Below are 167,925 nucleotides of genomic sequence, written 5' to 3'. Positions count from 1 at the left end.
CGACGTCTTGCCATGGTCAACGTGACCGATCGTGCCAATGTTGACGTGCGGCTTCGTCCGCTCAAACTTGCTCTTTGCCATGTGAATTGCTTCCTGTGAACGTGAAGTAGTTTCCCCGGCGCACCGGTTTGGTGTCGCCGTTTAAGGCTTTGTAAGCGAATGCGCAAGACTTAATTGTGAAAGCGTCTTCGCGCGCGCCCAAAGCGTGCCTTGAGGCCCGTATATGGTATCTGATCTGCGACATTCAAACCGTCGCGAGGACGGAGCCAGTGCCGGCCCGGCGGCTCCCTTCTACGGAATAGTCGATCACTAAATAAGATATTTCCATCACAACTTCTTTACCTGCACCGGCATGATGGCTTAAGGACATGTCATCGCCGGGGAGAGACGGGCGACTGGAATCCGTCGCGGGCGCGCCATCCACGCCATACCTCGATCCGTCGCCTCCTTCGCGACCTCTGCACCGCCTCAGGACCATCCCATGGAAATCTTCACAGCCGCCGGCTTCACGGCATTCCTACAGGTTATCGCAATCGACCTCGTGCTGGCGGGCGACAACGCCATCGTCATCGGCCTTGCCGCAGCCGGTCTGCCCGCTCACCTTCGCCGCAAGGCGATCCTGGTGGGCATCATCGCCGCCACGGTTCTTCGCATCGGTTTTGCCGCCGTCACCGTGCAGCTTCTCGCCATTGTCGGCCTGCAATTGTTCGGTGGCCTGCTGCTTGCCTGGGTGTGCTGGAAGATGTGGGTCGAACTGCGTGAGGCCGCAGGTTCCATCGAAGACGAGGTGACGGACGAAGAGGCCGACCTGACCAAGGGTCATAAGACTTTTTTCCAGGCCGCGACCCAGATCGTCATCGCCGATGTTTCCATGTCGCTGGACAACGTCCTTGCCGTCGCCGGCGCTGCGCAGGAACATGTGACGGTGCTTATCATCGGCCTCGTCGTTTCAATTGCGCTCATGGGCCTTGCCGCCAACTTCGTCGCCAAGCTGCTGCACCGCTATCGCTGGATTTCCTATCTCGGCCTAATGGTCATCATCTATGTGGCCCTTAACATGCTGTATCACGGTACGCTCGAGGTTCTGCCCCATCTCCAGACCTATCTGAGTTGAAACAGCCACCAGAAACGCTTCTACAGAAGGCCCGGAAACACCCGTTTCCGGGCCTTTTCCATGACTTGCGTCCATGAAGCCGCCTCACTGTCGCGGGACAGGAAGAATCAATCGAAGCACTTGCTGCAACATCGGGAGAGAACAGGAAAATCGTGAATTTTCGCCGATGGATTCTGGCAATTGAGGTCAGGCACGGGCAAGCCTAGGGAGCTAATCAATAAGTCATAATAATAAAAAGAAAGGTAAAGCTGCCAATGGCTTATGACTGGAGCGGCGGACGTACCCGCCGCCTTCGCAGGGTGAGGCTCGGCGTTGTCGCCAGTTCTCTCATCCTGCTGGCGCTTCTTGCGTCGCTCGTTCTTGGCTGAACGCGCCGCGCGCGCACTTCCACGCTGACCGGCGGCATGGCAAGGTTGTCACAAACCGCCCTGCCGCCGCTCCTTTGCGGAAACGAGCAAACGTTTAGGGTTTTTTGGTCTCGATGCAATGAACCGGCTGCTTCATCTGCGGATCGGCCATCAGATCGTAAAGATCCGCCTCATCACCCTTCGACCACCAGACATACATGCCGCCCTGATATTTCGCTCCCGAGCCGGAAATGACATTTGCGGCAACGGTGACGCCATCCTTCAGCCCCAGCCGAACGAGGCTGATCTCACCGGCATTGAAATAGACGGCCTCCACCTTGTCGGCAGCGCATTGGTAGACGGTCTCAACCTTTTCGACCGTCGTGTCTTTCGGAAGAGGAATCACCAGGTCTTCAGCCATGGCGCCGGTCGCAATCGACGTGGAGAAAACTGCAAGGCATGTCGCGGCAACGGATTTTTTCATGATGACCCTTTCCTGATTTCACCGAACCATAGGGGCACGCCAGCAAAGCCGAAATGGGGCGGACGCCTCTCAACACCTCAAATTTTTTGGGAATATCGGCCTCATAGGCGAACCTGGGGCTTTCTCACCAAACAAGCCTTGCGGCAGTTTCATTCAGGCCGGTAAGCCTGGTGGAAACTATCGAAACAGCCAATAAACCACGCCAAGGATCACCGTCCACATCAACAGCGATATGGCCAGCACGGTGAGATAGTTTCGAAATCGTCTGGTCATCAGCCCACATTGCCAGCGAACCGTCATCGGACAGCCGCAGCCGTTGAATTGCTGGCTGCGGATCAACCCGCAGCATCAGATCTTTCTATCAAGAGACTGAATCGCAAGCCATTCGCAGATTTTACCCGCCCGAAAACGGGGTTGCTCCCAGCCACGGATTTCCCACCGTCAAGGAACGGACTGATCCGCGACAAGTCTTGATCGCGGACAAGATGCGATATCCGCATCTGCCCGCCAATGGCGGCAGGGAAAAAGGCCCAAGGGAAACGATCGCGACCCAACGACTAACGCGTTATCCGAAGCCGTGTCGGATAACGCGCCAATGCCGGCGGTACTTGGCCAGCCGCCCGCCTGTCTCAGCTCTTCAGGGCCGTGTTGCACAGGCTCCAGTAGCCGCCGCCCTTCTGGATCCATTTCAGATCGCCGAGCGTGCCGTCATTCTTGTTCTTGTGGTAGGAGTCGGCACAGGTTTTCAGGCGTGCCTTTGCGGGCGTCTCGCTTGAATATTTCTTATCGACAGCACGCGGAAAAGCGACGCCCTTCGGGGCCTTTGTCGTCGCTTTTTCGGGTTCTTTTTCGGTGGTGGCCGCGACCTGCTTGTCGTCGGCCGCATCCTCGGCTGCCGCCTCGCTGCCGCAGAACTTGGCGCGATAGTCGTTCCACTTGACGTCCTTGGCAGACCCGTCGGCTTTCGCCGCCTGATATTTCGCGCTGCACTCCTTCATGGTGAGTGCTGCTGCGGGGGAGACAAACGCCGCCGATGTCAGCAGCGCAAAGGATGAGAGAATGACAACCCTGTTAAACATTGAAGGCTCCCGTTTGCATGATTGCCGGGCGACTATCCGACCGGATTTTGCGCTTGTCAACGAGCCGTGCGGCACGGATACAAAGTCCGGTTGAACGGGCATAAAACGCGCTCATCGCGGACAGCGTTTTCCCGATGAAGCCGACGTCGCAGAATCACGTCTTCGTGTGACGTCAAGCCTCCAGCGGAACGAATTTCCTAAGTTTTCGTTAGCATACCGAACGAATAACGAGGATTTATCGATGTTGAGGATGCCGAAGACCATCTCCGCGCTCGCTCTTGGCGTCGCGATATCTGCCGCTGCGGTCGTTCCCGCCAACGCGCTGAGCCTCATACCGCCGGCCTACAAAGTTCAGGCACAGGCTTCAGATGAGCGAGGCTATCCCGCCTCTGCCTTTGCAGCGGGCAAAGGTGAAGAGGCCGTGTCCAACGGCTACGCCTTGTCGCCAGCCGAGATCAACCATATAAAATGGTGTGCGGCGCGTTACACGTCCTACCACCCCACGGATAACAGCTATATGGCGCCTGCCGGGACACGAACGCAATGCCGCTCGCCCTATTGAAAAGACCGAGGCCTGGGCTGGATCTCCAGCCGGGCCGATGCGGGAAGATAAAATTTACCTTAAATTCTATTGATCTGAACCTTTATCCCTGCAAGCCGTTCATGCAGCTGCCAACGGGGAAAACGCGATGTTATGGAATCTGGAAAAGCTGGAGCAGGAGCGACTTGACCTGATCGAGGTGATTTCCGCCCTGCGCCGTGTTGAGCGCCGTCGCAAACGGACCGGACCTCGGTCTTTGAGGAAATTACGGCCCATATGGGACGGTTGAGCGAGCTGGACGCGGAAAAACTGCGAATCCAGTCTGCCCTTGAGGCATACTGAAGACGATTGAGCATGGCCAAAACCCACAGATGCAGTCAGACCCCATCGCAAAGTGCAGGCGGAACGCCATCCCACAGTTGAAAAGTGTCAACAGTCGAAAAGTGCCCAAAGACGGGCGCATGTTTCCGCCGAAAAAAACGTAAAAGAAGATCGAGTTATGATGGGAAGAGTCGCTGGAGCGGGTAGCGGGAATCGAACCCGCGTATTCAGCTTGGAAGGCTGCTGCTCTACCATTGAGCTATACCCGCGGTGGTGATTTCGATCCGTGCAGAATGGTGGAGGGAGTTGGATTTGAACCAACGTAGGCGTAGCCAACGGATTTACAGTCCGTCCCCTTTAACCACTCGGGCATCCCTCCAGCTTTCTGCTAGGATCGAGCGACCAAGCTCTTCAGATTTCGCTGCGGCGAAGCGCCGTTGCGTCGTCTGTGGCGCGTATATGACGGCCTCGTTCGTTTCTGTCAACACGCCCATTCACGAATTTTCGGGAAAAAATTCAAACCTCTTTACCGCCCTGTGGATTATCGCGGGGGCTGGTGCGCGCCTCGTCCCGGAGATATAAGGCGCCATGAGCAAAGACGATCCCAAGAACAAATCCACCCGCGACACGCACTATGCCAACCTGCGCCGCGCCGTGCGCGACGCCAAGCGCGAGCGCGGCGAAATTCCCACCCCGCAGCAGCCGAAGCGCAAGAACCGCGGCGCAGACGACTGGAAGCCGCCGCAGCTTGCGCCCGACCAGGTGCATCTTTACGGCCTGCATACCGTGCGTGCGGCACTCGCCAATCCCGAACGGCAGATCGTCAAGCTCTCCGTCACCCAGAACGCCTTTGCGCGGCTGGATATCGGCGAGGCGGATGCCCAGCCCTTCCCGGTCGAGATGGTCTCCCCTCAGGATATCGACCGTGTGCTCGGCCCCGAGGCCATCCACCAGGGCGTGATGCTGGAAACCCGGCCGCTGCCGGTCAAGCGTCTCGGCGCGCTGAAGGACAGCCCGCTCATCCTCGTGCTCGATCAGGTCACCGATCCGCACAATGTCGGCGCCATCATGCGCTCGGCGGTCGCCTTCAACGCCGGCGCCGTCATCACTACCATGCGCCACAGCCCGACCGAGTCGGGCGTGCTGGCGAAATCGGCCTCCGGCGCGCTAGAACTCATTCCCTATATCCAGATCACCAATCTGGCCGATGCGCTGGGCGAACTTCACAAGCTCGGCTTCTTCTCCGTCGGCCTGGATTCCGAAGGCCCCGCCCCTATCGAACAGACCTTCAGCGGTGATAAAATCGCGCTGGTGCTGGGCGCCGAGGGCAAGGGCCTGCGCCAGAAAACGCGCGAAACCGTCTCGGCGCTCGCCCGGCTCGATATGCCCGGCGAGATCAAATCGCTCAACGTTTCGAATGCGGCAGCCATCGCCCTTTATGCAACGCAGCAATTTCTGGGCAAAGCGTCGTCCTGACGCTTTGCCTTCCTTGCGAAATCGCAAAGCGCAACGCATGCTGCGCCTTTGTCATTCGCACGGAGCACATCTCAACATGACCGACCAGACCATCAAACCGACCGGCGAGCTGACGCTCAGAACGCTCGCCATGCCGGCCGACGCCAATCCGGCCGGCGATATTTTCGGCGGCTGGGTCATGTCGCAGATGGACTTGGCGAGCGGCATCCGCGCCGCGGAGCGTTCCCGCTGTCGCGTGGTCACAGCGGCGGTCAAGGAAATGGCCTTCGAGCTGCCGGTGAAGATCGGCGATACCCTGTCGATCTATACCGATATCGCCCGCGTTGGCCGCACCTCCATCACGCTGACGGTGGAAGCCTGGGCGCAGCGGTCGCGTTATGACAAGCTGGAAAAAGTCACCGCCGGAACCTTCATCATGGTGGCGATGGACGAGAACGGACAACCCACTCCCATTCCGGCAGCGGAATGATTGGCGGAGCGGCGCTGGGTCCAGCGCCGCTCCGCATGCTCGGCAAGCGCGCCAGCACCCTGCCGTCATTGTGTCGCGGTGACATTTCTCCGCAAATGTGACATTGCGACTGCATGGGATTCATTCGCATGATCATGCAAGACAGAAGTTCGGCTGGCGCCATCGCCATGCTGGCGGTTTTGCTTTTCCTTTTGCAGGGTCTCGCCAACGGTCTGACCAGCGGCAACATGGCGATGGCCGCGCTCGCAGCGGATGAAGTCATCTGCTCCAGCCATATGCCGGAAGGCGGCTCCGGCAAACAGAACCCAGCCGGCAAGATAGCCGACGATTGCTGCGGCACGCTCTGCCGTCTGGCTTCGGCCACGGCCGCCGCTCTTCCGGTTATTCCCATCGAGCGCGCGGACAATATTCTCCCCGCGGTCGAAGTCGCCTTCCTGAACGTCGACGCGGCGTTGCCGCCATCGCCGCCCAATCTGGAATCGCGCCCACGCGCACCTCCCTCCGCTCCGCAGCGCTAGAACACTGTCCGGCCTGCCGGAAAATCAATTCTCTTGCGGAGACATCCATGTCCGTTACGACCTCTTTCGAGGGCGAGCGTGCGCCTGCGCATTCCTCGTCCATAAATCTTTACCGCGCCGTATGGCGCTGGCATTTTTATGCCGGTCTTCTCGTCCTGCCCTTCATGATATCGCTCGCCGTCACCGGTGCGCTTTATCTCTTCCGGGATGAGTTCGATAATCTCATCCATGCGGACCTGAAGCGTGTGGAGGTGGTGCAAAACGCGCCGAAAGCCCTGCCTTCCGAGATCGTGGCCGCAGCGCTTGCGGCCGTTCCCGGCACAGCCGTCAAATATACCACTCCCGCCGATCCGGGCGCGTCGACGGAAATCACCGTCAATACGGCGGATGGAAAGCGGGCCGTCTATGTCAACACCTATACCGGAGAGGTGGCCGGTTCCCTCCCGGATCGCGGCACCGTCATGTGGACGATCCGCTACCTCCACAGCCTGAAATATTTCGGTACCTATGCCCGCTATCTGATCGAAATCGCCGCCGGCTGGTCCATCCTTCTTGTCGCTACCGGCATCTATCTCTGGTGGCCGCGAAAGCAGACCGGCGGTGTCGTGACCGTGCGCGGCACACCGAAAAAAAGGGTATTCTGGCGCGATACCCATGCCGTCACCGGCATTTTCGTCGGTTTTTTCATCGTTTTCCTTGCGGTCACCGGCATGCCCTGGTCGGGCGTCTGGGGCGCCAAGGTCAATGAATGGGCGAATGGTAGCAACTTCGGATATCCGGCGGGCATTCGCACCGATGTTCCGATGTCGGGAGACCATCTCGACCACGTCGCGAAGACGAGCTGGTCGCTGGAGCAGGCGAAAATACCGGAATCCACCCATTCCGCCGCAGGCCAGCCAATCGGGATCGACGAGGCGATAGCACGTTTCGACGCGCTCGGCCTTGCCGCCGGTTACGCTGTCGCCCTGCCAGGAAAACCGACGGGCGTCTATAGCGGCTCCGTCTATCCCGACGATCTGGCGCAGCAACGTGTCATCCATCTCGATCAATATAGCGGCAAACCGCTGATCGATATGAGCTACGCCGATTACGGCCCGCTCGGCAAGGCGCTGGAATGGGGCATCAACGTGCATCTGGGCCAGCAATATGGCCTTGCCAACCAGATCGTACTTCTGGCGGCCTGTATCGGCATTGTGCTGCTTGCCGTGTCTGCCGGCGTCATGTGGTGGAAACGCCGTCCGAAAGGGTCACTCGGCGTGCCGCCTTTGCCGCAGGAAAAACGCGTCCTGTACGGTCTGCTCGCCATACTCGCCATCGGCGGCGTCATTTTCCCGCTGGTGGGCGCGAGCCTGCTGGCCATGCTGGTGCTGGATTTGATCGTACAGTCGCGCCAGAAACGACGTGCAATCTGAAAATGAAAACAGCCGGGCGAAAATCCCGGCTGTTCCCCTGCTATTGGCAATGCGACGGCGACGGCCCTCAGAACATCGTATTATTGTTCGCCGCTGTTTCCGGAACAGGCTGGATCACGTCCCAATGCTCGGTGATCTTGCCATCGGTGACGCGGAAGATATCGACGATGGCCCTGCCGCGATCGCCTTCATTTTCCGTCGAATGGATGTGCAGATAGACCAGATCGCCATCCGTGGCGCTACGCACGATCCGCGCTTTCGACTGCGGGTTTTCCTTGAAGAAGCCGGTAAAATAATTAACGAACGGCGCCTTGCCATCCGGCACCATCGGGTTGTGCTGCTTGTAGCTGTCGACAAGGACGGCAGCTCCCTTCTCCACTTCATGCTTGTTGAAGACCGTGTCGTAAAACTCGATCACCAGCTTGCGGTTGGCCTCTTCCTGCGCGAAATCCCGCGTTGCGGTTTGCGCCAGAACCGGTGCGGCCAGCAGCGCGGGTGCAAGGGCAAGGGTGGCGACGGCAAGACGACGTGTCACAAAATTCATGGGCGATACCTCTCAATAACCGACGGTGAAACGCTGGCGGGAATGCTGCGGCTTCTCGATTTCATCGACAAGCGCGATGGCGTAGTCTTCGAAGGAAATGCGGCTGCCCTCATCGTTGCTGAGGAGACTATCCCTGCCGATGCGGAATTTGCCGGTTCTTTCGCCCGGCACGAATTCGGCGGAGGGCGACAGGAAGGTCCAGTCGAGCTGCTTTTCCTGTTTCAGGCGGTCCAGGAACTCCGCCCCCTTTGTCGCTTCGGCCTTATAGGCAGCCGGGAAATCCGGCAGATCGACCACACGCTTTCCCGGTGCGATTTCAAGGCTGCCGGCGCCGCCGACGACGAGATAGCGCCGAACGCCGGAGGCGCGCACGGCCTCGATCAGCGTTGCCGGATCGCTGGCGGTGAAATGCACCGAACTGATCACGGCATCGTGACCTTTGAGCAGTCCCGAAAGCCCTGCCTGATCGAAAACATCGCCCTTCTTTGCCACCACATTCGGCAGGCTGGCGATCTTTTCTGGATTGCGGGCGATTGCCGTCACCTGATGTCCCCGGTCGGAAAGTTCCTTCAGGATACGGGACCCGGCATTGCCGGAAGCGCCGATGAGCGCGATTTTAGCCATGGCTTGTTTCCTCTGCTGTTATCGTCATTAGTCTAAATAATAGACCGTTGAGCAAAGCTATGGTATAGCGAAGTTTGCCGCAAGAAGTCAGCCGCCGGTGATCTGGTCACACGGCGATGACCTTGAAGGCACAAAAAACGGGCAAGGGGTAAGGACAATGCCGGATACGCAGACCAGGGAAATCTTCACTTTCGAGCAGCCCTGCCCCATCCGCGACGTGCTGGACCGCATCGGCGATCAATGGAGTCTGCTGGTTCTCGAAGCCCTCCAGGGCGGCGTTCTGCGCTTCAACGAGCTGAACCGGAGGATCAACGATATTTCCAAGCAGATGCTGTCACGCACGCTGAAGCGGCTGGAGGAAGACGGCTTCATTCGCCGCACGCTCTATGCGCAGGTACCGCCGCGCGTGGAATATGAGCTGACCAATCTCGGCCGCTCGTTTCTGGTGCCTATGCAATTGCTGGTGCAATGGGCCGATGAGAACCATGTCCGCATCTGCAAGGCGCGTTTGGAATATTCGGAAAACGACAATGGCGGCTGAGGCACGTCTCCAGCCGCCCCGCAACGCATCCATCCGAATTTCGTTCCGCCGCTTCGTTTCCTTTTTGTACTCATTTTTTCATCGCCTCCCCTTCACTTTGCGAAGGACTCCCTCCATATTTCGCCCATGGCCAGATCACCGAAAAACACCACCTCCTCGCCCTCCGGCTTCGAGGAAGCTCCGCAATCGTCATTCGAAGGTGCGCCGCTCAGCGGCAGCGTCGCCGATTGGGTGAAGCAGCTCGAGGCTGAAGCCGAGGCCGGCTCGGTGGAAACCCAGCGCGAAATCGCTTCGAAGGCGGGCAAGCACCGCAAGAAGATCGAGGTCGAGGCGCGCAAGGAAGCGCAGAAAGCCGCGTCGAAGACGGCCAAAAACACCACGGCCTCCAAGACATCTCGCGGCGTATCGATCGGCGCATCGAGCGATCCGAAAACCCGCGCCGCCGCCGGCCTCAATCCGGTCGCCGGCATGGACGTATCGCTGGAGGACGCGGCCAACCTCGCGCCGGGCGCCGTCACCGCAACCGTGGATGCCTTGTCCAAGCTGATCGAGAGCGGCAATCCGCTGTTCAAGGACGGCAAGCTGTGGACGCCGCATCGGCCGGCCCGCCCGCCGAAATCCGAAGGCGGCGTCGCCATCCGCATGGCCTCGGACTACCAGCCCGCCGGCGACCAGCCGACCGCCATTGCCGACCTCGTGGAAGGCATCAATTCGGGCGAACGCAGCCAGGTCCTGCTCGGCGTTACCGGCTCGGGCAAGACCTTCACCATGGCCAAGGTGATCGAGGCCACACAGCGCCCGGCTGTCATCCTTGCCCCCAACAAGACGCTGGCCGCACAGCTCTATTCGGAGTTCAAGAATTTCTTCCCCGACAATGCGGTGGAATATTTCGTCTCCTATTACGATTATTATCAGCCGGAAGCCTATGTGCCGCGCTCCGACACCTTCATCGAGAAGGAATCCTCGATCAACGAACAGATCGACCGGATGCGCCACTCCGCCACCCGCTCGCTGCTGGAGCGCGATGACTGCATCATCGTCGCTTCCGTTTCCTGCATCTACGGTATCGGCTCGGTGGAAACCTACACCGCCATGACCTTCCAGATGCAGGTGGGCGACCGGCTGGACCAGCGCCAGCTTCTGGCCGACCTTGTGGCCCAGCAATACAAGCGCCGCGACATGGATTTCCAGCGCGGCTCCTTCCGCGTGCGCGGCGATACCATCGAAATCTTTCCCGCCCACCTAGAGGATGCCGCATGGCGCATCTCGATGTTTGGCGACGAGATCGATTCCATCACCGAATTCGACCCGCTGACCGGCCAGAAGACCGGCGATCTGCAATCGGTCAAGATTTACGCCAATTCGCACTATGTCACGCCCCGCCCGACGCTGAATGGCGCGATCAAGTCGATCAAGGAAGAGTTGAAGGGCCGTCTCGCCGAGCTTGAGAAGGCCGGACGCCTGCTGGAAGCCCAGCGGCTGGAGCAGCGCACGCGCTACGACATCGAGATGCTGGAGGCCACCGGCTCCTGCGCCGGCATCGAGAATTATTCGCGTTATCTCACCGGCCGCAACCCCGGCGAGCCGCCGCCGACTTTGTTCGAATATATCCCTGACAACGCGCTCCTCTTCATCGACGAAAGCCATGTCTCCGTCAGCCAGATCGGCGGCATGTATCGCGGCGACTTCAGACGCAAGGCGACGCTGGCCGAATATGGCTTCCGCCTGCCCTCCTGCATGGACAACCGCCCGCTACGTTTCGAGGAATGGGACGCGATGCGCCCGCTCACCGTCGCGGTTTCTGCCACCCCCGGCTCATGGGAGATGGAGCAGTCCGGCGGCGTCTTTGCCGAACAGGTCATCCGCCCGACCGGCCTGATCGACCCGCCGGTGGAGGTGCGCTCCGCCCGCAGCCAGGTGGACGATGTTCTCGGCGAAATCCGCGAGACCGCCGCCAAGGGCTACCGCACGCTCTGCACCGTGCTGACCAAACGCATGGCCGAGGATTTGACCGAATATCTACACGAGCAGGGCGTCCGCGTCCGTTACATGCACTCGGATATCGACACGCTGGAGCGCATCGAGATCATCCGCGACCTGCGCCTTGGCGCTTTCGACGTGCTTGTCGGTATCAACCTCTTGCGCGAGGGTCTCGATATCCCGGAATGCGGTTTCGTGGCCATCCTCGATGCCGACAAGGAAGGTTTCCTGCGCTCGGAAACCTCGCTGATCCAGACCATCGGCCGCGCCGCCCGCAACGTCGACGGCAAGGTCATCCTTTATGCCGACAACATCACCGGCTCGATGAAGCGGGCGATGGAGGAAACCGCCCGCCGCCGCGAGAAGCAGATGGCCTATAACGCCGAACACGGCATCACGCCGGAATCGGTGAAGGCGAAGATTTCCGATATTCTTGATTCTGTTTATGAGCGCGACCACGTAAGGGCCGATATTTCTGGCGTTTCCGGCAAGGGCTTCGCCGATGGCGGCCATCTGGTCGGCAACAATCTGCAGGCCCATCTCAACGCGCTGGAAAAATCCATGCGCGACGCCGCCGCCGATCTCGACTTCGAAAAAGCCGCCCGCCTGCGCGACGAAATCAAACGCCTCAAGGCCGCCGAACTCGCCACCATGGACGATCCCATGGCCAAGGAGGAGGCCAAATCGCTCGAGGGTGGCGGCAAGTCCCGGAAAAGCGGAACGAGCGCCCGCCACGAGTCGATCTCCCCCCTTGAGGGGGAGATGTCCGGCAGGACAGAGGGGGGTAACGCCGCGAACGAAAGCAGCAACTCCCTCTTCGCCAAACCCTCTCTTGACGAAATGGGCCCTGGCTCGGATGCGGGAAAACCGCTGTTCCGCAGGAACACGCTGGACGAGATGACGGTGGGAAGAACCGAAAAGCCCGTGCGCGGCGCGGTGCCCGACAAGCCCGCGACCGAAGCCGGCAAACGGTTCTCACCGTTGCTGGAGGGCCAGCCGGAACGGACCACGGACGATCCAAGACCGCTGGTCCGCGGCAAGATCGGTGCGGGTTCCTATGAGGATGCCGGGGAGCAGAAGCGCAAGAGCCGAACCAAGGGCAAGACGGGCCGGCCGGGGCGGTAAGGTGTATGCGAAGGTTGCAAGGATGCAGTTAACGACGCTGGAAGTGGGAAGGAATATGCATCGACATTACCTTGCCGCATCGTTCCTTCTCCTGTTCGGTAACTCAGCGCTTGCCGGCCAGATCGAAGACGCCACCTTCCACAGCGCGGCCCTGAACGCGCCGCTTCCCGTCAATATCTACCGCCCGGATGGTGTACCGCCCGAAAACGGCTGGCCGGTGCTCTATCTGCTGCACGGCCATGATGGCGACCAGAACAGCTGGCGTGATCTCGGCAATATTGAAAAGACCCTCGACACGCTCATCGCAGCAGGCGCCATTCGCCCGCTGGTAGTCGTCATGCCCGGTGTCAAGAACAGCTGGTACGTCGATTCCGCCGCTGTCGGCGGCCCCGGTGACTACGAAGCCGCGCTGACGGGTAACCTGCGCCACCAGATCGAAAGAACCCTGCCCGTGCGCAAGGACCGTGAAGGCCGCGCCATTGCCGGTCTCTCCATGGGCGGTTTCGGCGCCCTGCATCTGGCCTATGGCCATGAGGACCTCTATGGCGCCGTCGCCAGCCTGTCCGGCGCCATCTGGCAGAACGTCCCCGTCTCCGATCTCGACAAGACGCCCACCGAATTGAAGCTCATTCAGGACAGCGCCTTTTTCCATCAGGTCGACCGCACCACAATCACCAGCGGCATCGTGCTGCCGTCCACCGGCGACCATTTCTCCGGGGCCTTCGGCACGCCTTTCGATGCGAGGCTCTTTAACGAGAAAAACGTCTTCACCCTCGTCGCCCAGCATGTCGCCGAAAACGAGGATCTGCCCGCCACCTATTTGACCGTCGGCGATGATGACGGCTTCTTCCTCTGGCGCGGCGCCATCGCCCTGCACGAGACTCTGCAGGCCGACAAGCGCAAATCCGAGCTGCGGGTGACCGATGGCGATCACGTCTGGTCGGTGTGGAAGGTTTCGATCATCGATGCACTGAAGTTTATCGATGGGGAGTGGGACAAGGCTGCGGATATCGCCGGGGATTGAGGCGCGACCCACCCTTTCAAAAGAGACAGACCGATCATCTCATGGGCCGCTTCTTCCCGCTCTTTTCCGCAAGGTTCAACGCCACCGCAGCCCGTATCAACCCCGCCAACGCCTCCTCATTCACGACATCCCCGTCGTGAAAATCAATCGCCCGCCGCGTATTGCCTTCCAGGCTGGAATTGAACAGGCTGGCCGGGTCTTCAAGCGAAGCGCCCTTCATAAATGTCATCTTCACGGCGCTCTTGTAAGTTTCACCCGTGCAGAGGATTCCGGCATGTGACCAGACCGGCACGCCGCGCCATTTCACTTCCTCAATCACCCCTGGATCGGCCTTCAGGATCACCGCACGGATGCGTGAGAGTAGATCGCCGCGCCAGTCGGCCAGTTCCGCAATTTTTCGGTCGATGAGGTCGGAGGCCGCGATCTCCTCCGCGTCTTTTTCCGTAACCTTTTTTGCCATGATGCCCTCCTGATTTCGCCGCGAGGCCACTCCCGACCTGCTGTGCCTCTGTTCCGGCTTCCAACATAGACGAAATTTTCCTGTCCTCCCATGAGGAACCAAATCCGCCTCCCATCGTTTCCTCCCCGAACGCAACGTTCAGCATACAAAGGGAAGAAACATCATGAAAATCAATGTCATCGCTCTCGCTGCGGCAGCAGCGCTCTCCTCTTCCGTGGCTTTTGCCCAGACGGCCACGACTGCTCCTGCTGCCGGCGCGGACGCCGCTTTGTCCGGCCCCGGTATTACCATGGGCACCAAGGCCAGCGCCCCGCTGAAGTTCGTCAACGTTCAGAAGACCGACCTTACCGCCTCCCAGCTCGATGGCATGGACATCTATAACGCCCAGAACGAAAACATCGGTGAAATCGAAGATGTCGTCATCGGCGACGGCAAGTCGGTGATCGGCCTTGTGGCCAGCGTCGGCGGCTTCCTCGGCATCGACAAGAGCTATGTGGTGCTCGACCCGGCTTCCGTCGCTGTTCACAACGACAACGGCACTTGGAAGGCCTATGTCGACACCACAAAGGAATCGCTTCAGAACGCTCCGAAGCTCGATTACGACAAGCTGGACGACTGATTACCCCTGCAGTCCGCAAGCTTGTCCCCCCGCGCACTGTCGCGGGGGTTTTCATATGTGGCGAGTTATCGGAAAACCTGGCACTCCCCGCCGGACGGCACTTGCCTGACGGCGCGCCTCTCGCCTATCTTCAGCGCGCCAATCACCAAGGATCGTTGCGTGCCCGCCAATAGCGTCTTTTCCTTTGCCATCAGCACCACCATCGCGCTCTGCGCCCTGCCGCTGTCAGCGCAGGCGGCCGACTGGAAACCGGCCGAGCAGATAAAAACCTATGCCATCAGCGGCAATACGGGCGGTGCGCTTTATCAGTCGATCGGCGAGCGCGGTCCGACCGCCGGCGTGCAGGCCATTGCCCACACGACCTTCAAGCTGACATGGCGGCGGGACTATCGTCCGCAGCCGGATGGCGCCTGCGTGCTGGCCACCGCGAGGCCCAATCTAACCATCATCTACACCTGGCCGAAAGCGCCCGCCAATCTGCCGCCCGCCGTCGCCGCCAGCTGGAGGACCTTCATTTCGGGCGTGGAGACCCACGAGCGCGTCCATGGTGACCACATTCTCGACATGGTGAAAAAGATCGAAGCCTTCAGCATCGGGCTGCGGGCGGAGAACGATCCAAAATGCCAGAAGGTGCGCGCCGTTCTGCAACAACGCCTGGGCGAGCTTTCCAACGAGCAGCGCCAGCGCGGCCGCGATTTCGACCGGGACGAGCTTTCTCCCGGCGGGCGGGTGCATCAACTCATCCTCGCCCTCGTCAACGGCCCCTGAACGGTCGTCTATTCGGCCGCCTCGCCTTTCAGCAAGGGCTCGGCCAGCGTCACGCTTTCCAGCTCGTAGGAATAACCTTCAAGCATCGTATAGGCCTGCTCGATCGCCTCGATCTGGATTTCGGCATTGCGGATGGCTTCGGCGATGGACTGGCTGCGGGCACGCAGCATGGAACTCAGCACATCGGTTTCCGGCTTGCGGCCCAGACGGTCCATATGTTTGCGAACCCGGGTACGATGCCGTTCCAGCTCGAGAATATGGAAACGGCTTTTCAGAATATCGTCGGTCAGCTTGCGGCGCATGGCGGCCACGGGGTCGAAACTGCCGGGTTCGCGCTCATCCAGAATGAATTCATTCACCAGCGTTTCCAGCATCAGCAGGCCCTTGAGGTCCTTGGCGTCGGCAAGCTGCGGATCGTAGCCAGTATCGTCGAATACCTTGCGGCGCACCGGATCCTTCAGCAGCTCATAGGCCGTCTGCAGGCGCGCGAATTGCTCGCCATCGCCACCGCTGTCGGGATGCGCGGCCTTGGCCACCTTGCGGTAGGCCGACTTGATCGCCGCCTCGTCGGCATCGCGCTCCACGCCAAGCAAAACATAGGGATCAATCACAAAAACACCTTCAAACGCAAACTGTTACCCGCACGCCAACACCGCTCCCGTCTGGCACGCGGGCGGATCATAGGCCAATTCCGCCCGGCGCGGCACCCCGCCCCTGCGGTTAAACCGGCAAAGCCCACACAAAGCCTCGCGGCGCGCCGCATCGCAACGGACGGAAAAGCCCTTGATGCCGAAATTCGTCCGACCCAAGGCGACTATAATGACAGGCGGGACAAAATTGTGGAAAGCCGTGCAAAACATGCCGCACGGTTTTGCACAGCGCCTGCCGCAACCGGCCGGAAAACACCACCGGGAGAAGCGTAACAGGCGCGTTTTCAGGGGGTTATGGTGGAAAGACGCCAACGGGTGTAAGCTTGGCTTTTGGATTGGGAGGGAGGACGATCCGATGCCGCAAACGATTACCGAGACCGTCACGGACTATGTCCATGCCATGGCCTATGCGGATGAGAGCCTGATGCGCGACGTTTTCGATCCGCGCGCCAGCATCGTCGGAACCTTCGAAGGCGAAATCGAATGGTTGTCCCTGGAGGATTTTGTCGACCAGTTGCGCAAAAGCGAACGCGGCCTGCCCGATCACGATCCCGCTTTTGAAATCATGGGCATCGACAAGGAAGGCGACAGCGCTTCTGTGAAGCTGACGACCCGTTTCGACGGTATGGATTTTTACGAATATCTCTCCCTGCTGGAACGCGACGGCAACTGGTTTATCGTGCACAAGCTCTATCACATAAAGCCGTAGGCCTCGTCGAAACCGCCACCCCGCATTGTGCGCTTGCGCATTCTACTTGCAGCCGCGGCTCGCGATCCGGTTATTCTGCCGCTGAATGAACTAGAACAGGTCGCTGTAGATCGCCGTTATCCAGAGGGCGTTAAAGAAGAGCCAGATAACACCGAGCCACATGATTTTGCGGCTGCTATCGGTTCTCATCGCCACGACAGCAATCAGCAGACCGCCGACTATCCTTGCCAGATACCATGGCCCAAGCTGTTCGAAATGCTCCCTGCCCTTGATGTAGGTGTCCACCAGATCGAAGACGAACGAGGCGGCAAACAGAGCAAAGAACGCATGTCGCCTGCGCACGAAAAAACTTTCCCGTTCGGACAATTCCTGAATGTGATCGGGATAAAGCAGCGTGGACATCAAAAAGAAAAGCGACGTGTAGACCAGAACGAAGATATAAATCCAGAAATTCCAGTTCTGGATGAGCCGCAGGGCAAACTCCCACCACCAGAAATGGACAGCTCCAAGAAGAAGGGCAATCGACCATACGATCTGCGCATGCATACGGTCGGTTTTCTGCGGCTCTTGCAGCCTTCTGGAAAGTCCGGACAACACCCTGGTAATGGCCAGACCGAGGATGAGGCTTACCAATATCCGCAAATGACCATATGCATCCATTGAAAGCGCCCGCTGTTGCTCAACTTATCCGCCGAACAATATGCTTAAACCTTCGGGCTTTACAACTCTGGCGGACGCCCCGCCCTTGCCGATCTCGCCTTATAGTGGGAAGGACCGGCCTCCTGAAGCGAAAGTCCCGCGGGACTGGCAGGACGGAAGCCGCAAATTTCAATTTCATCAGGGCTCAACCACCATCAACGACAGACGCAAAGCCCGCCCGTCACGCGGCGCGTTCAAGCAAATAGATTTCAAGATTAAGGGATTGATTTTACTGGTGCCCCCGGCAGGGTTCGAACCCGCGACCCCCTGATTACAAATCAGGTGCTCTACCAACTGAGCTACAAGGGCAAGCCAGTGCCTTGCCAACTATCAGATTCTGACTTGGTGTAAAGCAAAAACTGACGCCATGGCATCGACAGACCGCTTTTCCACACCGTTGCCAGCCGGTCTGTGTGCATGATCGCGATTGTAGCAAAGGGCCCGGAAAATAAGCGAAGTATTTACGCAGCGTCACTAGAATGGCGATGAAACATGACCATTCCAGTGAGAACAACGCATCATATGCGCGCGAGCATACAGAAAATCCAGCTGACAGGCACGATCATCATCGCCGTAAGCTCAATCCTGCTGGCAACCCTTGCCGCGCTGCCCAGCGTCTACAATTATATACGTTATCGCACCAATGCCGCGCAGCTCACCCGCTTTGAAACCGCTCTCCAGTCCGCATGGCTGGTATCGGCAGAGCGAGGCCCCGCCAATAATCTGATGGGCGCATCCGTGCCGGATGAGGGGCTGATCGAAGGGCTTGCGACCGCGCGCAAGGCAACGGACGACAAGCTGTCGGAGCTGGAGAAATCTTTCACCGAAGATATCAGAACGCAGCCCGAACTGGCGAAGTCACTTGCTGAAACCCGCCAGGCTCTCGAACAATCGCGAGAACTGGTCGATCAGGTCGCCGCGCTCTCCCCTGACATACGCAACCACGGCGCGATGTCCAACGCGATTTCATCGATGTTCAGGGCGGCGGACAGCGTCAACCTGCTGCGCGGCAGGGCCGCACGCGCCATCATCAAGGCAACGCCCGACGTGGCGATCGACATCGCACTGACGGGTACGGCGGGCGTGATGCGGGACCGGATCGGCCGCCTCGGCTCTTATGTCATCATGAGTCTCAAGGCGAACAGGCAGGAAAAGCTCCGTTATCGCGCCAAGTTCGACACCGAGATGCAGAGCCTGCTGTCGCTGAAAGCATCGCTGACCAATTATACCGCCGCCTATCTGTCGACGCCGCGACTGGACGCGGCATTGCGCGATCTTGAAACCCAATATTTCAGTCAGGCTTTGCTTTACGCGCAGAATACGATCGTGATGGCCGTGCCATCCGCCCAGCCAAGCGCTCTTGAATTCTCCAGAAACTATATTGCAGGCATGCGGTCGTCCGACACGTTGCGCGACCTCATTCTGTCCGAAACGCGCGCGCGGATCGAAAGGAAAAAGCACGAGGCCCTGATCTACGGCGGAACGTCGCTCTTTCTCGCCGGCATTGCTGTGCTGGTGCTGTTGCGGCTGACATCGGTTTACAAAACCGCGCTGTTCCGGCCGATGCAATCCGTTCAGGCGCAGATCGCCGCCATCGCCGGCGGTGATCTTTCCGAGGGCAATCATGAGGACAGGGTTGCTCCGGAAGTGAAGAAGATGTTCGAGGAACTGGATTTCCTGCGCGAACAGCTTCGCCAGAAGGGCGAAATGGAAAACCAGCAGCGTGCGCTGGCCGAACAGTTGCGCACCCTTTCCGAAACCGATGCGCTGACGGGCGTTTTTAACCGCCGCGCACTCGAAAAGGCGGTTCGCTCCATATTGACGGGCGAGGAGCAATGTCAGTCGCTCGGCGTGATGATTGTCGATATCGACCATTTCAAATCGATCAACGACCGTTACGGCCATGCCATGGGTGACATCGCGCTTCAGAAGACCGCGAGCCTGTTGCGCAGCGCCTTGCGCAATGATGATATTCTTGCCCGATATGGCGGCGAGGAATTCGTCGTCGTGTTGCAGAATGTCAGCCACGCCACGGCGACGGCGACGGCCGACCGTCTTCGCCGCCTGATCGAATCCCAGACTATCGACGCGCAAAGCGGCCTGTCACTGACGGCAAGTTTCGGCGTGGTCTGGCAGGAAGCACGCGCGATCAACAGTTGGGACGAGTTGATCGCCATCGCCGACGACCGGCTTTACGAAGCCAAGCGTGCGGGCCGCAACCGGGTCTGGGCAACCTATTTTCCAAAGGTCGCGAACGGCTAGGAGCATCGCCTAGATCAAATCCAGCGTCATGACCACGGGGCAATGATCGGAAGCCTTCGGGCGATCCCAGCCGGTGCGGGGATAACGTTCGACCTCTTGTCCCGGCGGGAATATCGTCCGGAAAGGCTGTCCATTGCGAATGATGTCGGGAACATGTGTGGCGTTCGTCTCCGCTAAACGCGGGGACAGCCAGATATAGTCGAGCTGGCACAGATGCTGTTCCTGCGGCCCGCGTGAATGGTAGAGCGTCCAGCGATCCATGACGTCACGGCGCGTCATCGGATTGACCACGAAACCATCGGCGGTGAAGATATCGAGCGCGCTGCGCTCCTCCTCGACGGGCTCGAAGCTGTAGCCACTGCGCCTGTCGCCGGAAATCGCGACACGCTCTTGATAATCATTCATATCGCCGCAGATCGCGAAATTCTTGTTGCGGGTACTGCCCACGCCCCAGCGGTTTTCAATGATGCGGCGCACGGCCATGGCCTCCGCCTCGCGGATGGGCATGGTGGCGATGCGGGCGTCGACCGCATCGCGGGCATTGGTCATGGATTTGAAATGCGTGACGTAAAGCGTCAGCGGCTTGCCGCCGATCCGCAGATCGATTTCCAGGCAATCCCGTTTGAAAATCTTGTCGTCGATCTGGTTTGTGGCGGCAAGCGCGGGATTGAAGAGATCGAGATTGCGATAGGTGAGCGCGGCATGGCTCTTGATATCGACCACCTCGATCCTGTCGCCGTCGCGCGTCTCTTCGCGCATGACGACGGCCACATCGATGCCGCGGCCGTCATTGCCCTCAACCAGATATTTCTGCAGGTAGCCATTGCCGACCATACGATAGAGATAACCATATTCGAAGGCCTGCAACGCGGCCATGTTGTCCACTTCCTGCAGACAGAGAATATCCGCATCCGCATCCGCAATGGCGAGCGCCGAAAGCTGGCGCGTATCGTCGGTGGAAGCCACCATCCGCGCGCTTTCCAGCGCCTGATAGGTCGCCTCATCCCTGATATCGAAGAGCTGGATCGCCCTGTCGCGCCGCGTCTGGTTGCGAAAACCGGTGAAATCGAAACGGGTGAGGAGATTTTCGATGTTGAAAGTGGCAAGCCGAAGCGACATGTTTCATTCCTATTGCTGGACGGAAAGCTTAGCCGCTCCCGTTCGACCTCGCCAGTGATTTGGGGCATGGCGCGCTTTACCGGATTAGCCAAAGCGCGACGTCGGTTTTGGTGAGCCGCGTGCCGATGCTCCCCCACGTCATTCCTGTGCTTGTCACAGGAATCCAGTCGACGCGCGTCTGCGCGGCGGGAGAGTCTTTTCAGCACAAGGACTTGGGCTGGCTGGATCCCTGTGACAAGCACAGGGATGAGGAAGGCATCCTTTTTAGTTAAAGCCGCCAGCCCACACGAATGGCAACCGGAAGGCTATCACCGACAGCAACCGCCTCGCGCGAATAGGCCCGGAGCGCCTGCCCATCCGGCAGATCGAGACGAAGGGCATACCGCTCCCCCTCGTAGAGAACCGAGGTGACGGTGCAATCGATACCCTCGGCATCCCGCAACACATCCTGCGGCCGCACGAGAATATCCGCCAGCGGTAATTGCGCGCCGCTCTCCATCGCGGCCCGAAGCCCGGCCCAGTCGAGATTGCGCGATGCTCCGTCCGGCACCGGCAGGCGGAGGATAGCACCCTGCCCCACCAGCGAGCCGACGAGCCTGCCTTCAGGCCGCGCATAAAGCTCCGCCGGCGGCGCAATCTGCAGCAGCTTGCCCTGCGACATGACGGCGACATCGGTCGCCAGCGCCATGGCTTCCGCCTGATCGTGGGTGACGTAAATCATGGTTGCGCCGGAGCGGGCATGGAATTCCCGAAACGTCTCCTCCATCTCCTGCCTGAGATGCCGGTCGAGATTGGCGAGCGGCTCATCGAGCAGCACCACGTCAGGCTCGGTAACGAGGCAGCGGGCAAGCGCCACACGCTGCCGCTGGCCGCCGGACAATTCGGCGGGACGGCGCTCCGCAAAACTCTCGAGGCGGACAGCGGCCAGCGCCTGGCGCACCTTCTCGCGATATTTCTCGCCCGAAATACCGCGCACCTTCAGGGGATAACCGGCATTGTCGGCAACCGACATATGCGGCCACAGCGCATAGGACTGGAACACCATCGCCATATTGCGACGCTCCGGCGGTACCATGCTGCCGGCATCGGCCAGCACCCGCTCGCCGAGCAGGATGGAACCGTCGGTCGGTTGTTCGAAACCGGCGATCATGCGCAGCACGGTCGTCTTGCCGCAGCCGGAAGGCCCGAGCAGAGCGAGAAAACCGCCTTCCCGCACGGTAAGCGAAACATCGTTGACGGCTGGCTTTGAACCGGCATCGAAACTTTTCGACAGGCGGTTGAGGATCAGTTTCGCCAAGGGACCACTCCTTTCGGCAGATAGCGCCCCAGAATTTCCAGCAGAGCCATGAGGAAAATCACCATGATGACGACGAGCACCGAAAGTGCGGAGGCAAGATCGAAGCTGCCGCTGTCATCGAGATTGTAGATGAGCACGCCGAGCGTCTGCGTGCCGGCGGACCACAGCAGCGCCGACACCGTCAACTCGTTGCAGGCGATCAGGAAGACGAGAATGACCGAAGCGCCCGCCGCAGGCCCGACCAGCGGCAGGATGATATCCTTCAACCGCCGCCAGAAACCGGCGCCGGAGAGCCTTGCTGCCTCTTCCAGCGATGGATCGAATTGCAGGAAGGCGCTGACCATGGGTTTCAGGCTGACGGCGAAGAAGGAGGAGAAATAGGCGAGCAGAATGATCCAGATCGTGCCGTAGAGCGTGATGCCGACAAGCGGGATGGGAGCGGCGAAAAGCAGCACGAAGGAGACGGAAATCACCACCCCCGGCAACGCATAGGGAATATCCACCAGCGCCGAGAGCAGGAACATGAAACGGCTTTTGCCACGCACCAGGAAATAAGCCGTCAGCACCGTCACCGCAAGGAGACATAAGGATGTCGCCGTCGCCAGAAACAGCGAATTGCGGAACGCCGTGCGGGTCACGCTCTGCCGATAGAGCAACTCCTCATAGGCATGCAGCGTCGCCGTCTTGAGGCTGAGCGGCACGCCATAGGCGGGCGCGAGCGAGCTTGCCACCAACGCCGTCAGCGGCGCCACCAGCATGAAGAACAGCACAAGCCACAGGGCAAGCTCCGCTGGCAACCGCCACAGCCCAAGCCGGAATGTCGCCGCCTTGCCGGAAAGACCGATGATGCGATAGTCCCTGCCCTTCATCGCCCGTTCCTGAAGCGCAAGCCCGGCGACGGAGATGATGGCGATCATGGTGGAGAGAATGGCGATATCGCCGAATGTGCTGGTGCCGAAACTGGCAAAACGGCTGTAAATCAAGGTCGGCAAAGTGAAGATCGAGGCGGGGATGCCAAGGATCGCCGGAATGCCGAAATTGCCGACATTGGAGACGAAGGAGATCGCCGCCCCGGCGATCAATCCCGGCGTCGACAGCGGCAGGATAATATCGAACAGCACCCGGTACGGCGAAGCGCCGGAAAGCTTGGCAGCCTCGATGCCGTCCTGCGGCAAAGCCAGCAGACCGGCGCGCAGCGACAGATAGACGAGCGGCGCATGCTGCACACCGAGCAGAAGCGCGATGCCCGTAACCGAATAAAGCGGCTGCGGCGAACCCAGTGCCGGCGCAAGACCGATCGCCTTCAACAGCGTGCTCGACGGGCCGGTCATGCCGATCCACGACAGCGCCGTCACCTGCGGCGGGATCATCATCGGCAGCATGAACAGGAAACTTAAGATCGACTTGCCGCGGATGTCGCAGAGCGTCAGCGCAAGCGCAAAGGCGCCGCCGATGGCAAGTGAAATCAGCATGCCGAAAAACGAGGTGGAGAGCGTATTCAGCGACGCGCCCCAAAGAGCGGGATCGGCCAGAAGCCGCCATATATCACCATTCAGCGACGAGATAACGCCGGTATAGGCGAGCCGCCCGAGCGGCAGGGCGCTCAGCGCGAAAACGACACTCACTACAAAAGGAAACAGCCAGCGCGGCTGGCTGCTTCCATAGGCATTGGAACGGGTCATTCCGCTATATCAGCCCTTGGAGCCGAAAATATCGGAGAAAGTCTTCAGGTCCTGTTCGGAGTTCTTCAGCGCGTCAGCGGCGTTGAGCGGCAGAACCTTGATCTTGTCGCGAGCCGGAAAGCCTTCCGGCATGCCGGCATCGGCGCGCACCGGGATATAGCCGAGCTTGACGAAGCCCTGCTGGCCCTTTTCGGACAGCACGTAATCAACGAATTTCTTGGCGGCTTCTTCGTGTTTGGTGCCCTTGATGATCGCGACCGGCTCGGTGACAGCCGAAACGCCCTCTTCCGGGAAGACGAACTCGACGGGCGCGCCCTTGGCCTTTTCGCGGATCGGCATGTAATCGACCACCACGCCATAGGCCTTTTCGCCTGACGCAACGGACTTCAGAACCGCGCCATTGCCGCCGCCGGCAATGGCTTCATTGGCCTTAAGCTGCTTGTAATAATCCCAGCCGAGACCGTTTGCGGCGGCAAGCGTCTGCGCATGGATCAGCGCCGCACCTGAGGTGAGCGGGCTCGGCATGGTGACGAGACCCTTGGCTTCCGCCTTGGCCAGATCCTTCCAGCTCGTCGGTTTCATCGCGGCCGCGGTGTTGTACATGATGCCGGTCGTAATAAGCTTGGTGGAATAATAGAAGCCGTCCGCATCGTACAGCGAAGCATCGATATTCTTGGCTTCGGGAGACTTGTGGGCCAGAAGCTGGCCGGCCTGCTTCATGCGCTCCAGCGTCACGGTGTCGGCGATCAACAGCACGTCGGCAACCGGATTGCCGGCATTGATCTCGGCCATCAGCTTGGCCATGATCTTCGGCGTTCCGTCACGCACCCATTCGACGTCGAGACCGGGGTTGGCAGCCTTGAAACCATCAACGGTCGCCTGCGCGTCCTCGTTGGGCTGGCTGGTGTAGAGCACCAGATCGGCGGCATTGGCGGCGGTGGCGATGAAGCCGAGCGATACGATGGCGGTGAAAGCGGAAAGCAGCGTTTTCATGGGTCCAGTCCCTGTTGTTTCGTGGGACCGCTAAAACATGATTGCATAACATGTATGTGACAGGCAGGATTTTTGGGGTGTGATCTCTTGGGGCCGTCAGGATTGAGAGTAACATTGCCCCTCAACACTCGCGGTTTACCCCCCTCTGCCCTGCCGGGCATCTCCCCCTCAAGGGGGGAGATCGATCTGTGGCTAGGCCTCGCCCATCTCGACGCTTGAGAGGGGAGTAACGGTAGAGCGTCTTGCTGATCTCCCCCCTTGAGGGGGAGATGCCCGGCAGGGCAGAGGGGGGTAAGCCACACCCTCCACCTTTCAAGGCCTCATCGCCAGCCCCCTCAAATTGCCGCAAGCACCTCACCCGTCTCCGCCTGAGCCGTCGCGATCAACCGCCCGAGCCGCTTCATGCCTTCCTCGATCATCGCCTCATTGGCGCAGGAGAAGCTGATGCGCAGCGTGTTCGTGCCGGAGCCATCCGCAAAGAAGGCGCGACCGGGAACGAAGGCGACCTTTTCCGTGGCGATGGATTTTGCCAGCAGTGCGGCGCCATCCATGCCCTCAGGCAACGTCACCCAGATGAACATGCCGCCTTCCGGCTTGGTCCAGCTGGTCGTCTTCGGCATGTACTTCTCGAGTGCTGCCAGCATCGCATCACGCCGTGCGCTGTAAGCAGCCTTGATCTTAGCGACCTGGTTGTCGAAGCCGCGCGAGGCGACGCGTTCGATGGCGATCTGGTTGATGGTCGAGGAATGCAGGTCGGCGGCCTGCTTCATCAGCACCAGCTTGCGGATGACAGGCGCGGAAGCGACGATGTAACCGACGCGAAGGCCAGGCGCCAACGTCTTTGAGAAGCTGCCGCAATAGATGGTGCGGGTGTTCTCGATGCCGCCAGAGCGGGCAATGTCGAGCGCCATGATCGGCGGAACAGCCTCGCCATCGTAACGCAGCGACTGATAGGCGGCGTCTTCGATGACGGCGATATCCAACTCGTCAGCCAGTGCCAGAACCTTTTCGCGGCCCGCGAGATCGACGGTTTCGCCGGTCGGATTGGAGAAATCGGCCGAGAGATAGGCGAATTTCACCGCGCCGCCGAGCTTGGCCGCCGTTTCGCGGTAAGCCTCAGGCGTACGGTTACCGCCGGGGTTCAGCTGGTCGTAATTAGGCTCATAGGCGTTGAAGGCGGAAAGCGCGCCGAGATAGGTCGGCCAGGTCACCAGCGCCGTATCCTTCGGCGACAGGAACAACTTGCCGAGATAATCGAGACCCTGCTGCGAACCGGAAACGATAAAGACGTTGTCGGCGGTGCATTCGATGCCGATCTTGTCCATCTCGCCCGCCAGCCACTCGCGCAGCGGCTTGTAACCCTCGCTTACCGAATATTGCAGCGCCGAGTTGACCTGCGAACCGGAAAAAATTTCCGCGTAAGCCTGCTGAAACTCCTCTGCGGGGAAAAGGGCCGGGTCCGGAATGCCGCCGGCAAAGGAGATGATATCAGGCTGTTCGAGCAGCTTCAGCAGCTCACGGATTTCAGACGCTTTCATGCGCGAAGAGCGCGTGGCGAAAATTTGTTCCCAGTCAAGCATGGGTACGTTTCCTCTTGTGTCGTTTTTATGCGTGCATCTTTACAGAAATGTCGATATGTCAGCAATACTGACTTATCAGTTTTTCGAATTATTTCTGCCTCCCTGCACATTGCCCGCAACCGACCTGCATCGACGCCCAGATTTGCGGACAAAGCCAAATACACCCTTGCGCAAAGCTTCACAATCACACCTTTGCGATTGACGCGGCATGGTTTTCCGGCTGGATTGCGCGCGCGCCGTAACACGGGCGAAAGCATCATGGGAGTTTGACGACATGCTGAAAAATATCGACCCCGCGCTGAACGCCGATGTTCTGCACGCGCTGCGCGCCATGGGCCATGGCGATACGCTGGTGATCTCGGACACTAACTTCCCTTCCGATTCGGTGGCCCGCCAGACCACCGTCGGCAAGGTGCTGCATATCGACAACGTCTCGGCCGCCCGCGCCATGAAGGCTATCCTGTCCGTTCTACCGCTCGACACGCCGCTACAGCCCTCGGTCGGGCGCATGGAGGTGATGGGCGCGCCCGATCAGCTGGAACCGGTACAGGCCGAAGTGCAGAAGGAAATCGACGCGGCGGAAGGAAAACCCGCCCCCATGTACGGGATCGAACGTTTTGCCTTCTACGAAAAAGCCAAGCAGGCCTATTGCGTCATCACCACTGGCGAGACCCGGTTCTATGGCTGCTTCCTGCTGACGAAGGGTGTCATCCCGCCGGCAAAATAAGCCGGAGGCAGGAAATTTCGCTAGCCGCCGACCTTCATGACAATTTCAAGTTGTTGTGGCAAAAACTTCCACTAGGCTTGAAAACCCAACCGGAGGTGTGCGGATCATGACCCAATATGTCCTGGCGTTCTGGAATGTCGAAAACCTGTTTGCGCCGGAGGGTTATCCGGCGCGCGAGCCGTGGATTGCCGAGCGGCTGAAGAACGATCTGAAAGGCTGGACCGAGGATCTGTTCAAGACCAAGGTCAAACAGCTCGGCATCATCATCCGGCAGATCGGCGGTGCCGGGCCAGATCTGCTCGGCGTCTGCGAGGTCGAGAACCGTTTCGTCCTGGAGACGCTGGCAGAACATCTCAACGATCTCATGCCTGAGCGCGCCTATCGCGTCGTGCACGCCGATTCCAGCAAGGACCAGCGCGGCATCGACACCGCCTTCATCTATGACAGCAAAAAGCTGCTGATCAACGAAAACGAGATTTTCAGCCATTTCGTGATGCGCCGCACGGGCACGCGCGACATTACCCAATGCACCTTCATCACCAAGGGCGGACGCCAACTCATTGCGCTTTCCAATCACTGGCCGTCGCGCTCGGGTGGCGCGGTCGAAAGCGCCGGTTTTCGAATGACCGCCGGCGAAACGCTCGGCTACTGGCATCAGCGTATTCGCGAGGAAAAAGGAAACGACATCGCCGTTATCGCTTTCGGCGACTTCAACGACGACCCGTCCGATGCCTCGCTGCGCTATCACGCCAATTCCACCCGCGAGCGCGACGATGTCGAAAATTCGCAATCGGCCATGTTCTACAATCTTGCCTGGAACTATTTGCGCCAGCCCGTGGTGGATTCAGTCGGCACGGCAAGGACGATCTATGGCACGCTCTATTTCAATGGCGACGCCAATATCTTCGACCAGATCCTCGTTTCCCGATCACTTCTGAGCGGCAGCAGCGGCTTCAGCGTGCGTGAGGAAACCGCGAAAGTCGAAGCCATCGCCGCCATGGTCAGCCATAGCAAGAACGAGGGGCCTATCCGCTTCGGCCTGTCGAAGGGCGATGCGGTCAAAAACGTCAATCTCGGCGGATTTTCCGATCACTTTCCCGTTTCCGTTATCGTCGAGGAAGACGACGCCATCATGTGAGAGCACATCGAAAACAAAAGGCCGGAGCTTTCGCCCCGGCCTCCATATCTTCCACCAAGCGATGGAGCTTAGTTGACGGCCTTGTCCACCAGCTTGTTCTTGCCGATCCAGGGCATCATGCCGCGCAGCTTTGCGCCGACTTCTTCGATCTGGTGAACGTCGTTCATGCGGCGGATACCCTTGAAGCGGGCCGCACCCGAGCGGTATTCCTGCATCCAGTCCGAGGTGAACTTGCCGGTCTGGATGTCGTGCAGAACGCGCTTCATTTCAGCCTTGGTTTCAGCGGTGATGATGCGCGGACCGGTGACGTATTCGCCCCACTCGGCTGTGTTGGAGATCGAGTAGTTCATGTTGGCGATGCCGCCTTCATAGATCAGGTCGACGATCAGCTTCACTTCGTGCAGGCACTCGAAATAGGCCATTTCCGGTGCGTAACCGGCTTCGACCAGGGTTTCGAAACCGGCGCGGATGAGCTCTACGAGACCGCCGCACAGAACAACCTGTTCGCCGAAGAGGTCGGTTTCGCACTCTTCCTTGAAGTTGGTTTCGATGATGCCCGAACGGCCACCGCCAACGCCGCAGGCATAGGAGAGAGCGAGTTCAAGCGCGTTGCCGGAAGCGTTCTGGTGAACGGCAACGAGGCAGGGAACGCCGCCGCCCTTCTGGTATTCGCCGCGAACCGTGTGGCCGGGGCCCTTCGGTGCGATCATGACGACGTCGAGCGATGCCTTCGGCTCGATGAGGCCAAAGTGAACGTTAAGGCCGTGTGCGAAAGCAATCGCCGCGCCATCACGGATGTTGCCGGCAATGTCGGCCTTGTAGATGTCAGCCTGCAATTCGTCAGGCGTTGCCATCATCAGGAGGTCGCCCCACTTGGCGGCTTCGGCAACGGTCATGACCTTGAAGCCGTCGGCTTCGGCCTTCTTGACGGTCGGCGAACCGGCCTTCAGAGCGATGACGACGTTCTTGGCGCCGGAATCCTTGAGGTTCAGCGCATGTGCACGGCCCTGGGAGCCGTAACCGACGATGACGACATTCTTGGACTTGATGAGATTGAGATCGGCATCACGATCATAATAAACGCGCATTTGATGGTCCTTCCCTAATGCTTGTCTCTCAGTTGTCTGAACCGGAACCTCAGGCGAGTTTGCCGCTGAGTTCCGAATGTACCTTTTCCGTCCCGTAAAGCGTCAGAAAGGCGACGACCGCCTTTTTTGCCCGGGCAGAAAAATCCTTGTCCGGCGCCTCGCCCAGCAGCATGCGCACATGCAGATCCGAGACGATGAGGCCGTAAAAACTGCGATATGCCTCCTCGGCATCATCAAAACGCAGATAGCCGGAACGGCGACCCGCTTCGATCAGTCCACGCGCCCGCCGGTCGATCTGGCGACGGCCGCGTTCGAGCAGCAGATCGCCGAGCTTGGAGCCGTCACGGCTCGCCTGGCCAACGGCGAGGCGGTTCAGCGCCAGCGACACGTCGCCCGCCAGAACGTCGAGCAGATCATGCGCGAATACCTCGAGGTGATCGGCAAGCTGCGGCGCGGAGACGCGGTCGCCCGCCTTCTCGAAGGTCCGAACCTTGCTCTGCTGGAAGGTGATCATCGCTGCCAGCAGGCCATCGCGATCGCCGAACCACTTGTAGAGGCTTTCCTTGGAACAGTTGGCCGCACGCGCCAGCCCGGATGTGGTGAGCGCTTTCTCGCCGCCCTCGACCAATAGACGCAATGCCTGGTCCAGAACGGCGTTCTGGCGCGGCGAAAATTCCTGCGCTGTGATCGGGTCGGAAGCCAAGTCTTTTCATCTCCAGGGGCTAGATTGATGTACCGTACGGTACGGTTCGAGCGTCATTTAAGCGGAGGCTGCGTTGGGGTCAAGCGGATTCTTCAGGGGAGGACGAGAATTGACGCGGTGCGGCGGAGTGTGAAAGGGAGCTTGCGGGGAACTTCAGGGGGTTATACGTTGGCTAGCAGATAGACGGCGCGTGGAGCTTTACCCCCCTCTGCCCTGCCGGGCATCTCCCCCTCAAGGGGGGAGATCGGCAAGGGTCCCTTTTGTCGCTTCATTCCCAAGCTTCGAGATGGGCGAGACCTTGCCGCAGATCGATCTCCCCCCTTGAGGGGGAGATGCCCGGCAGGGCAGAGGGGGGTAACGCCGCGCTCCGTAGGCAATGGAAAACCTTCCCAAAGAACCAATCTACCCGGCCGCGCTGATCTCCCGCGATGCATCAATATCGCGCGACGGCGACAGCCCGTAAAAGCGGCTATATTCCCGGCTGAACTGCGACGGGCTCTGGTAGCCGACGCGATGGCCGGCGGTGCCGGCATCCAGCCGCTCCAGCAGCATCAGCCGCCGCGCCTCATGCAGGCGAAGCTGCTTCTGATACTGAACCGGCGTCATGGCCGTGATCGTCTTGAAGTGATGGTGGAAGGACGAGACGCTCATGCCGACCTGTTCGGCCAGTTCTTCGATCCGTAACTGGCGCGCGAAATTTTCGCGCAGCCAGGCGATGGCGCGGGCGATGCGATTGCCATGGCTGCCGGACGCGATGACGTTCATCAGCTGCCCGCCGGCCGGTCCGGTCAGGATGCGATAAAGTATCTCCTGTTCGATCAGCGGCGCCATGGCGGCGATGTCGGCCGGACGATCAAGCAAACGCAGGAGCCGTATGGCGGCATCGAGAAGCTCCGGTGTTGCCCTGTTGACGACGATGCCGCGCTGCGCATTCGTCGGCTCCACCGCAGGATCGATCGGTACACGCCGCATGAGATCGACCAGCTTCTCACTATCGACGGCAAGCGAGATGCAGAAATGCGGCACTTCCCTGCTCGCCTCCACCACCCGCCATGCAACGGGCAGATCAAGCGAGGTCAGAAGATAATCCCCCGCGCCGTAGTTGATGGTGTCCGTTCCGAGTTGAACGCTTTTCGACCCCTGGATCACCATGGCGAGACAGGGACGATAGCTGCCGTGGCAGGGAGCGCTCGGCGTCGTGCGCCGGCTGATGCCCAGCGATTCTATCGCCGTGCGCACCTCGCCGTCCTCCGTGACGTGCCGCGCGGCGATGGAGGCGATCTCCCGATAGACATTGAACGGCAAGGACATGGGAAAATCCCTTAACTGAAGGAAGAGATATATTGGATGTTGCTTATCTAGAAAGCCACCCGACATCCGCAAAGAGCACACGGGGCATTTTTTGCAGGATCGTGCAAAAAGCTCGGAGGATCGCTCTAACGCCGCCTCACGCTTCCATCGCATATTCCGCCGTCCCCAACCCCTCGATAAGGATATTCAGATGGCCATTGCTAGAGGTTATGCTGCGACCGACGCGTCGAAGCCGCTTACCCCGTTCACCTTCGAACGCCGCGAGCCAAACGATGACGACGTCGTCATCGATATCAAATATGCCGGCATCTGCCACTCGGACATCCACACCGTCCGCAACGAATGGAAAAACGCCGTCTATCCGATCGTTCCCGGCCACGAAATCGCCGGCGTCGTCCGCGCCGTCGGTTCCAAGGTCACGAAGTTCAAGGTCGGCGACCATGTCGGCGTCGGATGTTTCGTCGATTCCTGCGTCGGCTGCGCCACGCGCGATCTCGACAACGAGCAATATATGCCCGGTCTCGTCGGAACCTATAACTCCGTCGATAGAGACGGCAAGACCGCGACCCAGGGCGGCTATTCCGACCATATCGTCGTCCGGGAAGACTACGTCCTTTCCATCCCGGAAAACCTTCCGCTGGATGCCTCTGCGCCGCTTCTCTGCGCCGGCATCACGCTCTATTCGCCGCTGCATCACTGGAATGCCGGCCCCGGCAAAAAGGTCGCCATCGTCGGCATGGGTGGTCTTGGCCATATGGGCGTGAAGATCGGTTCGGCTATGGGCGCGGATATCACCGTTCTCTCCCAGTCCCTGTCGAAGAAGGAAGACGGCCTGAAGCTCGGCGCGAAGGAATATTACGCCACCAGCGATGCCTCGACCTTCGAGAAGCTCGCCGGCACCTTCGACCTGATTCTCTGCACCGTTTCCGCCGAAATCGACTGGAACGCCTACCTCAACCTGCTGAAGGTCAACGGCACGATGGTTCTGCTCGGCGTGCCGGAACATGCGATCCCGGTCCACGCATTCTCGGTCATTCCTGGCCGTCGTTCGCTCGCCGGTTCGATGATCGGCTCGATCAAGGAAACCCAGGAAATGCTGGATTTCTGCGGCAAGCACAACATCGTCTCCGAGATCGAAAAGATCGACATCAAGGACGTCAATGAAGCCTATGAGCGCGTGCTGAAGAGCGACGTGCGTTACCGCTTCGTCATCGATATGGCCTCGCTCGACGCGTGATACGCCTAGAGACGACCAAATGAACAAGGGCGGGAAGTCATGCTTCCCGCCCTTGTTGTTTTCAGGCGTCAGGCCTCGTCCTTCAGCGTCTCTTTCTGGGTAATCAGCCGCGCACTGTGTTGGCCGCTCAGGTAAATCCACAGCCAGCTCCAGGCCACGGCCAGCCGCGAGCGCGTTCCGATCAGGAAGTAGATGTGGGCAAGCCCCCATATCCACCAGGCCAGCACGCCCTTCAGCTTGAACCGGCCAAAATCGATCACCGCCGCGCGTTTGCCGATGGTGGCGAGATTACCCTGATGGCTGTAGCGGAAGGGCGATGGCGACGGCTTGCCCTCCAGCCGCGCCTTGATGACCTTTGCCACATAGGCGCCCTGCTGCTTTGCCGCGGGCGCGATGCCCGGCACCGGCTTGCCGTTTTCCTGATTGACGGCGGCGGTATCGCCGATGACGAAGATATCGGCATCGTCTTCGAGATGAAGCTGCGGCCCGACGATGACACGCCCTGCCCTGTCGCCGGCGGCATTCAGCCACTTGGCGGCCGGAGATGCCTGCACACCGGCGGCCCAGACGACGGTGCGGCACGGATAATGGGTCTCGCCCACCGTCACGCCCTCATCCGTGCAGGCCGTCACCGGCGTGCCGAGCAGAACCTCGACGCCAAGCCTCTCAAGCGCTTGCCTCGCATAGGTCGAAAGATCCTCGGTAAAGACCGGCAGAACGCGCGGTCCCGCCTCCACAAGCAGAACACGGGCCTTTGTCGTATCGACATTGCGGAATTCCGCCGGCAGCGCCCTGTGGGCGAGTTCGGCGATCATGCCCGCCATTTCCACGCCGGTCGGGCCGGCCCCGATGATGACGAAGGTCAGAAGCGCCTGCCGCTCCTCTTCACTGGTGGCAAGTTCGGCCCTTTCGAAGGCCAGAAGCAGTCGGCGGCGGATTGTCGTTGCATCTTCCAGCGTCTTGAGGCCGGGGGCCGAACGTTCCCACTCGTCACGGCCGAAATAGGCGTGACGTGCGCCGGTGGCCAACACCAGCGTATCGAAGCCGATTACCTGGCCGGAATTCAATTGCACGGTCCGCGCCGCCCGGTCCACGCCGGTCACCTCCGCAAGCAGGGTCGTCACCTCCTTGCGGTCGCGGTAAAGATGGCGGATCGGCCAGGCGATTTCGGATGTCGCCAGCGCCGTCGTCGCAACCTGATACAGCAGGGGCTGGAACAGGTGGTGATTGCGACGGTCGATCAATGTGATGCGGACAGGGAGCCCCTCCAGCCCGTGCACCAGTTGTAACCCGCCGAAGCCTCCACCCACGACGACAACATGATGTTCTTGCATATGTCTCTGCCTTCCAAAATCTGCGCACGGAGCATGCGCAAGGCAAAGCATAGGCGAAAAAATTGACTTTGGTTATGAATTAGGCTGACCGCAGGCCTGACAAAAACGCCGGACAGTTTCAGCCATGCCATATTCCATGGCATCTGCCGTCAGCCCGTGGCCGATCGAAACCTCGGCGAGATAAGGGATACGTTCCATCAGCTTGGGCAGGTTTGCCACGGTGAGGTCATGGCCGGCATTGACAGCAAGTCCGAGCGCTCTGGCATGATCCGCCGTCTGCCCGAGTTTTTCAAGAAGCGCATCGCCCTTTTGCGGATCGTCAAAGCAGCCGCCATATGGGCCGGTGTAAAGTTCGATACGCGCCGCCCCCGTCTCGGCCGCCAGTTCCACCGGCTCGCGCTCACCATCGCCATCGGCAAAAAGCGAGACGCGCATGCCGCCGGACTTCAGGCGTCCCACCACGTCTTTCAGGAAAACGCCGTGCTTGCGGAAATCCCAGCCGTGGTCGGACGTCGCCTGCGACGGGTCGTCAGGCACAAGCGTCACCTGTTCCGGCTGGGTTTCCTCGCAAAGAACGAGGAAATCCTCGGTCGGATAACCTTCGATGTTGAATTCCGCGCCGGGAAAACTGTCGTCGATCAGGGCGCGCAGCACCGGCAGATCGGAAAAGCGGATATGGCGCTGATCCGGTCGCGGGTGTACAGTCAGCCCGCTTGCCCCCGCCGCCAGTGCAATATGCCCGAAATGCGCGACATCCGGCCATGGAAGATCGCGACGGTTGCGTAACATCGCAATTGCGTTCAGATTGACAGAAAGTTTTGCGGGCATGGCATCGAGGCTCCGGTTCGGAATTGACATCCTGTTTCACGCAGGTCGAGGCCAATCGCAAGCAGGCCGGCAAAATTTTTATTACTGCGGGAACGAAAACAGACAATACACGTTACGGTTCTGATGTAGCGTTTGGCATGAGGTTTTGATCGAAAAACATGCCCGTCTTGGGGGAACAAGTAACGGGCACCTTAAAAAGGCAGGCACGCTGTCAAAGAGCGCGAAGGGGGAGACAATGCAGGATGGCCGGATGCCGTTCGAAAGTCACGGCGACGAGGACAAACCCAATCTAAGGATCAGCAGCTTTCTACCGGATATAAGCCTGCCCTCCTCCCTGCCCGCAGAACCCGTGCCCATCGCCGACATGGCCAACATCTTCGGGGTGACCCACCGAACGCTGCATTTTTACGAAGAAAAGGCGCTGCTGACCTCGAAGCGCATCGGCCAGATGCGGGTCTATACCCACCGCAACGTCCAGCGCATGGCCGTCATTAACGTCTGTCGCGAAGTCGGCATATCGGTCGCAGCGATTACCGAGATCATGGAAAAACTCGTCCGTTCGCTCTCGCAGGAAGAGGCCGACGACATATTTCACGCCGCGTTGCGGCAGCGGAAGAGGGAATTGACCGCCGAGCTTTCCACCCTTCAGCGCCAGGCCCAGCAGATCGAGGAACTGCTGGTCGCCGACACGGACGCGGACGGCATGGACGGCGCGGAACGGGCGCCGGCAAAGGACATCGCACTCACCGACACCGAACGAAAATGCCTGGAACTGATGGCGGAGGGTTACGCCCCGGTGAGGCTCGCCCGCGCTCTTGGTCTTTCGGGCAGCGATCTCCATGTTCTCGAGGCGACGATCATCGGCAAGTTCAATGCCAGCAACCGCTTTCAGGCGGTCGCCAAGGCGGTTCTGCTCGGCGTCATCCGCGCCTGATCAACGAACAATCGTCAGGGTCTCCGCCGCGCGCGTGATGGCGGTATAGAGCCACCTTTCGCGCGAGTCCCGGAACGCATAGCTCTCGTCGAAGAGAACCACATTGTTCCACTGCGAACCCTGCGCCTTGTGCACGGTCAGCGCATAGCCGAAATCGAATTCATCATAACGCTTGCGCGTGGACCACGGAATTTCCGTCTCCACATCCTCGAAGGCCGCCTTCAGCAATTTGATCTTGGCAGCACCACGATCCATATCGTCGTCTTCGGGCCGGATCATCAGGTTGATGCCGGGTTTCACCGTCTCGCGCGAAGAGCTCATTACCTGCCATAGCGAGCCGTTGAGCAGCCCCTTGGCGGGATCGTTCCGGAGGCAGACCAGCTTGTCGCCGGATTGCGGATAATCGGCGGTAAAGCCCTTCAGCTCGCGAAGCCGCTGATTGTAGCGACGGCGGGTGCGGTTGGTTCCGACCAGCACCTGATCGGCATCGAGCACCAGCGACTGCGTCACCTCTGACTTGGAGATCACCTGCGCGGAACCATAGTCACCGCGCATGATCTCCCGGCCTTCCCGCACATCCATGGCAAGATGGATGATGGGATTGTCCTTGGCCTGACGATGGATTTCCGACAGCAGATAATCTGGCTCCTGCTCGGTAAAGAAGCCGCCGCCCGAAACCGGCGGCAACTGGCCGGGATCGCCGAGCACGAGGATCGGCGTGCCGAAACTCATCAGATCCCTGCCGAGCTGCTCGTCCACCATCGAACATTCGTCGATGATGATCAGCGCCGCCTTGGCGAGCGGGCTTTGCCGGTTGATGGAGAACATCGGCGCAATCGAGGTCTTGCCGGTTTCCTCGTCTTCGACAGTTTCTTCGCCGCGCGGGCGATAGATCAGCGAATGGATAGTGCGGGCGTTGGTGGCGCCACGCGAACGCAGCACCTGCGCGGCTTTGCCAGTGAAGGCCGCAAACAGCACCTCGCCATCGACATTTTCCGCAAAATGCTTGGCAAGCGTCGTCTTGCCCGTTCCGGCATAACCGAACAGCCGGAAAACCGGCGTCCGGCCTTCCTTCAGCCAGCGGGAAACAGCCTTCAGCGCTTCGTCCTGTTGCGGTGAAAATAACATGCGCCCTCATCGCAGGATTCGAGCCTGATGCGCAACAGAAAAAGAACGAAAGATGAATCGCCGTGTGAGAATGCGGCAATAAAACACGACTGGTTTTTAAGCCGCGGTCGCTAGTATCCCTCGTATGAAGATATTGATTCTCGGCGCAACAGGTTTCATCGGTTCGGAGGTTCTCAAAAGCCTGCACCTCCGCGGGCATGCCGTGACGGGGCTGGCGCGTTCGGTCACCCGCGCCCGCGACAAATGGCCTTTCGCCAACTGGGTGTCAGCCGATCTTTCCAGGATGACGCACGCGACAGATTGGTCATCGCTCGTCCATGACCAGGACGTCATTGTCAATTGTGCGGGCGCGCTGCAGGACGGCCTGTCGGATGACCTTGCCGCGACGCAGGAAAAGGCGATGCTGGCGCTCTATGAAGCAGCGGCGCAGGCGGGCGGCAGACGGATAATCCAGATATCGGCCCGCACGGCGGGGGCCGCATCCGGCCTGCCCTTCCTCGCCACTAAACGCCGCGCCGATGAGGCGCTCGCTGCCAGCGGTCTACCTCACGTCATTCTGCGCCCCGCGCTGGTGGTTGGGCGAAACGCGCACGGCGGCACGGCACTCGTGCGCGCGCTTGCAGGCTTTCCCTTCGTGGTGCCGCTCGTCAATGGACAAATCGCCGTCCGGACGGTCGCGGTGGAGGATGTGGCAACCGTGGTATGCGCGGCGATCGACAGCGAAATTGCGCAGGACAGCGATCTCGAACTCGCCGCGAAGGAAACGCTGACATTGCAGGACGTGGTCGCCAGACACCGGCAATGGCTGGGTCTGCCCCATGCTCAGGTCATAAATCTTCCCGCCGCCTTCATGCGCCCCGTCGGCCTCGTGGCGGATGCCGCAGGCAGACTCGGCTGGCGGTCGCCGCTGCGTTCGACCGCCATGACGGTCATGTCGGAAGGCGTCGTGACGGAGAATGAGGCAGGACCGGCGACGGTGTCACTCAAGAACCTGGAACAGACGCTGGCCGGCCACCCTTCCGGCGTGCAGGACCTGTGGTTTGCCAGATTATATCTGCTGAAACCCCTGATCGTTCTCTGCCTTTCTTTATTCTGGCTGCTATCCGGCCTCATGCCGCTGCTGAATATCACCGGAGCAGCGGCGCATTTCCTGCCCTTTATGCCGCAGACACCGGCTGTCATCCTCACGCTCGCCACCTGCCTCATCGATATAGGCCTCGGCATCGCCGTCCTGCTTCGACCGCTCACCAGAAAGGCGCTTGTCGCCATGCTGCTGGTCACCGCCGCTTATCTGGCCGGCGGCAGCCTGCTGGAACCGACGCTTTGGCTCGATCCGCTCGGTCCTCTGGTCAAGGTTCTGCCTTCCATCGCCCTGACACTCGTTGCCCTCGCCACGCTGGATGAACGCTGATGACGCTTGAGGAACTGCTGCGGCTTGCCCATGTCATCGGCGCAACGGTGCTGTTCGGCACCGGTGCAGGCATCGCCTTTTTTATGGTGATGGCACGGCGGACGGCCAGCCCGGTGCTGATCGCCCATGTCTCAGGCACCGTCGTCATTGCCGATACGATCTTCACCGCCACCGCCGCGATCATCCAGCCGGCGACCGGCTATTTTCTCGCCCGCGTCATCGGCTGGCCGCTCACCGAAGGCTGGATCGCCCTTTCGCTTGGCCTCTACGTCTTCACCGGTATTTTCTGGTTGCCGGTGGTATGGATCCAGATCAGGCTGCGCAATATCGCCCGAGACTGCGCCGCAACGGGACAGGCCCTGCCGGCGCAATGGTTCCGCCTCTACCGCATCTGGTTCGCCTGCGGTTTCCCCGCCTTCTTCGCCGTTCTCGGTATCATCTGGCTGATGCTCACCAAGCCGGATATTCCCCTGTTCGGTTGATGCGGCTCAATGCGCGGCCTGCTTCTCGACAAGCTGCGCCAGTTGCTCCGCAACCGTGTTCCAGCCATCGAAGAACCCCATCTGCACATGCCTGTCGCGGTCGGCAAGATTGTTATGCATGGCATAGGCCACATATTCCATGCCATCAGGATGATCGCGAAATGTCATCACGGCGGTGAGGAACGGCTGGGCGGAGGGGCGAAAACCTGCGGTCAGCGCATCGGTGAAGATGAGACGCTGCTCATGATCCACCGCCAGAAAACAGCCGCTGACATGCTGGCCAAATTCCTTGCCGTCTTCGCTGTAGCGCGTCTCGAAAGCGCCGCCGGGATAAAGCTCCATACGGTCGACACGGCATTGGCCGGGATGCGGCACCCACCATTGTTCGAGGCTGGCCTTGTCCGTCCAGGCATTCCAGACCAGCCCGCGTGGCGCCCTGATGATGCGTGAAATCTTCAGGTCAAGATCGGGATTGAAAGTCTCGGTCATTGCTCATTCTCCCCTTTGCTGGACACCCTGTCCTGTTGCGCCATGACGAATTGTTCGAGCCGGTCGGTGCGGCCTTCCCAGATGGCGCGTTGTTGCGACAACCAGCCATCGAGCATGGAAAACCTCTGTTTCTCCAGCGAGCAGAACCGGACACGCCCCTGCTTGCGCGTCACGATCAGTCCTGCCTCCTCCAGCTGCCGAATATGTTTCATGAAGGAAGGCAGGGCCATATCGAAGGGTTCGGCCAGCGTTCCGATACTCGCCTCCCCGCCGCCCAGCCTCAGGATCACCGCCCTGCGGGTCGGATCGGCAAGAGACTGGAAGATATCGTTGAGCGCGCCTGAATAGTTTTCCATAAGGCTAACTATCATATCGAAATAGTTAGCTCAATGGATAAGTTTAAAAATCGCAAAAATTCGTTGCCGCAGGGAATAATCCGTGGGGCTGCGGTGTCTCTTGATGTGCTGGCGGCTTCAGCCCGCCCGAACCCAGGAGGATATATCCATGAAGATCCGCTTTATCGTTCCCGCCCTCGTTCTGGCTTTTGCCGGAACGGCCTATGCCGCCCCTATGGTCGAAACCGTCAAGACCGCCAAGGGCGATGTGCTGGCGGGCGAAAAAGGCATGACGCTCTACACTTTCAAGAACGACAAGAAGGGCGTATCCAATTGTTATGACAAATGCGCGGTGAACTGGCCGCCATTTTTCGCAGCCGCCAGCGACAAGGCCGAGGGCGCCTATTCCCTCGTGAAGCGCAAGGACGGCAAAATGCAATGGGCGAAGGATGGCATGCCGCTTTATTACTGGGTCAAGGACATGAAAAAAGGCGACGCCACCGGCGACGGTGTGAACGGTGTATGGGATGCCGCAAAACCCTGACGGCATGAAGGACGAAAAGCGGGGGAGTAATTCCCCCGCAGCCGGTAGCTTCGAAACGGAGATGCTGGCGCTGATACCCATGCTGCGCCGTTATTCCCGCAGCCTTTCCCGTTCCGATGCCGATGGTGAGGACCTCTTGCAGGACTGCGTGGAAAAGGCGCTGGCCAATAAAAGGCAATGGCGTGGAACGGCTTTGAAAACATGGGCTTACACGATAATGACGAATCTTTATCGCAACCGCCACCGCGCCGAGAAACGCCACCCGTCCGAAAGCCTGGACGGCCATGAGAGCATCGCTGGCGCGGAGACGTTCTCCGACACGCTGGAGAACGACCGGCTGCACGGCGCACTCGCCCTTCTTTCGCCGGACATGCGCGCCGTGCTGATGCTGGTGACGGTGGAAGGCTACAGCTATCAGGAGGCGGCAGAGACATTGTCGATCCCGCTCGGCACCGTCATGTCCAGACTGTCCCGCGCCCGCGAAACCCTTCGCCAGCATCTGGCGGCGGATAACATCATACCCCTGCGGAGACCACGATGAAACGGCCGGACGCCATAACCGAAGACGATCTGCACGCCTATGTCGACGGACTTCTTTCCGACGACGAACGCGCGGCTGTCGAGGCCTGGCTGGCTGAAAGACCGGAGGAGCAGACCCGCGTGGAGGCATGGAAAAAACAGGCCGACATTTTGCGCAATGCCTTCGCCTCCTATGCCGCCGCACATCCGCATGACGCCTCGATGCTCGGCCCGCAAAAGCGGGATCGCACATGGCAGCCGAAACCGGCCCTCCTGCGGACGGCAGCGGCCCTGCTGATCTTCGTTGCGGGCGCTGCAGCCGGCAGGCTGCTGCCCTCCTCGTTTTCGACGCCGCAGGACGTGACCCTGGCATCGCTGACGACGGATATTCCGGCACAGGCGAAATCCGCCTATCTCATCTACGCGAGCGAGGTGCGTCACCCCGTCGAGGTCGGCGCCGGCGAACAGCAGCATCTTGCGACTTGGCTTGGCAAGCGGCTCGGCTACCCCTTCACCATCCCCGATCTCTCGAAGATCGGATACGACCTCGTCGGCGGGCGTCTCATCCCCGTCAGCGGCAAGCCGGGCGCGATGCTGATGTATCAGGACAAGACCGGCCGCCGGGTGACCGTGCTGATCGGCCACAACGAGGAAAACCGCACCACCAGCTTCCGCATGGCCAGCGCCGATGGCGTTGAGACCTTCTACTGGATCGACAATGAGCTGGGTTATGCCGTTTCCGCCGAACTGACGCGCGACGAGGTGCAGGCAATCGCCGAGGAATGTTACCGGCAGTTTCCGACGTGAGGTCTGTTATTTCAGCATTGGCCAGAGGCTGATGACAAGCAGGACAGCCATGGTGATGTTGAACCATTTAAGCCGAACCGGAACCGACAGCCAGTCGCGCAGCACAGAGCCGAAACCGGCCCAGGTGGATACGCTGGGAAGATTGACTGCGGCGAAAGCCACGCCAACTAGAAGCACGGTAAGGAAATATTGCCGCTCATCCGTATAGGTCGCCATCGCCGCAACCGCCATTACCCAGGCTTTAGGGTTGACCCATTGAAAGACGGCAGCGGCAAGGAAACTCATCGGCTCGGAAGCGGCCGAACCTTCGCTGAGGCTGCGCGACATCGCGATCTTCCACGCAATCCAGACGAGATAGAGCCCGCCCGCGAATTTCAGCCCCGTGTACAACGCGGGCACGGAATGCAGCAACGCGCCGAGACCGAAGCCGACCCCGATCAACAGCGAAAGAAACCCGGCGCCAATGCCCAGCATATGCGGGATGGTTCGGCGGAAACCGAAATTCACACCCGACGCAAACAGCATCATATTGTTGGGGCCGGGCGTGATGGAGGTGGTGAAGGCAAACAGCACCAGCGCGGCGAAAGTTTCTATGGTCATGATCTCTCCTTGAGCCAAAACCCTATCCGCCGCCCTGCCGTCAAACCATCCCGACGCGTCGATGGGCGAGGTCAAATTTTTTGATGGATCAATCACTTCCACCATGGGTTTGAGAAGTCGACACAAAGGACTATTGTCCAATTGGCAACCGCTGGAGCAAAACCATGCATGAGGATATTCCTTCCGTCACCCTGCCCTCTGGAAGAGAGGTTCCAGCCCTCGGCCTCGGCACCTGGAACATGGGCGAGACGAGGTCATCGGCAGACCAGGAGGTTGAAAGCATCCGCAAAGCACTCGATCTCGGCATGACGCTGGTCGATACCGCGGAAATGTATGCGGACGGCCGGTCGGAAGAAGTGGTCGGGACGGCAATCGCCGGCCGCCGCGACGAGGTCTTTCTCGTCACCAAGATCTATCCGTGGAACGCCAGCGCCAGAGGCACGGCGGAGGCCTGCGAGCGCAGCCTCGCAAGGCTCGGCACCGATCACATCGACCTCTACCTGCTGCACTGGCGCGGCGAACACCCGCTTGCAGAAACCGTGGCGGCTTTCGAAAGGCTGAAAAGCGACGGCAAGATCGGCAATTGGGGGGTCTCCAATTTCGACACCGACGATATGGAGGAGCTTTTCGCGGTTCCCGAGGGCAAAAACTGCGCCGCCAATCAGGTGCTCTACAACCTCTCCCGGCGCGGGCCGGAATTTTCCCTACTACCATGGTGCCAGCAGCACGGCGTGCCGCTAATGGCCTATTCCCCCATCGAGCAGGGTCGTATCCTGAAGAACCACGAACTCATCCGCATCGCCAAAGCCTATCAGGCGACACCGGCGCAACTGGCTCTGGCCTTTCTTTTGGACAGGGACGGTGTCATTGCCATTCCCAAATCCGCCAGCGTGTCCCGTGTCGTGGAAAATCGCGGCGCCACCGATCTTGAACTAACCGAGGAAGACTGGACCGCCCTCGACGCCGCCTTCCCGCCGCCGACGCGCAAGACGGCGCTGGAAATGCTGTGACGCAACAGGGCCTTAGCAGGCATTTCGGAATCAGGCTCTGAAGCGGTTGAATCGGAATGTGAGAACCGGGAACCGCCAGCTTTCGAAACCGCAATAACGGCGCGGCAAGCCGCGCCGTCGGTCAAATAGTACCCGGGGCTTTATGACGGTATGCGGGGTTCGTATTCCTCTTTCAACGCCAGCCACGTATCCCAGAAAGGTGCCGGTTCCTTTTCCTGAAGACGGGCGGCGAGAATATCGAGATGCACATGCCAGCCGGCGCTGACATCGAGCTTGGTCTTCCTGCCAACCAGCCGGCGATGAGTAAGCGTCAGAAGCACATCCTTGCCCAGAGCCTGAAGCTCGATTGACACCTCTCCGCCCTCGCCCCAACTGAAGACAAGGCGATGCGGTGGAACGACGGTAATGATGCGGGACGCCATCTTTTCCTCTTCGGAAAAGCCTTCCGGGCGATGGCCCGGCGGGTCGGAAAGCTCATCGTTACGCCAGACGAGTTCGAACGGCGCATCTGGCGCAAGCCGCATTTCACCGGAAGCCAGCCAGCGGCGGCGAAGCTCGCTTTGTGTCAGATAGGCCCATACCCGCTCGATCGGCCCCGGTAGCAGCCGTTCGATCTTTAAGGTGGTCGGCTCGACGAGACGGCCATAGGTTTCAGGCATTGCAATATCAGCCATTGTCATTTCCTCCATCTGCAGGGATTTTTCCCTGATCTTCCTCCCTGAGCATCTGCTCAAGAATATCGAGGCGGCTGCCCCAGAACTGCCGGTAGAAATCCAGCCATTCATACGCTTCTTCCAGCCGTTCCGGCGCAAGGCGGCAGACATGGATACGCCCCCTCACCTCGCGGCGGATGAGACCCGCGTTTTCCAGCGCCTTGATGTGCTTTGAAGCCGCAGCGAGCGATATCTCGAACGGCTGAGCCAACTGGCTCACCGTTCGCTCGCCACGCGAAAGATCGCGCAACATCGTGCGTCGCGTTGCGTCGCCAAGGGCGTGAAAAACAGTGTCGAGATGTGAAGCGGATAATTCAACCATGTTGTTGAATATAGCGTCCCAGCCGAGAAAGTCAACCATATGGTTGAATATCAATCCGCGAAGCGAATTCCATAAAAAACCCGCGGCGAACCGCGGGTCAGACTGCTGACAAAGGTTGAATATCTCTCATCCGTCATCCTCACCCTTGAGGCGAGGATCCACAGCCGTTGAAGGCATGGATCCTCGGGTCAAGCCCGAGGATGACGTCGGTTTAGCGAGAAGCCTGTCGCAAGCTTGCGTCGCTCACATCCCCTGCGAACCGCGGTTCATCGCGGCAATACCCGTGCGGCAAATCTCGATCAGGCCGAGCGGCTTGATGATGGCCACGAACTGATCGATCTTCGAAGACTTGCCGGTGATCTCGAAGATGAAATGCTCCACCGTCGCATCCACCACCTTGGCCTGAAACGCATCGGCAAGCCGCAGCGCTTCGGCGCGGACTTCGCCCGTGCCGGCAACCTTGATCAGCGCCACTTCGCGCTCGATCGGCCGTTCCTGCCCGAGTTCGCGGGCACGGACGGTGAGATCGAGAACCCGGTGCACCGGAACGATGCGTTCCAGCTGCGCCTTGATCTGCTCCAGCACGATGGGCGTGCCGCGCGTGACGATGGTGATGCGCGACAGATGTGCCTCATGTTCCGTTTCCGAAACCGTCAGGCTTTCGATATTGTAGCCGCGGCCTGAAAACAGGCCGATGACCCGGGCGAGGACACCCGGCTCGTTGCTGACGAGAACCGACAGCGTGTGATTTTCGACGGCGGCCGTTTCCTTCTGGATGAAATAGGCCGAGCCGGTGGGTTGTAGGTGTGCGTTCATGTCCTTTTCCTCTCCCGGCTCAGACTAGCTGACGGCCCTTGGCATCAATGGCGTTGGCAACGGCTTCATCCGTCGCCTCATCCGGCAACAGCATCTCGTTATGGGCTTTACCAGACGGGATCATCGGGAAGCAATTGGCAAGATTGGCGACGCGGCAATCGAAGATGACAGGCTTGTTGACCGCAATCATCTCGGCAATCTTGTCGTCCAGTTCCTTCGGATCGTCGCAATACATGCCAACCGCGCCATAGGCTTCCGCCAGCTTGACGAAGTCAGGCATGGCTTCGGTATAGGAGTTGGACAGGCGGTTGCCGTGCAGCAGCTGCTGCCATTGCCGCACCATGCCCATATACTGGTTGTTGAGAATGAAGATCTTCACCGGCAGACCATACTGGATGGCGCAGGACATTTCCTGAATGCACATCTGGATCGAGGCGTCACCGGCAATGTCGATGACCAATGCTTCGGGATGCGCGACCTGCACGCCGATGGCCGCCGGCAGGCCATAACCCATCGTGCCGAGGCCGCCCGAAGTCATCCAGTGGTTCGGCTCCTCGAAGCCGAAGAACTGCGCGGCCCACATCTGGTGCTGGCCAACTTCTGTCGTGATGTAAGTGTCGCGACCCTTCGACGCTTCGTAAAGCCGCTGCAAGGCATATTGCGGCATGATGACATCGTTGGAATTCTTATAGGCGAAGGAGTTGCGGGCACGCCAGCGCTCGATTTGTGACCACCACTCTGCGGTCTGCGTCTTCTCCGGCTTCTTCGGCAGAGCACGCCACAGGCGCACCATATCTTCCAGGACATGGCCGACATCGCCGATAACAGGCACATCGACACGAACGGTCTTGTTGATCGAAGACGGATCGATATCGATATGGATCTTCTTGGAATTCGGCGAAAACGCATTGATGCGTCCGGTAATACGGTCGTCGAAACGCGCGCCGATGCAGACCATGACATCGCAATCATGCATCGTCATATTGGCTTCGTAGGAACCGTGCATGCCCAGCATGCCGAGCCAGTTCTTGCCGGACGCCGGATAGGCGCCAAGGCCCATCAGCGTCGACGTGATCGGGAAACCGGTCAGCTCGACCAGTTCGCGCAGCAGGCGGGTTGCCTCCGGACCGGAATTGATGACGCCACCGCCGGTATAGAAAACCGGCTTCTTTGCCTTGGACATCAACTCGATGGCGGCATGGATGGCGTTGAGGTCGCCCTGAACCTTCGGCTTGTAGCTCTTCTGCTGAACGGCGGCGGAAGGCGGCGTATAGGTGCCGGTGGCGAACTGGATGTCCTTCGGAATATCGACAACGACAGGACCCGGGCGGCCAGTCTGCGCAATGCGGAAAGCCTCATGGATGATGCCGGCCAGCTCGTTGACGTCCTTGACCAGCCAGTTGTGCTTGGTGCAGGGGCGCGTGATGCCGACGGTATCGCATTCCTGGAACGCGTCCGAGCCTATGAGCGTGGTGGGAACCTGGCCGGACAGGCAGACGAGCGGGATGGAATCCATCAGCGCATCCTGAAGCGGGGTGACCGCATTCGTCGCGCCAGGGCCGGAGGTGACCAGCATGACGCCGACCTTGCCGGTGGAGCGGGCATACCCTTCGGCCGCGTGGCCGGCACCCTGCTCATGACGCACGAGAATGTGCTGAATGTCTTCCTGCTGGAAAATCTCGTCATAAATCGGAAGAACGGCACCGCCGGGATAACCGAAGATGTGCTCGACGCCGTTGTCCTTCAGCGCCTGCAGAACGATCTCCGCACCTGTCATGCGATTGCTGTTTTCCGTATTGTCCTTATCCGTCATTGCCTGTTTCCATCCCGCTTTGGCTTTGGATATCGAGGAGCCCGAGGGCCTGTTTGAAGACATAAAAAAAGGCCCCTAGAGGAGCCTCGTTCAGCGCATGGGTGCTTTCGCCGGATGGTTACACCATCCTGCCCATGCGCCGTCCCACCACGATAAGTACGTTAAGATTTTTCATGGGCCGGAGTGTTAGCCACAAACGCCCCAGCCGTCAACGCATATTGCGGGAAAAAATCACCGCCGCCTTCTTTTATTGCCCGAAAGCGGACTTTGGCGAAATTTTCGAACGCGGCCAATACACCTGTTGTTAAGCATAATCTTTTAGTCTCGAGAGCGCAGATGCTGCCCGAACCAACGCGATCATCCGCATGTACCGGGAAAAAATGTGAATAACGACACGTCTCATAACGCGTCCCGCATGGACGAAAACGAACGGCGATCCGGCGAGCAGCCGGCAAACCGCATGCTCGGCCGCGTCATCGCCTGCAACGGTGCGCAGGCCACAATTGCGGCCGAAACCGAACCGGGCACCACCGATGCGTCGCAGCTCTGGTCTGTCGGCCGCCTGATATCCATCGAAATGGGAACGAGCCGTGTCGCGGCCCTCGTCTTTGCCATGCGCACCGGTGAAGAATACTGGGCGGCGGACAGGCCGAACAGGCTGCTGATCGACGTTGAGCTGGTGGGCGAGGTCTATCGCACCGAGGACGGCAGCGAGCGCTTTTCCACCGGCATCTCCCGTTACCCTTATCTCGGCGCGGTGGCGCATCGCATCCGCACCAGCGATCTTGCCAAGATTTACGACAGCGGCAAGCGTGATGGCTGCGTCATCGGCAGGCTGACTCAGGACGATACGATCAACGCCACCATCAGCATTCCGCAGATGCTCGCCAAACATTTCGCCGTCGTCGGATCGACGGGCGTGGGCAAGACCACCGCCGTTTCGCTGCTTCTGAACAAGGCAATCGAGACCGACCCGAAACTACGCGTTCTCATTCTCGATCCGCATAATGAATTCGCGGCCGCTTTTCCCGATCATGCCGTCGTCATCGATACCGACACGCTGGACCTTCCCTTCTGGCTGATGCGCCTTGAAGAATTTGCGGAAGTAATTTTCCGCGGACGTAAACCCATGCCGGAAGAAATGGATGTCCTTCGCGACCTCGTTCCGGAAGCGAAAAAAGCGTTTCGCGGCACCGAGGGTTCCGCCGTGCGCCGCACATCTGACAAGAGCGCGATCACACCGGATACGCCGGTGCCCTACCGCATCGCCGATCTTCTCGCCCTCATCGACGAGCGTATCGGTCGACTGGAAGGGCGCAGCGAAAAACCCGCGCTGCGCTCTCTGAAAGGCCGTATCCTCTCGGCCATCAACGACACACGCTATAATTTCATGTTCTCCAGCAATACGATCAGCGACACCATTCTGGAGACGGTGGCGCATATTTTCCGTATTCCCGGGGAAGGCAAGCCGATTTCAGTATTCCAGCTTTCCGGCATCCCCTCCGAAGTGGTGAATTCGGTGGTCTCCGTCCTCTGCCGCATGTCCTTCGAACTGGCGGTGCTGGCGCGCGGCTCGCTGCATATGCTTGTCGTCTGCGAGGAAGCGCACCGTTATGTGCCCGCCGACCCCGAGCGCGGCTTTTTCCCTACCCGGCAATCCATCGCTCAGATCGCCAAGGAAGGCCGCAAATACGGCATTTCGCTCGGCGTCATCAGCCAGCGGCCAAGCGAGCTGGACCAGACCATCCTGTCGCAATGCTCGACCGTGTTCGCCATGCGGCTGTCGAACGAGATCGACCAGAAGATCATTCTCTCCGCCGTGCCGAACGCCTCGACCTCGACCACCAGCTTTCTGTCTTCCATCGGCAATGGCGAGGCCATCGCCTTCGGCGAGGCCGTCAATGTGCCGATGCGCATGCGTTTCGACCGCGTGGCCACCGCGAAATTGCCGAAAGCGAGCGGCACCATCAACCATACGAACCATGAAACCCCTGACACGGTCGATCTGAACAATATCGTCACCCGCATGCGCGCCACGCCGAAACCCGTCATCACCGGTTTCCAGCAAAGCGTCGAAGCGGCTTTCTCCGATCTCCCCGAACCGGCCCCGCCAAGCCGGGCAACGGACGAGATCGACAGCTGGAAGCGTGAACTGGGAACGCCCGCAGCTGAGGGGTATGAGCCCTATCGCCCGGACATGCTGCCCGGGCGGGCGCTGTCTGCGCCGCCCTCAAACGCTTCGACGGACCCCACTTCCGGCGCAGTCAACGAGTTGCGCAAGGCCGGTTTCCAGATGCAGGCCCAGAATGGCCCGTCGCCCGGCGAGACGCGCCCTTCGCTGCGCGAAAGCCTGTTGAAGAAGCCGCTCGGCAGCCTCTACCGCAAGGACTAGGCCCGTTTCAGGGCTGGATTCGCGTCCAGTCGTCGCCCATCTGGTTACGGAACCAGGTCATCTGCCGTTTGGCATATTGCCGGGTCGCGGCCGCCGATTTTTCGATCACCTCCGCCTGGCTCATGCGTCCCGCCAGCATATCGGCTATCTGAGAAACGCCGATCGCCTTCATCGCCGTTGCATCCGGTGCAAGATCAAGCGCGAGAAGCGCCTGCACCTCCTCCACCGCACCGCTGTCCATCATCGCCTCGAAACGGCGGTTGATGCGCTCATGCAGCACCGGCCTCTCCGGCAGAACGACGAATTTCTGCGCCCGGTCGGGATCGACGATCATCGGGCCGCTGGCGCGCTGGAAATCGCGGATCGATTTTCCCGTCGCCTCGAGCACCTCCAGTGCCCGGACGATACGCTGACCGTCTCCCGGCTGCAGCATCTCCGCCATGGCCGGATCGCGGCTTACCAATTCGGCGTGAAGCTTTGCCGCTCCCTCTTCGATCAATCGAGAGCGCAGCCCCTCGCGAATGTCGTCGGGAATGGCCGGCATCTCGGAGAGGCCGCCGGTCAGCGCCTTGAAATAGAGCCCCGTGCCGCCGACGATGACGGGAAAACGCCCCTCACCCCGCAAATTCGCAAGAAGGCCGGAAATATCGCGCAGCCATTCACCGGTTGAATAGGGGCTACTAGCAGGCACATGGCCATAGAGACAGTGTGGCACGCCCTCCATTTCGTCGTCGGAAGGCCGGGCGGTCAGCACCCGCAACGTGTCGTAAACCTGCATGCTGTCGGCATTGATGACAACGCCGTCCCGCTCCCGGGCCAGACGAAGCGCAAGCGCGGACTTGCCGCTTGCCGTCGGGCCGGTTATCAGGATCGCATCAAAATTCTGATCAAGGTTTTTCATCATGGCTCTGGTTGCCACGCTTATCGCCAATCCGTCAAATCCTGTTCTGACACCAGCCCTCGGCGAAGCGGCCGCGAAGGCCGTCAACGCATCGGGCCTCTACTGGCTAGCCGATGGCATTGCCTGCGATATCGCCCTGCCCTCCGGCACCGCAGCCGAACAGGCGCGCAGCGCTCTTGCCGCCGCGCTTGCCGGAAAACCGATCGATATCGCCATCCAGGAACAGGACCAGCGGCGCAAGAAGCTGCTGATCGCCGACATGGATTCGACCATGATCGGCCAGGAATGCATTGACGAGCTGGCCGCCGAAGTCGGGCTGAAGGAAAAAGTTTCCGCTATTACCGCCCGCGCCATGAATGGCGAGATCGCCTTCGAACCCGCATTGCGGGAACGTGTGGCGCTGCTGAAGGGCCTGCCTGTCTCGGTTATCGATGACGTCATCGAAAAGCGCATCACGCTGACACCGGGCGGCAGGGAACTGATCGCCACCATGAAGGCGAAAGGTTATTATACCGCCCTCGTTTCCGGCGGCTTCACCGTTTTCACCGGTCGCGTCGCCGCCATGCTCGGTTTTGACGAGAACCGCGCCAATCTGCTGGGCGAAGCCAATGGCGAGCTTGATGGCACTGTTGCCGAACCCATTCTCGGCAAACAGGCCAAGGTGGATGCGCTGAACGACATTGCCGCAAAGCTTGGCATTTCCCCTGATGAGGCGATGGCGGTCGGCGATGGCGCCAACGATCTCGGCATGCTGCATGTGGCGGGTTCAGGCGTTGCCCTCCACGCCAAGCCGGCCGTCGCCGCCGAAGCGCAGATGCGTATCGACCATGGCGACCTGACAGCGCTCCTCTACATCCAGGGCTATCGCAAGACGGATTTTGTCATTCCATGATCATTCGTGAGACACAAAGGCTCATTCTGCGCGAGTGGAAGGAGAGCGACCGCGACCTGTTCCGCGAAATCAATGCGGATGAAAAGGTCATGGAATTTTTCCCCTTCCGCCGCAGCCATGCGGAAGCCGACGCGGTACTGGAAACCATCAACGGCATGATCCGCGGCAGCGGCTATGGTTTTTATGCGATGGAACTGCGCGAAACCGGCGAGGTCATGGGCTTCTGTGGCATATCGCCCGTCATGAACCTCGATCCGCCCTTCCCGCTCGGCACCATGGAAATCGGCTGGCGGCTCGCCACCCGCTTCTGGGGGCACGGTTATGTCACCGAAGCCGCGCAATCGCTGCTCGTCATGGCATTCGATGAAAAGGAGACGCCGGAAATCGTCTCCTTTGCCGTGCACGATAATCACCGTTCGACGGCAGTGATGGAGCGCATTGGCCTGAAGCGCGACCCATCGCGCGATTTCGACCATCCGCGCGTGCCGGAAGATACCCACCCACATCTGCGGCCGCACGTCACCTATGCGCTGACGCTGGAGGAATGGCGGGCGCGATAGGACGCCTGCCCGCCAGTTCCGAAGGTCACTTCACCGCCGCATTGCCGCCATCGGCAAACAGCGCCGCTCCGGCGACGAAGCTTGCCATCGGGCTTGCGAGGAAAAGAGCGGCCTGCGCGATTTCCTCCGGCTCGGCAATGCGCTTCATCGCATGCAGCCCGGCGGCCCAGTCCTTTTGCGCCTGATCACCGGCCATGGGCGTGTCGACACCGCCGGGCAACAGCGCATTGGCGCGAATGCCGCTCACGGCATAATCGGCGGTAATGCCTTTCACCAGACCCATCAGACCCGCCTTCGCAGCGCCATAGGCGGACATGCCGGGGATGCCGACGCTGGTGCCGACGAAGCTCGAGGTGAAGACGATGGATCCGCCGCCTCGCTGCAACATCGCGGGAATCTGATAGCGCGCCCCCAGAAAGGCAGACGTCAGGTTGACGTTGAGGACATAGGCCCATTCGTCAGGCGAAATCTCCGCCATCGGCTTCGCCGCACCAACGCCGCCCGCATTGTTGACGGCGATATCGACCCCGCCGAACACGCTTGTAGCCGCATCTGTCAGCCGCGCATGGGTTTCCGCAACACCGGCGTCACCGGCAACTGCGTGCACACGGCCACCGGCTCCACTGATCTCGCCAGCAACCTCATCCAGCGCCTTCTCGCCACGCGCATTGATGACGACGGCAGCGCCGTGAGCGGCAAACAGCGTCGCCGTCGCGCGACCGATGCCGGATGACGCGCCGATGATGATGGCAACTTTATTGTCGAGTAGTTTCATATCCTTGGCCTCCGTTGAATGGAGGCCAAGGGATAGGGAGATGACGAGGTTGCAGCCACCCGATTCCTGCCGGAGCGGGTGAAAAAGCGGCTTATTCCAGCGGCAGCGCCACGACACGCAGATTGCCCTGCGCATCCGCCACCATCATATGCGCATTTTTGCGGCCTTCGGATTTCAGCCCGTTGACACGGACCAGCACATCGCCCGGAACTTCCATGAAATCCTGACCGACTTCAACGATCACGTCGCCGGCCTTCATGCCCTTCTGTTCGGCCGGGGAACCGGGATCGACGCTGGCCACCAGCACGCCTTCCACGCTTTCGGCAATGCCCTTTTCGGTACGCAACTCATTGCTCAGCACCACGAGGTTCATGCCGAGCACGCTCTGCGGCGCTTCACGCACTTCCGGCGTCTGGTCCTGTGCCTGATCGTCGCCACCGTCATTGTCTTCGGGCACAACCATGCCACCATCGCCGTCTTCACTTTGCTGCTCGTCGGTCGAGGCCTTTTCGTCGGCCGTATCCTGCAATTGACCAAGCTTGACCTTCACGGTCTCTTCCTTGCCGTCGCGATAGACAACAACATCGACTTCCTTGCCAACCGGGCTTTCTGCCACGATGCGGAGGAGATCACGCATCTCATTGATGTCCTTGCCGTCGAATTTCAGGACGACATCGCCAGCCTGGATTGGGCCGTTCTCCACCGGTCCGCCCTTGGCTAGGCCTGAAATAAGCGCACCCTTGGCGCTATCCATGCCAAGGCTCGCGGCCACATCATCAGTGACCGGCTGAACGCGAACGCCGAGCCAGCCGCGGCGGGTCTCGCCGAATTCGATGAGCTGCTGCACGATATTCTGCGCAAGCTCCGTCGGCACGGCAAAACCGATACCGATCGAACCACCACTCGGTGAAATGATCGCCGTATTGATGCCGATGACCTCGCCCTTCATGTTGAAAAGCGGACCGCCGGAATTGCCCTTGTTGATCGCCGCATCCGTCTGGATGAAATTGTCATAGGGGCCGGCATTGATGTTGCGGCCGCGTGCGGAAATGACGCCCACCGTCAATGAGCCGCCAAGCCCGAAGGGGTTGCCGACGGCCATCACCCAGTCGCCGATGCGCATGCTGCGCGAATCACCGAACTTGACGGCTTTCAAAGGCGCTTTCGGCTCCACTTTCAACACGGAAAGGTCGGTCTTGGTGTCTGTGCCAACAAGCGTCGCCTTGAGTTTCGAACCATTCGGGAAAATCACCTCGATGGCGTCGGCACCCTCGATGACGTGGTTGTTGGTGACAACGTAGCCCGCCGGATCGATGACGAAACCCGAACCCAGCGAACTCACCTTTTCACCGCCCTCGGGCTTCTGGCTGTCGAAATAGTCCTTGAAGAATTCCTGGAAGGGCGAGCCCTCCGGCAGACGCGGCGGAACCGGGCCTTTGCCCGTGGTCTTGACGTTCTGCGATGTGGAAATATTCACCACCGCATCGAGCAGCGGCTCGGCGAGATCGGCCACCGATTCCGGCCCGTGGCTCTGCGCTCTTGCCGCAACCGGCGCCGAAAGGCTGCCCGCCACAAGCGCGATGCCCGCAACGGCGGCGATGCTGCTGCGAAAAGGCGAAAGAAGGGTCACGGCCATAAGCGTCCTCGCGTTTCAAATAGTCTTGCCCTGCATATATCGTCAAAGCATAAGGCGGAATGATGAAGTGTAAAAATACCTTTTCGTGAACAGGCAATTGATTCCGGAACCTCTTCGCGCGCCTCAAAGCCGTACAGAAAAGCGTGAGCGAGGCAAACACCTATTGTCAATTGTGATCATTTCCAGGAGAGAACACTGAAAATATGGGAACACTATCGCTCGGACGACGCCTTCCGGCTCGCCATCACCCCAACAACACCACTTGCGAGAACAAGAACGTAACCCAGCCACAACACCAGTGTCGGCTGCGCGGAGAAGAATAGGTAGCCGAATAATAAACTCCAGAACAGTTGGGTATATTGAACCGGCGCGATGAAAGAGGACTGCGCCATTCGAATCGAAAGCGTCAGGCATAGTCTTCCCACTGCAAGCAAAGCACCTGCCCCAACATAGAACAGCCACTCAATCGGTGTCGGTGCAATAAAGCGTTCGGGTAAAAGGGCTCCGGTGATGAGAACCAGGGTGACGACAGGCAGCATGGTATCTGCCAGCGGCGTTGACTGGGCCCTCCACCGCCTCACCATAACTGTCGATGCGGATTGCGCCAAAGCGGCAGCAAAGGCCATGATAACGGCCAGGCTGTCCATCACGCCACTCGGCTGAAGAACGATCAGGACACCTGCAAGACCCAGAAAAGCAGAAAACCATTGAAGGCTGATGGGACGCTCTCTCAAAAACACCAAAGCCAGCAATATCGTGATGATAGGGCTCGTAAAGCGGATCGAATAAACGTCCGCAATCGACATACGCGAAATCGCATATAGTGTCAGCCATATCATGCCAGCGGACATGACACCCCGCGTGGACACCACTGCCCATCCCTTTGCCGAGTGAATCTTAAAGCCTCCCAACGGCTTGGAAAGCAACAAGCTGAAAATGACGGCAAAAACACCGGAGAAAAAAAGCACTTGAGGAAGAGAGTGTGAACTGCTGAGAGTTTTGGAAACAGCGTCCATCAATGAAAAGGCTGCGAAGCCAAGTACGGCGAAAACAAGGGCGACTGAGTAACTGTCTATATCATGCTGAAGCGCGCGCAGCATCTTCCGTTCTTCCAGATTGTGAAAACCGAAGATTAGTGTCGTTGACCCACAATTTTATGAATTTCAGAGTGCACACGCTCAAAAAGAAAGGGCCGGTAAAAACCGGCCCCTCCAAAATCAGTTGATCCGTTATCAGTTCGCCGGCGCTGGCGCAGGCGCGGCGGGAGCGGCAGGTGCCGCACCGTCGATATTGTTGAAATAACGGAAGAAGGTCGAATCCGGGGACAGGACCAGCGTCGTGCCGGTGCCGTTCAACGCATTGGCGTAGGCAGACATGGAGCGATAGAACTCGAAGAAGCTGGGATCGCGCTGGAAAGCCTCGCCGAACACCTTGTTGCGTTCGGCATCGCCTTCACCGCGCAGCACTTCGGACTGACGGCGGGCGTCCGACTCGAATTCGACGACCTGACGGTCGGCGATGGCACGGCGGCGCTGTGCTTCTTCGTTACCGCGGGCACGGATCAGTTCGGCTTCAGCCAAACGTTCCGATTTCATGCGCTCGAAGGTCTGCTGCGAGACTTCCTGCGTGAGGTCCGTGCGACGGATGCGGACATCGACGATGCTGATGCCGAGCGATTCCGCATCGGGACGCAGATCGTCACGCACTTCCTGCATCATCGACGCACGCGCATCCGAAAGCGCCGATTCGAAGCCGCGCAGACCGTAGACCCGGCGCAGCGACGCATCGAGACGGGTGCGCAGGCGCGATTCCGCCGACATCTGGTCACCCGAGACCGTCTGCCGGAAGCGGCGTGCATCCGTGATGCGATAGACCACAAAGGCATCGACCTCGTAGAATTTGCCGCCGGAAACCTGAACACGGATATTGTCGTGATCGAAGCGCAGCGCCCGGTTCTCGACATATTGCACCCGGTCGGCATCCATGAAGGCGAAGGGCAGCTTGAAATACAGGCCAGGTGATGTTTTCACGTCCTGGATTTGACCGAAGCGGACGACAATGGCCTGCTGGCGCTCGTTGACCACGAAGATCGACGAATAACCGAGGAAAAGCAGGACGGCGAGACCGACAAGAACGGCCGTAAGACGGTTACCCATATCAGTTGCCTCCCTGCTGTGCTGCGCCCGGATTGTTGCGCATGATCTCGTTCAGAGGCAGATAAGGCACCACGCCCTGTTTCTCGTCGATGATGATCTTGTTGGAGCCCTTCAGAACCTGCTCCATCGTTTCCAGGAACATACGCTGACGGGTCACGTCAGGCGCCGTGCGATACTGGTCGTAGATGGAAATGAAGCGCTGCGCCTCACCCTGTGCCTCGTTGACGACGCGCGATTTGTAAGCGTTCGCCTCTTCGAGGATCTGCGCGGCCTGACCGCGGGCGGCACCAAGCTTCTGGTTGGCGTATTGGTTGGCTTCCTGAACGAAACGGTCTTCGTCCTGTTCGGCACGCTGCACTTCGTCGAAGGCATCGGCCACTTCGCGCGGCGGCGCCGCATCTTCAATGGCCACGGCATTGATGGAGATGCCGGCACCATAACCGTCCATGGTGGACTGGATGATGCTGCGCACGTCAGAAGCGATTGCCTGGCGGTTGTCGCGGAAAATGTCCTGTGCCGGACGACGACCGACGACTTCACGCATGGCGCTCTCGGAAACCTGCTGCAGCGTTTCGGCCGGGCTGTCGACGTTGAAGAGATAGGATTTCGGATCTGAAACCGTATAGAGCACTGAGAACTGCACGTTGACGATGTTCTGGTCGCCCGTCAGCATCACGCCGCTCGACGAAGACGACGAGGCGCGCGAGCCGATATTCTGCTGCTGTTCCGTGACCTTGACGATTTCCACCGTCTCGATCGGCCACAGATGGAAATGCAGGCCGGGCATCGAGATTTCGTCCTTGGGACGTCCGAAACGCAGTTCCACACCGCGCTCATCCGGCTGGACGGTATAGATGGACTGGATGCCGAGAAAAACCAGCACGACGAGAACCACAATGGCGATTGCGCCGCCGTTGAAGCCGCCGGGCAACACATTCTTGAAACGGTCTTGGCTGCGCCGGATGATCTCTTCGAGATCGGGCGGGCCGCCATTGCCACCGCCGCCGCCGCGAGGCCGGTTAGGCCCCTGCCCCCAAGGGCCGCCGCCGCCGCCCTGGTTGTTTCCTCCACCGCCGCCGCCCCAAGGGCCACCGCCGCCATTCTGATTGCTCCAGGGCATCAATACCTCTTTATAAAAGCCTCTCCCGGTTCCGTTCGAAAGCGATTGCTCGCGTGCGGCGGGAATATGGACCCGTTATAGGAAGGAGAAGCGTCCGTTTCAACGCAGAGGTGGTAACTAAATACCCGATCCGGGTAAATAGTTCACTTTGCCGCGGCTCTTCGCACATAAGTGATAAACAGAACCGGATAATTGTCCTTTTCCCCCGCAGGAGCGGGGATTTCCTCGGTTTTCTCAAAAACGGCGGGATCGATTTCCGGAAAAAAAGTGTCGCCATCGAGTTTTACCGCCACATGGGTGACGGAAAGTTGATCGGCAAAGGGCATGGCCTGACGGTAAATCTCACCGCCGCCGGCGACAAAAACCTCGTCCACGCCCAGTTCCGAAGCCTTCGTCTTTGCAAGCCTGATGGCCTCATCCAGCGACGAGACGACATCGACACCTTGTGGTCGGTAATCGGCATTGCGGCTGACGATGATATGCGGGCGACCCGGCAATGGACGCTCGCCGACGGATAAAAACGTCTTGCGCCCCATGATGAGCGGCTTGCCCATCGTCGTCGCCTTGAAGCGCTTGAGGTCGGTGGAGAGTTTCCACGGCATGTCGAGGTCGCGGCCAATGACGCCGTTTTCGGATACCGCGACGATGATGGTGACGCGCGGCTCGCTCATACCGCGATCGGCGCCTTTATGCTTGAATCGGCCTCGTAGTTTTCCAGCGTAAAGTCTTCGAACTTAAAGGCGAAAAGGTCCTTCACATCCGGATTGAGTCGCATCGTCGGCAGCGCCTTGGGCGTACGCGTCATCTGCAGCCTCGCCTGTTCGAAATGATTGGCATAGATATGCGCATCGCCGAGCGTATGGACGAAATCGCCCGGCTTCAGGCCGGTGACCTGCGCCACCATCAGCGTCAGCAGCGCATAGGACGCGATGTTGAACGGCACGCCGAGAAAAATGTCGGCCGAACGCTGATAAAGCTGGCAGGACAGCTTTCCATCGGAAACATAGAACTGGAACAGGCAATGGCAGGGCGGCAGCGCCATGTCGTCCACCAACGCCGGGTTCCAGGCCGAAACGATGTGACGGCGGGAGTTCGGATTGGTTTTCAGAGCCTCGATCAGAAGCGCGATCTGGTCGATATGGCGCCCGTCAGGCGCCGGCCAGGAGCGCCACTGCGCGCCATAGACCGGACCGAGATCGCCGTTTTCGTCAGCCCATTCATCCCAGATGGAAACGCCGTTTTCCTTGAGATAGGCGATATTGGTGTCGCCCTTCAGGAACCACAGCAGTTCATGAATGATGGAGCGCAGATGCAGTTTCTTGGTGGTGAGAACCGGAAAACCTTGCGCAAGATCAAAACGCATCTGGTAACCGAACACCGAGCGCGTGCCCGTGCCGGTGCGGTCTCCACGGTCGGAGCCCGTTTCCATGACGTGCCGGAGAAGATCGAGATATTGTTTCATGCGTTCTGCCGCCGATTCCCTGATATCGAGGGAATATAATAGCACAGGGCGGCAGAACCAATCATCGGGGAAACGCTTATCCCCGCCTTTCACGAAAAATCAGAGGGATTGCAGTTTCCCGAGTTCCTTGGCGACCAGATAATAAAAGGTCACGCGCGACTTGGAGCGGTCCGCAGCCATGGCCTTGGCGACAGCATCGATTGCCTGATCGGCCGTACCGTCGGTCACGCCGAGCTTCTTGCCGCACCAGCTCGCCTTCACCCGTGCAAGCTCTTCCGGATCGGAAGCGGACACCAGCGAGGAATCCCGATTGCGCAGGGCAATGCCGAGATGCTTGACGATCTTGCCGACCACGGCTTCGTCGGCTGCTGCGTCGTATTTCTTCACATCTGCGAGATAGTCAGTCATGTCCACTCCTTCGTGTGTCCCCGGCGCCACGTTGCTTCTGCTGACCGGTTGCATGGAGAATGGGACAGCAATCTCTCGTCGTCAAGAATTGTCTAAAGTGCGGGCGGCAATCACGAAACCTTTTCATGGAATTGTCATCACCCCCCCTTTTCTCAGGCGGTCGAAACGCCTATATGAGCCTTGCCGGGGCAACCCGGCTATGGCGATAAACGGTCGGTGTAATAAACCTATTGGACCCGGGGGCGGTACCCGGCGCCTCCACCAAAAACCGGCGGACTTTCATGAAATGAAGGCCGGCTTTTGATGGGGGCGAAATAGGATCGACAAGGGCGTAAAGATCGAACTTTTGCTCGGCATGATACCGCCGTTATCGGGTCACAAGTGTAGTTGCAAACGACAACAACGCTAAGGAATATGCTCTCGCTGCCTAATGGCGGTGCGGGAATTCCGCTCTAAAGTCCTTACGGTTAGCCCCGTAAGGCGGGGTTCGGAGGTACCTGGCAACAGAAACCTCCACCTTCTCCATTTTGCCTGAATTGGTTATATGATAGCTGACTTGCGAACGGCGTCGGCTTTTCCGTTGCTGCCGTTCGGGACATTGCGTATACTTGGGCAACGCGTAAGCGTCAGGATCGGAAATGGTCCCGACTCAATGATTACGCGAAGATTCAAAGTGTTACAGCGTCCTTGGCGCGCAGGCCGCGCCGCACATGAAAAGACGTTCGAATAAGGGAAAGACAGGACCGCATGGGGCAGGATCATATCCGTTACGACATTCTCGCACAGGATGCCCTTCGCGGCGTTATTCGTAAGGTTTTGGGTGAAGTGGCCGCAACCGGCCGTCTGCCCGGCGACCACCACTTCTTCATCACCTTTCTGACCGGTGCGCCGGGGGTGCGGATTTCCCAGCACCTCAAGGCGAAATATGCCGAGCAGATGACTATCGTTATCCAGCATCAGTTCTGGGACCTGAAAGTCACCGAAACCGGCTTCGAAATCGGCCTGTCCTTCTCGGATACGCCGGAAAAACTGGTCGTTCCCTATAACGCCATTCGCGGTTTCTACGATCCTTCCGTCAATTTCGAGCTCGAATTCGACGTGCCTCTGGCCGAAGAGGCGGAAATCGAAGACGCGGAGATCACCGCTTATCCCGTTTCCCATGAAGCAAAGCCCGCTGCCGCTTCCGAGACGCCCAAATCCGGCGAGGAAAAGAAGGAAGGCTCGGTCGTTTCGCTGGATGCCTTCCGCAAAAAGCAATAACGGCTTTTACGCCGAGCTTACGAAACCCGAGGAGACATATCCCCATGGCGGCCGATATCGTCAATCTGCGACAGTTTCGGAAACAGAAAGCCCGTAGCGAAAAAGAAAAGCAGGCGGAACAGAACCGCCTGTCCTTCGGCCGCACCAAGACCGAAAAAAATCTCACCTCGGCCCTGAACGAAAAGGCCGAAAGGGCGCTCGATCAGGGGCGGCTCGAAAAAAACGATGACGGGACCGGCAAAGACTGACAGGTCGGCCGACCGTCGCGGATTTCGGGACTATCGGACAAGAATCGAAAAACAGGGACTTGCCGGGGAGACATGATTGAGACCTCCAACCGGTTTCACCGGAGACCGATCTGATGATCCGCAAGCACTCCGCGACGTTGCACGGTCACCGCACCAGCATTTCACTCGAGGACGCCTTCTGGGACGAGCTGAAAACCATTGCGGAAAGACGCAAGATCAGTTTCGCGGCGCTGCTCGCCGAAATAGACGACAACCGCTCCGCCGACAGCAATTTGTCCTCGTCACTGCGGGTTTATGTGCTGAACTGGCTGAAAACCCGCTGAGGTTTTCCGGCGTGAGTAAAGACACGCAATCGATCACGACCTGTGGATGCCTCTATCCGGATTTGTCCCCCGGGACTACAAAAATTACTGCCAAAAACTCGTAACGCCGTGAAAGCATTCATTAAACATTGGCGGCCTAGTGTGCGCTGCAAGGCATTTCCCGTATTGCGTAGCCTTGCATTCAAATACCGTTTTTCCAGACCTTTCTCATCCACCACGAAGCCTTCCCGGGTTCCCGCCGTAAGGGAGCGAGTTTGTCGTGAAATTCTCGACTCATGCTCGAGGATGATGCAACGTTCCGGGATCGGTTTCCCCACTTTCTCAATGTGAAGGCAGATAGCCTTCCCCTGCCCACAAGCTTACGGCGTGGCGGGAGCGTTTTCAGGCGCCAGTTGCCAGATCGCGTTTTCCGTCGGAGGCACCACCAGAACCGGCGCGGATTGCCGCTCGGGCGTCGGCTGTGGCTCCTGTTCCTGCTGCTGCTGTTGCAACCGCTCCTGCTGCTCCTTTTCCTGACGCAGACGTTCTTCGGCCGCAGCCTTCAAACGTGCCTCTTCTTCGGCCTTGGCCCTGGCCTCCGCCTCGGCCCGTTCTTTCTCGGCCTGCCGCTCGGCCGCCTGAGAGCGATAAAGCGCCACTTCGCGGCGCAGGCGCTGCTTTTCGAGAACGCTGGCCTGCATGGCCTCCACCCGGCGGCGCTCCTTTTCGAAAGCCCGGAGAGAAAGATAATTGCTGAGCGCCGCAACATCGGTCGTCAAAGCAGGGGCTGCAAGCGGACCGTTATAATTCAAGCGCACCGAAGGCTCGGCCCCCGCAACCGTTTCTGTGCCGGGATTGAACAGGAGATCGAGGTCGCCGTTCACCGTCGAAGCCGCAAGATCGACGGTCGCATCGGCCGTCAGCGTTACCGGATCGATCCCCGCACGCAAATTCTTGAAATGAAGCGCGCCGCCATTCAGCGAGAACGGCAAGGCCACATCGCCAAGCCCGATTTCACCCTGCCACAGGTTTTGGTCCACCAGCGGCCGCACCTTGGGCGCGTCGATCGGCTGCTGCAAACTATCGGCCGCCTGCAGGATCGGCGGCAAGGCTCCGGGATTAAGCCCCTTCACCACGAGCCCGCTGGCCCTGATTTCACCCGAGCCACCCGCCGATCTCAGCATTTCACCGACGCTTTTGCCGGTCGATTCGGCTGTGAGATCAATAGCAACCCGGCCTGTCGCAACAGGACCGTTGGCATTGGCCCACAGGATCGGCTCCGGATTGGCGTCGGTCACCGCGATCTTCGTGCGGAAAATGCCCCCACCCTCACCCGTCGACATCGCGAGCCGCCCGGTCAGCTTGCCGCCCATGAAGGTGCCGGCAACATCGTCGAGCGAGAGGCTGCCCGCATCATGCGTGACCTTGGCCGAAACACCCGTGATCGTGCCGAAAGGGCCGGCCTCGAAGCTTTCCGCTTTCAAGGCAAGCGAAGCCTTGAGCTGCGGGAAAGCGGCCATGGCCAGCGGTTTGGCGTTGAGCGCCCCGGTTTCCGGATCGATCACCGGCCCATAGATCGCGTCACCCAGCCAGGCGAGATCGGCCGTTCTGACCGCAAGATCGCCGGTGACGGGATAGGGCGCGGCGCGCTGGAAAGAGAGGTTGCCCGAGAACGGATTTCCGCCGGCCTGCCCGCCTATAGAGGAAAGCACGATCTTTTGCCCATCCACCGCCACTTTGGCATTTGCCTTCAACGCCAAGCCGCCACCAAGCTGCGGCAGACCGACGGCGTTCATGATGAGATAGGGCTCGATGTCAGCGCTTTCGAGCGCCACGTCGGCGCTGCCCTCACCGAAATTGGCGGACGAAACGGCAAATGAACCGTTCATCGAAAAATGCGTGCGCTCCGTCGAGAAGCGCAGTTCCGTCTGGGCGGGCGAGCCGAGCGTACCGTTGAGCTTGATGGATAGAAGGCCCTCGCCATCCGCATCGAAGGGCAGCGGATCGAGCCCCGCCTGGCCGAACAGGATAGCCGTCGACTGGTTCTTCAGAACCGCTTCCAGCGACATGGCGGTATCATCGGTGATCGACAGGAAATCCGGCATCTTGGCCACAGCCGACAGCCGGCTGCCATTGACGGTGCCGGAAACGGCGACATTGGCGCCGCCTTTTTCGCTATTGACCGAAACATCCATTGAGAGATCGGAATTGGCGTACCAAGCCGCGCTCGCCGCCAGACGGCTGAGGAATGGATGGTTCGGCAATTTCTGCCGCAGCATGGTGAAGAACGGCTGCATATCCGCCGCATGCAGGTTCACCGTGCCCTTGCCCGCATATTTCAGCAGCGAGCCCTGCAGCTCGCCCTCTGCCCTGACCTCCGCACCGGCGATGTCTCCGGCCGTCATGTTTTCCAGCGAGAGAACGCCCCCCGCCATGGTGAAGGCGGTCTCGACATGATTGGCGGTCACACCAGCCATGTTGAACCGGTCAGCCTTGAATTTCGCGGTAATGCGGTGGTCGAGAACGGAACTGCCGACCTGATCGCCAAGCGCCAGACTGCCGAGCGCCTTCAGCGCATCGAGATCGATTTCGTTGCCGGCAAGATCAATGGAAAGATTGGAGGTCTTGCCGTCGGAGCGCCGCTCCAGCGCGCCCCTCAGCGACGCATCGCCGACTGCAAGCTCCAGATTGTCGAAACGCTGGTTGAGCGTGGTCAGCGAGACATCGGCGGAAAAGCCGGCGGCATTGAGCTGGCGGATCGCCGGATCGACGGAACCGGAAAGCCAGTTCGCCAGACCCGAAGGCTGGTTGGAGGCAAGCAGCAGATTGCCGTTGAAAGCGGGGCCGCCGAGAAGCGTCAACGATCCCTTGGCCTCGAGCTGCGTCCGGCCCGGCAGGGTTGCCACGGCATTCACAACCTGCCAGCCGCTGCCGTCCGGGCGCACATCCAGCCTGATGTCGCGAATGGTTGTGTCATCGGAAACCAGCGCCGGAAGGCTGATGCTGGCCTTGCCCGGCACCGGCGGCACCGGAATGCGGGCCACCATGGCCGCAAAGGCCTCAATGCGCTGTCGCACCGAGACGGTGGGCTGGCGTGAGGTCTTGCCCGTCTGCAAGACCGGCGGCGCGAAACGGGCGACATCGATCTGCTGGCCATCGGCCGTCAGCAGGAATTCCGGCTTGGCGCCGGTATCGAGCATCGCCTCACCGGTCACCACATAGGGATTCTCGCTGCCGCCGAGTTCCATACGGTAGCTCGGTATGCGCACGCTTTCATTGGTCAGTTCGAAATTGCCGCGGGTGCGCGGCGAGGAAAACAGCGATTGTCCGGCCTGCTGCTTCTGCTTTTCGTCCTCGCGGAAACTGAAGGAGAAAGAGCCGCTATAGGCTGGTTTTCCCGCCGTTGCGGCAATCGCGCCGTCGAGATCGACCTCGACCGGATGTTCGTCTGGCGACAGCCTTACCCTGAGCCCCATTCGGCCGGCGGCATAATCCGGCTCGCTGCTGGAGAGCGAGAAAGAACCCGGATGCCCGTCGACGGCGGCGCGTCCCTCCGCCTTCCACGGCCCGGCCAGCGAATTGGCGGACATATCGGCGTTGAGGCCGGTCACGACACGGTTGCGGCCGGATTGCTCGTCGATGAATTCTATCTGCCCGCCTTCGATCTGTACGCTTTCCAGAACCACGGTGCGGGCGGGAATTTCCGCCCGGCTGCCACGCATCCAGTCCAGCGTGCCGTCTTTCAACAGCCTTATCTTGGCCTTGGGTTCCTCGATCCGCATATCGAAGATACGCGCCTCGCCGGAAAGGAAAGGCGCAAGCTCCGCATCCATGGAAAAACGGGCCACCTGAATGAGCGGCGATCCATCCGCATCCGTTCCGGCGCGCACATCATGCAATGTTACCGAAGGGAAAGGCAGGATACGGGCTTCGACGCGCCCATGGACCACCACCTTCTTGCCGAGAATACGGCTTGCCTGGTCCTCGAAATCGCGGCGGAAATCCGTCCAGTCGACGAAATAGGGAATAAGCAGCGCCGAAAAAAGCACCACGGCCAGCAGTCCGCCCAGAAAAACCAGAATACGTCCGAGCACTGACCTGCATCTCCCTTCGCGAACGCTGCAAACCTATCCTTTTTTGCCTTAACGGCAAGCAGCCATTTGTACCAATCAAATATGAGAATGATCAGACTAGACGGAACAACTTGCCCGGATTGAAGATATTATCGGGATCGAGCGACGTTTTGATGGCACGCATCAGATTCAGTGCATTTCCCGCTTCTTCGGCCAGAAAACTCATCTTGCCCTGGCCGATGCCGTGTTCTCCGGTGCAGGTGCCGTCCATGGCGATGGCGCGGCGGTTGAGGCGGGCGACAAAGGCCTCGGTTTTCGCCACGCTTTCCGCGTCCTTGCCATCAAAGAGGATGAGGACGTGGAAGTTCCCGTCGCCCGCATGGCCGACGATCGGTGCGAGAAAACCGTTTTCCTTGATATCCTGCTGCGTTTCTACCACGCAATCGGCGAGCCGCGAAATCGGCACGCAGACATCGGTGGACAGCCCATCGAGCTGCGGCGCAAGCGCGCGGGAAGCCCAGTATGCATCGTGCCGCGCCTTCCAGAGCTTGTTGCGCTCGGCCGCATCGCTGGTCCAGCGGAAATCGACGCCACCGCATTCCGCCGCGATCTCTGCAAATTGCTGCGATTGCAGGGCCGCCGTCTCTTCGGTGCCGTGGAACTCCACGAACAGCGTCGGTTTTTCCGCGTAGTTCAGGCCGGAATAGGCATTGCAGGCCCGCACCTGCACTTCATCAAGCAATTCGATGCGCGCAACCGGAACACCCATCTGGATCGTCATGATAACGGCGTCACAGGCCGCCTGAATACTGTCGAAGGTGCAGACGCCACCCGCGATCTTTTCCGGGATGCCCTGCAACCGCAGCGTAACCGAGGTCAGAACCCCAAGCGTGCCCTCGGCGCCGACGAAAAGCCGCGTCAGATCGTAACCGGCCGACGACTTGCGGGCGCGCCGTGCCGTGCGGATTTCCTCGCCATTGGCAACAACGGCGGTAACGGCCAGCACATTGTCCTTCATCGTGCCGTAACGCACCGCATTGGTGCCCGACGCCCGCGTCGAGGCCATGCCGCCGATAGAGGCATTGGCACCCGGATCGATCGGAAAGAACAGGCCGGTATCACGCAGATAGACATTCAGGTCCTCGCGCGTCACGCCCGGTTCCACCGTCACGTCAAGATCTTCGGCGTTTACCTCAATGATGCGATTCATCCGGCTGAAATCGATGCATATTCCGCCATCAGGCGCATTGACCTGCCCTTCCAGCGACGACCCCGTACCGAAAGGAATGACCGGCACCTTATAGAGCGCGCAGGCTTTCACCACGGCCTTCACGTCATCGGCGTTCTCGGCAAAAACGACACCATCAGGCGCCTGCAAGGTCAGATAGGTGGTGGTATGGCCATGCTGCTCGCGAAACGCCTGCCCGGTCTGGAGCTTGTCACCCAGTTGCTGTTTCAGTACCGCCAGTGCCAGGGCAATGCCCTCGTCGTTGCGTTTTCCCGCCACCACATCTTTCAGCGCCATCGTCCATCTCCACCGCAAGATACCGCCGTAACGGACTCGATCCGTTACGAAATTCCGTTGGGTGGTATGGGATAAGGTTAAGGCTTTGTCCAGCATCGCAATTGCGCCGGACGGTAATTGGCGGCACCCATTTACTCCGCAGCAAGCAGCGGCTTGTCCTCTTCCAGCGCCTTCCGACGTGCTGCAAGTTCCAGTTCACGGTGGAGGCGGATTTCCTCATCCGCCTGCGGTTTGGCGAAACGTGCAATCAGCAGGTAGGATACCGGGGTGATGTAAAGCGTCACCAGCGTCGCAAAACCCAGACCGCCGACGATGACCCAGCCGAGTGCGATGCGCGCTTCCGCCCCCGCACCCTGCGCCAGCACCAGCGGCACGCCACCCAAAATGGTCGCGATCATTGTCATCATGACCGGGCGCAGGCGGATGCTGGTGGCTTTTTCGATGGCTTCGCGCACGGTGGCGCCCTGGTCACGCAGATGGTTGGCGAATTCGACGATGAGAATGCCGTTCTTGGCCATGACGCCGACGAGCAGCACGAGACCGATCTGACTATAGACGTTGAGGCTCGATCCGGTGACCAGCAGCGCGATGACAGCGCAGGCAAGACCCAGCGGCACCGTGGACATGATGATGATCGAACTCAGCACACTTTCGAACTGCGCGGCCAGTACGAGGAAGATGATGGCGATAGCGAAACCGAAGGTCAGCAGCATGCCGCTCGAATTTTCCTCCAGCGTCGCCGCCTCACCGAGCGGCAGCAGACGCGCGCCTGGCGGCATCACGGATTGCGCAAGTTCGTTGACTTTTTGCAGCGCCTCGCCAAGCGAAACGCCGTCCTTCAGGTTGGCGGTAAAGCCGACGGAAGGAAGCTGCTGCTCGCGGTTGAGCTGCGGCGCAACCGCATTTTCCTTCAGCGTGGCGATCACCGACATCGGCACGATCTTGCCGTCGCCGGTTTTCAGAAAGACGTTTTCGAGATCGGTAGGGTCGTTGATCGGCCGCGTGGAAGACAGGAGGCGCACGGGGATCGCGTCGCCATCCACGAAGACATCCACAATCGAACGGCCTTCCAGCAGAGATTGCATCGCCCGTGACAGGCCGGTGATGTCGATGCCGAGATCGGACGCGCGCTCGCGGTCGATGGAGACGGATATCTGCGCCTGATTGGGCTCATTATCGAAACGCGGCGTTACGAAAAGGCCGCTCTCTTCCATCGAAAGCAACAGCTTCTGCGTCGCCTCTGTCAGCGCTGCGTAATTGCTGCCGACCATCGCCATTTGCAGGCCGTTGCCGGCACCACGAATGCGCAGGCTGTTCGGCTGCATGGCATTGCCGCGCAAAGCCGGAACCCCGTTGGCGGCGGAGGTCACGTCAGCGGCAATCTGGTTCTGCGTACGCTCACGATCGGCCCAGGGCGCCAGCGTCAACACCATGAAACCGGTATTGGAGGAACCGTTCATGCCGGTGATCGAATAGATATTGCGGATTTCCCCACTATCGCGCAGCGGCTGCAGATTTTCCTCGATCCGCTGCAACTGGTCGCGTGTATATTCGAGACTGACGCCCTGCGGCGCCGTGACCCGCATCATGATCGAAGAGCGGTCCTCGCGCGGCGTCAATTCGTTCTGGATCATGCCGAAGGCGATCCACGACAGGGCGGAAAAACCAAGCGCCACGACGATGACGATCAGCGGATTGTTGAGGCAGGCCGCAAGGGTCATCCGGTAGGTGGAGGCAAAGACATTGCCGAACCATGCCAAAGGCCCCGTCGGTTCCTTCAACCCCTCTTTCAGCATGCGTGAGGCGAGCATCGGACAGAGCGTCAGCGCCACGATGGAGGAAAGGCCGACGGCGAAGGCCAGGACAAAACCGAATTCGCGGAAAAGGCCGCCAAGCTGACCGGGCAGAAACGACAGCGGAATGAAGACGGCGGCAAGCGTCGCCGTCGTTGCCAGAACGGCAAAGAACACCTCCTGCGTGCCCAGAACGGCGGCGGCACGCGGCCCCATGCCTTCCGTCCGGCGGCGCACGATATTTTCCAGCACCACAATGGCATCGTCCACCACCAGACCCGTCGCCAGAACGATGGCGAGAAGCGTCAGGATATTGACCGAGAAACCAACCATATAGATGGCGACGATAGTGCCGATCAGCGCCACCGGCATGGTGATCGCGGGAATGAGCGTTGCGCGCCAGTCACGCAGGAAGAGATAAAGCACCACCACGACAATGATCGCCGAGAGCCCGAGCGCCAGCTCGACTTCATGCAAGGCGCCCTGGATGAAAACGGCGTCATCGCTGGTGACGACGATGTGCGTGCCTTCAGGCAGATTAGGCGTCATGGCGTCGACGGCCGCCTTGACACCGGATGAAATATTGAGCGTGTTGGACTGCGCCTGGCGGATGACGCCGAGGCCGACGCCCTGCACGCCGTTGGAACGCAAAGAGGTGGACTGGTCGTCCGCCCCCAGCATAACGGTTGCGACATCCCTGAGGCGGATATTGTTCTTGATGAGAAGATTGGAGAAGTCTTCAGGCGTCGTCAGGCTGGCCGTGGCGCGCACGACGATGTCCTGCGTCGTGCTTTTCAGCGATCCCGCCGGCACATCGAGGGCGGCGCTGGCAAGCGCGTTGGAAACATCCGTCACAGTCAGACCCCGGCTCGCCAATGCCGCCTGATTGAGATCCACCCGGAAAACCTTTTCCTGATCGCCGTAAAGCTCCACATCCGCCACGCCATCGACAGCGGCCAGACGGTCGATGATCTCGTCATCCACCAGCTTGGTCAGGTCTTCCATGCTGAGCGTGGACGAGGTGACGGCGAGACGCATGATCGGCTGGCTGTCGGAATCGGCCTTGATGATCTGCGGTTCGTCGGCATCGTCCGGCAACTGGTTGGTGACGCGGCCGATGGCGTCGCGCACATCGTTGGCGGCGACGGCCAGATCGACATTGTCGCCGAATTCCATCGTCACCCGGCTGGTGCCGAATTGCGAATTGGAAGAGATGGACTTCACGCCACTGACCCGCGCCACCGCACCTTCAATGGTCTGCGTCACTTCCTGATCGATAGTCTCGGGCGCCGCCCCCTCATAGGTGGTCCTGACACTGATGATTGGCCGGTCGACATCCGGCAATTCGCGGACTTCGACGCCAACCAGAGCTGCGAGACCGGCAACGACCAGCAGCGTGTTGAGAACCGCTGCCAGGATCGGCCGGCGCACGAACAATGCCGTGAAGGTGAGCTTGGAATCCTTAACCGGGGGCGGCTGGGTCGTCATTGGCTGGCAACCTCCTCGGGCTTGGGCTGATTACCGACGCGGACCGCGCCCCCTTCGCGCACACGCTGCAGGCCCTCAATCACGACAGGCTCACCATCCGCCAGCTCCGCCTTGACCAGAACGGCATCAGGATTGCGCTGCACGATCTGCACCCGCACCTTGTTCGATTTATTATCGGCCACACGCCAGACATAGGAGCCTTGCGCATCCCACTGCACGGCCAGCGGGTCGACCGAGGCATAGGTTTCCCCGGCAAACCGCATGGTGACGCCGAAGGACATGCCTGCCCTCAGCTCGTCCTTCTCATTGCCGAACTTCGCCCGGATGCGGATTGTGCGGCTCGCCTCGTCGACGCGGTTGTCGACGGCCTCGACCTCACCCTTGAAGGTCTCACCCGGCCGGGAAATCGACGTCGCCTCTACCGGCATGCCGACCTCGATCGCGGTTGCGAACCGCTCAGGAGCCCAGAAATTGACGAGAATTTCGGACCGGTCGTCGATGCTGACGATGGTTGACTGCGTGGTGACGTTATCGCCTATATTGGCGGCGACGATACCCGCCACACCCTCTATCGGCGCAACGATGTCGCGGCGCTTGAGATTGAGTTCGGCAGTGCTCAAGGCAAGCTTGGCGGCTTCCTCGGCAATCTGCGCATCCAGTACATCGAGGCGGGAAACGGATTTCAGGTTCTTGTAGGAATTGGATTTTTCAACGGCGCTGCGCAGTGCCACCTGCGCCTTGTCGCGCTCGATCACCTGCTCTTCATCGTCGAGCCTTGCCAGCACCTGCCCTTTCACGACACGCGCGCCGGACGATGTGCGAATTTCGGAAAGCGTGCCGGAAGCCTGCGGCATGACGACAACCGACTGGATCGCCTCGCCATTGCCGATGGCGTTCAAACGGTCATTGACCGTGCCTTTCTTCACCGGGGCCGTCACCACCAGTGTGGCGCTGCCGTTGCGGCGCGCACCGCCGGCATTCTGCCCTGTGGACGCACCGGCCGCCGGGCCGCCGGTTGCGGCGACTTCAATCGCCCCGGCAGGCGTTTTGCCAAGCCCCATGCTGGCGAGCAGATTGCGGGCTTCGGGCGAATAGAAGCCCCAGAGACAGAGCCCCGCTCCGACCACGGCAACACTGACACCCACCTGTTTCCACACCCGCATATACTTCTCCGGTTGATCCACGCAGCATAAAGCATTCCCGCGAACACTCGTTCCGGGACAGAAACACTATTCCCGCTTGGCTAAGGCAAGGCAACGCACAAATCCGTTCCTTACGTAATTGTAATTTGGGCGCAAATGCCGCCCGGAGCAGCCAATCCGCAATCCATCCGTGCATTCCTGTCGCAAATATCCACCATTGGGCTAATCTGCCCCCCGAGACGCCATAACCGGAGTAAGCGATGAGCACCGTGACGAAGACCGAAAACCCGGAAACCGATCCTCGCGTCAAAGCGGTGTTCGATGACATCCGCGCCACCCGCAAATCGGATTTCATCAACAATATGTGGCTCTACCTCGCCTTCGATGCCGATCTGCTTGAAAAGACATGGGGTGAGGTCAAGGCGGTGATGGCGACACCTTCGGCGCTCGATCCCGTCGTGAAGGAAATGCTTTACATTGCCGTTTCCGTCACCAATGGCTGTTCCTATTGCGCCCATTCCCACACGGCCGCCGCCAAAGCCAGGGGCATGACGACAGATCAGCATGCCGATTTACTGCGCGTCATCGCGCTTGCCGCCAAGACCAACCAGCTTGCGGTCGCGCTGCAAGTGCCCGTTGACGCCGCTTTCGACGCCGACAGACAGGCGTGATGCGAAAAAATGCCTTGGAATGGGCGTTTTGACTGATGATACCGGAATAAAAGCAGAACACGGTTCTGGCCTTTATATCCCGAATCACTACATTGGGCCGCATGAGCAACAGTTTTGACGATATGCCGTTCTTCGATGAGGAACCCGCCGCACCGCGCAGGGCAACGAACAACGCCGGTGCGGAAAGCGGCGGCGGGCTTGGCATTGCCGCCCGCGCCATGGCGGCGCGCGATCAGACGCGTGCTGCACCCGACTATCTTTCCGGCCTCAACCCGGAACAGCGCGATGCCGTGGAAACGCTGGACGGACCCGTTCTCGTCCTCGCCGGCGCCGGCACCGGCAAGACCCGCGTTCTGACCACCCGCATCGCCCATATTCTCGCGACCGGCCGGGCCTATCCGAGCCAGATTCTTGCCGTGACCTTTACCAACAAGGCTGCCCGCGAGATGAAGGAACGTATCGGCGTTCTCGTCGGTGGCGCGGTCGAGGGCATGCCCTGGCTCGGCACCTTCCACTCCATCGGAGTCAAGCTGTTGCGGCGTCACGCCGAACTCGTCGGCCTGAAATCGGATTTCACCATCCTCGATACGGACGACGTGGTGCGGCTGATCAAGCAGCTCATTCAGGCCGAAGGTCTTGATGACAAGCGCTGGCCGGCAAAACAGTTCGCCGGCATGATCGACGGCTGGAAGAACAAGGGCCTGACGCCGCCGGATATTCCTGAAGGGGACAGCCGCGCCTTCGCAAATGGCAAAGGTCGTGAACTTTACACCGCCTATCAGAACCGCCTGAAAACGCTGAACGCCTGCGACTTCGGCGACCTTCTGATGCACCCGATCAGTATCTTCCGCCGCCACACGGATATTCTGAAGGAGTATCACCAGAAATTCCGTTACATTCTGGTGGACGAATATCAGGACACCAATACGGCGCAATATATGTGGCTCAGGCTTCTCGCCCAGCGCGCCAAGGGCGAGCCGCAGAATGTCTGCTGCGTGGGTGACGACGACCAGTCGATCTATGGCTGGCGCGGTGCGGAAGTGGACAATATCCTGCGTTTCGACAAGGATTTTCCCGGCGCCAAGGTGATCAAGCTGGAGCGCAACTACCGTTCCACCGAGCATATTCTCGGCGCTGCCGGCCATCTGATCGCCCACAACGAGGGCCGTCTCGGCAAGACGCTGTTTACTGAGCGCAGCAGCCCTGACGATGAAAAGGTCGTGGTGCACGCAGCCTGGGATTCCGAAGAGGAAGCCCGCGCGGTGGGCGAGGAAATCGAACAGCTACAGCGCAAGAACCACAAGCTGAACGACATGGCGATCCTCGTTCGCGCTTCCTTCCAGATGCGCGAATTCGAAGACCGTTTCGTCACGCTCGGCCTCAATTACCGCGTCATCGGCGGCCCGCGCTTTTATGAGCGTCTCGAAATCCGCGATGCCATGGCCTATTTCCGCCTCGTCTGCCAGCCGGCCGACGATCTGGCCTTCGAGCGGATCGTCAACACGCCGAAACGCGGCCTTGGTGACACGACCATCCGCAACCTGCACGACTATGCCCGCGCCCGCGATATTCCGATGCTGGCGGCCGCGGCCGATATCATCGAAACCGACGAGCTGAAGCCGAAGGCGCGCAAGGCGCTGTTCGATGTGGTGCAGGATTTCCGCCGCTGGCAGGGCCTCTTGGAAAACACCGAACACACCACGCTTGCCGAGCAGATTCTCGACGAAAGCGGCTATACCGCCATGTGGCAGGCCGACAAGACGGCAGAAGCCCCCGGACGCCTTGAGAACCTGAAGGAACTCATCCGCTCGATGGAAGCCTTTGAAAGCATGCGCGGATTCCTCGAGCATGTCGCACTCGTGATGGATGCCGAGCAAAACGAAAATCTCGATGCCGTCTCCATCATGACGCTGCACTCCGCCAAGGGTCTGGAATTCGACACCGTCTTCCTGCCCGGCTGGGAAGAAGGCCTGTTCCCGCACCAGCGGGCGCTGGACGAAGGCGGGCGCTCCGGTCTTGAGGAAGAACGTCGCCTTGCCTATGTCGGTATCACCCGTGCCAAGAAACTCTGCCATATCTGGTTCGTGTCGAACCGGCGCATTCACGGGCTGTGGCAATCCACCCTGCCCTCGCGTTTCCTCGATGAATTGCCGCCCGCCCATGTGGATGTCGCGGCATCCGATAGCAATTACGGCGGTTATGGCGGACGTGGCGGCTACGGCCAGTCGCGCTTCGACAAGGCCGATCCCTTCACTAACAACTACTCCACCCCCGGCTGGAAGCGCGCGCAGCAGAACCGCAGCGACGCCACCCGCGACAATTGGGGCACCCGCTCCGGCCATGCGGTGGAACGGATCGGTTATGGCGAAAGCGGCCCGCGCACCCGCACTATAGATGGCGAACTGGTGGCCAAATCCGTGGCTGACAAGCCCTCGAAATTCTTCGTCGGCGACCGCGTTTTCCACATCAAGTTCGGCAATGGCAATATTTCCGCCATCGAGGGCAACAAGCTGACCATCGACTTCGATCGCGCCGGCCAGAAGCGCGTGCTGGATGGATTTGTGGAAAAGGTTTGATTCGACAACCATGAATGCCCGCGGACCGCTTTTTCCATAGCCCACATCATTCTGTTGCAATAAAGGAGTTGCAATGGAGACATGAAAACCGGGCGAGGACTGCTTTGCATATATTACCAAAAAGCCAGCGCAAGCTTGCGGTTTTCCTGATCAATATGGACAGCGCTACAAAGCGCCTTGCCGACATGAACGCCCGCCTCGACGCCATGGGGCTGAAAGCGGAGCGTGTGCCCGGCGTCAATGGCAGGGAACTGAATTACCCCATCCCGGAATTCAGTGAGCTCTCCTACATGCTGATGCATGGCCGTCGCACCTCGCCGCCGGAAATCGGCTGTTATCTCAGCCATGTCGCCTGCGCCAATAAATTCATGGCGGGCGATGCCGATATCGCGCTCATCCTTGAGGATGACGTGGTCTTCGACGATGATTTTCTCAACGCCATCGACGAGGCGGTGTTGAACGGCGGTGACTGGGATTTGCTACGGCTCACGACGGTCAGCAATGGCCGGAAATTTCCGTTCCGCCCGCTTTCCAACGGTCGCTCTCTCGCCATTGCGCTCACACGGGAAAAAGGATCGGGAGCCTATCTCGTCAACCGCCGCGCCGGAAAATGGATATCGAAGCTGATCCCCATGCGGCTCGCCTATGACATCGCATTCGATCTGGAATATCTAGCGGGGCTGAAGGCGGCCTTCCTCTACCCGCTCTGCGCGACGCAGGATGCGGACGGGGAGAGCCAGATCCAGAATAATCTGCGCATCTACCGCCTGCCGCGCTGGCGCTATTTCACCGTTTTGCCCTATCGCGCCTATCTGGAAACCAGCCGATTCCTGTTGCGCGGCATTCGCTTCGCCGTCGCCAAGGCGCGCGTTGCACTTGAAGGCAGAAAGCGAAAGACCTTACCCGCCGGCCATTGACCCGCCGGATCAGGCCTCTCCGGGCGTGAAGCCGATGAGATAAACCGCCGCGACCACGGCTGCGAGAATAAAAAGCGAAATGACGAAAATCGTCATCCTGTTCAATGGTTTGCGTGTCGTTTTCTTCATGCCGGAATAATGCGGAAGACGAAGGCTGGTTCCATCACAGCTCTTGCCTTTGGCACGGCGAGCCTTAGACGGCCGATTCCGGGTTTGGTAATCTGTGTGACAGGTAGTCATGCATTTGGGCCATCGCCTCCTCTCTCGACAGCCCTCCAGATTGCAGACCAGACCGCAGCCATAGCCCGTCGATCAGCGTGGTGATGCCCAGCGCGACGGGCTCACAGTCCTCTTGCGGCAAGAGATGCCTTAGTGCGGAGAGCAGATTCGAGCGCATGCGCGCATGGATCACCTTCTGGATGCGCGCAAGCTGCGGCTCGCGGGGAATCTCAGCGCACAGTGAAAGCCAGGCATGGCAGATCGATGGCTGGAAAAAGCTCTCGTCGAAATTGCCTTCGATAATCGCGTCAAGTCTTTCACGAGGACTGGAGGCGCGTTTGAGGCGTGCAACGACGACCTCCGCCAACTTCAAATTGGCCTCCCGCATCGCATGTTCGAACAGTTCCTGCTTGCTGGCGAAATAATGCAGCACGATTCCTTTGGAGGCGCCGGCTTGTGCCGCGACCCTCTCGAGCGTCGCCCCCGCCATCCCCTCTTTCTGCAGCACTTCAAACGCCGCGCGTCTCAGTTCGGCGCGGCGAATATCGCTTATTTTAGTGAGTCGCATTTCGATCTCCTTGCAAAAGCACATTGACAAATTTTCCGGAAAGATCAAATATTGTCCCACCGGTCAATTTAGTAACCGCTAAGATAAAAGGTTGCCTCATGAGAAGATGGGTGGAGTTTTTTTCGGCGGCGGCATTTATTGCGGCGGGACAAAGCGCCGCTTTCGCGGCTGATCCGCAAGCCTGCAAAATCGTGCGCATGGCCGAACCAGGGTGGAATGACCTCGCCTTCACGACCGGTATAGCCACTACGCTTTTGAAGGCTTTGGGTTACGAGCCGCAAAGCCAGTTGCTCGGAATTGACGTCATCTACACCAGTCTGAAGACCAGGGACCTCGACGTTTTCCTCGGTTACTGGGATCCGGCGATGGTCAATTATTACAAGCCCTACAAGGAAGATGGATCGGTCGAAAAAGTCCGCACCAACCTCGTGGGCGCCAAGTACACCTTCGCCGTGCCGGCCTATGCCTGGGAGGCCGGCGTCAGGGACTTCACCGACCTGCAGAAATTTGCCGACAAGTTCGACAGAAAACTCTACGGCATCGAACCCGGTTCGAACCAGTTGATGCTGGACGCCGTCAACGATCCGTCGCTCGGCCTCAAAGACTGGGAGGTCGTTGAATCCAGCGAACAGGGCATGCTTTCCCAGGTAGCGCGCTTTAGCCGCAACAGGTCTTTCATCGTCTTCCAGGGCTGGGCGCCGCACCCGATGAACAGCAAATTCGACATGAAATATCTGACGGGCGGCGACAAATTCTATGGACCCAACTTTGGTGCGGCCACCGTCGATACCCAGGTCCGCAAAGGGTATACGCAGGAATGCCCCAATGTAGCCAAGCTGCTCCAAAACCTGGAATTTGATGTCGAATACGAAAATAAGGGCATGGACCTGATCATGAACGGCGGCCTGTCGCCGGAGGACGCGGCGGCACAGACGCTCAAGGCGGAACCGCAACGGCTTGAGACATGGTTGAAAGACGTGTCCACCTTTGACGGTCAGAACGGTCTTGCAGCCATCAAGGCGGATCTCGGCCTATGACGTCGGTTTATCTTGACGATTGGGAAAAGCGCAAACGTTACATAGAGTTGCCGCGCAAGCGCCGACTGTCCTTTATAGACACCGGCGGCCCCGGCCCGGTGCTGTTGATGCTGCACGGGTTTTCCGACACCAGCCGCAGCTTTTCTGTCCTCGAACCGTATTTCCAGGAATACCGGCTGATTGCTCCTGACCTACCCGGCCACGGTGCATCCTCCTTGGGTCACGGTTTTCACGTCTCGGACTTCGCGGAAACGATAGATCACTTCCTGACGCTCATGGGCATCTCGCGCTTCTTTCTGCTTGGCCATTCCATGGGTGCGATGACGTCAATCGAACTGGCCTCCCGGCGGCCCCATTCCATCCGCGCGCTCACTCTGATCTCGGGTACGCTGGAACCCGACTTCGGTGCCGAAAGCAGGCTTTCCAGGGATATTCTTGCGCTGCGCGATCCAATCAAGCCGGCCGACGGTTTCCTAAGTGACTGGTATTCCTGCTGCCATCCCGTTAGCGACGAATTCCTCTCCTTCATGAAGCGGGACGCGGCAAATATGCCCGCATCGACATGGCATGGCGTTTTGAAGGCCTTCGGAGAAACGAACCTGCACCACAGCGCATCCAAAATAAATGCACCGATACTTTGCCTTTCCGGTTCTGAAGACCCTCTGTTCGACGAAACCCATCAGCGGCAACTCACCGAGGCGTTTCCCACCGCGCAAAGCGTGACGCTACCGGGCCATGGCCACAATCCACATTGGGAAGACCCGAAATGTGTTTCCGCATTGATTACAGAGTTCCTCGCCGAAGTGATGACAGACGCCATCCCGGTTCGCAGCGTTGAGGCATCCGCTCGGGGGAGCTGACGCTCTCCGTATGAATTCAGGAAACATGGAGAATTCGATTTCGCTTGCGGCGCCGATGCGATAACGCTTCCGAGCGTGAACAAAATTCGGCCGGCCATGACAAACACGACGCATCCTCGCCTCAACCCGCTACATCTCACCGCCGCCTTCGCAAGCGGCTGTCTTTTGACATTGATGGTGCATTTCAACGGTCAGCTTGCCCATTACGGCAATGCGCTGTTTTCGTCCTGGACAGCGCATGGCACCGGCACGGTGGCAGCGCTGATCTATCTCGCCATCATGCGTCCGAAGAAAGACGCCGGCGTGGCAGAAAAACCGAAAGCGCCGTTATGGGCCTATTGCGGCGGGGTCGTGGGTGCGGCCATCGTCATTCTCACCTCCACCGCCGTCAATTCGCCTTTGGCGCTCTCCGGCACCATTGCGCTCGGGCTTGGCGGACAGGTGATTTTCAGCCTGCTGGCTGATCTCTTCGGCCTGTTCGGCCTGCCCAAAAGAAAGCCGGACCTGCGGGACATGGCGGCGGTAGCGCTCATTCTCTGCGGCAGCGCGCTTATCATCCTTGTCGGGAGAACGACATGATCGCCTGGATCGCCATGGCTTTTACCGGCGGCGTCTTCGTGGCGCTGAGCCGCCAGATCAACGGCCGCCTCAGCCTGTCAAACTCGCCGCTCATCGCGTCGTTCTGGAACCATATCGTCGGTTTCGCCGTGCTGACGGTCATCGGCCTCATCGTCGGCGGCCTCATTCCGCCGGGCGCAGCCGATGCGCCCTGGCTTGCCTTTATCGGCGGGCCTATCGGCGTCGTCTTCATCGCTTCGGGAAGCTGGCTCATTCCGCGCATCGGTGCGGTCAATACCGCCCTTCTGGTCATCAGCGGCCAGATGGTTTCAGGCGTGGTTCTCGATCTTTTCGGCGACCATCCGCCGAAACTCTGGGCAAGCGCACTCGGCATCCTGCTCATCATCGCCGGTATGGTGCTGACACAGCGGCGCGGCCGCTAGAGCATTTCCAACAGAAGTCGCAACGGCTCTACGCCCGGAGAATGCACAGAATCACGAAAGCTCAGGAATTGCTGTCGCGCGAGAACATGCCGAGCAATGTCTTGCCGCCGCTTTTACCGCCGCTGCTCGCAAGTGTCGGGCGGTTGCCGTTCAACTTCGGCACCACGACCATGCGCTTGACTTCGCCACGCTTGAAGGCCGCCAGAAAGCGCGGGTAATCGCGAAATACCACGCAGCCATTCGATTCGCCGCGTTTCGCCAGCATGTAGGTATGCGCCAGAAGACCGTCACGGCCATGCGGGTTAACACCGTTTTCGGGCGTCAGGCGAATGGCTTCAACGCCGTGGAACCGCGCCTCGCGCATCGTCAGACGATAGCTGGAAGGCGGCGTCGAGCCGCGCATCTTCACATGCACGTAATCGGGATTGTCGCGCATTTTGCCAATGCCGGAATGCGCTTCGAGCTTCTCGCCATTCGGCATATGCACGATACCGGAGGAAATATCGTAGATCGCCGTGCCGTTGCCGCGATCCGGCCACGGAACCGCATCCATCTTGCTCGGTTCACGTATCGGATTGTCAGGCTTCGCAAAAGCGAGCATGGCGCCGGTGCTCTGCTTCGGCGGCGCAGGCGCCCTCAGGGGAACCGGCGCATCGAAAGCCGGTGCCGAAGCAACGGCCGGACCATGTTCATCGGTCTTGGACGGTGCCGCGGGACGCGGTGACGGTTCAACGGTCTGAGCCGTCGCAACCTCGGGACGGAAGCTTGGCAGCGGCACATCATCGGGCAGCAGGCTGCTTGCCTCTTCCTCGATCTGCGGCCGCGCCAGCGCCACTTCAAATGCCGGATGCTGCGGAACGGCGCCCTGATAGGCAACCTCGGAGGTGCGACCCAGCGCCGAATCGACGATCGCCGACGGCTTGAGCGCGGCAAGCTGCGTCACCGTCGCCTGCCCTTTTGCATTGGCAGCCGCGCCAAAGCGCTCGCCGAATTCCTTCGCACCGATCTCGGGCAGGATGCCGGCGAGGCGAACCGCCTTCTGCTGGCCATGGCTGTGGTCGCTCAAACGGGAAAACTTGCGCACGTGAATATCCCGCCCGGCCGCGTGGGCAATTGCCGTCTCAGTGGAAGCGAATCGCGTCACCAGCGTCTTTTCAAACTGCCCGACACCATGCGAAGCGGCAGCCATGCTGTGCAGCGAGGCGAAGGCAGCAAAGGCGAAAAGGCTGGCAAAGGCGCCGCCGCCGAGAAGAGCGGACATTCGGCCGAACGAAAAGGATTTGCCTCTTTTGACGGAATACGAACCGGCAAGACCGGCGCCATTATAGGCCGCAGCAGAAAACGCCATGATACTCGTTACTCGAACCGTTCACGCACACCCGGCCGACGCCGGAGGGATTTTTGGACATCCGAAGGGCGGGCAAACACCACGCCGGTTTCGGAACTGACTGGTTCGAAGCATGACCAATTATGGTAACCAAAGTGTTTACGAGTCCCTGCAAAAATATTTCGTTAAGGTCTGCACATTGGAAGGCGAAGGCAAAACAATGACTTGCGCGGGTACTGCGTGCATCCGCACGGCATCGTCCCGGAAAACGCCCCTCAAAAGGGGCGTCATCGGCCCAAAAAATTTCCGCCGCCGCATTTTCAGGTAAGTTCCGACTTGGCCAGAAATTTGCTGCAAATGCGGCAGGACTGCGACAAGGCAAACAGCTGGCCGACGCACTTGTGGCGGCCGGATGGGTCGAAAGGGACTTGATCCGTCAAAGCCGGCTTGGCATCCTGCCCTGAAAAGGGAGGCACATCATGAAGGCGCTGCTGCTCATCGATATCCAGAACGGTTTTTGCCCGGGCGGAAATCTGGCCGTTGCCGATGGCGACAGGGTCGTACCCATCGCCAATGCCCTGATCGACAATGGCGGCTACGATCTCATCGTCGCCTCACAGGACTGGCACCCGGAAAATCACGGCAGCTTCGCGTCTCAGCATCCCGGCAAGAAACCCTTCGACATGGGTGAACTCTCCGGCAAACCGCAGATGATGTGGCCGGACCATTGCGTGCAGGGCACGCCGGATGCAGAATTCCACCCTGACCTCAAAACGGACGCCTTCGATTATATTCAGCAGAAGGGCGAAAACCCCGCCGTCGACAGCTATTCCGCCTTTCGCGACAATGACCAGGGCGCGACGACGGGACTGGCGGACTATCTGAGCCGTCAGGGTGTCACACAACTCGACGTGTGCGGCCTTGCCACCGATTATTGCGTCAGTTTTTCGGTGCTCGATGCCCTCGACATGCTGCCTGGTGTGAATGTCCGTTTTATAGAAGATGCCAGCCGCGGCATCGATCCGCAGGGCATCAAGGCCGCGATTTCGACGATGCGGGAAAAAGGCGCGGCCATTCTCAAAAGCCGCGACATTTTGCGGGACTAGGGCCCGTCGGGTTCAAAAACCGAACGCTACCGGACAGGGCGGATCCCTTACTCCCCCTCCCGCCTGTGACGAGCACAGGGATGAGGAAGGAGAGCGCCATTAGCGCGGCTTCGGCTTCTCCAGCACGTCGATATCGCCTGCCGCATCCTCAAGGCGTCTCAAGATCGCGGCATGTGCATCCCTAAGCCCCTCATTATAAAAAACATGCCCCAGCTCCTCGGCCAGAAAATCCACAAAGATTTCCGCCTGCAGCTGGCCGATCTCGGCTTCGGTCTCCCGGGCGAGATAAGCCCTGATGCGTGCGGCCAGATCGGCCTTGTCCTGCTTTTCCAGCATCGATCTTCCATCGTCTGACTATTGAGGGATACGGCAGGAAGGCGGTGAATCCGTCCGTCCGGCACCGGCCATATCGGGCGTTACCGTACCGGAAGCTTCAAGTTAATCAATCGATCCATTCATGCAATTCGTTTGCCAGCCGGACGGGACGGCGATAGAGCGGCGGCAAGGAGTTTCCAGACATGTTCAATGCAGATTTTCGCGAGGGATTGAAGAGCGGTTTCCCGATCGCCCTCTCCGCCGCCCCTTTCGGTGCGCTGTTTGGCGCGGTCGCAGTCGATAACGGGCTTAGCGTCACCGAAGCCACGATCATGAGCGGCACCGTCTATGCGGGCGCGAGCCAGCTCGTCGGTATCGAATTGTTCGGCCAGAAGGTTGCCCCCTGGCTGATCGTTCTATCTGTCTTCGCCGTCAATTTCCGCCATATCCTCTATTCCGCCGCCATTGCCCGGATGATCTCGAACTGGTCTTTCCTGCAAAAAGCTGCGGGCTTCTTCGTGCTGGTCGATCCGCAATTCGCCGAATCGGTCAGAAAATACGAAAATACCGGCACGGTCGGCTTTTCCTGGTACATGGGCTTTGCAGCGCCGGTCTATGTGCTGTGGCTGGCCATGACCATTCTCGGCGCATCGCTCGGCAATATGGTCGGCGATCCGAAAGCCATCGGGCTTGATGTGCTTTTGCCGATCTATTTCATGGGCATGGTCTTAAGCTTCCGCCAACGGGAGAATTTCTATCCGGTCATGCTGGCAAGCGCTGCCGGCGCGACGGTCGCCTATCATTTCGTCGGTTCGCCCTGGCATGTCAGCCTCGGCGCGGTTGCCGGAATTGTCGTTGCGGTCCTCTATCCGCCGAAACCAAACGGTGAAGCGGCCAATCCCGAAAGCAAGGCGGACACACCATGAGCGACATGCTGCACGCCGATACGATGATCCTGATCGCGCTCGCCGCCATCGCCACCTATCTCACCCGTATCGGCGGTTATGTGCTGATGACACGGATGAAATCCATCCCGCCGCGCATGGAGGCGGGATTGAACGCAGTTCCCGTGGCGGTTTTGACCACGCTCGTCGCACCCGCCTTTTTCGAAGGCGGATACGAGGTGAAGATCGGCATGGTGGCAGCGCTTCTGGTCTGCCTGCGCTTTCCCGGTCTGACGATGCTCGCCATCGGCTGGGCGATCGTCATCGCGATCAGGCATTTCGGGCTGCTTTAAGCGACCCGCTCCAACGGCTTCGTGGCGGCAACGAGCCAGGCTTTCACCTCCTCATCGGTGATGAGCGGCGAGAGCTTCTCCAGAACCTCGGCGTGGTAGGCGTTCAGCCAGCCGAGTTCCTCGTCAGTCAGTAGGGACACGACGACAAGCCTGTTGTCGATAGGGCACCAGGTCAGCGTCTCGAAGGAGAACATCGGCTGGTCACCGCCGGCCACCTCTTCCGCCTCGCGCACATAGATCAGGTTCTCGATGCGGATGCCGAAAGCACCGGGGCGGTAATAGCCCGGCTCGTTGGACAGGATCATGCCCGGCAGCAGCTCCTGCGTCGAAAGCCTTGCAATGCGCTGCGGCCCCTCATGCACGGAGAGATAGGAGCCGACACCGTGGCCGGTGCCGTGGGCATAATCTACCCCCGCCTTCCAGAGCGCGATGCGCGCCAGCGGATCGAGATCGCAACCGCGCGTTCCCTTCGGAAACCGTGCGGTGCTGATACCGATCATGCCCTTCAGCACCAGTGTGAAGAAACGCTTCTGCTCTTCCGGGACGGCGCCGATTGCAATGGTACGGGTGATGTCCGTAGTGCCGTTGACATATTGGGCGCCAGAATCGACGAGGAACATCTCCCCCTCCGCAAGTGTGCGGTCGGTATCGGTGGTGACGCGGTAATGGATGATGGCGGCATGTTCGCCGGCGCCTGAAATCGTATCGAAAGACACGTCTTTCAGCGGGTTTTGCAGCCCCTGCCCCACCTTGACCCGAGCGGCTTCCAGCGCCTTGACGGCGGCGATTTCGGTGACGCTGCCCGGCTGCTGGCGGTCCAGCCAGCAGAGATATTCGACCATGGCCGCGCCGTCCTGCACGTGGGCGGCTGCCGAGCCGGCCAGCTCCGCCTTGTTCTTGCGCGCGCGCGGCAGGCGAACGGGATCGGCCTCCTCGATCAGAGAGCCGCCCGCCGCCGTGATTGCGCCGGTCAGCGCCACCGGGGTCAGGTCCGCATCCACCATGACGCGGCCCTTGGCGCTTGCAATGGCATGCAGACGGTCAGCGATCTTCGACGGCGCCAATTGTGTCGCGAGTTGCGCCAGATAGGCCTCGGTCTCGATGCCCGTCTTGCGCTTGTCGAGAAAAATATCCGCCCTGCCGTCGGCATAGATGATGGCGCGGGCGAGCGGATGCGGCGTGTGCGGCACGTCGTTGCCGCGAAGATTGAAAATCCAGGCGATGGAGGATGGATCGGTAACCAGCAGGGCGTCCGCGCCCTTTGCCGAGACCGTCTCCGCCAGCGAGGCGATCTTTTCTTTCGCCAGCCTGCCAGTAAAGGCCTCTGGCTGGATAACGACGGGCTCCAGCGGCTCGGAGGGACGGTCCTGCCAAAGGGCATCGAGCGGATTCTTTTCCAGGAGAACGACCGAACCGCCCTTGCCGGCAAGCGCCTTTTCCAGCCGCTTCAACTCCGCGCCGGTGTGCAGCCACGGATCGATGCCGAGCCGGAAACCTTGTGGAGCATGTTCGGCGAGCCAGACGGAGGGCGGCGCGCCAACCAGATCGCCGCCGCTGAAGATCGATTGATCGACCTGCGACTTGAGCTGCGTCGTATAACGGCCATCGACAAAAACCACCGCCTCCGTGCGCGTCACCAGCGCAATGCCGGCGGAACCGGTAAAGCCGGTAAGCCAGGACAGGCGCTCGGCACACTCCGGCACATATTCCCCCTGATATTCATCGGCGCGCGGCACCAGAAAACCGTCGATGCCAAGGGCATCGAAACCGGCGCGCAGCGTCTCGACGCGGGCCTTGCCAAATTGCGGCGCGGATTTGTTTTCGAAGGTCTGGAACATGGGCGTCTTTCGGGAACTGTCATGAGAAAAGCAGCAAGGTTGCGCCGTCAAATCATTGGCGCGCAACGACAATGCCACGCGGACAAAGCCGGTTTCAAGCCATATATGACAGATCGGATTGCGGCGACAAATTGTGCATATTTGGCGAAATAAGTAATACTCTAGACGAAGCGACATGCATCAGACGCATATCTAACCTGACATATCCCCTCTAACTAAACAAAAACACATCGCTTATCTTCAGATCAACACAGCGAGAGAGACACTCTCCTGGCAAACAAGGATTTGAAGCAATGGCAAAATCTTTCCTCCGCACCGCCTTCGATCGCGTTGTTGAAGCACGCGAGCGTCAGGTCAGCCGCCATGTCAACGCCGCCCTTCTGAACCTCGACGACAAGTCGCTGGAAGCGCTCGGCATGAACCGCGCCGATCTGCGTCGCAAGGCAAAGTCCAGCTACGTATTCTGATGACATCAGGCGCGGCGATCCTCCCTCCACCGCGCCGAACAGGAATACGTCGACCCGCTTGAGCAAGCTCCTCCCATGCTCGCGGGTTTCCAGGCGGCGCGAAAGCGCCGCCTTTTCTTTTGCCCGAAAGGATGCTGCTGAAGCTTCAGTCCTTGCGCAGATGCAGCGTCACCCAGCCATTGCGCCAGATGGTGCGGACATGCGAAAGCCTTGCGCCATTATAGGCTGAAAGCACCTTCCAGCGCTGCGAGGCGAGAATGCCCGACAGGATGACGGTGCCGCCGGGCGCCAGATGCGTGACAAGCTGCGGCGCCATCTTGATGAGCGGCCGCGCCAGAATATTGGCAATGATGAGATCGAACGGACCATGCTTGCGGAAGGCATCCGAGTGGAAACCCGGTGCGGTCTCCAGCGCCATCCCGGACACGATGCCGTTCAGCCGCACATTTTCCTTCGCCACCTTCACGGCGATGGGATCGATATCCGTCGCAAGCACGGGAATGGGACGCATCTTGCGCACAGCAATTGCCAGAACGCCGCTGCCAGTGCCGAGATCCAGCGCATTGCGCACGGTCCGCGCCCGCAGAACCTCCTCAATCATCTCAAGGCAACCTGCCGTCGTGCCGTGGTGGCCTGTGCCAAAAGCCTGGCCCGCCTCGATTTCAATCGCCAGATCGTTCGCCTGCACCTTGTCGCGATCATGCGCGCCATGCACGATGAAGCGCCCCGCCCGAACCGGCTTCAGCCCCTCGAGAGACTTGGCGATCCAGTCGACATCGGGAACGGTCTCCTTCTCGATGACGAGACCGGGAAATGCGGGAGCAAGCAGCGCGCTGACGCGCTCGCGGAACTCCTCTTCCTGATCGGCCATCAGATAAACCGAAGCTTCCCAGATATCGCGCTTCTCATCCACCTCGGTGGTGGCGATCGCGACATCCTCCTCGCCGAAATAGTCCGACATGAGATCGAGGATTTCACCCGCCTGGATTTCGGTCGTGGTGACGTAAAGTCGGATTTCGCTCACGGCGGGCTGCTTTCTCTGGCTAATAGTTCTGCGTCTGCCTTTGCCACAAAACCGCAGTCAGTCCAATAAGCTGCGCGTAATTAAACCTTCGTACCCTTCAGAAGATTCTGAAGTTTCTGCTCGGCGACGTCAGGGTTTTCGCCATAAGCGATCGTTCCTGCAAAGCGGCCGTTGGCATCAAGCAGGATCACGGACGCCGTGTGATCCATGGTGTAATCGCCATTCGGATCCTTCTCGTCCACCGGTACCTTCTTGGCATAGATGCGGTAGCCCTTCAGAGTCTCGGCAATCTTGTCGGCCGGGCCGGTGATGCCGGTGATCCGCTTCGAGACATTGGAGACATATTGCTGCATGATCTCAGGTGTATCGCGCTCGGGATCGACGGAGACGAAATAGGCCTGCAGCTTGTCGCCGGCCGGGTCCACCTTCTCCATCCAGCCGTTCAGTTCGAAAAGGGTTGTCGGGCAGACTTCCGGGCAATGGGTGAAGCCGAAGAACAGCGCTGTCGGCTTTCCCTGGAACGCCTTTTCGGTGATCGGCTGGCCATTTTGCGCCGTGAGTTGGAAGGGCACGCCATAGGCCGTCTCGACCATCTGCTCCCGGGTTTTCGTCATTTCGATCGTCAACCAGCTGACGACGCCGGCGAGAACGAGCACGACGGCCCACAATACGATGCGAATATTTCTCATTGTCCAATCCTACCCCGAAAGCCGGCGGCATGTCGCTGGCCCTGACAGACAGATAACGAAAGGCGACCGGGACGGCAAATCAACTGGGCGTATTTGCGGGAACCGCGCTGATTTGTCACAAATCCGCAGCCGGAAAGCACGTCACAGACACCATGCGATGCCGCTCTGCACCGTGGAAAGGAAAATATCCGTGCCGTGCCGCACCCAGCCGTCAAAGGCAAGAAGCACGACGGCAAGCGAGGCCAAAGCGGCAAGACTAGCCAGAATAAACTTCAGCGGCTGGGAAACGAGCGCGTTCATATGCCGATCATAACCTGTTTTCGTGGGCGCGAAAACCGCCAAAATACTGGGTTTTGCCGGCGGGGCAGCCGCAATTGTTAGGGAAAGTTTAAAATCTTGCTGTGCATTATGACCGTAGCGGTTTTCAAGCCTCGACATGATGTCTCCCGGTCAATTCTCCGGCCACCGCATAAAGCTCAATCCTGCGCGGGCCTGTTAGAGAGCCATCAGAGGAAACCTGCCGTCATGTCCAACGCCATAAAGCAATCCGGCGCATATCTCGAAATCGTTTCCTTCCACCTGAGCGATCAGGAATTCTGCATCGACATCATGGCGATCCGCGAAATCCGCGGCTGGGCGCCGGTTACCCCGATGCCGCACACCCCGCCCTATGTTCTCGGCCTCATCAACCTGCGCGGCGCCGTCATTCCCGTCATCGACATGGCCGGCCGCCTCGGCATGAAAATGACCGAACCGTCCGAGCGCTCCGCTATCATCGTCACCGATATCGGCGGCAAGCTGGTCGGCCTTCTGGTGGAACAGGTCTCCGACATGATGACCATCCGCTCCGAAGACCTGCAGCCCGCGCCCGATATCATTCCGGAAGAGCAGCGCAGCTTCTGCCGCGGCATCGTGGCGCTGGAAAAGAGCATGGTCTGCTTCCTCAACCTCGACACAGTGATTGCGGACGAGTTGGCACGCGAAGCAGCCTGATCCAGGCATCTATAGCGCAACTGCGAGGGCGAGCCTTACGGCTTGCCCTTTTGCCATGTGACCTGCTGGTTATAGAGCGGCACCGTGGAAATCGCCATCTTGGCCGAACCGTCGGTCAGCTCCCGCGCATGCACCAGATAGATCAGTGTGTCATTCCCCTTGTCATAGACGCGGCTGACGACGAGCTTCTTCCAAACCAGCGACATGCCCTGCCGGAACACCTCTTCTCCGCCCTTCGACAGATCGATGTCGCCGATCTCAACCGGTCCCGTCTGGCTGCAGGAAATGGCGTTGTTGGAAGGGTCTTCGAACCAGTTTCCGTTCTTCAACCGGTCGATCACACCGCGGTCGAAATAGGTAACGTGGCAGGTCACACCCTTGATCTTCGGATCGGCAATCGCCTCGATGACGATGTCGTTGCCAATCCAGTCGACACCGACCTCACCGACCACCTGCGAATGCGCCGCTGTCACTGGAAGCAACGCCAGAAAGCCCGCAAACAAACCCGACAGAGTTTTCTTCGTCATCGCATCTTCTCCGTTACGCTGCTTCAAACATAGGTGGAAGCCGCCGTTACGCAACCCGGGAGACGGTGCGTTTTTTCATGCTGCAGGGCTGGTAGCCGGTGGCGGTGAGACGCCCCGCGACCATGCCGATCTTTTCCGGAAGGTCGCGAACATGGGCAACGCGAAGCGCCTTGGCGGCGGCAATAGACGCGGCCGCGCAGACGACGGCGTCTTCGGCGGCATTGTGATGCACGAAACGCAGCTGGAGATGGTGGGCGATGACATTCAGCTTGTGCGACGCCAGATTGGGCCAGACATGCCGGGCGATCTTGACGCTGCATAGATAAGAAAGATCGGGATAGGACTGCCGGTATTTATCGAAGGACGCCCGCATGACGCTGAAATCGAAGGCGGCATTATGGGCGATCATGGTGGCGCCGTAGAAGTCGTCGATGAACTCCTCCATCACCTCAGGGAATTCCGGCGCGTCCTCGACATCGTCAGGGCGAATCCCGTGCACGGCAATGTTGAAGGACGAAAACCGCATGTCCTTTGGCCGGATGAGACGCTCCTCGACGCGAACGATCTCGCCGTCCTCTATCCACGCAAGCCCGACGGAGCAGGCACTGCCCCGTTCCTCATTGGCGGTCTCGAAATCGATGGCGATTGTTTTCAAGAGTGATTCCCGTTGTTTCATTCCGGCATAAACCGGATTGACATCAAAGAGAACCGGCCTCGGCTGACCGCGCTTCCAAAAGCATCCAGTCGATGAGCGTCACCAGATCGGGATTATCGAGCATACGCCTGGGATAAACGAGGAAATAGGCAAGCGTACTGGCCATATCCTTGCCGAAGGGCGCGATCAATGCACCTTCCGCAAGCTCGCGGGAAACCAGCGAGCGCCGGGTCAGTGCAATACCATGCCCGGCCTTGGCCGCATCCAGCGCGCCGTTGCTGTCGATGAAGACGGTGCCGCCGGAGGCATCCACATCCGATGCTCCCGCCGCCTCCAGCCAGCGCCGCCATTCATTGCGGTTCTCATCGTGCAGGAGCGGAATGGATTTCAGGTCCCCCGCTTCCTGAAGCGGTCCATATTTTTCCAGAAGTTGCGGCGCACACACCGGCAGGGTGCTGTCATCAATGAAGCGGATGCTCTCCAGCCCTTCATACCGACCAAACCCGTGCCGTACCGCCAGATCGACATCGTCCCTCGAAAAATCCACCAATCGGTTCGTCACGCTGATGCGGACATCCACCTGCGGGTATTGCTGCTGAAAAGCAGGCAGTCGCGGCATCAGCCACTGCACGGCGAAAGTCGGCGTGCAGCTCAGCGTGAGCACCGTGATTTCGGAACGCGCCGTCAGTTCCGCCGTCGCCTCGCGCATCATCCGGAAGGCGGTGCGAAGCGCGCCGTAATAACGCTCCCCCTCACGCGTCAGCTGAATGCTGCGCGGCTTGCGGAAAAACAATTGCACGCCAAGCCGCGCCTCCAGCTCCCGGATTTGCAGGCTGACCGCGCCGGGTGTGACGTTCAGCTCGTTGGAGGCGAGCGTGACACTGCGATACCGCGCTGCGGCCTCGAAGGCCTGCAACCCTTTCAAAGAAGGAAGTTCGGCTACCATGGTTTAGGTCACCTCAATTATCACACGAGAAACAATCGTTTGAAAAAACCATAAAACAAGGAGTAGATAGACGCAATAAGACCTGAAACGCATTAAAAACCACCCATCTTCGACTTGAGGTAAACTCAATCAATATCGGGTGGATGGCGGCCATCCCGCCTGCGATCATGTCCATATTCAAGCTTCGGGAGACGACGATGGCGATACAGAAACAGATGGATGCCGGTGAATGGGCGATGCTTGTCGCGCTTTCGCTTCTGTGGGGCGGATCGTTCTTTTTCATCGGTGTTGCGGTCAAGGAATTGCCGCCCGTCACCATCGTCACGCTGCGTGTCAGCCTGGCGGCGATCGCGCTTCTGATCGTCTGCCGCATCATGGGCCTTCACCTGCCGCGTGAATGGGCGGTGTGGCGTGCCTTTTTCGGCATGGGCCTGCTCAACAACATCATCCCCTTCTGCCTGATCGTCTGGGGCCAGACCCAGATCGCCAGCGGACTTGCCTCGATCCTCAACGCCACGACGCCGCTCTTCACCGTCATCGTCGCCCATTTTTTGACCGCCGACGAGAAGATGACCGGCAACAAGCTGACCGGGGTCGTGATCGGCTTTGCCGGCGTGGCGACCATGATCGGCCCGGCCGCCTTCACCGGCTCATCCGGCCTCTGGGGCCAGATCGCCATTCTCGGCGCCGCCGTCTCCTATTCCTTCGCGGGCATCTTCGGTCGCCGTTTCAAGGCCATGGGCGTACCGCCGCTGATGACCGCCACCGGCCAGATCTCCTCCTCAACACTGATGCTCATCCCGGCCGCCCTCCTTATCGATAAACCATGGATGCTGGCCATGCCGGGCCTCGGAACGTGGGGCGCGCTTGTCGGCATCGCCCTCCTGTCGACAGCGCTCGCTTACCTGATCTTCTTCCGCATCCTCGCCAGCGCCGGCGCCACCAACCTCGCTCTCGTCACCTTCCTCATTCCCGTCAGCGCCATCCTGCTCGGCTCGCTCCTCCTCGGCGAGCAACTGGAAATAAAGCACTTCGCTGGCATGGCGATGATCGCCGCCGGTCTTGCGGCGATCGACGGCAGGCTGCCGGCAAAACTCCGAAGACTGTTGCGCAACGCGCCCGCTTGACAGGAACACGGGGCAAAAGCATTCTGCACGCATGATCGCAACGAAGCAGAATACCACCCCTCGCCATACCATCACCGGCCATTCGGCAGGGAAAGGTGTGTCGTCGCGTTAAGCGATCCATTTTTACCCTGCCAAGAGAGCAGGGTTCGCAAACCTGCTCCCCACACGCCCCAATACGCCCAAGGAGACAGGCATGCAGAACTTGAAATTTGCCGATAATGAAGATTCGCAATTCAGCTTGAACGAAGTCGTCCTGCGTGCGGCGCGCCTGGACGATGCCGAAGCCTTGACCGAAATGTTCAACCTGCCTGGCGTCCGTCACGGCACGCTTCGACAGCCGTTTCAGTCCGTTGAAAAGACACGGAAATCGATGGAAAACCGCGGCCCGAACGATATCGCCATCGTTGCCGAATGGCGAGGAAAGATCGTTGCCAATTCTGGACTGTTTCGCAGGGCGGGAAGGCAGTCCCACATTGCCGATCTTGTGATCAGTGTTCACGACGATTTTGCCGGTAAAGGAGTGGGATCACACCTTCTCGCAGCGCTGATAGATACCGCCGACAATTGGCACGACATCAAGCGGATCGAACTCAATGTTTTCACCGACAATCTCCCGGCAATCAGGCTTTACGAGAAATTCGGTTTCGAACGCGAAGGCACCCTTCGCAACGACGCCTACCGCGATGGAAAATACGTCGATGCTCACGTGATGGCACGTCTTAGATAGGAAACGTCAGTTTTCAAGGTGATCCGCGAACACTTCCCGAATGGTCCTTCGTGACCATTCGGCCATTTTTTTGTTACGTCCACGTTCGGCATCCAGAACGATCAAAGCCTTCCACAGCGCCCAGCCACGCCCCCGCTGCCATGTGGCGTCGTCCAAAGGCAGGGCGGCGCGGAAGGCCGCGCGGCTATCCCCTTCGAACAGGTTCCATGCAAGGACAAGGTCTGACGACGGATCACCAATGCAGCAACTGCCGAAATCGATGACGGCCGACAGGCGTCCGTCGCGGAATAGCAGGTTGCCGTCCGAAACATCGCCATGCACCCAGACCGGGAGCAGATGCCAGCGGCTGGACAATGCGCACTGCCAGATTTCCATTGCCAGCCCGGCATCGACCTCGCCGGCAAGCGTCTGCATGGACGCCCTCGCCTCTTCGTCATAGACGTGCAATGCGCCGCCACGATGGAAATTATGTATGCCGGCCGGCGGTCCGTCGGAAGTATCGAGGGCGTGCAGGGCATTCAGGAAGGAAGCGACATCGGCCGCGACTTGGGAAAGATCAACCGAGGCCAGATGATTGATGAGCGGCTCTCCTTCCAGCCAGCCATAGACCGACCAGGGCCAGGGGTAATCCGCGCCGGGCTTTCCGCAGGCAAGAGGCGCTGGAACCGGCATCGGCAAATGGCTGGCGAAAAAGGGTAGCCAGCGATGCTCCTTTTCCACCTGCGCCACATAGCGCTCGGCACTCGGCAGCCGCACCAGCATGGCCTCGCCCAGCCGGAAACTGCGATTGGACCAGCCAGCATGATCGACAGGACGGACATCGAGCGCCGCCCAGTGCGGAAACTGGCAGGCGATCAGCGCCCGGACCTGCTCTTCGGACACAACGATACGGTCATCCAATGGCTCATCTCCTGATCAGAACCGGCCATGTAATCGCTAAAAACAACATTACCATGACGGAACCTCAACCGCCGATCAATGCCAGCCACTCATCCTCGTCCATGGTCTGCACGCCCAGTTCCGTCGCCTTGGCAAGCTTGGAACCGGCCCCCGGCCCCGCCACCAGAATATCGGTCTTTTTCGACACCGACCCCGCGACTTTCGCACCAAGACTTTCAGCGCGGGCCTTCGCCTCGTCACGGGTGAATTTTTCGAGCGAGCCGGTGAAGACCACAGTCTTGCCCGCCACCGGGCTGCCATCGGTCGAGGGCTTTTCGGCCTCCTTCGGGCGAAGCTCCCGTATCAGCCTGTCGATGACATCGAGATTGCGCGGCTCTTTGTAGAACTCGATGATGGCGCGCGCCACCACCTCGCCGATGCCATCGATGCTGTTGAGTTCAGCCCAGGCGTCACTTGCAGGATCAGCCGCCGCCTTCATCGCCTCCTCGAAATGCTCATAAGTGCTGTAAGAGCGCGCCAGAAGCTTCGCCGTGGTCTCGCCCACATGACGGATGCCGAGAGCGAAAATCAGCCGGTGCAGATCGATCTCGCGGCGGGCATCGATGGCGTCGAACAGCTTCTTGACGCTGACCTTGCCGAAGCCGTCGATATTTTCGAGCTTGGTCAGATGAGACGCCTCCTGTCGCGCCTTCAGCGTGAAAATGTCAGGCGCTGTCTTGATCGAGAGCGCAGGATCGTCGCTTTCGAAGAAGAAATCGATCTGCTTCGTGCCAAGCCCCTCAATGTCGAAGGCATTGCGCGAAACGAAATGTTTGAGATGCTCCACCGCCTGCGCCCGGCAGACGAAACCGCCGGTGCAGCGCGTGACCGAATCGAGCTTGCCGGTCTTTTCATTGCGCTCCCGCACCGCATGGCTGCCACAGACGGGGCATTTCTCCGGGAAGGCATATTTCACCGACTCAGCCGGACGCTTTTCCAGAAGCACATCCAGCACCTGCGGAATGACATCGCCGGCGCGCTGCACAATGACCGTGTCTCCGATGCGGATATCGTGGTCTTCCGGGCGGATGCGCTCGCCGCTATTGCCGATACCTTCGATATAATCGGCATTGTGCAACGTCGCATTGGTAACGACGACACCGCCAACGGTGATCGGTGTGAGCCGCGCCACCGGCGTCAAGGCGCCAGTGCGCCCCACCTGTATCTCGATATTCTCAACGGTGGTGAAGGCCTGCTCGGCCGGGAACTTATGCGCGGTGGCCCAGCGCGGGCTGCGCGAGCGGAAACCAAGCCGTTCCTGCAGATCGAGTCGGTCGACCTTATAGACGACGCCGTCGATATCGTAATCGAGATCGGGCCGCGCGACGCCGATTTCGTTATAATGTTCAAGCAATTGCTGGGCCGAGGTGAATCGCTTCATCAACGGATTGACCGGGAAACCCCACTCGCGGAACTTCTCAACAATGCCGTATTGCGTATCGGCGAGCCGCGCCGGCTGGCCGCCATTCGAAACCTCGCCCAGCGCATAGGCGAAGAACCGCAGCTTGCGTTTCGCCGTGACATTGGCGTCGAGCTGGCGCAGCGAACCGGATGCCGTGTTGCGCGGGTTCACATAGGTCTGCTTGCCTTCGGCCTCCATCTGGGCATTGAGCGCCAGAAAGTCGCTCTTGGCCATATAGACCTCGCCGCGTACTTCCACCACATCGGGCGCATCGGCGGGCAGTTCGTCCGGAATTTCCTTGATGGTCCTGATATTGGCGGTGACATTTTCACCGGTCGTGCCGTCTCCTCGCGTCGCCGCGGTCTTCAGCCTGCGGTTCTCGTAGCGGATCGACATGGAAAGCCCGTCGATCTTCGGCTCGGCGGTAAAGGCGATGGAATCGTCCGGCAGATGCCCGAGGAAGCGATAGACGGAACTGACGAAATCCCGCAGATCCTCTTCCGAAAAGGTATTGTCGAGCGACAGCATCGGCCGCGCATGCACGATGGGCGCAAAGGTCGGAAGCGGCGCGAAGCCGACTTTTCTCGACGGGCTGTCGGCCCGCACCAGCGCCGGGAAAGCCGCTTCGATGGCGTCATTACGACGCTTCAGCGCATCATATTCGGCGTCCGTAATCTCCGGCGCATCCTTGCCGTGGTAAAGCGCATCATGCCGCGCAAGCTCGGCCGCCAGAAATGCAAGCTCGGAAGAGGCTTCAAGCTCGGTGAGGTTTTCGACGGATTTCTGGTCTTGCGACATGACGGCCTCTTTTCGGAATTACCGAACGCTTTTAGCCGAAATAACAAACATTAAAAACAGTTTTGCCGTTGGACTCACAGGCCGCATCCGCTTGCGCAAGGCAACGGGTAGCCGTCAGTCCTTGGCCGCCAGCAGGCGAGCCGCCGCAGCCCTAGCCTCGTCCGTCACCGATGCGCCGGCCAGCATGCGGGCGATCTCCTCGGTGCGGTGCTTCGGCTCCATGGTGGCCACGCGCGTCGCGATACGCTCGCTGCCGTCGCCGGATGGCCCCTTGGAAATGAGAAGATGAGTGGCCGCCCGCGCCGCCACCTGCGGCGCATGGGTGACGGACAGGACCTGCACGGTTTTCGACAGGCGGCGCAGCCGCTGGCCGATGGCATCCGCCACCGCGCCGCCAACGCCCGTATCGATTTCGTCGAACACCAGGGTCGGCGCCGAACCACGATCCGCCAGTGCCACTTTCAGCGCCAGCAGGAAGCGGGACAATTCGCCGCCCGAGGCCACTTTCATGATCGGGCCGGGGCGTGTGCCCGGATTGGTCTGGACGTGGAATTCCACCGTGTCGATACCGTCCGCCGTCGCTTGTTCGGGATCAGAGGTCACCTCGACGGTAAACCGCGCCCGTTCCAGCTTCAGCGCCGGCAGTTCTGCCATCACCGCGTTGGAAAGCGCTTCCGCCGCGTGGCGGCGTTTGTCGGAAAGCGATTGCGCGGCACGGTCGAAATCGGCCTTCACCACGCCGAGATTGGCCTCAAGCTTGCCGAGCTTTTCTTCGCCGGCATCGAGATCGGCGAGATCGGCCACCATTTTTTCGGCGAGAGCCGGCAGATCGGGTACGGCGACATTGTATTTGCGCCCGGCAGCACGCAGCGCGAACAGCCGCTCCTCCACCCGCTCCAGCTCACGCGGATCGAATTCGGTGCGGCGCAGGGCCGCCTCCACTTCCATCTGCGCGTTGGAGAGGCTGTCCAGCGCGGCATCCAGCAATTGTACGGTGTCTTCCAGCAATCCCGGCGCTTCGTGGCTCTTGCGCTCCAGACGCCGCATCATCGACGCGATGACAGGCACAGGCGACGCATTGCCGTTCAGGAACTCGCTGGCCTCCGCGATGTCGCCGGCAATGCGTTCGGATTTCTGCATCACCGCCCGGCGCTCGGCCAGCTCCTCCTCTTCGCCGTCGCGCGGCGAGAGCGTCTCCAGTTCCTCGACGGACGAGCGAAGGTAATCCGCCTCGCGCGCCGCCGCCTCCACCTTGGCGCGGTGCGTCTTCAGCGCACGTTCGGCGTCCTTAAAGGTGCGGTATAGGCCCTGAACAGCGCGAGCCTCATCGCTCAGCCCAGCAAAGGCGTCCAGCAGCGTGCGGTGCGCATCGGTATCGACAAGCGCGCGATCATCATGCTGACCATGAATTTCGACCAGCAATTGCCCGAGCTGGCGCATCATTTGCACGCTCACGGCCTGATCGTTGACATAGGCCTTGGTTCGCCCGTCGGCAGATTGCACACGACGAAAAATAAGGTCACCATCGTCGTCGAGACCGTTCTCGCGCAGGAGAAGCCGTGTCGGGTGATCGTTCGGGACTTCGAAGGTGGCCGTCACCTGCCCCTTGTCCTCGCCGTGCCGCACAAGGCCGCCATCGCCGCGGCCACCAAGCGCCAGCGAAAGACTATCGAGAAGAATGGATTTTCCCGCACCCGTCTCGCCCGTCAACACGGAAAGGCCCGCCTCGAAACCGAGGTCGAGCCTTTCGATGAGAACGATATCGCGAATCGAGAGCTGGACCAGCATGGCCTATGCCCCGTCTCAAGCGCCGATGAGCTTCTTGCCGGCGCGCGAAATCCAGGACCCCTTGTTTTCACGCGGCTCCAGCCCCTGACCCTTCAGCAGCTTGTAGGAATCCGCATACCATTGGCTGTCAGGATAGTTGTTACCAAGAACGGCAGCCGCGGTCTGCGCTTCGTCCACCAGGCCCATGGCGTAATAGGCTTCGGTCAGACGCGCCAGCGCTTCCTCGATCTGGTTGGTGTTCTGGTATTGCTCGACGACGATGCGGAAACGCGAAACGGCAGCGAGATATTCCTTGCGCTCAAGATAATAACGGCCGACCTGCATTTCGCGGCCGGCGAGCTGGTCGCGGGCAAAACGGATCTTGGCCTGTGCATCGGCGACATATTCCGAATCGGGATAGTCGTTGACGACCTTGTTCATCGCCTCGACGGTGCGCTGTGCTGCGCGCTGGTCCTGTGTGACATCGGAAATCTGCTTCGAATAGGCAAGGCCGATCATGTACTGAACATAAGCGGCATCTTTCGCGCGCGGATATTGCCGCAGGAACCGGCTGCCAGTGGTAATCGCCACATCATTCTTGTTGGTGCGTGTGGCGATAAAAGTCTGCATCACCAGCGCCTTCTGGCCCCATTCGGTGAACGGATATTGCTTGTCGATCGCCTCGAACTTGCGTGAGGCTTCTGTCATGTTGCCGGCGTTCATGTTGGCAAGCCCCTGCTTGTACAGAACGTCAGGCGGATCGGTCTCGACGCCGAGCTTGGTGATGTCGATATCCGGATCGGACTGGCAGGCCGTGATGGCGACACTCGCGCCGACCAACATCAACGAAACGGCGATCCCCCGCATCGTACCCTTCATTGCACCAGACCCTACATGCTTCATTCGACAGTTCCCACTTCCCGCGCAAATACATAAGCATCGGCTTTGCAATGGCGTTCTAGCCATAAAAGCATCCGCAGGGCAACGCAATGATGACGCATTAACGCATTTTTATGGCATCCACCCATGCAATCGCATGAATATCAGACGATATAACGCAACTTCTTGTTCGCATCACGAAAAAGCCGCCCCAAAGGGAGCGGCTTTTTCTGTCAATTGATAGCCTGCGAAGGAACTCAAGCAGACCAGGGTGCGAATTCCGGCATGTTGACAGCAACGAATTCGCGGGCGCGAACCATCTGGTTGCGGGCTGCCGGCGCTTCGACGATCTCATAGGCCGTGCGGTCGCTCAAAAGCGCCTTCAGCGCATTCGCATTGACCTTGTGGCCGCCGCGGTAGGAGCGGTAGCAGCCGATGAACTGCGCCCCGGCAAGCGCCAGATCGCCCACGGCGTCCAGCGTCTTGTGACGGACGAATTCGTCCTTGGCGTAACGCAGGCCTTCCATGTTGATGACGCTGTTGTCATCGGAAATGACGACCGAGTTCTCAAGCGAAGAGCCGAGCGCATAACCGGCGGCCCACAGGCGCTCCACGTCACGCATGAAACCGAAGGTACGGGCACGCGACAGTTCGTTCTTGAAGGTTTCCGCCGTCAGGTCGCCCTTCCAGGACTGCTTGCCGATCAGCGGCGTGTCGAAATCGATATCCACCTCGAAGCGCGTACCGTCGTAAGGACGGAATTCCGCCCAGGAAGCGCCCGAATCAATACGCACCGGCTTCGTGACGCGGATATAGCGGCGCTTCACGCCGAGGTTCTTGATGCCGACGGATTCGATCGCCTCGATGAAAGGCGCCGAGCTGCCGTCCATGATCGGAACTTCCGGACCGTCGACCTCGATGATGAGGTTGTCGAGGCCCATGGCGTAAATGGCGGCCATGACATGCTCGATCGTCGCGACAGACTGCGTCAGCGAGCGGCCGAGCACCGTGCAAAGATCGGTGTTACCGACATTGGCGGACACCGCCTTCAGTTCGGTAACGCTGCCATTGTCATGAAGGCGATTGAAAACGATGCCCGTTCCAGCTTCTGCGGGCTGGAACGTCATCGAGACCGGATTGCCGGAATGCACGCCAATGCCTTTAAGCTGAACAGCATGTGCGATAGTTGTCTGAAATCCGAGCAGTCCGATGGTCATGCGAATATGCCTTGTTTTGCGAACCGCGCCGCTTGGGCCAGCGCCGTTCAAAGTTTTCAAGCCGGCTTTTAACGACCGGCAAAGTCAATCTGTTCCTTTACCCAGCCTCATACATACGCACATGTAGGTGCCACGACAAATCACTGTTCGTTTCGGATTGTTACATGCACAAGCCGTTGAAAATACGAATTAATTTAGTGTTAACAACGTGAAATAAACAAAACGCCCGGATCGTGTGATCCGGGCGTTTCAAGGGGATTATGGAATCGCCTTTAGTTGGACTGGCGACGCAGGAAGGCCGGGATTTCCAGCTGATCGTCATCGTGATGGCTGGAGGAGGCAGGCGTTGTGCGGCCGTGGTCGTCAAGCTGGCCACGACGCGGTGCGTAGAGGCTTGCTTCCGGCGAAAGCGGCGCGCGGCGCTGCTGCGGAGCCATGCTCGGTGCGTCCATCATGTCGGAGGGAACTTCTTCTTCTTCGCGGCGACCAAGCGAGTTGGTGATGCGCTTCAGAAGACCCATCGGGCCACGCTCTTCCTGGGCGGCAGGAGCGGCATGGGTGCGATGTTCCATCTCGGCCTTGACGACCGGCGGGAAGTCTTCGACCTTCGGCATGCGAACCGGCTCGGGCTGGCGCGCAACCGGTGCGGGCTCCTGATAGACGGGCGCCTGCGGCTGCTGCATGCGCGGCGCCGGAGCGGAAACCTGTTCCGGAGCATGATAGGCCGGAGCCTGGGCTACCGGAGCCGGAGCCGCCTGCTGAACCGGACGGAGAGCCGCCGGCGCTTCAGCCGGAGAAGATGCGAACAGCTTGCTCTGCGGACGGAAGTCCTGTGCCGGCTGCTGGTGTGCGGCGAAACCGAGTTCACGTTCCATTTCGGCTTCTGCCGAACGGATGGTCTGCGCGATCGGGTCTACGGCCTTCGGTGCCTGCGAGACTGCGGCAGGCTGGACTGCGGCCGGAGCGGGAGCAACGGCCGCGGAAGGACGGATAAGCGGCTTTGCAGCGGCGGCTGCGGCGCGCATTTCGGCAACGTTCTGCTCGCCGACGCCTGCAACGCGGTCAATGCCGGTTGCAACGACGGAGACGCGGATGAGACCTTCCAGCGCTTCGTCGAATGTTGCGCCGAGGATGATGTTCGCATCCGGATCGACTTCTTCGCGGATACGGGTCGCCGCTTCGTCGACTTCGAACAGGGTAAGATCGCGACCACCGGTGATGGAGATCAAGAGGCCCTGTGCGCCCTTCATCGAGGTTTCGTCCAGCAGCGGGTTGGCGATGGCCGCTTCCGCAGCCTGCATCGCACGGCCCGGACCGGAAGCCTCGCCGGTGCCCATCATCGCGCGGCCCATCTCGCGCATGACCGAACGGACGTCGGCGAAGTCGAGGTTGATGAGACCTTCCTTCACCATCAGGTCGGTAATGCAGGCAACGCCGGAATAGAGAACCTGGTCGGCCATGGCGAAGGCGTCCGCAAAGGTCGTCTTGTCATTGGCAATACGGAAGAGGTTCTGGTTCGGAATGACGATCAGCGTATCGACGGACTTCTGCAGTTCCTCGATGCCCTGTTCGGCAAGACGCATGCGGCGGCCGCCTTCGAAGTGGAAAGGCTTGGTAACGACGCCGACCGTCAGGATGCCCTTGTTGCGGGCAGCCTGTGCGACGACGGGAGCAGCGCCCGTGCCGGTGCCGCCGCCCATGCCGGCGGTGACGAAGCACATATGGGTGCCGTTCAGGTGATCGATGATCTCGTCGATGCATTCTTCAGCGGCAGCGCGACCGACTTCCGGCTGCGAACCGGCGCCGAGACCCTCGGTGACGTTGACGCCGAGCTGAATGACCCGATCTGCCTTCGTCATGGTCAGCGCCTGCGCATCCGTGTTGGCGACGACGAAGTCGACGCCCTGGAGGCCGGCCGTGATCATGTTGTTGACAGCGTTACCACCGCCACCGCCGACACCGAAGACGGTGATGCGTGGCTTCAGCTCTGTGATATCAGGCTTCTGCAGCTGTATCGTCATTTTAACATTCCTTCTTTCTCTGGCCGCATCGCCCCGCTGGCCGATTCTTGAAACTCAACTCTGAAACCTCCGGCTTGCGCCACGAGGCCACTCAAAAACTCTCTTTCAGCCATTGCCCCACCCGGGCTATCCGGCCGCTACCGTTGCCGAACGGCGAGAACATTCCGCCTTGCGCCGCATGAATTTCGATATCCGCCACCTGCGGATAGATCATCAGTCCGCACGCCGTCGAAAAGGCAGGGCCCTTTGCCGCGACCGGAAGACCGGCCACACCCATGGGGCGGCCGATACGAACGTTGCGGGCGAGGATGCGCCGCGCCGTTTCCGGCAGACCCGTCAGCTGGCTTGCGCCGCCGGTCAGGACGACGCGCTTGCCGACAATCGGGCTGAAGCCGGACTTCTGGATACGATCACGGATCAATTCCAGCGTCTCTTCGATACGTGCCCGCACGATGCGGGTAACAAGTGCTCTTGAAACTTGCGATGGTTGATCGCGATCGTCTTCGCCAATCGGCGGGATCGAAATCATGTCGCGCTCATCCGCGCCATTCAGCAAAGCCGAACCATGCACCACCTTCAGTCTCTCCGCATCTTCGATTCGTGTCGAGAGGCCTCGTGCAAGATCTGTCGTAACGTGATGGCCGCCAAGCCCGATTGCGTCGGTATGAATGAGCCGGCCTTCGGCGAAAACCGAGATCGTCGTGGTGCCGCCGCCCATGTCGATGGCCGCACAGCCGAGTTCAACTTCGTCATCCACCAGTGCCGCAAGACCGCTGGCATAGGGTGTCGCCACCATGCCCTCGACCGAAAGATGCGCGCGATTGACGCAAAGCTCGAGGTTCTTCAGCGCCGTGCGTTCGACAGTCACCACATGCATATCGACACCTAGAAGATCGCCATACATGGAGAGCGGATCACGAATGCCGCGCTCGCCATCCAGAGAATAACCTGTTGGCAGCGAATGCAGGATGGCCCGGTCCTGGCGCATGGATTGCTGGCTTGCCGCCACCAGAACCTTGCGCAGATCGCTTGCTTCCACTTCCTGACCGCCGAGATCGATGCTCGCGGTGTAGATATCGCTCGCCAGCCGGCCAGCCGACACATTGACGATCAGGCTGTCGACGGTAAGCCCCGCCATGCGCTCGGCCGCATCGACCGAAAGACGGATCACGCCTTCGAGCGCGTCAAGATCGGCGATCACGCCGGACTTTACGCCGCGCGAGCGCTGATGGCCGATACCGATGATTTCGACCTTATGGGTGCGACCCGGCAGGATTTCGCTTTCCTGGCGCGGCGTAAGCCGGCCGATCATGCACACGACCTTGGTCGAGCCGATGTCGAGCACCGAAACGATGTGGCTGCGCTTGGAAGACAATGGCTTCAGGCGAGGCAGGCCGAAATGGGAAGAACCGAAAAAGCTCATGTGTTCTTCTCCGCCTTCTTGAGAGCCTTGGTGCGCGCGTCGACAGCGGCCTGACGGCGCTCGGCGGCGCCCTCGGTCAGCTGGATCGTGGTGCGGTCCGACAGCCGCAGATCGACGGCGGCGACATCGCGCGACAGCACCTTTTCCTCGAGATCGAGCCGCGCCAGCAATTGCAGCGCCTGCGGCAGGTTTTCTTCCGGCAGCTTAACGACGATGCCGTTATCGAGATGCAGATCCCAGCGGCGGCCGGCAATGCGGACATAGGCGCGAACGCGGTTGCGGATTTCCGGCCAGTCGGCCAGTTGCGCGACAAAACCGGCAGCACCGGTTTCCGCGTCGCGGCCGACGAAGAGCGGCAGGGAGGCGAATTTATTATCCCGCAACGGCGCAATCACGCTGCCATTTTTTTCGATCAACGACAGTTCTGTTCCGTGCTGCCAGATGCCGAAGGCCTGACGCTCCTTCAGCCGGACTTCCACGGTCTTGGGATACACCTTGCGGATATCGACATCTTCCACCCAGGGAAGCTGCACCAGCTTGCGGCGCGCCGCATCGATATCAAGCGCAATCAGCGAGGTGCTGCCGTCGAGGCCGAGAAGCTGGAATACATCGATTTCGGAGGTCTGCCGGTTGCCCGAGACCTTCACATCCTCGACTGCGAAACCGGCAGCCGAGGTCGTCGTCTGGGTGACGATATTGGTGTGGCCACCGAGCGACATACCGTAAAGCCCGATCACCGCGTAAAAGGCGAAAGCCGAAATCGTGCCGGTATGGGCGGGAATGTGAATGCGTCCGGTCGCAAGGCTGACACCGAAACGCACGAAGCGGCGCAGCGGACGCGGCAGCACCCTGCGATCGTCGGCATTGGCCGCCGCCGCATATTGCTCGCGCTGTTTTGCCGTCGACTTTTTGCCGGTCACCGCAAACACGAAGCGTCCTCCACCATCCAGCTGACAAGGTTACCAAAGGAGCGGCCAGCATGGGCCGCCATTTCCGGCACCAGGGAGGTCGGCGTCATGCCCGGCTGCGTATTCACTTCAAGCCAGATAACTTCGCCATCTTCTGAGAAACGGTCGTCGTAACGAAAGTCTGAACGGCTTACGCCACGGCATCCGATCGCCCGATGCGCCATAACCGCCAGTGTTTGAATTTTTTGGTAAATTTTCGGTGAAATTTCTGCGGGAATGACATGTTTCGAGCCACCAGCCGCATATTTCGCATCATAATCATAGAAATTGTGACCGAGCGGCACCACTTCGGTGACGCCCAGCGCCTCGCCGTCGAGTACACCGCAGGTCAATTCCCGGCCGTGAATATAGCGCTCGACCATGACCTGATCGCCGTAACGCCATTCCGACGAGGTGAGGATTTGCGGCGGGTGCGACTGGTCTTCCTTGACGATCACCACGCCGAAGCTCGAACCTTCACGCACCGGCTTCACGACGTAGGGCGGCGCAAGCGGATGTTCGCTGTTGAAATCGAAGCGGTTCATGACGCGCTCGGCAGCCACCGGGATGCCGGCAGCCGCGGCAACTTTCTTGGCCTGCGCCTTGTCCATGGCGAGCGCGGAAGCCAGCACGCCGGAATGCGTATAGGGAATCGCGAGATATTCGAGGATACCCTGAATGGTGCCGTCTTCGCCGAAGGGACCGTGCAGTGCATTGAAGGCGACGTCCGGGCGCAGCTCGTCGAGTACGGCGGCGATATCGCGCCCCACATCGACCCGGGTGACCTTGTAGCCCTCGTCTTCCAGAGCCTGCGCGCAAGCGTTGCCCGACGACAGGCTGACCGGCCGCTCCGACGAAAATCCACCCAAAAGAACAGCTACGTGCTTGCCGCTCATCGAACCCTCTGACACCAACTCTCCGTTACGAACCACGCCCCGAACCGACCGGATTTGACGAACGGTGATTCTGGCACATGATCCTTGAGATCAGTTAAACGCCATTAAGGTTAATGAATCGTTTACTTTCGTTAACCGCCGCGTCCAACGTGCCGAGTTTCGTTAAAGAATCAGCACCGATCCGGATTCCCTCCTTGGAATCAGAGAGTTGCACGGATTGCAACATACAGGTTTTCAATGATCGAAAATAAAACGGCAGCCGCACGGCGCCTGCTCTGCAATAAAGGCAAGGTCGAAACGTTAACAGACGGGATTATTCCCTAGGGAAAATTATCTGGCGTTTCAGCGTTTTAAAACCGCGGCCTGAATCAGTCTCTCAATCGCCAAAGCATCGTCGAGAGGTATAACCACACGTGTCGCGCTGATAGATCACAATATCTGCATTATTTCTTTTTTAGCATTCCCTGAGCACAAAAATTACGTTAACGCAGTCATCGCCTCCCAAGGCATGACATTGAAATCATTCAAAATGGAACCAATACCATGACCGACGCGATATCTACGGTATCGCCGACGGCTGACAATTCGAACGTTGTAAAGACAAATTCGCCTGCACGAGTTCTCACTGCCAGTCTGGTCGGCACGACCATCGAGTTTTTCGACTTCTACGTTTACGCCACGGCCGCAGTGCTCGTGTTCCCCACCTTGTTCTTCCCGAACAGTGACCCGATGACGGCGCTTCTGGCGTCCTTCGCCACCTTCTCCATCGCCTTTTTCGCCCGCCCGCTGGGCGCAGTGGTCTTCGGCCACTATGGCGACCGTGTCGGCCGCAAGACCACCCTTGTCGCCGCTCTACTCACGATGGGCGTCTCCACCGTCGTGATCGGCCTCCTGCCATCCTATGAAACCGCCGGCGTTCTGGCCCCGCTGCTGCTCGCGCTTTGCCGCTTCGGCCAGGGTTTCGGCCTCGGTGGCGAATGGGGCGGCGCCGTCCTGCTCGCCACGGAAAACGCACCTCCGGGTAAGCGTAGCTGGTACGGCATGTTCCCGCAGCTCGGCGCACCGGTTGGCCTGTTCCTTTCGTCCGGCGTGTTCTGGATCCTGCTGCACTTCATGTCTCAGGAAGCGCTTTTGAGCTGGGGCTGGCGCATTCCCTTCGTCGCCTCGATCATCCTGATCGCGGTCGGCATGTGGGTTCGCCTGTCGATCACCGAAACGCCCGACTTCCAGAAGGCAATCGAAAAGGAAGAGCGCGTGGCCGTGCCGGTTGCGGAACTGTTCCGCAACCACAAGCGCAGCCTCGTGCTCGGCACCTTCGTGGCGCTGGCCACCTTCGTGCTCTTCTACATCGGCACCGCCTATCTGCTGTCCTACAACGTCAAGGTTCTGAAAATCCCGTTCCTCGACGCGCTGGAAGTGCAGATCCTCGGTTCCATCGTTTTCGGCATCTTCATTCCGATCGCCGGCAAGCTCGCCGAAAAATTCGGTCGTCGTGAAATCCTGATCATCACGACGGTGCTGATCGGCCTGTTCTCCTTCCTGCTGCCCGGCCTGATGTCCGGTGGCGAAGGCTCGATCTTCGTCTTTGCTGCTCTGGCGATGATGCTGATGGGCATGACCTACGGCCTGATTGGAACAGCGCTTGCCGCGCCCTTCCCGACCCGGGTGCGCTACACCGGCTCGTCCATCACCTTCAACATGGCCGGCATTTTCGGTGCATCGCTGGCGCCTTACATCGCCACATGGCTGCAGGTGAATTACGGCATGGGTTATGTCGGTTACTATCTCTGTGTATCGGCGCTCATCACGCTCGCCTGCATCCTTATGTCCCGCAAGGACGAAGTCTGATCTGAGATGCTCAACGACAAAAGCCCGCGAAACCTTCGTTTCGCGGGCTTTTGTCTGTCAATTTCTGCTTAAGCCACCGACTGACGCCGCTCGACATGGCCCACCATGCAGACGCGATTGCGTCCGCCATCCTTTGCCCGATAAAGCGCAAGATCGGCATTGTGCATGACCTTGTCGAAAATTTCGGCGTCGCCGCGAAAAGCGACACCAATCGAAATCGTCACCGTGATCCGAAGGCCTTGATGCTCCACCGGCGTCGCCGCGACGGCTGCGCGCACCCTCTCGCACATCTGCAGGAAGGCCAGCCGGTTGGTCTCCTGGACGACCACAAATTCCTCGCCGCCCAGGCGCGCGACATGCGCTGGAGGATCGAAATGCTCCCTTATCCGGCGCGCAACACTTGAAATGACGAGATCGCCGACGAGATGGCTGTGCCTGTCATTCACCGATTTGAAATGATCGATATCGAGAAAGGCGACGCAGTAGTCGCTGCCGAGTTTATCACATGCCGCATAAAGGCCGAGCCGGTTGCTGAGGCCAGTCAGGGCGTCCGTATGGCTCAGATGCAGAAAGCGCTCGTGGGATTGCACGAGAATTTGCACTTCCCTCGCATTCAGCCAGCAGACCAGCAATGTCACCGTAAACGCCACAGCCCCGCCAAGTGTCACAGCCAACATGATCCCGTTGAAGAGATCGGTCACGAGCCCGAACTGCGCAAGAAGCGTCAGGCCACCCGTGCACATCAGAATAACAATGAGCGTGACGAGACACGCAATACGAATGGAGAATTCCATCGGCTGGAGCCGCCGCCGACCCTCGAGCGTCGCGACCGAAAAACTCATCATCTCGATCGTTTTTTTCCAAAGATCCAACATCATGCTCAAGGGCACCTAGATCACATATTTCCGTTAGCATTACCTAATAAAAAAAACAATATAAAATTCAAAACCGAGACCTCGCCCAGGCCGATCAAGTATTTAACCCAAAAGATAGAGTAAAAAACATTGATCGACCGTTACGATACACGCAACAGTCGATCAAAAGCAAATTTTCTTGTAATATGCAGTATTCACCGAGGTTTATGCCCCGAGGAACGGCTCCACTTCACGACCCGGCATGAAGAGGCCGAGGCGCTTGATTTCCCATTCCAGCCGGATGCCAGACTTCTCGAACACGCGCCTGCGGATGGTTTCGCCGAGATATTCCAGATCGTAACCGGTCGCATGGCCGGTATTGATCATGAAATTGCAATGCAGCGACGACATCTGCGCGCCGCCGATGACCAGACCGCGACCGCCCGCCTCATCGATCAGTTCCCACGCGGAATGACCTTCGGGATTCTTGAAGGTGGAACCACCGGTCTGTTCGCGGATCGGCTGCACTGTTTCGCGGTGGTGGCGCACGGCATCCATATCGGCGCGGATTTTCGCCTTGTCTTCCGGATAACCCTCAAACAGCGCGCCGGTAAAGATCAGGTCCTTGTCGGCGTCGGAATGGCGATAGCTATAGCCCATATCCGCGTTGGAAAGCACATGCTGGTTTCCCTGACGGTCGACCGCATAGACCTCCACAACACGCTCGCGCGTCTCGCCGCCGTTTGCGCCCGCATTCATCCGTAGCGCACCGCCGATGGAGCCGGGAATGCCGTAATAGAAGTGAAAACCGCCGATGCCATTATCCATGGCCATGGCCGCAATATGCTTGTCCGGGCAAATCGCGCCCGCCTTGATGCGGTTTTCACCGGCAAGCTCCACCTGGCCGAACCCCTTGGCCGACAGACGGACGACAACGCCCGGAATGCCGCCATCACGCACCAGAAGGTTCGAGCCGACGCCGACCACGGTCAAGGGCACGTCTTCCGGCAGAATTTTCAGGAAGGCGATCAGATCGTCCGTATCGTGCGGCTGGAACATGACTTCAGCAAGACCGCCGGCTCTGAACCACGTCACGCGGTCCATGGGCGCATCCGGTGTCAGACGTCCCCGCAATTCCTTTACCCCGTCGCCGAGCCTCCCCAGCAATTTAACCCCATCGACCTGTCTCATTCAGACTTTCCTGATATGCTCTTCAATTCCGAAGGCAGTACTGCTGCCCATTGCGTGATATTTCCAGCCCCCAAGAGAACCACGAAATCACCCGGATTCGCAATGCCTGTAACCACTGAGGCGAGATCTTCCCGTTTCTCGAGAAAACGGGCGTCCCGGTGGCCGGCGGCCTTGATGGCCGAAACCAGCGCTTCCGAGCTTGCGCCCTCGATCGGATCTTCGCCCGCGGCATAGACCGGAGCAAGGATAATCGTGTCGGCATCGTTAAAACAATGCGCGAAATCGTCGAAAAGGCTGGAAAGGCGGCTGTATCGGTGCGGCTGGTGCACGGCGATGATACGGCCCTTGCACGCCTCCCGCGCCGCCTTCAGCACAGCTTTGATCTCCACCGGATGGTGACCGTAGTCGTCAAAAACCTGCACCCCATTGGCTTCGCCCGTCAGCGTGAAGCGCCGCTTGACGCCGCCGAAGGAGGCAAGGCCCTTCTTGATGTCGGCTTCCGAAATGCCGAGACGATTGGCAACGGCAATCGCCGCCGTCGCATTCGACACATTATGGCGGCCGGGCATCGGCAGGACGAGGTCCTTGAAGGAGAAAATCTTACCGGTGCGGCGACGGCGGATTTCCACATCGAACACCGAGCGCGTGCCGTCGATGCGCACATTCGAAAAACGCACGTCAGCCTGCGGGTTTTCGCCGTAGGTGATGACCTTACGGTCCTCGATCCGGCCGACCAGCGCCTGCACTTCAGGATGATCGAGGCACATGACACCGAAACCGTAGAACGGCACGTTCTCGACGAACTGTCGGAAAGCCGCGCGCACGGCATCGAAATTTCCATAATGATCCAGATGTTCCGGATCGATATTGGTGATGACGGCCACATCGGCGGGAAGTTTCAGGAAGGTGCCGTCGGATTCGTCCGCTTCCACCACCATCCACTCACCCTCGCCCATGCGGGCATTGGTGCCGTAAGCATTGATGATGCCGCCATTGATGACTGTCGGGTCGAGATTGCCGGCTTCCAGCAGCGTCGCGACCATGGAGGTGGTCGTGGTCTTGCCATGGGTGCCGCCAATGGCGATGGCATTACGGAAACGCATCAGCTCGGCCAGCATTTCGGCTCGGCGAACGATCGGCAGATGCTTTTCACGCGCCGCGATCAGTTCCGGATTGTTCTTCTTGATGGCGGTGGAAACGACCACCACCTCGGCATCGCCGATATTGTCAGCCGTGTGACCGACAAAAACCTCGATGCCCTTGTCGCGCAGGCGCTGCACATTGGCGCTTTCGGCCTGATCCGACCCTTGCACGCGATGGCCGAGATTGTGAAGCACTTCGGCAATGCCGCTCATGCCGATCCCGCCTATGCCGATGAAATGCACAAGGCCTATGGCTTTCGGCATCTTCATGCCCCAACTCCTTCATTCTTCTTCTTGAATTCCTGTACGGACCGGCCTTCGGCAATCGCCTCCACCAGATCGGCCAGCACATCCGCCGCATGCGGTTTACCCGTTGCCTTGGCCGCTGCTGCCGTTGCCGAAAGACGATCCGGTTCCGAAAGCGCCGACGACAACAGGCTGGAAAGCTTCTGCGGCGACAATTCCGCCTGCTTGATGACACTTGCCCCGCCCGCCGCCGAAAGTGCGGCCGCATTCGCCGCCTGATCATGGTCCAGCGCATGGGGATAGGGCACTAGGATCGATGGTCGGCCGATCACCGAAAGCTCCGATACCGTCGAGGCGCCCGAGCGACTGATGACGAGATCGGCCTCACCGATACGCGAGGCCATGTCGCCGAAGAAGGGCGAAACGTCAGCCTTCACACCAAGCTTCTGATAGGAGGCGATGACGCTGTCCTTGTCTTCGGGGCGCGCCTGCTGGGTCACGACGATACGTTTGCGCTGCTCATCCTTCATCAGGCAGATCGCGGCCGGAACGGCGCTGGAAAAGAACTGCGCGCCCTGGCTGCCGCCGAAAACCACAAGCTGGAAGGTCTCGCCCGTCTGTGAGGGCGTATAGGGTATCTCCGATGCCGCCAGCACCGCCGGGCGCACCGGATTGCCTGTTGCCACCGTCTTGTCGGAATATTGGCCGTTGGCGGGCGGCAGGAAACCGCCGGCAATCGCCTTCACGCGTCCGGCGAGCGCCTTGTTGGCGCGGCCCATCACCGCATTCTGCTCGTGAATGATCGAGGGAACGCCAAGTCCGGTGGAGGCCAGAAGCGGCGGCACGGTGGGATAACCGCCGAAACCGACAACCGCGACCGGCTTCAGTTTCGTCACCAGCCGGCGGGCGGCACGCAGGCCCACCCACAGCTTCCAGAGCGAACGCACGACCGAAATCGGGTTCTTCGAGCCGATGGTGGCCGATGGCACAACGTGAATTTCATCCGCCGGAAACTTGCCGGCATAACGCTCTGCGCGGCTGTCAGTGACGAGATGCACCTGATAACCGCGCGCCTTCAGCGTATGCGCTAAGGCCTCTGCCGGAAACACATGGCCGCCGGTTCCCCCGGCGGCAAGCAGAACAATACCCTTGCTCATGATCGTTTACTCCGCAGGAACGCCGGAACCGACACGGAAGAAGCTGCGCTCCTGCGCCCGCTTTTCAGGTCTGTGGCGTGTCAGCGCCAGAAGGAAACCGGCGGTCACGCAGATCGCCATCATCGACGAACCGCCATAGGAAATTAGCGGCAGCGTCATGCCCTTGGCGGGCATCAGTTCCAGATTGACGCCGATATTGATCATCGACTGCATGCCGATTTGAAGCACCAGACCGGCCACGGCAAAACGGCAGAAATCGTCCTTCTCCTTGAAGGCGTGCGACAGGCCACGCAGCACGATGAAGGCAAAGATGGCGACGAGGAACATGCAGAAAACGATGCCGAACTCTTCCGCCGCCACCGAGAAGATGAAGTCGGTATGGCTATCGGGAATGATGCGCTTGACGATACCTTCGCCCGGTCCGCGACCGAACCAGTCACCGCGGATGATCGCTTCGCGCGCCGTGTCCACCTGGAACGTGTCGCCCTCTCCCGTCCAGAATCGGTCGATACGGCCCGCGACGTGCGGCAACATGAGATAGGCTGTAATAATGCCGCCGACGCCGAGGCCGCCGAGCATGATGATCCAGAACCACGGCACGCCCGCCATGAAGAACATGCCGCCCCAGACCACCGATGTCAGGATCGTCTGACCGAAGTCCGGCTGGGCGATCAGAAGTGCAGCTACGATGCCGAATGTGATGATGGCGAAGAGATTGCCTGGAATTTCCGGGTGGCGTGCCCGCTCCGCAAAGAGCCAGGCGCAGACGATGACGAAGGCCGGCTTCATGAATTCCGAAGGCTGGATCGAGAATGTGCCGATGGAAATCCAGCGCCGCGCGCCCTTGACCTCGATGCCGAAGAACAGCGCGAAGATCATCATCAGCAGCGACGCGATCAGCATGATGACCGCCACACGGCGCACCTGGCGCGGTGACAGGAAGGAAAGGCCGACCATGATCGCCAGCGACGGCACCATGAACATCGCCTGACGCTCAACGAAGAAGAAGCTGTTGAGACCGATGCGCTCGGCAACCGCAGGCGACGCCGCAAAGGATAGCATCAGCCCGATGCCCATCAGCGCGATGAACGCCGCCAGAAAGAAACGGTCGATGGTCCAGAACCATTCCGCGACCGGACCGCGATCAACTCGGCTTACCATGGCCTCAGCCCCCTTTTCCAGAGTGAACGAGCATCGTCATGCCATCGAGCGCCGCAACCTGCGCGACAAACGAATCACCTCTGATTTCAAAGTTCTTATATTGATCGAAGCTTGCGCAAGCCGGGGACAACATCACGATATTGCCGGCTGTCGCATCTTTTTCCGCATCCGCCGCCGCATGCTGCACGGCTTTGTCCAGCGTGCCGGATATTTCGTACGGCACCGCTTCGCCGAGCGTCGCTGCAAATTCCGCCGCCGCCTCGCCGATCAGATAGGCCTTGGCGATGCGCGGGAAGAGCGGCGCAAGGCTGGCAATACCGCCGGCCTTCGGCAGACCGCCCGCAATCCAGTAGATGCGTTCATAGCTCGACAAGGCCGGTGCTGCCGCATCGGCATTGGTGGCTTTGCTGTCATTGACGAAGGTCACATTGCCACGCCGGCCAACCGGTTGCATGCGGTGCTTGAGGCCGGGGAAGGACTTGAGACCGGCGCGAACGTCTTCTTCGGAAACGCCGACCGCGAGGCAGGCGGCAATCGCTGCCGCTGCATTCTGGGCATTGTGGCTGCCGCGCAGGGTCTGGATACCATCAAGATCGACCAGCAACGAAGACGTGCCGCCATGCGCCCTGAATATCCGGCTGCCTTCGGCATAGAGACCTTCGGAAACGACATTGCGCTTGGAGATGCGCTCCACCTTGACGCCGGCGCGTTCGATACGGTCGGCAATCAGCGTCGAATAGCTGTCGTCAACACCGACGATGGCAGTGCCACTGCCGGCAACCAGCCGTTCCTTGACGTCGGCATAGTGCTGCATCGTACCGTGCCGGTCGAGATGATCAGGCGTCAGATTGAGCAGGATACCGACGGTCGGATTGATCGTCGGCGCCAGATCGATCTGGTAGGACGAGCATTCCACCACGTAGAAACGTTGTGCCTTCGGCGGATCGAGGCTCAGCACCGCGGTGCCGATATTGCCGCCGAGCTGCGTATCGCGGCCCGAAGCCTTGAGAATATGGGCAATCAGCGCCGTCGTCGTCGATTTTCCGTTGGTGCCGGTAATCGCGATGAAAGGGCAATCCGGCGCATGCGTGCGCCGCTCACGGATGAAAAGCTCGATATCGCCAATGATCTCGACGCCGGCAGCCTTCGCCAGGTCTACCGACCAGTGCGGCTTCGGATGCGTCAGGGGCACGCCCGGCGCCAGTACGAAGGAGGAAACGGAAGACCAGTCGATCGCGTGGAGGTCAGCAGTCGCAATACCCTCAGCCTCGGCCTTGGCGACGCTGTCGGGATTGTCGTCGAAAGCCACGACATCAGCACCGCCGGCTACCAGCGCCCGCGCGGTGACGAGACCGGAACCGCCAAGCCCGAAGAGAGCGACCTTCTTACCCCTAAACGACGTGACCGGGATCATCGCTCACCTCAGCTTCAGGGTGGCGAGGCCGAGCAGCGCAAGGCCCACGGAGATGATCCAGAAACGGATGACCACCTGGCTTTCCGTCCAGCCTTTTTTCTCGAAATGGTGATGGATCGGCGCCATCAGGAAAACGCGCCTGCCGGTGCGCTTGAACCAAAAGACCTGGATGATGACCGACAGCGTTTCCATGACGAACAGACCACCGACGATGACCATGACGATCTCGTGTTTGGTGGCGACGGCGATGGAGCCGATGAGACCGCCAAGCGCCAAAGAACCCGTATCACCCATGAAAATGGCGGCGGGCGGCGCGTTGAACCACAGGAAGCCAAGGCCGGCGCCAATGACCGCGCCGACGATGACGGCCAGTTCACCCGTGCCAGGCACGAAATTGATCTGCAGGTAATTGGCAAAAACCGCGTTACCGGCGAGATAGGCGATCACGCCGAAGGTGGCGGCGGCGATCATGACCGGCACGATGGCAAGACCATCGAGACCATCGGTCAGGTTCACCGCATTGCCCGCCCCGACGATGACAAAAGCGCCGAACAGCACGAAGAAATAACCGAGATTGATCACGAATTCCTTGAAGAAAGGAAAGGCGATGGAGCTGCCGAGCGTGCCGCCATGCGGTGCGGAGGCCAGCGCCATTTTCATCATGAAGAACACGGCAATCGCCGCGATCAGGAATTCGATGCCGAGACGGGCCTTGCCTGAGAAACCCTTGTCGCTCTGCTTCGTCACTTTCAGATAATCGTCGTAAAAGCCGATGGCGCCGAAACCGAGCGTCACCATCAGAACGGCAACGACATAGACATTCGACAGGTCACCCCAGAGCAGCGAACCGCCGAGAATGCCGGCGAGGATCATCAAGCCACCCATGGTCGGCGTGCCGGCCTTCTTGAAATGCGTCTGCGGTCCGTCGGCGCGGATCGGCTGGCCCTTACCCTGGCGCACGCGCAGCGAGTTGATGATCGCCGGTCCGAACAGGAAGACGATCAACGCAGAGGTGAACATTGCAGCACCCGCCCGGAAGGTGATGTACCGGAACAGGTTGAAGATTTGAATTTTATCCGACAGTTCGACGAGCCAGATCAGCATAATTGCCCTTTCAAAAGGCTATTTCAGACTTGGCGTTCCGTCTCGGGGAATGCCGGATACTTGTCAAGCAGAGCGGCGACAATCTTGCCGAAACCAAGCCCAAGTGACGATTTTACCATCAGCGCGTCTCCCGGTTGCACCCATTGCAGGGCGAAATCGGTGAGCTCGGCCGTCGTCGGGAACCAGATGACGGTGACGCTGTCCGGCAACGCGTCGCGCAATGCGGCCATCGCCTCTCCCGCAAGCCAGACATGTTCGATGCCGGCCGCGAGCAATGGTCCGGCCAGTTCCTCATGCAGCTGCGCGGAAAACTCGCCCATCTCCAGCATGTCGCCTAAAACGGCAACGCGACGGCCATGGCCCTGCGTCGGCGTTTCCGCCAGCACGGCAATCGACGCCCGCATGGAGGCGGGATTGGCGTTGTAGCTTTCATCGATCAGCAGGAAGGAGCCGCCGTTGATCTGAAGGTGGTGACGCTGGCCGCGCCCCTTCACCGCCTCAAGCGATCCAAGCACCTCGAAGGCGCGATCAAGATTGGCGCCCGTGATCGCCACGGCGCCGAGCACCGCCATCGCATTGTCTGCAATATGCCGGCCGGGAATGTTGAGATGCAGCTCGCTGGTTTCGCCATTGAGGATCGCCCAGATCGTCGAACCGGTCGTTGTGCTCTCAAAATCGGCCAAGCGGAAATCGGCCTTGGCGTGCTGGCCGAAGGTGAGGATATGTTCGATACCCTGTTCCTGCGCCGCCTCTTCCAGCTGTTCGAACTGGGCGTTATCTCGGTTGAGGATGACCGAACCACCTTCTTCCACGCCTTCGAAAATCTCCGCCTTGGCGGCGGCGATCTCTTCGATATTCTTGAAATTGCCGAGATGGGCTGCCGCGATGGTGGTGATGATCGCCACATGCGGGCGCACCATCTTCACCAGCGGCCGGATTTCGCCGGAATGGTTCATGCCGATTTCGAACACGCCGAATTCCGTATCGGCAGGCATCCGTGCGAGCGTCAGCGGCACGCCCCAATGGTTGTTGAAGGACGCCACCGCCGCATGCACCCGGCCCGAAGGGGCCAGAGCCTGCCGCAGCATTTCCTTGGTCGTTGTCTTGCCCACCGAACCGGTCACCGCGATGATGCGCGCCGACGTTCTTTCGCGCGCGGCAAGGGCAAGCTTGCCAAGGGCTGCGAGCACATCTTCCACCACGATCATCGGCACGGTCAGACGACCGAGCGCCGGCAGCTTGGCTTCGGCAACGACCAGAAGTCCTGCCCCATTCGCAACCGCGAAACTCGTATAGTCGTGACCGTCCACCCGATCACCCTTGATGGCGAAGAACGCTTCGCCCGATTTGACCGTCCGGCTGTCGATGGAAATGCCGGTGATTCCGGTCGGCAGGTTGCCCACGGGGCGGCCTGCCGTGATGGCGATCATGTCGGCGACTGTCCATAACCAGCTCAAATCTTCGATCCTTCCAGCCCTGCCAGTGCAGCGCGCACCTGTTCATGATCGGAAAAAGGCAGTGTCACGGAACCGACGATCTGCCCTTCTTCATGGCCCTTGCCTGCGACAATCAGCGTATCGCCATGCGAAAGCAGCGACACCGCATGGCGGATAGCGTCCGCCCTGTCGCCGATTTCCAATGCGCCGGGTGCTGCCGCCATGACTTCGGAACGGATCGTTGCAGCATCTTCCGAACGCGGATTGTCGTCGGTGACGATGACGATGTCGGAAAGCCGCGTCGCCACCTCGCCCATGATCGGGCGTTTGCCCTTGTCGCGGTCACCGCCGCAGCCGAAAACGGTGATGATGCGGCCGGAGGTGAAGGGCCGCACCGAGGTCAGCACGTTCTCCAGCGCATCGGGCTTATGAGCGTAATCCACATAGGCAAGCGCGCCGTTCTTCGTCTGGCCCACGAGTTCCAAACGACCGGCGGCGCCGATCAGCTTTTCAAGCGCCTTCAGCGCCGTTGCCGCGGGAACACCCGTGGACATGGCGAGACCGGCGGCGACCAACGCGTTGGCCACCTGGAAATCACCCGCGAGCGGGATGTCGACTTCATGGATGACACCGTCATGATGCACTTCGACCATCTGCTTGTGGCGGAAATGCTCGACGCGCTTCAAAGTGAGATACTGGCCGTTGCGACCGACGGTGCGGACATCGAGACCTGCTTCCTGCGCTGCCCGGATCGCCTTGTCCGACCATGGGTCGTCGGCGAAGATCACGGCGGGAGCCCCTTTTTCCATCAGCGTATCGAAAAGCCGCATCTTCGCGGCCATGTAATCCTCGACGGTCGGATGGTAATCCATGTGATCGCGGCCAAGATTGGTGAAGCCGGCGGCAGACAGGTGGACGCCATCAAGGCGGCGCTGGTCAAGACCGTGGCTGGACGCTTCCATCGCAGCATGGGTGACGCCCTCGTCCGCAAGCTCGGCCAGAAGCGCATGCAGCGTCACCGGATCGGGCGTCGTCAGCGCGCCGTAATCCTCGCGGCCAGGAGCAATGATGCCGGTCGTGCCGATCTGGGCTGCGGCATGGCCGGCGAAAGCCCAGATTTGCCGTACAAAGGAAGCAACCGAGGTCTTTCCTGCGGTACCGGTAACGGCGACCATTATTTCCGGTTGTTTTCCATAAAAGCGGGAAGCGGCATGGGAGAGATAAAGGCGTGGATCGGTGACGACCAGAACCGGCACGTCGGCTTCCACCGCGTGCCCGGAAACAACGGCAACGGCCCCCTTGGCAACCGCGTCCTTCACATAGGTCGTACCATCGGCCTTGGTGCCAGAAACCGCAACGAACAGGCTGCCCGGCGCAGCCTTGCGGCTGTCTGCGGTGATCCCCCCGATTTCAATCGCCCCGATCTCAGACAGGAGCAATTCCTTCAATTCCGGAAACGCATTTCCGGATATATCTCGCAAATTCATCGACTGTGTCCGTCTTGTCCCCCCGGCGCGAATCGCCGGAACATCATAAGCTAACAATCAATAAGACACGAGCAAGGCCGAGCCATCCTTGCCGAACTTCGGCTTCACGCCCAGTACGGCCGCCGTGCGACTGATGATATCGTGCACCATCGGGGCTGCAGACGTGCCGGCGAGCGCCGCGCCATTGCCCTTGTCCGTCTTCGGCTCGTCGATGAACGACAGCACGACATATTGCGGATCGTCCATTGGAAAGGCCGACAGGAAGGCGTTGAAGTTCTTGTCGTGCACGTAGCGGCCGTTGACGACCTTGTCGGCCGTACCGGTCTTGCCGCCGACGTTGAAACCATCGACACGCGCATTGCGGCCGGAACCGTTGACGCCGTTCCATTCGAAGAGGAAGCGCATATCCTTGCTGGCGCCAGGCTTCAACACCTGCTTTGCCACCTGATCCGCCTGTTCACGGGTGCGCGGCAGGAAGGTCGGTTCGATCAGTTTACCGCCATTGACGAGTGCCGCACCGGCAACCGCCGTCTGCAACGGCGTCGTGGAAACGCCATGGCCGAAGGAAATGGTGATGGAATTGATCTTCTTCCATTCGCGCGGCTGCGATGGCATCGCCACTTCTGGCAGTTCGGTGTGCATGCGGGTGAGAAGACCAAGCCGCGTCAGGAATTCCTTGTGGCCTTCGGTGCCAACAGTGTCGGCGATTTTCGCCGTACCGATGTTGGACGAATACTGAAAGATTTCCGGCACCGAGAGCATGCGGCCCTTGCCGTGGAAGTCCTTGATGGTGAAGCCGCCGATGCGGATCGGATAACGCGCATCGAAAGTGTCACCGAGATGGACACGGCCCGAATCGAGGCCCATGGCAATGGTGAAGGACTTGAAGGTGGAACCCATCTCGAACGTGCCGTTCGACATGCGGTTGAGCCAGCCTTCCTTGGCGCCTTCGGCCGGGTTGTTCGGATCGTAATCCGGCACGGAGGCCATGGCGAGAACCTCGCCAGTATGCACATCCAGAACCACAGCGCCTGCGCCGATCGCACGAAATTTGGCAATGGCGGCGGTTACAACTTCACGCACGATGGACTGCACGCGCAGATCTATCGAAAGCTTCACCGGCTCCAGCGGCTGGTCGCTGGTCATGCCGAGCGCCGTCAGATCGGCCAGGCCCTGGCTATCGACGTAACGTTCCATGCCGGCAACGCCGCGATTGTCGATATTGACGTGGCCGACGACATGGGCGGCAGTCGGCCCGCCGGGATAAAAACGGCGCTTTTCCGGGCGGAAGCCGATGCCGGGAATGCCGAGCGCCAGGATCTGGCTCTGCTGCTTCGGCGTCAATTGGCGGCGCAGCCACTGGAAACGCGAGTTGGAGGTAAGCTTCTGATAGGTGCTGCGCTGGTCGAGATCCGGCAGGACGGTGCGCAGCTTCTCGATGGCCTCGTCGATATCGACAATGCGATGCGGCTCGGCAAACAGCGAGACGGTGCGAATATCGGTGGCCAACACCTCGCCGTTGCGGTCGAGAAGATCGGGACGCGACGCCATCAGCCGGTCTGCGGGCGCGATGCTCGATACCGTTTCCTGTTCCGCCATGCCATATTGCACGAGACGACCGCCGACGACGGCGTAAAATGCGACGAAGCCAAAAATGAGAAGGCCGACGCGGCTTTTTGCCTGCGCCGCGCGCTTCTTGCGCGCGCCTTCAAACGCCGCATGGTCGGTATGGATACCGGTGGTGCTGGCTGAAAAATGAGCCTTGCTCTTCAAAACCATGACGCGGGAGAGAAAAGACATCAGCGGTTCACCGATCCTGTTATGGTTTCATCCATATCGCCGGATTCATCGCCGGCGGCGGAAGCGACCGGCACAGGCGCCGGCGCCGGACGTGAAACGCGCGCACGGGGCGTGGGCACTGGAACGCCGTTTACGGCAATCTGGCCCGCGGGCGGCGATTTGGGCTTGGAAGCGCCACCCAGCGTGGCCCCCGGCTTCGAGCCATTGACAGCGGCGGCGATGACATCCTCGACGCTCATTCCTTCAGGCTCGGGCGGCTGAGGCAATTGCGAGCGCAGCATCGGCAGTTCACGCGGCTGTGCCAATTGCGTCGGCAGGGTCGGCGAAAGACCAAGTTCGTCCTGATAGGCATTCACGAGCCGGTGCAAACGGTTCGGCTGCGTCAGCAGCGCCCAGTCGGCCCGCAGGAGATCAATCGTATCTTTCTCAAGCTTGATCTCGGCCTCCAGCTTGCGGACCTCTTCAAGCTTCAGATCGGCCTTGTGCTTGATCGAATAGGTCACGACCGCCGCAGCGACCATGACCCCCATCAAGATGACATCGAAAGTGCGCAGCATATCAGCCTCCCATCTTTTCAAGGCTGGCGAGATCGGGAAGCTCGAAAATCGAGAAATCTGCAGCACGCGCCGGTGCCGTGGTGCGCAGGCCCGCACGAAGCTTGGCCGAACGGGCCCGCGGATTAAGCTCCGCCTCCTCGTCGCTGGCGGCGATCATCGGCTTGCCGATATTCTCGAAAATGGCGGGCTTGTCCTCCACCATCGGCAGATGCCTCGAACCGGCGGCCTTGCCCGAACGGTCGGAGAAGAATTTTTTGACGATACGGTCTTCCAAAGAATGGAAGGTAACGACGACCAGCCGGCCGCCGGGCTTCAGAACTTGCTCGGCGGCAAACAAGGCCTGCGCCAGTTCGCCCAGCTCGTCATTGACGAAAACACGCAGCGCCTGGAACACCCGCGTTGCCGGATGAATCTTGTCTTTGGCTTTTCGCGGCGTGACGATCTCGATCAGGCCCGCCAGATCGCGGGTGGTGCGGAAAGGCTCTTCCGCCCGCTTTTTCTCGATGGCGCGGGCGATGCGACCCGGCTGCTTTTCTTCACCGAGAAAACCGAAAATGCGAATGAGATCGCCGACCTTCGCACGATTGACGACATCGGCGGCAGAAACGCCGGAACCCGACATGCGCATGTCGAGAGGGCCGTTCTTCTGAAAGGAGAAACCGCGTTCGGCCTCATCGATCTGCATGGAGGACACGCCAATATCGAGAACGACGCCATCGAGGCCGCTTTCGGGCGCATGTTTTGCGAGATCGGAAAATTGCGATTGAATAAGCGAAAGCCTGCCGCCATTGGCCGCAACCATCGCCTGGCCACCGGCGATCGCGGTGGGATCACGGTCCAGCGCGATGACATTTGCGCCCTGATCGAGAATGGCCTGGGTGTAGCCGCCGGCACCGAAAGTGCCATCCAGAATGACCTTGCCGGGGGCGGGTTCAAGCGCGGTGATGACTTCCCGAAGCAGCACAGGAATATGGCGCTGAGGTCCGCCATCGGCATCAGAAGATCGTCCGCCAGAATTCGCCGCCATTGACTGTCCCCGTCCTAGGCGGGGCGAGCAGCCGAAAAACCGCGCCCCGCTCTTGCTTCCGCCTGCGCCGCCAAAAACGCATCCGGTTGCCAAAGCTGAAAATGATCCGCCCGCCCGACGAAGGTGACCTCGGTGGAGATGCCGGTAAATTCCCGCACAAAATCCGTCACCATCAATCGACCTTCCTGGTCGAGCTTCATGAAAACACCGCCGCCGTGAACCAGCAGCGACATTGCGTTTGCCTGCGGCGAGAAGGCATCCATGGACGCAATCTGCCGCTCGTAGCGCTCCAGCAGATCCGGACCGCCGACGCTGATTGCCGGAAACGCAAAATCCTGGAGACAATAAAGCTCCTGAATGCCGCGCTTCACCAGCACCGAACGAAACGGAGACGGAACCGAAACGCGCCCCTTGGCGTCGATCCTGTTCGTCACGTTCGATAAAAAGCGGTCCATTACTCAACTCGCCAAAACCGCATGCCCCAAAGCGATTCATCCGCTCCGCAGCCGACACCGGTACGCACGACACATCGCCAAGCGCCAGGGCGACATGCCCTGCAGCAGCCCCTTGCAGGCTCCTCGAACGTTTCAGCGATTGCGGGTCAAAAACACGACCCAATGTGGTGTGCATTTGGGATACCATGGGACACTATGGGCGTCAATGGGATGAAGCCGGCACGATACCGACTTCGCATCGGAAATTCATAAGCCGTTAAGTTTAACGAATGGTTTACTTTGTGCGCGAAGACGGCGGTTTACCGGCACAAAAATTGTCTTAAACCGATAATTTTCCGGTTTAAAAACAATATGATGATGAGATTTTTTAGAAGTTTCACGTCGAAGACGGAAAAGGAAAATTCGCCAGTTGGCCTGTAAGCCGGGTTCTGTATGGCTCCGGTTTGACCCGGAACGTGGCAGCCATTCATCTGGGACGGCATTTGCATGCCGCCTCGCGCAACCCACCCGGATGACGGGCCTGGAAACCGGCTGTGAACGGGCTTTCGCCCATCCCGTGTCATCCCTATTCGGTCTTGCTCCCGGTGGGGTTTACCTTGCCGCCGCTGTTACCAGAAGCGCGGTGGGCTCTTACCCCACCCTTTCACCCTTACCATGCGGGTGCATGGCGGTTTGCTCTCTGTGGCACTTTCCCTGGGGTCGCCCCCGCCGGACGTTATCCGGCACCGTATTTCCGTGGAGCCCGGACTTTCCTCACCTTACCGTCTTTCGACATTGGTAAAGCGCGGCTGCCCGGCCAACTGGCTTGGGCTGCATAACCATGTTCCGCAGCGAAAGCCACCGAAAAGCGACGGCCAAGATCAAAGAAATGCGGGTTTGAAATCCGTCGAGAAGGCACCGTCGGCGATTTGCCCGTCCCGCAGCAGCAGGGCACCCAGCCGCCCGATCTCATCGGAACTCTTGGCCGCCGTGCCGTTACCGCCGGTCAGAACCGCAATCTTCGGCGAGGCGGTGAAGCCGATGGCCGGATAGCCGCTCTGCGTTTTGGAGACGACGCAGGCGGCCATCGAGATGCGCGAGCGATCAATGGAAGGCACCAGCCTGCCCACGATCTCCGAAAGATGGTCACGCACGCTTTCGCGTCCGCCGGAGCGGAACCATTCGCGGATTTCCGGGTCACTGCTGACCCTCTTGTCGTCGGGATCGCCGCCGATCTTCAGGTAAAATTTGCCGTCGGGATACCGCACCGGCGGCAGGAGATAGATATGTTTCGTGGTATCACGCGGCTCATAGATGAGAGACGGCATGTCTGCATATTGAGCGAGATCGCCCTCATCTATCTCGAAGAAAGCGACGGTGCGGGCATAAACATCAAGCCCGACAGGCTGCGGCAGCAAATCCCTGGTGATGGAGAAGCCACCGGCCGCCACCAGCACCCGGTCTGCGGTATAAACCGCGCCAGAAACCGTCTGCACCGAGGCCCGGCCACGCTCTTCCCGCGTCGAGACGACGATATCGTCGATCAGCGTAACGCCAGCCTTTTCCGCGAGGATAGCCTGCGCTTTCACCAGCGCGCGCGGGTTGACGTAACCGGCATTGTCCTTTTCGAATACACCTTCGCAACCCTGTTCGAAGGAGAAATAGGGAAAGCGGCTTTTCAGGCTCTGGTCATCAAGCAGTTCCGTGGAAACGCCGAGCCGAGCCGCTGCCTTGAGGACATCATCGACAAAAGGATTCGCACCGCCCCGCTGCGGCCCCACCATCAGGCAGCCGACCGGCGCATAAAACTCGACACCGCTGCGTGCGGCAATATCGGCATAACGCGCGATCGAACGGTTGGCGAGCAACGCCCAGTCGGCATCGCCATCGATGGTGCGGGTAATCCGCGCCTCGTCATAGTGACTGGCGAAAACGCCCTTATGTGAGTTGATGTCGGCAGGTTCGCCGGGACCGATGAGCGCGACGCCATTCACCGTTTCGGCCAAATGGCGGGCGGCGGCGGCACCCATCATGCCGCGACCCACGACGATATAGTTGAAATGTCCCGACATGCCGGCCTCTTCACCCGCTCATTTTCGTCGCAACCTTGTAGCTGCTTCGTTGCTGATTGTCAGACGAAAACCGGCGCCATTTCGGCGGCGAATTCATCCTCGCTCAGCTGGCCGTTCAAAAGCAGCGCAGCACCAAGCCGTCCGATCTCGTCCGAAGACTTGGCGGAGACGAAATTGCCGCCGGTCAGAACCGCGATATTGGAGGACTGCGTATAGCCGATATAGGGGTAGCCGCTACGGGTGATGGAGGCGATACAGGAGCCTGACGTGACGGGGCAGCCGGCAAGTTCCGGCATCAAGGATAAAGCCCGCTTTCTCAGAAACTCCACCTCATCAGGCGTCCCGTCCGAATGGAACCAGTCCATCGCGTCAGTGAGCGTTTCAAGCCTGCCCTTCTCGCTCTCCCCGCCAATCTTCAGATAGACCTTGCCATCGGGATAACGCACCGGCGGCAGGATATAGACGATGTCGTCCTCTGTTTCCGCGAGCACGATGGTGGAGGGCATCGCCCCAAACAACGCCTGATGCGCCTCATCCAGCTCGAAAAAGACGATGGTGCGGCCCGTGGCCGCCATATCGACGGGAGAAGGCAGAAGTTCCGCCATGTTGGTGAAACCGCCGGCCGCCACGATGACCTTTTCAGCGGTATGGACGGCCCCGTCGCGGGTCGAAACCTCTACGCCATGGGAGGTGTCGCGAATATGCGCCGCCGTCTCGCGCAGCAGTTTCGCACCCTGCACCTCGGCAATGGCGCACTGCGCCTTCACCAGGGCGCGTGGATTGACGTGGCCGGCATTCTGCGCCTCGAAATAACCGTCGTGATCCGCCGGCAGGGAGAACATCGGAAACCGGTCAACGAGCGCATCGCTGCCGAGTGTCTCTACACCAAGACCGAGACGGTCCGCCGATGAAAGGGCGCGCGAGACATAATCTCCCGCAAGACCCTTACCGTTGCCGGTGAACAGACAGCCTGCTTCGGTAAAAAAGCGAATGCCGCTTTTGGCCTCGATCTCCGCATAACGGCGGATGGAGCGTTGCGCCAGCTCCGCCCAGACCGGATCGCCGTCAAACCCGCGGGTGATGCGCGCCTCATCGTAATGACTTGAAAATACACCCTGATGCGTCTTGCGATCGGCGGGTTCGCCCGGCCCGATCAGCGCCACGCCATCCGTTTGTACGGAGAGATGTCGAGCCGCAGCCGCTCCCATCATTCCGGCCCCGACGACGATATATTTGAAATCCGGCATGCCATGCTCCGTATCAGCTTTGCTTCTGACTACAGCATGCCGGGCCGAACCGGAATCGCTTTTCGCAATTTAACAAGCAATGCAAACCGGCCTCAGCCGGCCAGCAACGCCTGCACCTTGCCACAATAGCGCTTGGAGACTGGGTTCATGCGGGTGGCGCCATGGCCGGCATTGTAACGCAGGATCGTGCCGCACACCTGACCGCCGCCCAGCTGATGCGCCGTCGCCAGATATTGCATGCCCCAGCGGATATTGGTCTCGGGATCGTAAAGCGCCTTGGTCGTGCCGCGATAGCCCATCATCCGCGCCGTAGCCGGCTTGATCTGCATCAGCCCGACCTCGCCCGCGCTGCCGCGGGCCTTGGGGTTGAACTTGCTTTCCACCGAAACGACGGCATGCGCCAGGTTGGTGGGAACGCCGTAACGCTTGGCATATTTGACGATCAGATCGGAATAGCCGTTCTTGAGAGTGGAAGGCAGGTTTTTTTCCGGAATGGGATAACCGGGCTTGCGGAAGAAGGTCTCCAGCGTCACGGTTTTGGTCTTGACGTCCTCGTCTTTGGCAAAAGCAATCCCCGCCTGCGAAGCGAGCATAATAACACTCGCCACGACAGCAACAACAACCCTGTTCATATGTAGAAAAAGTCTCCAGATCGGATGACCGGAACAATGAAGCGACACAAATAGTCTGCGCCCGGAAAGTCGATCGCGACCTTCCGCTGTCCGGTCTCCTTGATTGATATTGACGGCAGGCTCCCCTGAAGAACGACACCGCATGCAGTGACGTTCTTAAACTTCCTCAATGCGGATTAACTGTGGCACAAGAAAAAAAGCGACTTGAACTCGCGGAAAAAGCGGGAATGCTTTTCCAGAATTGGCGATTAAGCGCCCGAAAATCTCGGCAGGCTGGCGATCAGCCGGTGCAGCGTATCGATGGTGGAGAAATCCGCGATACCATCCACCAAAGCGGGGCGGAAATGCCGCTGGAAAGCGGCCACGGCGCCTTCGGTTTTTTCGCAATAAGCGCCTGTAATTTCAACGCCATAACCATAAATAGACAGCATCGACTGCAGCGCTTCGACCGGTTGGCCATGGTCGCCGCGCTGAAAAAAGCGGCCGCCACGGATCGGAGCAGGCTCCACCCAATGGCCGACACCGTGCTTCGACAGGATGTCCCACGGAAATTTTTCACCCGGATCGACCTTGCGGATCGGTGCAACATCCGAATGCGCCAGCACCCTTTCTGGGGCGATAGACCAGCGCTGGCCGCAATCGCGACACAATTCGATGACGGCAGCCACCTGCTCTTTCGGAAATTCCGGCAGGCCGCCGGGATGGCCCTGATTGGCGATCTCGATACCGATGGAGCGGGAATTGATGTCCTGATCCCCCGCCCATATGCTTTTGCCCGCATGCCAGGCACGGCGGGTTTCCGGCACGAGCTGGATGACGCGCCCGTCCTCGAAGACGAAATAATGGCTTGAGACCTGGCTTTCGAGATTGCAGAGCCACGACAGTGCGCCGTCGGCCGTCGTCATGCCGGTATAATGCAACAGGATAATATCGGGGCCGGCTACATCAAGCCTTTCACCATGGTTAGGCGAAGGCGCAACGGTTGCGCCCCCAAAATCCGGGATAAAATCCGGCAGACATTCACTCATGCGACGCGGCGTTCTTTCTCGATGGCCGCATAAGCGGCGTTGAGAGCCGCCATACGCTCATTCGCGGCCGCATGCAATTCCATGGGAACGCCGCGGGCAATGAGCTTGTCAGGATGGTGTTCGGCAACCAGCGTTCGGTACCGCTTGCGGATATCCAGAAAATCGTCCGAAGGCGAAACGCCGAGCACGCGATAAGGGTCGCGCCCGTCCATATGGACATGCCGCGCCATGATCGTTTCGAAGTGATCTTCGGTGATACGGAAGATTTCCGCGATCCGGCCCAGGAAGGCGAGTTCCCGTTCGTGGATCAGCCCATCGGCCTTGGCGATGTGGAACAGGCCGTCGATGACGCTTTCCAGCATCTCGCAATTGGCGTGCCCGGAGCCGCAAAGACCAGCAAGCCGCTCCGCATAGGCCTCGTAACCGGCAACGTCCTGGCGGGCGAGATTATAAAGACGGGCGACGTTCTTGGCTTCTTCTTCCGGAAAATCGAAGATTTGCCGGAAGGCGCGCACTTCCGCGTCGTTGACGACACCGTCGGCCTTCGCCATCTTGGCGGAGAGCGCGATGATGGCCACGGAAAACGAAACCTTGCGGCGGGTTTCCGGGTCACCTTCGAAAAGGGTGCGGATGGCTTCCACCACGCGCCCGAGCGCACCGCCTGCCGCGTCGCCGATTGCGCCGAGCAGCCGTTCCCACAGGGATGAAATTTGCAGACAGGCGAAATCGAACATCATGCAACAAGCATGACGGGATATTGCCGCGAATGCAATATGCCTAGCGGGCCAGCGGCATTAACTTTTATTCATCTTTGCGACAGTTTTGCTTCAGGAACAAGAGTACGGCAGACGACGGAACCATGGTTTTCCACAGAGGGCGGAAAGCCGGCCGCCGGCGATGCCGATTGAAACGATTATATTACGCCACTTTGCTCAAGCCGCTGAAAACCCGCGAGAAATCGGCGTTCTTCTTCATAAATTCACTTTACACCAACACGCGGCTGTCGCATCCATTTGCCAGACATGTCTTTGGGTATATGTGAAAAGGAGAGCCATGATGGCCAAACAGAAAGTCGCAATGCTGACCGCGGGTGGCCTTGCGCCCTGTCTCTCTTCGGCCGTGGGCGGCCTGATCGAGCGTTACAGCGACATCGCGCCCGAGATCGACATCATCGCTTACCGCTCCGGTTACCAGGGCGTGCTTCTGGGTGACCGCATCGAGATCACCAAGGATATGCGGGAAAAGGCACATCTGCTCCACCGCTACGGCGGCTCGCCGATCGGCAACAGCCGTGTGAAGCTCACCAATGCCGCCGATTGCGCCAAGCGCGGTCTGGTCAAGGAAGGCGACAATCCGCTGCGCGTCGCCGCTGACCGGCTGGCGGCTGACGGCGTCACCATTCTCCACACGATCGGTGGCGACGACACCAATACGACAGCGGCCGATCTTGCCGCCTATCTTGGCGCTAACGGCTATGACCTCACCGTTGTCGGCCTGCCGAAGACGGTGGATAACGACGTGGTGCCGATCAAGCAGTCGCTCGGCGCCTGGACGGCCGCTGAAGTCGGCGCTTCCTTCTTCGACAATGTCAGCAACGAGCAGAGCGCTGCACCCAAGACCTTCGTCATCCATGAAGTCATGGGCCGCCATTGCGGCTGGCTGACGGCCGCCACCGCGCGCGCCTATATCCAGAAGACCAGCGGCAATGAATATGTCGAAGGCCTGATGATGAACACGCAGATGAAGAACATCGACGGCATCTACCTGCCGGAAATGGCCTTCGACATCGAGGCGGAAGCCAAGCGCCTGAAGGAAATCATGGACAAAAACGGCTATGTCACGCTGTTCGTGTCGGAAGGCGCCGGGCTTGATTCGATCGTTGCCGAACGCGAAGCCTCCGGCGAGGCTGTCAAGCGCGACGCTTTCGGCCATGTGAAGATCGACACCATCAATGTCGGCGGCTGGTTCCAGAAGCAGTTCGCCAGCCTCATCGGTGCGGAACGCTCCATGGTGCAGAAATCTGGCTATTTCGCCCGCTCCGCCGCCGCCAATGGCGACGACCTGCGCCTCATCCAGGGCATGGTCGATCTCGCCGTCGAAAGCGCGCTCAACAAGGTCTCCGGCGTCACCGGCCATGACGAAGACCATAATGGCAAATTGCGGACCATCGAGTTTCCGCGTATCAAGGGCGGAAAGCATTTCGACCTCTCTGCAAAATGGTTTACCGAAGTGATGGAACACGTCGGTCAGCCGTTCACAGCGGCCTGATTTTACGATAGGCTAAAATAATACTGCGACAGGGAGGGCAAGGAGGAAGAGAATGTCTGGACAGGCCTGGCTGATTTTTTGTGCAGCATGTGCCGTTGTGTTCGCACTCCCCTCTCCCCTTGTATTCTCTGTCGCCTCCTATGCCGCCATTCGCGGCAAAAAGACGATCTTCGCGTCCGTCAGCGGCGGCGCGCTCGGCATCGTCACGGCCATGACGATTTCCGCCATTCCGGTGGCCGGTCTCGTCTATCTGCCGCAATCCTTCGTGGAAATCGTGCAATGGGCCGGCATCGGCTGGCTGATGCTGTTTCTCCTGTGGACCTTCGCCACGCCTGCCGCCCAGGCCGCCAATGCCGATAATGACAATCTGCCCGGCAAATCCTGGAGCGGCATTTTCCGCGATTGTTACGCCATTGCCGCCCTGCGCCCGCGCTACTTCGCTTTATTTCTGGCGCTGTTGCCGCAATTCGTGTCCACCTCCGGCAATGCAATTGAAACGTTCGCCATGGCGCAGGCCGCCATTCTTCTTCAGGCGTTGATGATTCTGACCGCGCAGGCGCTGTTTGCCGGGCCTACTCTGGCGATGGTGCGCCGCATGTCGGGCGATAAGAAAATCCGGCCGAAATACCGCACCCACTTTATTTCCGGCCGCGCCGTCAGTGCCGGATACAGGCGCATCGCGGCCTGAAAAACCGCCCGAAAGCCGGGGAGAAACGCACCGGCTTGCCGCTATCCTTACAATAGGTTAATGAAGGCTCGACGGGACACTGCCTGCTTCGCTCGACGCGGGGGTATCGAAAGACAGGCATAACGAAGGCGGCAACATGCGAAATTCCGGCAAATTCCGCGGAAGAAGTGCACTTCTTCTGTCTTCCACCGTGGGTCTGGCACTGGCATTGAGCGCATGTACCAGCGTCGAATATACCGCAAAGGAAGGACCGAACGGCCCGACGATCGCGACAGTCAATCCCGCGACCACTTCCGCGGAAACATCGCCGCAGCCGGCGACGGCCGAAGCAGCAACGGGCGTGACCCCGGCAGCAGCAGCAACGGTTAAGACCGCCGAAACCGCAACCTCTTCCCAGCCTGCGGCACTTCCCACCGCCGTCGCCGTCAAGGGCGGACGCGTGGCGCTGCCACCGGCTTCTGAAATTGCTGCGGCCGCAGCCATCGCCGCCCAGATGCAACCGCAGCAGAACGAAGTCGCCCAAGCGAGTGTGACGACATCTGCGCCGACCACGGCCACGGCACTCGCACCGACAAGCGCCACTCCGGCGGCCGCAGCCATCGAAACGGCTGACATGGCGGCCAAGCCGGCTGCCCACAATGCCGCTGCCGATCTGCCGCAGGTGGTTGCCGTCAAGGGCAGCTTCCCGCCCGCGCCGCCGCCGCCCGGTTCGCCCTCCATCGGCACTGAACTGACGGCCGAACGCAAAGTCATTCCGCTGCCAAAGCCGGACAGCACGGTTCTCGCCTATGCCGCCGGCCCGACCAACGCCGCGCTTGCCGCTATCCGTCAGAACGAATCGATGGCGGCCCCGGTCGGACGCGAAAAGCTCAGCGGCCTTATTACCAAATACGCCACCATGTACGATGTGCCGGAAGATCTGGTTCACCGAGTGGTGCGGCGTGAAAGCATGTATAATCCCGGCGCCTATAGCAGCGGCAATTTCGGCCTGATGCAGATCAGGCATGCCACGGCCCGCTCCATGGGCTTCGATGGTCCCGCTTCCGGCCTGTTCGATGCCGAAACCAACCTCAAATACGCCGTCAAATATCTGCGCGGCGCATGGGTTGTGGCGGGTAACGACCGCGATAACGCGGTCCGGCTTTATGCGCGCGGTTATTACTACGACGCCAAGCGCAAGGGCATGCTGCACGTTCTGCGCAAGTGATGGCCTCCGGCTGCATTGGGAATGCAGTCTGGATTCGTGGCAACTTAGACGCCGATCGTTTCACAGCGTCTTTTCGTCTCATTGTTTTCACCCACAGCCCCTGTCATCAAACTGTAGTATGACGGCTGTAGACGCCTCTCAATCGACTGAGAGGTGAACATATGACGAGTGCGGCACCCAAGACCGGCTTCAGCAAGAACACGAAACTGAAGTCTGCATTGCTCCAGCACAAGGCACTCTCCAAAAGCGGTCTGTCCGAGCGGTTCTTCGGCGTCCTCTTTTCCGGCCTCGTCTATCCGCAGATATGGGAAGACCCGGAAATCGACATGGAGGCGATGGAGCTTGGCGAAGGCCACCGCATCGTCACCATCGGCTCGGGCGGCTGCAACATGCTGGCCTACCTCTCCCGCAATCCGGCCAGCATCGATGTCGTGGACCTCAACCCGCACCACATTGCGCTGAACAAGCTGAAGCTCGCCGCGTTCCGCCATCTGCCCGCCCATCAGGACGTGGTGCGCCACTTCGGCCGCGCCAACCACCGCAGCAACAGCATCGGTTACGACCGTTTCATCGCCGAGCATCTGGATGCCACGACCAAGGCATACTGGTCGAAGCGCACCCTTTCCGGCCGCCGCCGCATCTCTGTCTTCGACAGGAATATATATCGCACCGGCCTGCTCGGCCGCTTCATCGGCGCCGGTCATCTCATGGCCCGGCTGCACGGCGTGAAGCTCACCGAAATGGCCAAGACCCGAACGCTGGACGAACAGCGCCAGTTTTTCGACAGCAAGGTCGCGCCCCTTTTCGACAAGCCGGTGGTGCGCTGGCTGACGAAGCGCAAAAGCTCGCTTTTCGGCCTCGGCATTCCGCCGCGCCAGTATGACGAGCTGGCCAGCCTTTCCGCCGATGGCACGGTTGCGTCCGTGCTCAAGGAGCGGCTGGAAAAGCTCGCCTGCAACTTCCCGCTCAGCGACAATTATTTCGCCTGGCAGGCCTTCGCGCGCCGTTATCCCGAACCGCATGAGGGTGCCCTGCCCGCCTATCTCAAATCGGAATATTACGAAACGATCCGCAACAACACCGCACGCGTTGCCGTGCACCACGCCACCTATACCGAGCTTCTCTCCAAAAAGCCGGCAAGCGCCGTCGACCGCTATATCCTCCTCGATGCGCAGGACTGGATGACGGACACGCAGCTCAACGAATTATGGTCGCAGATCAGCCGCACCGCGGCATCCGGCGCGCGCGTCATCTTCCGCACCGCCGCCGAAAAGAGCGTCATCGAAGGCCGGCTTTCGCCTGACATCCGCAACCAGTGGGTCTATCTCGAAGAGCGCTCCAACGCGCTCAACGCCATGGACCGCTCGGCCATCTACGGCGGCTTCCATATCTACCAGAGGGCTATGGCATGAAAACCATCGGCGAGAATGTAGGCCTTGCAGACAGCGCGCATGCGAGCCTGATGGACCGCATGTATCGCCACCAGCGGCATATCTACGATATCACCCGCAAATATTACCTTCTCGGCCGAGACAGAACCATTTCCGGCCTCGAGGTGCCGAAAGGTGGCACCTTGCTGGAAGTTGGCTGCGGCACCGGCCGCAACCTGCTGCTGGCCAGCCGCAAATTTCCGCAGGCGAAACTGTTCGGCCTCGACATTTCCGCCGAAATGCTGCTGACCGCAGCCGAAAATTTCGCCGGCAAGGCGGAACGCCCCATGCTGCGCGTGGCAGACGCCACTGCCTTCCGCGCCTCGGAATTCGGCCAACCCGAGGGCTTTGACCGCGTCATGATCCCCTATGCGCTGTCGATGATACCGGATTGGGAAAAGGCGATCGAACAGGCGCTCACGGCGCTGAAGCCCGGCGGCTCACTGCATATTGTCGATTTCGGCCAGCAGGAACAATTGCCGAAGTGGTTCCGCACCCTTCTGCAAGCCTGGCTCACCCGTTTCCACGTCACGCCCCGCGCCAATCTTCGCTATGTTCTGGCCAATATGGCCGGCCGTTTTGACGGCAATCTCGAATTCGAGGAAATCGCCCGGGGTTATGCCTGGCGGGCTGTCATCACGCTCCCGGTTGCCGAAGCGCAGCAGCCGAAAAACCACCGCATCTTGGCCGACGCCTGATTCCCGACGGATTGCAAAACCCGCATGCGCGCATTCGACGTCGCCTTCAAGGCTTCGCCGGGCGAGGTTTCAGCAGTAAAAATCGCAAATCGCTGCAAATCCAGCGGCCTGCGAGATGCAAAAAGCACCTAGCCCCTTGCCATAACCGCTTGTTTACCATGTTATGCGTAAATTGAGAGATATGGCGCGCCGTTTTGCGGCCGCGGGATGGGCAACACTTTCATCAGGGTTTCAATGCGGCTGCGTTTATCGGCACTATTGTCGGCTTTGCTGTTGATCGGCGGCTGCACCTCCACCAGTTACGACCTGCTGGAAACCGCATCCGTTTCCAGGCCGAAATTTTCTGATACCGACCCGCAGGATTTCGGCGTCAACAACCCGCACCGCCACGAGGTACACGGCATCGACGTGTCCAAATGGAATGGCGACGTTGACTGGCAAACCGTGCGCAAATCCGGCGTCTCCTTCGTCTTCATCAAGGCGACGGAAGGGTCGGACCGTATCGATCCGAAATTCGGCGACCATTGGCGCAGCGCGGCGGCGGCCGATATTCTGCACGCGCCCTACCATTTCTATTATTTCTGCTCCACAGCGGACGCCCAGGCCGACTGGTTCATTCGCAACGTTCCGAAGGACGCCGTCACCCTGCCCCCGGTTCTCGACGTGGAGTGGAATCCTTCCTCCCCCACCTGCAAGACCCGCCCTGCCCCGGGTATCGTGCGCGCCGAAATGCAACGTTTCCTCGACCGCCTCGAAGCCCACTACGGCAAGCGCCCGATCATCTATACCTCAGTCGACTTTCACCGCGACAATCTCGTCGGCCAGTTCAAGAACTACCATTTCTGGGTGCGTTCCGTTGCCGCCCATCCGGCCAAGATTTACGAAGATCGCAAATGGGCCTTCTGGCAATATACCGCAACCGGCGTCGTGCCCGGCGTGAACGGTCCCACTGACATCAATGTCTTTGCCGGAACGGAGAAAAACTGGCGAAAATGGATTGCTTCCGCCAAATAACACGGCCAAGAAGCAACACTTTTGAAAAATCGGCGTTGTTCAGCCACGTCAGATCGCCCGATCCGTTTTTTTGTCGCAAACATATGGGTAAAGCGGGCTAACAACCTATCGAGGAAATTCCCATGCCCACGTTCCGGTCGCGCAGCATCGTTTTTGCCGCCGCTTTGTCGCTTCTTTCTACCGGCTCCGCACTCGCAACGCCGCCTGTCGCCTCGCCTGACGATCCCAAGCAGGTTGCCTGCGGCGGCGATCTCGGTGCATTTCTCGAAGGCGTTAAAGCCGACGCGCTTGCCAAGGGCATTCCGGCCGACGCAATCCAGAAGGCGCTCTCCGGCGCACAGATCGACCCGAAGGTGCTCTCGCGTGACCGTGCACAGGGCGTCTTCCGCCAGACCTTCCTGGAGTTTTCCCAGCGCACCGTCAGCCAGGCGCGCCTCGATATTGGCCGCAAGAAACTGCAGGAACTCTCCTCCACCTTCGCCCGCGCCGAAAGCGAATACGGTGTACCGGCCGGCGTCATCGCCGCCTTCTGGGCCATGGAAACCGATTTTGGCGCCGTCCAGGGTGATTTCAACACCCGTAACGCGCTGGTGACCCTGTCGCATGATTGCCGCCGCCCGGAACTCTTCCGTCCGCAGCTGCTGGCGCTGATCGAAATGGTTCAGCACGGCGATCTCGACCCAGCCACCAATACGGGCGCATGGGCCGGTGAAATCGGCCAGGTGCAGATGCTGCCCAAGGACATCATCGCTTTCGGCGTCGATGGTGATGGCGACGGCCACATCAACGTCAAGAGCAGCGCGCCCGACGCCATCCTGACGGCGGCCAAATTCATCCAGCATCTCGGTTTCAAGAAGGGCGAACCCTGGATTCAGGAAGTTTCCCTGCCTGAAAACCTGCCCTGGGAAAAATCCGGCCTCGGCGGCACGCTGACCGCCGGTGAGTGGTTCGCGCTCGGCGTCACCCCGCGTGACGGCAACAAGAACTTCGCTTCCCTTCCCGCCGCGCTCATCATGCCGCAGGGGCGCAAGGGTCCGACTTTCATTACCTATCCTAATTTCAACATCTATCTGGAATGGAACCAGTCGTTCATCTACACGACCTCGGCCGCCTATTTCGCCACACGCTTGATGGGCTCCCCCGTCTATAACAAGGGCAACCCGGAGCCCGGTTTCGATGATGCGACCATGAAGCAGCTTCAGACCAAGCTCGAAGCGCGCGGACATAATGTCGGCAAGGTGGACGGCATTCTCGGTTCCGGCACCCGCGTCGCCATCCAGAAAGAGCAGCAGCGTCTCGGACTGCCCGCCGATGGCTGGCCTTCTGCCGCACTTCTGCAGGCGCTTTAATCAATCTTAACGCCGCCTTCCGGCCCTTCATCTGTCGGACGGAATCAAGGCAGAAATCATTAATCTCGACCTGATGACTGGGGATAACACCCCGGTCATTTACTTTTTTTAAACTTATGAAGCACTGCGTGATAGAGAAATAATCTTTTATTTTCAATAAATTACAGAAAACGCTTTTTTACGGCATGCCAGGCCTTGCTGCACTGCATCACAAAAACCGCTTTCCAACCGCCACAAAACGGTCATATTATCAAACCTGTCAACAACAGGAGGCACCCATGGGACTTACAAAATCTCTCAATGCCTTGGCAGTCGGTTTGGCGTTTTTGTTCGTAGCGATGATGCTTTTCATCTGACGAGACGTGAAGACCAAACGCAGATAAAAACCGTAGATGACACGAGTTTAAAAAGCGCAGGCCCTAAGGGACCTGCGCTTTTTTCATATCGGTAATCTGATGTGTAAAATCACGCGGCGCTGCGGCGCAGACGCTCCAGCCCGAGATTTTCAAGCACCGCGTCAACCAGCGGCGCGCGGTTCATGGTGTAGAGATGGAACTCATTGACGCCACGACGCTGAAGATCGGCAATCTGTTCGGCGGCAACCTCCGCGGCCACGCGGGCGCGACCTTCCAGATCGTCGTCATAGCCTTCGAAACGCTCATCCAGAAAACCGGGAATGCTGGTGCCGCAGCGGCCGGCGAAACGCTTGAGCTGGGTGAGATTCTGGATCGGCATAATGCCCGGAACCACCGGAATGGTGATGCCCGCCGCCGTGACCCGCTCCATGTAACGTTCGAACACGTCATTATCGAAGAAGAACTGCGTCAGCGCCCGCGTCGCACCATTGTCGGCCTTGCGCTTCAACATGTCGATATCGATAGCCTCGCTTGCACTTTCCGGATGTTTTTCCGGATAGGCCGAAACGGAAATCTCGAAATCGGCAATTTCACGCAGCCCCTTCACCAGAGCGGCAGCATTCTCATACCCTTCCGGATGCGGCTGGTAAGCCGTGCCGATGCCGGTGGAGGGATCGCCGCGAAGCGCCACGAAATGGCGAACGCCAGCATTGCGGAACTCTTCTACGACCTGATGCACCTCATCCCGGCTCGCATCCACGCACGTCAGATGCGCGGCAGTCGGCAGATGGCCGTCTGCGATCATACGGCGTACCGCGTCCAGCGTCGGCGCTTTTGTGGAGCCACCGGCACCATAGGTGACGGAAACGAAATCCGGATTCCACTTCTTCAGCTCGTCGACCGTTTCCCAAAGCTGGGATTCCATCTCGGCGTTCTTGGGAGGAAAAAATTCGAAAGACAACCGGATGTCGCCATCACGGCGTGCGGTTTCTGACCTCAACATATCATGCCCTCCCGGAGCGAAGTAAAACCGCCTCTTGCGCCACATCGTCTGCCATCAGCAGCCGCTGGTCGCGGGCAACCCATATCGTGACGTCCAAAGCCTCGTCGGACGCTTTTTCAGAATGAAGATCGACGGCGCGCTCCAATGAAAGCCCGGCCTTCTTCAACCATTCTTCCATCAGCGGATGCGAGAAACCGAGCCGCACATGCGCGTGTTCATCACGCAGATATTCGAAGGAATGCGGCGCAAGGTCGATGACGATCAGCCGACCGCCGGGACGCAGCATGCGTGCAGCTTCCGAAAGCGCGATTTCCGGCTGGTCGAGGAAATGCAGGACCTGATGGATAACGATCAGATCGAAATCCTGTCCCTCGAGCGGCAGATTGAGAATGTCGCCATGGCGAACGGAGGCATTGACCACGCCCGCCTTGTCGAGATTGGCGCGCGCCACCGACAGCATGTCGCGGCTGGCATCCACACCGATCGCGCGGCGATAGATACCGCTCAGAAGCTGCAGGATACGGCCGGTGCCGGTGCCAAGATCGAGAAGCGAATCGATCGGCGTGGTGCCCACCAACTTCAGGAGCGCGCCTTCCACGGCCTCGTCGCTGACATGCAGACGGCGCAGCTCGTCCCATGCGGAAGCGTTGCGGCTGAAATAGTCCTGCGCCCGCTCCGCCCGCACCCGCTTGACGGTAGCAAGCCGTTCGCTGTCGCGCTGGAGAACGGCGTCAGACGGCGACGCGGCGCCAAGCAGCTGCCGAACGACGCCCGCAGGCTCACCATCCTGCCGCAGACGGAAATAGGCCCATGCGCCTTCCTGATAACGCTCGATCAGCCCCTCTTCCGTCAAAAGTTTGAGGTGACGGGAGATGCGCGGCTGCGACTGGCCGAGGATTTCGGTAAGGTCGGTAACCGTCAGATCGCCGGCCGAAAGAAGCGCCAGCAAGCGAAAACGCGTCGTCTCACCCGCCGCCTTCAGGAGATCCACCAATTTGTCCAGACCGAACGCCACTCTGCCGCGCCTCGCAAGCTAATCAAGATATAAAGATATCTTTATGTCGATGTGGCGTTCGATGCAAGCGTAAAGTGTCTCGGGACGCGATCATGTCCACTTATTACACGAAAAAAGGCCCGCTTTACGGCGGGCCTTTCTGGAGCGATGCTGAAAAGGATCAGCGCGTCAGGCGCTTGTAGCTCACGCGGCCGGGCTTGATGCTTTCCGGGCCGAGACGGCGGACCTTGTCCTTTTCGTAGTCTTCGAAGTTGCCTTCGAACCATTCCACATGGCTGTCACCCTCGAAAGCGAGGATGTGGGTGGCAAGGCGGTCAAGGAACATGCGGTCGTGGCTGATGATAACGGCGCAGCCGGCGAAGGCTTCCAGCGCTTCTTCAAGCGCCGCCAGCGTTTCGGTGTCAAGATCGTTGGTCGGTTCGTCGAGCAGCAGCACGTTGCCGCCGGCCTTCAGCATCTTGGCGAGGTGAACGCGGTTACGCTGACCGCCCGAAAGATTGCCGACCTTCTGCTGCTGATCGCCGCCCTTGAAGTTGAAGGCGCCGCAATAGGCGCGCGAATTCACTTCGAACTTGCCGAGCTTGATGATGTCGTTGCCGCCGGAGATTTCTTCCCACACGGTCTTGTCACCCGCCAGCGCGTCGCGGCTCTGGTCGACGTAACCGAGCTGAACGGTGTCACCAACGGTCACGGAACCGCTATCAGGCTTCTCCTGACCGGTGATCATCTTGAACAGCGTCGTCTTACCCGCACCGTTCGGACCGATGACACCGACGATGCCACCGGGCGGCAGCTTGAAGGACAGGTTTTCAATCAGCACGCGGTCGCCATAGGACTTGGTGAGGTTGTCGGCTTCGATGACGACGCGACCGAGACGCTCTGCAACCGGAATGACGATCTGCGCATCGCCGGGACGGCGGTTTTCCGCTGCTTCCACCAGTTCGTCATAGGCCTTAATACGCGCCTTGGATTTCGTCTGACGGGCCTTGGGGCTGGATGCGATCCATTCCTGCTCGCGGCTGATGGCCTTCTGACGCGATGCATCTTCGCGAGCTTCCTGCTGCATGCGCTTGGCTTTCGCCTGCAGGTAAGCGGAGTAGTTGCCTTCGTAAGGAATGCCGCGACCACGATCGAGCTCGAGAATCCAGCCCGTGACATTGTCGAGGAAGTAGCGGTCGTGGGTGATCATCATCACGGCGCCGGGATAGTCGCGCAGGTGCTTTTCGAGCCAGGCGATAGTTTCAGCGTCCAGATGGTTCGTCGGTTCGTCGAGCAGCAGCAGGTCCGGCTGCGACAGCAGCAGACGGCACAGTGCCACACGGCGACGCTCACCACCGGAAAGGCCGGTCACGGGCGAATCGCCGGGCGGGCAACGCAGGGCATCCATGGCCATTTCGACCTGATTTTCCAGATCCCAGAGGTTCTGGCTGTCGATCATGTCCTGAAGCTTTGCGCCCTCATCCGCCGTTTCGTCGGAATAGTTCATCATCAATTCGTTGTAGCGGTCGACGATCGCCGTCTTGTGCGCCACGCCTTCCATGACGTTTTCCATCACGGTCTTGTTTTCGTCGAGCTTCGGCTCCTGCTCGAGATAACCGAGGGTCGCACCTTCGGCGAGCCAGGCTTCACCGGTATATTCCTTGTCGAGGCCGGCCATGATTTTCAGAACGGTCGACTTACCGGCACCGTTCGGGCCGAGGATACCGATCTTGGCATCGGGGTAGAAGGAGAGATGGACGTTCTCCAGAACCTTCTTCGCGCCATAGGACTTGTTCAGCCCAGCCATGTGATAGATGAATTGACGTGCCATTGTAGCGAATGCTCCACATCGGATTTTTAAGAGTACGTATCGGGAAATTTGCCGCTATGTAGGGTAAATAGGACCTTGGGGCAACCTCTGGCACGATTATGACCCCATGATTATGACAAGCTGCGTGACGAGGCGATGGGTGCTGCCATGAATGAGACGACCGATAACTTCGCCTTCAGCCAGATTGAGAGGCTGGAAGCCCCTTCCGGCGCATCGATCGCCTTCCGTCATCAACCTTCCGCTCTATCCCCCGCCCGTGGCGTGCTGATGATCTGCCACGGCCTTGTCGAGCACGCCGGCCGCTACCGCCGTTTTGCCGATGTCATGGCGAAACAGGGTTTCGAGGTCTATGCCCATGACCATCGCGGCCATGGCCGCACGAGAGCGGCGGATGCGCCTCTCGGTCGCTTCGCCTGGAAGGACGGCGCGGAAAAGGTGGTTGCCGATGTCATGGCGATGCGCGTGATGATCGGGGAAAGACATCCCGGCCTGCCCGTGATCCTGTTCGGCCACTCCATGGGTGGCCTCGTGGCGCTCAACGCTGCCGTCAGCCACCCCGATGCCTTCGATGGCCTGTCGATCTGGAACTCCAATCTCAATCCCGGCGTCATGGGCCGCATCGCGCAGGTCGTGCTCCGGCTTGAAAAGATGCTGAAGGGATCGGACGTGCCGAGCGCCATCCTGCCCAAGGCGACCTTCCGCGCCTGGAATGCAAAAATGCCGGAAAGGCGCACCCATGCCGACTGGCTGAGCCACGACAAGGCGGCTGTCGATGCCTATGTGGAGGACCCGCTCTGCCAGTTCGAGGCGAGCGTTTCGCTCTGGCAGGATGTTTTCGAACTCTCCTATCGCGCGCCAAAACTCATCGAGCGCCTGCCAAAAACGCTGCCGCTGTTACTGGTAAGCGGCGATCAGGATGCCGCCACGAATGATGGCAGGGAAATTGTGTGGCTAGCCGAGCGTTTCCGCCAGGCGGGCTTCAGTCATGTCGAACACACAATCTACAAGGGAATGCGGCACGAGACATTGAACGAGATCGGCTGGCAGCCCGTCGCGGCGGATTTCGCCGCCTGGTGCGGTCGGGTCGTTAAAGACTGAAGGCGCCTTTGCCGAAACGGAATAAGTCCATGAGATAAAATCACATGCGGCGCGGCAGGCAGCGGTCTATAAACCGGCAAGCAGAAAATCCCGGGGGACAGATGACCGACATGCCGAACAGGAAACCGCCGCTCGCAGGCATCCGTGTCATTGAACTCGCGCGTGTTCTGGCTGGTCCCTGGGCGGGGCAGATGCTGGCCGACATGGGCGCTGACGTCATCAAGGTCGAGAACCCCGAAGGTGGCGACGATACCCGCGCATGGGGACCACCCTTCGTTGAGGGTGCTGACGGAGAGAACCTCTCTGCGGCCTACTACCACGCCACCAATCGCGGCAAACGCTCCATCGTCGCCGATCTGAAGACCCCTGAGGGCTGCGAACTGGTGCGCCGGCTGGTCCGCACCGCCGATGTCGTCATCGAAAACTTCAAGCGCGGCGGGCTCGCCAAATACGGCCTCGATTATGAGAGCCTTAGGGTGCTCAATCCGAAGCTGATCTATTGCTCCATCACCGGCTTCGGCCAGACCGGGCCTTACGCCGATCTCGCCGGATACGACTATATCGTGCAGGGCATGTCCGGTTTCATGTCGATAACAGGTGAAGCTGACGGCCAGCCGATGAAGGCGGGTGTTGCGGTGGCCGATATCTTCACCGGCATTTATTCCGTGACAGCCATTCAGGCCGCCCTCATCCACACCATGCGATCAGGCGAAGGCCAGCATATCGACATGGCGCTTCTGGATGTGCAATCGGCCGTGCTCGCCAACCAGAACATGAATTATCTGATCTCCGGCAAGCCGCCCGTCCGCCTCGGCAACGCCCATCCGAATATTTCCCCCTATGAGGTGGTGCCGACGGCCGATGGTTTCCTGATCCTCGCGGTCGGCAATGACGGCCAGTTCCGCCGCCTCTGCACCATTCTCGGCATTGGCGCGATTGCCGATGACGAACGTTATGCGACAAACAAGGCCCGCGTCGCACATAAGGTCGAAGTCCGGCGGATCGTTTCCACCGAAACGCTGAAATGGAACAAGCGCGATCTTCTGAGCGCCTGCGAGAAAAACGCCGTGCCGGCCGGGCCGATCAACTCCATCGAGGAGATGTTCGCCGATTCGCAAGTTCAGGCACGCGGCCTCCGCGTCGATCTGGAAGCGGAAGACGGCACCGTCATCCCAGGGGTACGCACACCGATTATAATGTCACAGACGCCGCTGCGTTACGAACGCCCGAGCCCGAAGCTCGGCGAACATCAGGCGCAGGTGCTGGCCGAACTGGAAAACATCGAAAGGACCACCACGCCATGAAAAGAACCGGCGGAGAACTGATCGTCGAAGCGCTGAAGGCCAATGGCGTCTCCCGCGTGTCCTGCGTTCCGGGCGAGAGCTATCTGGCAGTGCTGGATGCGCTTTATGAAAGCGGCATTGAAACCGTGGTCTGCCGCCAGGAAGGCGGCGCCGCCATGATGGCCGACACCTGGGGCCGGCTGACCGGCGAACCCGGCGTCTGCATGGTGACGCGCGGTCCGGGTGCAACCAATGCCTCGGCCGGCCTGCACATCGCAAGGCAGGATTCCATTCCGATGATCCTGTTCATCGGCCAGGTCCAGCGCGAAGCGCGCGAGCGCGAGGCCTTTCAGGAAGTGGAATATCGCCGCGCCTTTACAGAATTCGCAAAATGGGTCGGCGAGATCGACGATGCCCGCCGCATCCCTGAATTCGTCACCCGCGCCTTTGCCGTCGCCACCTCCGGCCGCCCCGGCCCCGTGGTGCTGACGCTGCCGGAAGACATGCTGGTGGAAGAAGTCGAAGCGCCCGAGGCAAAGCCCTACATGCCGGTCGAAGCGCATCCCGGCCCTTCGCAGATGACGGCCTTCACAAAAATGCTGGGCGAAGCGAAACGGCCGATCTTCATCGTCGGCGGCACGCGCTGGTCCGAGGAAAGCGTGGCGGCCTTCAGGGCATTTGCCGAAAACCACAAGCTGCCCGTCGGCTGTTCCTTCCGCCGCCAGATGCTGTTCGATCATCTGAGCCCTTCTTATGCTGGCGATGTCGGCATCGGCATCAATCCCGCCCTGGCGAAGGAGATCAAGGAATCCGATCTGGTGGTGCTGCTCGGCGGTCGCCTCTCGGAAATGCCCTCCTCCGGTTATACGCTCATCGACATCCCCTACCCGTCGCAGAAGCTGATCCATATTTATCCCGAAGCCGAAGAACTTGGCCGCGTCTACCGCCCCGATCTGGCGATCTGCGCCGCCCCAGATGATTTCGTCGCCGCCCTCGCCTCGCTCACCCTTTCCGGCAACGCCGCATGGGCCGAGCGCACTACCGCCATGCACGCAGCTTATCTCACCTGGTCGACACCACCGCAGACCGGGCCCGGTCCGGTGCAGATGGGCCCGATCATGGACTGGATCGAGGCCAATGTGGCTGAGGACGCGATCTTCACCAATGGCGCCGGCAATTACGCCACCTGGCTGCACCGCTTCCACCGCTTTCGCCGCTACAACACGCAATCGGCCCCGACATCAGGCTCCATGGGTTACGGCCTGCCGGCGGCGGTGGCCGCCAAGCATCTGTTCCCGGAGCGCGAGGTAATCTGCTTTGCCGGTGATGGCTGCTTCATGATGCACGGGCAGGAATTCATCACTGCCGTGCGTTATGGCCTGCCGATCATCACCGTGCTCGTCAACAATGGCACCTATGGCACGATCCGCATGCATCAGGAACGGGAATATCCTGGCCGTGTCAGCGGCACCGATCTCGTCAACCCGGATTTCAACGCTTTTGCCAAGGCCTATGGTGGCCACGGCGAAACGGTGGAAAGAACGCAAGACTTCGCCGCCGCCTTCGAGCGGGCGCGGGCCAGCGGCAAACCGGCCATCATCGAGGTGAAGCTGGATGCGGAAGCGATCACGCCGACGCGTACCCTGACGCAGATCCGGACCGGAAGCTGATATTACGCATGGACACGGCTCCGGCATGGTGTAAATCCTGACGCTCGCACGACGTCATCCTCGGGCCTGTCCCGAGGATCCAATCACGTATCGTAAAGTTCATCGGTTGCAGATGCTCGGGACAGGCCCGAGCATGACGAAGGAGGGGTCTCACACTTCTTTCAGCAGCCCTTTGGATCAGGAAACGACATGCCGGATGTTGCCCCTCCCGTCATCACCCCGCGCGGCGCAAAAATCGAGCCCTCGGCCGGCGCACCTTTCGAGGCCGTGCGCGTGGCCCGGGATGTGCTGCACACTTCCCGCACGGCAGCACTTGCGACCCTCGATCCGGTCAGCGGTTATCCCTATACAACCGCCACCAATATCGGCGTCGAGCCGGATGGCACGCCATTCTTCTTCGCGGCGGGCCTGACGCTGCACGCCCGCAACATGGAGGCCGACCCACGCATCTCACTGACGCTCGCTCCCTTCGGCAAGGGCGATGCGCTGACATTGCCGCGGCTGACACTGGTGGGCAGGGCGGAGCAAATCAGCCCGGATGAAGTGCCGCTTGCGAGACAGCGCTATATTACCCGTTACCCCAAGGCGAAACTTTATCTGTCCCTTCCCGACACAAGGCTCTACCGGCTGCGGACGGAAGGCGTGCAGATCAATGGCGGCCCGGCGCGAAATGCCAGCACCATCACACCCGGCGATCTGCGCACCGATCTGTCAGGCGCAGAAGAACTGATGGCTGTAGCGGAAAGCGAAGCGATCCGCCTCAACGCCATCAAGGGCGAAGCGGCTCGGCTTGCCGTTCTCGCTGGTGCCAAAACCGGACGATGGAAAATCACCTCCATCGATCCTGACGGCATCGATCTGGCTTCGGCCAGCGATCTGGCCCGGCTTTGGTTTGCGGAGCGGGTGACAACGTTGAAGCAGTTTGAGAAACAATTGACTCAACCCGCAAGCTGAACCCGCCAAGGGCTTCAAAACAAACGAATACAGGCGACTCGTCGCAGGTTCAGCCTCGACCGGCATCATATACATGGTGTCTCGAACGGCCCTGTCACCGCGCCATCGTTTCCATGCGGAAGAAAACGACAAACATGTTGACCTCTTCTTTCATAAATAATATGCATGCACATGCAAATAAATAGTCGGCACGTCGAGACGACCATTTGTGACCCTGGCATGCTCAATCGACCACTCATCGGTCGGGAGACAGGGCCAATACTTCAAACAATCATCCTAACGGAGAATGACAATGCATTGGATGTATCTGGCAATCGCAGTGATCTTTGAAATCGCGGTCGCAATATCGGCAGGAAATGCCAAGGGTTTCTCTCATCCCTGGTGGACTGCCGCGACTTTGGTCAGCGGCGCAATCGCGACAGTTTTCCTTAGTTTTGCGCTTCTCACTTTCGACGTTGGTGTTGGCTACGCCATTTGGACCTCTACAGCAGGCGTCGGCATTGTCGTTCTGGGCGCGATTTTTTTCGAACAAAGATTGGACTGGAGGAAAATCGCTGGGATCGCCCTGGTAATCGGCGGGGTCATCGGACTTCGGCTCAGCGGCGCGGCATAAAAATAGAGCGACAACATCTGACGTCAGAACACCAGATCAGAAAGGATATGGATATGACAACGAACGCGAATACGGGGCGCGCGTGGTTCATGCTGCTGCTCGCCGGTCTCTTCGAAATCGGTTACGCGCTCAGCGTGAGCGGGAGCAGGGCTTTCACGATACCAAGTTGGTCCATCGCCGCCGCAATCTTCTTCCTGCTGACACTTTATTTTCTCAGCGTGTCCCTCAAGACCATCGACGTCGGGCTTGGCTACGCGGTTTGGGCAGGCATAGGCGCGGTCGGGGCGGCCGTCTGCGGTAGTCTCCTACTGGATCAGCCGTTGACTCTCACCCAGTCGTTCTGGCTGGCGATTATCATCGCCGGGGTCGTGTGGCTGAAGCTCGCCGACAGCGTCAAACTCCCCAAGGGAGAGACCGGGCTGTCATAGCGCCGTCCGCTTGAAGATGTTATTGTATGAGCATACATATGGGTTAGTATTTCGTTCCTCCAGGAGCTTGCCCATATGTCCTCCAAACACGATGCGTGGCTGAAACTTGCCCAAGCCGTCGGCAACGTCGAAGTCGACCTCGGAAAAACGATGCAAACCGCCTGCGGACTTGGCTTATCGGAATATCGTGCGCTGGAGGCGCTTTCCCGCTCACCCACCGGTGAATTGCGGATGCAGGATCTTGCCTCGCATCTTTGCCTCAACCAGAGTTCGGTTTCCAGGCTGGTGGAACGTCTGGAACGGACAGGCCTCACGGTCCGGGATCTTTGTCCGGACGACAAGCGCGGTGTGTATACCGTTTTGACCGATAGTGGGCGTACGCGCATCGATAGCGCCCGCACCTTTTATAAAACAGCACTGGATGCTGCAATAAAACAGCATGGCTGCGAAAAGGCGCTTGCAGCGCAATTCACTCCTTCAGCCCAAGCGTAGACGACCACCCGGTTCCGGCATCAAATGACTTTGCTTCCGACAGCATCGCCTCGACAAAAAGGCCGGGCCGCATTCCGCGACCCGGCCTTTCCTTAAAAAATCAAACCATTGCTCAGAGAGCAGCGGTCACGATGAACTCAACCTTGTAGTCCGGCGTCGCCAATGGTGCGCCGCTAGTGGCGCGGGCCGGCGGGTTTGCCGGGTCGATCCAGCCTTCCCATACAGCGTTCATTTCGCCGAAGGTGGACATGTCGGAGAGGTAGATGATGGTCTGCAGGATCTTCGACTTGTCGGAACCGGCAGCGGCCAGCAGGCGGTCGACTTCAGCGAGAGCGGACTTGCTCTGTTCCGTAACGCTCGTGCCTTCGCCAACCTGGCCGGCCAGATAAACGGTGTTGCCGTGAACGACGGCGCCGCTCATGCGCTTGCCCGGCTCGATACGCTTGATGGTCATGGAAAACTCCTGTTGATTGGCATTAAAAATCGAAGATGCGCGGAAAATCAGCCGCGCAGGTGATGGGTCTTTTCGTAAATCGCCGTCGAGCGCGCGCCAGAGCGGCAATAGCCGAGCATCGGGCGCTGCAATTCGTCCAGCGCATCCACCATGCCGGCAACGGCATCGGCGTCGACGCCATAGCGGCCGACCGGCACATGCATGATGGTGAGGCCAAGCTGCTCGGCACGCTCGGCAATATCAGCAAAAAGCGGCTGGCCGTCTTCTTCGCCGTCAGGGCGATGGCAGACGATCGACTTGAAGCCGAGTGCCTTGACCTCGTCGAGATCAGCGACGCTGATCTGTCCCGTTACCGAATATTCGTCGTCAATGCGCCTGATATCCATGTCATGCCTCCGCTGGCCGTCACCCTTGAAATCCGCATCCGATGTAAGCGGTCAAAACCGCGGCGTCAATGACGGGCGATCTTCATTCGGTACGGCTCAGAGGATGGAAAAGCGCAGGCCGAAGGAACGGCTTTCGCCCGGCTGGAGAATATTGAACTCGCCGGCAGCCTCAAGCTCGCTCCGCCCGACCCAGCGATGCGAAACCGGCTCGATGCCGAGCACATTGGCCGGCGCCTGCTGATTGCGCCACATCTGCAGATAGGGCAGCGTTTCCGTACGGAAACGCACGGTCAGCGTCTTCCCGCCGATGGCCGCGACCGGACCGAGCTTCAGTTCCGCCCAGTCATCATTGCCGGCAGAAACGCAGAAAACGCTGCCCGGCTCTTCGCCGAAACGCCAGCCATGGCCGCCGCCATGCAGCATCGCGCCCTCAAGCCGCACGGCATCGTCGAACAGCCGCGCGCCGATATTCATGTGATACATCAGGAACACCGGGATCGGCCGCCCGGAAGTGTTGACGATCCGGTCGTCGAGACTGACTTCACCGCTCTCACCATCGATGCGCCACGTCCGCTCCAAGAGCGCAGTGCAACCATCGGCAAGCTTCACGGGAACCTCGACACGCGCCAGCGCATTGGTCTCATGAACGTCGAAGGCGATGATGGTCGCGGGATGCGAGGAGAAGGAGCCATGCAATGGATACCGGCGTCCTTCGACGTCACCCTCGATAGGCTCGGGATGGCGGATATGGTCGGGACCGCAGGTGAAGAGAAATCCTTCCAGCGAGTGGTCGATGCGCGCATCGCCATCGTCGGGAATGGCGCGGCCCGGTGCTATGTCGATGCCGTCAACGACGCAAGCGCCGATATCGAAAACGGAGGTTTCATCGAGGAAAATACGTGGCGATTTGCCGGCCTGAAATGAACGCAAGACAACCTCCCTGTGGCAGCAAAAACGCATGGTTCACGGAAACGCTACTAACCGTGAAGGAAATTAAGATTGCATTAACCGCGAATTCACCTTTTTCACAATAGGGTCAAGATTGCGGTGTGTTTATCGGTGAACAAGCAAGGGATAGCAGAATCGTGAAACAGTTTCTTAACGCAGCTCTGGGTTTGACGGTCGCCGTGGCGTCGGTTTTCACCCCGCTACAGGCTGGCGCGCAGCAGCGTTATGGTTATGAGCAGCCGGTTCTGGTGACGCCGGACGGTCGCGTGCTCGATTTCGTTCCCGAACGCGGCGATATCGTCATCAGCCGCGACGCGATGGGACGCACGGTGTTTTACGACCAGTATGGCAATCTCCTCGCCACCGAAATGCCCTCCGGCTACCCGCAGCGGCAACAGGCGCGCCAGCGCGACACCACCTATTATCCGCCCGCCCCCGGCGGACGGTATCGTGAGCCGCAACGCGACTACGGCTACCAGGACAATGGCAGCGTGCGCGATTACCGCGAATATCGCGGCGACGGCTCCGACGAGAATTTCTACACCGGCTCCGTTCCCGCACCCGGTGCGGTTGAAAGCGGCCCGCTCGGCCAGCCGATGCCGGGCGAAAGCACCACGGCCGCGGTTCCGCAGCCGGAGCACCTGATCGAGCGCCACACGCCGGTGACAACGCCGGTCAATCGCTCGCGCCAGGAAATCGTTGCGCTCCAGACCTTCCTCGACCGTGAAGGCATCTCGCCCGGCGTTATTGACGGTAAGATGGGCGACAACGTCAACAAGGCGATTGCCGCCTGGCAGGACATGACCGGCGAAAAGCTCGATCCGAACAATTCCGACGATATTCTGGAGCGCCTGCGCGCTTCCGGCGGCATGCCTATCGTCGATTACACCATCACCGCCGCCGACGCCGCTGGCCCCTATGTCGCCTCCATCCCGGACGACTATGCCGAGAAATCGCAGCTGCCTGCCCTCTCCTTCACCTCGACTTCGGAAGCGCTCGCCGAACGCTTCCACATGGATGAGAACTACCTGAAGGAGCTGAACCCCGGCATCGATTTCTCCGTACCCGGCACCATTATCAAGGTCGTCAATCCGGGCGAGACGAAAAAGGGGCAGGTTGCCCGCATCGTTGCCCATAAGGGCATCAAGCAGGTCTTCGCCTATGGTCAGGACGGTAATCTGATCGCCGCCTATCCCGCCACCATCGGCTCCACGGATACGCCTTCGCCAAGCGGTACGCATACGGTCGAGCGCATCGCGCTCAATCCCGGCTACACCTATAATCCGAAGATCAATTTCAAGCAGGGCCAGAACGACAAGATCCTGCAAATTCCGCCGGGTCCGAACGGCCCGGTCGGTACGGTCTGGATTGCCCTGTCGAAGCCGACCTACGGTATTCACGGCACCCCGGAACCGTCCAAGATCGGCAAGACCAACAGCCACGGCTGTATCCGCCTGACCAACTGGGATGCGACCGAGCTGGCGAAAATGGTCCGTCCCGGCGTCGTGGTCGAATTCGCCGAATAATCGAGCGCAAGAAAACAGAAAGCCCGGCGGTGTGATCCGCCGGGCTTTTTTCGTTATGGGTGTTTCAGTCGCGCTTTTCCGTCAGGAAATACAGGAGCGCCGCTACCGGCAAGGCGAAGCCGATCCACGAGGCTGCTTGCCATTCACCGACGGCATAGGCCCAGCCACCCACGGCGGAGCCGATGGCACCACCCATGAAGAACGTCGCCATATAGATGCCGTTCAGGCGGCTGCGGAATTCCGCCCCCAGCGTGAAGATCGCCCGCTGGCCGAGCACCAGATTGGTGGTGACGCCGAAATCGAGAACGATTGCCGCGACGACCAGAATGGCGAGCGCCAGATGTGAGCCTTCCGGTGCAAGATGCGTAACGGCGAAGGAGAGCGCCACCGCCACCAGGGCAAAGAAGGTGGCCGCACGCGTCCAGCCACGATCCGCCATCCGCCCGGCAATCGGCGCGGCCACGGTGCCGGCCGCACCGGCCAGCGCGAAAAGCGCGATCTCACCCTGGCTCAGATTGAAATGCGGTCCGCTCAGATAAAGCGGCGTGGTGGTCCAGAACAGGCTGAAAGCCGCAAACAGGAAGGCGTGATAGATCGCCCGCCGCCGCAGGATCGGTGTGTGCAGCGCCAGCCGGCCCATCGAAGCCATCAATGCGCCGTAGCTCAGGCGCGCATCGGGCATACGGGCAGGCAGAAGCCGGAAAAGCACCACGGCAAGAAGCGCCATGACCGCTGCAGAGGTCAGAAACACACCGCGCCAGGAGACCACTTCCGACAAAAGGCTGGAAACCGGCCGCGCCAGCATGATGCCGGCCATCAGCCCGCTCATGACATTGCCGACCACCCGCCCGCGAATGGCGTGCGGCGCCATATGGGCGGCATAGGGAACGATGACCTGCACCGCCACGGAACTGACGCCGACAAGAAAGGCCGCAATCAGAAACGGGGCCGCATGCGGCGCAAATGCCGCCGCCACAAGGGAAAGCACCGCCATAGCGACAGCGCTGACCACCAGCTTGCGGTTTTCAACGAGATCGCCGAGCGGCACGACAAACAGCAGACCGATACCGTAACCGATCTGGGTCAGGGTCACGATCAGGCCCGTCGCGCCGGCGGAGAGACCAAGTTCCGCCCCGATGATGCCGGCCAGCGGCTGGCCATAATAAAGATTGGCGGCAATCAGTCCGCAGGCTGTCGCCAAGAGGAACGTCAAGGCCGGGGAAATGGATGTTGCCTCGACATCATCCCCTTCAATTACACGCGTCGTCATCATTTTCTCCAATATGGAAACAATCGTTTCCTAAATAGTCACAAAATCAATCGGCAAGCTTCATGGCGATATCCACCACGGCCATCATGTCTTTGAGGCTGCGCCCCGTCTTTCCCACCACGCGCATGCCGTACATCATGCACAGCATCGCCCGGGCGAGATCTTCGGGATCGGCCTTCGAACGCACGGAACCATCCTTCTGCCCTTCGGCAACGAGGCGGGCGACAATTCGCTCCCTCGCCTTCACCGCCCGCTCGACCACGATTGCAATATCGTCATCCAGCGCCGCCAGATCGGCAGCAGCACCAACCACCAGACATCCATCGGAACCGACACCGCCATGCGACCGTTCCGCATAGAACATCAGGCCTGCCCTAACGCGCTCATAACCGGTATCGAAACCGGCCACCGCCGCCTCGAAACGCTCGGTCTGCACGATCCTGTAGCGTTCCATCGTGGCGATGAAGACAGCCTTCTTGTCCTTGAATGCCTTGTAGAGACTGCCCTGCGCCAGTTCCATCGCATCGGTGAGATCACCGACCGAGGTCGCGTGATAGCCGCGCCGCGAGAAGACCCGGATCGCGCCGTCAAGCGCACGATCGAGATCGAACTCGCGCGGCCGGCCGCGATGACGCTGTTCCGGGGAATTGGACTGGCTGAAATTGCTCATGAGCGGAATATAGGAAACGATCATTTCCAAATCAAGCGAAAAACTTCGCGCCATGAGGAGGTCATGGGAAGCGCCTCTTAACGGCGCCTCTCCTCCACATTTTGTGGGAAGCCAATTTCAGCCAAGGTCGCGTTCTCCCTGCAACGAGCGGGGAATCGCAAAACCGAGTCAGGCAGCCCTGCGGGTCACCAAACGCGCCAGATGCGCAACGCGCCTTGGAAGTCTTTTCGGCAGGAGGCTGATGACTTCCTCGGCAAAGGCCGCCGCATTTTCGACCGCCTTGTCGATGTTGCTGACCTTCTTGCCATCCAGACGGAGAAGCGTGCCGCCATAATCGAAAATATCACGATAGGCCGCCCGCTCGACGATCGCCGTGTTGAGCACGGAGACGTTTTTTTCCGCCAGCAGCATCTTGACGAGCAAGAGCGAACGCGTCGCCACCATGGCATTGACCCGCGTCAGCACGATGGAATGGGCGATCTCCTTGCCCATCCTGCGGTTCAGGAATTCGATGTGATCGAGCACTTCCGCAGCACCCCGGGCATCCATGGCCGAGCCCTGAACCGGGATCAGCACATGATCGGAAATACCAAGCGCCATGGTCAGAAGCGGCGTTTTCGCGCCTGGCAAATCGATGATGAAACAGTCGGTATTGGCCCGGTTCTCGCGAATGTGCGCCTCAAGCGAAGCCATCGTCACATGCGAAATCACCGCCAGATTTTCTACCGAACCGGAAAGATCGTACCACCGGGAAATCCACAATTGCGGATCGGCATCCAGAACCGTCACGCGATGGCCGCTGCGGGCCAGTTCGGTTGCCAGAAGCAGCACGGCCGTGGTTTTCCCGGCACCGCCCTTGGTATTGGCAAAAGTGATGACTGACATGATACCCCCTGTTGGTCAGAGCCGTTTCATGCTCATTCACGCACCGACGTCTTCATGGTGCTTTCCATAATCTTAACGAACAGGGTTAATAAAAGGCTAAGAACGGTTATCCGGCGCAACAAAAAGCCCGCGATTGCTATCGCGAGCTTCATGAAATACAGGCAGTATCTTGGCTGTCCTAATGCAGGACACGACATTGCCGCTCATTTCTTCTCCCCGCCGGGGAGAAGGTGGCCCGAAGGGTCGGATGAGGGGGCCGGCTCTCGGTATATCTCTACCCTCGCCCCCTCATCCCGCTGCCGCGACCTTCCTTCTCCCCGGCGGGGAGAAGAAACACGCGGCACCCGCTCGCCCCTTAAAAGCCCGGCGAATGCTAAGTCTTTATTCAGAAGCAGTCCTCGAACAACTTCTTCGTATTCTCCAGCGTCATCGGCACCGGATTGCCACCGCAGCTCGGATCCTTGATTGCTTCCGCCGCCAGTTCGTCGATGCGATCCGGCTTGATGCCCATGGCGGTCAGGTTTTCGGGCACGCCGAGTTCCCTGCGAAGCTCCAGCACATAATCATAAAAACCGTCGAAGCCGCCGGAAATGCCGAGATAGGCGGCCGCGCGGGCAATCTTGTCTTCGATAGCCGGACGGTTGAACCGCAGCACCGCCGGCATGACGACGGCATTGGTCATGCCGTGATGAGTGTTGTAGACAGCGCCGATCGGGTGCGAGAGCGAATGGATGGCGCCGAGACCCTTCTGGAAGGCAACCGCCCCCATCGCCGCCGCCGCCATCATATTGGTGCGGGCTTCGATATCGGTGCCATCCTTATAGGCGCGCGGCAGGAATTCCTTGACGAGCCGCAGGCCCTCCAGTGCCACGCCGGCGCTCATCGGATGGAAGAACGGCGACGAATAAGCTTCGAGGCAATGGGCGAAGGCATCCATGCCGGTGCCTGCCGTGATGACCTTCGGCATGCCGACTGTCAGTTCCGGATCGCAGATGACGACGCCCGGCAACAGCTTCGGATGGAAGATAATCTTCTTCACATGGGTCTGCGAATTGGTGATGACGCTGGCGCGGCCGACTTCCGAACCCGTGCCCGCCGTCGTCGGAACGGCAACGATAGGCGCAATCTTGGAAGCGTCCGCCCGGGTCCACCAGTCACCGATATCCTCGAAATCCCACACCGGGCGCGTCTGCCCGGCCATGAAGGCGATGGTCTTGCCGAGATCGAGGCCCGAGCCGCCGCCGAAAGCCACGACACCGTCGTGACCGCCATCCCGATAGGCCTTCACGCCGGCTTCCATGTTGATTTCGTTCGGGTTTGGATCGACCTCGGCAAAGATCGCCCGGCCGAGACCCGCCTCTTCCAGCACGTCGAGCGCATGCGCGGTGATCGCCATATTGGCAAGGCCGCGATCCGTCACGAGAAGCGGCCTCTTGATACCAAGCGTCTTGCAGGCTTCCGCCAGTTCCTTGATCCGGCCACGGCCAAGCTTGACGGCGGTGGGGTAGCTCCAGTTGGCGACGATATTCATTTCGTGACTTTCTTCAGATGGTAGGATTTCGGGCGGGTCAGGTTCTGGAAACCGAGGACGGAAAGTGAACCGCCACGGCCGGTTTCCTTAACACCGGTCCAGCAAAGGGCGGGATCGAGATAATCGGCGCGGTTCATGAACACGGTGCCGGTTTCGATCTCGCGGCCGATGCGTCCCGCGCGCGCCGCATCCTGCGTCCACAGCGAAGCGGTCAGGCCATATTTGCTGTCATTCATCAGCGCGATGGCTTCATCGTCGTTCTTGACCTTCATGATGCCAAGGGCCGGGCCGAAGGTTTCTTCGGTCATGAACTCCATGGAATGATCGACATTGACGAGGATTTGCGGCGCGACATAAGCGCTCTCGCCGTCATCGGCGGGGAAAAGCTTGGGATCGACCAGCGCTTTGGCGCCCTTGGCAACGGCGTCAGCGATTTGCGCACGCACGACCTTGGCAAAACGCTTGTTGGCCATCGGCCCCAGCGTGGTTTCCTCAACCAGCGGATTGCCGAGCTTGTAGTTGGACACCCACGCCACGGACTTCTCGACAAAGGCGTCATAGAGGTTTTCATTGACGTAGATACGCTCGATACCGCAGCAGCATTGCCCGGAATTATAGGTCGCACCATCCATCAGCGTATCGACGGCGGCATCGAGGTCGGCATCCTCCATGACGTAACCGGGATCCTTGCCGCCGAGTTCAAGCCCGAGACCGGTGAAGGAGCCGGCAGCGGCGCGCTCGATGGCGCGACCGCCTTCCACCGAACCGGTGAAATTGACGAAGTTGAACAGGCCCTCGGAAATCAGTGCAGACGTCGTGCCATGGTCGAGGAAGACATTGATGAAGACATCGTCAGGCACACCGGCCTCGACGAAAGCCCGCACCATGCGCTCGCCGACGAGAAGCGTCTGCGCCGCATGCTTGATGACAACCGTATTGCCGGCCATCAAAGCGGGCGCCACGGTGTTGATCGCCGTCATGTAGGGATAGTTCCACGGCGCGATGACGAAGACAACGCCATGCGCCTCGCGCTCGATACGGCGTTCGAAATTGCCGCTTTCCTCGATGACGAGGGGCGCCAGCGCATCGGCGGCGATGGAGGCGACATAGTTGGAGCGCTCGTTGAACCCCTTGAACTCACCACCATAACGAACCGGACGGCCCATCATATGCGCCAGTTCCGGCACGACGTCATCAACCATTTCGTTGAGTCGCGCGACACCCTTCAGAACCAGCTGAACGCGGTCCTCAAGCGGGCGTCGAGCCCAGTCTTTCTGCGCCTTGCGCGCCTTAGAAACGGCGGCCCGCGCCGCCTCCAGCGACATCGCCTCCCGCTCGGCATAAACCGAGCCGTCGATGGGCGAGATATTCTGGATCATGGTCATGATGTTTTCCCGTAATGATTAGGCTCGTTCGAAACCGCGCGCCACTTCCCAGTCGGTCACGCGGCGGTCGTATTCTTCCTGTTCCCACGCCCCGGCGCGGACGTAATGATCGATCACATCGTCGCCAAAGGCGTTGCGCAGCATTTTCGATCCGTCCAAAAAGGCGGTGGCGTCACGCAATGTCTTGGGTATCTCGCGCACGTCCTTGCCGCCATAGGCGTCGCCGACAAAAGCGGGCTCAAGTTCGAGTTTATTTTCGATGCCGTCAATGCCCGCCGCCAGAAGAGCCGCCATGGCGAGATAGGGATTGAGATCGGAACCGCCGACGCGGCATTCGATGCGGATGCCCTTCGTTCCCTCGCCGCAGAGACGATATCCGGCGGTACGGTTGTCGAGGCTCCAGATCGCCTTGGTGGGCGCAAAGGTGCCGGCCATGAAACGTTTGTAGGAATTGATGTAGGGCGCCAGGAAATAGGTGATCTCGCTGGCATGGGCGAGAAGCCCGGCAACATAGTGCCGCATCAACTGCGACATGCCATGCTCGGCGTCCTTGTCGAGGAAAGCGGGTTTGCCATCCAGGCTCCACAGCGACTGGTGGATATGCGAAGAACTGCCGGCAGCATTGTAGTTCCACTTGGCAAGGAACGTCACCGCCTTGCCCTTCGACCAGGCGATCTCCTTGGTGGCGTTCTTGATGATGGCGTGCCGGTCGGCCATAGTCAGCGCCTCGGCATAACGCACATTGATTTCCGCCTGGCCGGCAGAGGCCTCGCCCTTGGAATTCTCGACCGGAATTCCCGCACCCTGCAGGCCCTTGCGCAACGCCCGCATGACGTCTTCTTCCTTGGTCGTCTGGAAGATATGGTAATCCTCATTATAACCGCTGGCGAGGTTCAGGTCTTTATAACCGCTGGCGCGCGCCGCGTCGAAAGTCTGGTCGAACAGGAAGAATTCCAGTTCCGTCGCCATAAAGGCCTTCAGCCCCATCGCCTCAAGCCGCGCCACCTGCTTTTTCAACAGCGCGCGCGGCGAATGCGGCACTTCCTCATGGGTGTGATGATCGAGCACGTCGCACAGCACCAGCGCCGTGCCTTCCAGCCATGGCACACGCCGCAACGTCGAGAGATCGGGTTTCAGAACGTAGTCGCCGTAACCCTTTTCCCAGCTGGAGGATTTATAGCCGGGAACGGTTTCCATCTCCATATCGGTGGCAAGCACATAGTTGCAGCTATGGGTTTCCTCAAAGGCGCTTTCGACGAAGAACTCGGCCTGAAACCGCTTGCCCATCAGACGCCCCTGCATGTCCACAAGGCAGGCCAGAACCGTGTCGATGCGCCCCTCAGCGACATCCATCTTAAGCGCGTCGAATGTATAGCTCGTCATTTTATCCGTTCCCTTTATTGTCGTGACCGGGCGGCCGTATAAGGCCGCCCGTTTGTTTGAGCATCAGACCTTCGCAGCCGCCGCTGCCATGGCAGCCTGCTTGTGCTCCAGCGCGAATTCCTCCTCCGGCGACAGGATGAGGCGATGACGACCGACGAGGCCGAAATAGGCAATCGCCACAGCAAACCAGACGGCAACCCAGAGCACGCCCTTCGTGAAGTTCGGATCCTGGATCTGGTAAAGCAGCGTGACGATGGCGATGATGATCGTCAGCACCGCACCCGGAATACCGAAGGGCGACCGGAACGGCCGCTCGATATGCGGCAGGTTCTTGCGCAGAAGAATGAAGGAAATCGCCTGCATGATATAGGAGAACATCGCACCGAAAACGGCCATGTTCAGAAGCACGCTGCCGATGATGCTGCCGCCCTGCTCCGCACCCAGCGAGAACCAGATGACCAGCATGACCGCGAGCCCGACTATGGCGCCGGTGATATTGGCCACGTATGGCGTGCGGTATTTCGAGTGGGTGATGGACAGCACGGTCGGGAAATAACCCGCACGCGACAACGAATAAATCTGGCGGCCCTGCGCATAAAGGATCGTATGGAAGCTGGCGATAAGGCCCGTCAGAGCCACGAGACCGAGCACCACCACGCCGCCATCGCCATAGATCGCCTTGAAACCGTCCAAAAGCGGCTCAAGCGACGAGCTGAGATGGAAGGCGCCGACGCCCGGCAGCGACGGGTTGAGCAGCACGATCATGAAGGCCGAAACCATCAGCGTAACCATACCAAGGATGATTCCCTTCGGCATGTCGCGTTTCGGATCGACGGATTCCTCAGCCGCCAGCGGCAACTGCTCGATGGCGAGAAACAGCCAGACCGCGAAAGGCAGCGTGGCGAGAACGCCCGAAAAACCGAAGGGGAAGAAGGAGCCGCCGCCCTCCGGCAGTTCCACCGCCTTGCCGTCAGGTCCGACACCGATGTTGAGCGCAAAACGCGAAAAATCGATGTTGGGAATGGCGCTGATCCAGAAGAACACCAAAACGGCAAGCGAAATCAGCGTGATGACCAATGTCACCTTGAAGGAAAGCTCAAGTCCGAAGACGTTGAGCCCGAGGAAAATCGCATAAAAAACGATCCACACGAAAGGTGAATAGGCCGGATCGAGGCCGAGAATGGAGTTCACATAGGCCGTGATGAAGGTGACGACGACCGCCGGCGTCAGCACATATTCGACATTTTCGCAAAGCCCGGTGATGAAGCCTCCCCATGGCCCCATGGCCGTGCGGGCGAAGGAATAGGCCGCACCTGTATGCGGCAGGGCCGGGCTCATTTCGGCAATCGAAAATGTCAGCCCGAGATACATGATGGCGATGATGATGCCTGCCACCAGCATGCCGCCCCAGCCGCCGGTGGAAAAGCCGAAATTCCATCCGGAAAAATGCCCGGAAATGACCGCGCCGACGCCAAGCGCCCAGAGCGACCATACGCCCGCATAACGGGATAGTCCGCGTTTTTCGAAATAGGATGCATCAGCCTTCTTGTAGCTGACGCCTGACGATGAACTGTCCATGCCCTTCTCTCCTGAATAAGAAAAAAACAAGCCAGTCAGCCATTATTGGCCGATTGTGCCCCAGTTTCCGGCTTCACCCGGGTGTCTCCCGCGATTGGCCGCACGCACTTGCTGTTCCCTTGCCGCTTTGTTTTTTCGGCTGCATGGCCGGTTTTTATAAAATGGCGGCAGTCTTATCTATCGGCCGGCCCCGGTGTTTTCACCATCGGCCGGCCATAGCTCCCTCACTCATCGATTGATGAGAGCGCCTTCCCCATAAGCTCATGGAGAACCCCGGCGATTTCCGCCTGTTCTCCTTCACTGCTGATGAGATCGTTGCGGATCTCGATCATGACGTTCAAAAGCCCGTCCGGCAGCGCATGCAGTCGCAGCGTATGCGTCACGCCGTCTTCCGGGCCATAGGGATCGTTGCGATTGACCGTGAGCGAGCAGCCTTCCGCGCCCGCCAGCATCGCATCCGCAAGACGGCTGTCGGCATCGTGCAGGATGCCGATCTCAACCTTTCGGAACCGACCGTGATAAACCGGCGTGAAACTGTGGATGGTCACCACCACCACTTTACGGCCGGCCGCCTGCCGCGCGGCGATGATCTCGCTCACCCGGTCATGAAACGGCACATAAAGCGCGGAGGTGCGGGCGAACCGCTCCGCTTCGCTGAGATCGAAATTGCCGGGAATATCGTAAATCTCGCTTTTCACCGGCATGGCGGAAGGCGATTCGGGCGGCCGGTTGCAATCATAGACGAGGCGCGAAAACCGCTGGTAGACAAGCGTGGCGTCAAACTTTTCCGAAAGCAGCCGGGCAACTGCCAGAGCGCCCGGATCCCAGGCCACATGGCTCGAAAGCACCTCCGGCGAAAGGCCCAATGTTCCGTATTTTTGTGGCATGGCAGCGGACGCATGTTCGCAGACGAGGAGGACGTCGCCCTTCGCCGCCGCATTCTCGATGCCGACGGCCTGCCCTTCCGCTTCTGTGAAAAACCGTGACCGCACCGTCATGCACGAACCCCGCCCGGAAACCCCGTCGCTCCGTCAATGTCGAAAAGAATTCTTCACATTATCGCGAGTGTCAAATGGAATTTTGAAATTTTCTCTTCATTTTCCCATTGACTCGATAGCTGGCGCGGATGTTTATTTTAGCCATGTACCGGCAGAAGACCGGAAGGGGAAAAATTTGCGCAGCACGACGGCGACCGTGTCGGATGTCATCCATGCCCATTACGACGCACTGACCCGTTCGGAAAAACGGCTGGCAGAGAGCCTGCTCGGCAACTACCCCGTTTCCGGCCTCGGCAGCATCACCACCATTGCGGAAAATGCCGGTGTTTCCACACCGACGGTGGCGCGCATGGTGCAGAAGCTCGGATATAAGGGCTATCCCGAATTTCAGGCGCATCTGCATCAGGAGCTGGAGGCGACGATCTCCGGCCCCGTCGCCAAACATGACCGCTGGGCAACCAATGCGCCGGGCCTGCACATTCTCAACCGTTTCGCCGATGCCATCACCGGCAATCTGCGCGACACGCTGAGCGATCTCGACACCGCCGTCTTCGACAATGCCGCAGCGCTGCTTTCCGACCGCAAGCGCAGCATCTATTTCGTCGGCGGGCGCATTACCGGTGCAATCGCCGAATATTTCTTCACCCACATGCAGGTGATCCGGCCGAAAACGACGCTGATGTCGTCCAATTCCAGCGCCTGGCCGCAATATATGTTGAACATGAGCGCCGGCGACGTGCTGGTTATTTTCGACATCCGCCGCTACGAGCACGACATGACGACGCTGGCCGAAGTGGCCAAGGCGAACGGTGTGCAGATCATTCTCTTCACCGATCAATGGACATCGCCGGTGGCGCGCCACGCGTTGCACATTTTCCGCGTCAGGATCGAAGCGCCCTCAGCATGGGATTCCTCGGTTGTCACGCTGTTTGTGGTCGAAGCGCTGATCGAAGCGGTCCAGAACGGCGCCTGGGATGAAACCAGGGAACGCATGAATGCACTGGAAGGCCTGTTCGAACAGACCCGGTTGTTCCGCAGGCCGGACAAAACATGAAACTACATAGCCGGCAACTTGCTTGACGCGGATGCCGCACGCTGATTGGATACCTGTCATCGCTGCCAGCACGATAAAACAGGATAAAAACCACGCTGGGGAACACATTTGGCCACCACGGATAATGAAAGGATACTCCCGCAATTGCAGGCAAAAAAGCCTGACGATGGCGGAAAAGGGGCGTAAAGTGACGGAATCCGGATAAATAGATTGCAATCCAGCCGTCACATTAGCTTCATCGAGAATCCGTATCAGCGTCCGCAATATGAGAACACGAAGAGGAGAAAAAAGTGATCTCTCACTGCCGCCGACTGCTTGCTACGACCACTGCGCTGGTCATCGCGTCCACCGCCATCGCCGCCGCTGAGCCGAGCGCCGAATTGATCGCCGCCGCCAAGAAGGAAGGCATGCTGACAACGATCGCGCTGCCGCACGACTGGTGCGGTTACGGCGACGTGATTGCCGCCTTCAAGGCGAAATATCCGGAAATCACCGTCAACGAACTGAACCCCGACGCCGGCTCCGCCGATGAAGTGGAAGCGGTGAAGGCCAACAAGGACAATAAGGGCCCGCAGGCGCCTGACGTCATCGATGTCGGCCTCGCCTTCGGCCCGCAGATGAAGGCCGAAGGCCTGCTGCAGCCCTACAAGGTCTCCACCTGGGACGAAATTCCCGACAACGTCAAGGATCCTGAAGGCTACTGGTACGGCGACTATTACGGCGTGATGTCCTTCTTCGTGAACAAGGACCTCGTCAATAACGCTCCGAAGGACTGGGCCGACCTGCAGAAGCCGGAATATTCCGGGCAGGTAGCGCTCGCGGGCGATCCGCGCGCTTCCAACCAGGCCATCCTCGGCGTTCTGGCCGCCGGTCTTTCCACCGGCGCAAAGTCTGGCAAGGAAGCCGGTGAAGCCGGCCTGAAGTATTTCGCCGACCTCAACAAGGCAGGCAACTTCCTTCCGGTCATCGGCAAGGCTGGCACGCTGGCGCAGGGCGCGACCCCGATCATCGTCGCTTGGGATTATAACGCCCTTTCCTGGAAGAAGACGCTGAATGACAACCCGCCAACGGAAGTTGTCGTTCCTGAGAAGGGTGTTCTGGCCGGCGTCTACGTTCAGGGCATTTCCGCTTACGCGCCGCATCCGAACGCTGCAAAGCTGTGGATGGAGCATCTCTATTCCGACGACGGTCAGCTCGGCTGGCTGAAGGGTTATTGCCACCCGATCCGCTTCAACGCCATGGTCAAGGCCGGCAAGGTTCCGCAGGAACTGATCGACAGCCTGCCGCCGGCAGCAGCCTATGAAAAGGCCATCTTCCCGACACTCGAGGAAGTCGACGCCAACAAGGCTGCCGTGACCGGCGGCTGGGACAGCGTTGTCGGCGCGAACGTGAAGTAAACTGTTGAAAATGCACCCCGGCCGACCAAAAGCCGGGGTGCTTCTTTTATGATGTAGACCTTTATATACAGACCGTTTGAAAACGGCGTTTGGGGACAAGCATGCCATCAACCAACACCGGCGGACCATCCGACGCGGGCAGAAAGCTGCCGCTGCACTGGATTGGCGTTCTTCCTTTTGCCGTTTTTGTTCTGCTGTTTTTGATCCTGCCGACGATGAAGATCGTCATTGGCGCATTCCAGCATGCAGATGGCAGCTTCACGCTGGACAATATCGGTGGGCTTTTCACCTCCTCCATTCTGGCGGCCTACTGGATTTCGATCAAGATCAGCCTCGCTTCGGCGGCACTGGGTTGCCTGATCGGTTTTGCCGTCGCCGCCGCCGTGGTGCTGGGCGGCCTGCCGCAAGGCATTCGCGGACCGCTTCTGACCTTTTCCGGCGTTGCCTCGCAATTCGCCGGCGTGCCTCTCGCCTTCGCCTTCATCGCCACGCTCGGGCCGGTCGGTCTCCTTACCGTTTTCCTCAAGACGCAGATCGGCATCGATCTGAGGCTCCTCGGTTTCAACATCCTGTCCTTCTGGGGCCTCACCGTCACCTATCTGTTTTTCCAGATACCGCTGATGATCCTCATCATCACACCTGCGTTGGACGGACTGAAACGCGAATGGCGCGAGGCTGCGGAAATCCTCGGCGCAACAGGCCTGCAATATTGGCGCATGGTGGCTTTCCCCATCCTTTTGCCGTCACTGCTTGGGACCATGTCGCTGCTTTTCGCCAACGCCTTCGGCGCCGTCGCAACCGCTATTGCGCTGACCGGCTCCTCGCTCAATATCGTGCCGATCCTGCTTTTCGCACAGATCCGCGGCGACGTTCTTGGCAATCCGCATCTTGGTTACGCGCTCGCCTTTGGCATGATCGTCGTGACCGGCATCGCCAATGCACTTTATATCTGGCTGCGCGCCCGCAGTGAAAGGTGGCTGAAATGAAGCGTTTCTTCGCTTGGGGCGCGCTGGTCTTCGGCCTGCTCTATTTCGCCCTGCCGCTGATCGGCATGACCAACTTCTCGCTAAAAATGCGGCGCGCCGAATATTCCTTCGACGCCTATGCAAAAGTGCTGGGCGATCCGCGCTTTCAGGAGACTTTCAGCTATTCGGTGGTAATGGCGCTGTTCACCATCGTCTTCGGGGTTCTGCTGGTGGTGCCAACCGCCTATTGGGTGCGTCTGAAACTGCCAGGCCTGCGGCCCTATATCGAATTCATCACGCTTCTGCCGCTGGTCATCCCGGCCATCGTCATCGTCTTTGGTTACATCCGGCTTTACAACACCTCCAGCTGGCTGCCGCTGACGGGAACAAGTTTCGGCACCAACCTGCTTTTGATGTTCGGTTATGCGACGCTTGCCCTGCCCTATATGTACCGCGCCGTCGATACCGGTCTCAGGACCATCGATGTGGCGACACTGACCGAAGCGGCGCAGAGCCTCGGCGCGGGATGGACCACCATCCTGTCGCGCATCATTCTGCCCAATGTACTGGTCGCCGTGCTGTCGGGCGCCTTCCTGACCTTCGCCATCGTCATCGGTGAATTCACCATGGCGGCCCTTTTGAACCGCCCGGCCTTCGGCCCCTACATGCAGCTGCTCGGCGCCAACCGCGCCTATGAACCGGCCGCACTTGCCGTGATTTCCTTCGGCATCACCTGGGGTTGCCTGGGCCTGATCCAACTCGTTTCACGCTATCAGAAGGGCGCGCCTCCCAAGGCCTGAGGACACTATTTCATGAGCTTTTTGACACTTAGCAACATCAAGAAATCCTTCGGCTCCGTACAGGTCGTGCATGATTTCAACATGGCCATCGAAAAGGGCGAGTTCGTCTCCTTCCTCGGGCCATCGGGCTGCGGCAAGACAACCGTTTTGCGCATGATCGCCGGTTTCGAAACGCCGAGTGGCGGATCGATCGTCATCAACGGCAAGGACCAGACGGCGTTGCGCCCCAATCAGCGCAATATCGGCATGGTGTTCCAGGCCTATGCGCTGTTCCCGAACATGAATGTCTTCGAAAACGTCGCCTTCGGGCTCAAAGTCGCTGGCAAACCGAAAGCCGAGATCGATGCGCGCGTGAAGGAAATGCTCCAGCTCATCCATCTGGAGCATCTGGCGGACCGTTATCCCTATCAGATGTCGGGCGGCCAGCAGCAGCGCGTGGCGCTCGCACGCGCGCTCGCCCCGAAGCCGGAAGTGCTTCTGCTGGACGAACCGCTCTCCGCGCTCGACGCCAAGATTCGCGTGTCGCTGCGCGAGGAAATCCGCCAGATCCAGCAGAAACTCGGCATCACCACCATTTTCGTCACCCACGATCAGGAAGAGGCCCTGTCGATTTCCGACCGCATCGTCGTCATGAATGGCGGCCGCGCCGACCAGATCGGCTCCCCCTTCGATATCTACAACAAGCCCGCGACCCGCTTCGTCGCCTCTTTCGTCGGCACGTTGAACCTCATCGACGCCACCGTCGTGGCTGCCTCTGCCAACGTCATCCGCGTCGGTGATCAGCAGATCACCCTGCCCCAGCCGGTGGAAGCGACCAATGGCGAAAAGATCACGCTGGCATTGCGCCCCGAAGCCGGAGCGCTCGGCGCGAACGCCAAGGGTGATGTCGCGATATCAGGCAACGTCACCTCCAGCCAGTTCCTCGGCTCCGTCATCCGTACCCGTCTCGATCTCGGGGGCTCAACCCTGTCTTTCGACATGTTCAACGATCCCGGAACGGCGCCCCCGGCGATTGGCGAGCAAGTAACGCTGAAATTTGCGGCCAATGATCTGATGGTGATCAAAGATTAAATCGCTTTCCTCCGCCAGGGGAAAACGTTAAGCAGGCCTCATATCGATCGGAAATGAAGATGTGAGGCTGCTATGCGTGCGCTGTTCTATGAACGTTTTGGCGAAACCCCTGTTATTGCCTCGCTTCCCGATCCCGAGCCGACAGAAAACGGCGTTGTCATCGCCGTGAAGGCGACCGGCCTCTGCCGCAGCGACTGGCACGGCTGGATGGGGCATGACCCGGATATCCGCCTGCCGCATGTTCCCGGCCACGAATTCGCAGGTGTGATCGCCGCCGTCGGCAGACACGTCACCCGCTTCAAGACCGGCGACCGCGTCACCGTGCCCTTCGTCTCCGGCTGCGGCCATTGCCATGAGTGCCGCTCCGGCAACCAGCAGGTCTGCGAAGCGCAGTTCCAGCCGGGCTTCACCCATTGGGGTTCCTTCGCCGAATATGTCGCCATCGACTTTGCCGATCAGAACCTCGTCCACCTCCCGGAATCGATGAGTTACGCCACTGCCGCGGGCCTTGGCTGTCGTTTCGCCACCTCGTTCCGCGCCGTGACCGATCAGGGACGCCTGAAGGGTGGTGAGTGGCTGGCGGTGCACGGCTGCGGCGGCGTCGGCCTTTCCGCCATCATGATCGGTGCTGGCCTCGGCGCACAGGTTGTCGCCATCGATATTGCCGAAGACAAACTCGAACTTGCCCGGCAGCTGGGCGCGACCGCCACCATCAACAGCCGCGCGGTTGCCGATGTTGCCGAGGCGGTTCGCGAGGTGACGGGCGGCGGTGCACATGTCTCTGTCGATGCGCTTGGCCACCCGCAGACCTGCTGCAACTCCATCAGCAACCTGCGTCGGCGCGGCCGTCACGTGCAGGTGGGGCTGATGCTGGCCGATCACGCCATGCCCGCGATCCCCATGGCCCGGGTGATTGCGCATGAGCTGGAGATCTATGGCAGCCACGGCATGCAGGCGTGGCGTTATGAGGACATGCTGGCGATGATCGAAAACGGCAGGCTCGCGCCGGAAAAACTGATCGGCCGCCACATCACGCTTTCCGAGGCCGCAACCGCCCTGCCCGCCATGGACAGTTTCAGGGAAAGCGGCATCAGCATCATCGACCGGTTCGAATAGCGCAGGCTCCTGAGACCGCCTGAGGTTTAGGGGTTTTGCACCGCTCAGGCGCTCCTGCGTCCGAATGTCCGGACCGCAGTGGTTCCTCGGGTAGACGCATGGGCCGGCGATACTGCCGGGATACGCGCTGCGTGATCCGTCTGGCTATCGCTCCATTGACGGTTTACCAGCTGTTTCTTGCGGACCTCCAGCGGGTTGGGGGTCTCCTCCTCCCGCGTACTTCCCGCAACTGCGGAGATCGTCGCCAGTCGCGAAATCCATCGCACGAGCTGCATGCTCTTGTGGACAAGCACAAAGATACCAACAATTGCGACCGCTATGATAATCACGAGGTTCCAAGGCGTTTCGCCGCCCCTCGCCGCCCGCTCCATGCGGTCTTTTGTCGTCGGATCAAAACCAAGCGTCGCCTTCAGCCTGGCTATATCCGCATCGCTAAGCCTGCTGTACCGCTCGCCACGATACAGCACATAACCGCTCCTATCCCCGCTGTTGAGATAACCGATGTCGAATGCTTCCCCATCGCGAAGAAAAGGCTCGTTATCCGGCAGATCATAAACGAGATCGATTGTCTCGCCGCCTCCGAATCCGGGGACGGCAAAAAACCGGGACTTCCGCGCCTCAGCTTCGCTTACGAATATCGCGGAAAATAGAAACCCGACCGAAAAAAGCACAATATGCTTCATTCATTCTCTCCAATAACAACGAGAATGACAACAATTGGCATTACTGAATTAATTTGAAGTTTATACTTACTATAACATCTTAAATTTAAGATATATATTTTTATATCTAATATTGATCGATTATTTCACCAAGAATAAATTGCACTAATTTATAATAAACTGAACTTCTAACGATGCGGCATGACGTATCTCCGCCGACGCCGCAAACCATTGGCGCGAACAGCGCCCCACGTTAAGCCGCAATCACACGCAATTGCTTTGAGCATAACGCCGCGATGATGCGACACAGCGCAACGTCGGCGAACATGACGGATTAGATACAAGGAACGCGACATGCTGTTTCTCGATAGCGTAACCATGAAAGAGACCCCGGACGGAAGAGACGACTATCCCTTCTCCGTTCCAGCGCTGCGCCATCTGGAACGCATCGAATTCAAGACGCCGATCACCTTTTTTGCCGGCAACAACGGCTCTGGCAAATCGACGCTGCTGGAAGGGCTGGCAGCGGGAATGACGGCCTATGCCATCGGCAATCACGGCCAGGTTGCCGGCGACCTCTACCTTCAGCATGCCGAGACCGTGGCGAAGGCCTTCTATTTTGCCCGCAAGAAATATCCGAAAATCCGCATGTTCATGCGCGCGGAGGACGTGCTCGGCTATGTCCGCCGGCAGAACGAGGACGCGCTGGACGATTTTCGCTGGGAGCGGGAAAAGGCCCTCAAGAAGGGCGAAGACTTTCCGGAAGAAACCCCGGATACGTTTCGCAGGATCGTCAGAAACAATGTCATCGACCGGCGTTCGCATGGCGAAGGATTTCTCGATATTATGCAACAGCGGCTGCATGGCGCCGGCCTCTATTTTCTCGACGAACCGGAAAGCCCGCTTTCGCCGCAAAAGCAGCTGGAGCTGGCCGCCCTCATCCGTCACGCCGCCGATAGTGGCGGGCAATTGATCATCGCCACCCACTCACCGGTGCTATTGGCCATTCCCGAAGCCACGATTTATCATTTCGACGCAGATGGCATCACCGAGCGCCTCTATGACGAGCTGGAAAACATCAGTTTCCTGCGCCGCTTTCTTGATCGTCCCTCGAAATACCTGAACGATTGAACGTCGATAAGGCTTGAAATCCCGCCGCTCTTGCCGCATGCCCATAAGTAATACGTAATTTAGAAAAGAAGCAGCCTCATGTCTCCCACCACCACACCGGCGGCAGCCCGGCCCCTCAACGGCCAGGATTACAGAACTCTTGGCCTTTCGGCCCTCGGCGGCGCGCTGGAATTTTACGATTTCATCATCTTCGTATTTTTCGCCACCGTCATCGGCCATCTGTTCTTCCCGCCGGAAATGCCGGACTGGCTGGTGATGATCCAGACCTTCGGCATCTTTGCCGCCGGTTATCTGGTGCGCCCCCTGGGCGGCATCGTGCTCGCGCATTATGGCGACCGTTACGGCCGCAAGCGCGTCTTCGCCTTCTCCATCCTGCTGATGGCGCTCTCCACGCTCGGTATGGCGCTGATGCCGACCTATGCCACCATCGGCGTAGCCGCCCCCATCCTGCTCATCATCCTGCGCATGCTGCAGGGCGCGGCCATCGGCGGTGAAGTGCCGGGCGCCTGGACCTTCGTTGCCGAACATGTGCCCTTCCGCCGCGTTGGCCTCGCCTGCGGCTTCCTCACATCGGGCCTTTCCTTCGGCATCATGCTGGGTTCGCTGATCGCCTTCGCCATCAACTCGCTCTTCACACCGGAGGACGTTGCCGGTTACGCCTGGCGCATTCCCTTCCTGCTCGGCGGCATTTTCGGCCTCATCGCCGTCTATCTGCGTCGCTGGCTGGAAGAAACGCCGATCTTCACCGAGATGAAGAAGTCGAAATCGCTGACAGACAAGCTGCCGCTTGGGCTGGTGCTGAAGCACCATATGCGCGGCGTGGTCATTTCCGCCCTGCTGACCTGGGTTCTCTCGGCCGCCATCGTCGTCACGACACTGATGACGGCCACCTTCCTGCAGAAGCTTTACGGTTATACCCCGACACAGGCGCTGGCCGGCACCAGCTTCGGCACGCTGTTCCTGATCTTCGGCGTCATCATCGCCGGCGCGCTGATCGACCGTGTCGGCTCCGGCATCTTCTTCATGGGGGCCAGCATCTTCTTCGGCATCGCCACCTTCACCTTCTACAGCTATGCCGGCACATCGCTTCAAACCATGTTCGTGCTTTACGGCGTCATGGGCCTGTCGGTCGGCATGGCGGGTGCGGTGCCCTATGTCATGGTCCGCGCCTTCCCGGCCTCGGTCCGCTTCTCCGGCCTCTCCTTCGCCTATAACGTCTCCTATGCCGTCTTCGGCGGGCTGACGCCGATTGGCGTGACGACCGCGCTTGCGATCAACCCGATGGCCCATGCCTGGTATCTGGTCTTCATCGCCGTCCTCGCCTTCGCGATCGGGCTCTATCTTTACCTGCGCGGCAGCGAGGTCGAGAGCCATGTCGGTATAGAGGAACTGGCGGCGTTACGGTCTTAAACACCGACTGAATGCAAAAAGCGCGGGCAAGACCCGCGCTTCAGACCGCTGACAAACCCGTCGATATTTTCGGCGGGTTTTTTCTTTTTCGGGATGATGACGTTTTGTTGTGGTCTT

158 protein-coding genes, 3 tRNA genes, 2 other RNA genes and 2 pseudogenes are annotated in these 167,925 nt (G+C 59.7%); 69 read left to right on the top strand and 96 right to left on the bottom strand.

Going from position 1 to position 167,925, the window contains the following annotated elements; genetic code table 11:
- A pseudogene (locus BS627_RS24055) lies at positions 1-81 on the bottom strand (GTP-binding protein); the annotation flags it as partial.
- Positions 82-481: 400 nt separating this feature from the next.
- On the opposite strand from BS627_RS24055, the gene BS627_RS02695 reads away from it, so the two are divergent.
- Positions 482-1,114: a TerC family protein gene (locus BS627_RS02695; protein WP_077981759.1), complete on the top strand. Its 633-nt coding sequence runs from the start codon at positions 482-484 to the stop codon at positions 1,112-1,114.
- 462 nt (positions 1,115-1,576) lie between these two features.
- On the opposite strand, the gene BS627_RS02680 is transcribed toward BS627_RS02695, so the two are convergent.
- The 3 genes from BS627_RS02680 to BS627_RS02675 all read right to left on the bottom strand — a co-directional run bounded on the left by BS627_RS02680 (position 1,577) and on the right by BS627_RS02675 (position 3,024).
- A complete protein-coding gene (locus tag BS627_RS02680; protein ID WP_077981758.1) occupies positions 1,577-1,945 on the bottom strand; it encodes an MliC family protein in 369 nt (122 codons plus the stop codon).
- A 124-nt stretch (positions 1,946-2,069) separates the two neighbouring features.
- Positions 2,070-2,294 carry a hypothetical protein gene (locus BS627_RS24440; RefSeq protein ID WP_165691110.1) on the bottom strand — a complete coding sequence of 75 codons (225 nt, stop codon included), beginning with the start codon at positions 2,292-2,294 and terminating at the stop codon, positions 2,070-2,072.
- Between the two features lie 280 nt (positions 2,295-2,574).
- Positions 2,575-3,024, bottom strand: a complete 450-nt coding sequence (locus BS627_RS02675; RefSeq protein WP_077981757.1) for a hypothetical protein — start codon at positions 3,022-3,024, stop codon at positions 2,575-2,577.
- Positions 3,025-3,265: 241 nt separating this feature from the next.
- On the opposite strand from BS627_RS02675, the gene BS627_RS02670 reads away from it, so the two are divergent.
- Both BS627_RS02670 and BS627_RS24770 read left to right on the top strand, forming a co-directional pair.
- Positions 3,266-3,586, top strand: coding sequence for a BA14K family protein (locus tag BS627_RS02670; RefSeq protein WP_077981756.1), 321 nt, complete (start codon positions 3,266-3,268; stop codon positions 3,584-3,586).
- A 127-nt stretch (positions 3,587-3,713) separates the two neighbouring features.
- Positions 3,714-3,907 (top strand): annotated as a pseudogene (locus BS627_RS24770) (hypothetical protein).
- Positions 3,908-4,081: 174 nt separating this feature from the next.
- Here BS627_RS24770 and BS627_RS02660 read toward each other — a convergent pair.
- Positions 4,082-4,155: transfer RNA gene (locus BS627_RS02660), tRNA-Gly, on the bottom strand.
- Positions 4,156-4,180: 25 nt separating this feature from the next.
- A tRNA-Tyr gene (locus BS627_RS02655) sits at positions 4,181-4,265 on the bottom strand.
- Positions 4,266-4,474: 209 nt separating this feature from the next.
- Here BS627_RS02655 and BS627_RS02650 point away from each other — a divergent pair.
- The 4 genes from BS627_RS02650 to BS627_RS02635 all read left to right on the top strand — a co-directional run bounded on the left by BS627_RS02650 (position 4,475) and on the right by BS627_RS02635 (position 7,761).
- Positions 4,475-5,362 (top strand): TrmH family RNA methyltransferase, encoded by an 888-nt coding sequence (locus tag BS627_RS02650; RefSeq protein WP_077981755.1) that lies wholly within the window; start codon positions 4,475-4,477, stop codon positions 5,360-5,362.
- 76 nt (positions 5,363-5,438) lie between these two features.
- On the top strand, positions 5,439-5,831 hold the full coding sequence (locus tag BS627_RS02645; RefSeq protein ID WP_077981754.1) for an acyl-CoA thioesterase: 393 nt from the start codon (positions 5,439-5,441) through the stop codon (positions 5,829-5,831).
- 113 nt (positions 5,832-5,944) lie between these two features.
- On the top strand, positions 5,945-6,349 hold the full coding sequence (locus BS627_RS02640; protein WP_077981753.1) for a DUF2946 family protein: 405 nt from the start codon (positions 5,945-5,947) through the stop codon (positions 6,347-6,349).
- A 47-nt stretch (positions 6,350-6,396) separates the two neighbouring features.
- Positions 6,397-7,761 carry a PepSY-associated TM helix domain-containing protein gene (locus BS627_RS02635; protein ID WP_077981752.1) on the top strand — a complete coding sequence of 455 codons (1,365 nt, stop codon included), beginning with the start codon at positions 6,397-6,399 and terminating at the stop codon, positions 7,759-7,761.
- Positions 7,762-7,828: 67 nt separating this feature from the next.
- Here BS627_RS02635 and BS627_RS02630 read toward each other — a convergent pair whose 3' ends face one another.
- Positions 7,829-8,305 (bottom strand): nuclear transport factor 2 family protein, encoded by a 477-nt coding sequence (locus BS627_RS02630; protein WP_077981751.1) that lies wholly within the window; start codon positions 8,303-8,305, stop codon positions 7,829-7,831.
- 12 nt (positions 8,306-8,317) lie between these two features.
- Positions 8,318-8,929 carry an NAD(P)-dependent oxidoreductase gene (locus tag BS627_RS02625; RefSeq protein WP_077981750.1) on the bottom strand — a complete coding sequence of 204 codons (612 nt, stop codon included), beginning with the start codon at positions 8,927-8,929 and terminating at the stop codon, positions 8,318-8,320.
- A 157-nt stretch (positions 8,930-9,086) separates the two neighbouring features.
- Between BS627_RS02625 and BS627_RS02620 the strand changes: the two genes are divergently transcribed.
- From BS627_RS02620 to BS627_RS02610, 3 genes are all read left to right on the top strand, one after another.
- Positions 9,087-9,470: a winged helix-turn-helix transcriptional regulator gene (locus BS627_RS02620; protein ID WP_077981749.1), complete on the top strand. Its 384-nt coding sequence runs from the start codon at positions 9,087-9,089 to the stop codon at positions 9,468-9,470.
- Positions 9,471-9,596: 126 nt separating this feature from the next.
- On the top strand, positions 9,597-12,575 hold the full coding sequence (gene uvrB / locus BS627_RS02615; RefSeq protein WP_077981748.1) for an excinuclease ABC subunit UvrB: 2,979 nt from the start codon (positions 9,597-9,599) through the stop codon (positions 12,573-12,575).
- A 55-nt stretch (positions 12,576-12,630) separates the two neighbouring features.
- A complete protein-coding gene (locus BS627_RS02610) occupies positions 12,631-13,599 on the top strand; it encodes an alpha/beta hydrolase (protein ID WP_077981747.1) in 969 nt (322 codons plus the stop codon).
- A gap of 34 nt (positions 13,600-13,633) precedes the next feature.
- Here BS627_RS02610 and BS627_RS02605 read toward each other — a convergent pair whose 3' ends face one another.
- Positions 13,634-14,059, bottom strand: coding sequence for a DUF1801 domain-containing protein (locus tag BS627_RS02605; RefSeq protein ID WP_077981746.1), 426 nt, complete (start codon positions 14,057-14,059; stop codon positions 13,634-13,636).
- A 163-nt stretch (positions 14,060-14,222) separates the two neighbouring features.
- On the opposite strand from BS627_RS02605, the gene BS627_RS02600 reads away from it, so the two are divergent.
- Together BS627_RS02600 and BS627_RS02595 are read left to right on the top strand one after the other, a co-directional pair.
- Positions 14,223-14,678, top strand: a complete 456-nt coding sequence (locus tag BS627_RS02600; protein ID WP_077981745.1) for a PRC-barrel domain-containing protein — start codon at positions 14,223-14,225, stop codon at positions 14,676-14,678.
- A 159-nt stretch (positions 14,679-14,837) separates the two neighbouring features.
- Positions 14,838-15,446 carry a DUF922 domain-containing Zn-dependent protease gene (locus BS627_RS02595; RefSeq protein WP_077981782.1) on the top strand — a complete coding sequence of 203 codons (609 nt, stop codon included), beginning with the start codon at positions 14,838-14,840 and terminating at the stop codon, positions 15,444-15,446.
- A gap of 8 nt (positions 15,447-15,454) precedes the next feature.
- Here BS627_RS02595 and BS627_RS02590 read toward each other — a convergent pair whose 3' ends face one another.
- Positions 15,455-16,057 (bottom strand): J domain-containing protein, encoded by a 603-nt coding sequence (locus tag BS627_RS02590; protein WP_077981744.1) that lies wholly within the window; start codon positions 16,055-16,057, stop codon positions 15,455-15,457.
- A 394-nt stretch (positions 16,058-16,451) separates the two neighbouring features.
- Between BS627_RS02590 and BS627_RS02585 the strand changes: the two genes are divergently transcribed.
- On the top strand, positions 16,452-16,805 hold the full coding sequence (locus BS627_RS02585) for a nuclear transport factor 2 family protein (RefSeq protein WP_077981743.1): 354 nt from the start codon (positions 16,452-16,454) through the stop codon (positions 16,803-16,805).
- A 90-nt stretch (positions 16,806-16,895) separates the two neighbouring features.
- Here BS627_RS02585 and BS627_RS02580 read toward each other — a convergent pair whose 3' ends face one another.
- Both BS627_RS02580 and BS627_RS02575 read right to left on the bottom strand, forming a co-directional pair.
- Entirely contained in the window at positions 16,896-17,465 is a 570-nt protein-coding gene (locus tag BS627_RS02580) for a hypothetical protein (RefSeq protein WP_077981742.1), read from the bottom strand.
- Between the two features lie 272 nt (positions 17,466-17,737).
- Positions 17,738-17,813 (bottom strand) — tRNA-Thr (locus BS627_RS02575).
- Positions 17,814-18,026: 213 nt separating this feature from the next.
- Between BS627_RS02575 and BS627_RS02570 the strand changes: the two genes are divergently transcribed.
- Complete coding sequence (locus tag BS627_RS02570) at positions 18,027-19,766, top strand: GGDEF domain-containing protein (RefSeq protein ID WP_077981741.1); 1,740 nt, start codon at positions 18,027-18,029, stop codon at positions 19,764-19,766.
- A gap of 9 nt (positions 19,767-19,775) precedes the next feature.
- On the opposite strand, the gene BS627_RS02565 is transcribed toward BS627_RS02570, so the two are convergent.
- The 5 genes from BS627_RS02565 to BS627_RS02535 form a co-directional block, all read right to left on the bottom strand.
- Positions 19,776-20,885 carry an endonuclease/exonuclease/phosphatase family protein gene (locus tag BS627_RS02565; protein ID WP_089153204.1) on the bottom strand — a complete coding sequence of 370 codons (1,110 nt, stop codon included), beginning with the start codon at positions 20,883-20,885 and terminating at the stop codon, positions 19,776-19,778.
- A 268-nt stretch (positions 20,886-21,153) separates the two neighbouring features.
- Positions 21,154-22,182, bottom strand: coding sequence for an ABC transporter ATP-binding protein (locus BS627_RS02555; protein WP_077981740.1), 1,029 nt, complete (start codon positions 22,180-22,182; stop codon positions 21,154-21,156).
- Positions 22,170-23,864, bottom strand: coding sequence for an ABC transporter permease (locus BS627_RS02550; RefSeq protein WP_077981739.1), 1,695 nt, complete (start codon positions 23,862-23,864; stop codon positions 22,170-22,172). The genes BS627_RS02555 and BS627_RS02550 overlap by 13 nt, the downstream gene beginning before the upstream one ends.
- A 9-nt stretch (positions 23,865-23,873) precedes the next feature.
- The gene (locus BS627_RS02545) at positions 23,874-24,857 is read right to left on the bottom strand and encodes an ABC transporter substrate-binding protein (protein ID WP_077981738.1); all 984 of its coding nucleotides are present in this window, start codon (positions 24,855-24,857) and stop codon (positions 23,874-23,876) included.
- A 335-nt stretch (positions 24,858-25,192) separates the two neighbouring features.
- Entirely contained in the window at positions 25,193-26,437 is a 1,245-nt protein-coding gene (locus tag BS627_RS02535; protein ID WP_077981736.1) for an aminotransferase-like domain-containing protein, read from the bottom strand.
- 274 nt (positions 26,438-26,711) lie between these two features.
- Between BS627_RS02535 and BS627_RS02530 the strand changes: the two genes are divergently transcribed.
- Together BS627_RS02530 and BS627_RS02525 are read left to right on the top strand one after the other, a co-directional pair.
- Positions 26,712-27,164: an RbsD/FucU family protein gene (locus tag BS627_RS02530; RefSeq protein WP_077981780.1), complete on the top strand. Its 453-nt coding sequence runs from the start codon at positions 26,712-26,714 to the stop codon at positions 27,162-27,164.
- A gap of 106 nt (positions 27,165-27,270) precedes the next feature.
- Complete coding sequence (locus BS627_RS02525; protein ID WP_077981735.1) at positions 27,271-28,302, top strand: endonuclease/exonuclease/phosphatase family protein; 1,032 nt, start codon at positions 27,271-27,273, stop codon at positions 28,300-28,302.
- A 68-nt stretch (positions 28,303-28,370) separates the two neighbouring features.
- On the opposite strand, the gene ilvC is transcribed toward BS627_RS02525, so the two are convergent.
- The 3 genes from ilvC to BS627_RS02510 form a co-directional block, all read right to left on the bottom strand.
- Positions 28,371-29,390 carry a ketol-acid reductoisomerase gene (ilvC, locus tag BS627_RS02520; protein WP_077981734.1) on the bottom strand — a complete coding sequence of 340 codons (1,020 nt, stop codon included), beginning with the start codon at positions 29,388-29,390 and terminating at the stop codon, positions 28,371-28,373.
- Between the two features lie 49 nt (positions 29,391-29,439).
- Complete coding sequence (locus tag BS627_RS02515) at positions 29,440-30,093, bottom strand: TetR/AcrR family transcriptional regulator (RefSeq protein ID WP_077981733.1); 654 nt, start codon at positions 30,091-30,093, stop codon at positions 29,440-29,442.
- A 402-nt stretch (positions 30,094-30,495) separates the two neighbouring features.
- Positions 30,496-31,404, bottom strand: a complete 909-nt coding sequence (locus tag BS627_RS02510; RefSeq protein WP_077981732.1) for an AraC family transcriptional regulator — start codon at positions 31,402-31,404, stop codon at positions 30,496-30,498.
- Positions 31,405-31,594: 190 nt separating this feature from the next.
- Here BS627_RS02510 and BS627_RS02505 point away from each other — a divergent pair, with 190 nt between their 5' ends.
- The gene (locus BS627_RS02505) at positions 31,595-32,641 is read left to right on the top strand and encodes an NAD(P)-dependent alcohol dehydrogenase (RefSeq protein WP_077981731.1); all 1,047 of its coding nucleotides are present in this window, start codon (positions 31,595-31,597) and stop codon (positions 32,639-32,641) included.
- Between the two features lie 68 nt (positions 32,642-32,709).
- Here BS627_RS02505 and BS627_RS02500 read toward each other — a convergent pair whose 3' ends face one another.
- On the bottom strand, positions 32,710-33,975 hold the full coding sequence (locus BS627_RS02500) for an NAD(P)/FAD-dependent oxidoreductase (RefSeq protein WP_077981730.1): 1,266 nt from the start codon (positions 33,973-33,975) through the stop codon (positions 32,710-32,712).
- 72 nt (positions 33,976-34,047) lie between these two features.
- Positions 34,048-34,803, bottom strand: coding sequence for a pyridoxine 5'-phosphate synthase (locus BS627_RS02495; protein WP_077981779.1), 756 nt, complete (start codon positions 34,801-34,803; stop codon positions 34,048-34,050).
- A gap of 235 nt (positions 34,804-35,038) precedes the next feature.
- On the opposite strand from BS627_RS02495, the gene BS627_RS02490 reads away from it, so the two are divergent.
- Complete coding sequence (locus BS627_RS02490; protein WP_077981729.1) at positions 35,039-35,737, top strand: MerR family transcriptional regulator; 699 nt, start codon at positions 35,039-35,041, stop codon at positions 35,735-35,737.
- Here BS627_RS02490 and BS627_RS02485 read toward each other — a convergent pair whose 3' ends face one another.
- Positions 35,738-36,865, bottom strand: a complete 1,128-nt coding sequence (locus tag BS627_RS02485) for an ATP-dependent DNA helicase (protein ID WP_077981728.1) — start codon at positions 36,863-36,865, stop codon at positions 35,738-35,740.
- A 124-nt stretch (positions 36,866-36,989) separates the two neighbouring features.
- Between BS627_RS02485 and BS627_RS02480 the strand changes: the two genes are divergently transcribed.
- Both BS627_RS02480 and BS627_RS02475 read left to right on the top strand, forming a co-directional pair.
- Positions 36,990-38,276 carry an SDR family oxidoreductase gene (locus BS627_RS02480; protein WP_077981727.1) on the top strand — a complete coding sequence of 429 codons (1,287 nt, stop codon included), beginning with the start codon at positions 36,990-36,992 and terminating at the stop codon, positions 38,274-38,276.
- Positions 38,276-38,758 carry a DUF2269 family protein gene (locus BS627_RS02475; RefSeq protein ID WP_077981726.1) on the top strand — a complete coding sequence of 161 codons (483 nt, stop codon included), beginning with the start codon at positions 38,276-38,278 and terminating at the stop codon, positions 38,756-38,758. Before BS627_RS02480 ends, BS627_RS02475 begins: the two co-directional genes overlap by 1 nt.
- A 6-nt stretch (positions 38,759-38,764) precedes the next feature.
- Here the strand turns inward: BS627_RS02475 and BS627_RS02470 are convergent, their stop codons facing one another.
- Positions 38,765-39,247 (bottom strand): SRPBCC family protein, encoded by a 483-nt coding sequence (locus BS627_RS02470; protein ID WP_077981725.1) that lies wholly within the window; start codon positions 39,245-39,247, stop codon positions 38,765-38,767.
- Positions 39,244-39,603 carry an ArsR/SmtB family transcription factor gene (locus BS627_RS02465; RefSeq protein ID WP_165691109.1) on the bottom strand — a complete coding sequence of 120 codons (360 nt, stop codon included), beginning with the start codon at positions 39,601-39,603 and terminating at the stop codon, positions 39,244-39,246. The genes BS627_RS02470 and BS627_RS02465 overlap by 4 nt, the downstream gene beginning before the upstream one ends.
- Before the next feature lie 148 nt (positions 39,604-39,751).
- Here BS627_RS02465 and BS627_RS02460 point away from each other — a divergent pair, with 148 nt between their 5' ends.
- Genes BS627_RS02460 through BS627_RS02450 form a run of 3 tightly spaced genes read left to right on the top strand, consistent with a single transcriptional unit; the run spans position 39,752 to position 41,452 of the window.
- Positions 39,752-40,126 carry a COG4315 family predicted lipoprotein gene (locus BS627_RS02460; RefSeq protein WP_162520296.1) on the top strand — a complete coding sequence of 125 codons (375 nt, stop codon included), beginning with the start codon at positions 39,752-39,754 and terminating at the stop codon, positions 40,124-40,126.
- Entirely contained in the window at positions 40,110-40,667 is a 558-nt protein-coding gene (locus BS627_RS02455; RefSeq protein ID WP_165691108.1) for an RNA polymerase sigma factor, read from the top strand. The genes BS627_RS02460 and BS627_RS02455 overlap by 17 nt, the downstream gene beginning before the upstream one ends.
- The gene (locus tag BS627_RS02450; protein ID WP_077981723.1) at positions 40,664-41,452 is read left to right on the top strand and encodes an anti-sigma factor family protein; all 789 of its coding nucleotides are present in this window, start codon (positions 40,664-40,666) and stop codon (positions 41,450-41,452) included. The genes BS627_RS02455 and BS627_RS02450 overlap by 4 nt, the downstream gene beginning before the upstream one ends.
- A gap of 6 nt (positions 41,453-41,458) precedes the next feature.
- Here BS627_RS02450 and BS627_RS02445 read toward each other — a convergent pair whose 3' ends face one another.
- A complete protein-coding gene (locus tag BS627_RS02445; RefSeq protein ID WP_077981722.1) occupies positions 41,459-42,052 on the bottom strand; it encodes a LysE family translocator in 594 nt (197 codons plus the stop codon).
- Positions 42,053-42,216: 164 nt separating this feature from the next.
- Between BS627_RS02445 and BS627_RS02440 the strand changes: the two genes are divergently transcribed.
- Complete coding sequence (locus BS627_RS02440; RefSeq protein WP_077981721.1) at positions 42,217-43,062, top strand: aldo/keto reductase; 846 nt, start codon at positions 42,217-42,219, stop codon at positions 43,060-43,062.
- Between the two features lie 140 nt (positions 43,063-43,202).
- Here BS627_RS02440 and BS627_RS02435 read toward each other — a convergent pair whose 3' ends face one another.
- From BS627_RS02435 to BS627_RS02420, 4 genes are all read right to left on the bottom strand, one after another.
- Entirely contained in the window at positions 43,203-43,736 is a 534-nt protein-coding gene (locus BS627_RS02435) for an SRPBCC family protein (protein ID WP_077981720.1), read from the bottom strand.
- A complete protein-coding gene (locus BS627_RS02430; protein WP_077981776.1) occupies positions 43,729-44,097 on the bottom strand; it encodes an ArsR/SmtB family transcription factor in 369 nt (122 codons plus the stop codon). The genes BS627_RS02435 and BS627_RS02430 overlap by 8 nt, the downstream gene beginning before the upstream one ends.
- A 243-nt stretch (positions 44,098-44,340) precedes the next feature.
- Positions 44,341-44,913, bottom strand: coding sequence for an acetolactate synthase small subunit (gene ilvN, locus BS627_RS02425; RefSeq protein WP_003507555.1), 573 nt, complete (start codon positions 44,911-44,913; stop codon positions 44,341-44,343).
- Between the two features lie 19 nt (positions 44,914-44,932).
- On the bottom strand, positions 44,933-46,726 hold the full coding sequence (locus BS627_RS02420) for an acetolactate synthase 3 large subunit (RefSeq protein WP_077981719.1): 1,794 nt from the start codon (positions 46,724-46,726) through the stop codon (positions 44,933-44,935).
- 382 nt (positions 46,727-47,108) lie between these two features.
- Here BS627_RS02420 and BS627_RS02415 point away from each other — a divergent pair, with 382 nt between their 5' ends.
- Positions 47,109-49,118 (top strand): ATP-binding protein, encoded by a 2,010-nt coding sequence (locus BS627_RS02415; protein ID WP_077981718.1) that lies wholly within the window; start codon positions 47,109-47,111, stop codon positions 49,116-49,118.
- Between the two features lie 7 nt (positions 49,119-49,125).
- Here the strand turns inward: BS627_RS02415 and miaA are convergent, their stop codons facing one another.
- Positions 49,126-50,022, bottom strand: a complete 897-nt coding sequence (gene miaA, locus BS627_RS02410; protein ID WP_077981717.1) for a tRNA (adenosine(37)-N6)-dimethylallyltransferase MiaA — start codon at positions 50,020-50,022, stop codon at positions 49,126-49,128.
- Between miaA and serB the strand changes: the two genes are divergently transcribed.
- Positions 50,021-50,911, top strand: coding sequence for a phosphoserine phosphatase SerB (gene serB / locus BS627_RS02405; RefSeq protein WP_077981716.1), 891 nt, complete (start codon positions 50,021-50,023; stop codon positions 50,909-50,911). The genes miaA and serB overlap by 2 nt on opposite strands.
- Positions 50,908-51,471, top strand: a complete 564-nt coding sequence (locus tag BS627_RS02400) for a GNAT family N-acetyltransferase (RefSeq protein ID WP_077981715.1) — start codon at positions 50,908-50,910, stop codon at positions 51,469-51,471. Before serB ends, BS627_RS02400 begins: the two co-directional genes overlap by 4 nt.
- A 25-nt stretch (positions 51,472-51,496) precedes the next feature.
- Here BS627_RS02400 and BS627_RS02395 read toward each other — a convergent pair whose 3' ends face one another.
- From BS627_RS02395 to BS627_RS02360, 8 genes are all read right to left on the bottom strand, one after another.
- Complete coding sequence (locus tag BS627_RS02395) at positions 51,497-52,246, bottom strand: SDR family oxidoreductase (RefSeq protein WP_077981775.1); 750 nt, start codon at positions 52,244-52,246, stop codon at positions 51,497-51,499.
- A gap of 91 nt (positions 52,247-52,337) precedes the next feature.
- Positions 52,338-53,882 carry a Do family serine endopeptidase gene (locus BS627_RS02390; RefSeq protein WP_077981714.1) on the bottom strand — a complete coding sequence of 515 codons (1,545 nt, stop codon included), beginning with the start codon at positions 53,880-53,882 and terminating at the stop codon, positions 52,338-52,340.
- A gap of 212 nt (positions 53,883-54,094) precedes the next feature.
- The gene (locus BS627_RS02385; RefSeq protein ID WP_077981713.1) at positions 54,095-54,982 is read right to left on the bottom strand and encodes a DMT family transporter; all 888 of its coding nucleotides are present in this window, start codon (positions 54,980-54,982) and stop codon (positions 54,095-54,097) included.
- A 132-nt stretch (positions 54,983-55,114) separates the two neighbouring features.
- The gene (gene hflC, locus BS627_RS02380) at positions 55,115-56,038 is read right to left on the bottom strand and encodes a protease modulator HflC (RefSeq protein WP_077981712.1); all 924 of its coding nucleotides are present in this window, start codon (positions 56,036-56,038) and stop codon (positions 55,115-55,117) included.
- Position 56,039: 1 nt separating this feature from the next.
- The gene (hflK, locus tag BS627_RS02375; protein WP_077981711.1) at positions 56,040-57,158 is read right to left on the bottom strand and encodes an FtsH protease activity modulator HflK; all 1,119 of its coding nucleotides are present in this window, start codon (positions 57,156-57,158) and stop codon (positions 56,040-56,042) included.
- Between the two features lie 143 nt (positions 57,159-57,301).
- Positions 57,302-57,829 carry a dihydrofolate reductase gene (locus BS627_RS02370; RefSeq protein WP_077981710.1) on the bottom strand — a complete coding sequence of 176 codons (528 nt, stop codon included), beginning with the start codon at positions 57,827-57,829 and terminating at the stop codon, positions 57,302-57,304.
- Positions 57,826-58,620 carry a thymidylate synthase gene (locus tag BS627_RS02365; protein ID WP_077981709.1) on the bottom strand — a complete coding sequence of 265 codons (795 nt, stop codon included), beginning with the start codon at positions 58,618-58,620 and terminating at the stop codon, positions 57,826-57,828. Before BS627_RS02365 ends, BS627_RS02370 begins: the two co-directional genes overlap by 4 nt.
- 99 nt (positions 58,621-58,719) lie before the next feature.
- Positions 58,720-59,028, bottom strand: a complete 309-nt coding sequence (locus tag BS627_RS02360) for a DUF2853 family protein (protein WP_003522365.1) — start codon at positions 59,026-59,028, stop codon at positions 58,720-58,722.
- Positions 59,029-59,171: 143 nt separating this feature from the next.
- Between BS627_RS02360 and ssrA the strand changes: the two genes are divergently transcribed.
- The 4 genes from ssrA (at position 59,172) to BS627_RS02340 (ending at position 60,859) form a co-directional block, all read left to right on the top strand.
- Positions 59,172-59,546: a transfer-messenger RNA gene (gene ssrA, locus BS627_RS02355) on the top strand.
- A gap of 229 nt (positions 59,547-59,775) precedes the next feature.
- The gene (locus tag BS627_RS02350) at positions 59,776-60,288 is read left to right on the top strand and encodes an SspB family protein (protein WP_077981708.1); all 513 of its coding nucleotides are present in this window, start codon (positions 59,776-59,778) and stop codon (positions 60,286-60,288) included.
- Between the two features lie 44 nt (positions 60,289-60,332).
- Complete coding sequence (locus BS627_RS02345; protein WP_077981707.1) at positions 60,333-60,536, top strand: DUF4169 family protein; 204 nt, start codon at positions 60,333-60,335, stop codon at positions 60,534-60,536.
- A gap of 113 nt (positions 60,537-60,649) precedes the next feature.
- Positions 60,650-60,859 carry a ribbon-helix-helix domain-containing protein gene (locus tag BS627_RS02340; RefSeq protein ID WP_003522362.1) on the top strand — a complete coding sequence of 70 codons (210 nt, stop codon included), beginning with the start codon at positions 60,650-60,652 and terminating at the stop codon, positions 60,857-60,859.
- A 359-nt stretch (positions 60,860-61,218) separates the two neighbouring features.
- Here the strand turns inward: BS627_RS02340 and BS627_RS02335 are convergent, their stop codons facing one another.
- From BS627_RS02335 to BS627_RS02320, 4 genes are all read right to left on the bottom strand, one after another.
- Positions 61,219-64,932, bottom strand: coding sequence for an AsmA family protein (locus BS627_RS02335; protein ID WP_077981706.1), 3,714 nt, complete (start codon positions 64,930-64,932; stop codon positions 61,219-61,221).
- 91 nt (positions 64,933-65,023) lie between these two features.
- The gene (locus tag BS627_RS02330) at positions 65,024-66,436 is read right to left on the bottom strand and encodes an FAD-binding oxidoreductase (RefSeq protein ID WP_077981705.1); all 1,413 of its coding nucleotides are present in this window, start codon (positions 66,434-66,436) and stop codon (positions 65,024-65,026) included.
- A 131-nt stretch (positions 66,437-66,567) separates the two neighbouring features.
- Positions 66,568-69,717, bottom strand: a complete 3,150-nt coding sequence (locus tag BS627_RS02325; RefSeq protein ID WP_077981704.1) for an efflux RND transporter permease subunit — start codon at positions 69,715-69,717, stop codon at positions 66,568-66,570.
- Entirely contained in the window at positions 69,714-70,880 is a 1,167-nt protein-coding gene (locus BS627_RS02320) for an efflux RND transporter periplasmic adaptor subunit (protein ID WP_077981703.1), read from the bottom strand. The genes BS627_RS02325 and BS627_RS02320 overlap by 4 nt, the downstream gene beginning before the upstream one ends.
- 239 nt (positions 70,881-71,119) lie before the next feature.
- Here BS627_RS02320 and BS627_RS02315 point away from each other — a divergent pair, with 239 nt between their 5' ends.
- The 3 genes from BS627_RS02315 to BS627_RS02305 all read left to right on the top strand — a co-directional run bounded on the left by BS627_RS02315 (position 71,120) and on the right by BS627_RS02305 (position 75,023).
- Positions 71,120-71,530 (top strand): carboxymuconolactone decarboxylase family protein, encoded by a 411-nt coding sequence (locus BS627_RS02315; RefSeq protein WP_077981702.1) that lies wholly within the window; start codon positions 71,120-71,122, stop codon positions 71,528-71,530.
- 101 nt (positions 71,531-71,631) lie between these two features.
- Positions 71,632-74,106: an ATP-dependent helicase gene (locus BS627_RS02310; protein WP_077981701.1), complete on the top strand. Its 2,475-nt coding sequence runs from the start codon at positions 71,632-71,634 to the stop codon at positions 74,104-74,106.
- 104 nt (positions 74,107-74,210) lie between these two features.
- Complete coding sequence (locus tag BS627_RS02305) at positions 74,211-75,023, top strand: glycosyltransferase family 25 protein (RefSeq protein ID WP_077981700.1); 813 nt, start codon at positions 74,211-74,213, stop codon at positions 75,021-75,023.
- Positions 75,024-75,216: 193 nt separating this feature from the next.
- Here the strand turns inward: BS627_RS02305 and betI are convergent, their stop codons facing one another.
- Positions 75,217-75,810, bottom strand: coding sequence for a choline-binding transcriptional repressor BetI (gene betI / locus BS627_RS02300; RefSeq protein ID WP_077981774.1), 594 nt, complete (start codon positions 75,808-75,810; stop codon positions 75,217-75,219).
- A 98-nt stretch (positions 75,811-75,908) separates the two neighbouring features.
- Between betI and BS627_RS02295 the strand changes: the two genes are divergently transcribed.
- The 4 genes from BS627_RS02295 (at position 75,909) to BS627_RS02280 (ending at position 78,708) form a co-directional block, all read left to right on the top strand.
- Positions 75,909-76,847 (top strand): choline ABC transporter substrate-binding protein, encoded by a 939-nt coding sequence (locus tag BS627_RS02295; RefSeq protein ID WP_165691107.1) that lies wholly within the window; start codon positions 75,909-75,911, stop codon positions 76,845-76,847.
- Entirely contained in the window at positions 76,844-77,707 is an 864-nt protein-coding gene (locus BS627_RS02290; protein ID WP_077981699.1) for an alpha/beta fold hydrolase, read from the top strand. The genes BS627_RS02295 and BS627_RS02290 overlap by 4 nt, the downstream gene beginning before the upstream one ends.
- Before the next feature lie 96 nt (positions 77,708-77,803).
- Positions 77,804-78,286, top strand: a complete 483-nt coding sequence (locus BS627_RS02285) for a DMT family transporter (protein ID WP_077981772.1) — start codon at positions 77,804-77,806, stop codon at positions 78,284-78,286.
- Entirely contained in the window at positions 78,283-78,708 is a 426-nt protein-coding gene (locus tag BS627_RS02280; protein ID WP_077981698.1) for a DMT family transporter, read from the top strand. Before BS627_RS02285 ends, BS627_RS02280 begins: the two co-directional genes overlap by 4 nt.
- A 61-nt stretch (positions 78,709-78,769) precedes the next feature.
- Here BS627_RS02280 and BS627_RS02275 read toward each other — a convergent pair whose 3' ends face one another.
- The gene (locus tag BS627_RS02275) at positions 78,770-80,056 is read right to left on the bottom strand and encodes a DUF2778 domain-containing protein (protein ID WP_077981697.1); all 1,287 of its coding nucleotides are present in this window, start codon (positions 80,054-80,056) and stop codon (positions 78,770-78,772) included.
- A 458-nt stretch (positions 80,057-80,514) separates the two neighbouring features.
- On the opposite strand from BS627_RS02275, the gene pncA reads away from it, so the two are divergent.
- Positions 80,515-81,141, top strand: a complete 627-nt coding sequence (pncA, locus tag BS627_RS02270; RefSeq protein ID WP_003522349.1) for a bifunctional nicotinamidase/pyrazinamidase — start codon at positions 80,515-80,517, stop codon at positions 81,139-81,141.
- 99 nt (positions 81,142-81,240) lie between these two features.
- On the opposite strand, the gene BS627_RS02265 is transcribed toward pncA, so the two are convergent.
- Positions 81,241-81,477, bottom strand: coding sequence for a DUF2164 domain-containing protein (locus tag BS627_RS02265; protein ID WP_077981696.1), 237 nt, complete (start codon positions 81,475-81,477; stop codon positions 81,241-81,243).
- Between the two features lie 182 nt (positions 81,478-81,659).
- On the opposite strand from BS627_RS02265, the gene BS627_RS02260 reads away from it, so the two are divergent.
- Entirely contained in the window at positions 81,660-82,382 is a 723-nt protein-coding gene (locus tag BS627_RS02260) for an AzlC family ABC transporter permease (protein ID WP_077981695.1), read from the top strand.
- The gene (locus BS627_RS02255; protein WP_077981694.1) at positions 82,379-82,693 is read left to right on the top strand and encodes an AzlD family protein; all 315 of its coding nucleotides are present in this window, start codon (positions 82,379-82,381) and stop codon (positions 82,691-82,693) included. Before BS627_RS02260 ends, BS627_RS02255 begins: the two co-directional genes overlap by 4 nt.
- Here BS627_RS02255 and BS627_RS02250 read toward each other — a convergent pair.
- Positions 82,690-84,531: an aminopeptidase P family protein gene (locus tag BS627_RS02250; RefSeq protein WP_077981693.1), complete on the bottom strand. Its 1,842-nt coding sequence runs from the start codon at positions 84,529-84,531 to the stop codon at positions 82,690-82,692. The genes BS627_RS02255 and BS627_RS02250 overlap by 4 nt on opposite strands.
- A gap of 293 nt (positions 84,532-84,824) precedes the next feature.
- On the opposite strand from BS627_RS02250, the gene BS627_RS24435 reads away from it, so the two are divergent.
- Positions 84,825-84,998: a hypothetical protein gene (locus BS627_RS24435; protein WP_003522343.1), complete on the top strand. Its 174-nt coding sequence runs from the start codon at positions 84,825-84,827 to the stop codon at positions 84,996-84,998.
- 145 nt (positions 84,999-85,143) lie between these two features.
- Here BS627_RS24435 and BS627_RS02240 read toward each other — a convergent pair whose 3' ends face one another.
- From BS627_RS02240 to BS627_RS02230, 3 genes are all read right to left on the bottom strand, one after another.
- Complete coding sequence (locus BS627_RS02240; protein WP_077981692.1) at positions 85,144-86,022, bottom strand: 50S ribosomal protein L11 methyltransferase; 879 nt, start codon at positions 86,020-86,022, stop codon at positions 85,144-85,146.
- A gap of 80 nt (positions 86,023-86,102) precedes the next feature.
- Complete coding sequence (gene sco, locus BS627_RS02235) at positions 86,103-86,711, bottom strand: cytochrome oxidase assembly protein Sco (RefSeq protein ID WP_077981691.1); 609 nt, start codon at positions 86,709-86,711, stop codon at positions 86,103-86,105.
- Between the two features lie 141 nt (positions 86,712-86,852).
- Positions 86,853-87,011: a hypothetical protein gene (locus BS627_RS02230; RefSeq protein WP_244614207.1), complete on the bottom strand. Its 159-nt coding sequence runs from the start codon at positions 87,009-87,011 to the stop codon at positions 86,853-86,855.
- 225 nt (positions 87,012-87,236) lie between these two features.
- Between BS627_RS02230 and BS627_RS02225 the strand changes: the two genes are divergently transcribed.
- On the top strand, positions 87,237-87,704 hold the full coding sequence (locus BS627_RS02225; protein WP_004430791.1) for a chemotaxis protein CheW: 468 nt from the start codon (positions 87,237-87,239) through the stop codon (positions 87,702-87,704).
- A gap of 35 nt (positions 87,705-87,739) precedes the next feature.
- Here the strand turns inward: BS627_RS02225 and BS627_RS02220 are convergent, their stop codons facing one another.
- From BS627_RS02220 to gcvA, 3 genes are read right to left on the bottom strand one after another with little or no spacing between them, the layout of a single operon-like run.
- Positions 87,740-88,231, bottom strand: a complete 492-nt coding sequence (locus tag BS627_RS02220) for a CreA family protein (protein ID WP_077981689.1) — start codon at positions 88,229-88,231, stop codon at positions 87,740-87,742.
- Between the two features lie 46 nt (positions 88,232-88,277).
- A complete protein-coding gene (locus BS627_RS02215) occupies positions 88,278-88,886 on the bottom strand; it encodes a 3'-5' exonuclease (RefSeq protein ID WP_077981770.1) in 609 nt (202 codons plus the stop codon).
- A gap of 43 nt (positions 88,887-88,929) precedes the next feature.
- Positions 88,930-89,832, bottom strand: a complete 903-nt coding sequence (gcvA, locus tag BS627_RS02210) for a transcriptional regulator GcvA (protein ID WP_077981688.1) — start codon at positions 89,830-89,832, stop codon at positions 88,930-88,932.
- A gap of 197 nt (positions 89,833-90,029) precedes the next feature.
- Here gcvA and BS627_RS02205 point away from each other — a divergent pair, with 197 nt between their 5' ends.
- Together BS627_RS02205 and BS627_RS02200 are read left to right on the top strand one after the other, a co-directional pair.
- The gene (locus BS627_RS02205) at positions 90,030-90,959 is read left to right on the top strand and encodes a DMT family transporter (protein ID WP_165691106.1); all 930 of its coding nucleotides are present in this window, start codon (positions 90,030-90,032) and stop codon (positions 90,957-90,959) included.
- A 193-nt stretch (positions 90,960-91,152) separates the two neighbouring features.
- Positions 91,153-91,686, top strand: coding sequence for a GNAT family N-acetyltransferase (locus BS627_RS02200; protein ID WP_077981687.1), 534 nt, complete (start codon positions 91,153-91,155; stop codon positions 91,684-91,686).
- 6 nt (positions 91,687-91,692) lie between these two features.
- Here the strand turns inward: BS627_RS02200 and BS627_RS02195 are convergent, their stop codons facing one another.
- The 9 genes from BS627_RS02195 to BS627_RS02155 form a co-directional block, all read right to left on the bottom strand.
- A complete protein-coding gene (locus BS627_RS02195; RefSeq protein WP_077981686.1) occupies positions 91,693-92,586 on the bottom strand; it encodes an aminoglycoside phosphotransferase family protein in 894 nt (297 codons plus the stop codon).
- 64 nt (positions 92,587-92,650) lie between these two features.
- Positions 92,651-94,825, bottom strand: a complete 2,175-nt coding sequence (ligA, locus tag BS627_RS02190; RefSeq protein ID WP_077981685.1) for an NAD-dependent DNA ligase LigA — start codon at positions 94,823-94,825, stop codon at positions 92,651-92,653.
- 114 nt (positions 94,826-94,939) lie between these two features.
- Positions 94,940-96,613, bottom strand: coding sequence for a DNA repair protein RecN (gene recN / locus BS627_RS02185; RefSeq protein WP_077981684.1), 1,674 nt, complete (start codon positions 96,611-96,613; stop codon positions 94,940-94,942).
- Between the two features lie 15 nt (positions 96,614-96,628).
- On the bottom strand, positions 96,629-97,495 hold the full coding sequence (locus BS627_RS02180) for an outer membrane protein assembly factor BamD (protein WP_077981683.1): 867 nt from the start codon (positions 97,493-97,495) through the stop codon (positions 96,629-96,631).
- Positions 97,496-97,728: 233 nt separating this feature from the next.
- Entirely contained in the window at positions 97,729-98,688 is a 960-nt protein-coding gene (gene lpxC, locus BS627_RS02175; protein WP_077981682.1) for a UDP-3-O-acyl-N-acetylglucosamine deacetylase, read from the bottom strand.
- A 272-nt stretch (positions 98,689-98,960) separates the two neighbouring features.
- Complete coding sequence (gene ftsZ, locus BS627_RS02170) at positions 98,961-100,709, bottom strand: cell division protein FtsZ (RefSeq protein WP_077981681.1); 1,749 nt, start codon at positions 100,707-100,709, stop codon at positions 98,961-98,963.
- A gap of 91 nt (positions 100,710-100,800) precedes the next feature.
- Positions 100,801-102,132: a cell division protein FtsA gene (gene ftsA, locus BS627_RS02165; RefSeq protein ID WP_004442783.1), complete on the bottom strand. Its 1,332-nt coding sequence runs from the start codon at positions 102,130-102,132 to the stop codon at positions 100,801-100,803.
- Positions 102,129-103,061, bottom strand: a complete 933-nt coding sequence (locus BS627_RS02160) for a cell division protein FtsQ/DivIB (protein WP_162520299.1) — start codon at positions 103,059-103,061, stop codon at positions 102,129-102,131. The genes ftsA and BS627_RS02160 overlap by 4 nt, the downstream gene beginning before the upstream one ends.
- Positions 103,049-103,975, bottom strand: coding sequence for a D-alanine--D-alanine ligase (locus tag BS627_RS02155; RefSeq protein WP_077981679.1), 927 nt, complete (start codon positions 103,973-103,975; stop codon positions 103,049-103,051). The genes BS627_RS02160 and BS627_RS02155 overlap by 13 nt, the downstream gene beginning before the upstream one ends.
- A 543-nt stretch (positions 103,976-104,518) precedes the next feature.
- Here BS627_RS02155 and BS627_RS02150 point away from each other — a divergent pair.
- Entirely contained in the window at positions 104,519-105,823 is a 1,305-nt protein-coding gene (locus BS627_RS02150; protein WP_077981678.1) for an MFS transporter, read from the top strand.
- A gap of 68 nt (positions 105,824-105,891) precedes the next feature.
- Here BS627_RS02150 and BS627_RS02145 read toward each other — a convergent pair whose 3' ends face one another.
- The 19 genes from BS627_RS02145 to BS627_RS02055 form a co-directional block, all read right to left on the bottom strand.
- Positions 105,892-106,701 (bottom strand): GGDEF domain-containing protein, encoded by an 810-nt coding sequence (locus BS627_RS02145; RefSeq protein WP_077981677.1) that lies wholly within the window; start codon positions 106,699-106,701, stop codon positions 105,892-105,894.
- Positions 106,702-106,902: 201 nt separating this feature from the next.
- Positions 106,903-107,868, bottom strand: coding sequence for a UDP-N-acetylmuramate dehydrogenase (gene murB, locus BS627_RS02140; RefSeq protein ID WP_077981676.1), 966 nt, complete (start codon positions 107,866-107,868; stop codon positions 106,903-106,905).
- Complete coding sequence (gene murC / locus BS627_RS02135; RefSeq protein ID WP_077981675.1) at positions 107,865-109,280, bottom strand: UDP-N-acetylmuramate--L-alanine ligase; 1,416 nt, start codon at positions 109,278-109,280, stop codon at positions 107,865-107,867. Before murC ends, murB begins: the two co-directional genes overlap by 4 nt.
- Complete coding sequence (murG, locus tag BS627_RS02130; RefSeq protein WP_077981674.1) at positions 109,277-110,413, bottom strand: undecaprenyldiphospho-muramoylpentapeptide beta-N-acetylglucosaminyltransferase; 1,137 nt, start codon at positions 110,411-110,413, stop codon at positions 109,277-109,279. The genes murC and murG overlap by 4 nt, the downstream gene beginning before the upstream one ends.
- Positions 110,414-110,419: 6 nt before the next feature.
- Positions 110,420-111,574 (bottom strand): putative lipid II flippase FtsW, encoded by a 1,155-nt coding sequence (gene ftsW / locus BS627_RS02125; RefSeq protein ID WP_077981673.1) that lies wholly within the window; start codon positions 111,572-111,574, stop codon positions 110,420-110,422.
- Between the two features lie 4 nt (positions 111,575-111,578).
- The gene (murD, locus tag BS627_RS02120; RefSeq protein ID WP_077981672.1) at positions 111,579-112,988 is read right to left on the bottom strand and encodes a UDP-N-acetylmuramoyl-L-alanine--D-glutamate ligase; all 1,410 of its coding nucleotides are present in this window, start codon (positions 112,986-112,988) and stop codon (positions 111,579-111,581) included.
- A 3-nt stretch (positions 112,989-112,991) separates the two neighbouring features.
- On the bottom strand, positions 112,992-114,092 hold the full coding sequence (gene mraY, locus BS627_RS02115) for a phospho-N-acetylmuramoyl-pentapeptide-transferase (RefSeq protein WP_003522196.1): 1,101 nt from the start codon (positions 114,090-114,092) through the stop codon (positions 112,992-112,994).
- A gap of 23 nt (positions 114,093-114,115) precedes the next feature.
- Positions 114,116-115,549 carry a UDP-N-acetylmuramoylalanyl-D-glutamyl-2,6-diaminopimelate--D-alanyl-D-alanine ligase gene (locus BS627_RS02110; RefSeq protein ID WP_077981671.1) on the bottom strand — a complete coding sequence of 478 codons (1,434 nt, stop codon included), beginning with the start codon at positions 115,547-115,549 and terminating at the stop codon, positions 114,116-114,118.
- Positions 115,546-117,015, bottom strand: a complete 1,470-nt coding sequence (locus BS627_RS02105; RefSeq protein WP_077981670.1) for a UDP-N-acetylmuramoyl-L-alanyl-D-glutamate--2,6-diaminopimelate ligase — start codon at positions 117,013-117,015, stop codon at positions 115,546-115,548. The genes BS627_RS02110 and BS627_RS02105 overlap by 4 nt, the downstream gene beginning before the upstream one ends.
- 57 nt (positions 117,016-117,072) lie before the next feature.
- A complete protein-coding gene (locus BS627_RS02100) occupies positions 117,073-118,815 on the bottom strand; it encodes a peptidoglycan D,D-transpeptidase FtsI family protein (RefSeq protein WP_077981669.1) in 1,743 nt (580 codons plus the stop codon).
- Complete coding sequence (gene ftsL / locus BS627_RS02095; RefSeq protein ID WP_077981668.1) at positions 118,815-119,372, bottom strand: cell division protein FtsL; 558 nt, start codon at positions 119,370-119,372, stop codon at positions 118,815-118,817. The genes BS627_RS02100 and ftsL overlap by 1 nt, the downstream gene beginning before the upstream one ends.
- A 1-nt stretch (position 119,373) precedes the next feature.
- Complete coding sequence (gene rsmH, locus BS627_RS02090; protein WP_077981667.1) at positions 119,374-120,399, bottom strand: 16S rRNA (cytosine(1402)-N(4))-methyltransferase RsmH; 1,026 nt, start codon at positions 120,397-120,399, stop codon at positions 119,374-119,376.
- A gap of 14 nt (positions 120,400-120,413) precedes the next feature.
- Positions 120,414-120,854: a division/cell wall cluster transcriptional repressor MraZ gene (gene mraZ / locus BS627_RS02085; protein WP_077981666.1), complete on the bottom strand. Its 441-nt coding sequence runs from the start codon at positions 120,852-120,854 to the stop codon at positions 120,414-120,416.
- A 401-nt stretch (positions 120,855-121,255) separates the two neighbouring features.
- Positions 121,256-121,658: RNase P RNA component class A (gene rnpB / locus BS627_RS02080), an RNA gene on the bottom strand.
- A 56-nt stretch (positions 121,659-121,714) separates the two neighbouring features.
- Complete coding sequence (locus BS627_RS02075; protein ID WP_077981665.1) at positions 121,715-122,905, bottom strand: NAD(P)/FAD-dependent oxidoreductase; 1,191 nt, start codon at positions 122,903-122,905, stop codon at positions 121,715-121,717.
- A gap of 59 nt (positions 122,906-122,964) precedes the next feature.
- Positions 122,965-124,152 (bottom strand): FAD-dependent oxidoreductase, encoded by a 1,188-nt coding sequence (locus BS627_RS02070; RefSeq protein ID WP_077981664.1) that lies wholly within the window; start codon positions 124,150-124,152, stop codon positions 122,965-122,967.
- A gap of 92 nt (positions 124,153-124,244) precedes the next feature.
- Positions 124,245-124,784 carry a lytic transglycosylase domain-containing protein gene (locus BS627_RS02065; protein ID WP_077981663.1) on the bottom strand — a complete coding sequence of 180 codons (540 nt, stop codon included), beginning with the start codon at positions 124,782-124,784 and terminating at the stop codon, positions 124,245-124,247.
- Positions 124,785-125,032: 248 nt separating this feature from the next.
- A complete protein-coding gene (locus tag BS627_RS02060; protein ID WP_077981662.1) occupies positions 125,033-125,812 on the bottom strand; it encodes an N-acetylmuramoyl-L-alanine amidase in 780 nt (259 codons plus the stop codon).
- Positions 125,809-126,549, bottom strand: coding sequence for a J domain-containing protein (locus BS627_RS02055; protein WP_004430712.1), 741 nt, complete (start codon positions 126,547-126,549; stop codon positions 125,809-125,811). The genes BS627_RS02060 and BS627_RS02055 overlap by 4 nt, the downstream gene beginning before the upstream one ends.
- Positions 126,550-126,868: 319 nt before the next feature.
- Here BS627_RS02055 and BS627_RS02050 point away from each other — a divergent pair, with 319 nt between their 5' ends.
- The 7 genes from BS627_RS02050 to BS627_RS02020 all read left to right on the top strand — a co-directional run bounded on the left by BS627_RS02050 (position 126,869) and on the right by BS627_RS02020 (position 134,466).
- Entirely contained in the window at positions 126,869-128,080 is a 1,212-nt protein-coding gene (locus BS627_RS02050; protein WP_077981767.1) for a pyrophosphate--fructose-6-phosphate 1-phosphotransferase, read from the top strand.
- Between the two features lie 52 nt (positions 128,081-128,132).
- Positions 128,133-128,768, top strand: a complete 636-nt coding sequence (locus tag BS627_RS02045; RefSeq protein WP_077981661.1) for a LysE family translocator — start codon at positions 128,133-128,135, stop codon at positions 128,766-128,768.
- A 136-nt stretch (positions 128,769-128,904) separates the two neighbouring features.
- Complete coding sequence (locus BS627_RS02040) at positions 128,905-129,975, top strand: lytic transglycosylase domain-containing protein (RefSeq protein WP_077981660.1); 1,071 nt, start codon at positions 128,905-128,907, stop codon at positions 129,973-129,975.
- Between the two features lie 161 nt (positions 129,976-130,136).
- A complete protein-coding gene (locus tag BS627_RS02035; protein ID WP_077981659.1) occupies positions 130,137-131,387 on the top strand; it encodes a BtaA family protein in 1,251 nt (416 codons plus the stop codon).
- The gene (locus BS627_RS02030) at positions 131,384-132,103 is read left to right on the top strand and encodes a class I SAM-dependent methyltransferase (RefSeq protein ID WP_165691105.1); all 720 of its coding nucleotides are present in this window, start codon (positions 131,384-131,386) and stop codon (positions 132,101-132,103) included. Before BS627_RS02035 ends, BS627_RS02030 begins: the two co-directional genes overlap by 4 nt.
- Positions 132,104-132,337: 234 nt before the next feature.
- Complete coding sequence (locus BS627_RS02025; protein WP_077981765.1) at positions 132,338-133,117, top strand: glycoside hydrolase family 25 protein; 780 nt, start codon at positions 132,338-132,340, stop codon at positions 133,115-133,117.
- Positions 133,118-133,239: 122 nt separating this feature from the next.
- The gene (locus tag BS627_RS02020; RefSeq protein ID WP_077981658.1) at positions 133,240-134,466 is read left to right on the top strand and encodes a lytic murein transglycosylase; all 1,227 of its coding nucleotides are present in this window, start codon (positions 133,240-133,242) and stop codon (positions 134,464-134,466) included.
- Positions 134,467-134,931: 465 nt separating this feature from the next.
- On the opposite strand, the gene metF is transcribed toward BS627_RS02020, so the two are convergent.
- From metF to ettA, 3 genes are all read right to left on the bottom strand, one after another.
- Positions 134,932-135,825 (bottom strand): methylenetetrahydrofolate reductase [NAD(P)H], encoded by an 894-nt coding sequence (metF, locus tag BS627_RS02015; RefSeq protein WP_162520301.1) that lies wholly within the window; start codon positions 135,823-135,825, stop codon positions 134,932-134,934.
- A gap of 1 nt (position 135,826) precedes the next feature.
- Complete coding sequence (locus BS627_RS02010) at positions 135,827-136,840, bottom strand: ArsR/SmtB family transcription factor (RefSeq protein WP_077981657.1); 1,014 nt, start codon at positions 136,838-136,840, stop codon at positions 135,827-135,829.
- Positions 136,841-137,000: 160 nt separating this feature from the next.
- Positions 137,001-138,650, bottom strand: coding sequence for an energy-dependent translational throttle protein EttA (gene ettA / locus BS627_RS02005; protein WP_077981656.1), 1,650 nt, complete (start codon positions 138,648-138,650; stop codon positions 137,001-137,003).
- Between the two features lie 147 nt (positions 138,651-138,797).
- Here ettA and BS627_RS02000 point away from each other — a divergent pair, with 147 nt between their 5' ends.
- The 7 genes from BS627_RS02000 to BS627_RS01970 all read left to right on the top strand — a co-directional run bounded on the left by BS627_RS02000 (position 138,798) and on the right by BS627_RS01970 (position 145,188).
- Positions 138,798-139,748, top strand: a complete 951-nt coding sequence (locus tag BS627_RS02000; RefSeq protein WP_103036228.1) for an alpha/beta fold hydrolase — start codon at positions 138,798-138,800, stop codon at positions 139,746-139,748.
- 101 nt (positions 139,749-139,849) lie between these two features.
- Complete coding sequence (gene caiB, locus BS627_RS01995) at positions 139,850-141,052, top strand: succinate--glutarate CoA-transferase (protein ID WP_077981655.1); 1,203 nt, start codon at positions 139,850-139,852, stop codon at positions 141,050-141,052.
- Positions 141,049-142,701, top strand: coding sequence for a thiamine pyrophosphate-binding protein (locus BS627_RS01990; RefSeq protein ID WP_077981654.1), 1,653 nt, complete (start codon positions 141,049-141,051; stop codon positions 142,699-142,701). The genes caiB and BS627_RS01990 overlap by 4 nt, the downstream gene beginning before the upstream one ends.
- A gap of 189 nt (positions 142,702-142,890) precedes the next feature.
- Positions 142,891-143,655, top strand: a complete 765-nt coding sequence (locus BS627_RS01985; protein ID WP_077981653.1) for a HugZ family pyridoxamine 5'-phosphate oxidase — start codon at positions 142,891-142,893, stop codon at positions 143,653-143,655.
- Positions 143,656-143,947: 292 nt separating this feature from the next.
- The gene (locus tag BS627_RS01980; protein WP_077981763.1) at positions 143,948-144,268 is read left to right on the top strand and encodes a DMT family transporter; all 321 of its coding nucleotides are present in this window, start codon (positions 143,948-143,950) and stop codon (positions 144,266-144,268) included.
- Positions 144,269-144,321: 53 nt separating this feature from the next.
- Positions 144,322-144,696, top strand: coding sequence for a DMT family transporter (locus BS627_RS01975; protein ID WP_089153205.1), 375 nt, complete (start codon positions 144,322-144,324; stop codon positions 144,694-144,696).
- A 75-nt stretch (positions 144,697-144,771) separates the two neighbouring features.
- The gene (locus tag BS627_RS01970; protein WP_077981651.1) at positions 144,772-145,188 is read left to right on the top strand and encodes a MarR family winged helix-turn-helix transcriptional regulator; all 417 of its coding nucleotides are present in this window, start codon (positions 144,772-144,774) and stop codon (positions 145,186-145,188) included.
- A 112-nt stretch (positions 145,189-145,300) separates the two neighbouring features.
- On the opposite strand, the gene BS627_RS01965 is transcribed toward BS627_RS01970, so the two are convergent.
- From BS627_RS01965 to BS627_RS01955, 3 genes are all read right to left on the bottom strand, one after another.
- Positions 145,301-145,642, bottom strand: coding sequence for a RidA family protein (locus BS627_RS01965; RefSeq protein WP_003494829.1), 342 nt, complete (start codon positions 145,640-145,642; stop codon positions 145,301-145,303).
- 47 nt (positions 145,643-145,689) lie between these two features.
- Complete coding sequence (locus tag BS627_RS01960; protein ID WP_046798035.1) at positions 145,690-146,028, bottom strand: protein tyrosine phosphatase family protein; 339 nt, start codon at positions 146,026-146,028, stop codon at positions 145,690-145,692.
- Between the two features lie 96 nt (positions 146,029-146,124).
- Positions 146,125-146,958, bottom strand: a complete 834-nt coding sequence (locus BS627_RS01955; protein ID WP_077981650.1) for an aldose 1-epimerase family protein — start codon at positions 146,956-146,958, stop codon at positions 146,125-146,127.
- 155 nt (positions 146,959-147,113) lie between these two features.
- Between BS627_RS01955 and BS627_RS01950 the strand changes: the two genes are divergently transcribed.
- Positions 147,114-148,502 (top strand): L,D-transpeptidase family protein, encoded by a 1,389-nt coding sequence (locus BS627_RS01950; protein ID WP_077981762.1) that lies wholly within the window; start codon positions 147,114-147,116, stop codon positions 148,500-148,502.
- 64 nt (positions 148,503-148,566) lie between these two features.
- On the opposite strand, the gene BS627_RS01945 is transcribed toward BS627_RS01950, so the two are convergent.
- The 8 genes from BS627_RS01945 to BS627_RS01910 all read right to left on the bottom strand — a co-directional run bounded on the left by BS627_RS01945 (position 148,567) and on the right by BS627_RS01910 (position 158,202).
- Positions 148,567-149,772 (bottom strand): MFS transporter, encoded by a 1,206-nt coding sequence (locus BS627_RS01945; RefSeq protein WP_020813639.1) that lies wholly within the window; start codon positions 149,770-149,772, stop codon positions 148,567-148,569.
- A gap of 46 nt (positions 149,773-149,818) precedes the next feature.
- The gene (locus tag BS627_RS01940) at positions 149,819-150,466 is read right to left on the bottom strand and encodes a TetR/AcrR family transcriptional regulator (RefSeq protein ID WP_077981761.1); all 648 of its coding nucleotides are present in this window, start codon (positions 150,464-150,466) and stop codon (positions 149,819-149,821) included.
- A gap of 144 nt (positions 150,467-150,610) precedes the next feature.
- Positions 150,611-151,327 (bottom strand): ParA family protein, encoded by a 717-nt coding sequence (locus BS627_RS01935; RefSeq protein WP_077981649.1) that lies wholly within the window; start codon positions 151,325-151,327, stop codon positions 150,611-150,613.
- A gap of 385 nt (positions 151,328-151,712) precedes the next feature.
- Entirely contained in the window at positions 151,713-152,858 is a 1,146-nt protein-coding gene (locus BS627_RS01930; protein WP_077981648.1) for an iron-containing alcohol dehydrogenase, read from the bottom strand.
- Positions 152,855-154,243 carry an aldehyde dehydrogenase family protein gene (locus BS627_RS01925; protein WP_077981647.1) on the bottom strand — a complete coding sequence of 463 codons (1,389 nt, stop codon included), beginning with the start codon at positions 154,241-154,243 and terminating at the stop codon, positions 152,855-152,857. Before BS627_RS01925 ends, BS627_RS01930 begins: the two co-directional genes overlap by 4 nt.
- Before the next feature lie 18 nt (positions 154,244-154,261).
- Entirely contained in the window at positions 154,262-155,626 is a 1,365-nt protein-coding gene (locus BS627_RS01920) for a glutamine synthetase family protein (RefSeq protein WP_077981646.1), read from the bottom strand.
- Between the two features lie 63 nt (positions 155,627-155,689).
- A complete protein-coding gene (locus BS627_RS01915; RefSeq protein ID WP_077981645.1) occupies positions 155,690-157,204 on the bottom strand; it encodes an amino acid permease in 1,515 nt (504 codons plus the stop codon).
- A 224-nt stretch (positions 157,205-157,428) separates the two neighbouring features.
- Positions 157,429-158,202 carry an N-formylglutamate amidohydrolase gene (locus BS627_RS01910; RefSeq protein ID WP_077981644.1) on the bottom strand — a complete coding sequence of 258 codons (774 nt, stop codon included), beginning with the start codon at positions 158,200-158,202 and terminating at the stop codon, positions 157,429-157,431.
- Positions 158,203-158,377: 175 nt separating this feature from the next.
- On the opposite strand from BS627_RS01910, the gene BS627_RS01905 reads away from it, so the two are divergent.
- The 6 genes from BS627_RS01905 (at position 158,378) to BS627_RS01880 (ending at position 164,605) form a co-directional block, all read left to right on the top strand.
- On the top strand, positions 158,378-159,256 hold the full coding sequence (locus tag BS627_RS01905; protein ID WP_077981760.1) for a MurR/RpiR family transcriptional regulator: 879 nt from the start codon (positions 158,378-158,380) through the stop codon (positions 159,254-159,256).
- 290 nt (positions 159,257-159,546) lie between these two features.
- On the top strand, positions 159,547-160,653 hold the full coding sequence (locus BS627_RS01900; RefSeq protein WP_077981643.1) for an ABC transporter substrate-binding protein: 1,107 nt from the start codon (positions 159,547-159,549) through the stop codon (positions 160,651-160,653).
- A 101-nt stretch (positions 160,654-160,754) separates the two neighbouring features.
- Complete coding sequence (locus tag BS627_RS01895) at positions 160,755-161,639, top strand: ABC transporter permease (RefSeq protein WP_077981642.1); 885 nt, start codon at positions 160,755-160,757, stop codon at positions 161,637-161,639.
- Entirely contained in the window at positions 161,636-162,418 is a 783-nt protein-coding gene (locus tag BS627_RS01890; protein ID WP_077981641.1) for an ABC transporter permease, read from the top strand. The genes BS627_RS01895 and BS627_RS01890 overlap by 4 nt, the downstream gene beginning before the upstream one ends.
- 12 nt (positions 162,419-162,430) lie before the next feature.
- On the top strand, positions 162,431-163,489 hold the full coding sequence (locus tag BS627_RS01885) for an ABC transporter ATP-binding protein (RefSeq protein WP_077981640.1): 1,059 nt from the start codon (positions 162,431-162,433) through the stop codon (positions 163,487-163,489).
- A gap of 72 nt (positions 163,490-163,561) precedes the next feature.
- Complete coding sequence (locus BS627_RS01880; RefSeq protein WP_077981639.1) at positions 163,562-164,605, top strand: zinc-dependent alcohol dehydrogenase family protein; 1,044 nt, start codon at positions 163,562-163,564, stop codon at positions 164,603-164,605.
- Positions 164,606-164,649: 44 nt separating this feature from the next.
- Here BS627_RS01880 and BS627_RS01875 read toward each other — a convergent pair whose 3' ends face one another.
- Positions 164,650-165,288, bottom strand: a complete 639-nt coding sequence (locus BS627_RS01875; RefSeq protein WP_077981638.1) for a hypothetical protein — start codon at positions 165,286-165,288, stop codon at positions 164,650-164,652.
- A gap of 333 nt (positions 165,289-165,621) precedes the next feature.
- Between BS627_RS01875 and BS627_RS01870 the strand changes: the two genes are divergently transcribed.
- Positions 165,622-166,398, top strand: coding sequence for an AAA family ATPase (locus tag BS627_RS01870; RefSeq protein WP_077981637.1), 777 nt, complete (start codon positions 165,622-165,624; stop codon positions 166,396-166,398).
- Between the two features lie 78 nt (positions 166,399-166,476).
- Positions 166,477-167,808, top strand: coding sequence for an MFS transporter (locus BS627_RS01865; RefSeq protein WP_059756561.1), 1,332 nt, complete (start codon positions 166,477-166,479; stop codon positions 167,806-167,808).
- The last annotated feature ends 117 nt before the right edge of the window (positions 167,809-167,925 follow it).

This window comes from Agrobacterium salinitolerans, assembly GCF_002008225.1.
Lineage (GTDB): Bacteria > Pseudomonadota > Alphaproteobacteria > Rhizobiales > Rhizobiaceae > Agrobacterium > Agrobacterium salinitolerans.
This window is presented reverse-complemented; position numbering and strand designations above follow the sequence as displayed.

Bases quoted from the DNA above. Each gene is read 5' to 3' on its own strand.
- BS627_RS01945 (WP_020813639.1), bottom strand. From the start codon at position 149,772: ATGACGACGCGTGTAATTGAAGGGGATGATGTCGAGGCAACATCCATT.
- BS627_RS02390 (WP_077981714.1), bottom strand. From the start codon at position 53,882: ATGGCCGTGACCCTTCTTTCGCCTTTTCGCAGCAGCATCGCCGCCGTT.
- BS627_RS02395 (WP_077981775.1), bottom strand. From the start codon at position 52,246: ATGAAACTACTCGACAATAAAGTTGCCATCATCATCGGCGCGTCATCC.
- BS627_RS02480 (WP_077981727.1), top strand. From the start codon at position 36,990: ATGAAGATATTGATTCTCGGCGCAACAGGTTTCATCGGTTCGGAGGTT.
- BS627_RS02365 (WP_077981709.1), bottom strand. From the start codon at position 58,620: ATGAAACAATATCTCGATCTTCTCCGGCACGTCATGGAAACGGGCTCC.
- miaA (WP_077981717.1), bottom strand. From the start codon at position 50,022: ATGATGAAAAACCTTGATCAGAATTTTGATGCGATCCTGATAACCGGC.
- BS627_RS01915 (WP_077981645.1), bottom strand. From the start codon at position 157,204: ATGGACAGTTCATCGTCAGGCGTCAGCTACAAGAAGGCTGATGCATCC.
- BS627_RS02445 (WP_077981722.1), bottom strand. From the start codon at position 42,052: ATGACCATAGAAACTTTCGCCGCGCTGGTGCTGTTTGCCTTCACCACC.
- BS627_RS02050 (WP_077981767.1), top strand. From the start codon at position 126,869: ATGGCCAAACAGAAAGTCGCAATGCTGACCGCGGGTGGCCTTGCGCCC.
- BS627_RS02420 (WP_077981719.1), bottom strand. From the start codon at position 46,726: ATGACGGATAAGGACAATACGGAAAACAGCAATCGCATGACAGGTGCG.
- BS627_RS02030 (WP_165691105.1), top strand. From the start codon at position 131,384: ATGAAAACCATCGGCGAGAATGTAGGCCTTGCAGACAGCGCGCATGCG.
- murB (WP_077981676.1), bottom strand. From the start codon at position 107,868: ATGAGACAGGTCGATGGGGTTAAATTGCTGGGGAGGCTCGGCGACGGG.
- BS627_RS02070 (WP_077981664.1), bottom strand. From the start codon at position 124,152: ATGCCGGATTTCAAATATATCGTCGTCGGGGCCGGAATGATGGGAGCG.
- BS627_RS02600 (WP_077981745.1), top strand. From the start codon at position 14,223: ATGAAAATCAATGTCATCGCTCTCGCTGCGGCAGCAGCGCTCTCCTCT.
- BS627_RS01885 (WP_077981640.1), top strand. From the start codon at position 162,431: ATGAGCTTTTTGACACTTAGCAACATCAAGAAATCCTTCGGCTCCGTA.
- BS627_RS02315 (WP_077981702.1), top strand. From the start codon at position 71,120: ATGAGCACCGTGACGAAGACCGAAAACCCGGAAACCGATCCTCGCGTC.
- BS627_RS02310 (WP_077981701.1), top strand. From the start codon at position 71,632: ATGAGCAACAGTTTTGACGATATGCCGTTCTTCGATGAGGAACCCGCC.
- BS627_RS01920 (WP_077981646.1), bottom strand. From the start codon at position 155,626: ATGACGAGCTATACATTCGACGCGCTTAAGATGGATGTCGCTGAGGGG.
- BS627_RS02695 (WP_077981759.1), top strand. From the start codon at position 482: ATGGAAATCTTCACAGCCGCCGGCTTCACGGCATTCCTACAGGTTATC.
- BS627_RS02610 (WP_077981747.1), top strand. From the start codon at position 12,631: ATGCATCGACATTACCTTGCCGCATCGTTCCTTCTCCTGTTCGGTAAC.
- murG (WP_077981674.1), bottom strand. From the start codon at position 110,413: ATGAGCAAGGGTATTGTTCTGCTTGCCGCCGGGGGAACCGGCGGCCAT.
- BS627_RS02205 (WP_165691106.1), top strand. From the start codon at position 90,030: ATGGCGATACAGAAACAGATGGATGCCGGTGAATGGGCGATGCTTGTC.
- BS627_RS02385 (WP_077981713.1), bottom strand. From the start codon at position 54,982: ATGCTGCGCGCGCTTCAGCATGATATAGACAGTTACTCAGTCGCCCTT.
- ftsA (WP_004442783.1), bottom strand. From the start codon at position 102,132: ATGAGCTTTTTCGGTTCTTCCCATTTCGGCCTGCCTCGCCTGAAGCCA.
- BS627_RS02620 (WP_077981749.1), top strand. From the start codon at position 9,087: ATGCCGGATACGCAGACCAGGGAAATCTTCACTTTCGAGCAGCCCTGC.
- ettA (WP_077981656.1), bottom strand. From the start codon at position 138,650: ATGGCACGTCAATTCATCTATCACATGGCTGGGCTGAACAAGTCCTAT.
- BS627_RS02150 (WP_077981678.1), top strand. From the start codon at position 104,519: ATGACCGACGCGATATCTACGGTATCGCCGACGGCTGACAATTCGAAC.
- rsmH (WP_077981667.1), bottom strand. From the start codon at position 120,399: ATGGCGGCGAATTCTGGCGGACGATCTTCTGATGCCGATGGCGGACCT.
- pncA (WP_003522349.1), top strand. From the start codon at position 80,515: ATGAAGGCGCTGCTGCTCATCGATATCCAGAACGGTTTTTGCCCGGGC.
- ilvC (WP_077981734.1), bottom strand. From the start codon at position 29,390: ATGCGCGTTTATTATGATCGTGATGCCGATCTCAATCTCATCAAGTCC.
- BS627_RS02675 (WP_077981757.1), bottom strand. From the start codon at position 3,024: ATGTTTAACAGGGTTGTCATTCTCTCATCCTTTGCGCTGCTGACATCG.
- BS627_RS02400 (WP_077981715.1), top strand. From the start codon at position 50,908: ATGATCATTCGTGAGACACAAAGGCTCATTCTGCGCGAGTGGAAGGAG.
- BS627_RS24435 (WP_003522343.1), top strand. From the start codon at position 84,825: ATGGCAAAATCTTTCCTCCGCACCGCCTTCGATCGCGTTGTTGAAGCA.
- BS627_RS02440 (WP_077981721.1), top strand. From the start codon at position 42,217: ATGCATGAGGATATTCCTTCCGTCACCCTGCCCTCTGGAAGAGAGGTT.
- BS627_RS02020 (WP_077981658.1), top strand. From the start codon at position 133,240: ATGCCCACGTTCCGGTCGCGCAGCATCGTTTTTGCCGCCGCTTTGTCG.
- BS627_RS01965 (WP_003494829.1), bottom strand. From the start codon at position 145,642: ATGACCATCAAGCGTATCGAGCCGGGCAAGCGCATGAGCGGCGCCGTC.
- murC (WP_077981675.1), bottom strand. From the start codon at position 109,280: ATGAAGATGCCGAAAGCCATAGGCCTTGTGCATTTCATCGGCATAGGC.
- BS627_RS02460 (WP_162520296.1), top strand. From the start codon at position 39,752: ATGAAGATCCGCTTTATCGTTCCCGCCCTCGTTCTGGCTTTTGCCGGA.
- BS627_RS02330 (WP_077981705.1), bottom strand. From the start codon at position 66,436: ATGGCGCTGAAAGATGTGGTGGCGGGAAAACGCAACGACGAGGGCATT.
- BS627_RS01880 (WP_077981639.1), top strand. From the start codon at position 163,562: ATGCGTGCGCTGTTCTATGAACGTTTTGGCGAAACCCCTGTTATTGCC.
- BS627_RS02040 (WP_077981660.1), top strand. From the start codon at position 128,905: ATGCGAAATTCCGGCAAATTCCGCGGAAGAAGTGCACTTCTTCTGTCT.
- BS627_RS02295 (WP_165691107.1), top strand. From the start codon at position 75,909: ATGAGAAGATGGGTGGAGTTTTTTTCGGCGGCGGCATTTATTGCGGCG.
- BS627_RS02060 (WP_077981662.1), bottom strand. From the start codon at position 125,812: ATGAGTGAATGTCTGCCGGATTTTATCCCGGATTTTGGGGGCGCAACC.
- BS627_RS02345 (WP_077981707.1), top strand. From the start codon at position 60,333: ATGGCGGCCGATATCGTCAATCTGCGACAGTTTCGGAAACAGAAAGCC.
- BS627_RS24440 (WP_165691110.1), bottom strand. From the start codon at position 2,294: ATGCTGCGGGTTGATCCGCAGCCAGCAATTCAACGGCTGCGGCTGTCC.
- metF (WP_162520301.1), bottom strand. From the start codon at position 135,825: ATGTTGAGGTCAGAAACCGCACGCCGTGATGGCGACATCCGGTTGTCT.
- BS627_RS02490 (WP_077981729.1), top strand. From the start codon at position 35,039: ATGCAGGATGGCCGGATGCCGTTCGAAAGTCACGGCGACGAGGACAAA.
- BS627_RS01870 (WP_077981637.1), top strand. From the start codon at position 165,622: ATGCTGTTTCTCGATAGCGTAACCATGAAAGAGACCCCGGACGGAAGA.
- BS627_RS02360 (WP_003522365.1), bottom strand. From the start codon at position 59,028: ATGACTGACTATCTCGCAGATGTGAAGAAATACGACGCAGCAGCCGAC.
- BS627_RS02075 (WP_077981665.1), bottom strand. From the start codon at position 122,905: ATGTCGGGACATTTCAACTATATCGTCGTGGGTCGCGGCATGATGGGT.
- BS627_RS02285 (WP_077981772.1), top strand. From the start codon at position 77,804: ATGACAAACACGACGCATCCTCGCCTCAACCCGCTACATCTCACCGCC.
- gcvA (WP_077981688.1), bottom strand. From the start codon at position 89,832: ATGGTAGCCGAACTTCCTTCTTTGAAAGGGTTGCAGGCCTTCGAGGCC.
- BS627_RS02045 (WP_077981661.1), top strand. From the start codon at position 128,133: ATGTCTGGACAGGCCTGGCTGATTTTTTGTGCAGCATGTGCCGTTGTG.
- BS627_RS02630 (WP_077981751.1), bottom strand. From the start codon at position 8,305: ATGAATTTTGTGACACGTCGTCTTGCCGTCGCCACCCTTGCCCTTGCA.
- BS627_RS02350 (WP_077981708.1), top strand. From the start codon at position 59,776: ATGGGGCAGGATCATATCCGTTACGACATTCTCGCACAGGATGCCCTT.
- sco (WP_077981691.1), bottom strand. From the start codon at position 86,711: ATGAGAAATATTCGCATCGTATTGTGGGCCGTCGTGCTCGTTCTCGCC.
- BS627_RS02650 (WP_077981755.1), top strand. From the start codon at position 4,475: ATGAGCAAAGACGATCCCAAGAACAAATCCACCCGCGACACGCACTAT.
- mraZ (WP_077981666.1), bottom strand. From the start codon at position 120,854: ATGGACCGCTTTTTATCGAACGTGACGAACAGGATCGACGCCAAGGGG.
- BS627_RS02025 (WP_077981765.1), top strand. From the start codon at position 132,338: ATGCGGCTGCGTTTATCGGCACTATTGTCGGCTTTGCTGTTGATCGGC.
- ftsW (WP_077981673.1), bottom strand. From the start codon at position 111,574: ATGGTAAGCCGAGTTGATCGCGGTCCGGTCGCGGAATGGTTCTGGACC.
- BS627_RS02435 (WP_077981720.1), bottom strand. From the start codon at position 43,736: ATGGCTGATATTGCAATGCCTGAAACCTATGGCCGTCTCGTCGAGCCG.
- BS627_RS02325 (WP_077981704.1), bottom strand. From the start codon at position 69,717: ATGACGACCCAGCCGCCCCCGGTTAAGGATTCCAAGCTCACCTTCACG.
- BS627_RS02570 (WP_077981741.1), top strand. From the start codon at position 18,027: ATGCGCGCGAGCATACAGAAAATCCAGCTGACAGGCACGATCATCATC.
- ftsL (WP_077981668.1), bottom strand. From the start codon at position 119,372: ATGCTGCGCACTTTCGATGTCATCTTGATGGGGGTCATGGTCGCTGCG.
- BS627_RS01890 (WP_077981641.1), top strand. From the start codon at position 161,636: ATGAAGCGTTTCTTCGCTTGGGGCGCGCTGGTCTTCGGCCTGCTCTAT.
- BS627_RS02550 (WP_077981739.1), bottom strand. From the start codon at position 23,864: ATGACCCGTTCCAATGCCTATGGAAGCAGCCAGCCGCGCTGGCTGTTT.
- BS627_RS01925 (WP_077981647.1), bottom strand. From the start codon at position 154,243: ATGACCATGATCCAGAATATCTCGCCCATCGACGGCTCGGTTTATGCC.
- BS627_RS01930 (WP_077981648.1), bottom strand. From the start codon at position 152,858: ATGAATATCGTCGCCAACTGGAGCTACCCCACCGCCGTCAAGCTTGGC.
- BS627_RS02370 (WP_077981710.1), bottom strand. From the start codon at position 57,829: ATGAGCGAGCCGCGCGTCACCATCATCGTCGCGGTATCCGAAAACGGC.
- caiB (WP_077981655.1), top strand. From the start codon at position 139,850: ATGACCGACATGCCGAACAGGAAACCGCCGCTCGCAGGCATCCGTGTC.
- mraY (WP_003522196.1), bottom strand. From the start codon at position 114,092: ATGCTGATCTGGCTCGTCGAACTGTCGGATAAAATTCAAATCTTCAAC.
- BS627_RS02530 (WP_077981780.1), top strand. From the start codon at position 26,712: ATGCTGAAAAATATCGACCCCGCGCTGAACGCCGATGTTCTGCACGCG.
- recN (WP_077981684.1), bottom strand. From the start codon at position 96,613: ATGCTGGTCCAGCTCTCGATTCGCGATATCGTTCTCATCGAAAGGCTC.
- BS627_RS02670 (WP_077981756.1), top strand. From the start codon at position 3,266: ATGTTGAGGATGCCGAAGACCATCTCCGCGCTCGCTCTTGGCGTCGCG.
- BS627_RS02450 (WP_077981723.1), top strand. From the start codon at position 40,664: ATGAAACGGCCGGACGCCATAACCGAAGACGATCTGCACGCCTATGTC.
- BS627_RS02100 (WP_077981669.1), bottom strand. From the start codon at position 118,815: ATGTCTTTTCTCTCCCGCGTCATGGTTTTGAAGAGCAAGGCTCATTTT.
- BS627_RS02155 (WP_077981679.1), bottom strand. From the start codon at position 103,975: ATGAGCGGCAAGCACGTAGCTGTTCTTTTGGGTGGATTTTCGTCGGAG.
- BS627_RS01865 (WP_059756561.1), top strand. From the start codon at position 166,477: ATGTCTCCCACCACCACACCGGCGGCAGCCCGGCCCCTCAACGGCCAG.
- ilvN (WP_003507555.1), bottom strand. From the start codon at position 44,913: ATGAACGCACACCTACAACCCACCGGCTCGGCCTATTTCATCCAGAAG.
- BS627_RS02275 (WP_077981697.1), bottom strand. From the start codon at position 80,056: ATGGCGTTTTCTGCTGCGGCCTATAATGGCGCCGGTCTTGCCGGTTCG.
- ligA (WP_077981685.1), bottom strand. From the start codon at position 94,825: ATGTCGCAAGACCAGAAATCCGTCGAAAACCTCACCGAGCTTGAAGCC.
- BS627_RS02280 (WP_077981698.1), top strand. From the start codon at position 78,283: ATGATCGCCTGGATCGCCATGGCTTTTACCGGCGGCGTCTTCGTGGCG.
- BS627_RS01985 (WP_077981653.1), top strand. From the start codon at position 142,891: ATGCCGGATGTTGCCCCTCCCGTCATCACCCCGCGCGGCGCAAAAATC.
- BS627_RS01895 (WP_077981642.1), top strand. From the start codon at position 160,755: ATGCCATCAACCAACACCGGCGGACCATCCGACGCGGGCAGAAAGCTG.
- BS627_RS02265 (WP_077981696.1), bottom strand. From the start codon at position 81,477: ATGCTGGAAAAGCAGGACAAGGCCGATCTGGCCGCACGCATCAGGGCT.
- BS627_RS02635 (WP_077981752.1), top strand. From the start codon at position 6,397: ATGTCCGTTACGACCTCTTTCGAGGGCGAGCGTGCGCCTGCGCATTCC.
- BS627_RS02145 (WP_077981677.1), bottom strand. From the start codon at position 106,701: ATGATGTTGGATCTTTGGAAAAAAACGATCGAGATGATGAGTTTTTCG.
- serB (WP_077981716.1), top strand. From the start codon at position 50,021: ATGGCTCTGGTTGCCACGCTTATCGCCAATCCGTCAAATCCTGTTCTG.
- ftsZ (WP_077981681.1), bottom strand. From the start codon at position 100,709: ATGACGATACAGCTGCAGAAGCCTGATATCACAGAGCTGAAGCCACGC.
- BS627_RS02000 (WP_103036228.1), top strand. From the start codon at position 138,798: ATGAATGAGACGACCGATAACTTCGCCTTCAGCCAGATTGAGAGGCTG.
- BS627_RS02565 (WP_089153204.1), bottom strand. From the start codon at position 20,885: ATGTCGCTTCGGCTTGCCACTTTCAACATCGAAAATCTCCTCACCCGT.
- BS627_RS01980 (WP_077981763.1), top strand. From the start codon at position 143,948: ATGCATTGGATGTATCTGGCAATCGCAGTGATCTTTGAAATCGCGGTC.
- BS627_RS02455 (WP_165691108.1), top strand. From the start codon at position 40,110: ATGCCGCAAAACCCTGACGGCATGAAGGACGAAAAGCGGGGGAGTAAT.
- BS627_RS02500 (WP_077981730.1), bottom strand. From the start codon at position 33,975: ATGCAAGAACATCATGTTGTCGTCGTGGGTGGAGGCTTCGGCGGGTTA.
- BS627_RS02580 (WP_077981742.1), bottom strand. From the start codon at position 17,465: ATGGATGCATATGGTCATTTGCGGATATTGGTAAGCCTCATCCTCGGT.
- hflC (WP_077981712.1), bottom strand. From the start codon at position 56,038: ATGGGTAACCGTCTTACGGCCGTTCTTGTCGGTCTCGCCGTCCTGCTT.
- BS627_RS02230 (WP_244614207.1), bottom strand. From the start codon at position 87,011: ATGAACGCGCTCGTTTCCCAGCCGCTGAAGTTTATTCTGGCTAGTCTT.
- BS627_RS02430 (WP_077981776.1), bottom strand. From the start codon at position 44,097: ATGGTTGAATTATCCGCTTCACATCTCGACACTGTTTTTCACGCCCTT.
- BS627_RS01935 (WP_077981649.1), bottom strand. From the start codon at position 151,327: ATGTCAGTCATCACTTTTGCCAATACCAAGGGCGGTGCCGGGAAAACC.
- BS627_RS02180 (WP_077981683.1), bottom strand. From the start codon at position 97,495: ATGAAGCATGTAGGGTCTGGTGCAATGAAGGGTACGATGCGGGGGATC.
- BS627_RS01975 (WP_089153205.1), top strand. From the start codon at position 144,322: ATGACAACGAACGCGAATACGGGGCGCGCGTGGTTCATGCTGCTGCTC.
- BS627_RS02200 (WP_077981687.1), top strand. From the start codon at position 91,153: ATGCAGAACTTGAAATTTGCCGATAATGAAGATTCGCAATTCAGCTTG.
- hflK (WP_077981711.1), bottom strand. From the start codon at position 57,158: ATGCCCTGGAGCAATCAGAATGGCGGCGGTGGCCCTTGGGGCGGCGGC.
- lpxC (WP_077981682.1), bottom strand. From the start codon at position 98,688: ATGACCATCGGACTGCTCGGATTTCAGACAACTATCGCACATGCTGTT.
- BS627_RS02495 (WP_077981779.1), bottom strand. From the start codon at position 34,803: ATGCCCGCAAAACTTTCTGTCAATCTGAACGCAATTGCGATGTTACGC.
- BS627_RS02525 (WP_077981735.1), top strand. From the start codon at position 27,271: ATGACCCAATATGTCCTGGCGTTCTGGAATGTCGAAAACCTGTTTGCG.
- BS627_RS02465 (WP_165691109.1), bottom strand. From the start codon at position 39,603: ATGGAAAACTATTCAGGCGCGCTCAACGATATCTTCCAGTCTCTTGCC.
- uvrB (WP_077981748.1), top strand. From the start codon at position 9,597: ATGGCCAGATCACCGAAAAACACCACCTCCTCGCCCTCCGGCTTCGAG.
- BS627_RS02250 (WP_077981693.1), bottom strand. From the start codon at position 84,531: ATGTTCCAGACCTTCGAAAACAAATCCGCGCCGCAATTTGGCAAGGCC.
- BS627_RS01970 (WP_077981651.1), top strand. From the start codon at position 144,772: ATGTCCTCCAAACACGATGCGTGGCTGAAACTTGCCCAAGCCGTCGGC.
- BS627_RS02475 (WP_077981726.1), top strand. From the start codon at position 38,276: ATGACGCTTGAGGAACTGCTGCGGCTTGCCCATGTCATCGGCGCAACG.
- BS627_RS01940 (WP_077981761.1), bottom strand. From the start codon at position 150,466: ATGATCGTTTCCTATATTCCGCTCATGAGCAATTTCAGCCAGTCCAAT.
- BS627_RS02485 (WP_077981728.1), bottom strand. From the start codon at position 36,865: ATGTTATTTTCACCGCAACAGGACGAAGCGCTGAAGGCTGTTTCCCGC.
- BS627_RS02260 (WP_077981695.1), top strand. From the start codon at position 81,660: ATGTTCAATGCAGATTTTCGCGAGGGATTGAAGAGCGGTTTCCCGATC.
- betI (WP_077981774.1), bottom strand. From the start codon at position 75,810: ATGCGACTCACTAAAATAAGCGATATTCGCCGCGCCGAACTGAGACGC.
- BS627_RS02035 (WP_077981659.1), top strand. From the start codon at position 130,137: ATGACGAGTGCGGCACCCAAGACCGGCTTCAGCAAGAACACGAAACTG.
- BS627_RS01960 (WP_046798035.1), bottom strand. From the start codon at position 146,028: ATGGATATCAGGCGCATTGACGACGAATATTCGGTAACGGGACAGATC.
- BS627_RS02225 (WP_004430791.1), top strand. From the start codon at position 87,237: ATGTCCAACGCCATAAAGCAATCCGGCGCATATCTCGAAATCGTTTCC.
- BS627_RS02320 (WP_077981703.1), bottom strand. From the start codon at position 70,880: ATGCGGGTGTGGAAACAGGTGGGTGTCAGTGTTGCCGTGGTCGGAGCG.
- BS627_RS02105 (WP_077981670.1), bottom strand. From the start codon at position 117,015: ATGAATTTGCGAGATATATCCGGAAATGCGTTTCCGGAATTGAAGGAA.
- BS627_RS02535 (WP_077981736.1), bottom strand. From the start codon at position 26,437: ATGCTTGACTGGGAACAAATTTTCGCCACGCGCTCTTCGCGCATGAAA.
- BS627_RS02470 (WP_077981725.1), bottom strand. From the start codon at position 39,247: ATGACCGAGACTTTCAATCCCGATCTTGACCTGAAGATTTCACGCATC.
- BS627_RS01875 (WP_077981638.1), bottom strand. From the start codon at position 165,288: ATGAAGCATATTGTGCTTTTTTCGGTCGGGTTTCTATTTTCCGCGATA.
- BS627_RS02585 (WP_077981743.1), top strand. From the start codon at position 16,452: ATGCCGCAAACGATTACCGAGACCGTCACGGACTATGTCCATGCCATG.
- BS627_RS01910 (WP_077981644.1), bottom strand. From the start codon at position 158,202: ATGACGGTGCGGTCACGGTTTTTCACAGAAGCGGAAGGGCAGGCCGTC.
- BS627_RS02640 (WP_077981753.1), top strand. From the start codon at position 5,945: ATGGGATTCATTCGCATGATCATGCAAGACAGAAGTTCGGCTGGCGCC.
- BS627_RS02065 (WP_077981663.1), bottom strand. From the start codon at position 124,784: ATGAACAGGGTTGTTGTTGCTGTCGTGGCGAGTGTTATTATGCTCGCT.
- BS627_RS02680 (WP_077981758.1), bottom strand. From the start codon at position 1,945: ATGAAAAAATCCGTTGCCGCGACATGCCTTGCAGTTTTCTCCACGTCG.
- BS627_RS02645 (WP_077981754.1), top strand. From the start codon at position 5,439: ATGACCGACCAGACCATCAAACCGACCGGCGAGCTGACGCTCAGAACG.
- BS627_RS01990 (WP_077981654.1), top strand. From the start codon at position 141,049: ATGAAAAGAACCGGCGGAGAACTGATCGTCGAAGCGCTGAAGGCCAAT.
- BS627_RS02055 (WP_004430712.1), bottom strand. From the start codon at position 126,549: ATGATGTTCGATTTCGCCTGTCTGCAAATTTCATCCCTGTGGGAACGG.
- BS627_RS02220 (WP_077981689.1), bottom strand. From the start codon at position 88,231: ATGACGAAGAAAACTCTGTCGGGTTTGTTTGCGGGCTTTCTGGCGTTG.
- BS627_RS02290 (WP_077981699.1), top strand. From the start codon at position 76,844: ATGACGTCGGTTTATCTTGACGATTGGGAAAAGCGCAAACGTTACATA.
- BS627_RS02545 (WP_077981738.1), bottom strand. From the start codon at position 24,857: ATGAAAACGCTGCTTTCCGCTTTCACCGCCATCGTATCGCTCGGCTTC.
- BS627_RS02625 (WP_077981750.1), bottom strand. From the start codon at position 8,929: ATGGCTAAAATCGCGCTCATCGGCGCTTCCGGCAATGCCGGGTCCCGT.
- BS627_RS02605 (WP_077981746.1), bottom strand. From the start codon at position 14,059: ATGGCAAAAAAGGTTACGGAAAAAGACGCGGAGGAGATCGCGGCCTCC.
- murD (WP_077981672.1), bottom strand. From the start codon at position 112,988: ATGATCCCGGTCACGTCGTTTAGGGGTAAGAAGGTCGCTCTCTTCGGG.
- BS627_RS02505 (WP_077981731.1), top strand. From the start codon at position 31,595: ATGGCCATTGCTAGAGGTTATGCTGCGACCGACGCGTCGAAGCCGCTT.
- BS627_RS02510 (WP_077981732.1), bottom strand. From the start codon at position 31,404: ATGTCCTTGCCGTTCAATGTCTATCGGGAGATCGCCTCCATCGCCGCG.
- BS627_RS02340 (WP_003522362.1), top strand. From the start codon at position 60,650: ATGATCCGCAAGCACTCCGCGACGTTGCACGGTCACCGCACCAGCATT.
- BS627_RS02255 (WP_077981694.1), top strand. From the start codon at position 82,379: ATGAGCGACATGCTGCACGCCGATACGATGATCCTGATCGCGCTCGCC.